199 protein-coding genes, 2 tRNA genes, 5 pseudogenes and 2 riboswitches (2 of these 208 only partly in view) are annotated in these 227,743 nt (G+C 71.0%); of the genes and pseudogenes, 89 read left to right on the forward strand and 117 right to left on the reverse strand.

The features are described 5' to 3' along the window. From OG867_RS00550 to OG867_RS00565, 4 genes are all read right to left on the reverse strand, one after another. On the reverse strand, positions 1-163 hold the 5' portion of the coding sequence (locus OG867_RS00550) for a WhiB family transcriptional regulator (RefSeq protein ID WP_406281410.1). It extends 392 nt beyond the left edge of the window; only the first 163 of its 555 coding nucleotides appear in the window; it begins with the start codon at positions 161-163; its stop codon lies off the left edge, out of view. Positions 164-280: 117 nt separating this feature from the next. Further along, positions 281-988, reverse strand: coding sequence for an ATP-binding protein (locus tag OG867_RS00555; protein ID WP_406281412.1), 708 nt, complete (start codon positions 986-988; stop codon positions 281-283). After that, complete coding sequence (locus tag OG867_RS00560; RefSeq protein WP_406281415.1) at positions 988-2,007, reverse strand: hypothetical protein; 1,020 nt, start codon at positions 2,005-2,007, stop codon at positions 988-990. The genes OG867_RS00555 and OG867_RS00560 overlap by 1 nt, the downstream gene beginning before the upstream one ends. A 1-nt stretch (position 2,008) precedes the next feature. Continuing rightward, entirely contained in the window at positions 2,009-2,335 is a 327-nt protein-coding gene (locus OG867_RS00565) for a transcriptional regulator (RefSeq protein WP_406281418.1), read from the reverse strand. A gap of 540 nt (positions 2,336-2,875) precedes the next feature. On the opposite strand from OG867_RS00565, the gene OG867_RS00570 reads away from it, so the two are divergent. Further along, positions 2,876-3,748 (forward strand): helix-turn-helix domain-containing protein, encoded by an 873-nt coding sequence (locus OG867_RS00570; RefSeq protein WP_406281421.1) that lies wholly within the window; start codon positions 2,876-2,878, stop codon positions 3,746-3,748. Positions 3,749-3,859: 111 nt separating this feature from the next. Here OG867_RS00570 and OG867_RS00575 read toward each other — a convergent pair whose 3' ends face one another. Next, positions 3,860-4,489 carry an HAD-IA family hydrolase gene (locus OG867_RS00575; protein ID WP_406281424.1) on the reverse strand — a complete coding sequence of 210 codons (630 nt, stop codon included), beginning with the start codon at positions 4,487-4,489 and terminating at the stop codon, positions 3,860-3,862. 269 nt (positions 4,490-4,758) lie between these two features. Beyond that, positions 4,759-5,994 (reverse strand): MAB_1171c family putative transporter, encoded by a 1,236-nt coding sequence (locus OG867_RS00580; RefSeq protein ID WP_406281426.1) that lies wholly within the window; start codon positions 5,992-5,994, stop codon positions 4,759-4,761. 1,620 nt (positions 5,995-7,614) lie between these two features. Here OG867_RS00580 and OG867_RS00585 point away from each other — a divergent pair. Next, on the forward strand, positions 7,615-8,661 hold the full coding sequence (locus OG867_RS00585) for an ISAs1 family transposase (protein ID WP_406281429.1): 1,047 nt from the start codon (positions 7,615-7,617) through the stop codon (positions 8,659-8,661). A 329-nt stretch (positions 8,662-8,990) separates the two neighbouring features. On the opposite strand, the gene OG867_RS00590 is transcribed toward OG867_RS00585, so the two are convergent. The 8 genes from OG867_RS00590 to OG867_RS00625 form a co-directional block, all read right to left on the reverse strand. After that, positions 8,991-10,274 carry an MFS transporter gene (locus OG867_RS00590; protein WP_406281432.1) on the reverse strand — a complete coding sequence of 428 codons (1,284 nt, stop codon included), beginning with the start codon at positions 10,272-10,274 and terminating at the stop codon, positions 8,991-8,993. A 196-nt stretch (positions 10,275-10,470) separates the two neighbouring features. Continuing rightward, on the reverse strand, positions 10,471-11,628 hold the full coding sequence (locus OG867_RS00595) for a hypothetical protein (protein ID WP_406281435.1): 1,158 nt from the start codon (positions 11,626-11,628) through the stop codon (positions 10,471-10,473). Between the two features lie 69 nt (positions 11,629-11,697). Then, complete coding sequence (fxlM, locus tag OG867_RS00600) at positions 11,698-13,779, reverse strand: methyltransferase, FxLD system (RefSeq protein WP_406281438.1); 2,082 nt, start codon at positions 13,777-13,779, stop codon at positions 11,698-11,700. A 16-nt stretch (positions 13,780-13,795) separates the two neighbouring features. Then, positions 13,796-15,064: a lanthionine synthetase C family protein gene (locus OG867_RS00605; protein WP_406281441.1), complete on the reverse strand. Its 1,269-nt coding sequence runs from the start codon at positions 15,062-15,064 to the stop codon at positions 13,796-13,798. After that, positions 15,061-18,156, reverse strand: a complete 3,096-nt coding sequence (locus OG867_RS00610) for a lantibiotic dehydratase (protein WP_406281444.1) — start codon at positions 18,154-18,156, stop codon at positions 15,061-15,063. The genes OG867_RS00605 and OG867_RS00610 overlap by 4 nt, the downstream gene beginning before the upstream one ends. A gap of 91 nt (positions 18,157-18,247) precedes the next feature. Beyond that, a complete protein-coding gene (locus OG867_RS00615) occupies positions 18,248-18,424 on the reverse strand; it encodes an FxLD family lanthipeptide (protein WP_406281447.1) in 177 nt (58 codons plus the stop codon). Positions 18,425-18,655: 231 nt separating this feature from the next. Continuing rightward, the gene (locus tag OG867_RS00620; RefSeq protein WP_406281450.1) at positions 18,656-19,435 is read right to left on the reverse strand and encodes a hypothetical protein; all 780 of its coding nucleotides are present in this window, start codon (positions 19,433-19,435) and stop codon (positions 18,656-18,658) included. Positions 19,436-19,606: 171 nt separating this feature from the next. Beyond that, complete coding sequence (locus OG867_RS00625) at positions 19,607-20,107, reverse strand: ATP-binding protein (protein ID WP_406281453.1); 501 nt, start codon at positions 20,105-20,107, stop codon at positions 19,607-19,609. 533 nt (positions 20,108-20,640) lie between these two features. Between OG867_RS00625 and OG867_RS00630 the strand changes: the two genes are divergently transcribed. Then, positions 20,641-21,471: a helix-turn-helix domain-containing protein gene (locus tag OG867_RS00630; protein WP_406281456.1), complete on the forward strand. Its 831-nt coding sequence runs from the start codon at positions 20,641-20,643 to the stop codon at positions 21,469-21,471. A 5-nt stretch (positions 21,472-21,476) separates the two neighbouring features. Beyond that, positions 21,477-21,695 carry a DUF397 domain-containing protein gene (locus tag OG867_RS00635; protein ID WP_406281459.1) on the forward strand — a complete coding sequence of 73 codons (219 nt, stop codon included), beginning with the start codon at positions 21,477-21,479 and terminating at the stop codon, positions 21,693-21,695. Between the two features lie 274 nt (positions 21,696-21,969). Here OG867_RS00635 and OG867_RS00640 read toward each other — a convergent pair. The 5 genes from OG867_RS00640 to OG867_RS00660 all read right to left on the reverse strand — a co-directional run bounded on the left by OG867_RS00640 (position 21,970) and on the right by OG867_RS00660 (position 26,958). Continuing rightward, positions 21,970-23,132 (reverse strand): IS3 family transposase gene (locus OG867_RS00640; protein WP_328903012.1). Its coding sequence is split into 2 segments (ribosomal slippage): positions 21,970-22,845 and positions 22,848-23,132, totalling 1,161 coding nucleotides; the frame shifts between segments, so codons are not numbered across the junction. 855 nt (positions 23,133-23,987) lie between these two features. Further along, entirely contained in the window at positions 23,988-24,947 is a 960-nt protein-coding gene (locus tag OG867_RS00645) for a C45 family autoproteolytic acyltransferase/hydolase (RefSeq protein ID WP_406281463.1), read from the reverse strand. Between the two features lie 14 nt (positions 24,948-24,961). After that, positions 24,962-25,791 (reverse strand): IS5 family transposase gene (locus OG867_RS00650; RefSeq protein ID WP_406281466.1). Its coding sequence is split into 2 segments (ribosomal slippage): positions 24,962-25,462 and positions 25,465-25,791, totalling 828 coding nucleotides; the frame shifts between segments, so codons are not numbered across the junction. A gap of 235 nt (positions 25,792-26,026) precedes the next feature. Then, complete coding sequence (locus OG867_RS00655) at positions 26,027-26,227, reverse strand: pirin-like C-terminal cupin domain-containing protein (RefSeq protein WP_406281468.1); 201 nt, start codon at positions 26,225-26,227, stop codon at positions 26,027-26,029. 410 nt (positions 26,228-26,637) lie between these two features. Beyond that, entirely contained in the window at positions 26,638-26,958 is a 321-nt protein-coding gene (locus tag OG867_RS00660) for a fibronectin type III-like domain-contianing protein (protein WP_406281471.1), read from the reverse strand. Here OG867_RS00660 and OG867_RS00665 point away from each other — a divergent pair. Then, positions 26,897-27,579 (forward strand): annotated as a pseudogene (locus OG867_RS00665) (IS701 family transposase); the annotation flags it as partial. The gene OG867_RS00660 and the pseudogene OG867_RS00665 sit on opposite strands and share 62 nt — an antisense overlap. 582 nt (positions 27,580-28,161) lie before the next feature. Continuing rightward, positions 28,162-31,110 carry a DUF4365 domain-containing protein gene (locus OG867_RS00670; RefSeq protein ID WP_406281474.1) on the forward strand — a complete coding sequence of 983 codons (2,949 nt, stop codon included), beginning with the start codon at positions 28,162-28,164 and terminating at the stop codon, positions 31,108-31,110. A gap of 322 nt (positions 31,111-31,432) precedes the next feature. Here the strand turns inward: OG867_RS00670 and OG867_RS00675 are convergent, their stop codons facing one another. The 5 genes from OG867_RS00675 to OG867_RS00695 form a co-directional block, all read right to left on the reverse strand. After that, the gene (locus OG867_RS00675; RefSeq protein ID WP_406281477.1) at positions 31,433-32,173 is read right to left on the reverse strand and encodes a hypothetical protein; all 741 of its coding nucleotides are present in this window, start codon (positions 32,171-32,173) and stop codon (positions 31,433-31,435) included. Continuing rightward, positions 32,154-34,139 (reverse strand): hypothetical protein, encoded by a 1,986-nt coding sequence (locus tag OG867_RS00680; protein ID WP_406281480.1) that lies wholly within the window; start codon positions 34,137-34,139, stop codon positions 32,154-32,156. Before OG867_RS00680 ends, OG867_RS00675 begins: the two co-directional genes overlap by 20 nt. Before the next feature lie 425 nt (positions 34,140-34,564). Further along, positions 34,565-35,083, reverse strand: a complete 519-nt coding sequence (locus OG867_RS00685; protein ID WP_406281483.1) for a hypothetical protein — start codon at positions 35,081-35,083, stop codon at positions 34,565-34,567. A gap of 137 nt (positions 35,084-35,220) precedes the next feature. Next, a complete protein-coding gene (locus OG867_RS00690) occupies positions 35,221-35,448 on the reverse strand; it encodes a hypothetical protein (protein ID WP_406281486.1) in 228 nt (75 codons plus the stop codon). Positions 35,449-36,547: 1,099 nt separating this feature from the next. Next, positions 36,548-37,513, reverse strand: coding sequence for a pirin family protein (locus OG867_RS00695; RefSeq protein WP_406281489.1), 966 nt, complete (start codon positions 37,511-37,513; stop codon positions 36,548-36,550). Positions 37,514-37,634: 121 nt separating this feature from the next. Between OG867_RS00695 and OG867_RS00700 the strand changes: the two genes are divergently transcribed. Together OG867_RS00700 and OG867_RS00705 are read left to right on the forward strand one after the other, a co-directional pair. Continuing rightward, positions 37,635-37,982, forward strand: coding sequence for a tetratricopeptide repeat protein (locus OG867_RS00700; RefSeq protein WP_406281492.1), 348 nt, complete (start codon positions 37,635-37,637; stop codon positions 37,980-37,982). 63 nt (positions 37,983-38,045) lie between these two features. Continuing rightward, entirely contained in the window at positions 38,046-38,540 is a 495-nt protein-coding gene (locus OG867_RS00705; RefSeq protein WP_406281495.1) for a GNAT family N-acetyltransferase, read from the forward strand. A 55-nt stretch (positions 38,541-38,595) separates the two neighbouring features. Here the strand turns inward: OG867_RS00705 and OG867_RS00710 are convergent, their stop codons facing one another. Further along, positions 38,596-39,366 carry a CbtA family protein gene (locus OG867_RS00710; RefSeq protein WP_406281497.1) on the reverse strand — a complete coding sequence of 257 codons (771 nt, stop codon included), beginning with the start codon at positions 39,364-39,366 and terminating at the stop codon, positions 38,596-38,598. A 30-nt stretch (positions 39,367-39,396) separates the two neighbouring features. Next, positions 39,397-39,612: a CbtB-domain containing protein gene (locus tag OG867_RS00715; protein WP_018099889.1), complete on the reverse strand. Its 216-nt coding sequence runs from the start codon at positions 39,610-39,612 to the stop codon at positions 39,397-39,399. Between the two features lie 276 nt (positions 39,613-39,888). On the opposite strand from OG867_RS00715, the gene OG867_RS00720 reads away from it, so the two are divergent. Together OG867_RS00720 and OG867_RS00725 are read left to right on the forward strand one after the other, a co-directional pair. Continuing rightward, positions 39,889-40,476 carry a histidine phosphatase family protein gene (locus OG867_RS00720; protein ID WP_406281501.1) on the forward strand — a complete coding sequence of 196 codons (588 nt, stop codon included), beginning with the start codon at positions 39,889-39,891 and terminating at the stop codon, positions 40,474-40,476. 172 nt (positions 40,477-40,648) lie between these two features. Continuing rightward, entirely contained in the window at positions 40,649-41,527 is an 879-nt protein-coding gene (locus OG867_RS00725; protein ID WP_406281504.1) for a family 16 glycosylhydrolase, read from the forward strand. Between the two features lie 68 nt (positions 41,528-41,595). On the opposite strand, the gene OG867_RS00730 is transcribed toward OG867_RS00725, so the two are convergent. Beyond that, the gene (locus tag OG867_RS00730) at positions 41,596-43,032 is read right to left on the reverse strand and encodes a dihydrolipoyl dehydrogenase family protein (protein ID WP_406281507.1); all 1,437 of its coding nucleotides are present in this window, start codon (positions 43,030-43,032) and stop codon (positions 41,596-41,598) included. 119 nt (positions 43,033-43,151) lie between these two features. Between OG867_RS00730 and trxA the strand changes: the two genes are divergently transcribed. Next, complete coding sequence (gene trxA / locus OG867_RS00735; RefSeq protein ID WP_328903852.1) at positions 43,152-43,535, forward strand: thioredoxin; 384 nt, start codon at positions 43,152-43,154, stop codon at positions 43,533-43,535. 30 nt (positions 43,536-43,565) lie between these two features. Here trxA and OG867_RS00740 read toward each other — a convergent pair whose 3' ends face one another. Both OG867_RS00740 and OG867_RS00745 read right to left on the reverse strand, forming a co-directional pair. Then, positions 43,566-43,901 carry a hypothetical protein gene (locus OG867_RS00740; RefSeq protein WP_328903851.1) on the reverse strand — a complete coding sequence of 112 codons (336 nt, stop codon included), beginning with the start codon at positions 43,899-43,901 and terminating at the stop codon, positions 43,566-43,568. 209 nt (positions 43,902-44,110) lie between these two features. Beyond that, entirely contained in the window at positions 44,111-45,133 is a 1,023-nt protein-coding gene (locus OG867_RS00745) for a LacI family DNA-binding transcriptional regulator (RefSeq protein ID WP_406281512.1), read from the reverse strand. Positions 45,134-45,209: 76 nt separating this feature from the next. Here OG867_RS00745 and OG867_RS00750 point away from each other — a divergent pair, with 76 nt between their 5' ends. Continuing rightward, positions 45,210-45,677 (forward strand): type II toxin-antitoxin system PemK/MazF family toxin, encoded by a 468-nt coding sequence (locus tag OG867_RS00750; protein WP_406281515.1) that lies wholly within the window; start codon positions 45,210-45,212, stop codon positions 45,675-45,677. Positions 45,678-45,844: 167 nt separating this feature from the next. Here the strand turns inward: OG867_RS00750 and OG867_RS00755 are convergent. Further along, positions 45,845-45,973: pseudogene (locus OG867_RS00755) on the reverse strand (TIGR02452 family protein); the annotation flags it as partial. 147 nt (positions 45,974-46,120) lie between these two features. Here OG867_RS00755 and egtA point away from each other — a divergent pair. The 4 genes from egtA to egtD are packed head-to-tail and all read left to right on the forward strand — an operon-like array spanning position 46,121 to position 50,482. Continuing rightward, a complete protein-coding gene (gene egtA / locus OG867_RS00760; protein WP_406281519.1) occupies positions 46,121-47,437 on the forward strand; it encodes an ergothioneine biosynthesis glutamate--cysteine ligase EgtA in 1,317 nt (438 codons plus the stop codon). Next, positions 47,434-48,768, forward strand: a complete 1,335-nt coding sequence (gene egtB, locus OG867_RS00765) for an ergothioneine biosynthesis protein EgtB (RefSeq protein WP_406281522.1) — start codon at positions 47,434-47,436, stop codon at positions 48,766-48,768. Before egtA ends, egtB begins: the two co-directional genes overlap by 4 nt. Beyond that, entirely contained in the window at positions 48,768-49,523 is a 756-nt protein-coding gene (gene egtC, locus OG867_RS00770) for an ergothioneine biosynthesis protein EgtC (protein ID WP_328903846.1), read from the forward strand. The genes egtB and egtC overlap by 1 nt, the downstream gene beginning before the upstream one ends. Beyond that, positions 49,520-50,482 carry an L-histidine N(alpha)-methyltransferase gene (egtD, locus tag OG867_RS00775; RefSeq protein ID WP_406281525.1) on the forward strand — a complete coding sequence of 321 codons (963 nt, stop codon included), beginning with the start codon at positions 49,520-49,522 and terminating at the stop codon, positions 50,480-50,482. Before egtC ends, egtD begins: the two co-directional genes overlap by 4 nt. A gap of 53 nt (positions 50,483-50,535) precedes the next feature. Here egtD and OG867_RS00780 read toward each other — a convergent pair whose 3' ends face one another. Beyond that, positions 50,536-51,792, reverse strand: coding sequence for an extracellular solute-binding protein (locus tag OG867_RS00780; RefSeq protein WP_406281528.1), 1,257 nt, complete (start codon positions 51,790-51,792; stop codon positions 50,536-50,538). Positions 51,793-51,993: 201 nt separating this feature from the next. On the opposite strand from OG867_RS00780, the gene OG867_RS00785 reads away from it, so the two are divergent. After that, a complete protein-coding gene (locus OG867_RS00785; RefSeq protein ID WP_018554210.1) occupies positions 51,994-52,209 on the forward strand; it encodes a dodecin in 216 nt (71 codons plus the stop codon). Positions 52,210-52,236: 27 nt separating this feature from the next. On the opposite strand, the gene OG867_RS00790 is transcribed toward OG867_RS00785, so the two are convergent. Continuing rightward, the gene (locus OG867_RS00790; protein ID WP_406281531.1) at positions 52,237-52,722 is read right to left on the reverse strand and encodes a hypothetical protein; all 486 of its coding nucleotides are present in this window, start codon (positions 52,720-52,722) and stop codon (positions 52,237-52,239) included. A gap of 96 nt (positions 52,723-52,818) precedes the next feature. On the opposite strand from OG867_RS00790, the gene OG867_RS00795 reads away from it, so the two are divergent. Both OG867_RS00795 and OG867_RS00800 read left to right on the forward strand, forming a co-directional pair. Then, on the forward strand, positions 52,819-55,233 hold the full coding sequence (locus tag OG867_RS00795) for an ABC transporter (protein WP_406281534.1): 2,415 nt from the start codon (positions 52,819-52,821) through the stop codon (positions 55,231-55,233). 247 nt (positions 55,234-55,480) lie between these two features. Continuing rightward, on the forward strand, positions 55,481-57,250 hold the full coding sequence (locus tag OG867_RS00800) for a glycosyl hydrolase family 18 protein (protein WP_406281537.1): 1,770 nt from the start codon (positions 55,481-55,483) through the stop codon (positions 57,248-57,250). A gap of 50 nt (positions 57,251-57,300) precedes the next feature. On the opposite strand, the gene OG867_RS00805 is transcribed toward OG867_RS00800, so the two are convergent. Genes OG867_RS00805 through OG867_RS00815 form a run of 3 tightly spaced genes read right to left on the reverse strand, consistent with a single transcriptional unit; the run spans position 57,301 to position 60,702 of the window. Further along, positions 57,301-58,047 carry a succinate dehydrogenase/fumarate reductase iron-sulfur subunit gene (locus tag OG867_RS00805; protein WP_328903840.1) on the reverse strand — a complete coding sequence of 249 codons (747 nt, stop codon included), beginning with the start codon at positions 58,045-58,047 and terminating at the stop codon, positions 57,301-57,303. Next, the gene (locus OG867_RS00810; RefSeq protein ID WP_406281540.1) at positions 58,044-59,993 is read right to left on the reverse strand and encodes a fumarate reductase/succinate dehydrogenase flavoprotein subunit; all 1,950 of its coding nucleotides are present in this window, start codon (positions 59,991-59,993) and stop codon (positions 58,044-58,046) included. Before OG867_RS00810 ends, OG867_RS00805 begins: the two co-directional genes overlap by 4 nt. A 1-nt stretch (position 59,994) precedes the next feature. Further along, positions 59,995-60,702, reverse strand: a complete 708-nt coding sequence (locus OG867_RS00815; protein WP_406281543.1) for a succinate dehydrogenase — start codon at positions 60,700-60,702, stop codon at positions 59,995-59,997. Between the two features lie 94 nt (positions 60,703-60,796). Between OG867_RS00815 and OG867_RS00820 the strand changes: the two genes are divergently transcribed. Continuing rightward, positions 60,797-61,699, forward strand: coding sequence for a LysR substrate-binding domain-containing protein (locus OG867_RS00820; protein ID WP_328903837.1), 903 nt, complete (start codon positions 60,797-60,799; stop codon positions 61,697-61,699). A 266-nt stretch (positions 61,700-61,965) separates the two neighbouring features. Next, positions 61,966-62,757 carry an IS5 family transposase gene (locus OG867_RS00825; RefSeq protein WP_406281546.1) on the forward strand — a complete coding sequence of 264 codons (792 nt, stop codon included), beginning with the start codon at positions 61,966-61,968 and terminating at the stop codon, positions 62,755-62,757. Here the strand turns inward: OG867_RS00825 and OG867_RS00830 are convergent. The 3 genes from OG867_RS00830 to OG867_RS00840 all read right to left on the reverse strand — a co-directional run bounded on the left by OG867_RS00830 (position 62,714) and on the right by OG867_RS00840 (position 66,388). Then, positions 62,714-63,262, reverse strand: coding sequence for a hypothetical protein (locus tag OG867_RS00830; RefSeq protein WP_406281549.1), 549 nt, complete (start codon positions 63,260-63,262; stop codon positions 62,714-62,716). The two genes, OG867_RS00825 and OG867_RS00830, sit on opposite strands and share 44 nt — an antisense overlap. A gap of 136 nt (positions 63,263-63,398) precedes the next feature. After that, positions 63,399-65,573, reverse strand: coding sequence for a putative bifunctional diguanylate cyclase/phosphodiesterase (locus tag OG867_RS00835; RefSeq protein WP_406281551.1), 2,175 nt, complete (start codon positions 65,571-65,573; stop codon positions 63,399-63,401). Continuing rightward, the gene (locus OG867_RS00840) at positions 65,570-66,388 is read right to left on the reverse strand and encodes an SAM-dependent methyltransferase (protein ID WP_406281554.1); all 819 of its coding nucleotides are present in this window, start codon (positions 66,386-66,388) and stop codon (positions 65,570-65,572) included. Before OG867_RS00840 ends, OG867_RS00835 begins: the two co-directional genes overlap by 4 nt. A 569-nt stretch (positions 66,389-66,957) precedes the next feature. Here OG867_RS00840 and OG867_RS00845 point away from each other — a divergent pair. From OG867_RS00845 to OG867_RS00855, 3 genes are all read left to right on the forward strand, one after another. Further along, positions 66,958-67,494, forward strand: a complete 537-nt coding sequence (locus OG867_RS00845; protein ID WP_406281556.1) for a hypothetical protein — start codon at positions 66,958-66,960, stop codon at positions 67,492-67,494. Positions 67,495-67,509: 15 nt separating this feature from the next. Continuing rightward, positions 67,510-68,277 (forward strand): hypothetical protein, encoded by a 768-nt coding sequence (locus tag OG867_RS00850; protein WP_406281559.1) that lies wholly within the window; start codon positions 67,510-67,512, stop codon positions 68,275-68,277. Between the two features lie 163 nt (positions 68,278-68,440). After that, the gene (locus OG867_RS00855; protein WP_406281562.1) at positions 68,441-68,995 is read left to right on the forward strand and encodes a hypothetical protein; all 555 of its coding nucleotides are present in this window, start codon (positions 68,441-68,443) and stop codon (positions 68,993-68,995) included. A 94-nt stretch (positions 68,996-69,089) separates the two neighbouring features. Here OG867_RS00855 and OG867_RS00860 read toward each other — a convergent pair whose 3' ends face one another. Beyond that, positions 69,090-69,746 (reverse strand): hypothetical protein, encoded by a 657-nt coding sequence (locus tag OG867_RS00860; protein WP_406281565.1) that lies wholly within the window; start codon positions 69,744-69,746, stop codon positions 69,090-69,092. A 313-nt stretch (positions 69,747-70,059) separates the two neighbouring features. Here OG867_RS00860 and OG867_RS00865 point away from each other — a divergent pair, with 313 nt between their 5' ends. Then, the gene (locus tag OG867_RS00865) at positions 70,060-70,719 is read left to right on the forward strand and encodes a class F sortase (RefSeq protein ID WP_406281568.1); all 660 of its coding nucleotides are present in this window, start codon (positions 70,060-70,062) and stop codon (positions 70,717-70,719) included. Positions 70,720-70,728: 9 nt separating this feature from the next. Here OG867_RS00865 and OG867_RS00870 read toward each other — a convergent pair whose 3' ends face one another. Further along, on the reverse strand, positions 70,729-71,571 hold the full coding sequence (locus OG867_RS00870; RefSeq protein WP_406281571.1) for a polysaccharide deacetylase family protein: 843 nt from the start codon (positions 71,569-71,571) through the stop codon (positions 70,729-70,731). A gap of 162 nt (positions 71,572-71,733) precedes the next feature. Here OG867_RS00870 and OG867_RS00875 point away from each other — a divergent pair, with 162 nt between their 5' ends. The 3 genes from OG867_RS00875 to OG867_RS00885 all read left to right on the forward strand — a co-directional run bounded on the left by OG867_RS00875 (position 71,734) and on the right by OG867_RS00885 (position 73,570). Beyond that, positions 71,734-72,195, forward strand: a complete 462-nt coding sequence (locus tag OG867_RS00875) for a universal stress protein (RefSeq protein WP_164401422.1) — start codon at positions 71,734-71,736, stop codon at positions 72,193-72,195. Positions 72,196-72,380: 185 nt separating this feature from the next. Then, entirely contained in the window at positions 72,381-72,938 is a 558-nt protein-coding gene (locus tag OG867_RS00880) for a sigma-70 family RNA polymerase sigma factor (protein ID WP_406281575.1), read from the forward strand. Between the two features lie 125 nt (positions 72,939-73,063). Further along, the gene (locus tag OG867_RS00885; RefSeq protein ID WP_406281578.1) at positions 73,064-73,570 is read left to right on the forward strand and encodes a hypothetical protein; all 507 of its coding nucleotides are present in this window, start codon (positions 73,064-73,066) and stop codon (positions 73,568-73,570) included. Between the two features lie 11 nt (positions 73,571-73,581). Here the strand turns inward: OG867_RS00885 and OG867_RS00890 are convergent, their stop codons facing one another. The 10 genes from OG867_RS00890 to OG867_RS00935 all read right to left on the reverse strand — a co-directional run bounded on the left by OG867_RS00890 (position 73,582) and on the right by OG867_RS00935 (position 84,246). After that, positions 73,582-74,772, reverse strand: a complete 1,191-nt coding sequence (locus OG867_RS00890; RefSeq protein ID WP_328903826.1) for a histidine kinase — start codon at positions 74,770-74,772, stop codon at positions 73,582-73,584. Then, a complete protein-coding gene (locus tag OG867_RS00895) occupies positions 74,769-76,250 on the reverse strand; it encodes a cation acetate symporter (RefSeq protein WP_328903825.1) in 1,482 nt (493 codons plus the stop codon). Before OG867_RS00895 ends, OG867_RS00890 begins: the two co-directional genes overlap by 4 nt. Continuing rightward, the gene (locus OG867_RS00900) at positions 76,247-76,609 is read right to left on the reverse strand and encodes a hypothetical protein (RefSeq protein WP_406281582.1); all 363 of its coding nucleotides are present in this window, start codon (positions 76,607-76,609) and stop codon (positions 76,247-76,249) included. Before OG867_RS00900 ends, OG867_RS00895 begins: the two co-directional genes overlap by 4 nt. 64 nt (positions 76,610-76,673) lie before the next feature. Next, complete coding sequence (locus OG867_RS00905) at positions 76,674-77,429, reverse strand: LytTR family DNA-binding domain-containing protein (protein WP_328903823.1); 756 nt, start codon at positions 77,427-77,429, stop codon at positions 76,674-76,676. A 38-nt stretch (positions 77,430-77,467) separates the two neighbouring features. Then, on the reverse strand, positions 77,468-78,328 hold the full coding sequence (locus OG867_RS00910; protein ID WP_393773045.1) for an Fpg/Nei family DNA glycosylase: 861 nt from the start codon (positions 78,326-78,328) through the stop codon (positions 77,468-77,470). Positions 78,329-78,361: 33 nt separating this feature from the next. After that, on the reverse strand, positions 78,362-79,219 hold the full coding sequence (locus OG867_RS00915; RefSeq protein ID WP_406281587.1) for an amidohydrolase family protein: 858 nt from the start codon (positions 79,217-79,219) through the stop codon (positions 78,362-78,364). 18 nt (positions 79,220-79,237) lie between these two features. After that, a complete protein-coding gene (locus OG867_RS00920) occupies positions 79,238-79,549 on the reverse strand; it encodes an L-rhamnose mutarotase (RefSeq protein ID WP_406281590.1) in 312 nt (103 codons plus the stop codon). Between the two features lies 1 nt (position 79,550). Beyond that, positions 79,551-80,534, reverse strand: coding sequence for an aldo/keto reductase (locus OG867_RS00925; RefSeq protein WP_406290690.1), 984 nt, complete (start codon positions 80,532-80,534; stop codon positions 79,551-79,553). Positions 80,535-80,651: 117 nt separating this feature from the next. Beyond that, positions 80,652-82,031 (reverse strand): wax ester/triacylglycerol synthase family O-acyltransferase, encoded by a 1,380-nt coding sequence (locus tag OG867_RS00930; protein WP_406281593.1) that lies wholly within the window; start codon positions 82,029-82,031, stop codon positions 80,652-80,654. A 148-nt stretch (positions 82,032-82,179) separates the two neighbouring features. Next, positions 82,180-84,246: a SpoIIE family protein phosphatase gene (locus OG867_RS00935; RefSeq protein WP_406281596.1), complete on the reverse strand. Its 2,067-nt coding sequence runs from the start codon at positions 84,244-84,246 to the stop codon at positions 82,180-82,182. A gap of 273 nt (positions 84,247-84,519) precedes the next feature. Between OG867_RS00935 and OG867_RS00940 the strand changes: the two genes are divergently transcribed. Further along, complete coding sequence (locus tag OG867_RS00940) at positions 84,520-85,887, forward strand: FAD-dependent oxidoreductase (RefSeq protein ID WP_328903817.1); 1,368 nt, start codon at positions 84,520-84,522, stop codon at positions 85,885-85,887. 71 nt (positions 85,888-85,958) lie between these two features. Here the strand turns inward: OG867_RS00940 and OG867_RS00945 are convergent, their stop codons facing one another. Beyond that, complete coding sequence (locus tag OG867_RS00945) at positions 85,959-87,011, reverse strand: chitinase (RefSeq protein ID WP_406281599.1); 1,053 nt, start codon at positions 87,009-87,011, stop codon at positions 85,959-85,961. A gap of 125 nt (positions 87,012-87,136) precedes the next feature. Then, complete coding sequence (locus OG867_RS00950) at positions 87,137-87,739, reverse strand: hypothetical protein (RefSeq protein WP_406281602.1); 603 nt, start codon at positions 87,737-87,739, stop codon at positions 87,137-87,139. A gap of 179 nt (positions 87,740-87,918) precedes the next feature. On the opposite strand from OG867_RS00950, the gene OG867_RS00955 reads away from it, so the two are divergent. Next, positions 87,919-89,352, forward strand: a complete 1,434-nt coding sequence (locus OG867_RS00955) for a carotenoid oxygenase family protein (RefSeq protein WP_406281605.1) — start codon at positions 87,919-87,921, stop codon at positions 89,350-89,352. Between the two features lie 30 nt (positions 89,353-89,382). Here the strand turns inward: OG867_RS00955 and OG867_RS00960 are convergent, their stop codons facing one another. Then, positions 89,383-90,537 (reverse strand): DUF6777 domain-containing protein, encoded by a 1,155-nt coding sequence (locus OG867_RS00960; protein WP_328903813.1) that lies wholly within the window; start codon positions 90,535-90,537, stop codon positions 89,383-89,385. Between the two features lie 186 nt (positions 90,538-90,723). Between OG867_RS00960 and OG867_RS00965 the strand changes: the two genes are divergently transcribed. Genes OG867_RS00965 through OG867_RS00975 form a run of 3 tightly spaced genes read left to right on the forward strand, consistent with a single transcriptional unit; the run spans position 90,724 to position 93,548 of the window. After that, positions 90,724-91,578 carry a YndJ family protein gene (locus OG867_RS00965; protein WP_328903812.1) on the forward strand — a complete coding sequence of 285 codons (855 nt, stop codon included), beginning with the start codon at positions 90,724-90,726 and terminating at the stop codon, positions 91,576-91,578. After that, positions 91,575-92,111: a DUF1990 domain-containing protein gene (locus OG867_RS00970; protein ID WP_328903811.1), complete on the forward strand. Its 537-nt coding sequence runs from the start codon at positions 91,575-91,577 to the stop codon at positions 92,109-92,111. The genes OG867_RS00965 and OG867_RS00970 overlap by 4 nt, the downstream gene beginning before the upstream one ends. A 33-nt stretch (positions 92,112-92,144) precedes the next feature. After that, the gene (locus OG867_RS00975; protein ID WP_328903810.1) at positions 92,145-93,548 is read left to right on the forward strand and encodes a lipase maturation factor family protein; all 1,404 of its coding nucleotides are present in this window, start codon (positions 92,145-92,147) and stop codon (positions 93,546-93,548) included. A gap of 4 nt (positions 93,549-93,552) precedes the next feature. Here the strand turns inward: OG867_RS00975 and OG867_RS00980 are convergent, their stop codons facing one another. The 9 genes from OG867_RS00980 to OG867_RS01020 are packed head-to-tail and all read right to left on the reverse strand — an operon-like array spanning position 93,553 to position 101,681. Then, the gene (locus tag OG867_RS00980) at positions 93,553-94,902 is read right to left on the reverse strand and encodes an ammonium transporter (protein WP_406281610.1); all 1,350 of its coding nucleotides are present in this window, start codon (positions 94,900-94,902) and stop codon (positions 93,553-93,555) included. A 41-nt stretch (positions 94,903-94,943) separates the two neighbouring features. After that, positions 94,944-95,915 carry an urease accessory protein UreD gene (locus OG867_RS00985; protein WP_328903808.1) on the reverse strand — a complete coding sequence of 324 codons (972 nt, stop codon included), beginning with the start codon at positions 95,913-95,915 and terminating at the stop codon, positions 94,944-94,946. 1 nt (position 95,916) lies between these two features. Beyond that, complete coding sequence (gene ureG / locus OG867_RS00990; protein WP_328903807.1) at positions 95,917-96,537, reverse strand: urease accessory protein UreG; 621 nt, start codon at positions 96,535-96,537, stop codon at positions 95,917-95,919. Between the two features lie 29 nt (positions 96,538-96,566). Further along, on the reverse strand, positions 96,567-97,313 hold the full coding sequence (locus OG867_RS00995) for an urease accessory UreF family protein (protein ID WP_328903806.1): 747 nt from the start codon (positions 97,311-97,313) through the stop codon (positions 96,567-96,569). 5 nt (positions 97,314-97,318) lie between these two features. Next, complete coding sequence (ureC, locus tag OG867_RS01000) at positions 97,319-99,043, reverse strand: urease subunit alpha (RefSeq protein WP_406281615.1); 1,725 nt, start codon at positions 99,041-99,043, stop codon at positions 97,319-97,321. Then, positions 99,043-99,519: an urease subunit beta gene (locus OG867_RS01005; RefSeq protein WP_406281618.1), complete on the reverse strand. Its 477-nt coding sequence runs from the start codon at positions 99,517-99,519 to the stop codon at positions 99,043-99,045. Before OG867_RS01005 ends, ureC begins: the two co-directional genes overlap by 1 nt. Continuing rightward, a complete protein-coding gene (locus OG867_RS01010) occupies positions 99,516-100,382 on the reverse strand; it encodes a cobalamin biosynthesis protein CbiX (RefSeq protein ID WP_406281621.1) in 867 nt (288 codons plus the stop codon). The genes OG867_RS01005 and OG867_RS01010 overlap by 4 nt, the downstream gene beginning before the upstream one ends. A gap of 2 nt (positions 100,383-100,384) precedes the next feature. Beyond that, positions 100,385-100,690: an urease subunit gamma gene (locus tag OG867_RS01015; RefSeq protein ID WP_406281624.1), complete on the reverse strand. Its 306-nt coding sequence runs from the start codon at positions 100,688-100,690 to the stop codon at positions 100,385-100,387. A 31-nt stretch (positions 100,691-100,721) separates the two neighbouring features. Beyond that, positions 100,722-101,681 (reverse strand): urea transporter, encoded by a 960-nt coding sequence (locus OG867_RS01020; protein ID WP_406290692.1) that lies wholly within the window; start codon positions 101,679-101,681, stop codon positions 100,722-100,724. 197 nt (positions 101,682-101,878) lie between these two features. Here OG867_RS01020 and OG867_RS01025 point away from each other — a divergent pair. Next, positions 101,879-102,025: pseudogene (locus OG867_RS01025) on the forward strand (CrcB family protein); the annotation flags it as partial. 10 nt (positions 102,026-102,035) lie between these two features. Continuing rightward, positions 102,036-102,122, forward strand: a pseudogene (locus OG867_RS01030) (fluoride efflux transporter CrcB); the annotation flags it as partial. Between the two features lie 143 nt (positions 102,123-102,265). Here OG867_RS01030 and OG867_RS01035 read toward each other — a convergent pair. Next, complete coding sequence (locus tag OG867_RS01035) at positions 102,266-102,442, reverse strand: hypothetical protein (RefSeq protein ID WP_406281627.1); 177 nt, start codon at positions 102,440-102,442, stop codon at positions 102,266-102,268. A gap of 345 nt (positions 102,443-102,787) precedes the next feature. Continuing rightward, positions 102,788-104,272 (reverse strand): SDR family NAD(P)-dependent oxidoreductase, encoded by a 1,485-nt coding sequence (locus OG867_RS01040; RefSeq protein WP_406281630.1) that lies wholly within the window; start codon positions 104,270-104,272, stop codon positions 102,788-102,790. A 203-nt stretch (positions 104,273-104,475) separates the two neighbouring features. On the opposite strand from OG867_RS01040, the gene OG867_RS01045 reads away from it, so the two are divergent. The 5 genes from OG867_RS01045 to OG867_RS01065 all read left to right on the forward strand — a co-directional run bounded on the left by OG867_RS01045 (position 104,476) and on the right by OG867_RS01065 (position 109,396). Next, positions 104,476-105,378 carry an RNA polymerase sigma factor SigF gene (locus tag OG867_RS01045; RefSeq protein WP_328903798.1) on the forward strand — a complete coding sequence of 301 codons (903 nt, stop codon included), beginning with the start codon at positions 104,476-104,478 and terminating at the stop codon, positions 105,376-105,378. Between the two features lie 149 nt (positions 105,379-105,527). Beyond that, the gene (locus OG867_RS01050; protein ID WP_406290694.1) at positions 105,528-106,784 is read left to right on the forward strand and encodes a PP2C family protein-serine/threonine phosphatase; all 1,257 of its coding nucleotides are present in this window, start codon (positions 105,528-105,530) and stop codon (positions 106,782-106,784) included. Continuing rightward, positions 106,777-108,402: a CHASE3 domain-containing protein gene (locus OG867_RS01055; protein ID WP_406281634.1), complete on the forward strand. Its 1,626-nt coding sequence runs from the start codon at positions 106,777-106,779 to the stop codon at positions 108,400-108,402. Before OG867_RS01050 ends, OG867_RS01055 begins: the two co-directional genes overlap by 8 nt. Continuing rightward, positions 108,399-108,842, forward strand: coding sequence for a response regulator (locus OG867_RS01060; protein WP_328903796.1), 444 nt, complete (start codon positions 108,399-108,401; stop codon positions 108,840-108,842). Before OG867_RS01055 ends, OG867_RS01060 begins: the two co-directional genes overlap by 4 nt. A gap of 98 nt (positions 108,843-108,940) precedes the next feature. Then, the gene (locus OG867_RS01065; protein WP_328903795.1) at positions 108,941-109,396 is read left to right on the forward strand and encodes an ATP-binding protein; all 456 of its coding nucleotides are present in this window, start codon (positions 108,941-108,943) and stop codon (positions 109,394-109,396) included. A gap of 58 nt (positions 109,397-109,454) precedes the next feature. On the opposite strand, the gene OG867_RS01070 is transcribed toward OG867_RS01065, so the two are convergent. After that, positions 109,455-110,630 (reverse strand): PP2C family protein-serine/threonine phosphatase, encoded by a 1,176-nt coding sequence (locus OG867_RS01070; RefSeq protein WP_406281639.1) that lies wholly within the window; start codon positions 110,628-110,630, stop codon positions 109,455-109,457. 80 nt (positions 110,631-110,710) lie between these two features. On the opposite strand from OG867_RS01070, the gene OG867_RS01075 reads away from it, so the two are divergent. Further along, positions 110,711-111,223 (forward strand): MarR family winged helix-turn-helix transcriptional regulator, encoded by a 513-nt coding sequence (locus OG867_RS01075; RefSeq protein ID WP_406281642.1) that lies wholly within the window; start codon positions 110,711-110,713, stop codon positions 111,221-111,223. A 249-nt stretch (positions 111,224-111,472) separates the two neighbouring features. Then, positions 111,473-111,805 (forward strand): STAS domain-containing protein, encoded by a 333-nt coding sequence (locus tag OG867_RS01080; RefSeq protein ID WP_328903792.1) that lies wholly within the window; start codon positions 111,473-111,475, stop codon positions 111,803-111,805. A 72-nt stretch (positions 111,806-111,877) separates the two neighbouring features. Here OG867_RS01080 and OG867_RS01085 read toward each other — a convergent pair whose 3' ends face one another. Then, on the reverse strand, positions 111,878-114,226 hold the full coding sequence (locus OG867_RS01085) for a GH92 family glycosyl hydrolase (RefSeq protein ID WP_406281645.1): 2,349 nt from the start codon (positions 114,224-114,226) through the stop codon (positions 111,878-111,880). A 250-nt stretch (positions 114,227-114,476) separates the two neighbouring features. Between OG867_RS01085 and OG867_RS01090 the strand changes: the two genes are divergently transcribed. Further along, positions 114,477-115,643 (forward strand): DMT family transporter, encoded by a 1,167-nt coding sequence (locus OG867_RS01090; RefSeq protein ID WP_406281648.1) that lies wholly within the window; start codon positions 114,477-114,479, stop codon positions 115,641-115,643. Here the strand turns inward: OG867_RS01090 and OG867_RS01095 are convergent. After that, positions 115,613-116,938: a transglycosylase family protein gene (locus OG867_RS01095; RefSeq protein ID WP_406281651.1), complete on the reverse strand. Its 1,326-nt coding sequence runs from the start codon at positions 116,936-116,938 to the stop codon at positions 115,613-115,615. The two genes, OG867_RS01090 and OG867_RS01095, sit on opposite strands and share 31 nt — an antisense overlap. 423 nt (positions 116,939-117,361) lie before the next feature. On the opposite strand from OG867_RS01095, the gene OG867_RS01100 reads away from it, so the two are divergent. Beyond that, the gene (locus OG867_RS01100) at positions 117,362-119,872 is read left to right on the forward strand and encodes a glycoside hydrolase family 3 C-terminal domain-containing protein (RefSeq protein ID WP_406281654.1); all 2,511 of its coding nucleotides are present in this window, start codon (positions 117,362-117,364) and stop codon (positions 119,870-119,872) included. 8 nt (positions 119,873-119,880) lie between these two features. Further along, positions 119,881-120,978: a LacI family DNA-binding transcriptional regulator gene (locus tag OG867_RS01105; RefSeq protein WP_406281657.1), complete on the forward strand. Its 1,098-nt coding sequence runs from the start codon at positions 119,881-119,883 to the stop codon at positions 120,976-120,978. A 27-nt stretch (positions 120,979-121,005) separates the two neighbouring features. Here the strand turns inward: OG867_RS01105 and OG867_RS01110 are convergent, their stop codons facing one another. Then, entirely contained in the window at positions 121,006-122,352 is a 1,347-nt protein-coding gene (locus OG867_RS01110) for an ROK family protein (protein WP_406281660.1), read from the reverse strand. A 145-nt stretch (positions 122,353-122,497) separates the two neighbouring features. On the opposite strand from OG867_RS01110, the gene OG867_RS01115 reads away from it, so the two are divergent. The 4 genes from OG867_RS01115 to OG867_RS01130 are packed head-to-tail and all read left to right on the forward strand — an operon-like array spanning position 122,498 to position 127,112. After that, positions 122,498-123,811, forward strand: coding sequence for an ABC transporter substrate-binding protein (locus OG867_RS01115; RefSeq protein WP_406281663.1), 1,314 nt, complete (start codon positions 122,498-122,500; stop codon positions 123,809-123,811). A gap of 10 nt (positions 123,812-123,821) precedes the next feature. Beyond that, entirely contained in the window at positions 123,822-124,832 is a 1,011-nt protein-coding gene (locus OG867_RS01120; protein WP_018099970.1) for a carbohydrate ABC transporter permease, read from the forward strand. Then, complete coding sequence (locus tag OG867_RS01125; RefSeq protein ID WP_406281668.1) at positions 124,825-125,733, forward strand: carbohydrate ABC transporter permease; 909 nt, start codon at positions 124,825-124,827, stop codon at positions 125,731-125,733. Before OG867_RS01120 ends, OG867_RS01125 begins: the two co-directional genes overlap by 8 nt. Positions 125,734-125,753: 20 nt before the next feature. Continuing rightward, positions 125,754-127,112 (forward strand): GH1 family beta-glucosidase, encoded by a 1,359-nt coding sequence (locus OG867_RS01130; RefSeq protein WP_406281671.1) that lies wholly within the window; start codon positions 125,754-125,756, stop codon positions 127,110-127,112. 168 nt (positions 127,113-127,280) lie between these two features. Here the strand turns inward: OG867_RS01130 and OG867_RS01135 are convergent, their stop codons facing one another. Both OG867_RS01135 and OG867_RS01140 read right to left on the reverse strand, forming a co-directional pair. Further along, complete coding sequence (locus tag OG867_RS01135) at positions 127,281-127,862, reverse strand: TetR-like C-terminal domain-containing protein (protein WP_328903782.1); 582 nt, start codon at positions 127,860-127,862, stop codon at positions 127,281-127,283. 277 nt (positions 127,863-128,139) lie between these two features. Then, positions 128,140-129,528 (reverse strand): cellulase family glycosylhydrolase, encoded by a 1,389-nt coding sequence (locus OG867_RS01140; protein ID WP_406281675.1) that lies wholly within the window; start codon positions 129,526-129,528, stop codon positions 128,140-128,142. A 241-nt stretch (positions 129,529-129,769) separates the two neighbouring features. Between OG867_RS01140 and OG867_RS01145 the strand changes: the two genes are divergently transcribed. From OG867_RS01145 to OG867_RS01175, 7 genes are all read left to right on the forward strand, one after another. Continuing rightward, positions 129,770-130,792: a LacI family DNA-binding transcriptional regulator gene (locus OG867_RS01145; protein WP_328903780.1), complete on the forward strand. Its 1,023-nt coding sequence runs from the start codon at positions 129,770-129,772 to the stop codon at positions 130,790-130,792. Between the two features lie 215 nt (positions 130,793-131,007). Beyond that, a complete protein-coding gene (locus tag OG867_RS01150; RefSeq protein ID WP_328903779.1) occupies positions 131,008-132,111 on the forward strand; it encodes a lytic polysaccharide monooxygenase in 1,104 nt (367 codons plus the stop codon). A gap of 160 nt (positions 132,112-132,271) precedes the next feature. Beyond that, positions 132,272-133,012 (forward strand): MgtC/SapB family protein, encoded by a 741-nt coding sequence (locus tag OG867_RS01155; RefSeq protein ID WP_406281679.1) that lies wholly within the window; start codon positions 132,272-132,274, stop codon positions 133,010-133,012. A 42-nt stretch (positions 133,013-133,054) separates the two neighbouring features. Next, positions 133,055-134,671 carry a helix-turn-helix domain-containing protein gene (locus OG867_RS01160; protein WP_328903777.1) on the forward strand — a complete coding sequence of 539 codons (1,617 nt, stop codon included), beginning with the start codon at positions 133,055-133,057 and terminating at the stop codon, positions 134,669-134,671. Between the two features lie 126 nt (positions 134,672-134,797). Further along, positions 134,798-136,174, forward strand: coding sequence for a diaminopimelate decarboxylase (locus OG867_RS01165; RefSeq protein ID WP_406281682.1), 1,377 nt, complete (start codon positions 134,798-134,800; stop codon positions 136,172-136,174). A gap of 87 nt (positions 136,175-136,261) precedes the next feature. Next, positions 136,262-136,744 carry a MarR family winged helix-turn-helix transcriptional regulator gene (locus OG867_RS01170; RefSeq protein WP_406281685.1) on the forward strand — a complete coding sequence of 161 codons (483 nt, stop codon included), beginning with the start codon at positions 136,262-136,264 and terminating at the stop codon, positions 136,742-136,744. Beyond that, on the forward strand, positions 136,741-137,184 hold the full coding sequence (locus OG867_RS01175; protein WP_406281688.1) for a hypothetical protein: 444 nt from the start codon (positions 136,741-136,743) through the stop codon (positions 137,182-137,184). Before OG867_RS01170 ends, OG867_RS01175 begins: the two co-directional genes overlap by 4 nt. A gap of 400 nt (positions 137,185-137,584) precedes the next feature. Here OG867_RS01175 and OG867_RS01180 read toward each other — a convergent pair whose 3' ends face one another. From OG867_RS01180 to panD, 3 genes are read right to left on the reverse strand one after another with little or no spacing between them, the layout of a single operon-like run. Then, positions 137,585-138,223 (reverse strand): aspartate/glutamate racemase family protein, encoded by a 639-nt coding sequence (locus OG867_RS01180; RefSeq protein ID WP_406281691.1) that lies wholly within the window; start codon positions 138,221-138,223, stop codon positions 137,585-137,587. Positions 138,224-138,244: 21 nt separating this feature from the next. Beyond that, positions 138,245-138,598 (reverse strand): GNAT family N-acetyltransferase, encoded by a 354-nt coding sequence (locus OG867_RS01185; RefSeq protein WP_406281694.1) that lies wholly within the window; start codon positions 138,596-138,598, stop codon positions 138,245-138,247. A gap of 30 nt (positions 138,599-138,628) precedes the next feature. Then, positions 138,629-139,054 carry an aspartate 1-decarboxylase gene (panD, locus tag OG867_RS01190; protein WP_164398211.1) on the reverse strand — a complete coding sequence of 142 codons (426 nt, stop codon included), beginning with the start codon at positions 139,052-139,054 and terminating at the stop codon, positions 138,629-138,631. Between the two features lie 704 nt (positions 139,055-139,758). Here panD and OG867_RS01195 point away from each other — a divergent pair. Beyond that, positions 139,759-140,076: a putative quinol monooxygenase gene (locus OG867_RS01195; RefSeq protein WP_406281698.1), complete on the forward strand. Its 318-nt coding sequence runs from the start codon at positions 139,759-139,761 to the stop codon at positions 140,074-140,076. A gap of 78 nt (positions 140,077-140,154) precedes the next feature. Here OG867_RS01195 and OG867_RS01200 read toward each other — a convergent pair whose 3' ends face one another. Together OG867_RS01200 and OG867_RS01205 are read right to left on the reverse strand one after the other, a co-directional pair. Next, positions 140,155-140,460 carry a hypothetical protein gene (locus tag OG867_RS01200; RefSeq protein ID WP_406281701.1) on the reverse strand — a complete coding sequence of 102 codons (306 nt, stop codon included), beginning with the start codon at positions 140,458-140,460 and terminating at the stop codon, positions 140,155-140,157. Between the two features lie 67 nt (positions 140,461-140,527). After that, a riboswitch (cobalamin riboswitch) is annotated at positions 140,528-140,596 on the reverse strand. Positions 140,597-140,628: 32 nt separating this feature from the next. Continuing rightward, positions 140,629-141,252 carry a hypothetical protein gene (locus OG867_RS01205; RefSeq protein ID WP_406281704.1) on the reverse strand — a complete coding sequence of 208 codons (624 nt, stop codon included), beginning with the start codon at positions 141,250-141,252 and terminating at the stop codon, positions 140,629-140,631. Positions 141,253-141,478: 226 nt separating this feature from the next. On the opposite strand from OG867_RS01205, the gene OG867_RS01210 reads away from it, so the two are divergent. Next, positions 141,479-142,453: an alpha/beta hydrolase gene (locus OG867_RS01210; RefSeq protein ID WP_406281707.1), complete on the forward strand. Its 975-nt coding sequence runs from the start codon at positions 141,479-141,481 to the stop codon at positions 142,451-142,453. Positions 142,454-142,513: 60 nt separating this feature from the next. Here the strand turns inward: OG867_RS01210 and OG867_RS01215 are convergent, their stop codons facing one another. Beyond that, positions 142,514-143,974, reverse strand: a complete 1,461-nt coding sequence (locus OG867_RS01215) for an endo-1,4-beta-xylanase (protein ID WP_406281710.1) — start codon at positions 143,972-143,974, stop codon at positions 142,514-142,516. A gap of 259 nt (positions 143,975-144,233) precedes the next feature. On the opposite strand from OG867_RS01215, the gene OG867_RS01220 reads away from it, so the two are divergent. From OG867_RS01220 to OG867_RS01230, 3 genes are all read left to right on the forward strand, one after another. Further along, the gene (locus OG867_RS01220; RefSeq protein ID WP_406281713.1) at positions 144,234-144,398 is read left to right on the forward strand and encodes a hypothetical protein; all 165 of its coding nucleotides are present in this window, start codon (positions 144,234-144,236) and stop codon (positions 144,396-144,398) included. Positions 144,399-144,831: 433 nt separating this feature from the next. After that, positions 144,832-146,211, forward strand: a complete 1,380-nt coding sequence (locus OG867_RS01225) for an AprD4 family radical SAM diol-dehydratase (RefSeq protein WP_328903767.1) — start codon at positions 144,832-144,834, stop codon at positions 146,209-146,211. Between the two features lie 53 nt (positions 146,212-146,264). Continuing rightward, a complete protein-coding gene (locus tag OG867_RS01230) occupies positions 146,265-147,002 on the forward strand; it encodes an SDR family NAD(P)-dependent oxidoreductase (protein ID WP_406281717.1) in 738 nt (245 codons plus the stop codon). An 85-nt stretch (positions 147,003-147,087) separates the two neighbouring features. On the opposite strand, the pseudogene OG867_RS01235 reads toward OG867_RS01230, so the two are convergent. The 5 genes and pseudogenes from OG867_RS01235 to OG867_RS01255 all read right to left on the reverse strand — a co-directional run. Then, a pseudogene (locus tag OG867_RS01235) lies at positions 147,088-147,231 on the reverse strand (catalase); the annotation flags it as partial. After that, positions 147,228-147,473 (reverse strand): DUF6480 family protein, encoded by a 246-nt coding sequence (locus tag OG867_RS01240; protein ID WP_328903765.1) that lies wholly within the window; start codon positions 147,471-147,473, stop codon positions 147,228-147,230. The pseudogene OG867_RS01235 and the gene OG867_RS01240, both read right to left, overlap by 4 nt. 120 nt (positions 147,474-147,593) lie before the next feature. Continuing rightward, a complete protein-coding gene (locus OG867_RS01245; protein ID WP_328903764.1) occupies positions 147,594-147,860 on the reverse strand; it encodes a DUF4235 domain-containing protein in 267 nt (88 codons plus the stop codon). After that, positions 147,857-148,171: a hypothetical protein gene (locus OG867_RS01250; protein WP_406281722.1), complete on the reverse strand. Its 315-nt coding sequence runs from the start codon at positions 148,169-148,171 to the stop codon at positions 147,857-147,859. The genes OG867_RS01245 and OG867_RS01250 overlap by 4 nt, the downstream gene beginning before the upstream one ends. 276 nt (positions 148,172-148,447) lie before the next feature. Further along, positions 148,448-149,998 carry a polysaccharide lyase family 1 protein gene (locus tag OG867_RS01255; protein WP_406281725.1) on the reverse strand — a complete coding sequence of 517 codons (1,551 nt, stop codon included), beginning with the start codon at positions 149,996-149,998 and terminating at the stop codon, positions 148,448-148,450. A 624-nt stretch (positions 149,999-150,622) separates the two neighbouring features. On the opposite strand from OG867_RS01255, the gene OG867_RS01260 reads away from it, so the two are divergent. Both OG867_RS01260 and OG867_RS01265 read left to right on the forward strand, forming a co-directional pair. Continuing rightward, entirely contained in the window at positions 150,623-151,537 is a 915-nt protein-coding gene (locus OG867_RS01260) for a diiron oxygenase (protein WP_328903760.1), read from the forward strand. A 21-nt stretch (positions 151,538-151,558) separates the two neighbouring features. After that, positions 151,559-153,208, forward strand: a complete 1,650-nt coding sequence (locus OG867_RS01265; protein WP_406281728.1) for an FAD-dependent oxidoreductase — start codon at positions 151,559-151,561, stop codon at positions 153,206-153,208. A gap of 23 nt (positions 153,209-153,231) precedes the next feature. Here the strand turns inward: OG867_RS01265 and OG867_RS01270 are convergent, their stop codons facing one another. Next, complete coding sequence (locus tag OG867_RS01270; protein WP_328903758.1) at positions 153,232-153,756, reverse strand: DoxX family membrane protein; 525 nt, start codon at positions 153,754-153,756, stop codon at positions 153,232-153,234. A gap of 234 nt (positions 153,757-153,990) precedes the next feature. On the opposite strand from OG867_RS01270, the gene OG867_RS01275 reads away from it, so the two are divergent. Then, positions 153,991-156,006, forward strand: a complete 2,016-nt coding sequence (locus tag OG867_RS01275) for an FAD-dependent oxidoreductase (protein WP_406281731.1) — start codon at positions 153,991-153,993, stop codon at positions 156,004-156,006. Positions 156,007-156,049: 43 nt separating this feature from the next. After that, on the forward strand, positions 156,050-156,586 hold the full coding sequence (locus OG867_RS01280) for a PadR family transcriptional regulator (RefSeq protein WP_406281734.1): 537 nt from the start codon (positions 156,050-156,052) through the stop codon (positions 156,584-156,586). A 33-nt stretch (positions 156,587-156,619) separates the two neighbouring features. Here OG867_RS01280 and OG867_RS01285 read toward each other — a convergent pair whose 3' ends face one another. Both OG867_RS01285 and OG867_RS01290 read right to left on the reverse strand, forming a co-directional pair. Beyond that, positions 156,620-157,555: a hypothetical protein gene (locus OG867_RS01285; protein WP_406281737.1), complete on the reverse strand. Its 936-nt coding sequence runs from the start codon at positions 157,553-157,555 to the stop codon at positions 156,620-156,622. Beyond that, complete coding sequence (locus OG867_RS01290; protein ID WP_406281740.1) at positions 157,552-158,367, reverse strand: phosphatase PAP2 family protein; 816 nt, start codon at positions 158,365-158,367, stop codon at positions 157,552-157,554. The genes OG867_RS01285 and OG867_RS01290 overlap by 4 nt, the downstream gene beginning before the upstream one ends. Positions 158,368-158,515: 148 nt before the next feature. On the opposite strand from OG867_RS01290, the gene OG867_RS01295 reads away from it, so the two are divergent. The 6 genes from OG867_RS01295 to OG867_RS01320 all read left to right on the forward strand — a co-directional run bounded on the left by OG867_RS01295 (position 158,516) and on the right by OG867_RS01320 (position 163,899). After that, complete coding sequence (locus tag OG867_RS01295) at positions 158,516-159,145, forward strand: TetR/AcrR family transcriptional regulator (protein WP_328903753.1); 630 nt, start codon at positions 158,516-158,518, stop codon at positions 159,143-159,145. A 206-nt stretch (positions 159,146-159,351) separates the two neighbouring features. Then, positions 159,352-160,359, forward strand: coding sequence for an SPFH domain-containing protein (locus tag OG867_RS01300; RefSeq protein WP_406281743.1), 1,008 nt, complete (start codon positions 159,352-159,354; stop codon positions 160,357-160,359). Next, on the forward strand, positions 160,356-161,255 hold the full coding sequence (locus OG867_RS01305) for a hypothetical protein (RefSeq protein ID WP_406281746.1): 900 nt from the start codon (positions 160,356-160,358) through the stop codon (positions 161,253-161,255). Before OG867_RS01300 ends, OG867_RS01305 begins: the two co-directional genes overlap by 4 nt. 70 nt (positions 161,256-161,325) lie before the next feature. Further along, positions 161,326-161,832, forward strand: coding sequence for an NUDIX hydrolase (locus tag OG867_RS01310; RefSeq protein ID WP_406281749.1), 507 nt, complete (start codon positions 161,326-161,328; stop codon positions 161,830-161,832). Positions 161,833-161,882: 50 nt separating this feature from the next. Beyond that, the gene (locus OG867_RS01315; RefSeq protein WP_406281752.1) at positions 161,883-162,377 is read left to right on the forward strand and encodes an FBP domain-containing protein; all 495 of its coding nucleotides are present in this window, start codon (positions 161,883-161,885) and stop codon (positions 162,375-162,377) included. A 43-nt stretch (positions 162,378-162,420) separates the two neighbouring features. Next, positions 162,421-162,514, forward strand: a riboswitch (TPP riboswitch). Beyond that, positions 162,505-163,899: a purine-cytosine permease family protein gene (locus tag OG867_RS01320; protein ID WP_406281755.1), complete on the forward strand. Its 1,395-nt coding sequence runs from the start codon at positions 162,505-162,507 to the stop codon at positions 163,897-163,899. It overlaps the preceding riboswitch by 10 nt. Before the next feature lie 237 nt (positions 163,900-164,136). On the opposite strand, the gene OG867_RS01325 is transcribed toward OG867_RS01320, so the two are convergent. Further along, positions 164,137-165,393 (reverse strand): alpha/beta hydrolase family protein, encoded by a 1,257-nt coding sequence (locus OG867_RS01325; protein ID WP_406281758.1) that lies wholly within the window; start codon positions 165,391-165,393, stop codon positions 164,137-164,139. A gap of 1,016 nt (positions 165,394-166,409) precedes the next feature. Between OG867_RS01325 and OG867_RS01330 the strand changes: the two genes are divergently transcribed. The 4 genes from OG867_RS01330 to OG867_RS01345 are packed head-to-tail and all read left to right on the forward strand — an operon-like array spanning position 166,410 to position 171,963. Then, the gene (locus tag OG867_RS01330) at positions 166,410-167,168 is read left to right on the forward strand and encodes an ABC transporter permease (protein WP_328903747.1); all 759 of its coding nucleotides are present in this window, start codon (positions 166,410-166,412) and stop codon (positions 167,166-167,168) included. Between the two features lies 1 nt (position 167,169). After that, complete coding sequence (locus OG867_RS01335; RefSeq protein WP_406281761.1) at positions 167,170-168,117, forward strand: ABC transporter permease; 948 nt, start codon at positions 167,170-167,172, stop codon at positions 168,115-168,117. Further along, positions 168,114-170,240, forward strand: a complete 2,127-nt coding sequence (locus OG867_RS01340; RefSeq protein WP_406281764.1) for a dipeptide ABC transporter ATP-binding protein — start codon at positions 168,114-168,116, stop codon at positions 170,238-170,240. Before OG867_RS01335 ends, OG867_RS01340 begins: the two co-directional genes overlap by 4 nt. Before the next feature lie 25 nt (positions 170,241-170,265). Next, positions 170,266-171,963 (forward strand): ABC transporter substrate-binding protein, encoded by a 1,698-nt coding sequence (locus OG867_RS01345; protein ID WP_406281767.1) that lies wholly within the window; start codon positions 170,266-170,268, stop codon positions 171,961-171,963. A 115-nt stretch (positions 171,964-172,078) separates the two neighbouring features. On the opposite strand, the gene OG867_RS01350 is transcribed toward OG867_RS01345, so the two are convergent. The 3 genes from OG867_RS01350 to OG867_RS01360 all read right to left on the reverse strand — a co-directional run bounded on the left by OG867_RS01350 (position 172,079) and on the right by OG867_RS01360 (position 178,986). Further along, positions 172,079-175,975, reverse strand: a complete 3,897-nt coding sequence (locus OG867_RS01350; RefSeq protein WP_406281770.1) for a glycoside hydrolase family 2 TIM barrel-domain containing protein — start codon at positions 175,973-175,975, stop codon at positions 172,079-172,081. 253 nt (positions 175,976-176,228) lie between these two features. Then, positions 176,229-176,302 (reverse strand) — tRNA-Pro (locus OG867_RS01355). Between the two features lie 50 nt (positions 176,303-176,352). After that, complete coding sequence (locus OG867_RS01360) at positions 176,353-178,986, reverse strand: ATP-binding protein (protein WP_406281773.1); 2,634 nt, start codon at positions 178,984-178,986, stop codon at positions 176,353-176,355. Between the two features lie 110 nt (positions 178,987-179,096). Here OG867_RS01360 and OG867_RS01365 point away from each other — a divergent pair, with 110 nt between their 5' ends. Together OG867_RS01365 and OG867_RS01370 are read left to right on the forward strand one after the other, a co-directional pair. Then, the gene (locus OG867_RS01365) at positions 179,097-179,591 is read left to right on the forward strand and encodes a DUF309 domain-containing protein (RefSeq protein WP_328903737.1); all 495 of its coding nucleotides are present in this window, start codon (positions 179,097-179,099) and stop codon (positions 179,589-179,591) included. Positions 179,592-179,670: 79 nt separating this feature from the next. Further along, positions 179,671-180,066 carry a hypothetical protein gene (locus OG867_RS01370; protein ID WP_406281776.1) on the forward strand — a complete coding sequence of 132 codons (396 nt, stop codon included), beginning with the start codon at positions 179,671-179,673 and terminating at the stop codon, positions 180,064-180,066. A gap of 255 nt (positions 180,067-180,321) precedes the next feature. Here OG867_RS01370 and OG867_RS01375 read toward each other — a convergent pair whose 3' ends face one another. The 7 genes from OG867_RS01375 to OG867_RS01405 form a co-directional block, all read right to left on the reverse strand. Continuing rightward, a complete protein-coding gene (locus OG867_RS01375) occupies positions 180,322-180,954 on the reverse strand; it encodes a lactate utilization protein C (protein WP_406281779.1) in 633 nt (210 codons plus the stop codon). Continuing rightward, positions 180,951-182,489 carry a LutB/LldF family L-lactate oxidation iron-sulfur protein gene (locus OG867_RS01380; RefSeq protein WP_328903735.1) on the reverse strand — a complete coding sequence of 513 codons (1,539 nt, stop codon included), beginning with the start codon at positions 182,487-182,489 and terminating at the stop codon, positions 180,951-180,953. Before OG867_RS01380 ends, OG867_RS01375 begins: the two co-directional genes overlap by 4 nt. After that, positions 182,486-183,253: a (Fe-S)-binding protein gene (locus OG867_RS01385; RefSeq protein ID WP_328903734.1), complete on the reverse strand. Its 768-nt coding sequence runs from the start codon at positions 183,251-183,253 to the stop codon at positions 182,486-182,488. Before OG867_RS01385 ends, OG867_RS01380 begins: the two co-directional genes overlap by 4 nt. Before the next feature lie 147 nt (positions 183,254-183,400). After that, positions 183,401-184,135, reverse strand: a complete 735-nt coding sequence (locus OG867_RS01390) for an FCD domain-containing protein (RefSeq protein WP_328903733.1) — start codon at positions 184,133-184,135, stop codon at positions 183,401-183,403. A 79-nt stretch (positions 184,136-184,214) separates the two neighbouring features. After that, the gene (locus OG867_RS01395) at positions 184,215-185,258 is read right to left on the reverse strand and encodes a S66 peptidase family protein (protein WP_406281784.1); all 1,044 of its coding nucleotides are present in this window, start codon (positions 185,256-185,258) and stop codon (positions 184,215-184,217) included. Positions 185,259-185,267: 9 nt separating this feature from the next. Beyond that, positions 185,268-185,687, reverse strand: a complete 420-nt coding sequence (locus OG867_RS01400) for a DUF4440 domain-containing protein (protein ID WP_406281787.1) — start codon at positions 185,685-185,687, stop codon at positions 185,268-185,270. A gap of 32 nt (positions 185,688-185,719) precedes the next feature. Further along, positions 185,720-186,460, reverse strand: coding sequence for a class I SAM-dependent methyltransferase (locus OG867_RS01405; protein ID WP_406281790.1), 741 nt, complete (start codon positions 186,458-186,460; stop codon positions 185,720-185,722). Positions 186,461-186,636: 176 nt separating this feature from the next. Between OG867_RS01405 and OG867_RS01410 the strand changes: the two genes are divergently transcribed. From OG867_RS01410 to fusA, 3 genes are all read left to right on the forward strand, one after another. Continuing rightward, positions 186,637-187,554, forward strand: coding sequence for a DUF2510 domain-containing protein (locus OG867_RS01410; protein ID WP_328903729.1), 918 nt, complete (start codon positions 186,637-186,639; stop codon positions 187,552-187,554). A gap of 103 nt (positions 187,555-187,657) precedes the next feature. After that, complete coding sequence (locus OG867_RS01415; RefSeq protein ID WP_328903728.1) at positions 187,658-187,957, forward strand: hypothetical protein; 300 nt, start codon at positions 187,658-187,660, stop codon at positions 187,955-187,957. A gap of 303 nt (positions 187,958-188,260) precedes the next feature. Next, positions 188,261-190,345: an elongation factor G gene (gene fusA, locus OG867_RS01420; protein WP_328903727.1), complete on the forward strand. Its 2,085-nt coding sequence runs from the start codon at positions 188,261-188,263 to the stop codon at positions 190,343-190,345. A gap of 57 nt (positions 190,346-190,402) precedes the next feature. Here fusA and OG867_RS01425 read toward each other — a convergent pair whose 3' ends face one another. Then, a complete protein-coding gene (locus OG867_RS01425) occupies positions 190,403-191,848 on the reverse strand; it encodes a glyceraldehyde-3-phosphate dehydrogenase (protein WP_328903726.1) in 1,446 nt (481 codons plus the stop codon). Positions 191,849-191,930: 82 nt separating this feature from the next. Next, complete coding sequence (locus tag OG867_RS01430; protein ID WP_328903725.1) at positions 191,931-192,920, reverse strand: Gfo/Idh/MocA family oxidoreductase; 990 nt, start codon at positions 192,918-192,920, stop codon at positions 191,931-191,933. A gap of 173 nt (positions 192,921-193,093) precedes the next feature. Between OG867_RS01430 and OG867_RS01435 the strand changes: the two genes are divergently transcribed. Further along, the gene (locus OG867_RS01435; RefSeq protein WP_328904535.1) at positions 193,094-193,837 is read left to right on the forward strand and encodes a GntR family transcriptional regulator; all 744 of its coding nucleotides are present in this window, start codon (positions 193,094-193,096) and stop codon (positions 193,835-193,837) included. Positions 193,838-193,977: 140 nt separating this feature from the next. Next, positions 193,978-195,690, forward strand: a complete 1,713-nt coding sequence (locus tag OG867_RS01440) for an RICIN domain-containing protein (protein ID WP_406281796.1) — start codon at positions 193,978-193,980, stop codon at positions 195,688-195,690. Positions 195,691-195,742: 52 nt separating this feature from the next. On the opposite strand, the gene OG867_RS01445 is transcribed toward OG867_RS01440, so the two are convergent. The 4 genes from OG867_RS01445 to OG867_RS01460 form a co-directional block, all read right to left on the reverse strand. Continuing rightward, a complete protein-coding gene (locus OG867_RS01445) occupies positions 195,743-197,566 on the reverse strand; it encodes a glycoside hydrolase family 2 protein (protein ID WP_406281799.1) in 1,824 nt (607 codons plus the stop codon). 71 nt (positions 197,567-197,637) lie between these two features. Then, complete coding sequence (locus tag OG867_RS01450; protein ID WP_406281802.1) at positions 197,638-198,534, reverse strand: carbohydrate ABC transporter permease; 897 nt, start codon at positions 198,532-198,534, stop codon at positions 197,638-197,640. Positions 198,535-198,536: 2 nt separating this feature from the next. Further along, positions 198,537-199,472 (reverse strand): carbohydrate ABC transporter permease, encoded by a 936-nt coding sequence (locus OG867_RS01455; RefSeq protein WP_406281806.1) that lies wholly within the window; start codon positions 199,470-199,472, stop codon positions 198,537-198,539. 22 nt (positions 199,473-199,494) lie between these two features. After that, entirely contained in the window at positions 199,495-200,868 is a 1,374-nt protein-coding gene (locus OG867_RS01460; RefSeq protein WP_406281809.1) for an extracellular solute-binding protein, read from the reverse strand. Positions 200,869-201,118: 250 nt separating this feature from the next. Here OG867_RS01460 and OG867_RS01465 point away from each other — a divergent pair, with 250 nt between their 5' ends. After that, on the forward strand, positions 201,119-202,177 hold the full coding sequence (locus OG867_RS01465; RefSeq protein ID WP_328903720.1) for a LacI family DNA-binding transcriptional regulator: 1,059 nt from the start codon (positions 201,119-201,121) through the stop codon (positions 202,175-202,177). Positions 202,178-202,187: 10 nt separating this feature from the next. Here the strand turns inward: OG867_RS01465 and OG867_RS01470 are convergent, their stop codons facing one another. From OG867_RS01470 to OG867_RS01485, 4 genes are all read right to left on the reverse strand, one after another. Further along, complete coding sequence (locus OG867_RS01470; protein ID WP_406281813.1) at positions 202,188-202,790, reverse strand: HAD family hydrolase; 603 nt, start codon at positions 202,788-202,790, stop codon at positions 202,188-202,190. A gap of 251 nt (positions 202,791-203,041) precedes the next feature. Beyond that, positions 203,042-203,115 (reverse strand) — tRNA-Pro (locus tag OG867_RS01475). 119 nt (positions 203,116-203,234) lie between these two features. Then, on the reverse strand, positions 203,235-205,427 hold the full coding sequence (locus OG867_RS01480; RefSeq protein WP_328903716.1) for a right-handed parallel beta-helix repeat-containing protein: 2,193 nt from the start codon (positions 205,425-205,427) through the stop codon (positions 203,235-203,237). Further along, positions 205,424-206,890, reverse strand: coding sequence for a M1 family metallopeptidase (locus tag OG867_RS01485; protein ID WP_328903715.1), 1,467 nt, complete (start codon positions 206,888-206,890; stop codon positions 205,424-205,426). The genes OG867_RS01480 and OG867_RS01485 overlap by 4 nt, the downstream gene beginning before the upstream one ends. Before the next feature lie 144 nt (positions 206,891-207,034). Between OG867_RS01485 and OG867_RS01490 the strand changes: the two genes are divergently transcribed. Beyond that, positions 207,035-208,369 carry an RNA-guided endonuclease InsQ/TnpB family protein gene (locus OG867_RS01490; protein ID WP_406281817.1) on the forward strand — a complete coding sequence of 445 codons (1,335 nt, stop codon included), beginning with the start codon at positions 207,035-207,037 and terminating at the stop codon, positions 208,367-208,369. Here OG867_RS01490 and OG867_RS01495 read toward each other — a convergent pair. The 3 genes from OG867_RS01495 to OG867_RS01505 all read right to left on the reverse strand — a co-directional run bounded on the left by OG867_RS01495 (position 208,293) and on the right by OG867_RS01505 (position 211,983). Beyond that, entirely contained in the window at positions 208,293-209,966 is a 1,674-nt protein-coding gene (locus OG867_RS01495) for an extracellular solute-binding protein (RefSeq protein ID WP_406281820.1), read from the reverse strand. The genes OG867_RS01490 and OG867_RS01495 overlap by 77 nt on opposite strands. 51 nt (positions 209,967-210,017) lie before the next feature. After that, positions 210,018-210,878: a carbohydrate ABC transporter permease gene (locus tag OG867_RS01500; RefSeq protein ID WP_328904534.1), complete on the reverse strand. Its 861-nt coding sequence runs from the start codon at positions 210,876-210,878 to the stop codon at positions 210,018-210,020. A gap of 82 nt (positions 210,879-210,960) precedes the next feature. Further along, the gene (locus OG867_RS01505) at positions 210,961-211,983 is read right to left on the reverse strand and encodes an ABC transporter permease subunit (protein WP_328903712.1); all 1,023 of its coding nucleotides are present in this window, start codon (positions 211,981-211,983) and stop codon (positions 210,961-210,963) included. A gap of 341 nt (positions 211,984-212,324) precedes the next feature. Between OG867_RS01505 and OG867_RS01510 the strand changes: the two genes are divergently transcribed. The 5 genes from OG867_RS01510 to OG867_RS01530 all read left to right on the forward strand — a co-directional run bounded on the left by OG867_RS01510 (position 212,325) and on the right by OG867_RS01530 (position 220,423). Further along, positions 212,325-213,314 (forward strand): hydroxyacid dehydrogenase, encoded by a 990-nt coding sequence (locus tag OG867_RS01510; protein WP_328903711.1) that lies wholly within the window; start codon positions 212,325-212,327, stop codon positions 213,312-213,314. Positions 213,315-213,409: 95 nt separating this feature from the next. Further along, complete coding sequence (locus tag OG867_RS01515; protein WP_328903710.1) at positions 213,410-214,504, forward strand: LacI family DNA-binding transcriptional regulator; 1,095 nt, start codon at positions 213,410-213,412, stop codon at positions 214,502-214,504. Positions 214,505-214,663: 159 nt separating this feature from the next. Further along, the gene (locus OG867_RS01520; protein WP_406281825.1) at positions 214,664-216,046 is read left to right on the forward strand and encodes a M60 family metallopeptidase; all 1,383 of its coding nucleotides are present in this window, start codon (positions 214,664-214,666) and stop codon (positions 216,044-216,046) included. 28 nt (positions 216,047-216,074) lie between these two features. Beyond that, complete coding sequence (locus OG867_RS01525; RefSeq protein WP_406281829.1) at positions 216,075-218,471, forward strand: polysaccharide lyase 8 family protein; 2,397 nt, start codon at positions 216,075-216,077, stop codon at positions 218,469-218,471. A 29-nt stretch (positions 218,472-218,500) separates the two neighbouring features. Beyond that, positions 218,501-220,423 (forward strand): DUF2264 domain-containing protein, encoded by a 1,923-nt coding sequence (locus OG867_RS01530; protein ID WP_406281832.1) that lies wholly within the window; start codon positions 218,501-218,503, stop codon positions 220,421-220,423. On the opposite strand, the gene OG867_RS01535 is transcribed toward OG867_RS01530, so the two are convergent. The 9 genes from OG867_RS01535 to OG867_RS01575 form a co-directional block, all read right to left on the reverse strand. Continuing rightward, the gene (locus OG867_RS01535; RefSeq protein WP_328903706.1) at positions 220,424-221,011 is read right to left on the reverse strand and encodes a GAF domain-containing protein; all 588 of its coding nucleotides are present in this window, start codon (positions 221,009-221,011) and stop codon (positions 220,424-220,426) included. Continuing rightward, the gene (locus tag OG867_RS01540; RefSeq protein ID WP_328903705.1) at positions 221,008-221,742 is read right to left on the reverse strand and encodes an ATP/GTP-binding protein; all 735 of its coding nucleotides are present in this window, start codon (positions 221,740-221,742) and stop codon (positions 221,008-221,010) included. The genes OG867_RS01535 and OG867_RS01540 overlap by 4 nt, the downstream gene beginning before the upstream one ends. Beyond that, on the reverse strand, positions 221,720-222,091 hold the full coding sequence (locus tag OG867_RS01545) for a DUF742 domain-containing protein (RefSeq protein ID WP_026171133.1): 372 nt from the start codon (positions 222,089-222,091) through the stop codon (positions 221,720-221,722). The genes OG867_RS01540 and OG867_RS01545 overlap by 23 nt, the downstream gene beginning before the upstream one ends. A gap of 2 nt (positions 222,092-222,093) precedes the next feature. Next, positions 222,094-222,528, reverse strand: coding sequence for a roadblock/LC7 domain-containing protein (locus tag OG867_RS01550; protein WP_328903704.1), 435 nt, complete (start codon positions 222,526-222,528; stop codon positions 222,094-222,096). 7 nt (positions 222,529-222,535) lie between these two features. Further along, positions 222,536-224,416, reverse strand: a complete 1,881-nt coding sequence (locus OG867_RS01555; protein WP_406281837.1) for an ATP-binding protein — start codon at positions 224,414-224,416, stop codon at positions 222,536-222,538. 322 nt (positions 224,417-224,738) lie between these two features. Beyond that, a complete protein-coding gene (locus OG867_RS01560) occupies positions 224,739-225,740 on the reverse strand; it encodes an alpha/beta hydrolase (RefSeq protein WP_406281840.1) in 1,002 nt (333 codons plus the stop codon). Continuing rightward, positions 225,737-226,450, reverse strand: coding sequence for a C39 family peptidase (locus OG867_RS01565; RefSeq protein ID WP_328903702.1), 714 nt, complete (start codon positions 226,448-226,450; stop codon positions 225,737-225,739). Before OG867_RS01565 ends, OG867_RS01560 begins: the two co-directional genes overlap by 4 nt. Positions 226,451-226,603: 153 nt before the next feature. Beyond that, entirely contained in the window at positions 226,604-227,599 is a 996-nt protein-coding gene (locus tag OG867_RS01570) for an ArsR/SmtB family transcription factor (protein WP_406281843.1), read from the reverse strand. Between the two features lie 106 nt (positions 227,600-227,705). Continuing rightward, positions 227,706-227,743 carry the final stretch of an MBL fold metallo-hydrolase gene (locus OG867_RS01575; RefSeq protein ID WP_406281846.1) on the reverse strand. The gene runs 1,231 nt beyond the window's last position, so only the last 38 of its 1,269 coding nucleotides appear in the window; its start codon lies beyond the right edge, outside the window; its stop codon occupies positions 227,706-227,708.

Consider the following 227,743-nt stretch of genomic DNA (forward strand, 5'->3'; position numbering starts at 1 on the left):
ACAGTGCCTTCGCGGCGGCGATCTTGTGGGTCTCGTCGGGTTCCGGGAAGAAGAGGTCGGGGTCGACCGGGTTGTACGTGGTGCTCTGGCAGACGGCGTCGTCCTGCCAGGAGTGGTCGCCGAGCGACCGGTGGCGGGCAGGGCGGTTCGTCGTGGTGGTCACGGTGGTGGCTCCGATCGCTCTCCGCGCGCAGGGGCGTCGGCGGAGAGGTGCGCTGAGTCGGGAAGGTGTTGGGGCGGCGCGTGGGGCGCTCTGCCCGGCGTGGCTGCCTGCGGTGGGTCAGGCGGCGGCGCGGTGCCGTCTGCGGTCGACGGGCTCGAACTCCACCCGGGTGGTCATCTGCGCGAGGCGCGAGGCGACGCGGTCCCCGAGGTAGCTCCGGAGGTCCCTGATCGCCAGGTTGGTGGTGATCAGCGTCGGGAGCATCAAGTTGTAGCGGCGATTGATCAGCCGGTACGTGACTTCCTCGACCCACTCCGTCACCCGGGCGGCGCCGAGATCGTCGAGGATCAGCAGCGGGCACCGGCTGACGATCGCCAGCTCCCGCTCGCTGTCGACGCCCTGCCGTGGGCGCAGCTCGGCGTAGAGGTCGGCCGCCGTGGTTGCGCGCCAGCGCACGCCGACCCCGTTCCTGACCAGTTCCCGGACCGCGCCGTACGCCTGGTGGGTCTTGCCCGCCCCGACGACCCCGGCCATCAGGAGGCTGGGCCCGGTGGTGACCTGTCGCCGGGCTCCCGGGCTGGGGGCGATGGCCGCGTCGGCGACCTGCCGGGTCCAGTCCAGGACCTGGGGGTGGTCGGCGACGGCGGTCCGGTAGCGCGGGGGCATGCCGGCCGACAGGGCGTCGAGCGGGTGGAGCTGCTCGGGTTCGTCGGACCGCTCTCCGGCGAGGGCGGAGGGGTCGATGTTCCGGGCGGCGAGGATCCTGGCCATCCGGTCCAGGGTGCCCGCGCCGAGGAGCTGCGGTTCGCGGCTGTTGGTGCCCATCACAGCTCCTCGGCGTAGGCGGCGGCAGCGTCGGACGGGTTGGTCCACGCCTGGTGAGCGGGCACGTTAGGCCGGATCCCCGGCCGTCCCAAACCGGCTGCGGGGGCGTTCATGGCCTCGTTGACCATGCTGGTCAGCACGCTCGGGTGCTTCGGGTTGGCCGCGAACTTCGCCAGCCCGGCCCGGACGTGCTCCTGGCTGATGCCCTCGTCGAGCAGCTTCTTGGTGATCCGCCCGAGGTGGCCGATCACGTCGCGGGGCGGACGCTCACCGCACGCCGCGACGTATTCGCCGACGAGCTGGTTCGCCGAGAAGCCGGCTGCGGGCGCGGTGCGCCCCGTAGGGACAAGAGATCCAGGATCCAAGATCCTAGATCCAGGCGCCGAGCCCTCCCCGACGCTTCGGGGAAGGTTCGGCGAGGACTCGGCGAACGTGCCCTGACCTGGCATTTCCGTCTGCCCTCGGCCGTCCGTGCCGTCCGGGCCTGCGAGGGCGCCCTGTGGGGCGGCAGGGGCCTTGTATGCGTTGTCGCGAGGCGTCGCGGCGTGCTGCCCGGCCGTGTCGACGGTGCGGGGAGGGTTCGGGGAAGCCTCGTCGAGCCCTCGCGGAGTCGTCGGCGACTTCTCGGATTCCTTGGTGCAGGTGCCCTTGCAGGGTGCGCACCGGTCGGCGGCCTGGTGCTGTGGGCAGGAGGGGAGGCGCGACTGGCTGGGCTTGTCGATCTTCTGGTGCTCGGACCAGGTCACGATGTGCAGGTAGCGGCGACCGTCGCAGCCGGTGTACCGGCAGATCAGTCCGGCGTTCGCGAGCTGGTGGAGGTCGTCCTCGACGTGCACCGAGGTGTGCTCGGCCCGCAGAGGCCAGAGCAGTCCGGCGATGATGGCGGCGTTGTCGCGGTGTCGGCCGTGGTCGTCGGCCTGGGTGAGGAGGCCGAAGAAAGTGCGCTCGGCCTCGACGCTCACCTCGGCGAGCGACTCGGAGATGAAGCTCTCCGGCTTGATGGTGCGTATCCGTGCCATGTCAGCGGCTCCGGCCGGCGTCGACCAGGTCGCTGCGCGTGAGAGTGGCGTCGGCCAGGCGCAGCGTATGCGGTCGCGTCCAGTCCGCCTCCGGCCAGACCCGCAGAATCCAGCGAGCCGCGACCCGGGCGGTCGTCCGGTTCAGTTCCATGGTCTTTCCGGCCTCGTCGTGGACGACGGCGTGCAGGTGGGGCCACCGCCCTTGCGGGTTGGTGAGGCTGACCCTGATCGTGGCTGCACCGGGGATCATGTCGGCGAGCTGGATGGCCAGGCGGCGCTGGCGGTCGGTGTGCGGGCATGCGGGGATACCGCTCGGCGTGGCGAGCATGCGATACTCCGGTGTTTGTAGGAGCGCGGTGCGGCGGTCTCGTGCAAGAAGCCCTGCCGCCCGCGTGATGTGAATGGCCCCCTCGGGGTGCCGATCCGGCGCTTGGGAGTTGGTACCTCCCGGGCGCCGGACTCATTTGTCGGGCCGTCTCACGGACCGCGTGGCGGCATCTCGATCTCCCTTCCCTGGCGCTCGTCGCCCCCTATTTCCGGACCTCGCCCGGCGGGGGACGACGAACATACGTAGACACCTGCGGCAAGTCCATCCCGCCCTGGACCGCCTACAGGCCCACAGAACGCCCGATGACCGGTCCTAGGTCTGTGCTCGCCAGGTCGGCCACGGCTAGACACCGAATCCCACGGCACGCAGCCCGAACGGCAGCGCAACAGGCACGGGAACCCCAAAAGATGGGACCATGGAGCCCGGAAACTGACCGCTCGGCGCGATACAGAAACGTACGTCAGTTTCACAGATGCATCAAGCCTGGATACAGTGGGACCAGCCGCCGGCCCGGTCCGATCGTCACCCGCAGGAGTTCATGTGCCCCCACGTCAGTTCGACGGCAGCCGCGTACGCGCTGTCCGCCGGGGCAAGGACCTCCACCAACGGCAGCTGGCCGCAATGGTGCAAGTGAGCGCGCCCACGGTCGCCCGATGGGAGGCCGGCCAGGACTTCCCCAAGGGTGAGAAATTGCCATCGATCGCGTCGGCACTCGGCCAGCCGATCGATGATCTCTTCCCGACCGACGGCCCGCCGGACCTCCAACTGCTGCGCTGCGATGCCGGCCTCAGCGTGGCGGATGCCGCCAGGATCCTCGGTACCAGCCGTGCACCGGTGAGCAACGCCGAATCCGGGCGGCGGAGACTCGCCGCTACCTACGTTCACCCGCTCGCCCAGGCGTACGGGGTGACTGAGGACGAGTTGCTGGCCGCCCAGGACTACTCATTTGGGCTTCGGCCCGCGACCGGCCTCGACAGTCAGTCAGCGCCCCGCGCCCTCGGCGAGAAGGTCAGCTTTCTCCTGCGATACGGATACGGTGCCCAGGCCGCGCCGTCCGACGGTGAGATCGCGACGCTCGTCAATGAGCATGCCCACGAAGCGGCCGTCACCGCAGACGACATCGCCTCCCTCCGGGCGGGCAAGACGATCGAAGTGTCCGACGCAGTCCGTGCCGGCCTGGCGGAGGCGCTTAAGGTCGACGTTGCCATCCTCGGGGACGATGCCACGCTCAACCCTGCGGCCCGCCAGCTTCTGGAGGCGATCCGTTTCATCGGCTCGATCGACCGAGGACAGATCCTTGGTCTTGCGGCCCGCGGCAACGACGAGGGCCTATCCGTCGAGATGATGGCCAGGATGAACAAGATCGTCGGCGAACTGAAGCACAAGCTGCCGGAGGCGCAGGACGAGCAGTGACACCGCCGATGCAACCTGCAACGGTACGGAGCGGTTGTCCCGCGCGTACGGGGTTGAACGCAAAAGCCCCCCGACTCAATTGGTCGGGGGGCTTGGGGTCTCTGCGCGGGGTTAGAACGCGGTGAGGTCCACGCCGAGCAGTTCGGAGAGGGTTGCCACCGTCTGTTTCGGGTCCACGTTGTGCACGCCCGCGATGCCAAGCTCTGCTGCCGCCTGAACGTAAGCCTCGGTGTCGTCGACGAAGACCGTCTCCTCCGCCGGCAGCTCCATGCGCTTGAGCGTGAGCTCGAAGAGTTCACGCTGCGGCTTGCGCATCAGGTGCTGCTCGGAAATCACTACGACGTCGTAGCGCCGCTCCAGCTCGTAGCCGTCGTAGAGGTTCCACGGAGACAAGCCCACCGAGTTGGACAAGATCGCCACCTTGATGCCAGCCTCACGCGCTGCAGCAGCTGCGTCGATCAGCAGCGGCTCAGGCCGGAGATCACCGAAGATTCGCCCCATCAAGTTGTCGGCCGAAACGTTCAGCATCCGCCCGGCGAACTCATTCCACTCCGTTTGGGAAACTGCACCCCGCTCTAGATCGCTAGTGATCCGCACGCCCTCGTCGTCCGCATACAAAGCCTTGAGACAGGCGCCCTTCGGGAGCCCCTCGCGCTGCTCGAACGCCAATACCGCCGGAAGCAGAGGGGTGGTGAGGACGCCACCGAAATCGAGGATGAGGCCGGTTCGGTGGAGGGACATGCGGGAAACTCCGTTTACTGAGATTTCGGGTCGCATACTAGGGACCCATCTGTTTAGGGCGATACAGCTATGTGCACCATGCCGAGGTGGACTTGCGGGGCGGGGCAAGAGTTGCCGCTCGCCAATCCACGGTACCAGCCAGCTCCTACAGCAAAGTGGTGCTGAATCTCACGCCACGCTCGCCATCCAAGATCTTCCGCATGCTCGCTCACCGACCGGCGAGCAGCACCAAGGGGCTACAGCTGGTCTGCTGAACGCATACCGCGTGGCTACGAATCCACTTCCGACTCCAGTTTTGCCGAATGCCGCAAGATAATCCTTGCTTCCTTTACGGTGACGCCGGAGTAAATCGTGCTGACCCGCGCTTGCCAAGCGGCTTCGCTATCGGTGTCTACGAACGGCTTTTCCCGGAGAATGGCCACTGCCTGCGAATTGGCGGCTTCGACACCAACTGCCTGTAGTCCGGCCTTGATCCAGTACGCTTCTGCGGCCGGCTCGGGGTCTGCATGCGAGCCGGCAAAATCTTCTGCGGCGAACATTAGATCGCGCGGAGCGTAGTAACGCAGCTTCTCGCACGCATCAGCCATGTCCTGAACCCATCGGTCCAAGCGAACATCGACTGGCACCCGCAACTGAAGAAGCTCCACGAAAAGCCGCTCAGGTGGATACAAGCTCGTCCCGGGGAAGGTATTCACCAGGTCAAACCAGAGCGGATAGATCTTGCACAGTGTGCGCCACGTTTTCCAACGGGCCGCAGCAGCCCGAGTGGTTGGAATGCTTGCGCCGACAGCCACGATTAGGAAAAGGAGATCCATCCACATTGAGGTAGCGTCCACGAGGACCTGCGTCGTGGAGGGACTCACAGGGAAGATCACTCCCACCCACACGATCGCTATGCGAGCGGCCGTATGAATCAAGCCCATCCACATCGCCGTACCCATTAGGCCCAGCCCAATGCGCATGCTAGTATTTTCGGCCTGTCGCGCGGCCCTGGTCCACTGATATCCGCAGACTGCTGTCGTGACCAGCGGAAAGAAATAGAAGGTAGTCATGTAGACTGCAACCCCCCATTGCCCCGCATGGTCGATGAGGAAATTCTGACTAGGTCTGCCCCGATGCACCACGGTAAAGAACAGAACCGTAAGCAGCACGACACCGATCGCCCCCGCTTTATATGACGCGCTGGCGATCCACCGGGAGACCGCTACATGTCGTGGTACAACGGTCTCCGTACTCCTGCCGTAGCTGGTAGAAACGTACGTCAAGGCGGCCATGATGGCCGCAGTGCTGGCAAAATGTCTCAGCAAGGCGCTTAGATCGACGACGGGAATTCGATCGACCGCATCCATGGCGACTGGCGTGTAAAGGCAGAGAGCAATAGCAAACCCTGCATATCCGCCCCAAAGGGCCCTACGATGAGAGTCGCCGTAGCGAACCGCAGGAAGTCGCCAGACAGATATTGCGGTCATCACTGCCGCAGTCAGATACGTGATGTAGTCGAACACGAGATCAGCGAATGTCCATGTCGGCTGCACGCCATTAAGATCGCGAGGATCGATTGACTGCAGACTCGTTTTTCGCGAAGAGCTTACTTCTACGGCTTACGCCGAGGCGCGGCAACTGGATGCGCAAGGGAATACTCCAGGAGGCTGATTACATCATCCCCCGCGACCACTTGACGACGCGCCTTCCGCTTAATCAGAGAAGCCGACAGTTCGGCTTCCTTCTCCTCTAGGGTGTAAAAATCCACGCGGGCCTGAACCAGCGCTGACGGGAAACGGCGGAGCACATCTTGGCGAATGCGACTGGGCACCAATCTTTCGATCTGGGAAACTGTCAAGGTGGTCCCGTGGTCCAACCACTCGTGTGCCAATTCGTGGAGGATGGTGTGCTCAGTTTGATTTCTACTTGATCGGCGACGATAGAGAATAATCGTCACCTCAGGCGCTCTAACCCGCAGGCCGCATGCCGTTCCCAGACCTCCATCGGGATCCTCCAGTGGCAGCAGTCGAATCTGTCGGCCCAAAGCGCACTCCATATTGCGCACCAGCGCTTCGACGCTGAACGGCGCAGGTATGGGCAGACCGACGAGCTTCCTCTCACACTGCTTAACGAGAGCGCGCCGCGAGGGGTCGCTGCGCCAACGCATAGTCGCTCCATCAATATCCGCTGCCAGCCCCCATCCCGACTCACGCATGCAAGGCGCCAACAGCTCGCATCCACGAGCACGGTGACAGGGCGTTCCTGACTAATCCTACAAGGGAACGACCGAGATCAAATACCGGAGCGCCTGTTGCGAAGGTCACCCCGGCGGCGTTGCTTACAATGCTGCCCAAGATCAATCGCATGGCCAGCTGAATGCACGGGCTCCGTCGTCGTCAACAACTAGGTCAAAGGGAAAGCACACCACGGGGCACTGCAGAGCGCATAGTTCCCTTGGTCGGATAGAGACGAGGGGGCATCCACGAGTTGCGATCCGGCCAGATCTCGGCACCTCCTCATCATTTCCCAACCACGCGACCACGAGCACCGGCAGCAGGGGGGCGGTCGAAGTTTCCAGTAGACGCGGACATAGCAGGAATGGACGGACACACTCGGCAGTCGGATAGCCATGCTGGTGGAGGCCGAGAAGACCGAGCCGCAACGGGTCGTCACTACGGTTCGATGGGCCGGCGAACGATCTTTATTGAAGAGGGCGTTCGGATGGACGTACGGCGCGGTGTCCGGGGCGTTGGCGGAGGCTGGACACACGCCGCGTGGACTTCACCATGCCCGGTGAGCTGGACCCCGCCGCCGAAGCCCAGTTGGACAGACAACCAGGGTCATTGCACGAAGAGGATCAGTCCGGTTCGCCGGTCTCGGGTGTGACGTGACGTCATGGACCGTTGTGGGGCGGGATGTCCCCGGAAAGCAGTGCAGGCACGGTGGTCGGTGATCATGTGGTTGTCGAAGACCCATGAGAACCGAGCGAGACCGTGCCTGCCCGAACATCATCGCCCATGCCCGCCGGGCTGGGTAATCTGGCCCTACCGAACCCTCACGTCACCCTGCAGGATGCCGCTGACCTGCGGCGCTTCCTGATATGGATACCGGATCCGCGCGGCCTGCGAGGACGGAGGTATCCGATGCTCCCGCTGCTGTGCGCGGCGGCCGGCGCGGTTCTGGCCGGCGCGCGTTCCCTGATCGCGATCGGCGAGTGGATCGATGACGCCCCGCAGTCCGTCCTGGGCCTGCTCGGCTTTCCGGCGGATCCGCTCACCGGGGTGCGGCCCACGCCGCATGCGGCCACCGTCCGGCGTCTGCTCCAGCGCCTCGACGGTGACGCGCTGGACGCCGCGATCGGCGCATTCCTCCAGGCCCGAGGGCAAGCATCGCCACCGGACGAGCCGCCGAAACTGCGGGCGGTCGCGGTCGACGGCAAGACCGTCCGCGGATCCCGCACCGCCACAGCCACGGCGATCCAGTTGCTGGCCGCGATGGACCACCACGGCGTGGTCCTGGCCCAGCGGCAGATCGCTTCCAAGAGCAACGAGATACCGGCCTTCGCTCCGCTGTTGGACTCCATCGAGCTGATCGGCACCGTGATCACCGGCGACGCGCTGCACACGCAGCATGCCCACGGCCGCTACCTCCGGACACGCGGCGCCCACTACCTGGCCATCGTGAAGAAGAACCACCCCGGCCTGTATGCGCAGGTCAGGAAGCTTCCCTGGGCGGATATCCCGCTGGACCACCGCACCCGCGACCGTGCCCACCACCGTGACGAGATCCGTCGCCTCAAGGTCGCCGCCTTCCGGCATCTCGACTATCCCGGCGCCTGCCAGGCCGTCCAGATCGTCCGGTGGCGACGGGAGTTGAGCACGGGGAAGCTGACGATCGAGCGGGTCTACGTGATCACGAGTCTGGACGTCTTCGACGCCACCCCGGCCGAACTCGCCTCCTGGATCAGAGGTCACTGGGGCATCGAGAACCTCCTGCACCACGTCCGTGACCGGACCTTCCGCGAGGACGACTCCAAGGTCCGCACCGGACACCTGCCCCGCACCATGGCCGGCCTACGCAACCTCGCCATCAGCATCTTCCGGCAGAACGGCGATACCAACATCGCCGCCGCCCTCCGTCACACCGGCCGCGACTACCGGCGGCCCCTGGCAGCTCTCGGCCTTACGTGATCAACCCGGACAGATCGCGATCACGCAATGGCCTTGGACAGACAACCGCCCTTGACCCCGGCGGGAGAACAAGTGCACCCCAGTAGTAGCGCAATGGGACAGGTCCCGGCGAGGAAGGTTCTCACCGGGGGTGGTCGACGGGTCGGAGCCAACTACACCACCACGGCCATCCGCAGGACTGGACTTGTGTCCGCCACATGGCCGTGCACTCCCCGCCCAGGTCGAGCAGGGGTTCTTGGGTGCGCCTTCCTCGAGTCGGTCGTGGACGGGGCGAAGGCACGGGGAGTCGGGTCGTTCTGCTGATGTGAGGGCTGATGCGGGCCCGGTGGTCATGAAGGAGCTCCTCGGGGGGCGGGCGGCATGGCCCCGTGGGCAGGAATGGTCTGCAGCGTGCGGATCGGGGAGGCCAGCAGCAGGATTGCGGCGCCAGCTTGGAGGAGCGCGCCGGCAGCGAAGGTGGCTCGGACGTCGAGGAGGAGGACTAGGCCACCGGCGGTGGCGGCTGCGAGCGGGCGCGCTCCGGCGGTGAGCGTGGTGCTGGCGGACTGCGCCCGGGCCTGGAAGGCCGGTTCGCACACAGCCTGACGCAGGGACCGTTGGCTGGTCCCCGACGCCGTCGCCCCAAACAGCTGCCCTGCCAGCGTGCCGGCCAACACGATCTGCCACCCCAGTCCGGGCTCGGCGCACAGCAGCGGCACCTGCATGAGGGGGCAGACCGCGAACCCGCCGATGATCGTGGGACCGATCCCGATCCTGCCGGCGATCCTCGGCGCGAACAGCGCACCGACCAAGCCTCCGACACCGCCGACGCCCATGATCACACCGAACGCGGACGGGGACGCTCCAAGCCGCTCCAGCAGGTAGTACGCCCAGTATGTGTTCATGACTGCCAAGCCGAAGGAAAGGATCGACAGGGCGGCGATCAGCGTGCGGATCGTAGGCTGGCGGGCCACGTAACGTACGCCGTCTGCGATATCCCGCGCCAGACTCATACGCGTGCGTGGCACAGTGGCGGCTTCGGGGACGCGCATCCGCCAGACGAGTACGGCGGAGGCGAGGAAGGACAGGGCGTCGGCAAGGACAGAGCAGGCGGGACCGACGGCACCCACTAGGGCGGCGCCGGCGTTGGTGCCGGTGCTGTCGGCCGCCGAGGACGCCGCTCCGAGCCGTGAGTTCGCGTCGTGGAGCTGATCCGGATCGACTAGAGCCGGTAGGAGGCTGACGGCCGCTGCGTCGTGCACCACCTTGGCCGCCCCGAGAACGACCGCGACTCCGCACAGTTGCCCGACAGCGAGCAGCCCGGCGAGGGCCGCGGCCGGGATAGTCACCAGTGCGACCGCCGCCGCCAGATCCGAAGCAATGAGCTGAGGACGCTTGGGGTGGCGGTCGGACAGAGCCCCGGCCCACAGCGCGACCGCGTTCGGGAGCTGTCCGAGGAACGCGAGCACGGCAATATCGGTGGTGGACGCGTGCAACTCCAGCACAGCCAGCGCTGGCAGAGCAACGCTGCTCACCGCCGACCCGGACAGGGTCACGGCCTCGGCCCCGAGTAGGAGCCGGAAGGCCGGCTGCGACCACACGGTGCTCCTCTTGGTGCCGGCGGCGACTGTCATGACACCCCACCCTCAGCCGCCAGCGCGGGGGCCACAGTAGTCGTGGGGATGCGGCGGGCCATGTGCGCGTGATCCGTCATCTGCCTGCGTTTGTGTCCGTTGTAGTCGAGCTCTGGGGAGCAGCCGTACGGTGTCGTCGGCCTGAGGGCGCGAGGGTTTTCCGGGGTGATCAGGCAGAGCCGCCCAGCCCGGCTGCTCATGGGGCGGCGCTCTTTCTGTCAAGGAACGCCTCGCTTTGGGGCGCCCGCTGGGCCGGCCGTAAGGAGATCACGCTTTGACGGATTACTGTGCTGCTGATCCGAAGCGCATGGACTAACCCGGCAGCCAGGTGGAGAGGTAGCCGCCCGTCATCCAGCCCGCAGGCGTGGATGAGGTCGTGGGTGGCGTTCGCCTTTTTTATGGAGAGGAGGTTGGTGAACCGGGGGCTGGCCAAGCACTCGCGGGCCGTGTAACCGTCGGTCGCGGCCATGGACCGGCGGTGTAGTTCCTCGGCAACTAAGCGTGCCGCAGGACCGTCCGGCTGGTTGAGGAGATCCAGGATGGTCAGCCCGAGGCGCGTATCGAAGACGGTCGTACCGGTCTGGGGCTCGTGTTGTATGTAGCTGTTTACCAACGCGGGGAGCAGGTCGTCGACGGGCCGGTGGGAGGCTCGGTGGGCCATTACGGTCAGGCATGACGTGACGGCATTCTCCCAGGGTTCGCCAGGTGTCGTCTGAGTGACGAGGCTGACGGCTTGGTCGGGGTCGTCGTGGAGGGCGGCGAGTACGGCAACTTGTCGGCCGTCCAGCATCCGCAATCCGAGGCCGTGATGCTGCTCGATGTGGGCCAATGCCTCAGTCCAGCGTCCGGCGGTAGTCAGTGTGCGGGTGCCGTCGGCGAGAATCACCCGCCACAGCCAGGCGCGTACTTCGTTGCGGTCGGTGTCGCTCGTGGTCAGCATTGCAGGGATGCGGACACCCTCGAACTCGGCGGGGGTGGCGTTGCTGACGGCGTCGAAGAGGTTGTGGAGACGGTGGCGGCCGGCGTCGGTGTTGCCGGCGCGGATCTGGAGGCGGGCAAGGTTAACGACCGGTTCAAGGGCTCGAATCGCCGTCGTGCCGGGGAGAGGAGCGGCATGGAGGTACGCGGCGGCGTGCTGATGACACCACTGGCGGGCGAGGTTGGGCAGACCGAGGTCGGAGGCGAGGAGCGCGGCCTGGTTGGAGACCGCGGATGCCAGGATCTGGTCCGCCTTGGTCTGGGCCGTGGCGGAGAGCTCGATCAGGGCGCGGACGCGTTGCGGGAGCGGCAGGCAGGCGGGTCGGAAGCGGGAGATGAGAGGGAAGCGCTGGGATATGCGATCGTTTGGGTCCATGGGGACTCCCAGGGAGGGATCGGCGAGGGCATGCGGGGCCCGCCGTGGCAGCGGGCCTCGCACCGGGGGCTACTGCCAGTTGACGAGGACGCGATTGAGCGGGGTGTCGAGGATGAACCTGCCGGGTTGCTGCTCGGTGGGAGGCCCGTCGAGCGGCAGGAGCTCGAAGGTGGCTTCCCGGCCGCGGTACTCGCGGTCCCAAATGCGGATGGCGTTGGCGACCTGGGATGCGAGTTCCTCGCTGCCGGGGCCATGGCCGACGACGCCGAACTCCCAGAGCTTGCCGCCCTCGAGGGTCTTTTCAGCCAGCAGACGCCGGGTGAGGTAGGTGAGTGCGCCCTTGTCCACGGCGGCCGAGGAGGAGGGGTAAGGATCGTCGGTGAGCACGGTGCCCTTGGCGTCCTGCGGGAACAGCATCCGGATCAGGCCGGAGGGCAGGGAGCAGGAGACGAACAGCTCCATCCACTCGGGGCTCTCCATGGCGCGAACCTTCATTCCGGTCCATTCCTCGATCCGGGGCTGTTCAAGGACGCCAGCGAGGGCGTGGGCGTCGAATCCCTGCCCGGAGGGGGCCTGGAGGCGCACGGTGCTCGTGGTTGAGAGCGGGACGACGCGGCGGTCGTCATCAGCGATGCCGCGTCGCAGCGGCATGAAGGTGTTCATCTGCGAGCCGGACGATACCCAGCGCCCGTCGCGCTCCTCGTAGATGATGGAGCGCGAGACGCTGCCCGTGAGCCGTTGCGGGGTAACGAGCCGGCCGCCGGGGGCGATCTGTTCGAGCCAGGCGTGCGGGATGCCGTGCGCGCCGACGGTGGCGATGATCCGGTCGTATGGAGCACCCTCGGCGTGGCCGAGGGCACCGTCGCGAGTCAGCGCCTCGACGTTCGTGAAGCCGGTGTCGGCGAGGTGCGCGCGGGCGCCGTCGACCAGGTCCTCGTCGACGTCGATGGTCGTGACATGTCCGTCGGGGCCGACGAGGTGGCCGATCAGGGCGGCGTTGTAGCCGGTGCCGGCGCCGAGTTCGAGAATCCGCTCACCGGGCCGGGCGTGGAGCTGGTCGAGCATGAGGGCGACGACGGCGGGCTGGGAGGCGCAGGAGATTGACGTGCCGTCGGTGTCGTACTTGACGTTGACCGGCGCGTTGGCGTAGGCGTCGGTGAGCGGCGCGTCGGGGACGAACCGGTGCCTGGGGACGGTGCGCAGGGCGTCCTCGACGGCGGGGGTGCGGGCGTGGCCCTCGGCCTGGATCTGGTCGACCAGGGCGTTGCGCAGGCGTTCGGCGTCGGCTTCGGGCGTGGTGAGCGTGTGGGTGTTCACCACGCTGACGCTATCGGCGGCGGAGTCGTTTGCCGCTGCGGACGCGGTGTTGTCACTCGATCCCATGACTACCTCTCGTGCGATGTGGGACAGGGCGTGCTGATCTGCGGAGGGCAGGCCGGCACGGTTGGCGTGAAAGATCATGTGATGGGCGACGACGGCGCGCAGGCCACGGGTCAACTCGCCCTGCGCGGCGAGGTAGGCCAGGGTGGTGCCCGCGCGTTCGAACGCGGCGACCCACTCCGCGTGGCCGTCCAGCGGACCGCCTGCACGGCACAGGCTGCGCGCCTCGGTGGACATCAGCTTCCGCATCGCCGGCAGCAGGGCGGCGTACCGTTCAGGGGCGGGGCGGCTGATGGCGGGGCGTAGTTCGGTGACTTTGCTCCACACGTCGCCCTGTTCGAACCAGTCGAGGTTCGCGGCGCGCATCATGCTGCTCATCAGCAGGACGGCCGTCTCCGGCCTACCCAATCGGCCGGGGCCGGACGCGTAGGTGAGGAGGTGTCGGCTGTCCTCGTGGAAGAGGTCGTGCGCGGCCGCCATGCCGGACCGGCCGCCGAAGGTGTCGGTCTCCGGCTCGTAGATACCGGCCGTCCAGGAAGATGCGATGCCGTCCGCGACCAGAGCGTCCAGCACCGCCTCGACAGCGGGAGCGGGGTGTCCGGCCAGGTACCGCAGTGGCCAGGGCTGCTTGTTCATGAACCACCAGCTGCTGAGCTGCCGGTGGGCTTCCGCTTCGCGCAGCGCGGGTGCGAGGCGCTCGGTGATGGCGGCGCGCGCGGTCTCCCGGTCAGGGAAGGTGATCTGGTGCTGCTGCCAGTGATCGGTGGGCATCGGGGTCCTCTCGGGGTCAGGCGATGAGCAGGCAGGCGTCCCAGGCGGTGCGGGGCGCCTCGTCGCTGAAGGCGGCGAGGACTCCCAGCGCGATGCCGGCCGCGCCGTCCAGAAGGCCGGGGCCCGCCGGGCCTTCCACGAGTGCGGTGCTCGCCTCTTCGGGGGCCATGCCCTGGGGCAGCAGGTCGGACAGGAGGGCAGGTAGGAGGGCTCGGAGCCGTTGTGCGTTCTCGGGGGAAGCGTCGGCGGCAGTGCGGCCGACGAGGTGGGCGAGCCCGGCGAAGCCGTGGCAGATGCCTGTGTCCGCGGTGGCGCGCAGCTGGACCGGATCGGTAAGGGCGCCCAGGAGGTCAATCTCGACGGCTGCTTGATGGGCGGGCTCGTCGAGTGCGAGCGCGGCGAGCTGCTGGGCACGCGCCAGACCTGCGGTGCCGTAGCACCAAGAGGGGCGCCGGGGCGGGGCGGGCGCGAGCTGACCGGTGCGCAGTTCGTCGCGGGTGACCCAGTACGGCCACGTCCGGCCCTGCGGGGTGGCCGTCTCCCAGTGGTCGTACCAGGTCAGGACGGTACGCATGGCTGCGTGGTGGCCGTCCGTGGTGGTGCCGCGTCGGGCGGCGAGGGCGAGCAGGGCCAGAACGGCGCCGATGCCGTGGGCCATGCCGCTGTTGCCGTGTCCGCCGGGGAAGCGGTCGTCGGGCCGTCCGGAAGGTCCGGTGAGTGTCCACCATCCCGGGAGGGTGTCCCCGTCGTGGGTGATCGGCTCGGTCAGGCGTACGCAGTAGTCGAGGACCGACCGCAGCGCCGGGCTCGTGGGGTCGTGGTGCAGGAGGTAGCTGCCGAAGCCGGTCAGCCCGCGGATCGCGTCGAACTCGGCGAGCGCCGGAAGCTGTCGGGCGTCGACCCTGCGGTGCGCGGTGTCCAGGCGGTGGCGTACGTCGTCGAGTACCTGACGGTGCAAGCGGTTGAGGTCGTGCTCGTAGGCGCCGGGCATGCCTTCGGCGGCACAGGCCAGGACGCGTGCGAGTGCGGGGGCGCCGTAGAAGGGGTGGCTGTCTGCGCCGCTGGTGAGCGGCCGACGGGCTGCGGCCGTGAGCCAGTCGTGGGCACGCTGCCAGGGGCCGAGTCCGGCGGCGGCTCGCTCGATGTGCAGCAGGGCGATGCCCATGGGGCCGAGAGCCAGATGCTGCCTGGTGCCGTCGGCGGTCGCCGTGACGGCGGTGGTGCCGGGGTGGGCGAGCCGGTCCGCGATGCCGGCGGACACGGCGAGGGCGGATTGGTCGTTCACTGTGGCCTCCTGGAGCGGGCGGTGAAGGCCAGGGCGGCAGCACGAGCAAGATGCAGGCAGATCTCCTCCTCGGGGAAGTTCACCGCGACGTGCCGCACGAAGTGCGTGTGGAGCAGGGAGGTCAGGACGTCGTCCTCGGCGACGCCCTCGGTGTGCGCGCTCGGAAGATGGGTCCGGTAGGCGGTGAGGGCGGATGCGCGGTCGGCCCATGCGGTCACAATCGCTTCACCTCCGGGGGCCGCGCGAAGCGCTGCCCAGTTGTCGCGCGGGTCGGCGAGATGGACGGCTTCGGTGAACTGCGGCCGAGGGACCGGCTCCGGCGACCGGTGCGAGATGTGGCCGATCAGCCAGCGCGCGCCGGCCTGCGGGCTACCGAGGAACGCGGAGGCGATCGCTAACGTGTGCGCGGCCACCAGCGCGCGCTGCTGCGGCCGCCGTGGCTGGGAGAGCTGGGCGAGAACGGCCCGCGAGTCTGCCCGGAACACTTCCTCGGCGGCATCCCACGCGGGGCCGTCGCCCCAGCGGCCCATCTCCCGATACGAGGTGGGATACCGCACGTCCGCCAGCAGCCCGGCAACGCGCAGTTCGTCGGCCCAAGCGCTCACCACGCGGGCAGTGGCGGCGAAGTCCTCCGGGTCCTTCAACGCGATGCGCAGGCGGAGGTGCTGGTCGGGGTCCCGGAATCGGACGAACCACCACGGCGGGCAGCCGAGTCGGCGGAGGAGGTCGGGGACGTGGCGGGCGAGCACGGCGTCCTGGCGGCGAAGGTCCCCGTACAGGGCGGCCAGCAGTACCGAGGACGTGCCCGGCGTCTGCGTCTGGGCCTGCGAGAGCGTACGGGCCCGGGTCGGTCGCGGTAGCGGCGGCCACGCAGGGGGTCGTGCCGCCTTGAGCGGGACGATGATGTCGTGGGCCCGCCCCCGGCTCCAGCCGTACGCCTCCGGGCGGGGCGCCTCGGTGAGCACTGCGGAAGTGGCACGGTCCAGATGGTGGCGCAGCAGGCTCCGGTGAGCAGCCTGATCGAGGTCGAGGGGGAGCAGCCGGTCGTCCTGGACGAGCTTTACCTGCCGGGGCAGACGCCGGCGCTCTCGCCACTCGGAAAGGGCGAGGCGCCACTCCGCGCCGGGGCGGTCAGGGCCGGGCAGGTCGGCCGGCTCCAGCCGCCACCGGGCTGGGGCGAGCACGGTGCGGCCGTAGCGCAGGCGCGGGAGGAACGGCATCGTAGCTGCGACGCCCCAGTCGAAGACCGTCACTTGTGCGCACTGGGCTCGGGAGAGTTCCGTCAGTAGCCTGGCCAGCGGTGGGGTGTGCTCGGTGAGGTTCAGCGCGTGCATCCCCACCGCCTCGATGCGGTGGCCGAGGCCCGGGGCGGCCAAGTACATCCGGCGGCCGTCGCAGGCAACTGCGAGATCGGCCGGGGTTAGCACGGCATCGGACGCCGGACGGTGCTCTTGCAAGCTGATCAGGAGCGGCAGAAGGCGAGGTGTTCGGGTGACGTGCGCGGAGTCGGGGAGCAGTGGTGGGAAGCAAAGCTGGGCGGGGGTGGTACCTGGGTCGGCGGTGGGCAGGTCAACCAGTTCCGCGCACAGTGACTCTCGCGCGGTGAGTTCGAGGACACTGACGAAGCGGCCGGTGCTCACCCCCACGCCCCGGGACACGCTCGCCACCTCCACGGTGAACCGGCCGCGCCGCGTCTCCTCGGTGCTCGCCGCGTGCAGCCGCACACCGACCTCCAGGTGCGGCGGCGTTCTGGGTTCCTCGGGGCCCACGTCCAGGGCGGCCACCATCTCGTCGGTGAGGACGATCTCGTCGTGCCCGTCGAGTGCGGCGGCCTGGGCGAGCCGCACCAGGACGTCGTCGCGGGGAGAGATCCGCCGGCGGCGGGCGCCCGCCGGTTCGCCCGGGTAGCCGTCGGGGTAGCCAATCCCGCTGTCGGCGACGACGTCGAGCAGGGGCACCATCGTGCCGATGCCGTACCGCTCGTAGAACCGCTGCTGGTACTCCCCCCACGCCCGAGTCCCGTACGGGCGGGCGCTGAGCCGTGTGAGGAGGGCCCCAGCCCGCTCGACCTCGCGCGCTACCTCGCCCGGAAGCCGGAGGTGCGCATCGAGGCGGAGGTCAAGCGCCAAGGGGTGACGGCGCAGGCCCGGCACCAGCCGCCGCATCCGGGCGGCCACCGCTCCCCGGACATCCGCGGAGCCGCACTGCGGCAGTGCCGCGTGGATAGCGCGCATCTCCCGGACCGTCCGGGCGAGCGGTACGAGGGCTTCCGCATGGACCGCGTCGAGCTGCTCTAGTACGTAACCGAGCGCATCGGTCTCGGTGGCCGGCGCCTGAAGACTGGTGACGAGTACGCCCCGCCGGATTAGCCCCGCCAGTAGCCCCTGCACCCGCTCGGAACGTACGGCCGGGAACTCCGCCGCAAGCTTCGCGGCGAGGTCCTCGAACAGGATCGGCGTCCGCGCCGCATTGAGGACGTTGTGCACCGGGGCCGACAGCTCGACCGAAGCCTCCACGGCCCTGTGCCGGCTGGGCAGCCGGTCCTCCTGGTAGGGGACGATCAGGTAGCCGTCGCGCACGAAGGCCATGCTGTTGGCGACGACGGACAGGAACGGCAGCAACTCCCCACTCTTCTCCAACAGCTCGACCAGCCGGGACATCCACTCGGCGCCGGCCCGCGCGACAACCTTGTGATCGACGCCCCAGGAACTGTCCGTTCGGTCACCGAAAGTCGCGGTGGTAACACCTGCGAACAGCCCGAATGGCATGGCCCGGTGACCGGCCCGAAGGAGATAGCGGGCCAGAGACAGCCCGATCCGCCGTACGTCACGAGCTGAAGGAGACCCGGCCGCGCACAGCGCGTCCACCCGGGACCCCAGATCCGGGCTGGCGTGCCGTACAGCCTCAGCCACAGCGGGGGTGCTCCAGGTCGTACGTACCCAGGTGAGGCGGTCAGCGGTGACCGCTTCTCGCGCCGCGACGGAGAAGGAGCGGTCGTCGAAGTCGGGGAAGGGACACCCGGCCATGGCCGGCTGTGCGACGGCGCGCACGAGGGCAGTAGTGCCAGCCCGGTACGCCGGTGATGCGGTCACGGTTGCCTCCTTGAGTCGGGCGTGACGAGGGCGGCTGGTGCCGCCACACCATCGGCGTGGCGGCACCAGCGCGGTTTGGCCGGGGCCTGGATCAGGCGACGTTGGTGGTGCAGGCGCCACAGGTGGTGCCGCAGTTGTCGTCGGTCAGGTTGGTCAGCCCGGCGGCGTCGGAGACCTCCAGGAGAACGACGTTCAGGTCGAACCCGTCCGTCTGGGACGCGGTCGAGTCCTGGATCTGGGTGGTGCTCTGGGCGACGTTACGAGTCATGAAAATTCCCCTTGAAGTGCTTGGTGTTGCGGACTGGGTGACGCTGCCAGAGGACTATTCGACGCAGAGCAGCCGGAGGTTACCCACGTCAGAACAGGTTCTGGCCGACCCGCGCGAAGCCGCGACGGGAAGCTTTGTCGGCATCAATGGGCGATGTCCGGTATGCATGAAGCGGCACCTGTTGGAAGGTGCACGACTGGGCGCGAGCTGGAAACCGCGGCCTCATCGGGTCTATTGGAGAGGACCGGCAAGCTCCGGCAGGGTGGTCTCGTCGGTCGTGTACGCCGAGAGTCGGCGCAAAAGCTGATTTGCGACCACGCGTGTGATCGTGGGCTCGTCGAACAAGACGACCTGATCGCGGAGGGGGGTCTCGCCGTTCGGTGAGTACACGGTGCCGCGGATGCCCACGATATCCGCCTCGGTCACGCGTAGGGCGATGATTCCTTCGCGCAGGAGGTCACACCCCTGGATCGCCCTGCGCGCGTCTCTGCGGCAAAACGGTGGGGTCGCGGTGAGGATGCTTCCCGCAAGCCGTCCATCGTGCAGGCCGGGTTCGACGTTCAGCATCCACAGGATTCCGCGCTCGTCCACGTCGGGCTGGCCACCACAGCCGCCACACTTCACCGGGTTGTCCATGGCCATGAACTGCCGTGCGGGAACGTGATGTCCCCAGCGAACCGAGCCGGTGAGCTCGCCTTCCCACCGCTCGATCAGGATGCCGTCGACGTCCCTGTCGGTGGGCCGTTCATCGGCATAGCAGATCCGACCGGACGAGTCGATGAGGACCTCGACCGCGCTCCGCCCTTCCCCGTTGAACGGGGCCACGAAGTGCGGCCTGGCCGCTGCTGAAGGGAGATCCGTGCGCACGGTGGGGCTCGCGGCCGGCCTGCGCATCTGGCTCGCCAGAGTAGGGATCGGGGGCGGGACTTCGGCTGTCCAATTCAGCCATGCGGTCGCAGGCGGCAGAGGAGGCGTGGCATCCGTGTGGATCACTCCGTCGAGGTCATTCAAGACCGGTGGCTCCTTCCGTGAGGGGAGACGACAAGGGCAGAGCAGGCTCAGCCGGGAGCGCTAACACGTGGTAGCCCGGACCGGCGAGGCGGTCGCGGTAGACCATGAGGTGCTCGGCGATCAGGGGACGACAAGGTGCGGGCCGCCGGGCTTCGGAAACGAGGTTTCCGGTCAACGACGAACGGCTCTGGGGCGCTCCGAATCCTCGTTCCCGTCGACGTGACTCGGAGGGGCGAGGTCGATCTCGGCCCACACGACCTTGCCGGGTAGACCCCCGCGGGCCGGGTAGCAGCCCCAGTCCCTGCTCAACGACTCGATGATGAGGATCCCTCGTCCGCTCGTCGCCTCGGACTCGGGCGCTTTCAGAACGGGCGGCGTCGCGTCGCGGTCCCACACCGCCACCCGGACAGCGCCCCGGGCAACCTCCAGCGACAGCTCGAGGGTCTGCACCGTGCGCTCCGCGGAGAACAGCGAGACCGGCGGCAGACCCTCCTTGGGATGCTGCACCGCGTTGGTGGTCAGCTCCGAAACGAGGAGCCGCGCCGTCTCCACGACTCCGGCCGGCACCCCCCAGGAGGAGAGAAGCCTGGTCGTGTGCAGTCGCGCCAGACCCACAGCGTTGGGTGTATCGGCGAGCGTGATCCTGTCGCGCAGGGGCAGTACCTCGGACACGGAAGACCTCCCGAGCTGGGGCAGGGGCGAAATCTGCTGTGCGGTGCTAACGGTGCTCTGGCTCGTCATGACGGTCGGCCTTGGCTCGGCGGCAGGGGACAGGGGCCGCCACTAAGGCGGGGCTGTTCAGCAGAGTTGCGCGAAGGGCAGGAGATGCCCTCCGACTCGGTCACAACCCGTGTGCTGACTGGGTCGTTTCCGTCGCGGAATCACCGTCCTCCATGCGACATCGCGGAAGCAAGTCCATCTGAAACTTTCAGATGGACTGGCATATGCATTGCCGTGAACTCCTTTCTTTCCAACCCGAACTTGAAGTGTCAGACTCAGGACTCACTTCCTCGACCACCGGACCTTCGCTCCAACCCGGTTGTCGCTCGTCGCAGTTCGGTGGACTCTCGGCGAAGTCCGGTGGACTCTCGGCGAAGTCCGGTGGACTCTCGCCTGAGTCCGCCGGCACGGGGAAGCTCCTACTGGATCGGATGACGCAGGAGGCAGGAACGGTGGCGGCCCCAATTGGACCCACGGTCCGACGCATGCAGCTCGGCATGGAGCTGGAGCGCCTACGCAAGCAGCGTGGCTTGACGATCGAGCAGGTCGCTGACGGCCTGCCCGTCTCAGATTCGCAGTACTACAAGGTGTCGAAGGGGACCTCGGCGTTCCGGAAACAGGAGCACCTGGTACTCGTCCTCGAACGCCTCGGCGTCACCGACGAGGACGACGTAGGGTTCCTCGTCGACATCCATCGTGATGGCTTGAGCAGAGGTTGGTGGTCGACGTACTCACGCACCATGCCCAGCGGCATGGCCGTCTACGTAGGGCTCGAAGACGGCGCCAAGGCAATGAGGTGCTGGACTCCCACGTACGTCCTCGGCCTGCTCCAGACCGAGGCGTACATGCGAGCACAGTTTGCGGCGGCCAAGCTTGTCGAGGAGACCACTACTGAAAGCCTCGAGCGCGGCGTCGAGGTGCGCCTGCAGCGCCAGGAGATCCTGACCCGAGAGAACCCCTTGGAGCTACGCGTCATCCTCTCGGAGGCGAGCCTGCGCAATGTCGTGGGGAGTCCTGCAGTGATGCGCAAACAGTACGAGAAGATCATTCGTCTCGCCGAACTCGACAACATCACGATCCAGATACTGCCTGCGAAGCACGAGACCTACAGGTGCGCCTACGACTTCAACCTCATGGAGTTCGGGGAGTCGCTTCCGACAGTAGTGCAGATGGACACGATCGACGGTGGCTCCAACGTCACGGACAAGGACACCGAGATCTGGCGGTTTTCCCGCAGGTACGACGCCTTGCGGGATGGTGCACTTCCTGTGGGAAGGACACCGAAGTTCCTGAACGACCTAGCCCGAGAGATCTGAGAGACATGGCCGACAACAATTCCCTGAGCCTTGCGCCCCGAGCGGCATGGTTCAAGTCGTCGTACAGCGGCGACAGCGGCAACGCATGCGTGGAGGTCGCTGACCTCGGTAAAGTCATCGGCGTCCGCGACTCGAAGGAGGAGAACGGCCCGGCTCTGACCGTGTCCCGGGCGGCCTTCTACGGGTTCGTGGATCACTTCGGCATGAGCAGGCTCGACGCCTAGCCCTCAGCCCAATGCGGCCCGGCTTCCCCCACACCGTATGCGGGGGAAGCCGGGCCTTCTGCGTCTGGCGCCATTCGAGCCGTGCGAGCCTACCTGTGTCGCACCCGATAAAACGAACGAATGCGTCAGGCCCTCGCGTCACGCCTCTCCGCTGAGCACTGCAGCTTCTCGGGATGCAGGCAGGTCACCCCCAAAGCTTGGCGCCTATCCAGTCGTGCGGATAAGGCGGTACGCCCTATCCGGGGTCTGCTGCACCTTCAGGTGACAGGTTCAGTCACGCGGCCTGAAGGGCCGGTGTGGTCATGACGGTCTCGTATTCGACGGGTGTGAGCCGGCCGAGGGCGGCTTGTCTGCGGCGTCGGTGGTAGGTCCGCTCGATCCAGGTCACGATGGCGATGCGGAGTTCTTCGCGGGTGGTCCAGGTGCGGCGGTCGAGGACGTTCTTTTGCAGCAGGCTGAAGAAGGACTCCATGGCCGCGTTGTCGCCTGCCGCTCCGACTCTTCCTATCGAGCCGGCCATCTGGTGGCGGCTGAGCGCTTGTACGAGTTTCCTTGATCGAAATTGCGATCCTCTGTCGCTGTGCAGGATGCATCCGGCGACGTCCTGGCGCCGGGCGACTGCGTTGTCCAGGGCGGTCACGGCCAGCCGGGACTTCATCCGTGCGTCGATGGAGTAGCCCACGATCCGGTTGCTGAAGACGTCCTTGACCGCGCAGAGATACAGCTTGCCCTCGCCGGTGGGGTGTTCGGTGATGTCGGTGAGCCACAGGCGGTTCGGGCCGGTCGCGGTGAAGGCCCGGTTGACCAGGTCGTCGTGGACGGGCGGGCCCGCCTTCTTTGTCCGGCCGCGTTTCTTGCCGAACACGCTCCACCATTGGTTGTCCCTGCAGATCCGCCACGCGGTCCGGTCGGCCATGTCGGTGCCGGCGTCGCGGGCCTCGTCGGCCAGGAAGCGGTAGCCGAACTCCGGGTCGTCGCGGTGGGCGGAGAACAGCGCGTGTGCGCGATGCGCCTCGGCGAGCTCGGCTGGGGTCACCGGGTCGTCGAGCCAGCGATAGTAGGGCTGTCTGGCGAGCTTCAGCACCCGGCACGCGACCGTGACGGGCACTCCGCCTGCGGCCAGCTCTTTCACGAGCGGGTAGATCCTTTTCCCGGCAGGTTCGCCTGCGACAGATAGGCCGCCGCCCGCCGCAGAACCTCGTTCTCCTGCTCCAGCAGCTTGATCCGCCGACGGGCTTCCCGCAGTTCCACGCTCTCCTGACTGGTCGCCCCGGGCTTCGTGCCGTCGTCGATGTCGGCGCGGCGCATCCACTTCCACAACGTCATCGCGTGGACGCCAAAGTCGGCGGCCACCTGCTCGACAGTGACGCCCGGGCCGCGGTTCCTCGCGACCCGCACGACGTCCTCGCGGAACTCCTGGGGATAAGGCTTGGGCACAGCAACATCCTTCCCACCTGCCCTACACGGCAAGCCAGTTCAGATGTCACCCGTTCGTGCGGCAGACCCCCGCGACAAGATCAAGAGCCTGATTGAGAGCCCACACAGAATTGCTTGCGAGCGGCGAACAGCGATTACGTCAAAATCTCGTCGAAGACTTCCCGGTCCAGCCGTGATCGGCCAACGCCAGGTAGCCACGGCGGGCGCGTGCCCTTCATGCAAGGGTAGCCCCTCGCCAGCAGGGGCACGGGAGGTCGAACTTCTGCGGGAGGTGCGCGGAGGCGCCGATCAGCTTCCCGTCGACCGCGACCCCGCACGCGATGAGCGGGCTGCCGGGCCTGATCGTTTTAGTCATGAACCGGGAGCGGGTCACGGCCTGAACGACGCCGGCGCGCCGGTTGCGGAGCTTGGGGCGCTCGATGCGCCGGCCGATGACGCAGTTGGGCCGGCCCTGGGATCTGCTCGGTGATCCGTTCCGTGCCCGCCTCGTCAAGCTCGCCGAACGTCGGCTCTGGCAAGTCGAAGGCCGCAACGAGCGGCGCGAACCGACCTGCGTGGTCACCGGAGCAGAACGAGCCGATCGGCCTCTCCATACACAACCACGTCTGGCATTCGGTGGGCTTTCCCCGCGCAGACAAACTGGGCCCCTCACGCCGCCTCCCTGGCGCACCCCGTGGCAACGATGACAGTCCTAGCCGAGGGCCAAGCGCTTGGCTTTGCTGGGCTACGCCATCTCACCGGGGGGGCGCCCGGCGCAAGTGCCCCGATCGAGAATTGACCGCTCTGACGCCCCGTCAGGAAAGTCAGCATTAAGAACTCCTAACGAAATGAGTGCGAGCGAGGGTCGGTTGTGCGTCAGTAATCGTTGCTGTCGCCGGACAGCCCCAGGGCAACGGTGCGTGATCCCGGTGTGAAGCCGACGATGGTGTGTTCCCAGTGCTCACCGGGCCAGTGGTACGTCACGCGCCCCTCGGCGGGGCGGTAGTGGGCGGTATACACGGTGCCCAGCCATTGGTCGTAGCTGCACTGGTACAGCGGTTGTCGCAGCATCGACGGAACATCAACTCCCGCTGTCTGAAGAGCGGCCAGTCGTGCTTGCGTCCGAGTGGTTCGTTCCTGCTCGTCAGGCACTGGTAGGTGCTGGTGATTGGCGGCGCAGACGTCGTGGGCCTCGGTCATCGGGATGTCGGGGCCCACATAGACCGTCCGGCTTTGGTGCGAGTCAACGAGGGTGACGTTTTGCGGAATCGCGATGGGTATCGTGCGCAGTCTGTCGATGGCCTCATCAACGGTCCGGCAGGTTTCCAGGAGGTAACGCAGCACGAGGGGAATGGCGAATCCGGGCCCATGGACGAAGCGCCCGCCGAAGGTGAGAGACACTGCGAGTCCGGCGTCGTTCATGCCGTCCAGCAGGCCCCATCCTGCTTCCTGCGTGCCGAGCACTGGGCGGAGGAACCGGGAGGACACGATGGTGCCTTCGCAGCGGTCCGGTGCGAAGTCGTAGTTTCTGAGCAGCGTGCCCTCGTCGCCGATCTGGGTACAGCCAGAGAAGAACGGACGCACAGCCGCCATGGTGAGAAGCGTCCTAGCCTCAGGCGATTCCAGTTGATCCGCGAGCCGGTCGAGCACGGGGACCAGTTCGGGCATGTGCGTGCAGAAGAGTCGTCGGGCCTGCGCTGCGCCTTCGGGAGTCCGGCCCTCTTCGGTCAGCCAGTCCTCCGGCTTCGCCATGGCTGAACAGACATGCGCAGCCCACCGACCGTCTGCGCCGTCACCGACCTCAATGGCATGGAACGTCTTGACGTAGTGGCTCATGACGTAGGACCCAACTAAATCTCCTGCCCACATTTCAAGGCATGCAGGCGTCGCCAGCAGATCAGAGAACAGCCCAAGCTGAGCAAGGCTTCATGGATGTCATCGCGGATCTCCCAGCGGATCCGCAGGCGGCGAAACCAGTGCAGATGGGCAAAGGCTCGCTCGACAACCCAACGTTGAGTGCCAAGTCCAGAGCCGTGCTCGGTGCCGCGTCGGGCGATCACCGGCTTCACGCCGAGGGCACGGACGAGGCGTCGGTACTTGTCGTGATCGTAGCCACGGTCACCGAGCACCACGTCGGGCCGACGCCGGGGCCGGCCTCGCTTGCCCCGCACTGGCGGCACCGCTTCAAGCAGCGGGATGAGCTGGGTGACATCGTTGCGGTTGCCACCGGTCAGCGTGACCGCGAGCGGGATACCGGTGGCATCGGTGATCAGATGATGCTTGCTGCCTGCCCTGCCCCGATCTGCAGGGCTTCGTCCCGTCTTGGCGCCCCCTTTAACGCCCGGATGTGGGACCCGTCGACCGCCGCCCGGGAGAAGTTCAGCGCACCCGCACTGCGGAGCCTGGCCAGCAGGACCGCGTGGAGCCGGCGCCACACACCGGCCTCGCTCCATTCGGCCAGGCGGCGCCAGCACGTCATCCCGGAGCCGAAGCCGAGCTCCTGCGGAAGGTGTTCCCAGGCGATCCCGGTATGCAGCACGAACAGGATGCCCTGGAACACCAGCCGGTCCGGGTGCCGCTTGCGTCCCGGATGCCGAGTCCGGCGCTCCACTTTCGGCAGCAGCGGCTCGACCACCGCCCACAACTCGTCATCGACATGCCACGGCTTCGACCGAGCCACCCCACACCCCCGGATTGTCAGTTCCGGGCTGATCCAACCACCTCGAAGATCATTCTGTTAGGAGTTCTAAGTCAGCATCCGTCCTGGCGCACACGGAAACACGCTGGCACAGATGAGATAGCCCTGCCGGACAGGGAGCGCCCTCCAGGGCGCTCCCGAACGGCTTGCACGCCTGACCCCACAGGGCCCACCTCCGAGCAGGAAGCCGCAGCCCCTGTAAGCAAAGAACCCCAGATCAGCCCACACGTCCGCGGGGTTTCAGCGCGACGTCCGGCAACCCCGGAGCCGGAATCGGCGGCCCGCCATAGCCGTGTACGGTGCCGAACCGGTCACCGTTCATCCAGTCCTCGCGGGCCCGCGTGATATCGTCCTGGGTCCTGCCCACGAAGTTCCACCACCACTTGATCGGTCGGCGTTTGCGCAGGTCAGATGCCATAGTGTCCGTCGAGGTCAGCAAAAGTCAGCATGCGCGTGCCGTTTTAGGGCGATTCAACCCTGTAGTACAGCCGCTGCATGCGGGGGCGGACAGCAAGGACGATTGCCTTCGCATCGGCCTTGCCGCCGACCGAAGCCAATCGCTCTCCTGCGAGGAGAGGCACCCACGCCGCCAGTGCGGCGGCGCAAATCCTGGATCCGAACCCCGGGCGACGTTCTTGATCCGGAGTTTGTGAGCTGCCGCGCTTCGAGCCGACCGACCCGGCATGGGCAACGGGTTCGCGTCCGCTACTCGGAAGCAAGAACCCGTGGCGAACGCTGAGCAGCCGTCAGCGACGGATCGACGGCGCTTGGGCTGCGTCGACCGCCGTCCTCAGGCAGCCTGTCCGCCGCGATACTCGCGCGCGGCTGTCAGTTGATGGCGACCGTCCTTTGCGCCGTCACGGTGCGGGAATCGCGTGCGGTGGCGAGGGTATAGAGGCCGGGTACGAACTTCCAGGCTCCGGCACTCCAAATGGTCAGGTCATCGGCCGGGATGGAGAAGGTGATGCGCTGGCTGGCAGCGGGGGCGAGGGTGAGCTTGCGGAAGGCGACGAGCCTGCGCCGCTCGGCGGCCGCTGCGGCAGGCAGTGTGGCGTAGACCTGCACGGCCTCAGTTCCCTCACGCTTCCAGGAACGGTGCTGGCGGGCCGGTATCGGCGACGAAGTCGTCTTCGAGACGAAGGTCGCCATGGCCCGGGCTATGGTCCGCCGGGCGATCGAGGAAAAGGTCCCGTTCGGGTGGGTGACCGCGGACGCCGGCTACGGCTACTCCAAGAGCTGCGGGACCGAGCTGGAAAGGGGTGACGTATTCCACGTCATGGCCACCACCCGGCACGACACCGTCGTCACCCGCTGAGCCATGGACCATCCCGTCCACGACCTGTTTTCCATGATCTGCCCCGGCAGAAGTGGAAACGCCGGTCCTGCGGAAACGGCTCGCACGGGCCCCGGATCTTCGACTGGGCGAGAGTGGAGGTCAGGCCCTGGCACCGGGACGACCGGCGGCACTGGGTGATCGTCCGCCGCAGCGTCCGCCGGCCCGAGGAGATCTGCTACTACATCGCCTACTGCCCCGCCGGCACCACACTCGCCCAGCTGATCGACATCGCCGGCAGCCGCTGGGCGGTCGAAGAATGCTTCCAGACCGCCAAGCAGGAACGCGGCCTGGACGACTACCAGGTCCGCCTCTACCCAGGCTGGCACCGCCACATCACCTTGGCCATGGCCGCCCACGCCTGCCTGACCGTCCTGCGGGCCCGCGAACTCGGCACCGGAAAAGCAGAAACGGATCCTCCGGCCTCATCCCGCTGAGCCTTCCCGAACTCAGACGCCTGATCCGCCGGCTCACCCACCGCCGGCCGACCTCGATCGACCACGTCCTGCACTGATCGACCTGGCGACGCCGACGACAGCGCCAAGCCCGGATCTGCCACTACCAACGACGCGGCCACACACCACCCCAACCATCAGGAAATAGACCGTTGCAGTACTGGACCGAGTTCGGACGAGGCGGCCCAGACCGAGGCTCCTGGTGAGAACCGCGGAGAGCAGATCACCTTCGTACATGTCCCCCGGCCGCGTCGCGGCCGATGGTGGCATCAGGTCCGGCGGCCTTCGTACCTGGCTCGCCGGTCAGAGCTTGAACACTCAGCCGCACAACTCCGTCCTGCCCATCAGACAGAGCAGCCACCACCGAGGGCTGGCGTCCGTCCAAGACAAGTCTGGGAAGCACACCGAATACTCCCCGCATGGCCGTGCGCCTATGGATAATCACCGGTCTGAGGCCGCGAGCGTCCAGGTGGCCTGCACTTCCCTCTTCGCGCGGGTGTGCATCGCAGCGGGGGTCGTTGCCGATGCGCCAGAGGACTCTTGGAAGGGGGCCACGGAATGGGTATGCGTGGTAGTGAGCAGGAACAGACCGGCGGTGGCGGAGTCTCCCGGGTAGTAGCAGACTTCACAGACCTAGGCTGGGGTCCTGTGGAAAACAGCCGTCATGACCTTGGCATCGATCTGTTCCTGCAGGTGCGCGATGCAAGGCGTTTTGACCGCATCATCCTGATGGCAGCGCAGGTCAAGTCGGGACCTTCGTACTTCAACGCACCGACCAGTGACGAGCGGGGCAACTGCACCGGATGGTGGTACGCGGAAGGCCACGCCAGGCACTTCGAGGATTGGGTCCAGCACGCTCTGCCTCATGTGCTCGTCATGCATGACGCCGCCACGCGTATCTCGTACTGGGTGCATGTGACGAACGAAGCGGTTCAGCGCACGGGGAATGGTTTCAAGATCCATGTCCCGATCCACCAGACGGTAGAGTTGAGCAATCGGGAGGCGCTGGAAGAGGTTGCCGCCTCAGCGAAGCAGCAGCCCGTGTTGCAGGGCACCTCGTTCGCTGCGGGAGCCAAGGCAGTCGCTCCCGGCCGCGCTCTGCGCCACGCCTTGCTCACCCCCCGGCTCATTGCTCCACACCGCAATACCGGCTTTGAGCGCACCCTCGCTTCCGAGGAAGCAATCGCCTTGATCACCCAAGGGCGCATCCAGGACTTGCAGTGGTACGTCGAGGAGGGCTCCAATCCTCGTCTTGCTGGAGCCGACAGTGGGTCCAAGCTCTGGGAATGGCGCTTTTACTCCGCCTACCACGACGCAGTAGTTGATTCGAGGATCCAGCCGCTCCTCGACCTCGCAAGAACCACCTGCCCCACGCCTCCAACTCCTGGCGAGAGGAAACCCAAACAAGAACAGGCTCACAGAATCGCAGCTGTCGTCGTGGCCAGTGCTGCCCTTCTCACCGCAGCCGAACGGCTTGCGGAAGCAGAAGCCCTCCTGAAGGCAGCGGGAGAGGATCTCCTCCCCATCGACCAGGCCTGGGTTCTCATGCACCGAGCCATCGTGCTGAGCGAGCAAGGAGACCTCGGCGCCTCACGTCGCCTGGCCGCAGAAGCGCAGCGTACTGTCGCACTTGATCTTGATGATGTCACCGCAGCCGCCATCGGTGCAGCGGCTGCCGACTTCCTCTTCCGTACCTCGGGGGTGGAGGCCAGAGACCTGGGTGCCACCATGGCGGCCATCGACACCGCCGCCTCCTGGTGGCGCTCTCAAACCGTTGCCTGGGCTCTCGAAGACCATGAGGAAAAGGCATTCCGGGCTTGGGGAGAGTGCGAAGACTCCGGCACCTGGCCCTCAAAGGAAGCGCAGAACCGTCTGCTCAGCGCATCGCTGAGCGCCTCTCTCACGGGAGCACGGGGCCCCGCCGCGGCCGCCCTCGCCCAGCATGCCCGGCATGAAGTGATCCAGCACGAAGCGTCATGGCGCAGCGGTGCAGCGGCAGAACTCAGTCGACAGGGCCGCCAACCCGGCGAGATTCCAGCCGGCCCTCACGGCCGCGGCCTGGAGGAAGCCCTCGACGAATTGAGACGTCACGGATGCAGCAAGACGCTGCAGACAGCCGTACAACGCCTATGGGCGGCAGGGCCCGCCAGCCCCGTACAAGCCGCAGTTCGGCGGTCGGTGACAGCACCTTGGACCCACACCAACGCGCCCACCAAAATGGTCCTTCTCCGGTACGCAGGAGACCTCCTTCCAGCCGAACTGGCTGATCAGGCGGGACACCACTGTCTTAACTTGCTTGAAGACCCCGAACCCTTCGCCCAACGCGTATGGCCAACGTTTTCCGTCGATCGTGAAGCTCACAGGGCTCTTCGGCGGGTGCTGCCCGCAGCCACCGACGCCATCCACGTGGAAACAGCAGACACGCTCCTGCGAGTCCTGCCTGACCGGCCGGGTAATCCAGCGGAAGCTGACCTGATCAAACTCGCTGCGTGCCTGAGGCCTTCTGCTGTCTCAGCCTTCTCCGACCGGCTCCGCGCAGCCGCAATAGTCCATTCCAACGCACGCATGTCCGCCGCGCTTCTGGGCGTGCTGATCGCCGGTGGCGACTCCACGGCCGAAGCCGAACTGCTGCGCCGCACCGAAGCCGGAGACATCGAAGCCATCGGCGAGGTACGTTCACCGGCGGATCTCTCCCCCAGCGCCGGCCAGCGTGTGATCGACCTGGCCGCGACACACTGCGGGCAACAACTCGACGACGCTCGCCGAAACCGCTGGGGACTCGGCGGCTGGGACTGGGCGCGCCTCCTGACCCTGTGCAACTTCTTCTTCCCCCAGTACGCCCGCTGGGACTCCGTCATCGACATCGTGCTCGACCCGCAAGTCGCTCAAGAGCACAAAGCAGGAGCCGTTCGCGCCCTCACCACACGCGCAGACCAGCTCCCTGCCACGGCCGCCGCCCGCCTGCAGGCTGCCTTCGAGACAGGGCTGCCCAGCATCAAGGGCGTCCCGGTCTTGACCGACCAAACCGCCGCCCTCACCCAAGCCTCCTTCGCTCTCGGCCTCGCCCTCAAAACGGTCGACAGCACCACTGCCATCCACCGCATCCTCACCTGGCTGCGGGGCTCCGCCTCACAGCGCCGATCCGCCGCCCACCTCGTGACAGCCCTCAGCCAGCACACGAACGACCCACTAATCCAGGGAACGCTGATCGCTCTCACCAGCGATCCCCAATACCAAGTCAGGGCCGCAGCAGTGTCTTCCCTCGCCCGCGGGCTCCCCCGAAACCCCACGCCAGCGGTCAAAGCAGCCCTCGACGCAGCAGCAAACGAACCCGGCTGCCGCGTCCCACTCGCCGTCGCCCACGCTCTCCGCCAGACCCCAGACGCCCAGGAGAACCTCCGGGTCCTGGCCGGCCGACTTCAACAGCACATGTCCGCCCTGGTACGCGCAGCAGCCACCCCCACCACCAGCCCGCCAGCAACTGACACACCACACCCCGCGCACACCCCGTGATAGTTCTCGACGGGGCCAGAAGGGGCTCAGTGAGGTCAGCGCTCGCTTTCCAAAACAGCAGTCAACCCGTACCCACCTGCCTGCGAGAGCCTGTCCATGAAATCCAGCCCAGGCAAGGCCTCAGACACCCCCCGAATCCGCAGGCCCCCACCTTTCTCGGGGTGCGTCACAGCTGGGTCAGCCCGTCACGTCGGACCGGCCCCCGCCCCACAGCGGTTGGAACGAGCCGCCACGGTCCGTCCGCCGGAACGTGCGGGCAATAATGAAGTCAGGCTGCCCCTGAGTGGGCGTGATCATGCCAGCAGCTACCGGGGTCGCGGCATCAGGTCCGTTCCGGACCCGGGGCGTGTAGTGCTCTGATGGCAACGGTGATGTCCGGGCGTCCGTATCGGTCTGTGAGGGTGGCCAGGGTGTCAATCAGGTGAGCCTTGGCGTCGTCAGCCAGGTTATCGGCGAACGTGTACAGCAGTCGCGCCAACGGTGCCCACTGGCCGTGGGGGGCGTAGGCGGCGGCCGTGCTGAACAGGTCCTCTAGGCGGGCGAGGGTGTCAGTGTCGATGGTGTGAGGGGCTGCGGCAAACCAGTAGGACAGGGCGAGGGACGGGTCGCTCATCAGGGTGTCACGCAGAGCCCGGGCCTCGGACAGGCGGCGTTGTTCTTCTGTACGGCGCTGTTCTTGTTCGTGCGCGAGGCGCTGCTGAGTGAGGGCGGCTTGTCGGGCGTCGGGCTGGGCGATGAGGTGGGCCGTGGCCCAGCAGAGCCGTACGGGCAGGCCGGGGACGTCACTGGGGCGGCCGAGGACGGTGTTGATGCGGGCGGTGGGTGCGGCGGTGTCGGTGGCCAGGTAGTTAGCGGTGATGTTGCGGACGACGGTGAGAGCGTGGTCGGTGGCTGCAGCTGCCGGAGTGCGGTGCGGAGTGGGGGCAGGCAGTTCTTCCCACGCGCCGTCGAGGGTGAGCTCGAAGTAGTAGCCCGGTGTGATGGTGGGAGCCGGGCAGGTGAGTTTGAGCGTGCCTGCCCGGGGTGTGGGCCATCTACTACCGCTACTGCGCGAGCGGGGCATGGTGCGCAATTACAGGTGCGGCGGGGTCTGCTTGGGTCAGGGCCCATACGAGGGCGTCGCGCAGGAGTGAGCGTTCGCCTGGGAGTGATTCTGCGCATGTGGGTTGCCAGCCGAAGGCTGCTTGGTTGAGGCGCAGGTAGCGCTCTGCGAGGTAGGTGCGGTCGGCGTCAGATCGGAAGACAGCTTCGGTGAAGGTGCCCAGGACGGTGGTCCGCAGCGTCGGGTGGTTCAGCGCGGCGTCGAGCCATGCATTGACGGCTCGCTGTACCGGCACGGTGGCGGGGCCGTCCAGGGCGCAGCGCCACCCGGCGAGTGTCCAGGGGTCGAGGGTGTGGTTGGTGTGGTTCAGCAGCAGGGGCAGGCTCTCGGCGGTGGTCCGGTCGGCCAGGTGGAGGAAGGCTCGGCGTGCGGCTGCGACGTAGTGGGTCTGGGGGGAGGTGAACCAGGAGGAGAGGATCGTGCGGACGGTGGTTTGGAGGGTCTTTTGGTCCCACAACTGGGTCAGGGCGTCTCCGACGGCGTCGGCGACTGTTTCGTCGGAGCTGTGGACTGCGAGTTCGGACAGCCGTTTGAGGGCGATCTGAGGGTAGGCGGGGGCGAGTTGAGCCAAAGCCCCGGCAAGAGCTCGTTTGAGGGCGACGGGGGTGTGCTTGCGGTTGCTGAGGTCGTCGGTGTCGGGGGCTTTGGCCCAGGTGAGGTACTGATCGCGTGCGCGTTTGCCGTCGGTGGGGTCGACTGCAGCGGCCACAAGGAGGTCCTGGGCTCGGTCGTGAAGGCGGGGGATTTTTGCCCAGTCGGTGGCGACAGCCCTCAGCACGGTGAAGCTCTGCTTAGCGATGGTGTAGTGGGTGGCCCACTGGGTGACGCGTTCGGCCAGCGGGTCACCAAGCTCAGAGGACAGTGTGGCGGCTTGTTCGGCGGTCCAGCGGGTGAAGGCTGCGACGTGGTGGGGCCGGTCGACCCAGAAGTAGTCGACGACGGCTTCGGCGTATCCGGGGTTGAGGAAGCGGATGCGATCGTCGCTTCCGAGTTCGGCACCGATGGTGTGGGTGAGTTCGATGATGCCGGGGCCTTGTTGTCCCCGGGTGGGCTGGGGCGTGTCACCGAGGATCTTGCCCAGTGTGGTGTGGGCTTCGTAGATGTCCTCGGCGGGTGCGCCGTCGAGGGTAGCGGCGGCAAGCAGGTAGTTTCGGTGGGCGCTGTCGGTGTTGCAGGTGTGCCATATGCGCAGAGTGTGGCGCCAGTTGCGGGCAGCCTGAACGACAGCGTCGACCAGTTCCGGAACGGTCTTGGGGTCGGTGCTGGAGCTGTTGAAGGCGGCGGTGGTGCGGATGATGCGGGCCCAGTGTGCTGCGGTGGCCGGGCTGGCGCCTTCCATTCCGGTGACGATGGCGTCCTGGACGAGCCATTGTTCGAGCTCGGCGATGCCTGGCTGGGGGCAGTTCAGGTGCGCGCGCAGCGCACTGAGGGCCACGGGCGGGGCGACGGGGCGGGCGAGTTCGGTGGCTTCACTGGCCACATGAGCCCAGGTGTCGGTATGGGTGACCACGATGACCAGGGAGCGGGTTGCGCTCAGGTGCCCTTCGGCCTCTCTCAGGTGCAGTCCGAATCCGGTATGCAGGGTCTCTTCTTCGTCTCGGAGGTCCAGGATCCAGCCGGTGTCCTCATCAACAAGTCCCTCGAGGTCCACTGCGTCGTTGGGTTCTCGGCGGACTTGCCGGATGGCCGTCACGGCGGACTGGCGGGTGAGGGTGTGCAGTGCGGTGGAGTAGCGGCCGGTGCCGGGCAGGCCGTGGAGCACCGCGACGCGATTGTTCTTGAGAATCTCGCTGGTGACGTCGGTCAGTTGGCTGTCTGGGAGGTAGGAGGCGAGACGGTCCTCGATCCAGTCTTTGGGCAGCGGAGTGCCTCGCAGGCGGCGGATCTCACTGATGTTCTGTGTCCCGATGACCGTGCCGAGGTTCACGGGGACGTTCTGCTGGACGCCTGTTGCGGAGGTGTGCCTGCCGTCGTCATCGCGGGCGCCGATTCCGGGGTCACGGTTTAGTACAGAGGGCTGGGCATCAGCGCGGCACGCCTGGTGACCGGTGCTGCCGTGTACGGGTTCGCCTCCGCGCTCTGCGGCCGCGGGCGCGCTGGCTGCTGTGAGAGCAGCGCCGTCTTCGGGATCCGTTTCTCCAGCGCCCGCGCGCGTCCCTTCGGTCTGCGCTGTGTCCTCGCTGACAGGCGGAAACCCGCCGGGTGCCGGGGATTGCGGCCAGCTGAGTGGAGCTGAGGGCGGTCTAGCGGTGTTGTCGGGGTCGGCCGGCGGAAGCGTGGTCAAGGCTCATCCCTTCAGGATCGGAGTACGGCAGTGCCGCATACGCAGGCGTGGTCGATGGCTGGTTCTGCTTACGAGCCAATCCGCCGGGCTCTCATTCCGATCATCTTGGCGTCCCGCTCCACCCGGCCGACGTCCTGAACGACCCGGGCGTTGCCGGTGATGTCGTCGGCGTCCATGCCCGTGGCCTCGCCGGTGAGGACGTCGGCCTTCTGGTGCACAAACGGTCCGGAGGCTGGCCGATCTTCTCCGTCAAAGGTCAGACGCTGGCTGTAAATGTCTTCCAGTGCGTCGCGGAGCCTCAGCCAGTTGCGCAACAGGGCCGGCGAAGCGGGGACGGGGACATCGCCGTTGGAGTAGTCAGCGAGGGCGTCCCGCAGCATCTCAAGTTCGCGCCGGCGCTGGTCTAGGAGGGCGTGGTCGGGTTGCAGCGGCAACTGCAACGTTCCGGTCAGGGCGTCGGGTACGACGATGTCGGCCTCGGGTACGGCACCACGGGAGCTGAGGAGACGTTCCACGCGCTGAAAGACGAAAGTCAGCGCAGCTGGAAGCGAAGCGGTGATCAAAGCTAGCTCAGTGGCATCGGGCATGATTCGCTCTCCCAGTTGTCGAGGGAATGACCGCCTGATTCTTTCCGACCCAGCCTGTCGACTCGGGTCTTTTTCAGAGGATGGCAGGTTTCCCCCCTCTCCCCGGCCAGAATGAATCGACCAGAATGCAGCGCATGTCAATTCGGCCACTTGTCCGATCGACGTATGGTGCCGTCTCGCTCTGCCGGGCGGGATTCGGGCGCGTGGCCGTGTTGCCGATAGAGGGCCTCGTCGGGAAAACGCTCCACCCGCGCACGGCGCCAGGCCACGTCGAACGATGTCTTTCCGTGACTTTCGATGCTCTGCCGGAAGGCAGCGAGGCTGGTGACAGGGTCAAGGAACCATCGCAGCAGATGAAGTCGCATGCCCACAGAATCCCTGCGGCGGGCACGGCAGGTGGATCCTTTTGGACAGTGACGAGAAAAGCCTTCCGCGCTCCGTACGGTTTTAGCCAGTTGATCTTTTTGACTCGCGGCACGGGAGTGACTGCCGTGTCCTCTGTTGTTCGTGAGAATTCGACAGGACGGCATTTTTCGGCCACGGCCACGCGGTACGGATGTTTCTGGGCCAGGCCCGGGCACACCGCGAGTGGGGCAATGAGCGCGCCCTCGCCGGGGCGGGGACGCCCTATCACCATCGCCCAGCAGTGACAGGCGCACCGGACTTGCTCGCTGACCGGAATTGGGACTGCGGCCGCAACCTCACAAAGCTCCAACGCGGCAGCCGGCCACCGCAGCACCTGATTACGCATAAGCGGTAGGGCACGCATACGACATGCGCAGAGGCCATGCCTGCCACCACACCCGCCCAACGTCCACTAGCTGAACTGCCGAGGGCTCAGCCCGGCGAACGGGCCTATCTACGAGGGCTCCGACGCTGTGATCACACCGGCCGGGACAAGATCATCTCACGCCCGACCAGCAGTTACGGGACAACCTCTAGAACCCTCTCTACTCGCGGAATCGCTGGAAGGAATCGACACGGCGCCTGCGGGACGGCCCTCGAGGTGACTCGGCATGCTCTCTACTGCCCCAGGTCCCGGCCGACCTTCGCCGCCGACGACGCCGTACTCGACTTCTCCATGCACAACCGCGTCAGGCGTTCGGTGGGGTTTCCCCGCCCACCCGAACCGGGTTCCTCACGCCGCCTCCCGGACGCGCCCCGTGGCAACGATGACAGCCCGAGGAGCAAGCGCCTGACGTTGCTGGGCCGCAGCCACGCTCACCGGGGAGCGCCCGGGGCTAACACCCGGCCGGCGATCGAACTCAACTGACGCCCCATCAGGAAAGTCAGCATTAAGTCAGCATCCGTCCTGGCACACGCGGAAACACGCTGGCACAGATGAGATAACCCCGCCCAGCAGCAGGCGCACTCCAGAGCGGCCACGGCCCGCTTGCACGCCTGCCCCCACAGGGCCCACCTCCGAAAAGCAGGCCGCACTCCGCGCAAGCGAAGATCCGCAGATCAGCGCACGCGTCCACGAGGTTTCAGCGCCACGTCCGGCAGCACCGGAGCCGGAATCGGGGGGCCGTCATAGCCATGTACGGTGCCGAACCGATCACCGTTCATCCAGTCCTGGCGAGCCTGCGTGATATCGTCCTGGGTCCTGCCCACGAAGTTCCACCACATGATCAGCTCCTCCTCGAACGGCTCGCCGCCCAGGAGCATCAGGCCCGCGTCGGACTCCGCGCGGAGCGGGAGTTCCGTGCGGCCGCAGCCGAGGTAGAGCATGGAGCCGGGGAGGACCGGGACGCCGTCGACCTCGGCCTCGCCGGACATCGAGAGAACGGCGTACTCGAAGTCGGGGTCCAGGGGGAGCCGGGCCCGCGCGCCTCGGGTCAGGGAGAGGTCGGCGCCCACGATCGGGGTGTACGCGGTGCCGGGCGAGGTGGCGCCGTCGAGGTCGCCCAGGATCACCGTGGCCGTGAGGCCGGGGGCGGTGACCGTGGGCAGGTCGCTGTGGTGCTGGAAGTGGGGTTCGGTGAAGCGGTGCGCGTCCGGGAGCGCCACCCAGAGCTGGGCGCCGTGGAGCAGGGCGGCGTGCCGCTCGGGGCTCTCCTCGGAGTGGCTGATCGCGCGGCCGGAGGTCATCAGGCCCAGTTCGCGCGGGCGGACCGTCCGGAGGCTGCCGAGGCTGTCGCGGTGCAGGACCTCGCCCTCGTGCAGCCAGCTGACGGTCTGGAGGCCCATGTGCGGGTGCGGCGGCACCTGCATCCCGGGTTCGTCGGCGATGTCGTCGGGACCGTAGTGGTCCACGAAGGCCCACGCGCCGACCATCCGGCGGCCCAGGTTGGGCAGCAGCCTGCGGACCTCGGTGGACTCGCCGAGCCGCACCTTGCGCGGGGCCAGCAGTTCACGTACGGGCTCCGCGACGACGAAACCGCGGCCCCCGCAGACGGTGGGGACGGCCTGGCGATCGAGATTGCTCATGGCGCTCAACCTATTCCGCCGCGGGTGAGGGCGGGTGTCGCCCACGCCGAACAATTAGTGGAATGTTAAACCACCTGTCGGTGTTGTGCGGACCGGACGCCCGACCGACCGAGGAGACGACATGAGCGACAGCTACTACGAGTTCGGCACCGCCGCCGAGCGCTGGGAGCGCGCGGGGTTCTTCTTCGACGCGAAGGAGTACACGACCGCGGCCCGCATCCTGGACGGACTCGTCGCGGAGGTCCCGGAGCAGGTCGCGCCCCGGCTGCTACTGGCCCGTGCCTACTACCACTCGGCGAGCCTCGGGCGGGCCGAGACGGAGCTTCGCGCGGTTCTGGAGCGCGACCCGGTGGAGCACTACGCCCGCCTGATGCTCGGCCGGACCCTGGAGCGCCAGGGGCGGCAGGCCGAGGCGGACGCGCAGTTGCGGCTGGCCGCCGCGCTGTCCGGTGACCCCGGGTCCGCGTGACGGCGTACGGGCACCCGTATTTCGGGTGCCGGAAGTGGCGACCGCGTGATACTTCACAGGACCATGACCGCCCTTGAAGCCCCGCGCCTGATCCTGCATCCGATGACCCCCGCCAACGCCGAGTACGTCGCCGCCGGTTCGCCGCCGACCGGCGCGCGCTGGGCCCCCGGCTACCCCTCCCCCGGCGAGCGGGGCGCCGCCGCGCGCTTCCTCACCACCTGCGCGGAGAGCGGCGATCCGAGCCCTTTCGGTCCGTACGAGATACGGCTCCGCGCCGACGGTGTGGTCATCGGCGGCATCGGCTTCCACGCCGCGCCGGACGAGCGGCGCAGTGTCACGATCGGCTACGGGCTGGTGGAGTCGGCGCGCGGACAGGGTTACGCCTCCGAGGCGCTTCGAGCGCTGCTGCGGTTCGCCCGGGAACAGGGCGTGGCCCGGGTGCGCGGGGACGCCGACACCGGCAACATCGCCTCGCAGCACGTCATGACGGCGGCCGGAATGCGCCTCGTGGACGAGGACGCGTCGCTGAAGTACTACCTGGCCGAGTGGACGGCGTAGAACGGGTGGAGCCCGCCGGTGATCACCCGGCGGGCTCCACCCGTTGCGGCGGGCGTCAGCCCAAGGCGGCAGCCGCCCGGCCGTCCGCGAGCGCGTCGGCCCTCGGCACCAGCAGGCGTTCGGTGAGGTGGCCGAAGAGCAGGCCGAAGGTGGTCCAGAGCGTGGCCTGCACCGCGAGCGTGGCCAGCCGGAACTGCCACAGCAGCGTGGCCGGGAAGTCCTTGCCGACCTCGTTGAACGAGGGCAGGAACACATAGGCGAGGGCGATCAGCAGTACGTAGCCGGCCGCCGCGGCGACCGTCGCGTTCCAGTTGCCCAGGCGGGGCACCAGCCGCTTGCCGACGATGACGGCGGCGACCGCGAGCAGCACGCTGAGGGCGACCATCAGGAAGAACAGCGTGGTGCGTTTGCCGATGGTGTCGGGGTTGCCGACGGCCGGCGGGTTGGCGGGGTACTTCAGGAACGGCACGATGTACACGCTCACCAGCGCGGCGCCCGCGATCAGCGCGGCCGTGGCGCGCGGGCCGAACCGGCCCATCCGCCCCAGGGCGTAACAGAAGACGAGCGCGGCGATTCCGCCGACCGCGACGCCGAAGACGAGCACACCGGTGGCCAGGCCGGCGGTGGACTGCACGCCGCGGCTGACGAGTTCCTCGGCGGCGCCGTGGTCGTGGCCGTGGGCGCTGTGCGCGGCCTCTTCGAGCGCGATGGCCGCGTCGACCCGGGACTCCCCGAGGAAGTAGGCGACGAGCAGCGCGAGCGCGCCCGCTACCAGTCCGGCCAGCATGCCGCGGACCAGCAGGGCTCTGACAGATATGGAGTTCATGAGGGATTCCCCTGGATCAGCCGGTGGCGGTCAGTGGCAGGGGAAGCCGAGGAGGTGGCGGCCGTCGTGGACCCACTCGTGGACGCCTTCGCCCGAGATGACGGCCGTGGCGCCCTGCTCGGCGCCGACGAAGTAGAGCAGGACCAGCATGAGGATGCCGAAGAAGACCGCCCAAGGGGCAATGGCCTTCAGGGAGATGGGGGTGATGGCGGATGCGCCGGTGGCGGGGGCAGCAGTCTGCGCCATGGCAGAACCTCCTGTGGGAACACGCGTCCCGATCGTGGTGCCTGAGACGAAGGTGCTGGGTCTGACTTCCCGCGTGCGCGGGTACACAGTGGCGCGACCGTGCCGGATTCTCACCGGACTTCCGTCACACCCTCGTCATGTCGCCGCGACCATACCCCCTGGACACCGGGCACCGCCATGCCCCTTACAAGCCGTCCGCGGGGCCCGGATGCCATGGTGTGCTGGGCCGTGGGGCCGATGTTCGGGGAGTTGAGGGTGGCAGTGACGGTACGGGTGATGTTGATCTCACCGGCGATGAACGCGGCGCTGCGCGAGGCCCGGTTCGCCGGTGACGCCGCGCTCGACGCGTCGGGGGTGCGGGCGGCCCGGCTGGCCGCGCCACACGTCCCGGACGCGGACCGGCGGGTGCATGGGCCGTCCGTGCGGTGCGCCGGGACGGCGGAGGCTCTGGGGCTGCGCTCGTCCGGTGAACCCGCCTTGCGGGAATGGGAGTTGGGGCGCTGGTCGGGTGCGCGGCTGGACGAGGTGGGTGCGCGGGAGCCGGAGGGGGTCGCGGCCTGGCTGGGCGACCCCTCGGCCGCCCCGCACGGCGGCGAGTCGCTGCTCGGCCTGTGCGCCAGGGCGGGGGCCTGGCTCGACTCGCTGACCGGTGACAGCCGGGTGCTGGCCGTCACCGAACCGTCCCTGGTACGGGCGGCCGTGGTCCACGCTCTGGCGCTGCCGCCGCAGGCGTTCTGGCGCCTCGACGTCGCCCCGCTCGCGCTGACGGAGCTGACCGGTCGCACGGGGCGCTGGAACCTCCGCGTCGGGCGCCCGCTCGGCGACCGACAGGGCGGCGGGGAGGCGGATCGGGGTACGTCCTGAGCCGGATGTGCAAGAACTGTTGTTTGTGCAGGAGCCTTGACACCCCGATGGTTCACTTCTTAAATCACGTAGTGAACTAAAGCACCATCATCCCCCCACGTGATGGCCATGCCCCCACTTGTCATATGCATGACACATCACATGTCCCCGTCCCGCACGGGAAGGAACGTTCATGAACTCCCCCCACCGGGCCAGGCGCCTCCTGGTCCCCGCGCTCTCCGTACTCGCCCTGGTCGCCACCACGTCCGGCCTGGCGTCGGGCGCCCCCAGGCAGCCGGACACGGTCTCCGCCGCCGCGACGTCGTTCTCCGACGAGTTCGACGGCCCGGCCGGCTCGGCCGTGGACGGCGGCAAGTGGCAGATCGAGACCGGCGACAACGTCGACAACCACGAGCGGCAGTACTACACCTCCGGCAACAACAACGCCGCGCTGGACGGCCAGGGCCATCTGGTCATCACCGCCCGCAAGGAGAACCCCTCCAACTACCAGTGCTGGTACGGCACCTGCGAGTACACCTCCGCGAGACTGAACACCTCCGGCAAGTTCACGCAGACCTATGGGCACGTCGAGGCGCGCATGAAGATCCCGCGCGGCCAGGGCATGTGGCCCGCGTTCTGGATGCTCGGTGACGACATCGGGCAGGTGGGCTGGCCCAACTCCGGTGAGATCGACATCATGGAGAACGTCGGCTTCGAGCCCTCCACCGTGCACGGCACCCTGCACGGCCCCGGCTACTCCGGCTCCGGCGGCATCGGGGCGGGCTACACCCTGCCCGACGGACAGGCATTCGCCGACGACTTCCACACCTTCGCCATCGACTGGGCCCCCGACTCCATCACCTGGTCGGTCGACGGAAACGTCTACCAGCACCGCACCCCGGCCGACACCAACGGCAACGCCTGGGCCTTCAACAAGCCCTTCTTCCTCATCCTCAACCTCGCGGTCGGCGGCTACTGGCCCGGGGACCCCGACGGCAACACCGCCTTCCCCGGCGAACTCGTGGTCGACCACGTCCGCGTCACCACGAGCGACAGCGCACCCCCGGCCTGATCACCGGCCTGATCACGGAGGTCCCGCCGGGCGCATGCCCGGCGGGACCTCCGCCGCTCTCAGCGCGCCTACCCCCGGTACGTCTCCAGCAGCCTCAGCCACACCTCGCTGATCGTCGGGTACGACGGAACCACGTGCCACAGCCGGTCGACGGGGATCTCACCGGCGACCGCCATCGTCGCCGAATGGAGCAGTTCGCCGATGCCGGGTCCGACGAAGGTGACGCCCAGCAGGACTTCGCGGTCGAGGTCCACGACCATGCGGGCGCGGCCCCGGTAGCCGTCCGCGTAGAGACCGGACCCGGCCACGGAGGCGAGGTCGTGGTCGACGGCCCGGACGCGGTGGCCGGCCTGTTCCGCCTCGGCCAGGGAGAGGCCCACCGACGCGGCCTCCGGATCGGTGAAGACGACCTGCGGGACGGCCGCGTGGTCGGCGGTCGCCGCGTGGGCGCCCCAGCGGGCGGTGTCCAGCGGCTTGCCCTGCGCGCGGGCGCCGATCGCGTCGCCCGTGATGCGTGCCTGGTACTTGCCCTGGTGGGTCAGGAGCGCGCGGTGGTTGACGTCGCCGGCCGCGTAGAGCCAGTCCGTGCCCTCGACCCGGCAGGTGTCGTCCACGGTGAGCCAGGTGCCGGGTTCCAGGCCGACCGTCTCCAAACCCAGGTCGCCGGTGCGCGGGGCGCGGCCGGTGGCGAACAGGACCTCGTCGGCCTCCACGCTCTCGCCGTTGTCGAGTTCCACGGTGACCGGGCCGTCGCCACCCGGGCGGCGTACGGCGGTGGCCGAGACGCCCGTACGGATCTCCGCTCCGGCCTCGGTCAGCGCCTCGGCGACCAGCTCGCCGGCGAACGGCTCCATCCGGGGCAGCAGCCCCTTGCCGCGTACGAGCATGGTGACTTTCGCGCCGAGCGCGTTCCACACGGTGGCCATCTCCACACCGACGACTCCCCCGCCGACCACGACGAGCCGGCCGGGGACCTTCTTGGCGCTCGTCGCCTCGCGACTCGTCCAGGGGCGGGCGTCCTCGATGCCGGGGAGGCCGGGCACCACGGCCCGGCTGCCCGTGCAGACGGCGACGGCGTGCCGGGCGGTGAGCCGGTGTTCCGTGCCGTCCGGCGCGGTGACGGTGACCTGCTTGGGTCCGGTCAGCCGGCCGCGGCCGCGGAAGATGTCGGCCCCGATCCCGTCGAGCCAGGCGGCCTGGCCGTCGTCCTTCCAGTGCGAGGCGTACTCGTCGCGGTGGGCGAGGACGGCGGCGGCGTCCAGCGGTCCCTGGACGGCGCCGCTCAGGCCGGGGACACGGCGGGCGTCGGCGCGGGCGACGACGGGGCGCAGGAGCGCCTTGCTCGGCATGCAGGCCCAGTAGGAACACTCGCCGCCGATCAGTTCCGACTCGACCACGGCGGTGGTCAGCCCGGCGGCCCGGGCCCGGTCCGCCACGTTCTCACCCACCGGCCCCGCTCCGATGACCACGACGTCGTACGCGACAGGCTCCGCTCCATGTGTCATGCGGCCCATTCTGGCGGGGGGTGTGGGCGTCGGCCACATGGGCAGGCACGGAATAGCACGAGATCGGGCACCGTTGACCCGGACACGTCTCATACGGGCACAGGAAGAGGTAGCAGCGCATGAGCACCGTAGAGCTCACCAAGGAAAACTTCGACCAGGTCGTCAGCGACAACGAGTTCGTCCTGATCGACTTCTGGGCTTCCTGGTGCGGCCCGTGCCGGCAGTTCGCCCCGGTGTACGACGCGGCGTCCGAGCGTCACGCGGACCTGGTCTTCGCCAAGGTCGACACGGAGGCGCAGCAGGAGCTGGCGGCGGCCTTCGACATCCGGTCGATCCCCACGCTGATGATCGTCCGGGACAACGTGGCGGTCTTCGCGCAGCCCGGCGCGCTGCCGGAGGCGGCCCTGGAGGACGTCATCGGCCAGGCCAGGAAGCTGGACATGGACGAGGTCCGCAAGGCCGTCGAGGCCGAGCAGAAGGGCAAGGCGGAGGGGCAGCAGTAGAGCCGCCGCCCCTCCCCCGGCAGGGCTGCCTCAGGTGCCGGTGCCGCGCTCCGCGACACGGGCCGAGAGCCCGTACGGGAGTTCCGAGCCGTCCACGAGCAGTCCCTCGACGGCCTGGGTCCTGGGGTCGATGTCGGCCACCATGCCGTCGCCCGCGTACCGGGGGTAGCCGGTCTCGCCCGTCTCCCCCGTGGCGGTGACCACGGCCGACCGGATGGCGGTGCCCGGTCCCCCGCCGTCGGAGCCCTTGGCCGCCGCGCCCCTGACGCTGGCCCCTGTCGCGCCTTCTCCGGCCGCGGGGGCCTTGTCGTCGGTGAACTCGGGGACGATGAGGATTTCGTAGCTCTGCGGATCGCTCATGGTCATGACGCTAGGGCCTGTCCGGCGGATCTTCGTGGATCAGCACGCGGCGTCTGGTGCGTGCTCTCGGCGTGCGCCCGGATCGCCCTCGTACTGGACGTACTGGGGTGATGCGGGCGTGCGGCGAGAGTGCCTGCCAGGCGTCGTGGGCCCACGAAGATCCGCCGGACAGGCTCTGGGCACGGGCGGTGCGCCACGCACGTCGCCGGGCCGGTTCAGCTGGATTCCCGTCGTACGGCGCGGGCGCGCAGCAGGTCGTGCCGCTCGGGCGGGGTCCTCGGGTGCCGGACGAGCCGGTCCACCAGGTCGGCCAGCGGCTGGGCGGTCGCCAGCTCCATCCGTACGCTGCTGAGCCTCGGCCGCAGCAGCCGCCCGAGCATCGAGTCGTCGGCGCCGACCACGGCGGCATCGGCGGGTATCCCGATCCCGGCGTCCTGGAGGGCCCGCATCAGGAGCATCGCGTAGGTGTCGTCGTACGCGAAGACGGCGTCCAGGCCGAGCGCGGGCCAGCGGGCGGCCAGGGAGGCGGCCGACTCCTCCTCGTAGCGCAGCGGCAGCACCTCGATATGGGCGCCGCCGTTCAGCGCGGCCTCCCGGGCGCCGGCCAGGCGTGGGGCGGCGAAGAGCGCGGTGGCGGGGTCCTCGGGCATCACGACGCCGATGCGGCGCCGGCCGCGTTCCAGCAGATGGCGCACCGCGCAGCCGCCGACCTCCCGCTGATCCATGATCAGGGCGTGGGCGCCCTCCACCGGATCGGGGCCCAGCGTGATGACGGCCTTGGCTCCGGAGCGCCGGAGCACGGCCGTGCCGCGCGGGGCGAGGGGGACGGAGCCGGGCACGATGACGGCGGCGGGGCGCAGTTCCGCCCAGGCGCGGGCGGCGTCGTCGGCGCCGAGGCCGAGCGAGCCGTACTGGACGACCGTGTAGTCGAGGCGCCGCAGCCCTGCCTCCAGGTCGCGCAGGAAGCGCAGGTGCAGAGGGCCGGTCGGCAGGTTTCCGGTGGGCAGCAGCACCATGCGCGAGTGGCCGGCGCGCAGGGTGCGGGCGGCGGCGTGGGGTACGTAGCCGAGTTCGTCGGCGGCCTCCCGTACCCGGCGGCGGGTCTGATCGCTGATCCGCACCTGCGCGTTGTTGTTGAGGACGTAGGACACGGTGGCCCGGGAGACGCCGGCGAGCCGCGCCACATCGGCGCTGGTCGGGACGGGGCCTTCGGCGGGCTGATCAGGTAACTGGCTCATGGCTCCGGGCAGTCTTCCAGACCGCCGCGACACACCGGCGCGCAGGCTGCACACGCGGACCGCCTAGGGTGTTCCGATGACGATCCAGCACCGCAGTGACAGGTACGACGAGCCGGCCACCTTCCCGGGCCGGGCCGGTTCCACGGCCACCGCCCAGACCGATCCGCGTGAGGTGGGCCCGGTCCGTACCTCGTACGCGCCCGACCGGGACGGCGCGCCCGACCCCGGGGAGATCGTCTGGACGTGGGTGCCGTTCGAGGAGAACGACGGGCGCGGCAAGGACCGGCCGGTCCTGGTCGTGGCCCGGGAGTCGAAGGGCACGCTGCTGGCCGTGCAGTTGTCCAGCAAGCAGCACGACGTGGACCGGGAGTGGGTGTCGCTGGGCGCGGGCCCCTGGGACAGCTCGGGGCGTCCGTCCTGGGTGGACCTGGACCGGGTCCTGCGGGTCCACGAGGACGGGATGCGGCGCGAGGCGTGCGCCCTGGACCGGGCCAGGTTCGACCTGGTCGTCGGGCGGCTGAGGGAGCGTTACGGCTGGGCGTGAGGGCGCCCGGCGGGCCCGGCCCTCACCCTCGACTTCAGGGTGAGGGTCACCCCCGGTCGGCGCCCACCCGGTCGGACGCCACCCGGGTGGGCGCATCGTCGTCGCGGCCGGGGACGCCGAAGACGACCTCCTCGAAGTGGCCCGCGAACCGCGGCCCTCGCGGCCGGCCGCGTACCCGCGAGGGCGGCCGCCACACCCTTCTGGATGCCGATGTCGCGGCCGTTTCCGGCGCGGTAGTGACCCGCCCGGACGACGGCCTCCGTCTCGCGCGCGATTCCGCGCAGCCGGGCGCTCACGGACCCTCCCCCTTATGGTGCATACGGGGCATGATCGGCGTTCTTCTCCCGGCCACGTAATCGAACTTCCGGCGAAGAAGGCACTCTTGTGCGATGCCTCAGCAGCGGTTTGGGTAGGACGGACGCACCGGAACAAGGAGGCCCGGAATGTCATCCGAGACACCCGGCGGCCATGGTCCGCCACCCGGTCAGACCTCGCTCCTCGGTGAGGGCGAGGCGGAGGATCTACTGCGCGGCATCTGCTTCAAGACGGGGCCGCCGCGCACGGTGGGCGTCGAGCTGGAATGGCTCCTGCACGACCGTGACCAACCGCATCGCACCGTCCCGCCCCACCTGCTGGAGGCGGCCGCAACGGCCGTCCGGGCGCTGCCCCTGAGCGCGGCGCTCACCTTCGAACCCGGCGGCCAGCTGGAACTCAGCTCGCGCCCCGCCGCTTCCCTGATGGCGTGTGTCGAGGACACCGCCGCCGATCTCATCGCCGTACGCGCCGCCCTCGGCGGGCTGGGCCTCGCCCCGGCCGGCCTGGGCGTCGATCCCTGGCAGACACCGCGCCGGCTCCTGCGCGAGCCCCGGTACGAGGCCATGGAGAGGGCCCTCGACCGGTGGGGCCCGTCCGGCCGCGCCATGATGTGCACCACCGCCTCCGTCCAGGTCTGCCTGGACGCCGGGGAGGAGGAGCCGGGCCCGCTCGGCTACGCGCGACGCTGGCAGCTCGCCCATCTGCTGGGCGCCGTCCTGGTGGCGGCCTTCGCCAACTCGCCGTTCCGGACGGGCGCGCCGACGCCCTGGCGGTCCACCCGCCAGGCGCTGTGGGCCGACCTGGACCCGAAGCGGACGCTGGCCCCCGACGGGCTGCTGCCGCCCCGGGACGCCTGGGCCGCGCACGTCCTGGACACGCCCGTGCTGTGCGTACGGGGCGAGGGGCCGTGGCATGTGCCGGACGGACTCACGTTCCGCGACTGGATCCGGTCCGGGGTGCCCCGCCGCCCGGACCGGAGCGACCTCGATTTCCACGTCACCACGCTGTTCCCGCCGGCCCGGCCGCGCGGGCACCTGGAGCTGCGCATGATCGACGCGCAGCCCGGTGACGACGGCTGGATCGTGCCCCTCGCCGTCACGACCGCCCTGTTCGACGACCCGGAGGCCGCGGAGACGGTGTACCGGACCGTGAAGCCGCTCGCCGAGACGGCCGGTGCGGGCTCGGCACCGCGCAATCCGCTGTGGACCGCGGCCGCCCGCGACGGCCTGGCCGATCCGGAGCTGCGCCAGGCGGCGGACCTCTGCTTCCGGCTCGCCGTGGAGGCGCTGTCACGGCTGGGCGCGAGCGTCGCGGTCCGGGACGCGGTCGCCGGCTTCCACGACCGCTATGTCGCCCGGGGCAGATGCCCGGCCGACGACCTGCGGGACCTGCTCACCGCGGGCGGGGCGCGCCGCCCGGCCCATCCGAAGGGGACCCTGTCATGACCGAATCCCCCGCGCCCCCGCACGCCGGGGACGCCGAGGCGCTGCGCGAGCACGCGCTCGCCGCGCTGCTCACCGCCCGCAGGCGCACCGCGCTCCTCACCGACAGCGTGGACGACCGCGAGCTGACCGCCCAGCACTCGCCGCTGATGTCGCCACTGGTCTGGGACCTGGCGCACATCGGCAACCAGGAGGAGCTGTGGCTGCTGCGCGGTGTGGCGGGACGGGAGGCGATGCGCCCGGAGATCGACGGGCTGTACGACGCCTTCGAGCATCCGCGCGCCACCCGGCCCTCGTTGCCGCTGCTGGCGCCCGAGGAGGCCCGTTCGTACGCCTCCGAGGTACGCGGCAGGGCCCTGGACGTGCTGGAGTCCGCTCCGCTCGGTGACGGGCCCGCGCTGGTCAGGTCCGGCTTCGCCTTCGGGATGATCGCGCAGCACGAGCAGCAGCACGACGAGACGATGCTGATCACGCATCAGCTGCGTTCGGGCCCGGTCGCGCTGACGGCCCCGGAGCCGCCGCGCGCGGCGGCCGGCACCCCGGCGCTGCCCGCCGAGGTCCTGGTGCCCGGCGGCCCGTTCACCATGGGCACGTCGGCCGAACCGTGGTCCCTGGACAACGAACGCCCCGCGCACCGGCGGGACGTTCCCGGGTTCGTCATCGACACGGCTCCGGTGACGTGCGGCGCGTACCGGGCGTTCATCGAGGACGGCGGTTACGGTGACCGGCGCTGGTGGGCGCCCGAGGGCTGGGCGATGGTCCGGGAGCACGAGCTGCGCGCCCCGCTGTTCTGGCACCGGGACGCCGGGCAGTGGCTGCGGCGGCGGTTCGGGGTGATCGAGCCGGTGCCGGACGACGAGCCGGTGCTGCACGTCAGCTGGTACGAGGCCGACGCGTACGCGCGCTGGGCGGGCCGCAGGCTGCCGACCGAGGCGGAGTGGGAGAAGGCGGCCCGCCACGATCCCGTCTCCGGGCGGTCGCGCCGCTATCCGTGGGGCGACGAGGACCCGACGCCGGAGCGGGCCAATCTGGGGCAGCGCCATCTGCGGCCCGCGCCCGCCGGGGCGTACCCGGCCGGACGGGCGCCGTGCGGGGCGGGTCAGCTGATCGGTGACGTGTGGGAGTGGACGGCGAGCGACTTCCTGCCGTACCCGGGGTTCGCGCCGTTTCCGTACCGCGCGTACTCGGAGGTGTTCTTCGGCCCGGAGCACAAGGTGCTGAGGGGCGGCTCGTTCGCGGTGGACGCGGTGGCCTGCCGGGGTACGTTCCGCAACTGGGACCTGCCGGTCCGGCGGCAGATCTTCGCGGGGTTCCGCACCGCGAGGGACCTCTGATGTGCCGGCACCTCGCCTACCTGGGGCCGCCGGTCGCCCTGGGCGAGCTGCTGTCGCGCCCGGCGCACTCCCTGGTGCGGCAGTCCTGGGAGCCCCGCCGCCAGCGCCACGGCACGGTCAACGCCGACGGTTTCGGGGTCGGCTGGTACGCGGAGGGCGACCCGGTCCCGGGGCGTTACCGCCGCCAGGGCCCCGTCTGGGGCGACCAGACCTTCGCCGACCTGGTCCGGGTGGTCCGCAGCCATGCCCTGCTCGCCGCGGTCCGGGACGCGACCGGCGCCGATCCGGACGGCGAGGCGGCCGCGGCGCCGTTCGCCGCGGACCGGGTGCTGTTCAGCCACAACGGGGCGGTGAAGGGCTGGCCCGGTTCGATGGCCTCCCTCGCGGCCACCCTGCCGCCGGCGGACCTGCTGCGGCTCGCCGCGCGCAGTGACTCCGCCCTGGTGTGGGCGCTGGTGCGGCACCGGCTCGCGACGGGCGACGCGCTCGCGCAGGCCGTGGCGGACACCGTGCCCGAGGTGGCGGAGGCGGCGCCGGGCTCCCGGCTCAACCTGCTGCTCACCGACGGCCGCACCGTCGTGGCCACCGCCTGGGGCGACACCCTGTGGCATCTCACCGAGCCCGGCCGGCACACGGTCGTCGCCTCGGAGCCGTACGACAACGATCCCCGCTGGTCCGAGGTGCCCGACCGCACCCTGCTGACCGCGACCGCCGGCGACGTCCTGCTGACCCCGCTGAAGGAGCCCCGCACGTGAGTCCCTTCCTGCTGACCCGCACTCTGCCCGAGGACGCGACGGACGCGGCGCTGCGCGCCGATGTGCTGCACGGCCTGTCCCGGCGCCCGAAGACCCTGCCGCCCAAGTGGTTCTACGACGCCCGGGGCAGCGAACTGTTCGAGGAGATCACCCGGCTCCCCGAGTACTACCCGACGCGCGCCGAGCGGGAGATCCTGATCGACCGGGCGGGCGAGATCGCCGCCGCGTCCGGCGCCCGCACGCTGGTGGAGCTGGGTTCCGGCTCCTCGGAGAAGACCCGCCATCTGCTGGACGCGCTGACGGACCTGCACAGTTACGTGCCGGTCGACGTCAGCGAGAGCGCGCTGCGCGGGGCGGCGGAGGCGCTGCTGACGGAGCGGCCGGGGCTGTCCGTGCACGCGCTGATCGCCGACTTCACGGCCGGGCTCTCGTTGCCGGAGACGCCCGGGCCCCGGCTGGTGGCGTTCCTCGGCGGTACCCTCGGCAATCTTCTGCCGAGTGAGCGGTCGGTGTTCCTGAAGTCGGTACGCGAGCTGCTGGCACCCGGCGACACGCTGCTGCTCGGCACGGATCTCGTGAAGGACGAGGGGGTGCTGGTCGCGGCGTACGACGACGCGGCGGGGGTGACGGCGGCGTTCAACCGTAACGTGCTGTCGGTCGTGGACCGGGAGCTGGGCGCGGACTTCGTACCGGAGGACTTCGCGCACGTGGCGCGGTGGAATCCGCGCGAGGAGTGGATCGAGATGCGCCTGCGGGCCCGCCGGTCGCTGACGGTGAAGATTCCGGAGCTGGATCTGGTGGTGCCGTTCGAGGCGGGTGAGGAACTGCGCACCGAGGTGTCCGCGAAATTCCGCGAGGACGGGGTGCGCGGCGAACTGGCCGGGGCGGGACTCCGCCTGGCCCACTGGTGGACGGACGCCGAGGACAGGTTCGCGCTGTCCCTGTCCACGGTGGACTGACCGGGTGCGGTACGGGTACGGGGCCGGTGTCCGGTCCCGTACCCGCGCCGGGGTCAGCTGCCGGCGAGCACCGCGGTGATCTTCTCGGATGCGGTCTTCGCCTCGGTCGCCGGGTCACCGCCCTGGAGGACCGCCGTCATGTAGGTCTTGATCGGGTTGTCGGCCTCGACCGCGGCCCACTGCGGGGAGGTGGGCGTCGCGTGGCCCTGCGCCGCGCCCTCGGCCATCGCGGCGGTGCTCTCCTCGCCCTCGATCACATGGGCCAGGGCGGGCTTGTTGGGCACGTAGCTCATCGTCTTGGCCAGGTCCTCCTGCCACTTGGCCCCGGCCAGCGCCTTGATGACCTCGTAGGCGGCGGCGCGCTGGTCGGACTTCTGCGGCACGATCAGGTCGGAGCCGCCGGTGAACACCGAGCCGGGGGCCTTGGCGGTCTTGCCGGGAATCGGGAAGTAGCCGAGCTTGCCCTTGAGTTCGGGGTTCTTCTTCTCGATCAGGGTGGCCGTGCTGGGGGTGGAGATGATCTGGGCGACATTCCCCTCGGCGAACACGTTGGCCTGCGGGGGCTTTTCCTCGTCGGCGTCCTTGGGCCCGTCGCCCAGTGCCTGGAGCTCGGAATAGAAGTCCATGCCCTTGAGCGCTGCGGGCGAGTCGAGAGTGCCCTCCCAGTCGCCTTCGCCGTCGCTGGCGAGTTGCCCGCCCTCGTCCCAGATGAACCCGGCGAGGACGTACCAGTTCTGCCCCGGCAGATACATGCCCTGGATTCCGTCGTGGTTCAGTTTCTCGGTGTCGGCGATCCACTGCGCGCGTGTCTTCGGCGGGTTCTTGATGCCCGCGTTCTCGAAGATGTCCTTGTTGTAGATCACCACGCGGTTGGCCGCGTACCACGGGATGCCGTACTGGACACCGCCGATGCTCCCCGGCTCGGCGAGACCGGGCAGCCAGTCCTCTCTGCCCAGGTCACGCATGGATTCGAGGGTGAGGTCGCGCAGGTTGCCGCTCTCGGCGTACTGGGCGACCTGGGTGTTGCCGACCTCGATGACGTCGGGGGTGTCCTTGCCGGCGAGCGCATCCAGGACCTTGGGGCCGATGCCGCCCCATTCCTGGATCTTGAACTCCAGTTCGACCGAGGAGTGCTCGTCCTCGTACGACTTCTTGAAACGGTCCAGGAAGTCGGCGGTAACGCCGTCCTTCATCAGCCAGATCGTCACCTTCTTGCCGCCGGAGCCGCCGGTTCCGGGGATCACGCCGCAGCCACCCAGCGCAACAGCGGAAATAAGGGCGACAGCTCCGACGAGCATGCGGTTTTTCACGATTCACCTTCTGCGGAACGGCAGGACGAAATTTGCGGACCCGGTGTGGGGGACTGCGGGCTGCGCTCGCACGGGCGTGGCTGGATTTTGGTATGGACCAATACTTTGGTCAAGCTCCGTCACGGACATGCGCGATGTCCGCGATCCCTCGCGAACCGGGCCGAGGTAGGGCACCTTGGTAAGAACGAGAGGAGACAAATCGTGTCAAATCACACGTATCGCGTCACTGAAATCGTAGGAACCTCCCAGGAGGGCGTGGACGAGGCAATCCGCAACGGTGTCGCCAGAGCCTCGGAAACGTTGCACAATCTCGACTGGTTCGAGATCACACAGGTGCGCGGGCAGATCGAGGATGGCCGAATCGCGCACTACCAGGTCGGCCTGAAAGTGGGCTTCCGGCTCGACGACCCGCAGTGACGCGACCGCTCGTGCGGCACGGGCGGCTCAGGTGCGCCCCTCGCGCTCCTGCGCGTCCTTCAGCGCGGGCGACGCCGGGGTCCAGCCGGCCCGCACCACGGTGAATCCGGCCAGCTCGGCCGCGTCGCAGACCAGCTCGTCGTCGTCCACGAGCATGCGCACCGCACGGTCGCGGCCGAGCCGCTCCAGGATCTCCAGCTTGGTCCGGCGCGCCGGCCGGCGGTCGTCGTTGCGCCGCATGTGCAGCCGCCCCTCGGGCAGCCCCTGCCGGTCCAGCCAGGCCAGGGTGTCCTTGCGGCACCGCTCCGGCCGCCCGGTGAGGTAGACGATCTCGCACTCCTCGGCACTGCTCAGCGCCAGCCGTACGCCCTCGTCCAGTGGCGGGTCGTCCACGGCGGCGGCGAAGAAGGCGGCCCAGTTCCGGCGGCCATCCAGGAAGTGCTGGCGGTGCGTGGTGTCGGCGAGCGTACCGTCAAGATCGAACACGGCCACTGGCCGGACGTCGTTTCCCATGCGGCCAGCAAACCAGGCGGCCGCCCCGTCCGGCCGGCCGGCACGACCACCGGCCGGGCCCCGGCACACCGCACCGAGCACGGAGACCTCTCCCCCATGACCTCGCCCCACGATCCGTACGTCCGGGTCCGCGGCGCCCGCGAGCACAATCTGCGGAACGCCGACGTCGACATCCCCCGCGACACCCTCACCGTCTTCACCGGCGTCTCCGGGTCGGGCAAGTCCTCGCTGGCCTTCGGCACCATCTACGCGGAGGCGCAGCGCCGCTACTTCGAGTCCGTCGCCCCGTACGCACGGCGGCTCATCCACCAGGTCGGCGCGCCCGCCGTCGGCGAGGTCACCGGGCTGCCGCCGGCCGTCTCGCTGGAGCAGCGCAGATCGGCGCCGGGCGCCCGGTCGTCCGTGGGCACGGTGACGACGCTGTCCAACTCGCTGCGGATGCTGTTCTCGCGGGCCGGGGACTACCCGGAGGGGGCCGGGCGGCTGGACTCGGACGCCTTCTCGCCGAACACCGCGGTCGGGGCGTGCCCGCGTTGCCACGGCCTCGGCCGGGTCCACCGCACCAGCGAGGAACTGCTGGTCCCGGACCCGGAGCTGTCGGTCCGGGAGGGCGCGATCGCCGCCTGGCCCGGGGCCTGGCAGGGCAAGAACCTGCGCGATGTGCTGGACGCCCTCGGCCACGACGTGGACCGGCCGTGGCGGGACCTCGACCCGGCCGACCGGGAGTGGATCCTGTTCACCGACGAGCAGCCGGTGGTGACGGTCCATCCGGTGCGCGAGGCGGGGCGCATCCAACGGCCCTACCAGGGAACGTACATGAGCGCGCGGCGCTATGTGATGCACACCTTCGCCGACTCGAAGAGCGCCACCCTTCGGGCGAAGGCCGAGCGTTTCCTGAGCAGCGAGCCCTGCCCGGTGTGCGACGGCAGCAGGCTGCGGCCGGAGGCCATGGCCGTCACGTTCGCGGGGCGCACCATCGCGGAGCTCGCGGGCCTGGCGCTCACCGAGCTCGCCGGCGTGCTCGCGGCGGCGGGCGGCGACGGGACCGCCCGGGTGCTGACGGCGGACCTCCTCGCCCGTATCGGGACCGTCACCGAACTGGGCCTCGGCTACCTGAGCCTGGACCGCACGGCGCCCACGCTCTCCTCCGGCGAGCTCCAGCGGCTGCGGCTGGCGACCCAGCTGCGGGCGGGGCTCTTCGGGGTGGTGTACGTCCTGGACGAGCCGTCCGCCGGTCTGCATCCGGCGGACACCGAGGCGCTGCTCGCGGTGCTGGGGCGGCTGAAGGAGGCCGGGAACACGGTCTTCGTGGTGGAGCACCAGATGGACGTGGTGCGGCGGGCGGACTGGCTGGTGGACGTGGGGCCGCTGGCCGGTGAGCACGGTGGCCGGGTGCTGCACAGCGGGCCGCCCGCCGGGCTCGCCGGGGTCGCGGAGTCGGCCACCCGGCGCTTCCTGTTCCCGGACGCGCCGCTCCCGTCGCGCGAGGTCCGCGCGCCCTCAGGGTGGCTGCGGCTGTTCGGGGTGGAGCGGCACAACGTGCGCGGGGTGGACGCGGCGTTCCCGCTGGGCGTGTTCACGGCGGTGACCGGGGTCTCCGGTTCCGGCAAGTCGACGCTGGTGGGGCAGGTGCTGGCGGGGGCGCCGGCGGACCGGCGCGGGGCCGCGGAGGACCAGGAACGGCCCGTGACCGGATACGCCCGCGCCGAGGGGCTGGACGCGGTGGACCGGCTGGTGCAGGTGGACCAGCGGCCCATCGGGCGTACACCGCGCTCCAACCTGGCCACGTACACCGGGCTGTTCGACGTGGTGCGCAAGCTCTTCACTGCCACGCCCCTGGCCCGGGAGCGGGGGTACCGGGCGGGCCGGTTCTCGTTCAACGTGACCGGTGGGCGGTGCGAGACGTGCCAGGGCGAGGGGTTCGTCTCGGTGGAGCTGCTGTTCCTGCCGAGCACCTACGCGCCCTGCCCGGACTGTCATGGGGCGCGGTACAACCCGGAGACGCTGGAGGTGACGCTGCGCGGGCTGAACATCGCCCAGGTGCTGGACCTGACGGTGGAGGCGGCGGCCGGGTTCTTCGCGGAGACTCCGGCCGCCGCGCGCAGCCTGGGGACGCTGCTGGACGTGGGGCTCGGCTATCTGCGGCTCGGGCAGCCCGCGACGGAGCTGTCCGGTGGTGAGGCGCAGCGGATCAAGCTGGCGGCGGAGCTCCAGCGGACGCGCCGGGGCCACACGCTGTACCTCCTGGACGAGCCGACGACGGGGCTGCATCCGGCCGATGTGGAGGTGCTGATGCGGCAGTTGAACGGGCTGGTGGAGGCCGGGTCCACGGTGGTGGTCGTGGAACACGACATGGCCGTGGTCGCGGGTGCGGACTGGGTGATCGATCTCGGCCCTGACGGCGGTGACCGGGGTGGCCGGATCGTGGCCGAGGGGCCTCCGATGGAGGTGGCGGGGGCTGCCGAGAGCCGCACGGCGGGTTATCTGCGGGCGGCTCTGGGGCTTGCCTGAGCGGCCGGCCCACCTCAACTCCGGCAGGCTTCATGCGGGTTGGCAGCCGGTGCGGGGAAGAGAAATGAAACAGTAAAGAATGTTGACAGTTATCTGGTCCATACCAATCATGGGCATGCCACGCGGTCGTACGTCGCCGTGCGGCATGTGACCCCCGGCCGGGAATCACAGGAACGGGCCGCGCCCCTCCCCGGGCGCGGCCGAGCCGTGCATCCGCCCGTTGTCCCACCCCGCTGGGAGCTGCCCCATGAGACGTCCAAGAACAGTCGGCGCCGTCCTGAGCGCCTTGGCCACCGTCGTCGCGTCCGCAGGTCTGGTCCTCGGATCAGGCGCCGTCGCACAGGCCGCCACCACCGCCGCCACCCCCATGCCCGCGCACGTCTTCGCCCCGTACTTCGAGGCGTGGAACGGCGACAGCCCGGCCGCGCTCGCCCAGGCGTCCGGTGCCAAGTACCTGACGATGGCCTTCATCCAGGCCGCGACCAAGGGTTCCTGCACCCCGTACTGGAACGGCGATTCGGGCATGCCGATCGCCCAGTCCGAGTTCGGCGCCGACTTCACCACGATGCGGTCGCGCGGCGGTGACGTCATCCCGTCGTTCGGCGGCTTCACCGCGGACAACACCGGCACCGAGATCGCCGACAGCTGCACCGACGTGGACTCGATCGCCGCCGCGTACGAGAAGGTCATCACGACCTACGACGTGTCCCGCCTCGACATGGACATCGAGGACAACTCGCTGACGAACAGCGCCGGCATCGACCGCCGGAACAAGGCGCTCAAGAAGGTCCAGGACTGGGCCGCCGCCAGTGGGCGCCCGCTCCAGATCTCGTACACCCTGCCCACCACGACCAGCGGTCTGGCGAGTAGCGGTCTCGCGGTGCTCAAGAACGCGGTGTCCAACGGCACGCGGGTCGACGTCGTCAACCTCATGACGTTCGACTACTACGACGGCGCCGCGCACGACATGGCCAAGGACACCCAGACCGCGATCACCGGTCTGAAGGGCCAGCTGGCGAAGCTCTACCCGTCGAAGACCGACGCCCAGCTGTGGGGCATGACCGGCATCATCGAGATGCCCGGCATCGACGACTACGGACCGGCCGAGACCTTCACCACGGCCAACGCGCCCGTGGTGTACGACTGGGCCGTCTCCAAGGGTGTCGGAACCCTGTCGTTCTGGGCGCTCCAGCGCGACAACGGCGGCTGCCCCGGCACCGGCGGCAGCGACACCTGCTCCGGCATCGCGCAGGACACCTGGTACTTCACGCACACCTTCGCCCCGTTCACGGGCGGCGGCAGCGGCCCGGTGACCGACGACTACTCGGTGGCGGTGACCCCCTCGTCGGCCACCGTCGAGCCGGGCAAGTCGGCGACCGCCACCGTGAAGACCGCGGTGACCTCGGGCACCGCCAAGACCGTCGCGCTGACCGCCGGCGGCGCCCCGGCCGGGGTGACCGCCGCGCTCAGCCCGACCTCGGTGACGGCGGGCGGCTCCGCCACGCTGACGCTCAACGCCTCGGCGTCGGCGGCCCCCGGCACGTACACCATCACGGTGACCGGCACCTCCGGCACCCTCAGCCACTCGGCCTCGTTCACCCTGACGGTGCCCGGTGCCGGCGGCGGGACGGGGTCCCTGGTGAACGGTGACTTCGAGACCGGCGCGCTGGGTCCGTGGACCTGCGAGTCGGGTGGCGCGGTCGTCTCCTCACCGGTGCACGGCGGCACGCACGCGCTGTCCGTCGCGGCCACTTCTTCGCAGACCGGCGAGTGCGCGCAGACCCTGGCCCTCTCCCCCAACACCAAGTACACGTTGCAGGGTTACGTCCAGGGGAACTACGCCTACCTCGGAGTCCGGGGCGGCGCGACCGCGAGCACCTGGGGTCTCTTCAACGGCTACACCAAGCAGTCGGTGACCTTCACCACCGGTTCCAGCGGCTCGGTCACGGTCTACCTGCACGGCTGGTACGGCCAGGGCACGGTGTACGGCGACGACCTCTCCGTAGCCAAGTCCTGACCGTTGAGGGCCCCGGAGGCGGGCGGCCTCCGGGGCCCTCATGCGGCGGTTCAGCGGCGGGCCTTGCGGGTCGCCCGCAGCCACTCCTTGTTCATGGCCGAGATCGACGGCAGCGGGATCCCCTTGGGGCAGGCGGTGGCGCACTCGCCGGTGAGCGTGCAGCCGCCGAAGCCCTCGCTGTCCATCTGCTCCACCATGTCGAGCACCCGGGTCTCCCGCTCGGGGGCGCCCTGCGGGAGCACGTTGAGGTGGTTGACCTTCGCCGAGGTGAAGAGCATCGCCGAACCGTTGGGGCAGGCCGCGACACAGGCGCCGCAGCCGATGCACTCGGCGTGCTCGAAGGCGAAGTCGGCGTCCGGCTTCGGCACCGGCGTGGCATGCGCGTCGGGGGCCGTACCGGTGGGGGCGGAGATGTAGCCGCCGGCCTGGATGATCCGGTCGAAGGCCGAGCGGTCCACGACCAGGTCCTTGACGACCGGGAAGGCCGAGGCCCGCCAGGGCTCGATGTCGATGGTGTCGCCGTCGTGGAAGGCGCGCATGTGGAGCTGACAGGTCGTAGTCCGCTCCGGACCGTGCGCGTCGCCGTTGATGACGAGGCTGCACGCGCCGCAGATGCCCTCGCGGCAGTCGTGGTCGAAGGCGACGGGGTCGTCACCGGCGAGGATCAGCTCCTCGTTGAGGGTGTCGAGCATTTCCAGGAACGACATGTCCTGCGAGATGCCGTCCACCTCGTACGTGGACATGGCGCCGGGGGCGTCGGCGTTCTTCTGGCGCCAGACGCGCAGGGTGAGCTTCATGCGTAGCTCCGCTGAGTGGGGTGGACGTACTCGAAGACGAGGTCTTCCTTGTGCAGGACCGGGGCCTCGCCGGTGTCGGTGAACTCCCAGGCGGCGGCGTAGGAGAACTCCTCGTCGCGCCGGGCGGCCTCGCCGTCCGGGGTCTGGGACTCCTCGCGGAAGTGGCCGCCGCAGGACTCCGCGCGGTGCAGGGCGTCGAGGCACATGAGCTCGGCGAGCTCCAGGTAGTCCACGATGCGATTGGCCTTCTCCAGCGACTGGTTGAACTCCTCTCCGGTGCCGGGGACCTTGATGCGGCGCCAGAACTCCTCGCGGATCAAGGGGATTCGGGCGAGCGCCGTGCGCAGCCCCTCCTCGTTGCGGGCCATCCCGCAGTACTCCCACATGAGTGCGCCGATCTCGCGGTGGAAGGAGTCGGGGGTGCGGTCGCCGTCGACGGCCAGCAGCAGATGGAGCCGGTCCTCGGTCTCGGCGACGGCCTCCGCGACCTCGGGGTGCGAGGCGTCGACCTCGTCGTGGTGCGGGTTGCGGGCGAGGTAGTCGTTGATGGTGGAGGGCAGGACGAAGTAGCCGTCGGCGAGGCCCTGCATCAGCGCGGAGGCGCCGAGCCGGTTGGCGCCGTGGTCGGAGAAGTTGGCCTCACCGATCGCGAAGAGGCCCGGGATCGTGGTCTGGAGGTCGTAGTCGACCCAGAGCCCGCCCATCGTGTAGTGCACGGCCGGGTAGATCCGCATCGGGGTCGCGTACGGGTCCTCGGCGGTGATCCGGGCGTACATGTCGAAGAGGTTGCCGTACTTCTCCTCGACCTTGGCGCGGCCCATCCGCCCGATGGCCTCGGCGAAGTCCAGGTAGACGCCCTGGCCGCCGGGTCCGACGCCGCGCCCCTCGTCGCAGACGTTCTTCGCGGCGCGCGAGGCGATGTCACGGGGCACCAGGTTCCCGAAGGAGGGGTACTGGCGCTCCAGGTAGTAGTCGCGCTCGTCCTCGGGGATCTCGTTGGCCGGGCGGGTGTCGCCCTTGGCCTTCGGGACCCAGATGCGGCCGTCGTTGCGCAGCGACTCGCTCATCAGCGTCAGCTTGGCCTGGTGGTCGCCTGTGCGCGGGATGCAGGTGGGGTGGATCTGGGTGAAGCAGGGGTTCGCGAAGTGGGCGCCGCGCCGGTGGGCCCGCCAGATGGCGGTGGCGTTGGAGTTCATCGCGTTGGTCGACAGGTAGAAGACGTTCCCGTAGCCGCCGCTGGCGAGGACCACGGCGTCGGCGAAGTAGGTGTCGGTCCTCCCGGTGACGAGGTCGCGGGCGACGATGCCACGCGCCCGTCCGTCCACGACGATCAGGTCGAGCATCTCGGTACGGGGGTGCAGCTCGACGTTGCCCGCGGCGATCTGCCGGGACAGCGCCTGGTAGGCGCCGAGGAGCAGCTGCTGTCCGGTCTGGCCGCGGGCGTAGAAGGTGCGGGAGACCTGGACACCGCCGAAGGAGCGGTTGTCGAGGAGTCCGCCGTACTCGCGGGCGAAGGGGACGCCCTGCGCCACGCACTGGTCGATGATCTCGACGGAGATCTGGGCCAGGCGGTGCACGTTGGACTCGCGGGCGCGGAAGTCGCCGCCCTTGACGGTGTCGTAGAAGAGGCGGTGCACCGAGTCGCCGTCGTTGCGGTAGTTCTTCGCGGCGTTGATGCCGCCCTGCGCGGCGACCGAGTGGGCCCGGCGGGGCGAGTCCTGGAAGCAGAACTGGACGACGTGGTAGCCCTGTTCGGCCAGCGTCGCACCGGCCGAACCGCCGGCCAGGCCGGTGCCGACGACGATGACGGTGTGCTTGCGCCGGTTGGCGGGGTTGACCAGCTTGGCCTCGAAGCGGCGCGTGTCCCAGCGCTCCGCGACGGGCCCGGTGGGGGCCTTGGTGTCGGCGACGGGTTCGCCGGTCGTGTAGTGCGTGTAGTCGTTCATGTCAGCTCACGACTCCGGTCATGACGGCGACGGGTACGGAGATGAAGCCCACCGTCAGCACCAGCGCGAGGACGTTGGCGAGGGTCTTCAGGACGCGGTCGCGGCTCGCGCGGCCGGCGCCGAGGGTCTGCGCGGCGCTCCAGAACCCGTGCTGGACGTGGAGCCCCAGGGCGAGCATCGCGACGATGTAGATGACGTTGCCGTACCAGGTGGAGAAGGTGTCGACGACGTTCTGGTACGGGTGGCCGGACTGGAATCCGCCGGAGTGCACGGTGCCGGTCGTCAGGTCCAGGATGTGCCAGACGATGAACAGCCCGAGGATGACCCCGCCGTAGCGCATGGTGCGGGTGGCATAGCTCGCGCGCGGGCGCTTGTGCACGTACGTGCTGGGCCTCGCCCGCAGGTCGCGGCGGCTGAGCTGGTACGCGGAGACCGCGTGCAGCGCCACGGCGGCGACGAGCACCACGCGCACGATCCACAGCGCCCACTCGTGGTGCAGGAACGGCTCGCCCATCACACGCAGCCAGTGCGCGTAGCCGTTGAACTCGCCGGACCCGAAGAAGATCTTCAGGTTTCCGATCATGTGGACGATCAAGTAGAGGAGCATGACCAGTCCGCTGACGGCCATGATCGCCTTCTTGCCGACGGTCGAGCCCCAGAGCGTGCGCGTCATGGACGACCGTCGGTCCGTCCGGGTTGCCAATGCCATGGACACGACGCTAGGGCCGGATCCCCGATCAGTCCAAGTCATCGAGCAGCTGATCTCCATAGCCCCTGCCTATGAAGCGGGGTAGCGTGGGGTGATGCAGTTCCAGCAGCTCACCTATTTCGTGGCCGTCGCCGAGGCCCGGCACTTCACCCGCGCCGCCGAGGAGGTGCATGTCTCGCAGCCCTCGCTCTCCCAGCAGATCCGGGCCCTGGAGAACGAGCTGGGCGCCGAGCTGTTCAGCCGGGCGCGCGGCAACATCACGCTGACGGACGCGGGCGAGGCGCTGCTCCCGCTGGCCCGGCGCATCCTGGCCGACGCCGATACGGCGCGCCACGAGGTGCAGGAGCTGGCGCAGCTGCGCCGGGGCCGGGTGAGGCTGGGGGCGACGCCCAGCGTGTGCACGGGCCTGCTGCCGGAGGTGCTGCGCGCCTTCCACGACCTGCACCCGGGCATCCAGCTGCTGCTGGAGGAGGGCGGTTCGCACGATCTCGTACGGGAGCTGGCGCGCGGGGCGCTCGATCTGGCCCTGGTGGTGCTGCCGCTGCCGGCCGCCTCACCGGTGCTGACCACGGTCGAGCTGCTTCAGGAGGACCTGGTGGTCGTCTCGTCGGCGCAGCGTCCCCGGCCGGGCCGGGGCGGGCGGGTCCGGATCGCGGATCTGGAGGGCGAGCCGCTGGTGATGTTCCGGCACGGCTACGACCTGCGGGAGCTGACGGTGGCCGCCTGCCGGGCGGAGGGCTTCGAGCCGTCGTTCACGGTGGAGGGCGGCGAGATGGACGCGGTGCTCGGCTTCGTCCGGGCGGGCCTGGGCATCGCGGTCGTCCCGAACATGGTCGCCGCCCGCTCCGGGGCCGACCTGCGGGCGACCCCGCTGGCCCGGCCCGCGCTGCGCCGCACCATCGCGCTGGCGCACCGCAGCGACGTGGCCCCGCCGCGGGCCGCACGTGAGCTCCAGCGGGTCCTGCTGGCGGGGCGGGCGGGCGCGGCGAACCCCTGAGTAGCTGTTGTCGTTCCGATCGTGCGGGGTGGGCGTCGAACGGGAGTCTCGATCGGGTGACCGTGGCTGGCTGCGGGCATGAAGGCAGGGCCTCTTGGTAGCTCGGGGTTGCGAAGCCAACCGAGATCCAGGAGACCCTGTTGCCGCAGTTGTACGTGCTCGCGCCGGTGGAGTTCAACTCGGCTGCCCTGTCGTGTGATTGTGTCGCTCACCGGTTCGGGAATGCGGCCGACCATACAGAGCGTGTTCGGCGGTATCCCTCGGACATGACGGACGCGGAGTGGTCTGTGGTCCGGCCGCTGCTCCCGGTGCCAGGCTGGATGCGAGGTCGGGGCGGGCAGCCGGAGGCATACTGCCACCGGGCGATACTGGATGCGATCCGCTATCTCGTGGACAACGGGATCAAGTGGCGGGCCATGCCGTCCGACTTCCCGCCGTGGGACCGGGTCTATGCGTTCTTCCGCCGTTGGCGAGACCACGTGCTGGTCAGGGAGTTCCACGACCGGCTGCGCGGCCGGGTCCGCGAGAAGGCGGGGCGGGATGCGGAGCCGACGGCCGGCGTGATCGACTCGCAGTCCGTCAAGGCGGACGCCGTCGTCGGCGCAGACAGCCGCGGCTTCGACGGCGGCAAGCTGGTCAACGGCCGCAAGCGGCACGTGGTGGTCGACACCCTCGGCCTGCTGCTGGGCGTGATGGTCACTGCGGCGGACATCGGCGACCGCGCTGCCGCGAAGGTGCTGCTTGAGCGGGTGATCGACGCTCACCACCGGCTGGAACTCGTCTGGGCCGACGGCGGCTATACCGGCAGCCTCGTCGAGCACTGCCTGGCCGCCCTCGCGCTGGTGCTGGCGATCGTCAAGCGGAGCGACGACATGCGCGGCTTCGTGGTGCTGCCCAAGCGGTGGATCGTCGAGCGTCTCTTCGCCCACCTGATGCGAAGCCGCCGCCTGGTCCGGGACTTCGAACGATCCACCAGCAGCGCCGAGGCGATGATCTACTGGTCGATGACCATGATCATGACCCGCCGCCTGGCCCGCTCACGCTCCGCGCGAGGGTGAACCGGCCCGGTGCCGGCTCGGCCAGCCAGCCCCGCGCGACCAGGCGTTTCGCCTTCGACCGCAGCCCCTCCACCTTGGCAGGCACCACGTCCAGGCCGAACGCGGTGGCCATCTCCTGACAGGTCAGCGGCCCTTGACCCAGACGGACCCGATCCTCGAGCGCGGCCAGGATGCGCTGGTAGTCCATCGACAGTGCGGTCCCGGCCAGCCCCTCGCGCCACATCGGAACCTGTGACCTCGCCTTGACCACCAGAGGCGCAGACGCCTCCACCTCGGCTCCCGTCCCAACACCCTCTGGCACGTCGGTGGCGACCACGCCGGCTGAGTCACCGCCCGGCGCGGACAGCACCACACCGACACGCTCGCGGGCGATCGTCCACTCCGACCACTCCTGCTCGGCCACCGCGAGCTCGGCCTGGATGCGGTCCGCTTCCTCACGCAGCCCGTCCACACGACGACGAGCGGCAAGCTCGTGCTGTTCCAGCAGTCCGACAACCGACGGCATCCACGGCCTCCACGAGAGCGACGAAACGACACCCCATCACTCCCACACCAACGCCGCCCCTACCCCTGACCAGCGAAAACACAGTCGTCAGACTCGGAAAGACAACAGCGTCTGAGGGCCGCCGCGCCCGCCCGGCTCACACCGCGTCGGCCAGCAGCAGCGAGTGGATGCGGTCCGGGGCGCCGGGGCGGGCGTAGTACCAGCCCTGGGCCGTGTCGCAGCCCAGCTGCCGCAGCTGCTCGGCCTGGGCGCCCGTCTCCACGCCCTCCACGGTGACCGCCAGGTCGAGGCTGTGCGCGAGCGACACGATCCCCTCCACGATCTTCAGGTCGACCGGGTCCGCCGGATGGTGCTGCATCCCCTGGGTGAAGGACCGGTCCAGCTTCAGCACGCTCACCGGAAGCCTGCGCAGGTTCGCGAGGTTGGAGTAGCCGGTGCCGAAGTCGTCCAAGGCGATGTCGACGCCCATCTCGGCGAGCTGCCGCAGCGGCTTCAGCACGTCCTCGTCGGCCCCGATGAGCGCCGATTCGGTGACCTCCAGGCAGAGCGCGCCCGCTTCGAGCCCGGAGCGCTCCAAGACCTCGACGGTCTCCGCGACCAACTGCGGGTGGTGCAGCTGGGCCGGTGAGAGGTTGACGTTGATCCGCAGCGGACCGCCGTCGGTGTGCCGCTCCTGCCAGAAGTTGGCCTGCCGGACCGATTCCTCCAGGACCCAGCGGCCGAGCGGCACGATGAGCCCGGTGTGCTCGGCCAGCGCGATGAACCGGTCGGGCCCCAGCACCCCGTGCTGCGGATGGCACCAGCGCACCAGGGCCTCGGCACCGTGCACCGTACCGTCGCCGAGGTGCACCAGCGGCTGGTACTCGATGAAGAACTCACCGCGTTCCAGGGCGGCCGGCAGGGCCGTGGTCAGACCGTGCCGGGTGATGGCCCGGGCGTCCGCCTCCGCGTCGGCCAGCTCGAAGCGGTTGCCGCCCGCGGACTTGGCCCGGTACATGGTGATGTCGGCGCTGCGCAGCACCTCGGCGGCGCTGCGTTCCCCGGCGGGGCCCTCCACCACCCCGATCGAGCCGCGCACCGTCAGCTCGCGCCCGTCCAGCCGGATGGGCGTGCCGAGGACGCCGAGGATGCGGCAGGCGAGTTCGTCCACCTCGGCGGCGCTGTCGAAGCTCGTGGTGAGCGCCACGAACTCGTCGCCGCCGAGCCGGGCGACCATCTCGCCGGAGGCGGTCGCGCAGCTCTGGAGGCGGTCCGCGACCTCCACCAGCAGCCGGTCGCCCGCGGCGTGGCCGAGGCTGTCGTTGATCGCCTTGAAGCCGTCGAGGTCCAGGTAGCAGAGGCCGAAGCGGCTGCCGTCGCCCGCTGAGAGCGCTTTCTCCAAGCGCTCGAAGAAGAGCGTGCGGTTGGGCAGGCCGGTGAGCGCGTCGTGGGTCGCCTCGTAGCGGAGGCGGAGGTTGAGCAGGCGGCGCTCGGTGGTGTCCTCCAGCAGCGCCAGCTGGTATTCGGGCCGGCCCTCGGAGTCGCGGAGCAGCGACACCGTCAGGTTGGTCCACAGGACGGTGCCGTCGTTGCGGTAGTACGGCTTCTCGACCCGGTAGTGCTCGCGTTCGCCGCGTACCAGCTCGTTGTAGTACTTCCAGACCTGCGGGGAGTCCTCGGGGTGGACCCACTCGTTGACGCGGTGGCTCAGGACGTGGTTCTCCAGGCCGCCGAACATCCGGGTGAGGGTGTCGTTGACCTCCAGGACATTGCCGTCCAGGTCGGCGATCCCGATGCCGATGGCCGCGTCCTTGAAGACGGCGCGGAAGCGTGCCTCGGTGGCGTGCAGGGCCTGTTCGGCGTGGGAGCGGGCGGCGAGCGCGGAGCGGGCGATGGCCTCCTGCTCGGCCAGTGTCCGTTCGCGCAGGGCCTGGGTGAAGCCGGCGGCCACCGCGTGCTGGATGCGGGCGCAGCGGGACCGGCTGTCCTCGGTGGTGAGGTCCACCGGTCCGTTGCTGCCGCAGTAGAGCACCAGGTACGAGTCGACGACGCCGAGCGTGGAGCTGAGCGCGTCGGGGTCGGTGCAGTGGGCGGCGACGAGTGCGCCGCCCACCCCGGTCGCCGCGGCCGGGTCGAACGGGCGGGCGTGCAGGGTCTCGCTGAGCGTACGGGCCAGCGGCAGCAGGTGCTGCTCGAACTCGGGCCGGGTCAGGGAGGTGGCCGTCGACGGGAAGATGGCCCGGCTCCAGATGGTGGCGAATCTCCGGAGCCGGTCCTCGGGGCCGTCGGGCGCCGCCTCCGGGGATCCGGACGGCTGGGCGGGAATGCTCACGCCTTGCGTCCCACTCCCGCGATGCCCGAGAAGGCGTATGGGTCCTCGTTCTCGGGGGCCGCGGCGCTCTCGGGGCGCCATTCCGGCAGCGCGACGAGGCCGGGCTCGACCAGCTCGAAGCCGTCGAAGAAGTGGGCGACCTCCTCGCGGGTGCGCATGACCAGCGGGTTGCGGATGTTCCGGTACACGCCGACCGTGCCGCCCGCCTCCTCGCGGGGCAGCGGAATTCCCTCGTACGCGGCGTGGGTGACGACCAGGAGGCTGCCGGGGGCCAGCATGTCGCGGAGTGCGGCGACGGCGGCCCGCGGGTCGTCGGCGTCCTCGATGAAGTGGAGGACGGCCACGAGCAGCAGCGCCACGGGGCGGTCGAAGTCCAGGAGCTTGGCGACCTCGGGGCTGTCCCGGACCTCCTGGGGGCGTCGCAGGTCGGCCGAGGAGATCGTGGCGCCCGCGTTGCCTTCGAGGACGGCCTGGCTGTGCGCGACGGCGACCGGGTCGTGGTCGACGTAGGCGACCTTGGCGGCCGGATCGATCGCCTGGGCGACCTCGTGGACATTGCCGAAGGTGGGGATCCCGGAACCGATGTCGAGGAACTGGGTGACGCCCTCGCCCAGCGCGTAGCGCACCGCCCGCCGCATAAACGCCCGGTTCGCCTGCATCGCCTTGGGAAGTCCCGGCATGAACTCCATGGCCTTCCGGGCCGCATCCCGGTCCACCTCGAAATTGTGCGAGCCGCCCAGATAGAAGTCATACATTCGGGACACGCTCGGCACCGAAATGTCTATGCCTTGCGGTGCCCAGGCGGGACGCTCCATCGATGTCTCCAACAAGTCGCCACGTGATCCGGCCATGTCCATGGTCAGTGTGGACCAGAGGCTACTGATCGACCGCCAAGAGAGCGAGCGGAAACGGAAATTAGCCGTCCGTTATTGGTCACACTCTCATGGCATGTGCAACCGCCTCGTCGCTGCCCGTCACATTCGCCGAACGAGAGGCATCAAATAGTTCACTCCCGGACTACTTTGGCACGTCAGCGAAGCCGGAGTCGGCGAGGGCCGGGCACCATGTCCCGCGAGGGCCTTGGACGTTGGCGTTCCCGGGCCGGGAGCGCTCGGGGCGGGGCGAGGGCGTCCGGGGACCGGCAGACCGGCGCGCGCCTCCCTGTTGCGGTCCCAAGCCCGGGAATGCGCCGGGCCGGTGACACCACCTTTGGCGCCATTCCCGCGGAGAGGGTCGACAATCGGCCATTTCCGGAGACCGGGGTCCGGCACGCCCCTGTTCCATTTCGCCGGCGCCAAACCCCGCGCGCCCCAGGTCCCCTCCATCAGGCGAATCCGCAGGGGGTCCGGCGTGCCGCCGCTCGGCCCGGAACATGCTCCCGGTCGTGTACGGATCACTCTTCTGGCGGCTGGCCGCGGCGCTCGCGCTCACCTGGCTGCTGACCGCCCCCACTCCCGCGGCCGCCGACAGCTGCGCGTACGCGTCCATCGGGGAGGACGACGGCGGCACGGCCGTGGCCGTCAGCGGCGACGGCAGCTGTTTCGCCGGCCCGGTGCCGGAGCCCACACCGACGCCCCCGCCGAAACCGAAGCCGCCCCCGCCTCCACCACCACCGCCGCCGAAACCGGTCCCACCACCGCCGCCGCCTCCTCCGCCGCCCCCGGCGCCCGAGCCCGTACCGGCACCACCGCCACCGCCACCGCCCCCTCCCCCGCCGCCGGCCCCGAAGCCCGAACCGAGGCCGAAGCCGAGCCCTTCGCCGTCCGTACGGCCCTCACCTTCCGTCCACGTCGCCCTCCCCACCTACCGCAAACCGGTGCGGAAGCCTCCGCAGCGTCACACCTCCCTGGTCACGCTCAGCTTGATGATCACGGCCCCCGCGGTCTTCGCCGTCGCCGTGCTGCGCCCCCGTTCCCGATGAATCCCGGAGACGCCCATGTCGGAATGGCTCGTCCTCACGCTCGCCATGGTCGCGGCCACCGCCGTCGTCCTGACCATCGCCGTCCTCAGCAACCGCAGAATCCCGGAGGACGACGACCCGTCCGAAACCCCTGACGTCATCGAGTACATGACGATGATGATCGGAGTGATCTACGCGATCGTGCTGGGCCTCGCCATCGCCGGCGTCTGGGAGGGCCGGGGCGCCGCGCAGGAGTACGTACGCCAGGAGGCCCAGGCCCTGCACGAGGTGAGCGAACGCTCCGCCGTCTATCCGCAGGAGGTGCGCGCCCGTATCCGGGCCGACGTGGACACGTACGTGAGCTACGTGGTGCACGACGAGTGGCGGACCATGACCGAGCACGGGACGCTCAGCGACCGCGGGGCCGAGCTGCTGGACCGGGTCCGCGACGACGTCACGGACTACCGACCGAGGACGGACCACGAGGGGCAGGCGTATCAGCCGCTGGTCGATCAAGTGGCCGCTGCCGACGACGCCCGGAGCGCACGGGGGCAGAGCGCCGGCGCGACCATGCCGGGGGTGGTGTGGTTCGGGCTGGTCATCGGTGCCCTGGTGACCGTGGGTCTGATCTTCACGCTGCAGATCCGCCGCACCTTCCGGGAGCTCCTGCTCGCGGGGCTCTTCAGTGTGCTGATCGCCTTCCTCCTCTTCCTGATCTGGGACTTCGACTCACCGTTCGGACGGGGCTTCTCGGCCACCGCCGCCCCCTTCCTCGACCTCTTCCCGGGGGCGGCGGACGGGTAGCCGGGGCCGGTGCGCCGCCCGGGGGACAGCGGTGCCCCATTCGCCGGACCCCGATCGCGGGCGAATTGCACCACTTCTAGCGTGGGCGGCATTCGAGGTGCATTTCTGACGCTTTGTGGAAATCCGTTCCGCAGCTGCTCCTCGGGGACCCGGAGGATTCACCATGCGCGCAATACGTGTCGCCCCCGTCGCTCTGCTCGGCGCCGCCGCACTCGCCCTGACCGGCCCGGCCGTGACCGCGTACGCGGCGACCGCGGGCGGTCCGTCGGGCGGCGGGAACGGGTACACCGTGACGCCGTCGGTGGTCGCGCCCGGGGGCAAGGTCACCCTGGCGGCCCGGGGTTGCTCCACGACGGCCACGGCGTCCTCGGGGGTGTTCGACACCGTCACCATCCCGGTGAACGGCAGCGCCCAGGCCACCGTGGACTGGGACGCCAAGCCGGGCGCCGCCTACGAGGTGACGTTCATCTGCAACACCTCGCCCAGCTCCACGGCCAAGGTGAATCTCACCGTCAGCGCGGCCACGGGCACGCCCACCACGAGCTCGACCAGCACGGCGGCCGCCACGGCCTCACCGGCCGGCGTGCAGGGCGGTCTGGGCGGCAGCATCGACAGCGCGAACTCCGGTGAGATCGTGGCGGGCACCGCGCTCGCGGTGGCCGCCGGGGCCGGTGTCGTGTTCTTCGTACGCCGCCGCAGGGAGAGCCGCTCGCACTGACCGGTACGAGCGGATGAGCAACGAGAGTCGCCCCGGGTCCTGACCCAGGACTCGGGGCGACTTCGTTATCGGTCCGGCGGGGGCGTCCTGACGGTCAGGCCGTCCCATGGCCCGTCCTCCGGCGGCGCATGATGTACACGCCTCCGCCGAGGGCCGCCGAGGCGACGAGACCGGCGCCGACACCCATCTCCGCCGGGGTCGCCGCCATCGAGCCGCCGAGCCCGCCCTGGGCGCCCCGGCTGTCGAGCACGGTGAAGCGGTGACCCGCCGTCCGGTCGGTGCCGTCGCACCGGACCGTCAGGTTGTACGTGCCGGGCGTCGCGTCGTTGAAGATGCGGACCCGGGCGTGGCCGACCCGGCCGGCCGAGAGCCGGGTGGTGCGGAAGGCGTTGGACGAGACGCTGCCGCCCCGGCCGCAGCCCTCGGCGCTGACCTGCATGGCAGCGCCCTGGTGCACGCGCTCGGGATCGACGGTCACGTTGTTCGGGCCGTTGTTGCGCCCGTTGCCGTTTCCGTTGCCGTTTCCGTTGTTGTTCCCGTTGCCGTTGTTGTTGCCGTTCCCGTTGTTGTTGCCGTTGTTCCAGCCGCCCGGGTCGTTCCAGTCGTTCTGGTTGTTGCCGTTGTTCTGGTTGTTGTTCTGATTGTTGTTCTGGTTGTTCCCGACGTCTCCGCCGGCGGTCGCCATCGGGGCGCCGGCCCCGAGGGCGGCGACGGCGGCTGCCGCGACCACCAGAGCGCGTGTAGCACGCATCGTTCCAACCTCCACCGGGAAGCGCCCCGGGGCTCTGTGCACCGGGATGGATCGACGAGAACGCCTCCCATGACGAACCCTCACCAGAACCTTGATCGGCCGCATTTCGGCGCTGCTCCGGACCGGTGATCCGACACGCCGTGCGGGCACCCCGGAAGCTGACGGATGCCCAGGTCACGGGCCGTCAGAAGTTTTATCCGCGCGCTACTCCGATAAGCATCCGAGTGGCAGGCCACCACCCGTTCGCCCTTCTCTGATCGCCGCCCGGTGGCACCGCGCCTAGCGTTCTGCTCGTCGCGACGAAGGGAGAACCATGGGCCGGGACAACTGGCGACCGGAACGGATCCGACACTCGCCGTGGGGCGCGCTCGCCCTGGCGATGCTCTCCGGTCTGGCACTCATGCGCAACGGGGCCGACCTCTCCCCCGGCCCCCCGCAGCCGGTCGCGGCCGCCTCCGTGGGCCAGCAGAACAGCGCCCCCGCCGCCCCGGCCGCGGGTCCGGTCGTCAAGCCGCTCCCGTACGCCCCCGTCGCCCGGGTGACGATCCCCGACATCCAGGTCGACGCACCCGTCGTCGACGTGAATCTCGACCCGGACGGCTGGATCGAGACCCCGCCGCCGGAGGACCCCAACCTGGCCGGCTGGTACCAGAACGGCGTCGCCCCCGGTCAGGCCGGCACCTCCGTCATCGTCGGTCACGTCGACAACAAGGCGGGGCCCGCCGTCTTCTACGGGCTCGGCTCGCTGAAGAAGGGGGACCACATCGAGATCGACCGCAGCGACGACCGGGTGGCGGTCTTCGAGGTGTACGGCGTCGAGGTCTTCGCCAAGAACGACTTCCCCGGCGCCCGGGTGTACGGCGACACCGGTCGGCCGGAGCTGCGGGTCATCACCTGCGGCGGCGGCTACACCAAGGCCAACGGCTACGACGGCAACGTGGTGGTCTTCGCCCGCCTGGTGGACACCCGCTGACCCTCCCCGTCAGAGGCGTTGCGGCACCGTGAGCCGGTATCCGTCGTCCAGCAGCTCCGGGAGATACCGGCGCAGCGCCGCCACGCTCTGCGAGCGGTTGCCGCCCGCGTCGTGCGAGAGCACCACGACCCCGGAACCCGCGCCCTGCCTGACCCGGCGGACGATGGTGTCGGTGCCGGGCACGGTCCAGTCGAGCGTGTCCACGGTCCAGGCCATCGGTTCCATGCCCAGGGCGGCGCCGATCTCGAAGGAGTTGCGGTTCCAGGCACCGTAGGGTGCCCGGTACCAGAGCGGTGCCTCGCCGGTGATCTTCTCGATGACCTCGCTGGTACGGCCCAGCTCGTCGGTGACCCCGGCCCGGGAGAGCTTGGTGACCAGGGGGTGCGTCCACGAGTGGTTGCCCACGGTGTGCCCCTCGTCGGAGATCCGGCGGACGAGGTCGCGGTTGTCGTTCGCCATCTCCCCGCACAGGAAGAACATCGCCCGTACGTCGTGCGCGCGCAGCGTGTCCAGGATGTGCGGGGTGTAGAGCGGGTCGGGGCCGTCGTCGAAGGACAGCACCATGGCGCGCCCGATGCCGGGCAGCTGCTCGAACGGCCGGGTGCGGACCGGCGGGGCGGCGGGGCGGTAGCGGGGCGGCGTCTGTCCCGTCATGGGCCGCAGCCGGTAGGCGAGCGGCCGGCTGCGGAAGGCGGCGGCCGGGGCTCCCGCCGCCCCCGCGACGGGGGCCGCCGACCGGGGCGGGGAGGTGACGGGGTCCACGGCGACGAGCCCCACGGCGGTGGCGGTTCCCAGGCCGGCGGCCAGCCGCAGCCCCGTTCGCCGCGGGGGCAGCCTGTGCTCACTCTTCATCCCCCACTGCTCGCACGCCGGTCCCGCCGCCCGCCTCAGCGACACCGGCCGCCGGGGTTTTTGCACCCGGATGGCGGGAAAGCCCCGGCGCCGAGGTGAGCGGGGCGCGGCCGCCGGGAGGCCGGGCAGGAAGCCCCGGGGCGAGCAGATAGCCTCACTGCCGTGACAGATCAGCACTCCCACCAGTTCGAACGTGGCACAGACGGACCGAAAGTGATCGTCGCGGGCCTCGACGGTTCCGAGTCGTCCATGCGCGCGGCCGCCTACGCGGCCGGGCTCGCGCGCCGGCAGCGGGCCATGCTGGCGCTGGTGTACGTCCAGCCGGTGCTGGCGGCGGGGGCGGCGCTCGGGGCTCCGGTCAGCGACGCGACCGCCGAGGTGGCCGAAGGGCTGGTGGAGGAGATCCGGCAGTCGACGGCCCGGATGAAGGACATATGGGATGTCCGCTGGGAGTTCCATACCTTCCGGGGTGACCCGTACAACGGTCTGGTGACCGCCGCCGACGAACTCAAGGCGGACGCCGTGGTGGTGGGCGCGTCGGAGTCGGCGGGGCACCGCTTCATCGGTTCGGTGGCCGTCCGCCTGGTCAAGGCTGGCCGCTGGCCCGTGACCGTGGTGCCGTAACGCCCCCGCCCGTGGTGCCGTAGAGCCCTCGCCCGGGGTGCCTCCGGACCGTTCACCGCACCATTCGCCGCTCTGAGCGACCGCTCGTCGCACGGGGCGGCGTTTGTCCTGTTCCTCGTGACCTGAATGCGCTCGTATACGCCAGGTCGGCAGCGAGGCGGACCTTGGCGGGAAGGGCGTTCACCATGACCACGACGAAGACCGAAGAGCGAGCGCTCGCGGAGCTCCAGCGTGAACACGGCCCCGCCCTGTTCCACTTCCTGCTCGGTCTGACCTTCGGCGACCGGCAGCGTGCCGAGGACCTGCTCCAGGAGACGCTGGTAAGGGCCTGGCAGCACCCGGAGGCGTTCGACGGCCCGTACGAGTCGATGCGGCCCTGGCTGTTCACGGTGGCGCGCCGGCTGGCGATCGACGCACGGCGCTCCCGGCTGGCCCGGCCGGCCGAGGTCGGCGACGCCGGCCTGGAGTGCGCACCGGCGGGGGCCGACACGGCGGAGTCCGCGGTCGCCGCGCTCGATGTGCGCGAGGCGGTTCGCGCCCTGAGCCCGGAGCACCGGTCGGTGCTGGTGCAGATCTACTTCCGCGGGCTGAGCGTGGGCGAGACGGCCGAGGTCCTGGGGATACCGGCGGGCACGGTCAAGTCGCGTTCGCATTACGCGCTGCGGCTGCTTTCCCGTAATCTCCCCGGCTACACGCGCCGCCCCTCGCAGGGACGGACGGTCGTCGGCACCTCGTGCCTGTGACGGATCCGGTGCGGCGGATCCTGCATTTCCGGCCACGCGGGGCCCGCTCCCCCGGTTCAATGCTGCGTGGGCGATCGGCCGGGCGGCCGTACGGCCCCGAGACCGAGGGAATGGGGCGATACGGGATGCCTCCGGAACGTCATGAGGGGTCCGGCGCGGGCGAGCTGCCGGTCCCGATGGCCTGGATGTACGCGGAGTACCTGGCGGATGAACTGCTGCGCACCGGCGACCTGATGGAGCCGGCGACGCTGGAGTTCCGGGCGGGGCGGGACGCGCTGGCGCTGACCATCTTCCTGCTGGACGGTGCGGTGGCCGGGGCGTTGCCGGCCGGGCGGGTGGACGAGCTGCGGCTGCTCACCGCGTCCGGGACTCCGTGGCGCCACTGGGTGCGCACCCGGCTGGCCGTCCCGGTGGCGGGTGGCACCGGGGCGGATCTGGTGCTGGCCCGGTCGGCCTGGCGGTGGCTGGAGGAGACCGAGCTGCTGGCCGCCGATCTGGAGGCCATCGGCCCGCTGCCGCCCCGGGAGCCGGCGGAGGGTGCGGCGGCGGGCCCGGAGGAGGAGGCGCAGGTGTGGACCCCGGCCTGGCAGCTGGGCCTGCCGCTGGGGCATCTCGCGGTGCACCTGTATTAGCGGGGCGCCGCTCAGGACCCGTGCACCCCGGCGCGGTACTTCGGCAGCCGTACGGTGATCCGCATCCCGGCCCCGATGCCCGTCTCGATGACGAGCCCGTACTCGTCCCCGTACACCTGGCGGAGCCGTTCGTCCACGTTGAGCAGGCCGATGCCGGTCGACCGGCCGCCCTCGCCGCGCAGGATGTGGCGCAGCCGCTGGGGGTCCATGCCGGTGCCGTCGTCCTCGATGACGACCTCGGCCTCGGAGCCGGCGTCCAGGGCGCTGATGGTGATGCGGCTGGAGGTGACGGCGCCTTCGAGGCCGTGTTTGACGGCGTTCTCCACGAGCGGCTGGAGGCAGAGGAAGGGCAGGGCGACGGGCAGGACCTCGGGGGCGACCTGGAGGGTGACGGAGAGCCGTTCGCCGAAGCGGGCGCGGACCAGGGCGAGGTACTGGTCGATGGAGTGCAGCTCGTCCGCGAGGGTCGTGAAGTCGCCGTGGCTGCGAAACGAGTAGCGGGTGAAGTCCGCGAACTCCAGAAGCAGTTCGCGGGCCTGCTCCGGGTCGGTGCGGACGAAGGACGCGATGGCGGCCAGTGAGTTGAAGATGAAGTGCGGGGAGATCTGGGCGCGCAGGGCCCTGATCTCGGCCTCGATGAGCTGGGTGCGGGAGCGGTCGAGCTCGGCCAGTTCGAGCTGGACGCAGACCCAGCGGGCGACCTCGCCCGCCGCCCGGGCCAGGACGGCCGATTCGCGCGGGGCGTAGGCGACGAGGGTGCCGAGGACACGGTGGTCGACGGTCAGCGGCACGGCGACGGCCCACTTCAGCGGGCAGTCCAGGTCGTCGCAGTCGCTGCGGAAGGCGGTGTCGCGGCCGGTCTCCAGGACGCCCGCGACCTGCTCCATGACGTCCCGGCCGTGGTGGTCGCCCTCGCCGTCCCAGACGAGGACCCCGTCGCGGTCGGTGAGGCAGAGCGCGTCGGTGCCCAGCAGCGAGCGCAGCCGGCGCGCCGACCGGCGGGCGCTGTCCTCGGTGAGCCCGGCGCGGAGCGGGGGCGCGGCCAGGGACGCGGTGTGCAGGGTCTCGAAGGTGGCGTGCTCGACGGGCGTGCCGACGTCGCTGGTGCGCAGGGGCCTGGCGGTGCGGCGGCCGAGCAGGAGGCCCCCGCCGAACAGCAGGAGGGCGAGCACGACGATGACGGCGTAGCCGGCCCCGGTCACCGGTGTCTCCCGGTGGTGAGCGCTTCGGGCAGGTGGAAGCGGGTCATGGCGGCGTTGGTGCCGGGGGGTATCCGGCTCGGCGTGGCGAGCGAGACCAGGATCATGGCGAGGAAGCCGACGGGCACGGACCAGACGGCGGGCCAGGCGAGCAGGGCGTGCGGCCAGCCGGGCGGGCGCACCGCGCCGCTGACCGTGATGGCGACGGAGAGCAGTGCGGAGCCGCCGCCGAGCAGGAGACCGGCCACCGCCCCGGGCGGGGTGAGCCGGCGCCACCAGATGCCGAGGACGAGCAGCGGGCAGAAGGAGGACGCGGAGACGGCGAAGGCCATGCCCACGGAGTCGGCGACGGGGACCCGGCTGACCATCAGCGATCCGGCCAGGGGCACGGAGATGGCGAGGACGGTGGCCAGCCGGAAGTGCCGCACCCCGCGCGAGGGCAGCACGTCCTGGGTGATGACCCCGGCGACGGCCATGGTGAGCCCGGACGCGGTGGAGAGGAACGCGGCGAACGCGCCGCCCGCGACGAGCGCCCCGAGCAGATCGCCGCCGAGTCCGCCGATGACCCGGCCGGGCAGCAGGAGCACGGCGGCGTCCGCGTCTCCGCCGTGGATCAGCTCGGGGGCGTACAGCCGGCCCAGCGCACCGTAGACGGGCGGCAGGAGGTAGAAGACGCCGATGAGGGCGAGGACGGCGACGGTGGTGCGGCGGGCGTCGCGGCCGTTGGGGCTGGTGTAGAAGCGGACGACGACGTGCGGCAGGCCCATGGTGCCGAGGAAGGTGGCGACGATGAGGCCGTAGGTCGCGTAGAGCGGGTGGTCGGCGCGGAACGCGGAGAGGTGTTCGTCGAAGGTGATGCGGGGCTGTCCGTCGCCCTGCCAGGCCAGTACCAGGAAGATCGCGGGGACGAGGAGCGCGGTCAGCTTCAGCCAGTACTGGAAGACCTGGACGAAGGTGATCGAGCGCATCCCGCCGGCCGCGACGGCGAGCACGACGACGGAGGCGACGAGCACGTCGCCGAGCCAGCCGGGCGCCCCGGTGAGGATCTTGAGGGTGAGTCCGGCGCCCTGGAGCTGGGGCACGAGGTAGAGCCAGCCGGCGCCGACGACGAGGACGCTGACGAGTCTGCGTACCTGCCGGGATTCCAGGCGCCCTTCGGCGAAGTCGGGCAGGGTGTACGCCCCCGAGCGGCGCAGCGGAGCGGCGACGAAGACCAGCAGGACGAGATAGCCGGCGGTGTAGCCGACCGGGTACCAGAGCATGTCGGGTCCGTGGACGAGGACCAGGCCCGCGATGCCGAGGAAGGAGGCGGCGGAAAGGTATTCGCCGCTGATGGCGGCGGCGTTGAGCCGGGGGCGCACGGTGCGCGAGGCCACGTAGAAGTCGGAGGTGGTGCGGGAGATCCGCAGCCCGAAGCCGCCGACGAGGACGGTGGCCAGGACGACGACGGCGACGGCCGCCACCGCGTACGCGCGGCTCACGGGGCGGAGCGGCCTTCCACGAGCCGGGCGAAGTCGCTCTCGTTGCGCTCGGCGCGGCGCACGTACCACCAGGCGAGCAGGGTGAGCGGCGGGTAGGCGGCGAAGCCGAGGACCGCCCAGACGACGGCGGAGCTGTGCAGGGCCTCGAAGACGAGGGGCAGGGTACCCACGACGGCGGCGAGGACGGCGAAGGCGGTGAGTCCGGCCCGCAGCTGTCCCCGCATCAGCGACCGGACATAGGCGCCGCCGAGCGCGGTCTGCTCTTCGATCTCCGACTGGGTGCGGTAGCGGGGCAGCGGGCGCACCCGCCGGGGCACTCCCGTCACCACTTCGCGCCGGGGTGTGGGCTCTGCGGACATGGGGCCGGAGTGTAGGCGGCACCCGGCCCCGCTGGGAAGGGGTTCGGAGGCCGGTAGCCGCTGGTCAGCGGCCGGTCCGCCGCATCAGCAGATCGCGTAGCGCGCGGGTGTGGCGGCGGCTGACGGCGAGTTCCGCGGTGCCGATGCGGACACTCATGCTGCCGGCGTCCAGGCGCAGTTCATCGATCCGGCCGAGGGCCACGAGGTGGCGGCGGTGGATGCGGACGAAGCCGCGGGTGCGCCAGCGCTCCTCCAGGGTGGTGAGGGGGACGCGGACCAGGTGGCTGCCGTTCGCGGTGTGCAGCCGGGCGTAGTCGCCCTGGGCCTCGGCGTAGGTGATGTCATCGATGGAGACGAACCGGATGACGCCGCCGAGTTCGACGGGTATCTGGTCCTGCGCGGTGTCGTGGACGACGGGGGCCGAACGGTCCTGGACCTGCTCGGCGACGCGTCGTACGGCCTCGGCGAGGCGCTCGCGGCGGACCGGTTTGAGGACGTAGTCGACGGCCTTGAGGTCGAAGGCGTGTACGGCGAAGCCCTCGTGGGCGGTGACGAAGACGATGAGCGGCGGCGCGGCGAACCCCGCGAGGAGCTGGGCGACGTCGAGACCGGTGAGACCGGCCATGTGGATGTCGAGGAAGACCACGTCGATGGCGGACGGGTCGTCGGGCCCCGCGTCGACGGCGCTCCCGATGCGGCGCAACGCCTCGGTGGCCCCGGTGGCCCCCTCCGCGCTGCGGATGCGGGGGTCGGCGCGCAGGAGGTAGAGCAGTTCCTCCAGGGCGGGTTCTTCGTCGTCGACGGCGAGTACGCGGAGCATGAGGCCGGAGTGTAGGGCGTGCCCCTCGCATCGCGCCCCTACTTGAGCAGCCGGGACAGGCGGCGGTCCGCGAGCGGTTTGCCGCCCGTCTGGCAGGTCGGGCAGTACTGGAGCGAGGAGTCGCTGAAGGAGACCTCGCGGATGGTGTCCCCGCAGACCGGGCACGCCTGGCCGGTGCGTCCGTGGACGCGCATCGCGCTCTTCTTCTCGGCCTTGAGACGTCCCGCCTCGACGCCGCCGGACCGGGCGACGGCGTCCTCCAGAGTGGTGCGCATGGCCTCGTGGAGCCGGGTGATCTCGTCGTCGGTGAGGTGCGCGGTGAGCTTGAACGGCGACATCTTCGCGACGTGCAGGATCTCGTCGCTGTACGCGTTGCCGATGCCGGCGATGAGCGACTGGTCGCGCAGGGCGCCCTTGATCTGGCGGCGTTCCCCGTCGAGCAGTGCGGCGAACGCGTCCCGGTCGAATTCCGGGCCGAGCGGATCGGGTCCGAGGCGGGCGATCCCGGGGACCTCGGCCGGGTCGTGCACGAGGTGGACGGCGAGGCGTTTGGTGGTGCCGGCCTCGGTGAGGTCGAAGCCGTCGCCGCCGGTGAGGACGGTACGCAGCGCCAGCGGGCCCTTGCCGGGGCGCGGCGGGGCCGCCGGGAAGGCGTCGTTCCAGCGGAGCCAGCCGGCCCGGGCGAGGTGGGTGACGAGGTGGAGCGGGCCGACGCCGATGTCGAGGAACTTGCCGTGCCGTCGCACGTCGGTGACCGTGCCGCCGTGCAGGGCGGTGAGCGGCGGGTCGTACGTCTTGAGGACGCTGATCGCGAGCGGCAGGACGCGGTCGATCTCCTTGCCGACGAGATGGTCGTCCAGGAAGAGCCGCAGGGCTTCGACTTCCGGCAGTTCGGGCATGTTTCCAGCCTGCCGCAGCGGCGCGGGGGACGCCTACCGTAGGCCGTACACGCGTTCGGCGGTAGTGGCGAGCACGGCGGCCCGCTCGTCCTCGCTCAGGTCCTGGATCAGGGCGCGGGTGGTGTCCAGGACCTCGGTGTACGTGGCGGCGAGGCGGCACACCGGCCAGTCGGAGCCGAACATGAGCCGCCCGGGCCCGAAGGCGTCGATGACGGTGTCCGCGTACGGGCGCAGGCCGTCCGGGGTCCAGGCGCGCCGGTCCGCTTCGGTGACGAGTCCGGAGAGCTTGCAGACGGTGTTGGGGAGGGCGGCGAGGGCCCGCAGGTCGTCGGCCCACGGCTGGGTGCGCCCGGTGGCGATCGGCGGCTTCCCCGCGTGGTCGAGTACGAGGACGAGATCCGGGAGCGCGGCGGCGGCCCGGGTCGCGGCGGGCAGCTGGTGCGGGAGGATCACCAGGTCGTAGACGAGCCCGGCGTCGGCCACGGCGGCCAGACCGCGCAGCACGTCGGGCCGGAGCAGCCACTCGGGGTCCGGTTCGCCCTGGACCTGGTGGCGCAGTCCGACGAGCCGGTCGCCCCCGGGGAGTTCGCGCAGGGCGGCCAGGGTGTCGGCGATGTCCGGTGCGGTGAGGTCGGTCCAGCCGACGACCCCGGCGACCAACTCGCTGCGGTCGGCGAGTGCCAGGAACTCGGGCGTCTCCCCGGCCGCGGTGACGGTCTGGACGAGGACGGTGGCGCTCACCCCGGCCGCGCGGGCCTCGGGCTCCAGATCGGCCAGGGTGAAGTCGCGGCGGAGGGGGGCCAGCGCCTCGCCGGTGATCCAGTCCTGGTCGCGGACCGCGAGGTCCCAGACATGGTGGTGGGCGTCCACGATGCGGGGCCCGGCCGTCATCTCACCGCTCCCGTCATCTCACAGCTCCCAGACGACGGGGAGCCCGGCTTCGGCGCCCTCGGCGGAGTAGTCGTGCGCGATGTCCAGGAGGCCGTCCATCCGGGCCTGCCAGGCGACGTTGACGGGCAGCCGCTCCAGCTCGGCGAGGAGGCGCGCGTAGTCGTCGCACTCGATGAGGTGGAAGAGGTCGGTGCCGCTGCGCCAGATCGTCCAGGAGCCGGCGCCGGCCGCCCGGATCGCCCGGGTCAGCTCCGGCGGGACCTCGCGGTGCGCGGCCTCGTACTCCGCGACGCGGTCGGCGCGGACCTTGGTGTGCAGGGCAATGCGCATGTCAGTGTCCGTTCCCGGGCAGCAGGCCCTGGTCGCGCAGGTCGTCCCAGAGGGCGCCGGGGATCTCCCGGCCGAGCTGTACGGCGGCGTCGCGCACCTCGTCCGGGGAGCGGGTGCCGACGAGCACCCCGGCGACGGCGGGGTGGGTGAGCGGGTAGTGCAGGGCGGCGGCGCGCAGCGGCACGCCGTGGGCCTCGGTGACGCCCTTCAGCCGGAGGGCGCGGTCCAGCAGGCCGGGCGGGGCGGCGGCGTAGTCGTAGGTGGCGCCGGGGCGCGGGTCGGCGAGGAGGCCGGAGTTGAAGACCCCGCCGACGACGACGCTCCGGCCGCGCGCGGCGGCGGCCGGCAGCAGGTCGGTGAGGGCCGACTGGTCGAGGAGGGTGAACCGGCCGGCGCACAGGACGACGTCCACGTCGGTGTCGCGGACGAAGCGGGTGAGCATGGCGGTCTGGTTCATGCCGGCGCCGATCGTCCCGACGACGCCTTCGGCGCGCAGCTTCTCCAGTTCCGGATACGCCTCACGGAAGGCGGGCTCGGCGTGGTCGTCGGGGTCGTGGAGGTAGGCGATGTCGATGCGGTCGAGGCCCAGGCGGTCGAGGCTGTCCTCGATGCTGCGGCGGACCCCGGCCGCGCTGAAGTCCCAGCGGCGGCGGTGTGTGGCGCGTACGGCGAAGCCCTCGGAGAGCCCTTCGGACGCGGCGGTCTCCTCGGGGGGCAGCGGATCGAGGACGCGGCCGACCTTGGTGGAGAGCGTGTACGCGTCGCGGGGGCGGTGGCGCAGGCCCTCCCCGAGGCGGCGTTCGGAGAGCCCGAGTCCGTAGTGCGGCGCGGTGTCGAAGTAGCGGATGCCCGCGTCCCAGGCGGCGTCGACGGTGGCCGCCGCCCGTTCCGGCTCCACTTCGCTGAAGAGGTTGCCGATGGCGGCCGCGCCGAAGGAGAGTTCGGTGATCTCGACCGCGCTGCCACCCAGCCTGCCGCGCCGCATAGTGTCGTCGCCCTCCTCGATGATCGCTGTCACACAGCGAATATTCATCGGATCACTTGGGCGCGTCAACACTCCTGCGACCGCCAATTACGGCGATTCGACAGTGATCTGTCCGATCTATGCCTTGATCACCTCTGCGAGGAGCGCCTCCAGCTCCTCGTCGGCGCACCGCGCGAGACCGTCCAGGCCGGGCAGCGCCTTGCCGTCGCCCACGATCCCGATGTGCACCCGCGAGCCGTACGTCGTCAGCGCGACGGCCATGGACTGCCCCCGGGCCAGCGGCGCCATCGGGTACAGGGCGCTCAGCGGGCAGCCGGCCAGCGAGAGGCGCGAGCGCGGCAGCGGCACGCTGGTGACCAGGACGTCGAAGAGCATCCGGGCCGCGTTCCCGGCGAGCGGGGCGCCGAAACGGTGGGCCAGCGACGGCAGCTGATCGGCCAGCACGGCGACGGCCCCTGCGCCCCGCAGCGGGCCCGCCGACTTGTTCCGGTCCATCGCCTCGCGTACCGCGCGCAGCCGCTCCCGGGGGTCCGGCTCCGAGACGGGGAGGTCCAGGAGGTAGGCGGAGAGCCGGTTGCCGGTGGCCACGGCCGCGTCGCCCGGCCGGCGGCGGGAGACCGGGACCAGGGCGCGCGGGTCGTCGCGCGGCGGGGTCTCGCCGCGCTCCAGCATCCAGCGCCGCAGCGCACCCGCCACGACGGCGAGCAGCACATCGTTGCCGGTGCCCCCGGTCACGCGGCGGACGCGCCGCACGGCGTCGAGGTCGAGGTCGGCCGTGGCGAGCCGCCGGGTCCCGCTGGAACCGGCCCGGAGCACCGGTGCGCCGCGCGGGTCGAGGCGGCCGGCCCGGACCAGCGAGGCACCGACCCCGAAGGCGCGGCCCAGGTCCTCGATCCGGCCGAGGGCGAGCCCGGCGACCTGGCGCGGGCCCGGCATCCAGGACCGGGGCGGAACCGGACGCGGCCGAGCGGACGGGCGGGGGCGGGCGGTCGCGGAGGCGATCTGGTCGAAGATCCCGGCCCCGATGGTGACCGCGCGCATCCCATCGGCGAGCGCGTGATGGAGCTTGACGAGCACGGCGAACGGGCCGCCGTCCGGGCCGTCGATGAGGTACATCTCCCAGGGCGGCAGGCCCCGGCGGAGGGGCCGCTCCATCAGCTCTCCGGCGAGCCGGGTCGCGGCCGGCATGAAGCCCGCGCCACCGGGCGCCGTCTCCTCGGCGGGCAGCCGTACGCGCCGGACATGGCGGTACACGTCGAAGTCCGGGTCGGTGGACCAGGCGGCGCCGCCGACGGGCAGCAGCACGTCGCGTACCCGCATGCGCAGCCGGGGAATCGCGGCGGCGCGGGCGCCGAGGAGGCCGAGCAGCGCGTCCGGGCCGGGGGCGGCGCCGGGGGGCGGTGCGAAGACGGCGAGCGCGCCGAGGTGCATGGGGTGGGCAGCGGACTCTAGGTGCCAGAAGGCGAGATCGAGGGGTGCCAGTAGCTCAGTGCCCAACGGGTCCTCATGTCGTAGAAGACGGGAGACCGACCAGATCGCAGTCAATCTCCGGTGGTCCATCACGGTCAAGTACAGACACGTTACGTTCAGTTACATTCTCATTGCGCGCAACTTATCGGCCGGACAGGCGAGAACCGGTCGGCGGTCATTCGCGTGGCGGAACGACGAATTCGCTCCAGACGCACTTGCCGGTGCCCCGGGACTCGACACCCCAGGCGTCCGCGAGCTGGTCGACCAGCAGCAGGCCGCGCCCGGAGACCCCGGCCTCGCCGGCTTCCCGGCGGCGCGGGAGAGCGCTCGACCGGTCCTCGACGTCGACCCGGAGCCGGCGCTCGGGACCGGTGAGGACCCGGATCGTGACGATGGCGCCGCCATCGGTGTGCATCAAAGCGTTGGTGACCAGCTCGTCGGCGGCCAGCTCGACCTCGTCGGCCCGGTCCTTGGCGCCCCAGGCCCGGACCGCCGCGCGGATCATGTGGCGGGCCGAGCTGAGCGCCTCGGGGTCGTTCTGGGCGACGTGCTGCTGGAGCCGGCCGCCCGGCTGCGGGGCCTGGGCGGCCTTGCGGCGCAGGAGCAGCAGGGCCACGTCGTCCTCGCCGCCGCGCTCGTCCACGGACGCGCAGAGGCGGTCGGCGAGCTGGTCGAGGTCCTGCGGGCCGTTGGTGACGAGGGCGGTGAGCCGCTGGGTGCCCTCGTCCAGATCGGCGCCCGGGAGTTCCACCAGCCCGTCGGTGAACAGCACCATGGTCTGGCCGGGGTCGAGCTCGACCGTGCTGACCGGATATTCGAGCCGGCCGAACTCGGCGGAGAGCCCGAGCGGCAGCCCGCCCTCGGACGGCACCCTGCGGCAGCCGCCGTCGGCGTCGCGGACGAGCGGGTCGACGTGCCCGGCCCGGACCAGCTGGACCACGCCGGTGGTCAGGTCGGCCTCGGCGTAGGTGCAGGTCGCGAAGCGGTCGGTGTCCAGTTCGTGCAGGAAGACGGAGGCCCGTGCCATGACCGTGGCGGGGCTGTGCCCCTCTGCGGCGTACGCGCGCAGCACGATGCGGAGCTGGCCCATCACGGCGGCCGCGTGGGTGTCGTGGCCCTGGACGTCACCGATGACGGCGCCGACCCGGCCGCCGGGCAGCGGGATGACGTCGTACCAGTCGCCGCCGATGTCCCGGCCGAGCCGGGCCGAGCGGTAGCGCACGGCGATCTGGGCGCCGGGCACATCGGGGATCCGGCGCGGCAGCATGGCCTGCTGGAGCCCTTCGGCGAGGTCGTGCTCCTGCTCGTAGAGCATGGCGCGCTGGAGGCTCTGGGCGATGGAGCTGCCGAGGGCGAGCAGCAGGTTCCGCTCGTCGGCGGTGAAGCCGTCCTTGCCGCTGTAGAGGAGGCCGAGCGCGCCGATGGGGCGGGCCTGGGCGATCAGCGGGAGGTAGGCGGCGGAGGTGATGCCGAGGTGGCTGATGTGCGGCCACAGGACGGGGTAGGAGGCGGCGAAGTCCTCGGCCGACTCGATGAAGCGGGGGCCGAGCGTGCGGACGACCTCGCTCATCGGGTACTGGTCGTCCGTCCGGGTGTACCGGGTGCCGGGCACGAACGACCCCTCGGGCCCGTCGGCCACCAGGTGGATGCGCCCCGCCTCGATGAGCCCCATGACCAGGCTGGTCGCGCCGAGCAGGGCCAGGCCCTCGGAGTTCTTCAGGACCTCGATGACGTCCTTGACCGTACGGGCGTGGGCCAGGGCCGCCGTGGTGGAGTCGACCAGGCTGGTGCGGCGGCGCAGCTCCTCGTCCAGCTCCCGACGGGCGGCGGACTCGGCGAGCTCCGGGCCGGCCTCCCTGACGATGCCGATGATCCGGCGGGGGCGGCCGCCGTCGTCGCGGCGTACGAAGCCCTGGGTGTGCGCCCAGCGCAGGGTGCCGTCGCGCGACTGGAGGCGGAAGTACGCCCCGTAGTTGCTGCGGCCGCTCTTCAGCGTCTCCGAGACCATGGCGTCCAGCCGGACACCCTCGTCGGGCGGCACGCGCAGCCCGAGCGTCTCGGGCCGGTTGTCGTATTCGTCGGCCCTCAGATCGAACACGTCGAGGGCGGGCCGGTCCAAGTGCATGAGGCCGCTGTCGAGATCCCAGTCGAAGCTGCCCATTCGGTTCAGGGCGAGACTGAGATCCGGGTGGGCGGGCCAGTCGTCCGGGAGTGACAGGGCACCCGCTACCCGATCATCCATGTGCGTCACTCTGCCACTATTTGTCCGATTCTTCGACTGAACCGTCCATTTGATGAACGTGCGATAGGACACATTCACGGAGCGTGTCGGAGGCCCACATCACAAGGATTCCCGGCCTACCCGTGCGGGGGAAAGGCCCGAATACCGTCCAGTAACGCCGCCCCGCCCCGAAAGCGGGTCCGAGCAGCGGCTAACGTGTGCGACGGGGTCGACTAAGCCTTGCCTTACCAACCGGCCCCGCTTCTGCTCGCCCGTTCGAAGGAACAGCTCGCCATGACACGCCCCGTCCGCGTCGCCATCGTCGGAGCCGGTCCCGCCGGCATTTACGCGGCGGACGCGCTGCTCAAATCCGACACGGCCGCCGATCCGGGCGTCTCCATCGACCTCTTCGAGCGGATGCCCGCCCCCTTCGGCCTGATCCGCTACGGCGTGGCGCCCGACCACCCGCGCATCAAGGGCATCGTGCAGGCGCTGCACCAGGTGCTGGACAAGCCTCAGCTGCGCCTGTTCGGCAATGTCGACTACCCGAACGACCTGGACCTCGACGAGCTGCGCACGTTCTACGACGCGGTGATCTTCTCGACCGGCGCCGACGCGGACCGCGCGCTCGACATCCCCGGCCACGACCTGGACGGCTCCTACGGGGCCGCCGACTTCGTCTCCTGGTACGACGGCCACCCGGACGTCCCGCGCACCTGGCCGCTGGAGGCCGAGAAGGTCGCCGTGCTGGGCGTCGGGAACGTGGCCCTGGACGTGGCCCGCATCCTCGCGAAGACCGCCGACGAGCTGCTGCCGACGGAGATCCCCGCGAACGTCCACGAGGGCCTGAAGGCGAACAAGGCGCTGGAGGTGCACGTCTTCGGGCGGCGCGGCCCGGCCCAGGCGAAGTTCAGCCCGATGGAGCTGCGCGAGCTGGACCACTCGCCCAACATCGAGGTCATCGTCAACCCCGAGGACATCGACTACGACGCGGGATCGATCGAGACCCGGCGCGGGAACAAGCAGGCCAACATGGTCGCCTCCACGCTGGAGAACTGGGCGATCCGCGACATCGGCGACCGGCCGCACAAGCTCTTCCTGCACTTCTTCGAGTCCCCCGTCGAGATCACCGGCGAGGACGGCCGGGTCACCGGTCTGCGCACCGAGCGCACGGAGCTGGACGGCACCGGCAACGTGCGCGGCACCGGCACCTTCCACGACTGGGACGTCCAGAGCGTCTACCGGGCGGTGGGCTACTACTCGCGCGAGCTGCCGAAGCTGCCGTTCGACGTCGCGTCCGGCACGGTCCCGCACGCCGCGGGCCGGGTCCTCGAAGGCGACGAGCCGATGGAGTCGGTGTACGTCACCGGTTGGATCAAGCGGGGCCCGGTCGGCCTGATCGGCCACACCAAGGGCGACGCCAACGAGACGGTCGCCTGCCTGCTGGATGACCACGCCGCCGGGCGGCTGCCCGCCCCGGCACGGCCCGAGCCCGAGGCCGTCACCGCCTTCCTGGAGGAGCGCGGCATCCGCTACACCACCCGTGAGGGCTGGTACCGCCTCGACGCGCACGAGCGCGCCCTCGGGGCCGAGCAGGACCGCGAGCGCGTCAAGGTCGTGGAGCGAGAGGCGATGCTGGACGCCTCCGAGGCCGGCCACTGACACCACGGCGACGGCCCCGCACATCCCGGAAGGGGTGTGCGGGGCCGTCGCCCTGAGGGGGGTCTGCGGGGTCAGCGCCCCTGGAGCGCCTTCACGTTGTCGCCGAAGGTCCAGTTCTTCGAACCGTCCCAGTTCAGCGACCAGGTCATGAGGCCCTTGAGGCTGTTGCCGTAGTGGTTCCACGCCTGGGAGACGAGGCCGGTCGACATGTAGCCGCCGCCCGCGCCGGGCTGGGCGGGCAGACCGGGGACCTGCTTGTCGTAGGGCACCCGGATCGTGGTGCCCTGGATGGTGAGCCCCTTGTCGAGGCAGTCGGTCTGGGCGGTGAAGCCCTCCACGGTGCCGGCGGAGTAGGAGTCGCCGGAGCAGCCGTACATGCTGCCGTTGTAGTACTGCATGTTCAGCCACCAGAGCCGGCCGTTGTCCGCGTACTTCTTGATGACCGGGAGGTACGCGCCCCAGATCGAGCCGTACACGACGCTGCCGCCGGTGACGTAGGCCGTCTCGGGGGCCATCGTCAGGCCGAAGTTCGACGGCATCTTCGCGAGGACGCCGTCGATGATGCGGATCAGGTTGGCCTGCGAGGCGGACAGCCGGCTGATGTCGCCGGTGCCGGTCAGACCGGTCTCGATGTCGATGTCGATGCCGTCGAAGTTGTACTTCTTCAGGATCGGCACGACCGTGTCCACGAAACGGTCGGCGACGGCGGTGGAGCTGAGGTCGATGCCGGCGGTGGCGCCGCCGATCGACATCAGGGTGGTGAGCCCGGACGCCTTCGCCTGGCACATCTCGGCGGGGGTCGGCACCTTGACGGTCGAGTCCATCCCGTCCTCCCACAGGACGGTGCCGTCCGAGAGGATGACCGGGAAGGCCGCGTTGATCACGTTGTAGCCGTGCTGCGGAATGCGGCTGTCGGTGACGGGGATCCAGCCCAGCGGCGGGTGCACCCCGTTGGACGCGCCGTCCCAGTTCTCCCAGTAGCCCTGGAGCACCTTGCCCGCGGGCTTCGACTTGACCGCACAGGTGTCCTCCTGCGCGGAGCTCGGCGTCGCGCCGACGAGCATCTGCACGATGCACGCCGCCGCCAGGCCGACCCCCAGCAGACGTGATGTGCGACCGAACATGGCGGGACCTCTTCCTGAAATGGCATGCCCCTGACAACACGCAAGCGGAATCGCGAACGCCGCCCAACGTAAAGTGGTCCAGACCTCCCGTCAATAGGTCTGGACCAAAGTGGGGTCGGTGTGCTTCATGGGGAGGCGTGCGCGTGGCGCGACCGCTCGCGCACCCGGTCCGGGTACTTCTCGGTGAACCGGACGGCCAGCACCAGCAGCACGACCGGGATGATCCAGTTGAACCAGTCGCGCCCGGACGAGGTGTGCAGCGCGAGCAGGCCCAGCAGGGCGGTGGCCGCGAAGACCGCGCCCCACAGCAGCGTCAGCACCCGGTTGACGTGGCGGAACACCGGTGTGCCCCACACCTCCCGGGGCGTCGACTCACGTGCGTACTGCTCGGTGAACGGCACGAACGCCAGCGAACCGAGCGCCACCACCGCGATCACGGCGCTGGACAGCACCTGGGCGTACCTCTCGACCCAGTCCAGGTCCTGACGGTCCAGGAACAGCGCCAGGACACTCAGCAACGCGAAGAAGACGATGCCGGTGACCTCCAGGATCTTGAAGGAACCCCGGCGCATGTCAGGCAGGTTGAGCACCACGGCGGCCACCAGGCCGGCCAGTGCGGCGTACTCCCAGGTACTGGGAGAGGCGACGACGATGAAGATGATCCAGGGCGCGAACGCGAAGAACAGGTTCCCCGTCCGCCGCCCGGAGCGGGTTTCGGTTTCGGACACCGGACACCTCCGAAGGTGTGGCCCGGCGCGGCGATCTGCCGCGTCTTCCATGGTGGGCCCGGGGACGGCCCTTCGCACGCCGCGACCCACGTTGCGGCGGTCCTGGGCCGGGGATTCAATGAGGAGTCAGCCCGGCCCGCATCCGGGCGCGCCCCCACGTCCCGGCAAGGGAGGCCGCCATGGCCGCACATGCCGCACACGCCTTCGACCCGAGCCGGGTCGTCCATCTCTCGGGGCGCTTCGCCCCCGTGACCGAAGAGGTCGACGAGGCAAACCTTGAGGTGACGGGGGCACTGCCCGGCGAGCTGGACGGGGTGTTCCTGCGCAACGGCCCCAACCCCCGCTTCACGCCGATCGGTTCGTACCTCTACCCGATCGACGGCGACGGCATGCTGCACGGCGTGTGGATCTCCGACGGCCGGGCCCGCTACCGCAACCGGTTCGTCCGGACACCCGCCGTGGTCGCCGAGGAGCGGGCCGGGCGGGCGCTGTGGGGCGGCATCGAGTCGATGATCCTGCCGCAGGAGCCGGACGTCGGACCGGAGCTGGCCGGCACCTTCCGCGACATGCCCGACATCAACGTGGTGCGCCACGCGGGACGGCTGCTGGCGCTCGCGGAGTCCGACTGCCCGTTCCTCATGACGCCCGAGCTGGCGACCGTCGGCAAGGAGACATTCGGCGGGGCGCTGCCGGCGGGCATCACCGCGCATCCGAAGACCGACCCGGTCACGGGCGAGATGCTGGTGTTCTGCTACGGGCTTGAGCCGCCCTACCTCACCTGGTCCGCGATCGGCCCGCAGGGCGACGTGCTCCGGGGCCCCACCCCCGTGGACGGGGCCGACGAGCCGATGATGATCCACGACATGGCGATCACCCCGCGCTTCCTGGTGGTCGTGCTGGCACCGGTGTTCTTCGACATCGCGGCGGCCATGAACGGCGGCTCCATGCTCGACTGGCGCCCCGAACGCGGCACCCGCCTCGCCCTGATCCCGCGCGACGGCGGCCCGGTGCGCTGGGCGTCGGACGACGCCTTCTGGCTGTGGCACACGGTGAACGCGTTCGACACCGAGCCCGGCGGCGGCGATGTGGTGCTGGACTACGTGCAGTGGACCCGCCTGTCGCTCGGCGCGCCCGCCGAGGGGGCGGGGCCCAACCACGCGGGCCTGGTGCGCGCGGTCATCGATCCCGTCGCGGGCACGATGCGCCGGACCGTGCTGGACGACGTCCGGATGGAGCTCCCCCGCACCGACGACCGGCTGATCGGCAGGCGCCACCACCAGCTGGCCGTGGCCTCGGACTCCGGCAGCCTGGATCTGCTGCCGGGCGAGTACGACACCCTGCGCTGGTACGACGGCAACGACCCCTCCGGCCCGCATGTGGCGTGGCGGGCCGGGGACCTGTCGGTGGGCGAGCCGGTCTTCGCTCCTGTCCCCGGCACCGGGCCGGGCGAGAGCGGCTACTGGATGACGTACGCCACCGACCGTACCGACGGGACCAGCTGGCTGCTCGTCATCCCGTCCGAGGACCCGGCGTCCGGCCCGGTCGCCCGGGTCCGCATCCCGGTCCGCGTCCCCCTGGGCCTCCACGGCAACTGGCTGCCCACCGAGGAGTGAGGCCCGCCGAGGCTTGAAGCCCGCCGCCCCTCACCACCGCACGGCCGGACCGTCGTCGGCGCCCCGGGGCAGCCGGATCGACGTCGGCGGCTCGTCGGACGCGGGCGTCCGGTCCGGCATCGACGGCTCCCCGGAGGGCTCGTCCGTCGGCTCACCGGTCGGCGTCGGGCAGCGCGTTTCCCCCGGCGCCCGGGCGGGTACGTCGCGGGCCGCCGCAGGCTCACCCGGCGGTGTGGGCGTCTCCGGCGCGGGTACGTCGGGCGTCGGGCAGTCCTCCGGAGACCTGGACGGCGTGGGCTCCTCCGGTCGCGCGGACCGCGTCGGGGACTCCGGCCGCTTCGTACCGGGCGGCGTGACGTCGGGGAGCGGGCCGGTGATGTCGGTGTCGGGCGTGTAGGGCGGCGGCTCCTCGGGAACGCGGTCGCCGGTGCCCTCGTCGCCGGCCGGCCGGGCGATCCAGCTGTGGTGCGCCAGGTCCGCGATCACCAGCTCCGCCACGGGCCGCGCGGCGGGCTCGACCACGACGGTCCGCGCCGGGTCGAACCCTTCCCACCGCTTCCCCGTCGCGGCCGCCGCGTCACCCCGGCCGGTGGGCGGGTCCAGCGGGTTCCCGCAGACGCAGCGGACCCGGGGCAGCCCCTGTGCGTCGACCATGACCGCGGTGCCCGCCTGCAACACGGACTGGTAAGTGGTGCCGGAGCCGTCCCGGAAGCCGTGCCCGGTGACCAGGGTGTCGGCGCGCAGCAGCACGGGCGTCAGGCCGCGCAGAAACCCGGCGACCTTGGCGCGTGCGACGGACACGGTGTGCGCGAACGCCTCTTCCCGCGCCGGGTCCACGGCAAGCATCCGGATCTGCGCCTCGACGTCGCAGGAGGGGACGGCACGTGTCCCGGCGTACAGGCCGGGCGTCGATCCGGTGCGCTTGAGCGCCTGCCCGGGCGCCGACGGGGAGCGGGGCGCCCCGGTCCGTGCGGCGTGAGGGGGCAGTGCCGGACCGCCCGCGGTGGAGGCGGTGAAGGGGGCGGTCCCGGGGTCGGACGCGGGCTGGAGGACGGGGCCGGTGGCGTCGCCCGTTCGCGTGGCCGGGGCGCCGCCGGAGATGTCCCGGGCGCAGCCCGCGGTGAGGAGGAGGCCGGCGCAGAGCAGGGCGGGGGCGGTGCGGCGCATGCGTATGCGTGAGGGCACGGGCGGTTCTCCTGCCTGGTCACCGGTCTCCCGGTCGCTCCTCCATGTCTGCCGCACTTCCCCCGCCGCCGCAAGCCAACCGCTTCCCGGGAGGTGTATGCCCCTGCCCACTTGAACGCGTTCAAGGTGGCGTAGAGTCTGTGTCAGCAACGATTTGAACGCGTTCAACTCGGGGGTGGGTGAGCCATGTCGGTCCTTGTCGGGCTGATCGTGATGCTGGGGATGCTGGTGATCGTGCCGGCCGGGCTGCGGCTCGCCGACGCACCGGAACTGGACCGGATCAGACGGTTCTGGCCGGTCTTCGCCGCCCCCGGCGCGGTGTCGCTCTGGCTGCCGCGCGGTACGGCCGCCACGGCCCTGGCCCTCTGTTACGGAATCGGGGCCACGCTTCTCGCGCTGCACGCCGTGCCCCGCGCCGCCCGCCGTGACGGTCCCCTGTGTTCCCCGGCCACGGCGCCGGCCGAGATCGCCCTGCTCACCGCACTGGTGACACCGGCCGTCGCCGCCACCGCGCTGGTCGCCGAACGCGCCGGACACCCGCTGTTCGGCTTCGGTCTCGGCATCCTGGCGCTGACCGTGCCGCACTTCCACTTCGCCGGGTTCGCCGCCGCCCTGGTCGCGGGTCTGGTGAGCCGGGTGACCGACGGTCCTGCGGGCCGGGTCGCGGCGCTCAGCGTGCCCTTGGGCACCCTGTTCGTGCTGGCCGGCTACTTCATCGGCGACTGGGCCGAACTCGCCGGGGCAGTGGTCCTGACGGCCGGGATGTGGACCGTGGCGCTGCTGACCTGGCGCACGGTCCGGCCCGCCCAACTCGACCGCGCCACGCGGCTGCTGCTCGGCGTCTCGGCCGCCGTGCTCGCGGTGACCATGGTCCTCGCCCTGACCTGGGCGCTGGGCGAGGCGACGGGTCTGCCGCACCCCGGCCTTCTCTGGATGGCCGCCACCCACGGCGTGGGCAACGCGCTGGGGTTCGCACTCTGCTCGGTCCTCGCCTGGCAGCGCCTGCACCTCCTCCACGACGGCGAAGGCAGCATCCGATGAGCGGCCTCAACTACCCGGAGGCGGGGGCCACCCGCCTCGGTCCGCTCCCCGACGGCTACAACCACCTGCACCACCGCACCCGGGTCGGGCGCGGCCGCGCCGACTTCGAGGCGGCCGGGGCGGCGATCACCGAGTTCCGGATGCACCGCGGGTCGGGGGCGCGTGTGGAGGCGTCCACGCCACGCGCCGACGCGGGGACGGCCGTTCGGGTGGCGGTGCAGGCCGGGCCGCTGCGGCTCGCCGCCCCCTGCCGGGTGATCTGGACCGCGTACGGTCCGGAGCGGATCGGGTTCGGATACGGGACGGAGGCCGGCCACCCCGAGTGCGGCGAGGAGTGCTTCGCGGCCGAACTGGCCGAGGACGGCACGGTCTGGTTCAGTGTGATGGCGTTCAGTCGGCCCGCCCGCTGGTACTCGCGGCTCGGCGGTCCGCTGGTGCCGCCGCTCCAGCGGTGGTACGCGCGCCGGCTCGGCCGTACGCTGCGCCGGATCGTCACGGAGGAGCGCGGGCGGCGCGAGGCGCCCGGCCGATGAGCCCGGGGGCGGGGCCGGGCCATACTGGTAGCGATGGAGTGGTTCACCGCTGACGGGTACTGGCTCGGCCGGCTGGTCTTCCAGAAGGCCCTCGCCGTCGTCTACCTGACCGCCTTCCTCACCGCGGCGCTTCAGTTCCGGGCGCTGATCGGGGAGCGCGGCATGCTGCCCGCGGCCGGGGAGCTGCGGCGTACGTCCTGGCGCACCGCCCCGGGGCTCTTCCGGCTCCACTGCTCCGACCGCTTCTTCGCCGTGGTCGCCTGGACCGGGTGCGCCGTCTCCGTCGCGCTGCTCGCCGGGGCGGACAACCAGGTGCCGCTGGGCGCCGCGATGGCGCTGTGGGCGGTGCCGTGGCTGCTCTATCTGTCGATCGTGCAGGTGGGCGGTGTCTGGTACGGCTTCGGCTGGGAATCGCTGCTGCTTGAGACGGGATTCCTCGCCGTCTTCCTGGGGAACGCGGGCACGGCGCCACCGGTGCTGGTGCTCTGGCTGCTGCGGTGGCTGCTGTTCCGGGTGGAGTTCGGCGCCGGGCTCATCAAGTGGCGCGGCGACGCCTGCTGGCGGAAGCTGACGTGTCTGGACTTCCACCATGAGACGCAGCCGATGCCGGGCCCGCTGAGCTGGTTCTTCCACCGTCTCCCCCGGCCCGCGCACCGGGTCGAGGTGGCGGCCAACCATGTGACGCAGCTGCTCGTTCCGGTGCTGCTGTTCACCCCGCAGCCGGTGGCGAGCGTGGCGGCCGGGCTGATGATCGTCACGCAGTTGTGGCTGGTGCTCTCGGGGAACTTCGCCTGGCTCAACTGGCTGACCATCACGCTCGCGCTGCCTGCCGTCGACTGGTCGCCGGTGACCGAGCCGCCCGCCCAGCGGGGCGCCCCCGTCTGGTACGAGGTGGTGGTCATCGCGGTCACCGCGCTGGTCCTGGTCCTCAGCTACCGTCCGGCCCGCAATCTGGTCTCCCGCCGCCAGGTGATGAACCGGTCCTTCGACCCGCTGCGCCTGGTCAACACGTACGGCGCGTTCGGCAGCATCAGCCGGGTCCGCCTGGAGGTGGTGGTGGAGGGCACGGACGACGCGGTGGTGCATCCGGGCACGGTGTGGAAGGAGTACGGCTTCAAGGGCAAGCCGGGGGATCCGCGCCGGATGCCGCGCCAGTTCGCCCCGTACCATCTGCGGCTCGACTGGATGATGTGGTTCGCCGCGCTCTCCCCCGCGTACGCCAGATCCTGGTTCGGGCCGTTCGTGGAGCGGCTGCTGGAGAACGACCGGGACACGCTGCGGCTGCTGCGGCACAACCCGTTCCCGGACGCCCCGCCCGCCCAGGTGCGGGCCCGGGTCTTCCGCTACCGGTACACGACCTGGCACGAGCTGCGGACCACCGGCTGCTGGTGGCACCGCACCTTCGTACGCGACTTCCTCCGCCCGACCAGGGCGTGAGCGGCTACTTCTCGCTCTCGCGGGCCCGCAGCAACCGGCTGATCTGCTGGACCAGTTCGTCGTCGCTCGCCACCCGCCGCCCGGAGACCAGTGCGCCGAGCCGCTCGGCGGTCTGGAAGTCGTACGCCCGCTCCGCCTCCTCGCCGGGCACATTCGCGTACTCCTCCTCGGCCCGGAAGCCGATGGTCAGGTCGACGGCCTTGGCGATGAGCCAGGTGAGGATGAACGAGAACGCGATCACGGACACGATCGCCACCAGCTGCTTGCCGAGCAGGCCCCAGCCACCCCCGTAGAACAGCCCCTCCTTGCCGCTGATGCGGGCCGTGGCGAAGAGGCCGACCATGACCAGGCCGATGAATCCGCCGACCCCGTGCACCCCGACCACGTCGAGCGTGTCGTCCACGTTGAAGCGGAACTTGAGGGTGACCGCGTACGCGCTCACCGCCCCGACGGCCAGACCCGTGATCACCGCGCCCAGGGTGTTGATCTCACCGCACGCCGGGGTGATGGCGACCATGCCCGCGACGGCGGAGGAGACGACGCCCGTGGTGCTCACCCGGCCCGTGCGCCACTTCTCGACCAGCGGCCAGGTCACCATGGCGCCCGCCGCGCCGAGCTGCGTGTTGATGAAGGCGGCCGCGGCCGTGCCCTGGTCGGTGAGCGCGGAACCGGAGTTGAAACCGAACCAGCCGAACCACAGCAGCCCGACACCGACGACCACGAGCGGGATGTTGTTCGGGCGCTCCTCGCGGCGGGCGAAGTCGCGGGGCGCGCGCAGCACGAGCGCGACGGCGAGCCCGGTGACCCCGGAGTTGAGCTCCACCGGCAGCCCGCCCGCGAAGTCGAGGGCGCCGAGGTGCTTCACGATCCAGCCGTCCTTGTCGAACACCCAGTGCGCGATGGGGATGTAGACGATCAGCAGCCAGAGCACGACGAAGACGAGCCAGCCCCGCATCGTGGCGCGGTCGGCGATGGAGCCGCTGATCAGCGCCACGGTGATGACGGCGAAGCCCATCTGGAAGGTGCTGTAGATGTACGTGGGGATGGCCCCGGTCAGCGTGTTGAGCTCGATGCCCTTCATGAACACGTGGTCGAGGTTCCCGATGACCCCGGCGCCGCCGACGTCCGGCCCGAACGCCAGGGTGTACCCGAGGACCCACCAGACGAGGGTGCCGAAGGCCAGCGCGGCGAAGCTCATCTTGATCATCATGAGCACGTGCCGGGTGCGCACCATGCCGCCGTAGAAGAACGCGAGGCCGGGCGTCATCAGCAGGACCATGGCGGTGGCGGCGAGCAGCCAGGCGGTGTCCCCGGAGTCGTACGCCGCCGGCATGGGCGCGGGAGCGGTCATCATCGGCGGTACCTCGGTGTAGGGAGCGGGCGGGGCGGGAAGCGCTACGGCTTGCGCAGGTCGGGTGGCGGGTGGCCGGTCAGCAGCCGGCGTACGGCGTGCCAAACGGCCCGTTGCGCCTCGGCGACCCGGACCGGGCTGTCGTCCAGGAGTCGCACCCACGCCCCGCAGTCCCGGGGCAGCACGCTCACCCCGTACAGGACGCCAAGCCCGGCCAGCGCCTCGTGCAGGGTGTCGGCGAGCCCGGCGGCGGGAACACGGTCGGTCACCACGAAGAGCGAGGCGACGTGGTCGTGTCCGGCGAACACCCCGGGCCCGAGGACTCCGTTCCCCGGCCGCCCGTTCCCCGGCCGACCGGGCGCCAGGCGCAGGGTGTCGATGGCGAGGAGGGTGCCGTCGGGCCTGCTGACGCGGAGGTCGGTGGCGAGCGTCCGGTACGCGTGGCGCTCGCCCCGGGCGAGCCGGCCGGCGGTGAGGGTGTCCCCGACGAGGACGGTGGCGCCGGGCGCGACGGTGACCTCGGTGCGCTGGTAGAACCGCGCGTCCTTGAACGGGATGAGCGGGTCGGGGAGGTATTCGACGTAGCTGCCGGCCTCGGCGGTCAGGTGGACGCGCTGGCTCGCGTAGTCGTGCTCCATCCGGAAGACCTTGGTCGCGGCCTGGGTCGTCAGGTGGACCTGCGTATCGGGGCCGCAGTGGAAGTCCATCCGGTAGCGGTCGGCCTGGGCGATGCCGCCGCCGGTCGCCATCAGATACACGTAACTCATGCCGGGCTGCGCGGGGTCGATCCACAGTGGGCGCATGATCTGGAGCGGGGTCTTCTGGTAGCGCCCGACGAGTTCGGTGCGCCCGCCCCGCACGGCGAAGGCGAGGTCGAGGATGCCGACCTTGGCCGGGGAGCCGGGCGCCAGGGTGTCCGGGACGGAGGCCAGGGCCGCCACGTCCGGGGGGACGCGGACGGGCGTGTAGTACTCCTCGGTGAGCCGGTCCTTCGGCCGTTGCGGGGCGAGCGGCATGTCAGATCAGCACCTTGCGGCGCGATTCGAGGTAGCCGGCGATCTCGTCCACGCCCACCCCGGTCAGGCAGTCGGTGAGGACGACGGGGCGGTCTCCCCGCACCCGGTGGGCGTCGGACTCCATGACGTTGATGTCCGTGCGTACGTACTGAGCGATGTCGATCTTGTTGATGACCAGCAGGTCGGAGTCGGTGATGCCGGGTCCGCGCTTACGGGGCATCTTCTCGCCCTCCGCCGTGTCGAGCACGAACAGGAAGAGGTCGACCAGGGCCGGGCTGAACGTCAGGGTGAGGTTGTCGCCGCCCGACTCGTACAGGAGCGTGTCGGTGTCCGGGAAGCGCTCCAGCATCTCGGCGCCGGCCGCGAGGTTCATCGTCGGGTCGTCACGTACGGCGGTGTGCGGGCAGGCGCCCGTCTCGACGCCGACGACGCGCTCGGGTTCGAGGACGCCGGCCAGGGTGCGGCGGACGTGCTGGGCGTCCTCCTGGGTGTAGATGTCGTTGGTGATGACGGCGGGGCGGTGACCGCCTGCGATCAGGACCGGCACCAGCGCCTCGATGAGCGCGGTCTTGCCGGAACCGACGGGTCCACCGATGCCGACCCGCAGTACGTTGTCGTCCATGGTGCTCCTAGGGGTGTCGTGGTGGGTGCTCAGCTGGCGAAGAGGCGGGCCTCGGCGCGTTCATGACGGCCCGACATGACGTCGGAGGCGAAGACGGTGGCGCCGACGTCGTCCAGCTCCCTGCGCAGCGCCGCGTCGACGGCGGTCTCGATGACGGGCGCGGCGCCTCTGAGCAGGGTCTGCGCCGTACGGTGATCGGTCAGCCTCAGCCGCAGGGCGGCGCCCGCGAAGCTGACGCAGAACGCGAACAGGTCGGCGGCGACCGCCTGGCGGACCGGGACGCCGGTCGCCGCGTAGACGATCCCGGCGGCCACCGCCTGGGTGCCGGGGGCCTCGCGGCGCACGACCCGCTCGTAGTAGTCGCCGATCTCCGGGCGGCCGAAGACCTCGTGGCCCAGGTCCAGGAGCTGGCGCCCGGTCCGGGTGGCGGCCTGGCGCATCTCACGGCCCAGCTTCGTGGCGAACAGGTGCTCGTCGATCCGGACCACGGTCTCCGGGTCGCCCGCCGCGGTCGCCCGGTGGGCGAGGGCGAGCGCGGTGGCGTCGGCGGGGCCGACGCCGTGCAGCAGCAGGTCCGCCAGCAGTGCCGGCAGGCTCTCCGCGTCCACGGCGCCCGCCTGGGCGAAGCCCTCCAGGCTGTGCGAGAGGGTGTAGAAGCCGCTCGGGAACGCCGAGTCGGTCAGCTGGAGGCTGACCAGCAGCGGTCCGAGGCCGGTGGCCGCCGTGGTCCCCGCCGGGCCGGGGTCGCCCGCGATGTCGCCCTCCTTGCGGTACATCGGCCCTAGACCAGGAAGTAGAGGTGGTTCAGGGGCAGCGTCTCGGCCGGGTCGATGGTGGCGACCTTGCCGTTGAGCGTGACCTTGAACGTCTCCGGGTCGACCTGCACGTCCGGCAGGACGTCGTTGCGGACCATGTTGTGCTTGCCGATGGTGCGGGTGCGGCGCACGGGCAGGACCTTGCGGTCCAGGCCGAGCCGCTCCGGCACACCGGCGGCGATGCCCGCCTGCGACATGAACGTGGCATGCGTGGCCTGGAGCGCCTTGCCGTACTGCCCGAACATCGGCCGGTAGGTGACCGGCTGCGGGGTGGGCAGCGAGGCGTTGGGGTCGCCCATCTGCGCCCAGGAGACCAGGCCGCCCTTGATGACCATCTTCGGCTTGGCGGCGAAGGAGTGGATGGGCCAGAGCACGATGTCGGCGAGCTTGCCCTTCTCGATCGAGCCCACGTAGTCGGAGATGCCCGTGGCGATGGCCGGGTTGATGGTGATCTTCGCGAGGTAGCGCAGCACCCGCTGGTTGTCGTTGCGCTCCGAGTCGCCCTCCAGCACACCCAGCTTGTCCTTGCAGTGGTGCGCGGTCTGGAAGGCCCGGGTGACGGACTCGCCGATGCGGCCCATCGCCTGGGAGTCGGAGGAGAACATGCTGATCACACCGAGGTCGTGCAGCACCGACTCGGCGGCGATCGTCTCGGCCCGGACCCGGCTGTCCGCGAAGGAGACGTCCTCCGGGATCTCGCGGCTCAGGTGGTGGCAGACCATCACCATGTCGAGGAGTTCGTCCACGGAGTTCTTGGTGTAGGGCAGCGTCGGGTTGGTGGAGGACGGCAGGACGTTGGGCTCGCCGGTGACGCGCAGGATGTCGGGGGCGTGGCCGCCGCCCGCGCCCTCGCTGTGGAAGGTGTGGATGGCACGCCCGTCGATGGCGGAGCGGGTGTCCTCGAAGAACCCGCCCTCGTTCAGGCTGTCGGTGTGGATGGCCACCTGGACGTCGTGCTCGTCCGCGACGTTCAGCGCGTTGTCGATCACGGCCGGGGTGGCGCCCCAGTCCTCGTGCACCTTGAGCGCGCAGGCACCGGCGACGACCTGCTCCTCCAGGGCGCCCGGCAGGCTGCCGTTGCCCTTGCCCATGATGCCGAGGTTGACCGGCAGCGTCTCGGCCGCCTGGAGGAGCAGTCCGATGTTGTACGGGCCCGGGGTGCAGGTGGTGCCGTTGGAACCGTCCGTGGGTCCGGTGCCGCCGCCGATGAGGGTGGTGATGCCGTTGGTCAGCGCCTGTTCGGCCTGCTGCGGGGCGATCAGGTGGACGTGGCTGTCGATGGCGCCCGCGGTGGCGATCAGGTGCTCGCCCGCGATGGCCTCCGTGCCGGGGCCGATGACCAGGGCCGGGTCGACGTTGTTCTGGGTCTGCGGGTTGCCGGACTTGCCGATGCCGACGATGAAGCCGTCCTTGATGCCGATGTCGCACTTGACGACGCCCACCATCGGGTCGATGACGACCACGTTGGTGATCACGGTGTCGAGCGCGCCCTGGGCGGCGGTGGCCTGCGGGTCGGATGCCATGCCGTCGCGCATGGTCTTGCCGCCGCCGTAGACGACCTCGTCGCCGTACAGGCCCTCGCTGTAGTCCTTCTCGACCTCGACGACGAGGTTGGTGTCGGCGAGGTGGAAGCGGTCACCGACCGTCGGACCGAACATGTCGGTGTACTGCTTACGGGGCAGGATGGGCATCAGCGCGAACCCTTCTTCTTGTCCTTGGCGGCCTTGGAACCCTTGGACCCGTCCTTGCCGGATCCCTTGGACCCCGTCTTGGAGCCGGCCGCGGCGGGCGTGTTCCGCGCACCCTGGAAGCCGCGTTCGATGGCCTTGCGGACGGCTTCGACGCGTGCGGGGTGGGAGGCGAGGCTGCCGTTGAGCAGGCCGCTGAAGCCGGTGAGCCGGCCGGTTCCTGCGTACGCGCAGAGCTCGACCTCGCGGGTGCCGCCGGGCTCGAACCGTACGGAGGTGCCGGCCGCGATGTTGAGATGCGTGCCCAGGGTCGCCTCGCGGTCGAAGGAGAGCGCCGAGTTCACCTCGAAGAAGTGGTAGTGCGACCCGACCTGCACGGCACGGTCGCCGGTGTTGCTCACGGTGACCTTGACCGTGCGCCGGCCCGCGTTGAGTTCGATGGGGTCGTCCCCGTACAGGTACTGCTGACGGAACGTCATGCGATGCTCCTGATGCCAAGGTCCGCCCCAGCGGCGGACGGGGGGTGGTGATGCCGGTGCCCGGTCCCGGGGCCGTGCTCGTGGGGGTGGCCGTGCGCCTGGCCGTGCTCGTGGCTGTGTCCGTGGCCCTCGCCCGGCGGGTGGGTGTGCGCGTGGCCGTGGTGGTCGGCCGCCGCCAGGCCGGTCGTGATGCCGTCGTCGCCGTGCTCGTCCCAGCGCCGGTGCGCGTCGGCCACTCGCTCGTCCAGCACCCGGCGCAGCGCCGGGCCCGGCACGAGGGGGCCCGCGTCCGCCACCGGAACGGGTCCCGCGCCGCCGGGGCCCACGGCCGCGAACGAGGCGGGCAGCAGCGCCACGCGCTCCGCGCCGAGCAGCGCGCAGCGCCGGACGCCGTGGGCCGGGGCGGGGTCACCGCCGTCGAAGGCGACCTCGACCAGGTCGTGGCTCCCGTAGCGGCGTACGAGCGCGGCGACGCGGTGGAGTTCGGCGTCCTCGAAGGGGTCGCCGGAGGGGGCTGCGAGGAGGAGCGCGGAGTCCGCGGGCACCCGGCCGGCGGCGGCGCGCAGCCAGGCGACGAGGTGCTGGGCGGTGCCGAACGGCTCGGCGAGCAGCACGGCTCCCCGGCCGGCTTCGGGAACGGCGCGCAGGGTACGGGCGGCGTCCGCGACGAGCCCGGGTTCGCGGCCGAGGGTCATCGGGACGACGACGACGCGCTCGCCCCGGCGCAGACGCGCGGCGACGGCCCGGAAGAGGGCGCGCCCGTTGGGGACGATGTCCACGTCCGGGCCGGGATGTCCTTCCAGCGCCGCGCCGTACGCGGCTTCGTGGCCGCAGACGGCGATGACGGCCGCGTTCCCGGCCATGGTCAGCCGCCGATGGGGTCGTGGACGGAGACCAGCTTGGTGCCGTCCACGAAGGACGCCTCGACCTGGAGGAGGCCGAGCATCTCCCGTACGCCGGGCATGGTGGCGTCCTCGCCCACGATGTGGCGGCCCAGCTCCATGCAGTCCGCGACGCTCCTGCCGTCGCGGGCCGCTTCGAGGATCGCCTCGGTGATCAGCGCGACCGACTCGCTGTAGTTGAGTTTGAGGCCGCGGTCCTGGCGCTTGCGGGCCAGGTCGGCCACGACGTACACGAGCAGTTTGTCGATCTCGCGGGGGGCGAGGTTCATCGTGGGTGCCTTCCTCGGGATATGCGGTGGGTCAGCCGCGGCGCAGGCGCGGCAGCAGGGGGACGGCCGCCAGCAGCGTCCAGGTGGTGAGGATGAACGGCCAGGTGAAGGTGTGGCCGCCGAACGGTTTGAAGAAGGAGGTCAGAGTGGCGGTGAGGCCGGTGCTGACCATCGCGCCGAAGATCGCGTAGGCCGCGGTCCAGGTGGTGTTGGCCATGAAGACGGCCCCGAGTCCGATGGCGACGAGCACCGCGTTGTAGCCGTAGATGCCGTTGGCGATCAGGTCGGTCGGCGCGCCGAGCAGCCAGGCGGCGACGATTCCGGCGATGCTGCCGACGGCGGCGTAGAGCACGACGCGCAGGCCGGCCAGGGCGAGGCCGGCGAGCATGATCAGTCCGACGTACCAGCTCTCGACCAGGAAGATCTGCGAGACGTTGTTGAAGAAGGCGTGCCAGAGGTCGTTCCAGGTGATCCCGGTGTCGCCGCTCGTCGTGCTGGAGACGGCCGCCGGGGCGCCGTGCCAGACCCGGTCGAAGGACGGGGCGCCGACCACCATCACGCCGGAGACCAGGCAGAAGGGCGCGGTCATGGGCGTGAGGTTGTACGGCGCGAGGAACGTGGCCAGGGTCGCCATGAGGATGACGCAGAGGACGGCGCCCACGACGGTCAGCGCATAGGTGGCCGGGTGATGACCGAGCGAGGAGACGAGGGCGATGCCGGTCAGACAGCCGGCGAACCCCTGCATGCCGAGTGCGATGCTCCCCCGGTCGACGGCCAGCGCGTAGGCGGCGGCCGTGGCGACCAGCGTCCCGATCGTCGCGAACAGTCCGGTCTGCCAGCCCGCCGCCCAGAGACCGGCGAGGATCGCGGCGCCGGTGTACAGGCCGGCCTGGAAGTCGACCTGTCCGACGCCTCGCAGTGACGCCAGGAGGTACGCGGACGGCTGGCGGCTCTCCAGCCTCCGGACGAGATCCGGCTCGGCGAGGGACAAGACAGGCTCCAGCGTCGTCGTCACGTGGGGGGCGGAGTGCGACGGATGCGCGAGGGCATCCGTCATATGCCATGAAGTCATACAAAGTTGGCTTCTTCGCGCTGGGAGTGACCGGGGTAGCCCACTCGGGTAGACCCCGGGAGGCACGCCGCTGCCCCCGCCCTCGGCGCCCGGCCGTCGTCCGTAGCGTTCGTGGGATGGCCCAGAAGCTGCGCTTGCACCGGCACGGCCACCCCGATCACCAGCCGGGCGTACAGTTCCCGGTCGTGGTGGCCGTCGCGGTCGGCGGGGCCGCGGGGGCCTGCGCCCGGTACGCGGCCGAACGCCTGTGGCCGACCGGGACCTTGAGGCGTGATGACCGACTGGCTGCTCGTGCTGGCCGGCGGTCTGGTGGGGGCGCCGGTGCGCTATCCGCTCGGCGTGGACGCGAAGTTCCGCCTTGGCCTGTCTGCCGCTCACCGTCGGCGCCGGGCTGGGGCTCTCCTTCGCCGGGGCCGCCGCGGCGCGCGCGGTGTGCTGAGGGGCGGCGAAACGCGTTGTGGCCCGCCCCCGGTGGGGGCGGGCCACAACGCGTGTCCGAGGGGTCAGTCGATGCCGGGCAGGATGTGCGGCTCGGCGAGGTCCTCCTCGTAACCGGCCAGGCGGATCGGCGCGGATCTGGCCCAGACCTCGATGTTCTGGAGCTTCTCGCTGCCGCGCCCCGGCTTTGCGTGCCGTTCGGTCGGACGCTTCTCTTGCTTCGTCAATTCCGGTGTCGTCACCGCGCACTCCTTCGTGTCGCGTAGCCCCGGGCGTCGCCGACGCTCCGGTTCTCATTGCCGGGAATCAGCCGCCCATGCGGGGCAGGGGCAGGAACAGTTCGGTCGCGGTGGCGCCGGGTACGGGGCGGGACGGCGACTTGGTTGACAAGCCTGTCCCAGGACGGTCGAGGAAGGTTCGTGGACTCCTCGATGACGTCCGTTCACATCAGAGTAACCAAATGAGCGCGTCCGCGCTCGATGGAACGTGTGCCATGGGTCACTTTCAGCCACCGCGTACGGAAAAGACCCGGCCAGGAAATCATCCCCGCCGGGTCTCCGCACTCCGGGGCGACCGCCCCCGCTCCCCTACCAGTTGGCGGGGGCGTAGTCCTTCAGGAAGCAGCCGTACAGCGCCTCGCCGGCCTCGCCGCGCACGATGGGGTCGTAGACCCGGGCGGCGCCGTCGACCAGGTCGAGCGGGGCGTGGAAGCCCTCCTCCGCCAGCCGCATCTTGTCCGGGTGCGGGCGCTCGTCGGTGATCCAGCCGGTGTCGACGGCGGTCATCAGGATGCCGTCCTTCTCGAACATCTCCTGGGCGCTGGTGCGGGTCAGCATGTTCAGCGCGGCCTTGGCCATGTTGGTGTGCGGGTGTCCCGCACCCTTGTAGCCGCGCCCGAAGACGCCCTCCATCGCGGAGACGTTGACCACGTACGCGTGCTTGGCGGCGGTGGCCGCCATGGCCGGGCGGAGCCGGCTGATCAGGATGAACGGCGCCGTGGAGTTGCAGAGCTGGACTTCCAGCAGCTCGATCGGCTCGACCTCGTCGACTGTCTGGATCCAGCTGTTGGTGTCGTGCAGGTCCGGGACGAGACCGCCCGCGTCGATCGCGGTGCCTGCGGCGATCCGGGCCGGCGTCGCCGAACCGCTGACCAGGGCCAGGTCCGTGACCTCCTGGGCGCTCAGCGCCTCCTTGCGCGCGGCGGGCAGGGCGGCGACCCGGTCGACGCTGCCGCTGCCGAAGGTGCCGATGACCTCGGCGGCGGGCAGCTCACCGGTGGGCAGCGGGGCGGACTCGGCGGTGAGCAGTTCGCCGTACGCCTGCGGGGAGCGGCGGACCGTCTGCGCCGCGTTGTTGATCAGGATGTCGAGCGGGCCCTCGGCCGCCACCGAGTCGGCGAGCGCGACGACCTGGGCCGGGTCGCGCAGGTCGATGCCGACGATCTTCAGGCGGTGGATCCACTCGTCGCTGTCCTCCATCGCCTTGAAGCGGCGGATCGCGTCGTTGGGGAAGCGCGTGGTGATCGTGGTGTGCGCCCCGTCCCGGAGCAGCCGCAGCGCGATGTACATGCCGATCTTGGCGCGGCCGCCGGTGAGCAGCGCCCGGCGGCCTGTCAGGTCGGTGCGCGCGTCGCGGCGGGCGCGGTTCTCCCGGGCGCAGTCCTGGCAGAGCTGGTGGTAGAACGCGTCGACCTCGACGTACCGCGTCTTGCACACGTAGCAGGACCGGGGCCGCTGGAGGATGCCGGCGATCTCGCTCCGGGCGGACGAGGACGGCAGGACCCCCTGGGTCTCGTCGTCGATCCGCTCGGCCGAGCCGGTGGCGGTGGCCTCGGTCACCGCCTTGTCGTGCGCGGTCTTGGCGGCCCGGCGCTCCTGGCGCCGGCGCTGCTTCACGGTCCGGTAGACCCCGGCGGTGGCCCGGCGTACCGCGATGGCGTCCGGGTGGTCGACCTCGATGGTGTCGAGCTCGTCCAGCACGCTCAGGCAGACGGCCAGCCGCTCGGGGTCGACACCGGGGCCGAATGTCTCGGTCCCGGCCACGATCTCGGGGCCGTCCTCTGTCACCGTCATCGCCGTTCCTCTGTGCTCGTGCCGGCCTCACCGGGGGCGTGGGGCTCGGTCAAGTTTGCCATGGTCCGCGTGCTGCTCCGATCGGGTGAGCGCGGGGCCGGGCGGAAGGAGCGCAAAAAAGTTTCGCATCAGTTGTGCATGGCCTCGCGAATCCGGGGCAAGCGGTGTGCGAAGCACTTGGCGAGCAGGAGGGGCCACACATCATGGCGACCACGACGGAGCGGACCGACGGAGTCCTCGGCGACACGCGCACACTCCCCGTACAGGACGGCGCACCCCTCGGTGCGGGGAACGGGGAGCTGCCGTGGATCGAGGACACCGGGAAGGTCGCCCCCAAGGACGCCCGGGCCCTCTCGAAGTTGTTCCTGGACCAGCTGCAGACGCTGGAGGAGGGCACGCACGAGTACCAGTACGCGCGCAACACCCTCATCGAGATGAATCTCTCGCTGGTGCGGTACGCCGCCTCGCGGTTCCGCAACCGCGGCGGTGACGACACCGAGGACATCATCCAGGTCGGCACCATCGGCCTGATCAAGGCCATCGACCGCTTCGACCTCTCGCGCGAGGTGGAGTTCGCCACATTCGCCGTCCCCTATATCGTCGGCGAGATCAAGCGCTTCTTCCGGGACACCACCTGGGCGGTGCACGTGCCGCGCCGGCTCCAGGAGCTGCGGGTCGATCTCGCGAAGGCGAAGGAGACGCTGTCGGCGCGGCTGGACCGCGATCCGACGGTCGCCGAGCTGGCCGCCCACCTCGATCTGTCCGAGGAGGACATCATCGAGGGCCTGGTCGCGGCCAACGGGTACTCGGCGGGTTCGATCGACACCCCCACCGCCGAGACGGACGCCGGCAACGAGCAGCGGTCGCTGGCCGATGTGATCGGTGAGTCCGACCCCGGCATGGAGACCGTGGAGAACCTGCACACGCTGGCGCCCCTGCTGGAGCAGCTGGACGAGCGCGAGCGCCGGATCGTCCAGATGCGGTTCGGCGAGGAGATGACGCAGGCCCAGATCGGCGCGGAGCTCGGGGTCTCGCAGATGCACGTGTCCCGGCTGCTCGCCCGTATCGTCAAGCGGCTGCGGGCGGGGATGTCCGTGGAAGCCTGACCCTCTCGAATCGGTCACACACCGACGGAGTGTGGCCGAAGACGATGTGAACGACGCCCGGCGGCAGATCGCCGGGCGTCGTTCACATATGCTGCGCAACACCGGCGGGCGGCCCGCTCGGTACAAGGAGAGAGTGAAACGTGGCTGAGATGCGCCTGGGCGCCCCGGCCCGACCTCCCGTCCCAGGGGCCTTCCCGGTCCAGGCGGCATCCGAGGCGGACGACCGCGACTCCGTGTGGGACGTCGGCGGCACCATTCTGCTGGTCGAGGACGACGCGGGTGACGCCCTGCTCGTCGAGGAGATGCTCGCCGACGGCGAGCTGGACCCGACGCTGACCTGGTGCAAGACCCTGTCCGAGGCGCTGGCCTTCCTGCGGTCGCACCACTCTCCCGTCTGCGTACTGCTCGACCTGCATCTGCCCGACGTACACGGTCTGAGTGCCGTCACCCAGATCGTGGAGACGTCCCCCGACGCCGCGATCGTGGTGCTCACCGGCCTGGCCGAGTCCGACGCGGGGCTCGCCGCCGTGGCGACGGGCGCACAGGACTACCTGATGAAGGGGCTGCTCGATCCGCAGGCCCTCGCGCGCGCCATCCGGTACGCCCTCCAGCGCAAGCAGGTCGAGCGGGCCGCCTCCGCGCTGCGGGCCAACCAGCTGATGGCGCAGGAGAACGCCCGCCTGGAACGCGGGCTGCTGCCCGTCCCCCTGCTGAACGACGACAGCTTCCAGGCCGTCGCCCGCTACGAGCCGGGCCGGGCCCACGGGCTGCTCAGCGGTGACTTCTACGACGTGGTCCAGACGCCGGACGGCACGGTGTGGGCGGTCATCGGCGACGTGTCGGGGCACGGCGCGGCGGAGGCGGCGCTCGGGGTGTGCCTGCGGGTCGCCTGGCGCACCGCCGTCCTGTGCGGCACCGATCCGCTGGAACAGCTCGGGCTCCTGGAGTCGATCCTGGTGGCCGAGCGCTCCGACCCCCATGTCTTCGCGACCGTCACCTCGCTGGCCTTTCCGCCCGGCCGCGACCGCGTCCGCGTCATGCGGGCCGGCCACCCCGGGCTGCTGCTCCGGCACGGCGCGGGGGTCGACTGGGTGGAGCCCGAGGGCGGGATAGCACTCGGGCTGCTGCCGGGGCACGGCCAGTGGTCTGTCACCGATGTGGAACTCGCGCCCGGCGCCGCCCTCGTCCTGTTCACCGACGGCCTCTTCGAGGGGCGCACCGGACCGCACAGCCGCCTGGGCGAGGACGGGCTGCTCGACATGGCCCGGGACCGGGCGTCACTCGGCGCCCGTCCGTTCATCGACGCACTGGTCGCCGGCGCCACGGAGGCCGCGGCCCCCCACGGGGGTCTCGCCGACGACGTCGCCGTCCTGCACCTCGGCTGGAGAAGCACCTCGCATGAGTAATGAGATACCGGACCCCGTCGTACAGCCGGCCGGCAGGTGGGCGCGGCTGTCCGTACAGAACTGGGTCCATCTGATCCTGGGCGCCTTCGTCCTCGTCGTCTGCGGCTGCGTGGTCGCGGGCGGCCTGGTGCTGGCCGGGATCTCGGACCGGACCACCGAGCTGGTGGACAGCATCCAGCCCGCCCGCTCGGCCTCCTTCCAGCTCCAGAACGCCCTGCTGAACCAGGAGACGGGGGTACGGGGCTACGCGCTGACCGGTGACGACTCGTTCCTGGAGCCGTTCGCCGCCGGCAAGAAGGAGGAGACGGACCGGCTGGCCCGGGTGCGCTCCGCGATGGACGACGAGCAGCCGTACAGCCGCGACCTCGACCGGATCGCGGCCGCCGTCGCGGAGTGGCGCCGGGTGCACGCCGACCCGCTGATCGCCGATGTCCGGCGCGACGGCCCCGGGACGCGCTCGTCCGCCAGGACGGCCGAGAGCAAGGCCGCGTTCGACAAGCTGCGGCAGTTGTACGGCACCCAGCAGGCGCGTCTCGACGCCGCCCGGGACCGGGTGCGCGGCGAGCTGGACGATGCCCGCCGCACCCGCGACCGGGTCCTCACCACCCTGCTGATCGTGTTCGCGCTCTGCGTGATCGCCCTCAGCATGCTGCTCCAGCGCACCGTGGGGCGGCCGCTGAACGCGCTCGCCGAGGCGTCCCGGCGGGTCCGCTCCAGCAGCTTCCGCCGGCAGCGGATCGAGGTGCGCGGGCCCGCCGACGTACGGGCGGTGGCCGCCGCGGTCGAGGACATGCGGGGCAGGCTGGTGGCCGAGCTCGACGCCGTACAGGAGCGGGAGGACGTGCTGGCGCAGCAGGCCGTGGAGCTGCGCAGGTCCAACTCGGAGCTGGAGCAGTTCGCGTACGTCGCCTCGCACGACCTCCAGGAGCCGCTGCGGAAGGTGGCCTCGTTCTGCCAGCTGCTGGACAAGCGGTACGGGAACGAGCTCGACGGCCGCGGCAAGCAGTACATCGACTTCGCGGTCGACGGCGCCAAGCGCATGCAGGTGCTCATCAACGACCTGCTGACGTTCTCCCGGGTCGGCCGGGTCCACGACAGCTGGACGCCCGTGGAGCTCGACCGGTCCCTGGACCGCGCGCTGGCCAACCTGGCGATGGTGATCGAGGAGTCGGGGACCACGGTCGTCCGGGAGGACCCGCTCCCAGCGGTCACCGGTGACTCCACGACGCTCGCGATGATCTGGCAGAACCTGATCGGGAACGCCGTGAAGTTCCGCCGCGCCGACGAGCCGTGCGTGATCACGGTCGGCTGCGAGCGGGAGGGCGGCGACTGGCACTTCACGGTGGCCGACAACGGGATCGGCATCGCGCCGGAGTTCGCGGAGAAGGTCTTCGTCATCTTCCAGCGCCTGCACGCCCGTGACGAGTACGACGGGACGGGCATCGGCCTCGCCCTGTGCCGCAAGATCATCGAGTTCCACGGGGGCAGGATCTGGCTCGATCCCGATTCCCGTCACGGGGCGCGGGTCCACTTCTCGCTGCCCGCCGACCCCGAGCCCGAACCCGCGGAAACCCACGACGCCGCAGCCCCTGCGGAGATCTCCGGAGCGACCACGTGAACACCCCTGTAGAGCCCATCGAGGTCCTGCTGGTCGAGGACGACCCGGGCGACGAGCTGATGACCCGTGAGGCGTTCGAGGACAACAAGATCCGCAACACGCTCCATGTGGTCCGTGACGGCGAGGAGGCGCTCGACTTCCTGTACCGCCGGGGTGCCCACGCGGACGCGCCCCGGCCCGATCTGATCCTGCTCGACCTGAACCTGCCGAAGTACGACGGCCGCCAGGTGCTGGAGCAGATCAAGCAGGACCCGGAGCTCGCGCTGATCCCCGTCGTCGTGCTCACGACGTCCTCCGCCGAGGAGGACATCCTGCGCAGCTACAAGCTGCACGCCAACGCCTACGTCACCAAGCCGGTCGACCTGGACCAGTTCATCGCGGCCGTCCGGCAGATCGATGACTTCTTCGTCACCGTGGTGCGGCTTCCCGGCCGCGCGTAATATTCGCTGACGACGCAGGGGAGTGGGATCTCCCGACGTGGGTACACGATCACAAGAAAGAGGTCCGCGACCTCCCCGCTGCGCCCTGGCTGGAGCACATGAACGAACAGGCGATCTCCCCGCCGGACGACTCCCCCCGGAGCTGTCCGCCCACGGAGGCTCTGCACAGCGCCGAGGTGTTCGACGGAGAGCCGGGGTGCATTTCCCAGGCGCGGGCACTTGCGGACCGCTTTCTCGGCCGACTGGTGTCCGAGTGGATGGCCGTGCTGGGCACTCACACCCGTAACGACCTGATGCTGGCCGTGAGCGAGCTGGTCACCAACGCGGAGCGCTACAGCCACGGCCCGTATCTGCTGGAGCTGGAGGGCACGGCGCAGCGGATCAGCATCACGGTGTACGACAGCAGCAGCGCGCTGCCCGTTTTCTACGCCCCCGACCCGAGCCGCCTGGGCGGCCACGGCATGGAGATCGTGGTGGCCCTCTGCGACCGCGTCACGGCCGAGCGGGTGCCGGTCGGCAAGCGCATCCGGGCCGAGTTCACGCTGAGCAGCTGAGCCGGCCGGGGAGCACCGGGCGGGCGGCGTCCCGGACCGGGCTCAGGCGGCGTCGGGCTCAGCCCTTGGCCTCGGGCCGGCCGAACCAGTCGATGCACATGACCATGGCGTCGTCCAACGTGTCCGACGCCCGGTGTTCCGCCAGTTCACGCAGGACCGCGCCGGGCACGGCGGCCGCCGGCAGCAGCCGGGTGGCGAGGACGGCCCTGGGCAGGCCGCGTTCCGCGAATGCCTCTCCGAGCGGTGAGACCGCGTCATAGACCCCGTCGCTGACGAGCAGCAGCCGGTCGCCGGGGCGGGCCTGGAGGTGCTGAACGGCGTACTGCGACTCCTCGAACATCCCCAGCGGGAGCTGGGCGTCGAGCGCGACCCGGGTGACCGTGCGACCGCGCAGCCGCCACAACTGCGGGGAACCCGCGTCCACCGCTTCGACCGATCCCGTGGGCAGGTCGAAGCGGAGGAGCAGGGTCGAGACGTGGGCGGCGCCGCGGTGCTGCTCGTAGATGGCCTGGTCGGCCAGGGCCGCCTGGTCCGCGATGCCGATCCCGGCCCTTCTGGCGTTGCGCAGCGCGTTGACGGCGAGGTTGGTGAGGAGGGAGGCGCGGATGCCCTCCCCCAGGCCGTTGGTCACGGCGACGCTCAGCTGGTCGCCCTCGGCCGCCCAGTCGAAGTTGTCGCCGTGGATGGCGTAGGCGGGTTCGAGCTGGGCTCCTATGGCGTACTCGGCGGCGACGAACGACCTGGCCGGGAGCAGCTGCCACTGCATCTCGGCGGCGAGGGTGAGGCGCGTGGTGCGCCGGGCCCGCTGGTAGTGGTCGGTGTCCCGTTCGGCGACGACGATCTCGTGGCCGAGGAGGTCCGCGACATGGGTGAGGTCGTCCGTGATCTGCGGGGTGGCGCGCGCGGAGGGCAGCCGGACGGTGAGGATGCCGAGGCGTTCGCCCCGGACGGTGACCGGGAAGTGGTGGTCCGCCGCGTCGTCGGAGCCGGTGCGGCCCTGGTGCGGGCGCTGGCTGCCGAAGGCGCGGCCCTGCGGGCTGTTGTTCAGGGAGAGCGGCTGGCCGGGGCCGTCGCCGGCGTCGACCGGGTTGAGCACGGTCATTCCGTAATCCGCCAGGAGAAGCTGCACGGAGAGGGCCCCGTACGATGTCGCGAGGATCTCGCGCACCGTCTTCACCAGGGCATACGGCGGCGCCGCGCGGAGCGCTCGTTCGATATCCGTGGGGGCATTCACTCTGTTTCGCCCATTCTTCGGTGGCCGGCGGGAGCGGAGCCAGGCTGACAGGAGCACGCTACGGGTGACAGAGTGGAAGAATGCCCCACCGCACCGGACTCCCTCACCGCCCTGCACAGGTGTCCGAGGACGTCTGTGCCGCGTCCGAGCTTCTGGAGGTGTTGTGGGGACGGGGCCAGGAGGCCGCCGCCCGGGGAGTTGTCTCCCCCTCCCAGCTTCGCGCGCTCCTCGTCGTCGAGCAGCAGGAGGGGAGCAATCTGCGCTCGCTCGGGGAGGCACTCGGCTCGCGGGCCCCGTCGGTGAGCCGGCTGTGCGACCGCATGGAGGCCATGGGACTGGTCCAGCGGGACCCCAGCCCGACGAGCCGCCGGGAGGTCGAACTCCGGCTGACCCTTCAGGGCCGGGAGCTGCTGGAGGAGTACCGGGCGATCCGCACGCGGGAGCTGACCGCCGTGCTGGAGCGGATGCAGCCCTCCGAGGTGGCCGCTCTCGCCGTGGGACTGACCGCCTTCCGCTCGGCGGCATCGCAGCGGCTCACCGGTGAGCGGAGGACCGCCGCCCGGCTTCGCGACGATGTCGCGGACAGCGCCTAGCTTCATGCACGCCCCTGCTTCCGCGTTCCGAAGGCGCCGCTCGGACGGGCGCTCACGTTGATCGTTCGGTACAGATTGTTGCCCCACGAAGAATGTTGTCAAATGGCAACTGTTACTTTTATCGTTGAGCATTCCCGCCGCGAGCAGGGACGGAGCAGAATCGGACTGCCCGTCCGATCGCGGCGTTACCCCCGCCGCCCAGTGCAACACGAGGTGAACGTGCTTCCACCGCCCAGCGCCGGCAGAGCCATGCAGATCGTCCCACGTCATGAACGTGGGGCGTTGGTGCTCGCTGTAACCGGTGACCTCGACATCGACAACGTGGCGGCCCTCGGCACCGCGCTGGAGAACGCGTCGCGTGAGGGTGCCGGGCCGGTCGTCGTGGACCTGTCGGACGTGAGTTTCGCCGACTCCACGACGGTGAACGTGCTGCTGCAGGGACAGGCGGCTCTCGGGCCGCGGCTGCGGCTCGCCGCACCGTCGGTCTTCATGGAACGGCTGATCTCCGTTCTGGGCCTGGACAGCGCCGTCCCGGTCTTTCCGAGCGTCGCCGAGGCGATCGACCCGCCGATTCCCGCGTAGCGAAGAGGCAAACACCGAGCGCCCTTCTCCCCGCCGACGGGGAGAAGGGCGCTCGGCCGTGTGGCCGCCCGGTCAGTCGAGGGCGGGCGGGGCGTCCTCGGGCGAGGTGCCCCACGCCGACGGCTCGTCGCCCACCGTGAAGGAGAGCGAGCGGGCCGAGCGGATGTCGTCCGTGGTCAGGTACGTACGCGACTGCGTCGCGCCGTCGATCCGGGCGGACTGGATGTAGCGGTCGGCGTCCGAGGCGCCGGGGGCGCTCACGGTCAGCGCACCGCGCGGGTAATAGCGCCGGTCGAGCTTGATGTCGACGCGTTCGAACGCGGGCGTGGACAGGCCCCAGGTGTCGGTGCCCGGCTGAACCGGGAAGACGCCGATGGACGAGAGCACCATCCAGGCGGACATCGTGCCGAGGTCGTCGTTGCCGGTCATGCCGGTCGGGCCGTTGGTGAAGAGCGTCAGGGCCGCGTGGACCACGTCGGTCGTCTTCCACGGCTGGCCGGTGGAGAGGTAGGTGTACGGGGCGATGAGGTCGGGCTCGTTCTGCGGGTTGTACTTGTCGGCGTTGTAGTACGCGTACGGTCCGTTCACCCACACCTCGCGGGCGGTCTTCGCCGGGTCGGCGAGGAGCTCGTCGTACGCGAAGAACGAGTCGAGCCGCTCGTTGGCGGCGTCCTTCCCGCCGATCAGGTCGACCATGCCGGGGATGTCCTGCGGGACCATCCACTGGTACTGCCAGGACGTGCCCTCGTGGAAGCCCTCGCTCTCCGCCGGGTCGGCGGGACCGGTGAACGCGCCGGCGGCGTCGCGGGCGCGGAAGAAGCCGGTCGAGGGGTCGAAGATCTTCCGGTAGTTCTGGGCGCGGGCCTCGTAGCGTGCCGCGTCGGCCTTGTGGCCGAGGTCGCGGGCCATCTCGGCGAGCATGCCGTCGGCGAGGGCGTACTCCAGGGTCGCGGAGGCGCCGTGGTCGAAGTCGGAGTCACCGGGCTTCGCGTGCGGCCGGTCCTTGATGTACGGGGCGAAGCCGTCCTTCAGGTACTGGACGTTGGCCTCGCGGCCCACGGGCGCGGAGTCGGTGGGCGGCACCCCGTCCGCGTTCTTCTTGAGGGCGCGGTACGCCTCCTCCTCGTACCCCTTCAGCAGGCCCTGCTGGTAGGCGTTGGTGAGGAAGGGGGTGACCGGGTCGCCGGTCATGATGTTGGTCTCGACCGTGCCGTAGCCCCACTTGGGCAGCCAGCCGCTCTCCGCGTCGATGCGCAGGACGGATATCGCCATGTCGCGGGATTCACGCGGGGCGAGCAGGGAAAGCAGCTGGGCCTGGGTGCGATAGGTGTCCCAGAGCGACCAGTTCTGGTAGTACGTGAAGCCTTTCGCCCTGTGCTTCTTCTGGTCCCAACCGGTGTAGCGGCCGTCCACGTCGCTGCCCACGTTGGGCGCGAGGAAGGACCGGTAGAGGGAGGAGTAGAAGGTCCGGCGCAGCTCGTCGCCGCCGCCCTGGGCCTTCACGCCTTCGAGGCGGTCCTCCCAGGTGCGTTCGGCGGAGCGCAGGACGTGGTCGAAGCCGTGGCCGCCCTCGGCGCGGAGGTTGAGCGCGGCACCCTTGGCGTCGACGTAGCTGAGGGCCGTGGTGGCCTCGACGGTGCGGTCCTTGGTGGTGTCGAACCGCAGCCAGGCGCCGTTGCGGGCGTCGGTGGCCTTCGACTTCTTCGCGCCGGTGACGGTGTCGCCGTTCCAGGTGCCCGAGGTGGTGAAGGGGCGGTCGAACCGGGTGATCGTGTAGACCGTGTACGCCTTGGTGTCCTGGCAGAAGCCGCTGCCGGTGATGGCGGTCCGCACGGTGCGGTTGTCCAGGATCTCCACGTCGGACGAGAGCGTCCGGTGCAGCGACTGGCCCGCGTTGAGCAGGACGTTGGCCTTGTCGGTGGCCGGGAAGGTGTAGCGCTGGACGCCGGTGCGCTGCGTGGCGGTCAGCTCGGCCTCGATGCCCGTCTTGAGCCCGACCTTGTAGTAGCCGGGGCTCGCCTTCTCGTCGTCGTGGCTGAACTCCGCCGCGTACTTGGCGTAGTCGGTCTCCGTGACGTCGCCGGTGGTGGGCAGCGTCGGCAGGTCGCCGCCGAGCCCGCAGCCGACTCCGGAGAGGTGGACGGACGAGAAGCCGCGGATGTGGTTCTCGCCGTAGTCGTAACCGGTGTTGTGGCCGGTGTCCGGCGAGAGCTGCACCATGCCGAAGGGCACGGAGGCGCCGGGATAGGTGTTGCCCTCGTTCTGGGTGCCGATGAACGGGTTGACCAGATCGGTCAGCCGGCCGTCGCTCCGGGGGGCGGCCTCGGCCGTGGCCCCCGGGAGGAGGACACCGCCCAGGAGCGCGGCGGCGGCGAGTACGGCCGCCGGGCCGCGCAGTCCCGGCCGTGGGGTCCGATGCATGGTGAGACTCCTTAGGACAACGTTGTCAGAGCGCGATCATTCTTGGATTCCGCTGTGACCACGTCAAGGGGTCGGACGGACACCTCGCGTGTCGGTCCCGTGAAGGCCGCCCCCGTCAAGATCCTTCTGACGTCCGCCGCGCGGAGGACTACCGTCAAGAGGAGGACACCCGGACCACTGCCGTACTACCAAAGCAGTACGCCGGATCGCCGCCTCAGGGACGACGACGCGGCGGCTGGAAAAGGGGATCGTGGTGTACATGAGTTCCCTTGCGCTGTCCGTGCTCCTGTCACTGGTCTCCGCGGTCGCCTACGCGGCCGGGGCGATCGTCCAGGAGCGCGTGGCCACGGCCACCGACGGCCGCTCTCTCGCACCGCTGCGCAACCGGGTCTGGTGGGCGGCCGTCACGCTCAACGGGCTGGGCGCCGTCCTGCACGTGGTGGCGCTGGCGTACGGCCCGCTGAGCCTCGTACAGCCGCTGGGGGCGCTCACGATCGTCTTCGCGCTGCCGATGGCCGCGTTGTTCGTACGTCGCAGGGCCGGGGCCACGGCGTGGCGCGGCGCGGTCATGGCGACGGCGGGTCTGGCCGGGCTGCTCGCGCTCACCGGCAGCTCCGACGCGCACAGCCTGGGGGCGCCGCAGCAGCTGATGCTGGCCGTGGTGACGTTCGGTGCGGTGGCCGTGCTGGTGCTGGTCTCGCGGGCGATGCGCCGGCCGGTGATGCGGAGTGTGGTGCTGGCCGGGGCGGCGGGCGTCGCGTTCGGCATCGCGTCGGTGTACACGAAGACCGTGGCCATGGAGTGGACGGCGGGCGCCGTGAAGTCCGGTCTCATGCCCCTGCTGGTGATCGCGGCGCTGGCGGGCTCCGGTCTGCTGCTGTCCCAGGCGGCCTACCGGGGCGCGGGTCTGACGGCCCCGCTGGCCACGGTGACCGTGGTGAATCCGGTGGTGGCCGCGGCGGTGGGGATCACGCTGTTCGGCGAGCAGTTCCGGCACGGGGTCACGGGCACGGTGCTGGCCCTGGTGTGCGGGGCGGTCGCGGCCGGCGGGCTGATCATGCTGACCACGGAACGGATGACCACGGAACGGATGACCGCCGAGCGGCCGGCGCCGGTGGAGCCGGAGACCTCGGATGCGGAAGACGCGGCGGAGCCGGCGGATTTCGCCGTGCCCGCCGGGCCGCCGGCCTCGACGGGCACCCTGTCTCGCACGGTGGAGCCGGTTCCGGCCACCGCGGCCGGCCCCGAGCCGGCGGGTCCTCGGACACCCCGCCCGGCGCTTCCCGTGCGGATGCCGCTGGAGGGCCTGGCCGGCCGGGTGGAGTTCGGCCCTCCCCCGGGCGCCGCACGCAGGGCCGCCGCCGAGGAGGCCGGTGACCGGGGCCTTCAGACCTTGACGCCGCCCGCCCGGAGGTAGGCCAGGGGGTCGATGTCGGAGCCGTACTCGGGGCCGGTACGGACCTCGAAGTGCAGGTGCGGGCCCGTGACGTTGCCGGTGGCGCCGGAGCGGGCGATCCGCTGGCCGCCGCCGACGTGCTGCCCGCCGCGCACGAGCAGCGACGACAGATGCGCGTACTGGCTGTACTTGCCGTCACCGTGCCGGATGACGACCTGGTAGCCGTACGGCCCCGCCCAGCCCGCCGATACGACGGTGCCGGCCGCCATCGCCTTGACGGAGGTGCCGGTGGGGACGGGGAAGTCGACGCCCGTGTGGAAGCCGCTGGACCAGGAACCCGCCTGGTGGTACGGGGTACCGGTGCGGGCCACGACCGGGGCGGTGAGCCCGCTGTGCTTCTGCGCGTGCTCGGTCTTGTGCGTCTGGGTCTTGTGGGTCTCGGTCTTGTGCGTCTGGGTCTTCTTCGGCTGCGGCCTCGTCTGCTCCTTCTGCTGCGGCTTGGCCTTCTGGACGGGTTTCGGCGTCGCCTTGGGCGTTGCCCTGGGCGTCGCCTTCGGGGCCGTCTTGGCTGCCGTCCTCGGTTCGGCCTTGGCCGCCGTCCTCGGTGTGGCCTTCGTGGCCGTCCTGGGCGTGCCGGTCAGGGTCAGGCGCTGGCCGGGGAAGATGAGGTCCGGGTCGTCGCCGACGACCGCGCGGTTCGCCGCGTAGAGCCGCTGCCAGCCGCCCTGGAGGTGCCGGCCGTCCGCGATCCCGGAGAGCGAGTCGCCGGGCGTCACGGTGTACGACTCGCGCTTGCCCGGGACCGTGGTCGGCGTGGCCGGGGGTGTGGACTGCTTGGTCTGCGTGGGGCGGGACGACAACGACGCGTTGTCCTGCTTCTTCGGCGTCGAAACGCTGGCCCTGCGCTCGCTCTGCGGGCTGACGTCGGGCGTGGCACCGCCCCGGGTCAGGCCCGCCTTTCCGGAGCAGACCGGCCAGGCGCCGGGGCCCTGGCCCTCCAGGACCTTCTCCGCGATGGCGATCTGCTGGTCCCTGGTGGCGAGGTCGGCGCGCGCCGCGTAGACCGTGCCGCCGTACGCCGCCCAGGTCGAGCGGGTGAACTGGAGGCCGCCGAAGTAGCCGTTGCCGCTGTTGATGTGCCAGTTGCCGGTGGACTCGCAAGCGGCGACCTTCTCCCAGACGTCCGTCGAGGCGGCGCCCGCCGAAGCGGCGGTGAGGAGCGGGAGGGCGAGGCCGGCGCCTCCTGCCGTGACGGTGAGCGAAGCCCGGTTGATGCGGCTCGGCTGGTATCTGCGGTGCCGTCCGTTCGCGGCCATGATGTGGCTCCCCCACTGGCTGTTGGACATGTCGCAAGCGGTCAACTTATGTGCAAACAGCGGGTGATGACAAGACCACGGTACGTTCCGGCCATCGCCGCGCGGCGCGGGTGCGGGGCAGTCGGCGGAGGGCGAAGGCCGGCGGCCACCCGGCACCCAGGGAGCGTTCCGACGCGCCGACCGCCTTGCCGTTGGCGCGCGACGTGATCGTGAGCAGACGGTCCTTGCCGTCGAGGTCCCCGGTTTCCCCCAGAACGAGGGCCGGGGGCATCGCAGGGCCCCACCCCTGGACCGGGGCCCGAACAGGCCCGCCCCGGGCCCCCATTGACACGGTTGGCGGCGAGCGGGGACGCTGGGCGCGACAGCCGGGAGAGCGCTCTCCGATTTCCGTGGGAGCGCGGTGCACGAAGGAGCATGGCCGCCATGACGGACGAAGAGACCGAACCGCTGCTCGACAAGCTGGACGCGGCACAGAAGGTCCGTCTGCTCACCGGGGCCAGCACCTGGCGCACGTATGCCGAACCGGCCGCCGGGCTGCGCGCGCTCACCCTCTCCGACGGCCCGGCCGGCGTCCGGGGCGAGACCTGGGACGAACGCGAGACCTCGCTCGTCCTCCCCTCCCCCTCCGCGCTCGCCGCCTCCTGGGACGAACGGCTGCTGACGGACCTCGGCGCGCTGCTCGCCTCCGAGGCGAGACGCAAGGGCGTCGACGTGCTCCTGGCCCCCACCCTCAACCTGCACCGTTCCCCGCTGGGCGGCCGGCACTTCGAGTGCTTCTCCGAGGACCCGCTGCTCACCGGCCGCACCGGCACGGCGCTGATCCGGGGCATCCAGTCGGGCGGAGTGGCCGCCACCGCGAAGCACTTGGTCGGCAACGACGCCGAGACGGACCGGCTGACCATCGACGTCCGGATGGATGAACGCACCCTGCACGAGGTGTATCTCGCCCCGTTCGAGGAGGCCGTCGCGGCCGGGGTCTGGGCCGTCATGTCCGCGTACAACAAGGTCGACGGCGTCACCATGTCCGCGTCACCGCTCCTGGAGCACCCGCTCAAGGACGAGTGGGGCTTCGACGGCCTCGTGGTCTCCGACTGGGGCGGTGTGCGGACCCTCCTCGACGCCGCGCGCTCCGGCCAGGACCTGGCGATGCCGGGCCCGGACGGCCCCTGGGCGGCCGGGCTGCTCGCGGCGCTCGAAGCGGGCCTGGTCCCCGCCGAAGCCGTGGACGACAAGGTACGCAGGCTGCTGCGGCTGGCCCGCCGGGTGGGCGCGCTCGGCCCGGACCGCCCGGCGCGCGGGACCGCGACGGCTCCGGAGGCCGGGCGTGCCCTGCTGCGCCGTGCCGTGTCCGCCGGCGCGGTGCTGCTGCGCAACGAGGGCGGGCTGCTGCCGCTCGACGCGTCGGCGCTGACGTCCGTGGCCGTGATCGGGCCGCACGCCACCGCCGTACGCATCCAGGGCGGCGGCAGCGCGGAGGTGTTCCCCGAACACGTGGTGACCCCGCTGGCCGGGCTCGAGCGGGAGCTCGACGGGGTGGCGTCGGTGACGTACCGGCGGGGTCTTCCCCCGTCCGGCCGGCCCGAACCGCTCGGCCGCGACCGGGCCCGCGATCCGCGCGACGGCGAACCCGGGGTGCTGGTGCGGCTGCTCGACGCGGACGGGGCCGAACTCCACGCGGAGCACCGGCTGTCCGGGCGGATCGTGGAACCGTCGGTGCCCGCGGGGGACGCGGCGTTCGTCGAGATCCGGACGCTCTACCGGCCCGCCGAGAGCGGCACATGGACCTGGGCGGTGGGCGGCTGGGGCGACATCTCGCTCTCCGTCGACGGGCGCGAGGTGCTGTCCGGCACCTTCCCGCTGGACAGCGACGACCCGACCCGGGTGCACGTCGCCCCGCCCCTGCACACCGCCCGCGTGGACCTGACGGCGGGCCGCGAGGTGGAGGTCGTCGCGCTCCGCTCGCTCGCCCCGGGATCGGGGGTCGCGACGATCCTCGCCGCCGCCCCGCCTGCAGGCGCCACGGAGGCCGCGCTCGCCGAAGCGGTCGCTGCCGCACGCGCGGCCGACGTGGCGGTGGTGGTCGTGGGCACGACGGAGCAGAGCGAGTCCGAGGGGCACGACCGGGAGAGCCTGGACCTGCCGGAGGGCCAGGACGCGCTGGTGCGGGCGGTGGTGCGGGCCAACCCGCGCACCGTCGTCGTGGTCAACGCGGGCGGCCCGGTCGCCCTGCCCTGGCACACCCGGGTGCCCGCGCTGCTGCTCGCCTGGTTCCCGGGCCAGGAGGCCGGGGACGGTCTTGCCGACGTGCTGTTCGGACGCGCCGAGCCCGGCGGCCGGCTGCCGACCACCTGGGCAGCCACCCAGGACGACGTACCGGTGCTCGGGACCGCGCCCGACGCCGACGGGCGGCTGCACTACGCCGAGGGCCCGCACATCGGTTACCGGGCCTGGCTGCGGTCGGGGGCCGCTCCGGCGTACTGGTTCGGCCACGGGCTCGGGTACACCGACTGGGCGTACGAGGAACTGACGGCCCCGGCGGCGGTGCGGGCCGGGGAGCCCTTCGACGTACGGGTGCGGGTGCGGAACACCGGACGGCGGCGCGGGCGGGAGGTGGTGCAGGTGTACGTGGCGCGGAGCGGGTCCGCCGTGGAGCGGCCGGTGCGCAAGCTCATCGGTTACGCGGCGGTCGGGGCGGAGCCCGGGGAGAGCGCGGTCGCGGTGGTCCGCGTGGACGGGCGGGCGCTGGCCCACTGGTCGCCCGGGGGGCTCGGCTGGGAGACGGAGGCGGGTGCGTTCACGCTGCTCGGGGGCCGTTCGGCGGGCGATCTGCCGCTCACCGCGCGGATCGTGGCGCGGGTGGGTGCGGACTCGGCCGGGAAAGGATCCGGTAACGGTTCGGAGCACGATGGAGAGCGCTCTCCGCTGATGCTATAAATGCGCTCATGACGGATGATCTGCGACCGGCCGGAACACCCACCCTTGAGGACGTGGCGAGGGCGGCCGGTGTCTCCCGCGCCACCGTCTCCCGGGTGATCAACGGCGTACGGAATGTCGACCCGGTGATCCAGGAGGCGGTGCGCCGCGCGGTCGCCTCCACCGGCTACGCGCCCAACCGCGCGGCGCGCTCGCTGGTGACCCGGCGCACCGACGCCATCGCGCTGGTGGTGTCCGGCGCGGGCGTCGAGCCGGAGACGGAGACGGAGGAGGACGCGCCGGCGGACGAGGCGGAGGGGGGCGAGGGGGCGTCGTTCACCGGGCAGGTCTTCGCCGACCCGTTCTTCGGGCGGGTGGTGACCGGAGTCGTCAACTATCTGCGGCCGCGCGGGATGCACCCGGTGCTGATGTTCGCCGAGACGTCACGGGCGCGGGAGGACGTGGTGGCGTTCCTGCGCCAGGGCAGCGCGGACGGTGCGCTGGTCGTCTCGACGCACGCGGAGGACCCGCTGCCGGGCATGCTGACGGACGCGGGGCTGCCCGCCGTGCTGTACGCGCGCCCGGCGCGGGCGGCCCGGATCAGCTATGTCGACGTCGCCCATCAGGACGGCGCGCGGCTGGCCGCCGAGCACCTGCTGGCCCGGGGCTGCCGCCGGATCGCGACCATCACCGGACCGCTCGACGTGCCCGCGGTGCAGGAGCGGCTGGCCGGCTTCCGGGACGCGATGACGCAGAACGGGCACCCCTACATCGCGATCGCCGAGGGGCGGTTCACCCAGGAGAGCGGCGAGACCGCGATGGAGCGGCTGCTCGCCGAGCATCCGGACCTGGACGGGGTGTTCGCGGCCAACGACCTGATGGCCACGGGCGCCTGCCACGTCCTGCGGGAGCGCGGCAAGCGGGTCCCGGAGGACGTCGCGGTGATCGGCTTCGACGACAGCAGCGCGGCCCTGGCCTGCCGCCCGCCGCTGACCACGATCCGCCAGCCGGTGGAGGCGATGGCCGCCGAGATGGCCCGGCTGCTGATCGAGCGGCTGGGCAAGCCGGAGGGCGCCGCGACGTCCGTGATCTTCGAACCGTCGCTGGTGGTGCGGGACTCGGCGTAGGGCCCGCGGTCCGCCGGAGAGCCCCGCTCACCCCGTCCTGGGCCGCTCCCTGCTGCGGACGGCGTCCGCCGGGGTCCGGAGCGCCGCCGGTGCCGTGGGGCCCGGTCGGGTCGCCGGTGCGGGGCGGCTGCCGCCGCGCGCCAGGAAGTCGGCCAGGGGCAGGGTCGCCGCGCCGACCGTGACCGCGTCCGGGCCGAGGCGGCCCATCTCGATGGTGGTCCGGGCCGCGGCGTGCTTCAGCGCGTACTCCTGGGCGTACCGCCGGATGTCGGGCAGCAGACGCGGGCCGATGAGGAGGCCCGCCCAGCCGCCGAGCAGGATGCGCTCGGGCAGGAAGAGGTTGATCAGGTCCCCCAGCGCGGCGCCCAGGCACTCGGCGGTCTCGTCGAGGAGCGCGACCGCGACCGGGTCGGGCTCGACCCCGGGGGGCGGGTAGGCGGCGCCGAGGAGCGCGGCGAGCGCGGTCTCGTCGTCGGCGTCGGCGGGCAGCGGGCCGCCCGCCTCGTGCCAGCGCTCACGCATCGCCTCGGCACCCGCGTACGCCTCCAGGCAGCCGATCGAGCCGCAGCGGCACCGCCGGCCGCGCAGTTGCACGGTGCTGTGGCCCCATTCCAGGGCCTGGCTGCTGCGGTCCTCGTCCAGGAGTCCGCCGTGGTTGACGCAGGCGCCGACGCCGGAACCGATGAGGGCTATCGCGGAGGCTCCCGCGCCCCGCCCGCCGCCGAACCACATCTCGGCCTGGCCGAGTGTCTTGGCGCCGTTGTCGATGAAGAACGGGACCTCGGGCGGCACCCGCACGGCGTTCCGGAGCAGCCGCTCGAAGGGGACGGCGCTCCAGTCGATGGTCTGGCCGTGGACGACGGAGCCCACGTCGCCGACGGCGCCGTCCGGCGCGTGGCGCTCGATGATGCCGGGGACGCCGATCCCGATGCCGAGCAGCCGGTGCGGGTCGGCACCGGCGTCCCGCAGCACGTCGGCGACGCCGCTGCGGACATGGCCGACGATGCGGTCCACGTCGTAGCCGTGCTGGGCGAGCAACCGCTCGGTGCGGGCGAGTTCGGTCAGGGAGAGGTCGAAGAGCTCCACCCTGATCCGGGTCTCACCGATGTCGATACCGATGAGGAGACCGCCGCCGGGGGCGACGCGCAGCAGGGTCCGGGGGCGGCCGCCGTCGGAGTCCACGACCCCGGCCTCCTCCAGGAGGTTCTCCGCGGAGAGCTCAGCGACGACGTTGCTGATGGAACCCGAACTCAGCCCGGTCGCCGGACCGAGCTCCTGGCGGCTCAGCGGGCCGTCGAAATACAACCGTTGCAATACCCGCGACCGGTTGCCCCGTCGCAGGTCACGCACGGTCCGTCTGTTGCGCTCAGCCATGTGGCTCCTTCCCTGGCGGAAACATACCGCGACCCCGGGACTTGACGCGACCTTCTCTCACCTCTTAAATCACGTCATAAATTAAGTCCTGAAGGTCGTTCGGTTCTCGAACACGACCTTCCTCCCCGGAAAGGGGCCATCCCGTATGCGCACCATCAGAGCCGCGGCAGCCGTCACCCTCGCGATCTCCATAGCCGCCGGTGTCACCGGCTGCGGAGGCGGTACGTCCTCGGGCGGCGGCAGCAACGATTCGCCGAAGACCCTCACGTACTGGGCCTCCAACCAGGGACCCAGCATCGAGGCCGACAAGAAGATCCTGACTCCCGAGCTGAAGAAGTTCGAGAAGCAGACCGGCATCAAGGTCAAGCTGGAGGTCGTGCCGTGGGCCGACCTGCTCAACCGGATCCTCGCCGCCACCACGTCCGGTCAGGGCCCGGACGTCCTGAACATCGGCAACACCTGGACGGCCTCGCTCCAGGCGACCGGCGCGCTGCTCCCCTGGAGCAAGGAGAACTTCGACGCGATCGGCGGCCGTGACCGGTTCGTCGACTCGGCGGTCGCCTCGGCCGGTGCGGAGGGCCAGGACCCCGCCGCGGTCCCGCTGTACTCACTCGCGTACGCCCTCTACTACAACAAGAAGAGCTTCGCCGACGCCGGCATCGAGAAGCCCCCGGCCACCTGGGACGAGCTGGTCGCGGACGGCAAGAAGCTCTCCAAGAACGGCAAGTGGGGGCTGGGCGCCGAGGGCTCGAACCTCTCCAACAACATCCACCAGACGTTCGTCCTGGGCCAGCAGCACGGCGCCGACTTCTTCGACGCCGACGGCAAGCCGACCTTCACCTCGGACGGCGCGGTCGCGGCCGTGAAGCAGTACATCGACTTCATGGCCAAGGACAAGATCATCGCCCCGGGCAACGCGGAGTACGCCCAGAACCAGTCCCTGACGGACTTCGCCAAGGGCAAGACAGCGATGGTGCTGTGGCAGGCCGCCGCCTCCACGTTCGCCTCGCAGGGCATGAAGCCCGAGGACTGGGGTGCCGCCCCCGTCCCGGTCCCCTCCGGCACCCCCGGGCAGGGCAAGAACACCAACTCCATGGTCGCCGGCATCAACATGGCGGTGTTCAAGAACACCAAGAACATCGACGGTGCCAAGAAGTTCGTGAAGTTCATGACGAGCGACGCCGAGCAGAAGCTGCTCAACAAGACCTACGGGTCGATCCCGCCGGTCAAGGCCGCCCAGGCGGACGAGGCGTTCTCGGCGCCCGACCTCGCGGTCCTGCGCGACACGCTGGCCAAGAGCGCGGCCCCGCTGCCGCAGGTCCCCAACGAGTCGCAGTTCGAGACCGCCGTCGGCACCGCGGTCAAGGAGCTGTGGGCCGACGCGGCCGCCGGACGCCCCGTGACCACCGAATCCGTCAAGGCGCGCCTGGAAAAGGCCCAGCAGACGATGCAGCAGTAAGGCTCCCTTCATGACCGCCACCGTGACCACCGACAGCCTGACGGAAAAGTCGGACAGGGTGACGAGCCGGGGCAGCGGGGGTGCGCGCAGGAGACTGCCGCGCATCCCCGACCGGATCCGCCAGGGCGGACTGCCCTATCTCCTGCTCCTGCCGGCCGTCCTGCTCGAACTCCTCGTCCATGTGATTCCGATGATCATCGGAATCGTGATGAGCTTCCGCCAGTTCACGCAGTTCTACATCAACAACTGGGGCGGGGCGCCCTGGAGTGGCTTCGACAACTACAAGATCGCCGTCGACGTCAACGCCCCGATCGGCGAGGCACTGCTCCACTCGTTCTTCGTCACCTGCGTCTTCACGTTCTTCGCCGTCGGCCTGGCGTGGCTGTTCGGGGTCGCGGCGGCGATCATGCTGCAGGAGAACTTCCGCGGCAGGGGCTTCCTGCGGGCGATCTTCCTCGTCCCGTACGCCCTGCCGGTCTACGCGGCCGTGATCACTTGGGCCTTCATGTTCCAGCGCGACAACGGCCTGGTCAATCACGTGCTCCACGACCAGCTCGGGATCACCGACCAGCCGTCGTTCTGGCTGATCGGCGACAACAGCATCTACGCCCTGATCATCGTCTCGGTCTGGAAGGGCTGGCCCTTCGCCTTCCTGATCGTGATGGCCGGGCTCCAGAACATCCCGCGCGAGCTGTACGAGGCCGCCTCGATCGACGGCGCCGGCATCTGGCAGCAGATCCGCAAGATCACGCTGCCCTCGCTGCGCCCGGTCAACCAGGTCCTGGTGCTCGTCCTCTTCCTGTGGACGTTCAACGACTTCAACACCCCGTACGTGCTGTTCGGGAAGGCCGCCCCGGAGAACGCGGACCTGATCTCGATCCACATCTACCAGTCCTCGTTCGTCACCTGGAACTTCGGCACCGGCTCCGCGATGTCCGTGCTGCTGCTGCTGTTCCTGCTGGTCGTGACGGCCGTCTACCTGTTCATCACCTCACGCGGAAGGAAGGGCGCCGATGCCTAGCCCTGCCCAGCCGTCCGTGCTGCCGGCGAAGACGACGGGGCGCTCGCGCCCCCGTTCCCCGATGGCCGCGCCGCAGTCCTTCCTCTGGACCCGCCGGATCATCCTGACCTTCCTGACCGGCTTCGTCCTGCTGCCCGTCTACGTGATGATCAGCAGCTCGCTGAAGCCGCTCCAGGACGTGTCGGGGAAGTTCCACTGGATACCGTCGGGGCTGACGGTCAAGCCGTACGTCGACATCTGGGACACCGTCCCGCTGGCCCGGTACTTCGTCAACTCGCTGATCGTGGCGGGCGCGGCGACGGTCCTCTCGGTGATCATCGCGATCTTCTCCGCGTACGCGGTGAGCCGCTACAAGTTCCGCGGCAAGCGCGTGTTCACCGTGACGGTGCTCTCCACCCAGATGTTCCCGGGGATCCTCTTCCTGCTGCCGCTGTTCCTGATCTTCGTGAACATCGGCAACAGCACGGGCGTCGCCCTGTACGGCTCGCGCGGCGGTCTGATCCTCACGTATCTGACCTTCTCGCTGCCGTTCTCCATCTGGATGCTCATCGGCTACTTCGACTCGATCCCCCGGGATCTGGACGAGGCCGCGCTGGTCGACGGCTGCGGCCCGATCCGTGCCCTGTTCCAGGTCGTGGTGCCGGCCGCCGTGCCGGGCATCGTGGCCGTCGCGGTGTACGCGTTCATGACGGCCTGGGGCGAGGTCCTCTTCGCCTCCGTCATGACCAACGACGCCACCCGCACCCTGGCCGTCGGCCTCCAGGGCTACGCCACCCAGAACGACGTGTACTGGAACCAGGTCATGGCCGCCTCGCTCGTCGTCAGCGTGCCGATCGTCGCCGGCTTCCTGCTCCTCCAGCGCTACCTGGTGGCCGGCCTGACCGCGGGAGCCGTCAAGTGACCGCCCCGGTAAGGAAGTCCGTGAACGACCTCAGCGCCCTGCCGGCCAGCTTCACCTGGGGCGTCGCCACCGCCGCGTACCAGATCGAGGGAGCCGTGGCCGAGGACGGCCGCGCCCCCTCCATCTGGGACACCTTCTCGCACACCCCGGGCAAGGTGGCCGGCGGCGACACCGGCGACGTGGCCTGCGACCACTACCACCGGGTCCCGGAGGACATCGGCCTGATCAAGGAGGTGGGGGCGAGCGCTTACCGCTTCTCGCTCGCCTGGCCGCGCATCGTGCCCGGCGGCGACGGACCGGTCAACGCGGCCGGCCTCGACTTCTACGACCGGCTGGTGGACGGGCTCCTGGAGGCCGGGATCACCCCGTTCGCCACGCTCTACCACTGGGACCTGCCGCAGGCGCTCCAGGACCGGGGCGGCTGGACCGTACGGGAGACCGCGGAGCACTTCGCCGCGTACACCTCGGTCGTCGTGGAACGCCTCGGGGACCGGGTCAAGGACTGGGCGACCCTCAACGAGCCGCTGTGCTCGGCGTGGATCGGCCACCTGGAGGGCACGATGGCACCGGGTCTCACCGACCTGACCGCCGCCGTCCGGGCCTCGTACCACCTGCACCTGGGCCACGGCCTCGCGGTCCGGGCGATCCGGGGCATCTCCCCCGACGCCCGGGTCGGCATCGTCAACAACCTCAGCCCCGTCGAGGCGGCCACCGACCGCGAGGCGGACCGGGCGGCGGCGGTGCGCGGTGACGGCCACGTCAACCGCTGGTGGCTCGACCCGATCCTCGGGCGCGGCTACCCGCAGGACATGGTGGACCTGTACGGAGTCGAACTCCCCGTCCAGGAAGGCGACATGGAGCTCATCTCCGCGCCGCTGGACTGGCTGGGCGTCAACTACTACTTCCGCCAGGTCGTCACCGCCGACCCGTCCGGTCCGGTCCCGCACGCCAAGCAGGTGTACCTGCCCGGCTCGCGCCACACCCACATGGACTGGGAGGTGCACGCCCAGGGCCTGGAGCAGCTGCTCCTGCGCCTGACCGAGGAGTACGGCGTCGAGCGCCTCTACGTCACCGAGAACGGCTCGGCCTACCAGGACGTCGTACTCCCCGACGGGTCCGTGCACGACCCCGAGCGCACGCGGTACCTGGAGGAACACCTCGCGGCCTGCGCCCGCGCCGTCCGCAAGGGCGCCCCGCTGGCCGGCTACTTCGCCTGGTCGCTCCTCGACAACTTCGAGTGGGCGTACGGCTACGACAAGCGGTTCGGCCTGGTCCACGTCGACTACGCGACCCAGCGCCGCACGGTCAAAACCAGCGGCCGCCGCTACGCCGAACTGATCCGCGAAGCGGCAACACCCCGCTCCCGCAAGGCCGCCTGACGTCTCATCAGGCACACCGGCAGCCCCCGGCCGCGACGGATCACCGCCGCCGCCGGGGGTTTCGGGGTGCGCGACGGAGCCACCGGGGCGGCAGCCGACCGCTACGCGTACACCGCGCACCGGCCGACGAGCCGCCGGATGCCCCATGCGCTTCGGCCTCGGCGAGGGCTACGCCCCCTCGGTCGCCCGCGCCCAGTTCGACAGCAGGAAGTGCAGCCCCTCCACCGCGCACTCCCATGACTTCTGCACGGGCCGCGGCGCCTCGAAGCCGCCGTCGCCCTCCAGGGCGGTGAAGCCGTGGAAGGTGCTGCGCAGCAGGCGTACCGCGTCCGTGAGGTCGGGTTCGGTCAGGCCGTACGCGCGGAGCATCGCGGAGGTGGTGCGGAGGGTGCGGTGGTACGCGGGTGCCTCGGCGACGATCGCGGGGTCGACGCGGTACTGCGTGGCCGCGTACCGGCCGGGGTGCTCCAGCGCGAAGGTGCGGTAGGCGTCGGCGAAGGCGACCAGCGCGTCCTTCCCGGCCCGGCCGGCCACCGCCGCCTCGATGCGGTCGATGAACTCCTCGGCGGCCAGCAGTGCGACGCGGGTGCGCAGGTCGCCCAGGTTCCTGACGTGGGAGTAGAGGCTCGCGTCCTTGACGCCGAAGCCCCGGGCCAGCGCGGAGATGGTGACCTTGTCAAAGCCGGCCGTGTCCGCCAGATCGGCCGCAGCCGCCACGACCCGTTCGGTCGTGAGCCCCGCGCGCACCATGTCCACCCCTGCCGACGTGTTTCCTAGACCCCTTAGCTTTACGCTCCGCCGAATATACACAGAAGCCCGCGGTGGTCACGGATGTCCGTGACCACCGCGGGCTTCCGTACCGCGCCGACAGCGGGGAGTGGGTCGACACGGTGGCCGGGATCGCCCGGGAGAGCGCTCTCCCAGGGCGTTCCCAGTGTCTCGCCGCTATCGACGGAGTGTCAAGGTTCGGCCCGTGGACACACGGATGCGGGGGCCCGGCCGCGCCGGAGCCCCCGCATCTCACGGATCAGCTGGTGGGGAAGTTGTCCGGGGTGCTGATCCGGGACTTGAGCAGCGCGCCCGACTCGGTGAGGACACCGCTGCTGCTGTAGTCGCCGCCGTCGCAGGTGCCGGGCTTGAAGGCGGCACTGCTCTCATTGGCGTCCGAGTAGGTCCAGTTCGCGTAGCTGATCTTCAGCTGGTCGAGCAGATCCAGCCAGGCGGTCGTGCTCGCCTGGTCCAGCGCGCCGCCGCCGGTGGCGCTCACCGTGCCGAACTCCGTCACGAAGAGCGGGAGTTGCGAAGCGGCCCGGCTCACCGTCGCGCGGTAGTTGTCCTTGTGGCTGGCGGCGTAGAAGTGGAACGCGTACATGATGTTGGTGGCGTTGACGGGGCTGTTGACGACCTCGCTCTCGTTGGAGCCGTCCGAGACACCGAGCGACGACCAGCCGCGCGTGCCGACGATGACGACCGCGTCCGGGTCGGCGGCCCGGATGACCGGGATGACCTGCTCGGCGTAGTTCTTGATGCCCGCCCAGCTCACGCCGTTGGGCTCGTTGGCGATCTCGTAGATGACGTTCTTCTTCGAGGCGTTACGGGCGGCGACGGACGCGAAGAAGGTCTTGGCGCGCTCCAGGTTGTAGTTCGGGTCGCCCGGCGTGAGGGTGTGGAAGTCGATCAGGGCGTACATGCCACGGGCCTCGGCCATGTCGACCAGGCTGTTGACCTTGCTGGTGAAGCCCGCCGGGTCGGTCTCGTAGCCGTCTTCCTGCACATACATGGCGGTGCGCAGCAGGTCCGCCTTCCAGTCGTTCGCCAGCGCGTCCAGCGACGCGTTGTTGTAGCACTGGCTGAACCACTGGAGGCCGTGCGTGCTCATGCCGCGCAGCTGGATCGGACGGTTGTACTGGTTGCACAGGCTCGTGCCGCACACGTGGAGCTGACCGTTGGTCTCCACCGGGGTGCCGCCCCCCGTGGCCGGCGGCGGATCGTCGTCGTCGCCCCCGCCCCCGACGGTTCCCGTGCAGGCGACGCCGTTGAGCGTGAAGCCGGTGGGCGCCGGGTTGGCGCCCGAGAAGGAGCCGACGAAGCCCAGGTCCGCCGTGCCGCCGCTGGCCAGGGAGCCGTTCCAGTCGACGCCGGCCGCGGTGACCGCGGAGCCGGACTGCGACCAGGTGGCGTTCCAGCCCTGGACCACCTTCTGACCCGAGCCCGGCAGGGTGAACTTGAGCTGCCATCCGCTGACGGCGTCGCCGAGGTTGGTGACCTTCACCCCGCCCTGGAAGCCGCCCTCCCACTGGCTGGTGACCGTGTACTCCACCTTGCATCCGGTGGCGGCCGCCGCGGGAGGACCGGCCAGGACCGTCAGACCCGTGGCCGTGGCACCGGCCGCCAGTAGAGCCAAGAAGCGTTTCACAGCATTTCTCCTCGTTCGAAGGGGACCAACTGAGGAACAACTGGATGGGAGCGCTCCCAGAACCCATCGGCCCGAGACCGTACACGCCGAGGTGGCCCGCGCATAGCCATTCGACGCTGTCATGCACAAATAAACTTGGGAGCGCTCCCAAAGCGGCGGCCCGATCGCGCCGTCAATTGATCCGACTCCACCGGCCGCCCACCCTCCTGGCCGTAGGATCGGTGCCTCTTGGGGGTGGTCCATGTTGAACAGGGGTTCCGGCACGCCGACGCTGGAAGAGGTGGCGGCGCTCGCCGGGGTGGGCCGGGGCACGGTCTCCCGAGTGATCAACAACGCCGCGGGCGTCCGGGAGTCCACCCGCCGCGCCGTGCAGCGCGCCATTGACGAACTGGGTTACGTACCCAACCTGGCCGCCCGCTCCCTGGCCGGACAGCGCGCGGGCGCCGTCGCCCTGGTGATGACCAAGACGGACTGGCGGCTGTTCGGGGAGCCGTTCTTCTCGGAGATCGTGCGCGCGGTCGGGGACGCCCTGGACGAGCAGGGCGTGCAGCTGCTGCTCACCCTCGTCCGGACGGACAGCGAACGGCAGCGGCTCCTGGAGTACGTGCGCGGCGGCCGGGTCGACGGGGTGCTGCTCATGTCGGTGAGCGCCGAGGACCGGCTGCCGGACATGCTCGCGGACGCCGGGGTGCCCACGGTGCTGCTCGGCCGGCGCTCGGGCGACGAGCGGGTCACCTATGTGGACGCCGACAACGTTGGCGGCGCGCGGGACGCGGTCGGCCATCTGGTGCGCGGCGGGCGCAGGACCATCGCCGCGATCGCCGGTCCGCCCGAGATGTACGTCGCCCAGTGCCGGCTGCGCGGCTACCGGGAGGCCCTGCGCGAGGCGGGCTGCGCCGAGCCGCCGTCCCTGGTGGCCCAGGGCGACTTCACCGAGGCGAGCGGGCGGCGCGCGATGGCCCGCCTGATCGAGCGGCATCCGGAGGTCGACGCGGTGTTCGCCGCGTCGGACAGCATGGCGGCCGGGGCGCTGGCCGCGCTGCACGCGGCGGGGCGGCGGGTGCCCGAGGACGTGGCGGTGGTCGGCTTCGACGACTTCGAGCTCGCCGAGCAGACCGACCCGCCGCTCACGACGGTCCAGCAGCCGATGGAGGAGATCGGCAGGGCGATGGTGCGGCTGCTGCTGGAGGAGATGAGCCGGCCGAAGGTCGCGTGGCACCACGTGATCCTGCGTACGCGGCTGATGGTGCGTCAATCCGGTTGATCTACACGGTTGTTGGCGGCCGGGGGCGGGATCTCGCGCCGACTGCGACCCGTTTCGGCCGATGCCGTCCGGAGGGTTGTCAGGGACACGACCACTGCCCTAAAGTCCCCTACCAACGAAAGCATGGGAGCGCTCCCACATCTACGCACCCTCCCATTCCCTTCGCACCCGCACCCGCACCCGCACCCGCACCCGCACCCGCAGAAGGAGACACCATGGCACGACGCAGAACACAACTCGCCTCCCTGGCGGCGGTGCTGGCGACACTGCTCGGCGGTATCGCCTTCACCCTGCTGGGCCAGGGCAGCGCGCAGGCCCACGGTGTCACCATGTCACCGGGCTCGCGCACCTACCTCTGCTGGCTGGACGCCAAGACGAGCACCGGTTCGCTGGACCCGACCAACCCCGCGTGCAAGGCCGCGCTCGCGGAGAGCGGCGCGAGCTCCCTGTACAACTGGTTCGCCGTGCTGGACTCCAACGCGGGTGGCCGGGGCGCGGGTTACGTCCCGGACGGCACGCTGTGCAGCGCCGGTGACCGCTCCCCGTACAACTTCACCGGCTACAACGCGGCGCGCGGCGACTGGCCCCGTACGCACCTCACCTCGGGCGCCAAGATCGAGGTGGACCACAGCAACTGGGCCGCGCACCCGGGCGAGTTCAGGGTGTACATGTCCAAGCCCGGGTACTCCCCCACGACCGAACTGGGTTGGGACGACCTCGATCTGATCCAGACCGTGGCCAACCCGCCCCAGGTGGGTTCGCCGGGCACCGACGGCGGTCACTACTACTGGGACCTGACCCTGCCCTCGGGCCGCTCGGGTGACGCGGTCATGTTCATCCAGTGGGTGCGCTCGGACAGCCAGGAGAACTTCTTCTCCTGCTCCGACATCGTCTTCGACGGCGGAAACGGCGAGGTCACCGGCATCCGCGGCTCGGGCAGCACCCCCGACCCGGACCCCACCGACCCGACCCCGGACCCGACCGACCCCACGGACCCGACCGACCCGCACACCGGGTGCATGGCGGTCTACAACGTGACCAACTCCTGGAGCGGCGGCTTCCAGGGCTCCGTCGAGGTCATGAACCACAACACGACGGCGCTCGACGGCTGGGCCGTGCAGTGGAAGCCCGGCACCGGCACCACGGTCAGCAGCGTGTGGAGCGGGGTGCTGAGCACCGGGTCCGACGGCACGCTGACGGTGAAGAACGCCGACTACAACCGGTCGATCCCGCCGGACGGCAGCGTCACATTCGGCTTCACGGCCACCTCGACGGGCAATGACTTCCCCGTCGGCTCGATCGGCTGCGTCAGCCCGTAACCCCTGACGCGGACGGCGGCGGTTCCCGGCGACTCGGGAGCCGCCGCCTTCTTGTGGCGGCCTTGACCCGCGACCGCCCACCGCTTGCCTCCGGGCCCCGATTGGACGGGTACGGTGGACTCTGTCCGATCATGTTCCGCCGGACGGGTACGGAGGCTGCGTGGCACTCGACATCAACGAACCGTTCGGTCAGAACTGGACGCACGCGGCGCAGTTCGGCATCGCGTTCGTCCTGTCGTGCGCGATCGGGATCGAGCGTGAGATCCGCCAGAAGGCGACCGGGCTGCGCACGTACACGATCGTCGGGCTCGGGGCCGCGCTCTTCACGCTGGTCAGCAAGTTCGGCTTCTCCGACGTCGTGGTGACCGGCCAGGTGGAGCTGGACCCCTCGCGGGTCGCGGCCCAGATCGTGTCCGGGCTCGGCTTCATCGGCGGCGGCGTCATCTTCGTCCACCGGGGCTCGGTGCGGGGCCTCACCACGGCGGCCTCCATCTGGCTCACCGCCGCCGTGGGCTGCGCGGCCGGCGCCGGGCTGCCCGTGCTCGCGACGCTGGCCACGCTCGCGTACTTCCTGGTGTCGTACGGGGTACGCCCCCTCGCCCACCGGCTCCCCACCCTGCGCAACGCGTCGATCGGCTATCGCATCACGTACACCGAGGGCGTCGGGGCGCTGCGGGAGCTGGTCAACCACTGTACGGAGACCGGGTTCGCCGTGTCCGAGCTGACCACGCTCTCCGGCGCGGGCCGCTTCCGGCGGCGGCGCGCGCAACCGGACGCCGAGGGGACCGTGGAGATCGCGCTGAGCGTGCAGGGGCGGGGCGACCCCGATGCGCTGACGGCACGGCTGGCGGGCACGGCCGGGGTCCTGGCGTGCAGCCGGAGCGACCTCAACGACGAGTGAGCCCCCGTCCCGCGCACCGGGGTGCTCGTATGCTCGGCTGCCATGACGAGCCGTGCCGCCCTCCCGCCGGAGCCCTCCGTCGCGCTGCGCGAGGTCCTCGCCTTCGATGACGGGGGAAGCCTACGCCTGCTGCTCGCCCCGTCCGGCCATGACGTCGGGGTGCGCGGGGTGGCCGTGGGCGACGAGGGCCCGGCCCGGTCGCTGGACGGCTGCCTGGTCCTGGTCACCGGGGCGCCCGCCTCGTCCCCCGAAGCCGCCGCCCCGGTCCGCGAGGCCGCGCGCCGGGGCGCGTCCGGCGTCGTGCTGCGCGCCGTGGAGGGGGTGGCCGCCGCGCCGCAGGTGCTCGCCGCTGCCGAGGAGACGGGCGTGGCCCTGCTCACCCGCGCGGAGTGGGCCGACTGGACGGACGCCGCCGCGCTGCTGCGTTCCGCGCTGGCCTGCGCCCGGACGGGCGCGGACGACAGGGCCGCCGGCCGGCCGGCGCCCGGGGGCCCGGAGAGCCTGAGCGCACTCGCGGCGGCCGTCGCCGAGTACACCGGCGGGTCGATCACCATCGAGGACACGCGCCTGCGGGTCCTGGCCCACTCCGCCACCGGTCCCGAGGCCGATGTGCTGCGCCGCTCCACCATCCTGGGCGGCCGTGTCCCCGAGTGGCGGGTCGCGGAGCTGCGGCGCAGCGGGCTGCTGCGGACGCTGTGGACGTCCCGGGACGTGATCCATCGCGCGGCCGACGCCGAGGGACCGGAGCGCCTGATCATCGCGGTCCGCAGCGGCCCGGAGGTGCTCGGCTCGATCTGGGTGGCCGGCGACGGGCGGCCGCTGCGCCCTGACGCGCCGGACGCGCTGCGCCGGGCCGCCGAGGTCGCCGCTCCCCTGCTGGTGCGGCACCGGCTACGCGAGAGCGGCGCCGCCCGCCGCAGCGAACTCGCGCTGCGCGGACTGCTGTACGGGGACGGGGACGCCCGTACGCACGCCTGGTCGCTCGGTCTCTCCCCCGACGCCGCCTGCGCGGTCGTGGTCGCCGAACCCCTGGCCGCCGCGCCCGCCCCGGGCGACCGCACGCTCGACGTGGCCGCGCTCCAGGCGGCGACGTACCGCCCGTCCGTGCGCGTGCTGCGCGACGGCGACCGGCTGCTGGTGCTGCTGCCCGTGGACGCCGGGCCGGACCGGGGCGCGGCGGCGCTGGCCCGGGAGCTGGCGGGCCAGGCGCAGGACGCCGGGGTGCTGGCAGGGGCCGGGCCGGTGGCGGCCGGGGCGGCCGGGGTGCGGGAGTCGTGCGAGGAGGCCCTGCTCGTCGTAAGGGTGCTGCACGAGCGGGCGGCGGCGGGGGGCGGCCGACGGTCGGCGGACGCGGCGGGCTTGGGCCCCTCGCTGGACATCGCCCGCGTTCTGGACGCCGCCCGGCCGGTCTGGGAGGCGGGGCGGGGGCCGGTGCACGACCTGGTCCGGACGGATCTGGCGGCGGGCGGTGAGCTGGTCCGCTCGCTGGCCGCCTATCTCGACGCCTCGGGCGACGTGGCGCGGGCCGCGGAGCGCCTGATCGTCCACCCGAACACGCTGCGCTACCGGCTGCGGCGCGCCCGGGAGCGGTTCGGGGTGGACCTGGAGGACCCCGACACCCGGCTGCTGGTCACGCTCGCCGTCCGGCTCAGCGGGTAGGTTGCGGTCTGTTCGTACGGCTGTGGCTCCTCACGAGGCTCACCATTGGCCGACCGGACAAGGAACCGCACCGTTCTTGGCCGCCCGGACAGAGACCTGGGGGCACTCATCGCCGACTCTGGCTCCATGAGCCTTTCTTCGCCCTCCTCCGCCCTCTCCCCCTCGGCCCCGGCGGGCTCCGCGCGTGTCGCGGCGGTCGTCCGCCACGCCGTGGCCGCCGGTCTGCTCGGCGAGGCGAGCCCGGTCGCCGGTTTCATCGACACGGACGGCGTGCGCGCGTCGGTCGCCGCCCTGCACGAGGCGTTCCCCGGGGTGCCCGCCGTGCTGCACACCTTCGCCGCGAAGGCGTCCTCGCTGGTCCCCGTGCTGCGGCTGCTCGCCCGGTGCGGGATGGGCTGCGAGGTCGCGAGCCCGGGTGAGCTGCGGCTCGCGCTGGACGCCGGGTTCGCGCCGTCCAGGATCGTGCTGGACTCCCCCGCCAAGACCCGGGACGAGATCCGCCGCGCCCTGGCCGTGGGCGTGGCGATCAACGCGGACAACCTGGACGAGGTGGACCGGATCGCCTCGCTGCGCCCGGCGGACGCGGTGTCCGCCATCGGCCTCCGGGTCAACCCGCAGGTCGGCGGTGGCTCGATCGGCGCGATGAGCACGGCCACGGCGACCTCGAAGTTCGGCGTGGCGCTGCGCGACCCCGGCGCGCGCGAGCGGGTCGTGAAGGCGTTCGCCGCGCACCCGTGGCTGACCCGGCTGCACGCCCATGTCGGCTCGCAGGGCTGCCCCCTTGAGCTGATCGCGGCCGGGATCGCCGAGACGTACCGGCTGGCCGAGGAGATCAACGAGACGCTGGGCCGCCGGCAGGTCACCGGGCTCGACATCGGCGGCGGCCTCCCGGTCAACTTCTCCGACGACGAGGTGCGCCCCACCTTCGCGGAGTACGCGGCGGCGCTGCGGGCGGCCGTCCCGGGGCTCTTCGACGGGCGGTACGAGCTGGTCACCGAGTTCGGGCGGTCCCTGCTCGCGAAGAACGGCTTCATCGGCGCGCTGGTCGAGTACACGAAGGACGCGGGCGGCCGCCGTATCGCACTGACCCACGCGGGGGCGCAGACCGCCACCCGTACCGTCTTCATGCCGGACGCCTGGCCGCTGCGGGTCGGCGCCTTCGACGCCGAAGGGCGGCCCAAGGACGGGCCCATGGTGGTCCAGGACATCGCGGGGCCGTGCTGCTTCGCCGGGGACGTCGTCGCGCACGCCCGGGAACTGCCCGAACTGCGGGCGGGTGACTTCGTGGTGCTGTACGACACGGGGGCCTACTACTTCTCCACCCCGTGGTCGTACAACAGCCTGCCGCGCCCGGCGGTGTACGGATTCGACCTCGCCGGTACGAACGGCCGCGAGGACCCCGTGGTCCGGTTCGCGCCGGTACGCGACGCGCAGTCGCTGGACTCGGTGTCCGCCGAGAGCGGCCTGGCGCACGCCGACGCGTTGCTCGACCTGGGGAACTGAGCGGCAGGTGCGCGCGCTGCCACGGCCTCGCGCATGGCCCGCCCAATTTAGTAGCCATGGACATAGTAGCCATGTACGGTATTCGTCATGAGCAACGCGATCGAGGGTGCGACCCCGGGTTTCCTGGTCTGGCGCCTGTCCATGAAGTGGCGGGTGGCCATCGACCGGTCACTGACACCGCTCGGCCTGACACACGCGCAGTATTCGCTGGTCGCCTCCCTGCAGGGCATGGAGCATGCGGGGCTGCGGCCGAGTCAGCGCGCACTGGCGGACCACACCGGACTCGAAGCGCTCTACGTCTCGAAGCTGGCCCGCGCCCTGGAGACGGCGGGCCTGGTCGAACGGACCACCGACCCCGCGGACAGCAGAGCCGTCCGGCTCTCGCTGACCGAGGAGGGCCGCGCGACGACGGCGCGCGCGGTCGCGGTGGTGCGGGAGCTCGTCAACGGGCTGCTCGCACCCCTCGGCGGTCTCGACGGCCAGGACACCGAGGCGTTCACCGAGGCACTGACGGCCCTGCTCGACGTGCCGGTCCCCCCAGTCACCGCTTTCCGCGAGGAGTCATCATGACCGCCGCACCTACCGCGCGCCCCGTGGACGGCCAGGTCATCGGCATGGCCCACTACGCCGCCCGCGCGCTCGCCGAACGGCTCCTGCCCCAGGGCGCCACCTTCCACCAGGCCCTGGCGCTCAACGCCGCCGAGGCCGCGGGCGGCACCGTCGAGCGCCGCGCCCTGATCGAGCGCCTGACCGGCGCCGTGAAGCTCGGCGTACCGGCGGCGGAGGCCACCGTCGCCGAGCTGACGTCCGCCGGTCTGGTGGAGGAGCGGCCCGGTGACCTGCTCGCGCTCACCCCGGCGGGCGACGCGCTGGTCCAGTCGTACAAGGCGGGTGTCGCCGACATCGCGGCCAGGCTCTACGGGGACCTTCCGGCCGAGGACCTGGCCGCGGCGGGCCGGGTGCTGACCGAGGTCACCGCCCGGGCCGACGCGATGCTGGCCGCGGGCTGAGGGCGTGCCGCGTTCCGGGCCGCCGGCCCCGGGAGCCGGTCCGTCCGGTCAGACCGGTGACGGCTCGGGCTCGGGCGGCGGCACCGGGTCGGGGTCCGGCGACGGCGGCTGCGGGATCGGGTCGGGCGCGGGCCCCGGCGGAGTGGGCGTCGGGCCCGGGGGTGTGGGCACGGGCGGGGTCGGCGCGGGCGGCGTCGGCTCCGGCAGCGGACCCGGGGTCGGCGCCGGAGGGACGGGGTCGGGGAACGGATGAGTCATCTCGGGCCTCCGAACGATCGGGGGTGGACCTCTTCCACCGTCTCCCGGAGCGGCTGCCCGCGCCCGGCGAGCCCATACATACGGATGCGGAACACTGCCGCGTACGGACGACGCAAGGGACGACCCGCGCGACCCCGCCGGGTCACCGCCCAGCGGCCTCCACGGCGGCGGCCAGGCCGGGGCGCGGGCTGGACAGGACCGGGATCCCGGTGGTCGTACGCTCGGCCGCGCCGGCCATGGAGCCCTGGGCGAGCACGATGACATCCGCGTCGCGCACCGCGTCGGCCGAGGCCGCCACCAGGTCGAGGAAGCCGTCGTTGTCCCCCGCCGTGAAGCGGTCCCAGGCACCGTCCACCAGCACGGTGCGCATGTCCGCCCCCGGCAGCCCGGCGCCGGCCGCCTCCTCGGTGAGCAGCGCGCGGGTCGGCTCCAGGGTGGAGGCGAGGGCGGCGAGGACGGTGACCCGGCCCACGCGGACGGCCGCCGCCGCCATGGGCCGGTCGACGCGCAGGACCGGGACGCCGACCGCGACCCCCGCGGCCTCCGCCACGGCCCCGATGGTGGAGCAGGTGCAGAGCACGGCGTCCGCGCCTTCGGCCACCAGGTCCGCGACGACCGCCTCCACCTCGTCGGCCACCGCTTCGGGCCCCAGCGCCGCCGCCGTGGTCAGCAGCTCCTCCCGTACGACGTGGCGCAGGGCGGTTCCCGGGTGGTCGGCATCGCGCAGGGCGTCGAAGACCGGGACGTGGACGGGTGAGGTGTGCAGCAGCGCGAGCGTCATGGCCGGGCCGCTCCTTCCGGCTCAGTACAGCTCGGGGTGCGAGGCGAGCTGCGTCTTCGCGCGCTCCACCAGCCCTTCGGGCGCCTCGGGGGCCTCGTCGGGATGGCGCGAGGCCCACTTGGCGGCGTACGGGCACAGCGGCACGACCGGGACGCCCTCGCGGCCCGCCATGGCGTAGAACTCCCTGACCAGGGCGCCGCCGATGCCCTTGCCCTCGTGTCCGGAACCGACGACCGTGTGGACGGCGACGAGCCCGGCGGGCTCGCCGTCCATCACGAAGTACGCGATGACGCCGACGGCCTCGCCGCCCTCGTACGCGGACAGCTTGCCGGCCGCCCGATCGTCACGGATCTCGGGCCCGGTCTGCTCTGCCATGGCGCTGTGCCCCTCGTTCGGAGAGCCGCCTCAGCGCGCCGCGGGCACCGCGTGCGGGCTGCGCTCGGTGTCACTGCCCGGCACGGGCGCGGAGGCGTCGGCACCGAGTGCGACGATGCGGTTGTCCGCGTCGACGTGCACGATACGCGGCACGAGGGCACGCGCCTCGGCATCCTCGACCTGGGCGTAGCTGATGAGGATGACCAGATCACCCGGGTGCACCAGATGGGCGGCGGCCCCGTTGATCCCGATCACCCCGGAACCGCGCTCGCCCTCGATGACGTACGTCTCCAGCCGCGCGCCGTTGTCGATGTCCACGATGTGCACCAGCTCACCGGGCAGCAGATCCGCAGCCTCCATGAGCTCGGCATCGACCGTGACGGAACCCACGTAGTGCAGGTCGGCCTGGGTCACGGTGGCACGGTGAATCTTGGACTTGAACATCGTTCGCATCATCGAGGTACTCCTGGGCTTAGGCTCCCTGCCTGCGTTTTTGCAGGTCAAGGGCTGGTTGGCCACTCTACAACGAGTCGCATGTCCGGGCAGCATTCCTCAGGTTTTCCAGGACTCATGCTGACCACTTGCTGACTTTCCTGACGCCTCACCAGGCGACGTCCGGGGTGCCTCGCACGCTCCCCCGCCCCCATCTCGACGCCCACGCAATCTTACGTAGCACCCGGCCGGGATCCCTCGTGATCGCCGTCACACCACGAGCACCCAAGCGCCTGATGCCCACGACCCCATCTCCTGAGGAGACCATCGCGGTCGCGCGGTTCCGTCAGCAGCGAATTCCGGTGCCGCAAAGTCGACTGCTCTCGCGATCATCACCTGTGGCTCGCCCAGTGCGCCTCCGCAACAGAGCACATCTCCAAGCCAGAAGGAGCCTTCTCCCCCATGAATCCGCAGCCACACGCATCCGAAAAGGGTCGGGCCGGATGCTCGCGTTGGCGGCCGGCACCATCGCCTCGATGGCCATCATGCTCGTCCGACCCTGTGGCGGAGCCTGAGTGGGCGGTTCGCGGGTTCATGTCCGTTTCGGGTTACGGCTTGCATGAAACGTGACGGTCGCGAGGCTACCGGCCGGTGGAGGGCTCGTTCTTGGTGCGAACGGACCTCTGCCGCCTTCCGGACGCGTAGTCATTGGACGTAGGGTGCACGTTATGGAATCGAACGTACTTGTCGTTGCCGATGTGACATGCAATCCCGAGGACGTTGTTGAGTTCAGCCAGGTCCTACACGAATTCGCTGCCGCGTGTCGCGAGGAGCCGGGTTGCCTCTCTTATGACGTGTTCCGTTCTGAGGACACGCCCGAGCGGTACGTGAGCATCGAGAAGTACGTCGACCCCGCCGCATTCGCGGCTCACCGCGACTCCGACCACTTCCGCGAGATCGGCCTTACTCGTCTGATGCCCCTGGCGACTGCGCGCGACGTGCGGATGTACGACCAGCCTCGCGAGGTCTCGCCTGCGGGACGTTAATGGGCGGTGGGTGAGTTGACGTCCGTTTCGTGCCTTCGGTAGGGGTGATCCTGCAGGTTGAGGACGCGTTGGGCCGGCTCAGGGTCGTGGCTGGGTGAACAGTCCTTGCTCGGGCTCGCTCAAGATTCCTCGTCCGGCCAGTCGTTTGAGCTTGAGACGGGCCCCGGCGCGACGGCCCTCGGCCGACGGCTGTACGACGATGGCATCGGCCTGTTCGCACACGTCCAGGCACGCGGAGACGCGCACCGGGACGGCCGAGCGCAGGCGCGCGGTCTGGGCCGCATGGTCGCCGGGCACCTTGACCGTGCCGCAGCAGCAGTCCCGGCACACCGTCACCCTGCTGGGCGCGGAAGCCGTTGCGGTAAGGCCAGTTGTTTCCGGCATGGCGCCGTCCGCCTCCGCCTCCCACCGGGGAGGTCCGCCCCGGACATCGTGGAGGTGGCGACGGTGTGAGTGTCTGGCTCCCGGGTCGTGCCCGGTCACAGTGGCGGGACCGCGCCGGATTCACACCGGCTTCCTCAGCTCCCGTCGCCCGATTCGGCGGTCATCGTCTCATGGGGCCGGACGGCGGCCGGGTTCGGGGAGCAGCTGCCCGAGATCGGGCCCCCGATCCGGGACTGGCGCCCGCAGAGCGTCTGGCGGGCCGGCGTCAGCGAACCCGTCGTCGCCGGGCTGCACACGGCGCTGACGCAGGCCCGTTACGCCCTGGCTGCCGCCCGTTCCCCGGCGCCGGACAGTCCGCCGGTCGTCGTGCGGGGCGAACACAGCCGCTATCGGCAGCACCGGTGTCGGCTCGTCCACCTGGTACGCGTCGGTGCCGGTGTTACGCAGCCCGTGCCGCAGCCGCAGCAGCCCGGAAGGCGTCAGTTCCAGCTCCGCCCGCCACGCCGGCCGGCTGTGCGGGTCCTCGGCGTGAACGGTGAACCGGGCACCGTCGGCGTGAACGGTGCGGGCGTGGGTGAACGACGGCGACCAGGCCGTGCCCGCCCGGTGGCCGATGAGGCCCGGCCGGCCCTGGTGGACCTGGGCGTTCAACGGCAGGAGCGAAGTCCCGGCCACCGCGTCGCCCAGGCTCCGGGCGGTGGCCTCGGAGAGCCCTCTCCCCCAGTGCAGGACGCGCCCGTCCGTCTCGTCGAGCACCGGGCTGACCCCAGCAGCGGTCAGGTGAACGGGCATGTGCGATCCCTTCCGGCGCTGACTATATGTCCGGCCTGTGCGCGCCCACCCCGACTGCCGGCGGGCATCGCGGCCGACGTGGGCAGTCCGCCGGCCGGGGGCGGTGCGATGTCCTTCTCCCCACGTTGCGGAGGGCGGAACCAGCGCGAACGATGGAGTCGGGCCCGATTCCCGGGACGCGAAGCCACGTGGACAGGGCGCTCGTGCGTCATGACATGGAGCGGACATGACTGATCTTCCTCCTCCGATCACCCCCTGCCTGGAACCTGCCGCCAAGGAGTTGTGCGAGGCGACGGATCCGCATCCGCGGATCTACGAGGTCCCTCCGGAGAAGGGCCGGGACATCCTGCTCGGCCTGCAGAGCGACGCGTCCGTTGCCCGTCCCGATGTGGACGAGGAATGGGTCGACGTGGACGCCGGCGAGTGGGGCACGGTACGTACCCGCGTCATCCGGCCCGCCGGGTCCACCGGGCCGCTGCCGGTGGTGTTCTTCATTCACGGCGCCGGGTGGGTCTTCGGGGACGAGAAGACCCACGACCGCCTCTTCCGCGAGCTCACGGTCGGCGCCGGGGCGGCCGGCGTCTTCCCGGTCTACGACCGCGCGCCCGAGGCGCAGTACCCGACCCAGGTCGAGCAGAACTACGCCGTGGGGCGGTGGGTCCTGGAGCACGGCGCGGACCACGGCCTGGACACCTCGCGGATCGCCGTCACCGGCGAGTCGGTCGGCGGCTGCATGTCCACGGTGTTCGCGCTGATGAACAAGGAGCGCGGCGGGATCGACCTCAAGGCCCAGGCGCTGCTCTACCCGGTGACCGACGCGGGCTTCGACACCCCCTCGTACCACCAGTTCGCCGAGGGCCACTACCTCACCCTCGACGGCATGAAGTGGTTCTGGGACGCCTACACCACCGACGCCGCCCAGCGCGCCGAGCACCACGCCTCGCCGCTCCGGGCCTCCCTGGACCAGCTCAAGGGCCTGCCCAGGACTCTGGTCATCACCGATGAGGCGGACGTCCTGCGCGACGAGGGCGAGCAGTACGCCAACAGGCTGCGCGAGGCCGGGGTGGACGTGACCTCCGTCCGGGTGGCGGGCATGGTCCACGACTTCCTGCTCCTGGACAGCCTGCGCGACACCCGCGCCGCCCATGTCGCCCGCCAGCTCGCCGTGGACTTCCTCCACGGGGCGCTCCACGGCGACTGATCCGAGCGACGGACCGGCCTCCTCCCCGGGCAGGGAGGAGGCCGGCAGTGTCGGGCCGGGTCAGGAGGTCAGGGTCCAGCGCTGGTTACTGCCGTTCCCGCAGGAGTAGAGCTGGATCCTGGTGCCGTTGGCCGTACCGGTTCCCACGGCGTCGAGGCACAGCCCGGACTGGACGCCGACGATGGTCCCGTCCGAGTTGAGGCGCCACTTCTGGTTGTCGCCGCCCCAGCAGCTGTAGATCTGGATCCCGGCGCCGTTGCCGCTGCCCCCGGCGTCCAGGCACTTGTTGCCGTAGACCCGCAGCTCACCGGCGGCGGTGTGCTCCCACTTCTGGTTGGCCGCGCCGCCGCAGTCGTACAGCTGGACGGCGGTGCCGTCCGCCGTGGCGGAGTTGGGCACCTCCACGCAGCGGCCGGAGCCGACGCCCTTGAGCTGTCCGCTCTGCCCGCCGTCGCCGTCACCGTCACCGTCACCGGGATCGGTGGATGAGCCACTGTTGAGCGCGTTCAGGACGGAGGTGTACGCCGCCTTCTTGCTGCCGTCGTTGTTGAACAGCAGCGGGGTGTCCCCGGAACGCCAGGAGTCGCTGTCGCGTACGCCCCATACGGTGATGCCGAGGCAGCGCGAGACGGCCAGGCAGTCGTTGGTGACACTCGCGTACGTCGAGGCCGAGGCGCCCTGGATGTCGAGCTCGGTGATGGCCACGTCCACGCCGAGGGCGGCGAAGTTCTGCAGGGTGGTGCGGAAGTTGCTGTTGTACGGGCTGCCGCTGTTGAAGTGCGACTGGAAGCCGACGCAGTCGATCGGTACGCCGCGCTGCTTGAAGTCCTTGACCATGTTGTACATCGCCTGGGTCTTTGCCCAGGTCCAGTTCTCGACGTTGTAGTCGTTGTAGCAGAGCTTCGCGGCCGGGTCGGCGGCGCGCGCCGCGCGGAAGGCGGCCTCGATCCAGTCGTTGCCGGTGCGCTGCAGGTTGGAGTCGCGACGGGCGCCCGAACTCCCGTCGGCGAAAGCCTCGTTCACGACGTCCCACTGGGCGATCTTGCCCTTGTAGTGGCCCATCACGCCGTTGATGTGGTCGATCATCGCCTGGCGCAGCGTGCTGCCGCTGAGGCTCTGCATCCATCCGGGCTGCTGGGAGTACCAGGCCAGGGTGTGGCCGCGCACCTTCTTGCCGTTCTGTACTGCCCAGTTGTACACGCGGTCGGCATTGGTGAAGTTGAACTGCCCCCGCTGCGGCTCGGTCGCGTCGATCTTCATCTCGTTCTCGGCGGTCACCATGTTGAACTCGCGCGAGGCGATGGAGGTGTACGCCGAGTCGCCGAGCTTGCCCGAGGCGATGGCGGTGCCGAAGTACCGCCCGCTCTGCGCCGCGGCGGCGCCGAGGGTCGTCTCGGCGGCGTGCGCGTTCGAAGGTGCGACCAGTGCGGCGGACGCGCCCAGGACGCCGACGAGCAGCGCCGGCAACAGTGCGCGGAACGGCCGGCTGAGAGCGGATCTCGGAAGGGCGTAGGAGCCCATGGCTGTGCCTCCTCGGTAGGGGAATCGCGGAAGAGCCGAAGCGCGGCGGGCCGCGTGGCCCGCTCAGGAACGGATGATTGAGGTTTTGACTGTGGATCGTCAATACCTCTCACCTAGAATGTTTCCGAATGAGGATCGAAACATTTCGATCTCGTAGATGTTCAGTTCTTGCGCAGGCATTCACCGGAGGGCCTTGCCTGTGAGCGTTAACACTTCCATCTCATGACACTGCCCAACGGACCTTGCTCGAAATATTTCGGTGCTGTTCCGTGCACGCGCACCCCTGCCCCAGGAGGTGGCCCAGGGCGGCACCAACCAGCAGGGGAAGCTGGTGAAGGCTGTCACCGTGAACCCGGGAGCCGGTACGCGCGAGCTCCCGCCCACGTACCGGTGGAGGCCCACGGGCGCGCCGGCGCAGCGCTGACGGGTCCGGTGGACCGACCCGTCGCCCGGAACGCCGAAGTCCCCGAAGCACGGAAGGCGCCGTCGCTGCGCACTACTCGTACGGCCCTCAGCGACGGCGGGTTTGGAACCGCCCACGGCGTGCACAGCCGCGCCTTTCCGTTTCCGCCGAATTCGCGGAAGCGGTGCGCAAATCGGTCTCACATCCGCCCGGTCACGACTGGCGGACACGAGTCGCACCGCATAGTGCATCGACCATCACAAGGAGGTTCCCCTGCAGGTCAGTTACTGTTGCCGGACCAGCAACGCCCGCTTATTCGCCCTACCTTGGCAGGCTCGCGACGGGTAGTGTTGGCGAGAAGCGCGCCCCCCGATGGGCGCGTTATCCGCACGGGTGCAACGTGCGCAAAGCCGTGCGGGCATCTCCTGCCGGCAGAATAAGAGGGGGACGGTATATGCGATCGCAGCGCGTGATACTCATCAGCCCGAAGACGTCGTTCGGGCGCAATTTGCAGCGTACGTACGCAGGCGGGTTGGGCACGGTCAATGCGGACGAGCACTCCCTTCTCCCGCCCCTGGACCTTTTGCGTCTTGCCGGTGTGCTGCGGGAGGACGGATTCGACGTCGTAGTCGTTGACGAGGAGGTGGCCAGTCCCACCGAGCCCGGCTCCGGTGACCTTGTGATCTGCCATGTGTCGCTCGCCAGCATGCGTGAAGACGCGAGGCGCATGGGGCAGTTCGCCGAGGCGGGGGCCCGGTGCTTCGCGTACACCAGCATCCGCCGCTTGGACCACTGGCAAGAGATACTCGACCTGGGCCAGTGCGTCGGACTGCTGCTCCCTGAGGCCGTGCCCGTCGTCGGGCGGCTCCTGAGAGGTGACGCGCAAGGACCTGGCCTGGTGACCTCCGAGAACGCCGGCAAGGAGATGCTGCTGGCTCATGACTTCGGCGAGCCGGCCGACGAGCCTCTTCCCGCGCGCGACCTCGTGGATCACGCGAAGTACGGCTTCCCCGCACTGTCCGGCCACCGGATCACCACCATGAACGCCAGCTTCGGCTGCCCCTACCCCTGCGCCTTCTACTGCCCCTACCCCCTCGGCGAGGGGAAAAAGGTCCGGACGTATCCGGTGGCGAGGGTCGCCGCCGAGTTCGAGCAGTGCGCCGCACTCGGGATAACCGGCGTGATCTTCCGGGACCCCATCTTCACCTTCCACCGGCAGCGCACCCTGGATCTGTGCGAGGCCATCAAGCGCACCGGCACCGGCATCAAGTGGTGGTGCGAGACGCGTATCGACCGGCTGGACGAAGAACTGATCCAAGCCATGGTGGCAGCCGGCTGTGTCGGCGTGGAAGTAGGCGTCGAGAGCGGCGACACCCGTATGCAGACGGAGGCTGTGCGCAAGCGTCTGCGGCTCGATACGGTGCGCTCCTTCGTCGACACAGCCCGTCGGCATGACATGAACATCTTCTTCCTGCTGATGCTCGGCCTCCCGGGCGAGGACAGGCTCTCGATCACCAACACGCTGCGCTTCGTGATGTCGTTGGGTCTGCGGTCGGCCGAGTTCGATGTCAGCGTCATCACCCCGTACCCGGGGACGGCACTGCATGACCTGGCTCTGCGCAACAACTGGATCTCCGAGGAGGAGACCAGCTTCACCAACTACGACGCGGTGATGCGGAACGAGAATCTGAGCGAGCAAGACCTGACGGAAGCCCAGCAGTTGGTGGCGGAGCTGCACCGCATCGATGGCGGGCAGGCGCCGGAGGCGCTCCGGACCGAGTTCGAGGCGCAGCTCACCCGCTGGGCCGATGCGGCGGGCGGTGTACGCGCATGACCGGCTCGACTGCCGCCGCAAGCGCTGAGACGAGGGGCCCCGGCCGGAATGTTGTGATCACCGGCGCCAATCGCGGGCTGGGCCGGCGCACCGCGGAGGTGATGGCCGACCAGGGATGGCGGGTGTTCGTCGGGTCCAGGCACCGGGAGGCCGGAGAGCAGGTCGCCGCGGCATTGCGTGCTCGGGGCGGTGACGCGGTATGCGTCACCCTCGACGTGACGGATCCGGACAGCGTCAAGGCCGCGGTCGACACCATCGGGGAGACCGCGGACAGAATCGATGCCTTGGTCAACAATGCCGGGGTCTACACCCACAACGACCAGCACATTCCGGGTTTCGACGTGGAGGTCTGCGTTCAGCTGCTGCGGGTCAACTCCGTGGGACCACTGTTGATGATCCAGGCTCTCCAGCCTCTCCTGCGCATGGCGGAGGCGAGTTCGGTCGTCAACCTCACCAGCGATGACGCCCGGCCGGACCGGGCCGGCGGAGAGTACATCAGCTACTGCATGTCCAAGGCAGCGGTGAACAATCTCACCGTCAACGCGGCCGTGGCCCTGAGGCAGGACAACATCCTCGTCAACGCGGTGGAGCCGGGCTGGATCCCCACCGACATGGGCGGGGCTGATGCGCCGGACGACATCGATGCCGCCGCCCGGCTGGTCGCCTGGGCCGCGGCTCTGCCCGGATCGGCGCCCGACGCCCCGACCGGGCAGGTGTTCTCCATGGAGGAGCCCCCGGAAGGCGCGACCTTGCTCCCCTTCGGCGGCGAGACCCCGGGGACGCGGCCCTGACTCGCTCCGACGAGTGAGACCGGTGCTCTGGAGGAGCGACACGGTTCGCGTCCTCCTCCAGGGCCCGGCCCTCCGGAGAAGTCGGGAAGTAGCCGTACGCGGTCACGCCCCGGGCGTGCCCGACCCCCTCGGGGACCCGCTCGCGGTCGAAGTGGCTGATCTTTCCCAGGAACTGGTAGTCCCGCTCCGGGCAGGCTCGGCCGTTCGGGTCGCCCCTCCCCCGCGTCACAGCAGCAGGATGATCGCGTACACGAGGAAGAACGCCGCGATGAGCAGCGTCACGCCGATGATCAGCGCCATCGGGGCCTTCGCCCAGCCCTTCGGCGGGTTGTACGTGGTGTCCTGGGGCCCCGCCCCCGACATGCCGCTCTCGGGGGGCGGCGTCTCCCCGGGCGGCACTCCGCCGGCCGGTTCCGGTCCTGTGGTCTCGCGGGGTTCCCGATCCGGGTCCGGGGTCTGCGAAGGAGTCATGTGATCCACGTTCCCCGAAGACCGCTGGGTTCGCCCGCGCACGCCGGCAGGTCCGTGGTACGCGGAGGGGGCCGGCGCCCGTGATCCGGCGCCGGCCCCCTCCGTCTCCGCCGCGCCGCTTCAGCCCGGCCAGCTGCCCGTGAGGCGGCGGGCGGTCACCGCGCCGGAACGCTCTATCGCCGCCTTGACCACGGCGAAGATCGCGCCCTGGACGGCCGCGGCGAGCAGGATCTCCCTCCACCGGCGGTCCTCGTCCATGGCGTCGGGGGCGTCCCCCTCACCCTCGATGGCCTTCCACACCTGCTTGAACGCCATGCCCGCGAGCATGCCGCCCGCGGCGCCCAGGATCAGCCCGACCGGCTTGTAGGCGATCTTGGCCGCGTTCACCGGCGGTGGCCCCGGCTGCGGCGGACCAGGAGAACGGCGGCGATCAGGGCACCGGCCGCGAGCAGCGGAGTGCGGTGGGTGCGGGCCGCGGTGGCGGCCTGGCCCGCGGTCTCCCGCAGGGGCTCCGGCGCCTTGTCCGCCGCGTACTGTCCGGCCTTGGCCGCGCTCTCGCGCACCTGGGCGGCGGCCTGTGCCGTCTTCTCCAGGACGGGGTCGGGCGTGTGTTCCCTCAGCTTCTGGGCGACCAGTGCCGCCTTGTCGCGCACCTGGCCGGTGGCCTGGGCTGCCTTCTCCGCGGTCTGCTGCCTCACAGCGGTGGTCCTCTCCTGCGTCTGCGCCTTGTTGCCGGCCTCGACGCTGTCGATGGTCTGCCCGGGTGCCGGTCTCGGTGATCTGCCGGCCGCCCGCCAGGGCGGTGCCCTTGCGTACCGCCTGCCCGGCTCCATGGTGCTCATACGGGGTCGGCCGGCCTTCCTTGATCGCCCGATTCGCGGGCCGCGCCCATCCGTCCGGCGCAGCGGTGCGCGAAGGGCCGGCCCGGGGAGGGTGGAGCTCCCCGGGCCGGCCCGGCTGTGCGGGCGGGGGCGCTATCCCGCGTACGTCTCGAACTCGGCGATCCTCGGTGTGCCACCGGCCGAGGTGATCTCGAAGGTGATCTTGCGCAGGGAGGTGGCCGGGATGGTGATCGTGCCCGCGCCGCTGCCGGTCTTGAGGACCGCGCCGGTGTCCGCGTTCAGCAGTCGCCAGGAGCCGGACACGCCCTGGGCTCCCGCGGCCTCGCGGATGGTGACGGCGGAGACGGTGGTGGCGGAGGGCCACTTGACGGAGACGGAGCCGGTCGAGCCGGCCGGGGACCAGTAGGTGTTCAGGTCACCGTCGCGCACGTTGCCGTAGCTGGTTCCGCTCGCCTTGCTGGAGCCGTCGGCACCGGCGCCGAGGCTGAGGTTGGTGCCGGCGGGTGTGGTCGGGTCGGTCGGGTCCGTGGGATCGGTCGGGTCCGTGGGGTCCGTCGGGTCGGTCGGGTTCGTCGTGGAGCAGTTGCCGTCCGAGACCTTGAGTCCCTTGTTGGCGCCCGCCGTGCCGGTCACGATCGCGGGCACGCAGGAGGAGGCGTCGAGCGTGTACGCGTAGGGGATGCTGACCGTGGTGTTGGACTGCGGGTCCGGGCCGGCCGGGTGGTTCTCGGTGCCGGGCGAGGACCAGGTGACGTTGTCGAAGGTGTTGCCGCTGACCTGCCAGTACCCGGTGGTGTCGGTGTAGAAGGTGCCCAGGACGTCCTTGGAGTCCTTGAAGTAGTTGTTGTCCACCTTGGCGTGGGCGCCGGCCCGGGAGTTGATCCCGGACTTGTTCAGCTTCACGTAGTAGTTGTTGTAGATGTGGGCGATGCCGCCGCGCAGCAGCGGTGTGCGGGAGTCGACGTTCTCGTACAGATTGTGGTGGAACGTGATGTAGCCGTTGTCGAGCTGCGTCTCGCTGGAGCCGATGAGGCCGCCCCGGCCGGAGTTGCGCAGGGTGCTGTACGACAGCGTCACGTACTGGGTGTTGTCCTTCATGTCGAAGAGGCCGTCGAAGCCGTCGTCCTCGCCGCCGGACGCCTCCAGCGTCGCGTGGTCGACCCAGACGTTGCGGACGTCGCTCTCCATACCGATGGCGTCGCCGCCGTTGGAGGTGGGCGAGCCGGACTTCTTGACGTTCTTGACGGTCACGTTCTGGATGATGATGTTGCTGGACTGGCGTATATGGATGCCCAGTTGATCGAAGACGGCCCCGCCGCCGACGCCGACGATGGTGACGTTGCTGATCTGCTTGAGCTCGATGACACCAGCCGCCGTGTTGCAGCTGTCGCCGGACACCTTGGCGGTGTTGCCGTGGTTGATGGTGCCCTCGACCTCGATGGTGATCGGGGTGCTGCTGCTGGCCCGGCCGCACAGGGCCTGGTGGATCTGGGTCCCGGTGGTGGCCCGTACGGTCTGCCCGCCCGCGCCGCCCGTGGTGCCGCCGTTCTGGCTCGCGAAGCCGGTGGCGCCGCCCGCGACGGCGGCGGATGCCTCGGGCATCGTCAGGACCGCTCCGGCCGCGGCCGCCAGGGCCATCGTGGACAGCGCCGCGGAAAGTCTCAGTGCGACTGGTCGCCTCATGTTCGTTCCCATTCGTCGAAGAGAGATGGAAAGCGCTTTCTGGTTGGCGAGGATAGGGGCGGCACGATGTGCCGTACAAGGATGTGAACGCGAAAAGATGGCGCTTTCTTGATTTGGGCACGTCAACGACGGGACGTTACGGGCCGAACCGGGCTGTAACGTCGCCGAGGCTCCGCGCCGACGGACGACCGTACGAGGACGCCTCCGGGGGTCCGCTCAGAGCACCCCGGCGAGGATCGCGGCCGTCACCAGCGCGAAGGCGCACCCCAGCCCGGCTACCACCTCCCGGGCATGCCGCGTCCCGAAAGACGGGGCCCTCCATCTGCCGCGCGAGGCTGACGGCCGCGGCAGACCGCCCTGGCCCCCCGACTCCGATGCACCGACAAGGGCTCCCGCGTTCCCGCGTCAACCCCACGCGCACCGGCCCACCGTGGAGAGAACGTACGAAATTCCTACGCGGGGGTAGTGAGCGCACGCCTCTTGCTATACCTTCCGTCTAACAGCTTGCTAGACGTCGCGTCTAACAAGCGAGGGCGGCGTCCGACGGCCGGCGATCTCATCGGGCCGTACAGGATGAGGGCCGGACGGCGCCGGGGTCGATCTCTCGAGTCAAGGAGCCCCAGCATGGCAAGCAGCACCGTTCGGCCGGAGGACCAGGACCGGGCCGCCGAGCAGGACGTCGCCCGGCGCCTGCTCGATTCGTCCGCGAAGCTCTCGTACGACCCGGCCACCGAAGTGGACTGGGACACCCCGCTCGACACGGACCACCACGGGGCGAGCCCCGAGTGGAGCACCCTCTACGCCACCGCGTACTGGAGCGAACTGACGGATGCTCAGCGCAAGGCGCTGACCCGCCAGGAGGCCGCTTCCGTCGCCAGCACCGGCATCTGGTTCGAGATGATCCTCCAGCAGATGGTGCTGCGGGACATGTACGCCAAGGACCCGACCGACCCCCGCTTCCAGTGGGCCCTGACCGAGGTCGCCGACGAGTGCAGGCACTCGATCATGTTCGCCCGGGGCGCGGCGAAGCTGGGGGCGCCGGCGTACCGACCGCGCCGCCCGGTGCTCGAACTGGGCCGCGCCTTCAAGACCCTTGCCTTCGGCGAGGCGGCGTACGCGGCGATCCTCGTGGCCGAGGAGGTGCTCGACGTGATGCAGCGCGACTGGATGCGCGACGAGCGTGTCGCGCCGTTCGTCCGCACGATCAACAACATCCATGTGGTGGAGGAGTCCCGCCACATGAAGTTCGCCCGCGACGAGACCCGCAAGCGTCTGCGTGACGCGGGCCCGGTGCGCCGCCACCTCAACGCGTTCGTCGTCGCCATCGCCTCGTACTACATCGTCACCAGCATGGTGAACAGGGACGTCTACGCGAACGCCGGCCTGGACGTCGCGCGGGCACGGGCCGAGGCGAAGACCAACGAGCACCACAAGTCCCTGATGCGGTCGAGCTGTTCGGGGCTGATGGAGTTCCTGGCCTCGGCCCGTCTGCTGACGAAGCCGGCCCTGTTCTTCTACAAGCGCGCCCACCTGATCTGACCCGAGCCGAGAGCCCGAGCCATGACCTACGCCATCACCCAGACCTGCTGCAACGACGCCACCTGTGTCGCCGTGTGCCCCGTCAACTGCATCCACCCGACGCCGGAGGAGCGGGATTTCGGCCGTACGGAGATGTTGTACGTCGATCCGGAGACCTGCATCGACTGCGGGGCGTGCGCCGACGCCTGTCCGGTGGACGCGATCTTCCCGGTGGACAGCCTCTTCGGGGCGCGCAAGGAGTACGCCGCCATCAACGCGGCCTACTACGCGGACCGGGAGCCGGAGCCCGCCGCCGGGCCCAACTTCCATGCCTGGGGCGCGCCTTCCTTCGAGCGGAGCCTGCCGTCGGACTTCGCGCCGATCCGGGTCGCGGTCGTCGGCACCGGGCCCGCCGGGATGTACGCGGCCGAGGATCTGCTGCTGCACACCAACGCCGAGGTGTCCCTGATCGACCGGCTTCCGGTGGCCGGCGGGCTCGTCCGGTACGGCGTCGCGCCGGACCACCCGGGGACGAAGGGGGTCGGCGAGACCTTCGCACGGTTCCACGCCCATCCCAGGGTGCGGATGCACCTCGGGGTCGAGGTCGGCACGCACATCTCCGCCGAGGAGCTGTCCGCGCACCACGACGCGGTGATCTACGCGGTCGGGGCGGGCGCCGACCGCCGGCTCTCGATCCCGGGCGAGGACCTGCCGTCGAGCATCGCGGCGACCTCGTTCGTCTCCTGGTACAACGCGCACCCGGAGGTGGCGCCGGACACGGTGGACCTGTCGCGGGCCGAGCGGGTGGTCGTCGCCGGGAACGGCAACGTGGCGCTCGACGTGGCGCGCATCCTCGTCGCGGACCCGGCGGGGCTCGCGGGCACCGACATCGCCGACCACGCGCTGGCCGCCCTGCGGGGCTCCGGGGTGCGCGAGGTCGTGCTGCTCGGGAGGCGCGGACCGGAGGACGCCGCCTGCACGTCGTCCGAGCTGCTCGCGCTCAAGCATCTTCCGGGTGTGGAGCTGGTGGTGGACGACCACGATCCGCGTATCGGCCCCGCGATCGAGGACGCGGCCCCCGGCAGCGCGGCCCCCGGCAGCGCGGCCGCCGTGCTGCGGGGCGTTCGCCGGGAGTCCGTGGACTGGGCGCGGCCCCCGGCGGAGGGGCGGCGCATCGTGCTCCGCTTCCACTCGGCGCCCGTGGAGATCACCGGCCGGGACGACGTGGAGGGCGTCCGGGTCACGGCGGACGGGGGCCAGTCCGGGATACCGGCGCAGCTGTTCCTGCGGGCCATCGGCTACCGGGGCCTCGCGGTGCCCGGGCTGCCCTTCGACGAGGCGAGCGGCACCGTGCCGCACGAGGGCGGCCGGGTGGCGGGCCGGCCCGGCACGTATGTCGTCGGCTGGATCAAGCGGGGGCCCTCCGGGGGCATCGGGGCCAACCGCACCTGCGCCGCCGAGACGGTCGGCACCCTGCTCGCGGACGCGGTCGCCGGTGCGCTCCCCTCCCCCGCCCACCCCGCCAAGGCGTTCGGCCGCCTGGTCCGGGGCCGCAGCCGCCAGGTGGTCGACGCGCGCGGCCTGGCCGCGATCGACCGGGCCGAGCGTGCCCGGGGCCGGGACGGGGGCCGCCCCAGGGTGAAGTTCGGCACGGTCCCGGAGCTGGTCGCGGCGTCGAAGGGGCGCCGCTGAGGGCACCCCCTCAGCGGCGCCCCTCAGAACTCCTCCGGCTCCGGCATCCGCGCCCGGGCGCGCCTGCCGACCACCGCCGCGGCCGCGGCCGCGCTGCCGGCGAAGGCCAGGGCGACCATCCACGGCTGGTTGAACGTGTGGCCCGTCGCGTGGTCGACGGAGTAGCGGCCGGGGCCGGTCAGGCCGATCGCGGCGGCGGTGAAGCCGAGGAACGCCGGGTACTCGTAGCCGCCGCCCTGCGCGAAGAAGCCCGCGGGGGCGTGGACGGCCACCGCGCCCGCCATCGCCCCGGCCGCCGCCGCACCGGCGGCGGGCGTGGCCAGGCCCAGGGCGAGCAGCACGCCGCCGCCCGCCTCGCCCAGCCCGGCGGCGAGCGCGCTGTGCTTCGGCGGATGGAAGCCCATCGCCTCCATCGCGGCGGTGGTCCCCTCGATGCCCCCGCCGCCGAACCAGCCGAAGAGCTTCTGCGCTCCGTGCGCGGCGAGCACCGCGCCGGTGCCGGCGCGCAGGACGAGCAGACCGAGGTCGTGACGGTTGACGCAGCCCATGGGGGTCTCCGGTGGGTTCCGGGGCCCCGCCCGGACGGCACGGGCCCCTCGTTTCCGTACGTCACCACTCTCCGCGCCCCACGGAGCACGGGGACCGCGGTGTTACTCCATCCGGGCGAGTCACGCCGGGCCGTGAGCCGTGACACAGTGCGACGAACGCCATTGTGCAACTTGTTGCACAATGGCGCGGCGGTGGATTAGAACTGGGGCGACGCCACAGCGAGGAGCCGCCGTATGAGCCCGTATCCGCACCTTCTGAGCCCGCTCGACCTCGGGTTCACCACCCTGCCGAACAGGGTCCTGATGGGGTCGATGCACGTCGGCCTGGAAGAGGTCGAGAACGGCTTCGAGCGCATGGCGGCCTTCTACGCCGAGCGTGCCCGGGGCGGCGTCGGCCTCATGGTCACCGGCGGCATCGCGCCCAACGAGCGGGGCTGCACCTTCCCCGGCGGGGCGAAGATGACCACCGAGGCGGAGGCGGCCGAGCACGCCCGGGTGACTTCGGCGGTGCACGACGCGGGCGGCCGGATCGCTATGCAGATCCTGCATTTCGGCCGGTACGCGCACCACCCTGACCTGGTGGCGCCGAGCGCGCTCCAGGCGCCGATCAGCGCGTTCACCCCGCACGCCCTGACCGACGACGAGGTCGAGGCGACGATCGAGGACTTCGCGACGGCGGCGGCGCTCGCCCGGAGCGCGGGCTACGACGGCGTCGAGATCATGGGCTCCGAGGGCTATCTGATCAACGAGTTCATCGCCGCGGCGACCAATCACCGCGAGGACCGCTGGGGCGGCTCGTACGAGAACCGCATCCGCTTCCCCGTCGAGATCGTGCGCCGGGTCCGTGAGCGGGTGGGCGACGACTTCATCATCATCTACCGGCTGTCGATGCTGGACCTGGTGCCCGGCGGATCGTCCCTGGACGAGGTCGTGCGGCTGGCCCGGGAGATCGAGGCGGCCGGCGCGACGATCATCAACACGGGCATCGGCTGGCACGAGGCCCGTATCCCCACCATCGCGACCTCGGTCCCCCGGGCCGCGTTCACCTGGGTCACCGAGAAGGTGCGCGGGGCGGTCTCCGTACCGCTGGTGACGAGCAACCGCATCAACACCCCCGAGGTGGCCGAGCAGGTCCTCGCCTCGGGCCGTGCGGACATGGTGTCGATGGCCCGGCCGTTCCTCGCCGACCCGGACTTCGTCGCGAAGGCGGCGGCGGGGCGCGCGGACGCGATCAACACCTGCATCGGCTGCAACCAGGCGTGCCTGGACCACATCTTCAGCGGCAAGGTCACCTCCTGCCTGGTCAATCCGCGCGCCTGCCACGAGACGGAACTCGTCCTGTCACCGACCCGGACCCGCAAGCGCGTCGCCGTCGTCGGCGCCGGTCCCGCCGGTCTCGCCTGCGCGGTCACGGCCGCCGAGCGCGGCCACGAGGTGACGCTCTTCGACGCGGCCGAGGAGATCGGCGGGCAGCTGAACGTGGCCCGCCGGGTGCCCGGCAAGGAGGAGTTCAACGAGACACTGCGCTACTTCCGCACCCGGCTCGCGGAGGAGAAGGTCGCCCTGCGGCTCGGCGCTCCGGTCGGCGCCGGGGACCTCGGCGGCTACGACGAGGTCGTGCTGGCCACCGGGGTCACGCCCCGCACGCCCGAGATCCCCGGCGCCGACCACCCCAGCGTCGTCAGCTACCTGGACGTGCTGCGCCACGGCGCGCCGGTCGGCGACCGGGTCGCGCTCGTCGGGGCCGGCGGGATCGGCTTCGACGTGGCGGAGTTCCTGACGGACGGCGGCGAGGAGGCGAGCCTCGACCCGGAGGTGTTCTTCCGGCAGTGGGGCGTCGACACCGCCTACCGCGAGCGCGGCGGCCTCGCGGCCCCGGTGCGCCCGAAGACCGCGCGCACCGTCCATCTGCTCCAGCGCAAGGCGAGCAAGGTCGGCGCGGGCCTCGGCAAGACGACCGGCTGGATCCACCGCACCGAGCTCCGTCACCGCGGGGTCTCGATGACGTCGGGCGTCACGTACGACCGGATCGACGACGAGGGCCTGCACATCACGGTGGGCGAGGAGCGGCACGTCCTGCCGGTCGACACGATCGTGCTGTGCGCCGGGCAGGACCCGCGCCGGGACCTGTACGAGGAACTGCTCGCCGCGGGCCGCGAGGCGCACCTGATCGGGGGCGCCGACGTCGCGGCCGAGCTGGACGCCAAGCGCGCGATCCGCCAGGGCACGGAGCTCGCCGCCGCCCTCTGAACCGGACGGCCGGGCCCGCCCGGCCGTCCCTAGGATGCACCCCATGTCACTGCCGCACGCGATCCTCACCGCCCTGCTGGAGAAGCCCTCGTCGGGGCTTGAGCTGACCCGCAGGTTCGACCGGTCGATCGGTTACTTCTGGTCGGCGACGCACCAGCAGATCTACCGCGAGCTGGGCAAGCTGGAGCAGGCCGGGCAGATCAGGGCGCTGGAACCCGCGCAGCCGGCCCGGGGGCAGAAGAAGGAGTACGAGGTGCTGCCGGCGGGCCGCGAGGCGCTGTCCGTCTGGGTGGCCCGGCAGGAGGACCCCAAGCAGGTGCGCGATCCGCTGCTGCTGCGGATGCGGGCGGCGGCGGTCGTCGGGGCACCCGGCCTCGACGCGGAGCTGCGCCGGCATCTGGAGCTGCACCGGCGGCAGCTGGCGGAGTACCGGGAGATCGAGGTCCGGGACTTCCCGCCGGAGCGCGACACCCCCGGGGACCGGCTGCGGCACCTGGTGCTGCGGGGCGGCATCGACCTGGAGAACTTCTGGATCGGGTGGATCACGCGGGCGCTGGAGGACTACCCGGAGCCGATGTGAGCGTGCGCCCCGCAACTCGTACGGCGTACGGATTCAGTGGCGTCCCGCGCCGACCCGGCGGCGCTGCTCGCGGCGGGCGACCCGGGGGCTGCTGATGACCACCCGCGACGGGGTGGCCGGCGCGGCACCGGCCACCGCGGGCTCCGTCCGCGCCTGGGCTCGGGTCAGCAGGATCACGCCCCGGACCGCCGCCACCGTGCCGAGCAGCGCCGGGACCAGACCGATCGGTCCGCCCTGGAACCGCTCCCCCAGCAGCGCCAGGCCGATCGCCGCGGCGGCGACCGGGTTGGCGAGGGTGACGACGGCGAGCGGGGCTCCGAGACCACCCCGGTAAGCGGTCTGGGAGAGCAGCAGCCCGCCCATCGCGAACGCGGAGACCAGCACGGCGACGACCACCAGCCGCGCGCTGAGCAGCGGTCCGGTGTGGTCGGTGGCCGCGACGGTCAGGGTCTGGGTGAGCGCGGAGGCGACGCCGGACGTGATACCGGAGGCCGCCGCGTGCCGCAGCCCGGGGCGGGCGCCGGGGCGGCTGAGCCCGGCGACCAGCGCCATGGTCCCGGCGCCCACGGCCAGCGCCTCGGCCATGGTCAGGGTCTCGTGCGGAGCGGCGCCGCCCGCCGTAAGGAGCAGGGCGCCGAGGCCGAGCAGGGTGAGCAGCGTGCCGCGCCACTCGGTGACGGTGACCCGGCGGCCCGCCGCCCGGGCGCCGAGCGGGACGGCCGCGACCAGGGTCAGCGCGCCGAGCGGCTGGACCAGGGTGAGCGGGCCGTACTTCAGGGCGGCCACGTGCAGCAGGGCGCCGCCCGCGTTCAGGCCGACCGCGCACCACCAGGCGCCGCGCCCGAGGAGCCGGAGCGTGCCGGTGCCGGGCGCGGTGCGGCCGGCCAGCCGGGCCTGGGCGACCGCCGCGGCGGCGTAGGCGGCGGCGGAGACGAGGGAGAGGGCGACGGCGGCCAGGGTGGCGTTCACCGGTGCGCCCCGGAGGCGGCGTACACGGCGGCGTGCTCCCGCTGCCGTACGACGGACGGCCACGGCTGCGGCGGGCGGACCGGCTCGGCGCGCGGGAGGCGGAGCGCGGCGAGCGAGACGGCGAGCAGCGCGGCCACCACGATCGAGTCGAGCCAGTAGTGATTGGCGGTTCCGACGATGACGAACAGGGTGATCGCCGGATGCAGCAGCCACAGCCCGCGCCACCGGGAACGAGTGGCGACGACCAGGCCGACGCCGACCATGACGGCCCAGCCGAAGTGCAGCGAGGGCATCGCGGCGAACTGGTTGGCCATGGAGTCCGTGGCCGGCTGGGCCCCGTACACCGAAGGCCCGTACACCTGGCCGGTGTCCACGAGGTGGGTGGCGGCGAGCAGGCGCGGCGGGGCGAGCGGGAAGAGCAGGTGCAGGGCGAGCGCGGCGCCGGTGAGCGCGGCGAGGACGCGGCGCGCCCAGACGTAGTGGCGGGGGCTGCGCCAGTAGAGCCAGACCAGGAAGAGCAGCGTGGCCGGGAAGTGCACGGTCGCGTAGTAGGTGTTCGCCAGATGGATCAGCGTCTCGTTGTGCAGCAGCAGGCCCTGGACCGCGCCCTCGCCGGGCAGGTGCACGGCGCGCTCGACGTCCCAGACGTGGCCCGCGTTGCGGAACGCCTCGTCCACATGGCCGTTCGCGGCCCGGCGGCCGAGCTTGTAGATCAGGAAGAGCCCGACGACGAGAAGAAGCTCGCGGACCAGGGGCGGGCGGGCGAACGTGTCCGGCTTCCGATCGGCGGGCGTGGTGCCGGTGTACTTCACCCGGTGCCCCTCTGCTGATGCGCTTCGGCGGACGTCCGCCCGTATCGATACGCCAGTGTACCGATACGGCGGCGTATCGGTACACACGCGTATCGGTACACTGGCGTATCGATGGACCTCGTCGCAGAGTCGCAGAGAGGGAAGACACATGTCGCCGCAGCGGACCGAGCAGGAGCAGACCCCCGCGCAGCGCCGCTCGAAGATCACGCCGGAGCGGGCGCAGGAGCTCTACACCGCCGTGCTCGACATGCTGAGGGAGAACGGCTACGAGTCGCTGACGATGGAGGGGGTCGCCGCCCGGTCCCGTTGCGGCAAGTCCACGCTCTACCGCCAGTGGGGCTCGAAGCCCGAGCTGGTGGTGGCCGCCCTGCACGGCACCCGGCGCGGCGCCCTGCGGAAGATCGACACCGGTTCGCTGGCGGGTGACCTGCTGGAGGCGGCGCGGGCGATCGGCGAGGGCGCGGGCCGCGACACGCCTCTGATGCTGGCGCTGAGCCATGCGGCGCTGCAGAGCCCGGAGCTGCTGTGCGCGCTGCGCGAGTCGCTGATCCTGCCGGAGATGGCCGCGGTCGACGCGCTCGTACGACGCGGAGTGGAGCGCGGCGAGGTGGCGCCGGACAACCGGGCGGCGGAGTTCGTCTCCGCGCAGCTGCTCGGCGTGATGCGGGCCCGCCCGATGCTGGCAGGCACCCACGCGGACGAGACCTACCTCGTCCGCTTCGTGGAGGCCGCGGTCCTTCCCGCACTCGGCCTGGACGCCCCGGCGTCCGGGTCCTGACAGACGTGGGCCGTCGTCCGAGCGGATGACGGCGGCCCGCTCGCGCCGCACCGTGGGGACGGGGGCGGCGCGCACCCGGCCGGCCGGTGACTTCCCTGAAGTCACCGGCCGTTCGCGTACTCGGAACCTCCCTTATTCGTCCTCTTGACGATAAGGCGGGATTCCGCTTATCGTCGTCATGACGAAAACGACTTCAGGGGGTCCCCATGGCCGACATCACCCGCCGCTTCGGCCGGCGCCATCTCCGCTCGGCGCCCACCGCGCACATCCGCCACCACAAGCGCGGCAAGCTGACCCACGACGGGGCCGGACTGAGCTTCTGGTACCGGTCGCTGAGCGCCGCGCTCTCCGAGGTGCCGGTCAACGACCGCGAGCTGGCCATGGCGTTCCACGCGCGCACCGCCGACTTCCAGGACGTCACGGTCCAGGCCACCGTCACCTACCGGATCAGCGACCCCGCCGAGGCGGCCGCCCGCCTCGACTTCTCCATCGACCCGGACACCGGCGCCTGGCGCGGCGCCCCCCTCGAACAGATCGCCACCCTGCTCACCGAGACCGCCCAGCAGCACACCCTCGACGTGCTGGCCCGCACCCCGCTGGCCGGTGCCCTGGTCGACGGGGTCGCCGCCGTCCGCGAGCGGGTGGCGGCCGGTCTCGCCGCCGAGCCGAGGCTCCCCGCCACCGGCATCGACGTGGTCGCCGTCCGCGTCGTCGCCATCCGCCCCGAGGCCGAGGTGGAGCGCGCCCTGCGCACCCCCGCCCGCGAGCAGATCCAGCAGGAGGCCGACCGGGCCACGTACGAGCGGCGCGCCGTGGCCGTCGAGCGCGAGCGGACCATCGCCGAGAACGAGCTCGCCAGCCAGATCGAGCTGGCCCGGCGCGAGGAGCAGCTGGTCGAGCAGCGCGGCACCAACGCCCGCCGGGAGGCCGAGGAGAGCGCCGCCGCCGACGGGGTGCGCGCCGAGGCGGAGGCCGCCCGCACGGTGCGGCTCGCGGGGGCCGAGGCGGAGGCGGCCCGGCAGGTGGGCGCGGCGCGCGCCGAGGCGCAGGCGGCCTGGCTGCGGGCGCACGGCGAGGTGGAGGCCGCGACGCTGCACGCGCTGGCGGCCACCCGGCTCGCCGAGAACCTGCCGCACATCGACAGCCTCACCCTGTCGCCGGACGTGCTCACGGGCCTGCTCAGCAAGCTGGGCCGGCCGGAGGCCGGGGCGTGAGCCTGGCCCCGCGGGCGGTCCTCGTCCACCGCACCACGGAGTACGAGGAGCTTCTCGCCCGCCACGGCACGCACGGCCAGGCCGCGTTCCTCCTGGCCGCGCGGGGCCGGTCCATCGAGGAGGTGGCCCGGTGGCACGAGCGGACCCGGCAGGCCCTGGCGGATGTGGCAGCGGCCGTTCCGCTCACCTGGCGGCACTGCCGGGTGGAGCGGGCCGACCTGGACCGGTTCCTGTTCGCGCCGGAGGACGTGGTGGTGGTCGTCGGGCAGGACGGCCTGGTCGCCAACGCCGCGAAGTACCTCGCCGGCCAGCCGGTCATCGGCATCGACACCGATCCGGGCCGCAACCCCGGCGTCCTGGTGCGCCACCGGCCGGCCGACGCGGCGGCGCTGATGCGGGCGTCCGTGGTGCCGGCCGGGCGGGCCGACGCGCTGACGATGGTGGAGGCGGTGGCCGACGACACGCAGCGGCTGCTCGCCCTGAACGAGGTCTACCTGGGCCCGCCCGGCCACCAGACGGCCCGTTACCGGCTCGGGCCCGACACCGCGGACTCCCCCGCCGAGCCGCAGGCGTCCTCCGGCGTCCTGGTCGGCACCGGCACCGGGGCGACCGGCTGGCTGCGCTCGCTCTGGCAGGAGCGTCGCAGCCCCCTCCCGCTGCCCGGACCCGCCGATCCCCGGCTGCTCTGGTTCGTCCGGGAGGCGTGGCCCTCGCCGTCGACCGGCACCTCGTTCGTCGCGGGCGAGCTGGGGCCCGGGCAGGGGCTGCGGCTGACCGTGGAGTCGGACCGGGTGGTGGTGTTCGGCGACGGGATGGAGGCGGACGCGCTGGAGCTGACGTGGGGGCAGAGCGTACGGCTCGGCGTCTCCGAGACCTCGCTGCGGCTGGCGGTGTGAGCGCGGCGGCGGACACGGCATCCCCGTAAGCTCCTCAACGCCCACCGCCCCGCCCCTTCAGAGGAGCAGCATGGCCACCGAGGACCCCCTCGCCCCTTCCCGTAACACCCGGCCGCCCAAGGCCCAGGCGGCGCTGGGGGTCGGGGTGATCGTGCAGGACGCGCAGGGCCGGATCCTGCTCGGCCGGCACCACAGCGGCACCTGGGAGCTGCCCGGCGGCAAGGTCGACCCGGTACCGGAGTCCGTCGCGGCGGCCGCCGTGCGGGAGCTGCGCGAGGAGACCGGGCTGACGGTCCCCGAGGACCGGGTCACCGTCTTCGCGATGCTGCACGACGCCCTCGGCGGCATCAACCGCGTGACGATGGCCGCCCTGGTGCGCGTGGACACCGGCGCGGCGCGGGTGACCGAGCCGCATCTGATCAGCACCTGGGAGTGGACGCCGCTCGACGCGCTCCCGTCGCCGCTCTTCGACCCGTCGGCGCAGATCCTCGCGACCTGGCGCCCGGACCTCGGCATCCCGCATCAGCCCGTTCACCGGCTCCCCCTCGCGACCGAGAAGCCCCAGGTGAGCCCCTAAGCAAATTAATCGTTTGCCTAGGGGCCATAGGCAGAGTTAGCTTCGTGGGTATGAAGGCCCTGACCGAGCAGGACATCCGCTCATCGTTCGTGAATTGCTCCAAGGGGGAAGCCAAGCGCCTGCCGCTCCCCCGCGATTTCGAGGAACTGCCGTGGGACGACCTCGACTTCCTCGGCTGGCGCAACCTGTCCGCGCCGGGACGCAGCTACATCGTCACCGAACACGAGGGCAGGCCCGCCGGGATCTCGTTGCGCTTCCCGTCGCAGCAGCGCGGCTTCCTGCACCGGAGCATGTGCTCGCTCTGCCTGACCACGCACCCGGGCAGCGGGGTCTCCCTGATGACCGCCCGCAAGACCGGTCCCGCCGGGCGTGACGGCAATTCCGTCGGCCTGTACATGTGCACCGACCTGGCCTGCTCGCTGTATGTGCGCGGGAAGAAGACGGTGGACTCCGGGGCCCGCTTCAAGGAGAGCCTGACCACGGAGGAGCAGATCGCGCGCACGGTCGGCAATCTCCACGCGTTCGTGAAGAAGCTCTTCAGCTGACCCTCGCGACGACATCGGGCGGGCCGGCGCTATTCTGGCCGCCACACCGGACACGGGGTGCCCCGCACGGGGCTGAGATCACACCCGTCGAACCTGAACCAGTTAGCACTGGCGGAGGGATGTCTTCATGTCGTTGCCGTATGCCCAGGACGAGCGCGCCGCTTTCGGCGGGCGGATGCCCACCGCCCCCGGCGATCTGCGCATCGAGGCGAACGGGATAGCCCCGGTCCCCGAGGACCGCCGCTACGGCCGGGCGGGCCGGCTGTTCACCGTCTGGTTCGCGCCCAACCTGACCATGACCGGCGTCTTCACCGGCACCGTCGGCATCGCGCTCGGCCTGGACTTCGCGACCGCGCTCACCGCCGTCGTGCTCGGCACCCTCGTCGGCGCCGCGCCGACCGCGTATCTGGGCACCTGGGGCAGCCGCACCGGGTCCGGGCAACTGCCGCTCGCCCGGCTGGCGTTCGGACCGGGCGTCGTGCTGCCGGGCGCCCTGCAATGGCTGTCGTCCATCGCCTGGGACGCCCTGATCGGTCTGTTCGGCGGGGACGCGCTGGCACAGCTGTGCGGCTGGCCGTTCTGGCTGGGGGTGCTGGTCATGATGGCCGCGCAGGGTGCGCTCGGGGTGCTGGGTTACGAGGTGATCCACCGGCTCCAGACCGTGATGACGTTCGCCCTGGCCGCCGCCTTCGCCGTGCTCGCCGCGAAGCTCCTGAACGGGGTGGACCCGGTGACCGCTCCGGCCGTGCACGGCGCGGACCGGGCCGGGGCGTTCGTCCTGACCTGCACCATCGCCCTGAGCCTGGCGCTGTCCTGGGCGCCGTACGCGAGCGACTTCAGCCGCTACCTGCCGCGCGAGACGTCCCGGCCGCGCATGTTCTGGTGCACGCTGGGCGGGATCAGCGCCTCCTTCGTGGCGGTCCAGACGATCGGGCTGTGGGGTGCGTCGGTCTTCACGGACCAGACCGCGCGCGGCATCGACTCGCTGCTCGGCGGGGGCGCGCTCGGGGCGTTCGGGCTGCTCGCGGTGGCGCTGGCCGCACTGTGCAGCAACGCGATGAACGACTACAGCGGTTCGCTCGCGTTGCAGACCATGGGGGTACGGCTGCCGCGTCCGGTGGCCGCGGCGCTCGCCGCCGCCCTGGGGTTCCCGCTGGTGCTGTGGATGCACGCGGCGGACACGACCGCCCGCTTCCAGAACGTGCTGCTGCTCGTCGGCTACTGGATCCCCGGCTTCGTGGCGATCGTGTCCGTGGACTGGCTGGTCCGCGCCCGGGCCCGGCGGGGCGCCCCCGTCGACCTCGCGGCCGAGCACGCCCGGCCGCGCCCGTGGTGGCCGGCGCTCGCCGCGTTCGCCGTGGCCTTCGCGGCGGCGGTGCCGTTCATGAGCACCGGGCTGTACGTGGGGCCGGTGGCCGAGGCGTTGCACGGGGCGGACCTGGCGTACGGGGTGGCGTTCCTCGTGGCGCTCGCGGTGTACGCCCCGCTGCGGATGCGCCGGCCACGGCCGCCAACTGCTTGACCGCCACGCGTCGTCTCCTCCCCCGGACCGACGCGGCGCGAGGGACACCATCGACCGGGTAGGTGACAGCTCCGCGGCCTCTGAACCGCGTGGCGCGGCGCGGAATCGGGCCTGCCTGTCACACCGGCCGGCGAGCCGTTCCGGCCCCCCGCGAAGTTCTGCGCGGGGGGCCAGGAATCTGTGCACGCGATGCCACGTTTCCGCCGCTCCAGGGGTTGTTGGGGTCGGTGCGGGGGGTTACGGCCGCGTGCGCGGGTGGCCCTTCCCCGGCCGTCCGAAGAGGTGGTCGATCCAGCGGGTGACGTCGGGCAGGGACGCCGACAGGACGCCGCGGTGGTCGGCTTCGGGGTAGGTGTACGAGGTGACGTGGACGCCGTTCGCCCGCAGCTGCTTGTCCAGGGCGGCGGTCCAGGCGGGCTGGATGACCGCGTCCTTGCCGCCCTGGGCGAGCAGCACGGGGACGCGCGGGGACAGCAGACCCGGCTCGTTGTCGGCGAGCACCTGGTCGAGGGCGGTGAGATCGGCGCCCTTGCGGAAGATCTCGTCGCTCTTCAACGAGCCCCAGGAGTCCGGAGCGCGGAGCTGGGCGCTGCACCTACGGTCCGCGTCACCGGCCACCGCCAGGGCCTTCGGCGTGAAGATGTCCTGGTCGGGCATGGAGCGTACGGTCTGCGCGCCACGGACGATCAGCGGGAAGAAGTCGCTCACCCCGGCGAGCGGCTGCTCGCGCAGCGCCGGCACGGCCGCGCTGAGCTGCGAACCCGGCGCCAGTGCGGCCGCCCCGAGCAGCCGCAGTTCCGGCGTCCAGCGGTTGGCGAGGTCGGCGGCGAAGACGGCCGCGTGCCCGCCCTCCGAGTGGCCGTACGCCACCCACTCGTCGCTGAGGTGCCCGGAGAGCTGGTGCGCGGCACGGGTCAGGTCAGCGGCCGCCCGCGCCTCCGCCTCGCCCACGAGGTAGCTGTGCGTGCCGTCCGTCCCCAGGCCCTGGTAATCGGTCCGGGTCACCGCGTACCCCCGCGCCACCCAGGGGGCCACGGTGTCCTGCATCGCCTGGAGGTAGTCGTGCGCCGGGCCGTTCGCGGTGTCCCGCGACGGAGCGCAGGCGTCCGCCACCCCCGTCGTACCGTGCAGCCAGGAAAGCACCGGCCGGCCACCGGCCGGGGGCCGCCCGTGCGGGATCGCGACCGTGCCCGAGACGGCCACCGCCTTGCCCTGCGGGGTCACCGAGCGGTACAGCACCCGCCAGTTGTCGGCCCCCGCGAAGGCCGCGACCCCGGTCAGCCGCTGCGCCCGGATCAGCGTGCCGTGCCGCCCGTGCTCCACCAGGGCACGGGACGCATGGGAGAAGCCCTCACCGCGCGGCCCCTCGGGAACCCCGCCCCCGTGGCCCGCCGCCGCGGACGGTGTCGCGGCAAGCAACGCCGCGAGGACGCCGGACGCGCAGCCGGCCGCGATCGACCTGGCGGTCCCTGAGTACATGCGTCGCTCAGCCATGTGGTTTTCCGGCCTCTCTCCTGGGAAACGCTGTCGCCGGTCCCGCACAGCACGCCTGCTCGACGCACCGGCCCGGGGCGAAGCTCTGAATGATGATTCATTACTTCCTCCGCGCTCCGCAAGACCCTGACGCGGGCCGACGCGGCGCGTGGAGAAACGGGCCCGCGGCCACGGGCTTCCAGGAAGGACGAAGGGTGGTAACGGTGGGTCAGCGCACAGTCGGCGGCGACCGCGGGCGGCGCGCCGCAGCCCGGAGGGGAAGCTTGGCCCGCGGACCCCAACTCTCGGCAAAGAAACCTGGTTCGACACCCACCGACAGGTCCCGAAGAGCCCACTTGGTCAGGTGAGTGGCCTTTACACCGTTTGATGGCATGCAGAGTTGCCGGTCTCCTCGCGTCCACCACGACGTTGAAAATTTTCGCGACAAATGACCGATATGCGCTTTCGGCTTAACCGGATCGCGACCTGACCCGCCTTGACGCACCCACAGACAGTTGGAATCGTCTGCACAGGCGCTGTCGAATCGGGCAGCCGCCACGATTCGTCTCATTCCGACGCAAGGTTGTCGCTCCATGCCCGGCGCACCGCTCGCTGCCACTCCACGTACCCGTGCGGCACCGTCAGCACACAGCAGACTCCCTCATCGGAACGTCTTCGCACCAATCATTTTTTGACCACGAGAGTCCGCACGTCCTGTCCGAGCGCTCGCAACCCGGTGCCCGGTCAACGCGGCCAAGCGTCCAGTCACTCACCGGATCTGCGGGCCCATTTTCAAGAAAGGCCGGCTCACCGTGCTGCGTTATGTCGCCCGTAAAGCAGTCGGCTGGTTTTTGATGATCGCAGTCGCAACCAACCTGACGTATTTCCTCGCTAATGCATTCCTTAAGCCTGCGTCGAACTACACCGCGTTGCGACCGCCTCGAACTCCAGCCCAGATCAACCGATCACTGGCGCAATTCAATCTCAATCCAGACAAACCGATCCTGGATCGGTGGTGGGACTGGATTTCCGGGATCGTGACCCATTTCGACTGGGGTCAGTCGCCGACCGGGGGCAGTGTCAACGACCAGGTCGCCTACCGGATCTTCGTCAGCGGCCAGCTGGTCATCGCCTCGACGATCCTGTCCATCGTCATCGGCGTCGGACTCGGCGTCTACACCGCCTCGCGCCAGTACAAGGCCGGCGACCGGGTGTGGCAGGGCATCTCCGTGATCTCCTTCAACACCCCCTCCGCCGTGGCCTCGCTCGGCGTGGTGCTCGCGGCCATCTGGCTCAACCAGTCCCTCGGTCACACGCTGCTGCCCGTCGCCGGAGCGCAGAGCCCCGAAGTCGCCGGGTTCTGGCCGGTCCTGGGATCAAGAGTGGTGCACGCGATCCTTCCCACGATTTCACTGACGTTCATCTCGTACGCCGGATACCACCTGTTGCAGCGCTCACTCCTGCTGGACAACATCAACTCCGACTATGTGCGCACCGCACGGTCCAAGGGGTTGACCCGGAAACAGGCCATCTACCGGCACGGGCTGCGGACTTCGATCATTCCCGTCGCCACCCAGGTCGCCTTCGCGATGCCCGCCCTTTTCACCGGCGCGGTGATCACGGAAACGGTCTTCGCATGGCACGGCATGGGTGAGTACTTCGCCAAGACCATCAGCACGAACGATGTACACGGCGCCGTCGCCGTCGCGGCCTTCGGCGCCCTCATGACGGCCATCGGCGCGATCCTGGCCGACCTCGTCGTCGTGGCCCTCGACCCCAGGATCAGGGTGAGCTGACGTGGCCATCAACATGCCCGGCGCCGGAACCGCCCCCGAAGAGGCCCCGGAGATCGCCGAAGTGCTGGAGCCCGGGGCGACCGGCGGCAAGCGCCTCTCCCCGACCAGGCTCTACGTGCGCCGCTTCGCGCGCAACAAGCCCGCGCTCGGCGGACTCATCCTGTTCGTCCTGCTGGTGCTCTTCTCCGTGTTCGGCCGGTATCTGACCCACTGGAACTACGAGGAGGCGGACTTCGCCGCTCTCTCCGTGGCCCCCGGCGTCGACGGCCACCTTCTGGGCACCAACAGCGCGGGCAACGACGTCTACGCCCAGCTCGTGCACGGCCTCGGCAGGTCGCTGATCATCGCCGTGGCGGTGTCGCTCATGACGACCGTCATCGCCGGTCTGTTCGGCACCACCGCCGCCTACTTCGGCGGCAAGGTCGAGCGGGCGATGCTCGGCTTCGTGCACTTCCTGCTCGTCCTGCCCTCCTTCCTCATCATCGCGCTGGTCGGTACGCACTACCGCGGTGAGTGGAAGATCCTGGTCGTGGTCCTCACGCTCTTCGGCTGGATGCTGACCGCCCGGGTGATCTGGTCCCTGGCCACGTCCCTGCGGGAGCGCGAGTATGTGATGGCGGCCCGTTTCATGGGCGTCAGCGCCTTCCGGACCATCGTCCGCCACCTGGTGCCCAACATCGGGTCCCTGCTGATCGTGACGTTCACCCTCGGTGTCGCCTCGACCGTGCAGTCCGAGACGGCACTCTCCTTCATCGGGTTCGGCGTCAAGCAGCCCGACGTGTCCCTCGGTTCCATGCTGGCCGACGGGCAGAACACCCTGTCCACCGCCCCTTGGCTGTTCTACCTTCCTGCGGCCCTGGTGGTCCTGCTCACCGTGGCCATGGCCCTCATCGGTGACGGTCTGCGCGACGCCCTGGACCCCACATCGCAGTCTGGAGGCCGCGCATGATCGAGCAGCGCGCAGTCAAGAACGAGCCCGGAACGCAGCAGGCGCTGCTGTCCGTGCGTGACCTGAAGGTGGCCTTCCCCTCGGAGTCCGGCCGGGTGGACGCCGTACGCGGTGTCTCCTTCGACCTGCACCGCGGCAAGACCCTCGGCATCGTGGGCGAGTCGGGTTCCGGCAAGTCCGTCACGTCGATGGCCGTCATGGGACTGCTTCCCGAGTACGCGTCGATCACCGGCGAGATCATGCTCGACGGGAAGAACCTCCTCGACCTGGACGACCGCCGGATGTCCAAGGTCCGCGGGCAGCAGATCGGCATGATCTTCCAGGACCCGCTCTCGTCGCTCACCCCGATCTTCAGCATCGGTGCCCAGATCGTCGAGTCCCTCCAGATCCACCAGGACATCTCGTCCGCGGCCGCCTGGAAGCGGGCCGTCGAGCTCCTGGACCTGGTCGGCATCCCCAACCCGGACCGCCGGGCCAAGGGCTTCCCGCACGAGTTCTCGGGCGGTATGCGGCAGCGGGCCGTGATCGCCATGGCCATCGCGAACGACCCCGACCTGATCATCGCCGACGAGCCGACGACCGCCCTGGACGTCACCGTGCAGGCGCAGATCCTGGACGTCCTCAAGACGGCCCAGCGGGAGACCGGCGCCGCGGTCATCATGATCACCCACGACCTCGGGGTGGTGGCCGGCTCCGCCGACGACGTCATGGTGATGTACGCCGGACGCCCGGTCGAGCACGCCGGGGTGGACGAGCTGTTCGCGCAGCCCCGGATGCCGTACACCATCGGTCTGATGGGCGCGATCCCCCGCCTGGACGACCGCGACCGGGAGGCCCTGACCCCGGTTCCGGGCACTCCCCCGCTGCTGGTGGACCTGCCCGACGCCTGTCCCTTCGCGGCGCGCTGCCCCGCGGTCGAGGACGCCTGCCGGGAGGCCGAGCCGCCGCTGCTGACCATCGGCGGGGCCGGCACCGGTGCCGCGCACTCCGCCGCCTGCCGGCGGGCCCAGGAGATCGAGGACGGCGCCATCGGCGGCGAGCCGATCTTCCCCGTCCCGGCCGTGCGGGAGGACCGCGCCGCGGACGTCCCCCGTGAGGACCGGCCGAAGGTCCTGGAGCTCTCCGGGGTCACCAAGACCTTCCCGCTGACCAAGGGCGGCCTGCTCAAGCGCCAGGTGGGCACGGTCTTCGCCGTCAACGGCATCGACCTGGACATCCGCGAGGGCGAGACGCTCGGGCTCGTCGGTGAGTCGGGGTGCGGGAAAACCACCACCCTGCTGGAGATCATGGGGCTGAAGCCGCCGGAGCAGGGCAGCATCTCGGTGGGCGGCCAGGACACGGCCGGCCTGAAGCGGAGGCAGGACATCAACGCCGTCCGCCGCGACATGCAGATGGTGTTCCAGGACCCCATGGGCGCGCTGGACCCCCGCATGACGGTCTTCGACATCCTCGCGGAACCGCTCCGCGCGAGCGGCGAACGCGACAAGAAGGTGCTCACCACCAAGGTCGCGGACCTCATGGAGCTGGTGGGGCTCGACCCCGAGCACCGCGACCGCTTCCCCTCGGCCTTCTCCGGCGGGCAGCGGCAGCGCATCGGCATCGCGCGGGCGCTCTCCACGAAACCCCGGCTGCTGGTGCTGGACGAGCCGGTCTCGGCGCTCGATGTGTCGGTGCAGGCCGGTGTCATCAACCTGCTCAACGACCTCAAGGCCGAGCTGGGTCTGTCCTACCTCTTCGTCGCCCACGACCTGTCGGTGGTGTGCCACATCTCCGACCGGGTGGCGGTGATGTACCTGGGCCGGATCGTCGAGATCGGCGACACCGACGCCGTCTTCGACAACCCCAGGCACCCGTACACCAAGGCGCTCCTCTCCGCGATCCCGCTGCCCGACCCGGTGGCGGAGCGCACGCGGGAACGCGTCCTCCTGGAGGGTGACCTGCCCAGCCCCACCGACGAGACGCCGGGCTGCCGGTTCGTCTCCAGGTGCCCCCTCCACACCACGCTGTCGGAGCCCCAGAAGGAGCGGTGTCGCGGGGTCACCCCCCTGCTCACCGACAGGGGCGACCCGGACCACCGCGACGCATGCCATTTCGCGGACACGACCACGTCTGTCGACAACTAACCCAGCCAGAAAGGCCAAGGCCGTCATGAGAAAGATCTCTGTGAGCCTGGTGGCGCTCGCCGCCGCCTCGTCTCTCGTCCTCACCGGGTGCAGCAGCGACTCCAACGACTCCAAGGAGCCGAAGTCGAAGGGCGCCACCGCCGAGAAGGACGTCCTGACCTCGTACAACCCCCAGCCTGCGAGCAACCTGAAGCAGGGCGGCAAACTGACGCTCCCCATCGTGGAGATCTCCGACCAGCTCAACGCGCTGAACGGTGACGGGTCGCTCTACACGTCGAAGCTCGCCTGGTTCTACATGCCGCAGCTGTCCTTCAACGACCCGAAGGGCAACATCACCTTCAACAAGGACTACCTGACCGACGTCAAGCAGGAGACGGTGGGTGGCAACACCCAGGTCACGTACACCATCAACCCGAAGGCCAAGTGGAACGACGGCAAGGACATCGACTGGACGTCCTTCCGTGACACCTGGACCGCGCAGAACGGGAAGAACAAGGAGTACAACGTCGGCTCGACCGACGGTTACTCCAGCATCACCGGCGTGAAGCAGGGCAAGGACGCCAAGGAGGCGATCGTCACCTACAAGGGCACGTTCGTCTACTGGAAGTCCCTCTTCTACGCCCTCGTCAACCCGCACATCGCCAAGCCCTCGGACTTCAACAAGGCGTACGTGGGCAAGCCGCACCCGGAGTGGGGCGCCGGCCCTTACACCATCTCCAAGTTCGACGCCAAGGGCGGCACCGTCACCTACAAGCCCAACCCCAAGTGGTGGGGCGAGAAGGCGCATCTGGACGAGCTCACCTTCGTCCAGATGGAGGCGAGCGCCAGCATCAACGCGTTCAAGAACGGCCAGATCGACGGCGTCTCGGCGGCCAACGCCGAGGAGCTCAACCAGGTGAAGGGCGTGAAGGGCACCGAGCTGCGCCGCGGCACGACCACCGCGAACAACCTCCTGGTCTTCAACAGCACTTCGCCGCAGCTGAAGGACCTCGCCGTCCGCAAGGCCGTGATGGAGGGCATCGACCGCGCCCAGCTCGCGAAGATCACCTTCCAGGGGATGGGCTACACCGAGCCCCTGCCCGGCTCCTTCAACCTCTACCCCTTCCAGAAGGGCTACCAGGACAACTTCGGCAGCCTGGTGAAGTTCGACGCCGAGACGGCGAAGAAGGAACTGGACGCCGCCGGCTGGAAGGCCGGCTCGGACGGTGTCCGCGCCAAGGACGGCAAGAAGCTGGAGCTGAGCTTCCCGACCATCGGTGACAGCTCCACCGTCAAGGCCCGTGCCACCGCCATCGCCCAGATGATGAAGAACATCGGCGTCAAGGTGAACATCGAGGCGCACCCGTCCGCCGACTTCAACAAGGTGTTCACCAAGCGCGCCTTCGACATCTTCGGCATGGGCTTCATCTCCAGCGACCCGAACGGCCTGCTCTACATCTGCCAGATGTACTGCTCCGACTCGACGCTGAACGTCTCGCGCTCGGTCCCGAAGAGCATGGACGAGGAGACCAAGGCCGTTACCAACCTGCCGACCCTGGACGAGCAGGTCAAGGCCGGTAACGAGGTCGAGAAGAAGGCCATGGAGACCTATGGCATCATGCCGATCCACAACGGCCCCACCATCTGGGCCGTCAAGAAGGGCCTCGCCAACTTCGGCGCCGCCCAGTTCTACGGCAGCTACGGCAACATGGGCGCCCCCGAGCTCATCGGCTGGCAGAAGTAAACCCACCCGGGGTTCCGCGGCAGCGACGCGGAACCCCGGACCATGACACCGCCCGGCAGGCCAGTGGCCTGCCGGGCGGTGTCATGCCGTGTCCGCACGGACGCTCCCGTCGGTGCTACCGGCCCGGCTCCGTGCGCCGGCGCGACAGGCTCGTGGCCTGCCGTACGTCGGTGAGGGGGCGCAGCCGGTAGGTGTACGTGTACTCCCGGTCGGCGGGCAGCTTGTACGCGTCGTGCGTCTGCGCACCCCAGCTGTTGTCGCCGCCGACGCCCATCTGCCGGTGATTGACCCGCAGGACGACCTCGTCACGGGGTGTGAGCTGGTAGTCGTGGCGGGCGCCCACGGACAGGTCCTCCGGTGTGAAGTGCGATGCGTTGATCTCCAGGAGGCCGTCGCCGCTGATGAGCAAGCCGCGGCCGTGCCGGTCGGTGAGCGCCGCCCAGCGCACGTCGGTCTTGTTGCCGTTCTCCTGCGGGCGCAGGTACGGCGTCCACTGCTCCGTGACGGTTCCCGACCAACGTCCTACATCCGTACCGTCCTTGCGGTCCCAGTGGTTCTCCTCCGGGCCGCGCCCGTAGTAGTGGAGGTGTTCCAGGGCTGCGGGCAGGTGCAGGATCGTGCCGATCTCGGGGATGTACGGGAGGCTCGTCGCACCGGGAGCCAGGGTGTTCCCGACCTTGATCTCACCGTTTCCGAAGACCGTGAGGGTCGTGGTGTACGCCGACGGTGTGCTCGTCGGCAGCGTCCCCTCCACCGTGATCTCGACCGCGCTCCCGCCGTGCCCGCGCACCGTCACCCCGGTCACCTCGCGCCGGGCGCCCGCGTCCCGCCAGGTCCGGTTGTGGACGTGCTGCCCGTTGCCCTGGTCGTTGTCCGTCGGGGCGCGCCAGAAGTTGGGGACCGGTCCGGAGGTGAGGAGCCGGGTGCCGGCCGCCTCGTACGAGGTGATGAGTCCGGTCGACCGGTCGATGACGACCTCGAAGCCGCGGCCCGTGACGGTGACGTCCTCAGCACCCTCGCGGAACGACAGCTCGGGGGTCCCGGCCGAGGAGACCGGCGCGGGTTCCGGGCCGGAGGCTTCCAGCGGCAGTTGCATGCGCGCCACCTCGAACCCGGCGTCGGCCCAGGGGCTGCGTTCCCGCGTCGTGAAGGACAGGTGGAGGAAGTACTCGGTTCCGGCGGCCGGGTCGTCGGGCAGTCGCACGGGCAGCGTGAGGGCCTTCTCGGACCTCGGGGGTACGTCGAGCTGGTCGCGGCCGATGCGGCCGCGCCGCACCGTCTCGCCGTCGGCCGAGAGTTCCCAACTGGCGTTGTAGGTACGGAGGCCGGTGAAGAGGTGGTCGTTCACGAGGGTGACCTCGCCGGGCGCGGCGCCGGGCGCGCGCCTCGCGCGAATCGGCTGGTAGAGCCGTTTGACCTCGGCCGCCTTGCCGGTGTGACGGCGGTCGGGCAGGACGATGCCGTCCCCGGAGAACGCCCCGTCGTTGGGGTTGTCGCCCCAGTCGCCGCCGTAGGCGTAGAACGTCCTGGCCCCCGCCTTCTTCTGCTGGTAGCGGGTCGTCCGGGCATCGAACCAGAAGCGCACGCCGTCGTCCCCCGGGCCGCGCCCCTCGTCGGCGAGCTCGGCGGACGTGAGGGCGCGTGCGTACACCCGGGCCCGGCGGACCGTGCCGCTGAACTCGCGTGTCGGGTTCTCGACCTCACCGGCGAGCGAGAGCGGCGCCGTGCTGCCGTCGGGCCGGTGGGCCGCACTCTTCGTGGCCCGGGCGACACCGTCCACGTACAGGGTCAGCGTTCCCGCGTCCGCGTCGTAGACGCCCGCGACATGGTGTTCCTTGCCGGTCCAGCCGTCGTCCGGTGTGGTCCAGGAGGCCGCGACCCACTGCCCGTTGGCGTAGATGTAGAATTCCAGGCCCTTGTCGGCCTGTTTCAGGGCGTAGTGGGTGTCGCCCTTGGCCAGGATCGGCTGGTGGAAGCCGCGGACGTGCGGGGTCATCCAGGCTTCGAGGGTGAGTGAGCCGGTGAGGTCGAGCCGGTCGTCGCGCGGGAAGACGGTCGCGCCGCTCACTCCGTGCTCGCGGCTGAAGGAGCCCGACGGGTTGATGATCTCGCCGGTCAGCCCGGCGGGCCCGGTGTCGCCGAGTAGCTTGCGCGTGGGGGCCGGCCAGGCGAGTGCCTGGTCGACGAAGTCCCAGATCCAGCCGCCCTGCAGGACGTCGTAGCGGTGGATGACGTCCCAGTACTCCGCGAAGTTGCCGGTCGAGTTGCCCATCGAGTGGGCGTACTCGATCATCACGTAGGGCCGGGAGTCGGAGGTGTCCTTCGCCCGCTCCTCCACCCGGCTCGGCGATTCGTACATCCGGGAGCGGATGTCGCTGGTGCCGGGGCTGTCGTCGCCCTCGTACTGGATGACGCGTGTCGGGTCGTAGGAGCGGATCCACTCGTGCATGGCGCGGAAGGCGGAACCCGAGCCGGCCTCGTTGCCCAGCGACCAGATGACGACGCAGGCGTGGTTCTTGTCGCGGTGGACCATGTTCCGCGCACGGTCCAGGCACGCCTCGGTCCAGTCGGGCCGGTCCTTCGGGTACGCGTTGTTGATGCCGTGGGTCTCCAGGTTGGTCTCATCGACCAGGTAGAGACCGTACTGGTCGGCGAGTTCGAGCCAGAGCGGGTTGTTGGGGTAGTGCGAGGTACGTACGGAGTTGATGTTCAGCCGTTTGATGAGCTTGATGTCGTCGACCATGTCGGCGCGGCTGAGAGCCGAGCCCCGCACCGGGTGCATCTCGTGGCGGTTGGTCCCGCGGAAGGTGACCGGCTGTCCGTTGATGCGCATCAGACCGTCGGTCAGCGCGAACTCGCGCAGCCCGACCCGGTGCGAAAGGACCTCCACGACCTTGCCGGAACCGTCCCTGAGCTGCAGGACCGCCGTGTACAGGTAGGGGTCCTCGGCGGACCACAGGCGGGGCGAGGGTACGGACCTCTCGGCCGTCACGGTCACCTCGCCGCCGGCCGGTTTCGCGCCCGTGGTCAGCGGCCGTGTCCACGCGGGGTGTCCGTCGGCGTCGTACAGCTGTGTCTCGACCGTGTAGGCCGTGGTGTCACCCGCGTCGCCCGTGCGGTCCCGCACGTGCGCGGTGACGGACAGCCGGGCGGTGGTGTGGTCGTCGCCGAGCGGAGTGTCGAGCTTGAAGTCCCTGATGTGCACGCCGGGCGTCGAGTACAGGTACACCGACCGGAAGATGCCGCTCAGCCGGATCATGTCCTGGTCCTGGAGCCAGTCGCCGTCGGAGTAGCGGTACACCTCGACGGCGACCTGGTTCGTCCCGTCCTCCAGGTACGGGGTGATGTCGTACTCGGCCGGGGTGTACGAGTCCTCGTGGTAACCGGCCAAGTGGCCGTTGACCCATACGTAGTGGGCGGCCTTGACCCCCTCGAAGTGCAGGAAGGTCCGCCGGTCCGCCCAGCCCTTCGGCACGGTGAAGGTGCGCCGGTACTGGCCGACGGGGTTGTACAGGGTCGGGGCGGCGGGCGGCTGAGCGTCCTCGCCGAGACCGTTGGCGCCCCACCACGGGTAGGTGATGTTGACGTAGATCGGGCGGTCGTGGCCATGCAGCTGCCAGACCGAGGGGACCGGGGTGGTCTCCCAGCCGGAGTCGTCGAGGTCCGTGCGGTAGAAGTCCGCCTGCTTGTCGGCGGGCCGGTCCACGTAGGCGAACTTCCAGGTGCCGTCGAGGCTCTGACGCCACGGGGACGTGCCGCGGTCGGCGTCCAGCGCCTGCCTGAGGTTCCCGTAAGGCATGAGAGTGGTGTGCGGCGGCTCGGTGCCGACACGGAAGACGTCGATGTGCCCGTTCCACTCCTCACCGGCCGGGGCGTCGGCGGCGAAGGCGGAGGGAAGCCGTGGGACACCGGACAGAGCGAGGCCGCCGAGCACGGCGGCGCCTGCCTCCAGCAGACGGCGACGGCTGACGGAAACGCGGTGCGGGTGGGGGGACGGGGTCGGACGGGCCATGGCAGGACCTTCCTCGTACGCCGAAATGTGCAACCGGGTGGGGCGGGTGCTTCTGGTACGAGCGCCCACCCTAGAAAGGAAACACAACCGACACAATAATGACGTCAGGTTCTGTTGGTTTCTGGCGAGGGATTGGGCCGTCACGGACAGGTGCCCGGCGGGGAGGGTGGCCCCCTGGGTCCTGGGGCCCAGGAACGATCAAGGGCCGGTTTCGGATGATTCCGAAACCGGCCCTGAATCGCGACTTCACAAGTCGGGACGACAGGATTTGAACCTGCGACCCCTTGACCCCCAGTCAAGTGCGCTACCAAGCTGCGCCACGTCCCGCTGCCGCTTACCCGGTCCGGCCGGGTGGTGGCTGCAGGGAAAACATTACCTCACTCCGTGGACCGGATCGACGCGCGTGCCTGCTGGGCGCGGGCGGCCAGTCCTTCCGCGCCGCAGGCGGTGGCCAGTTTGTGGGCGCGGGCCAGTTCGCGGGGCGAGCGGGTGGCGATGCCGTAGTCGACCAGTGCCTGGGCGAACTCGTAACCGGAGGGTGACGCCTCCAGATGGCGGACCGCCTCGCCGAGGAGGTGGACGGACTCCTCCGGGCGCGCGAACAGGGCCACGCAGCGCAGGGCCTCGCCGATGGCGCTCTCCGTGCCGAACCGCTCCGCGTGGACCCGGGCCGTGTTGGCGAGCTGGGCGGCGCGGCCGGGGTCCTCGTCGGCAAGGGCGCGGGCCAGGTCGCCGGCCCAGGGGCCCCAGATGCCGTTGAACCTGCCGCGCGGTTCCAGTGCGCGCCCGGCCGCCTCCAGCTCGGTCACCGCTTCCTTCGTACGGCCTTCGGCCAGCAGCAGGCGGCCCCGGACGCACGGCGCGTCCGGCAGCACCATGGCGCTCGGGTACGGCAGACCGAAGTCGTACTGGTCGGCGACCTTGCGGGCCTCGGGGACCCGGCCGCGGGCGAGCAGGGTGTCGATGAGCAGGCAGGCCGCGTCCCAGTGGACGGGGAGCCCGCTGCCGACGCGGTCCGCGAGGCGCAGTCCCTCGCGCAGGAAGCCCTCCGCCTCGGCGAGGCGGCCCCGGCGGCGGTGGACCAGGCCGAGCAGGGTGTGCGCGAACGCCAGGTGGGCGCCACTCCAGCCGGAGATCTCGAAGGCCCGGACCGCCTCGCCGAACAGCTCCTCGGCGCGGTCGAGCCGGTCCGTGAAGGCGTAGGTGATCCCGACCATGGCGGGGAGCTCGAAGCCCCACTCGGAATCGGTCCAGCCGAGTCCGCGTGCGGGGTGGCCGTTCACGAGGGCACGCTCGCAGAAGTCGACGATGACCTCGGCGTTCTCGCCGCGCAGCATGGCGTCGAAGGCACGGAGCGTGAGCAGGGCGCGTTCGGCGTTGTCCCGGCCCTTGAGGTGGTCGGCGTTGGCGGCGAGCCGGCGCGAGCGGCCGGGGCCGTCCTCCTCGGTGGCCTGCATGCCCTCCCAGAGGAAGTGGGCGGCCTGGAGCCGCATCAGGCCGGGTCCGGGCGCCGTGCGTTCGGCCTCGGCCGCGAGGGCCAGGGCCGCCTCCTTGAGCTGGTTGTTGTGGGACAGCGCGGCGGCGAGCCGGAACGTGGCGTCCACCCGCAGCTCGTCCACGAGGCCCGGCATGTCCAGGGCGGCGCGCAGGTGCTGCACGGTGGTGGCCGGGGAGCTGAGCAGCGTCGCGCAGCCCAGCTCGTACAGCAGGGTGGCGCGTACGTCGTGGCGCGGCGGCTCTTCGAGTGCGCGTTCCAGGCAGCGCCGGGCGGCCTCGGGGGCGCCGACGGCGAGGTGCTGATTCGCGGCGGCCCGCAGCTGTGCGACGAGTTCCTGGTCGTCGTCCGGGTGGACTTCGAGCAGGTGGCGGGAGGCCGCGGCGGGGCCGAGCCCGGCGTTGGTGATGGCCCAGGCGGCCCTGCCGTGCATCGCGGTGCGGGTGGCGGGCGGGATGGAGCGGTAGACGGCCGAGGCGATCAGCGGGTGCACGAACTCCAGCGGGTCGAAGCCGGTGACGATACGGGCCTCGCGCAGCCGGGCCGTGCAGTCCGCGGCCTCGGCGGAGCTCATCCCGGCCAGGGACGCGGCGACATCCTGGGAGATGTCGGTGCCGAGGACGGCGGCCGCCCAGGCGAACCGGTTGGCGTTGGTGCCGAGCCGTTCGAGGCGGGCGACGAGGCCGCTGCCCCGGGCGGAGGCGCCGAGTTCGCGCAGGAGCCCGGCGGACTCCTCCAGCGGGGCCAGCTCCTTGTCCTGGACCTTGGCGACGAGCTCGACCGCCTCGTACGGATTGCCGCCGGTGACGGCCCAGACCTCGCGGCAGAACGGGTCGTCGGCGTGCTCGCCGAGGGTGGCGCGGACCAGTTCGGCGGTGGCGTCCGGGGTGAGGGCGCGCAGGGCGACGCGGATCTGCGCGGGGTGGCCGTCGGCCGCGTTGCGCGCGGCCTCGCGGGCGGCCAGCTCCTCGGGGCGGTGGGCCTGGACGACGAGCACGCGCAGGTCGCCGAGGCGGGCGGTGAACGAGGAGAGCCAGGCCAGCGATTCGCCGTCCGCCCAGTGGGCGTCGTCGATGATGAGGAGCAGCGGGCGGTGACTGAGCCGGGAGGCGAGCCGCTTCACGACGTAGTCGAGGCCGTCGCGCACACCCTGCGGATCGGGCTGCGGGCCGGAGGGCTCGGCGAGCCCCAGGGCCGGAGCGGCGCTGTCGAACCAGGGACCGAACAGGGCCCGTACGTCGTCGGGCGGGAACTGGCCCAGGGCCGGCTGGAGCAGCTGCCGTACGACGTGGAACGGCACCGAGGTGACCGTCTCACCGCCGCGTGCCGACCAGATGGTGCACCGGTCCGCCGCCATGGCCCGGATCTCGTCCAGGAGTGCGGTCTTGCCGATGCCTGCCTCGCCGCTGTAGATCAGCAGCCCGCCGGTGGCCTGTGCCCCGCAGAGCGAGTCGATGGCTTGTGCGGCAGTGGCGAGTTCCGGTTCGCGCTCATAAAGCGGCCGGGACGGCTTCATGCCTACCCTCCCCCAAAGTGGTGACCATGGTGGTCGAGCCTAGTCGCGCGCGGGGTCCCACGGACAGTGGTTCGGACAGTTCGCCGCAGGTGCGGGGCACAATCGGGGGCGTGAACGAGACACGCAGGGACCGGGATTCCGAGGGACGGGCGCATAACGCGCGCCCCCGTGACGGGCTGGGACGCCCGCTGCCGTACGGGACGCCGGGGGTGGAACGCCAGCCGGAGGGTGTCGAACGCACCGCCGGTGAGACCGTCCGGGAGGCGCAGCGGCTGCTGGACGCGGGCATGCCGTTCCACGCGCACGAGGTCTTCGAGGACGCGTGGAAGTCGGGCCCGGAGACGGAGCGGGAGTTGTGGCGCGGGCTCGCCCAGCTGGCCGTGGGCCTGACCCATACCGCCCGGGGCAACGCGACCGGCGGGGCACGGCTGCTGCGGCGCGGCGCCGCGGCGCTGGAGGCGTACGGGAGGGGTGAGGCGCACGGGATGGGGCTCGGGGAGCTCGGCGGCTGGGCGCGGGAGCTGGCGGCGCGGGTGGAGCGTACGGGCGCGGGGCCGGTGGATGCGGCGGAGGAGGCACCGAGGCTGCGGGCGGGCCAACCGTGAAGCACAACTCGGCCTGGTTTCGACGGTGTTGCTTGACAACGGCGAACAGGCCGGGGTGGAACCATTACGATCCCGCGTCATGAGCACTTCTGACCAGGACCGAGCCGTGGACGCCCCGATAGGCGAGGACACCCCCGAAACCACCTCCGAGGACCCGGCCGAGGACGTCACGGACGACCTCGCGGACGGCCTCGCGGAGGGTGAGGACACCGGCGAGCGCCGGCTGACCCCGCGCCAGGCGAGACGGCTGCGCATCGTGCTCTCCTCGGTCGGGATGGCGGCGATGGCGGTGGTGCTCGGGCTGCGGCTCGCGAGCCGCGCCTCCGTGCTGGTGGTCGGGGTGTACGGGCTGGCGCTGATCCTCTGCGGGATCGTGATCGAGCTGAGCCGGAACGGGCGTACCCGGCTCGGAAGTTGGCTGCTGGCCGTCGGGCTGGTCGCCGCGATCGGCGCGGACTGGCTGCTGATTCCCTGAGCGGCCGCCGCCCGCTCAGCCGATCCGGAGGTGCACCGTGCCGCCCTGCGGGTCGACGCGCCGGGCTCACCTTCGCCATCCAGGACTACGTGGGTACGCAGAACAACGCGCTGCGTCGAAGCCGGTCGGCTGGATCGCGGTGGTGTGGGTGGCGATCGTGACGGTGCTGCTCCTGGCCACGGTGTGGTGGTTCGTCGCGCGGCGCTCGTACGGCACGCCGTCGGCGTACGGGAACGCGCGCGAACAGGCGCGTTCCTACGCGTCCGTGCGGATGACGACCGCGAGGGTGCGCGGGCCGTGGACGCCCTCGACCCGCTCCAGTTCGATGTCGGAGGTGGCCGAGGGCCCGCTGATCAGTGTGGTGGGACGCTCCGGCACCAGCCGGGCCACCGCCTCCGGCACACCCACCTCCACGGTCGACAGGTCGACCACGCACACATGGAGGTCGGGCACGAGGGACAGCGCCCGTCGCCCCTGGTCGGGCGAGCCGTCCAGGAAGATGGTGCCGGTCTCTGCGCAGCTGACGGCGGACCCGGTGACGACACCGTCGAGGGCGTCCAGGCGCGGTGCCGGGATGTCGGCGGAGTCCTGCTGGACCTCGCCGTCGTACGCGGCCAGCCACCCGGTGTCGAGCCCCGGGGGCACACCGATGCGCGCGGCTCCCCGCTCCCGCAGCACTTCGGCGATCACCTCTGCGGTCCGGTCGGCGGTGCACGCGTATACCCGCGCCTTGTAGTCGGCCAGCCGGTCGGTGAAGAGGGCGAGGCGTTCCCCGTCGGGAAGGGTGCGTCCGGTGCGGTAGCCGCGCGGGACGGGGGTCTCCCCGGCGGGCGCGAGGGCGAGCGCGTCCCGGACGCGGCCGAGCACGGTGTCACGGGCGGTCGTCATGCGCCGTCCTCCTGCTGCTGGTTGCGGGTGTGTTCGGCAGCCGCCTCGCGCAGGGCGGCCGTGCCCTCGGCCGAGGCCAGCCAGGCGCGGAAGGTCTGCTTCGGCGGGGCGGGGGTGTCGCGGCTGTCGCTCCAGCCGTTGAGCGGGGGCGGCAGCGCCGGGAGCTTCCCGTCCCGGGCCAGGACCCGGCCGAGCCGCGCCGCCTTCTGCGCGGCGGTGTACACCTTGGGCCGGCCCATCACCGCGCCCGCCGCCTTCATGGCGAGCTTCTCGGCCGTGGTGCCGGACTGCTCGGTGTGCTGGTGGCGGAGTTCGACCAGCAGCGAGGGGATGTCGATCTTGACGGGGCAGGCGTCGAAGCAGGCTCCGCAGAGGCTGGAGGCGTACGGCAGCGAGCTGTTGGGGTCGTCCTTGGCGGCGTGCATCCCGGCGAGCTGCGGAGTGAGGACGGCCCCGATCGGCCCGGGGTAGGTCGAGCCGTAGGCGTGCCCGCCGGCCCGTTCGTACACCGGGCAGACGTTGAGGCAGGCCGAGCAGCGGATGCAGTTCAGCGCCTCGCGGCCGATACGGTCCGCGAGGGCGGCGGTCCGACCGTTGTCGAGGAGGACCAGGTGGAAGGTCTGCGGTCCGTCGCCGGGGGTGACGCCGGTCCACATCGAGGTGTACGGGTTCATCCGCTCCCCCGTGGAGGAGCGCGGCAGGAGCTGGAGGAAGACCTCCAGGTCCTGGTAGCGCGGGAGGACCTTCTCGATGCCCATGACGGTGATCAGCGTGTCGGGGAGGGTCAGGCACATGCGGCCGTTGCCCTCGGACTCCACGACGGAGAGGGTGCCGGTCTCGGCGATCCCGAAGTTGGCCCCGGAGACGGCCACCCTGGTGGTCATGAACTTCTCGCGCAGATGGGCGCGGGCGGCGGCGGCCAGATGGGCGGGGACGTTGTCCAGGGCCGGGTCGACGCCGGGGATCTCCTTGAGGAAGATCTGCCGGATCTCGTCCCGGTTGCGGTGGATGGCGGGGACGAGGATGTGGGAGGGCTTGTCGTGGGCGAGCTGGACGATGAGTTCGGCGAGGTCGGTCTCGTGCGCGGTGATGCCGAGGGATGCGAGGTGTTCGTTGAGGCCGATCTCCTGGGTGGCCATCGACTTGACCTTGATGACCTCGTCGCTGCCCGTCTCCTGGACCAGCCGGGCGACGATCTCGTTGGCCTCGACGCCGTCGCGCGCCCAGTGGACGGTGCCGCCGCGTGCGGTGACGTTGCGTTCCAGCTCCTCCAGCAGTTCGGGGAGCCGGTTCATGGTGTCGGTCTTGATGGCCGCCCCGGCGTCGCGCAGCTCCTCCCAGTCGGGCAGTTCGCCGGTGACGTGGAGGCGTTTGGCGCGGATGGTGTGGGTGGCGCGGCCGAGGTTGCGGCGCAGCTGTTCGTTGCCCAGCTCGTCGTGGGCGGCGGCGGGGAACGTGCGGTCGCCGCGCAGGTTACCCGTGCCGTAAGGGGAACGGGGCGGGGTCGCGGGCATGCCGAGAAACGTCGCGCTCATCGGGCGGCCTCCGTCAGGACGTGCGGCGAGGTGCGGGTGGAGGACAGGATCTGGGCGAGGTGCAGGGTCTTCGTTCCGGCCTTGATACGGGAGAGCCCGCCGCCGATGTGCATCAGGCAGGAGGAGTCACCGGCGGTGCACACGTCGGCTCCGGTGGCGGTGACGTTGCGCATCTTGTCCTGGAGCATCGCGGTCGAGGTGTCGGCGTTCTTCACGGCGAAGGTGCCGCCGAACCCGCAGCAGGAGTCGGCCTCGCCCAGCTCGACCAGGTCGATCGCGTCGACGGCGCGCAGCAGCCGCAGTGGCTTGTCGCCGACCCTGAGCATGCGCAGCGAGTGGCAGGTGGGGTGGTACGTGACCCGGTGCGGGAAGTACGCGCCGACATCGGTCACACCCAGCACGTCCACCAGGAGTTCTGACAGCTCGTACGTCTTCGCCTTGACGGTGGCGACACCCGCGCGCAGCGCCGCGTCCCCGTACCGCTCGGCGACGATCTCGTGCTGGTGGCGGACCGATCCGGCGCAGGAGCCCGACGGCATGACGACGGCGTCGATGGAGGCGTCGCCGAACTGGGCGGCGAAGTTGCGGACCAGCGGGACGGGCTCGCGCTGGTAGCCCGTGTTGACGTGCATCTGGCCGCAGCAGGTCTGGCCCGGCGGGAACACCACCTCGTGGCCCAGGCGGGCCAGCAGCACCGCGGTGGATTTCACCGCCTCGGGAAAGAGGGTGTCTCCCAGACAGGTGGCGAAGAGTCCGATACGCATGGGTCTCCCGATCAAGGCTCTGGGGGGCGGGCGCCGCTTATGGTCCGACCATACTACGCTCAAGCCTGAAAGCCTCCGTGCGCACGCGAAAGAGCCGCCGCGCGGACCCCTGAGAGGTGTCGGCGCGGCGGCTCGTCGGCGTACGGGTCAGGCGTCGGTGACCGGGTCGTCCACGAGGGTCCCGTGCAGCCCCCTGATGTGGGTCTCGACCAGGTCCGCGGCCCGCGCGCCGTCGCCCGCGCGGACCAGTCGCAGCAGCTCGATGTGGTCCGCGTTGAGCGCGGCGGCGGTGGCCGGCCAGTCGGGCTCCGCCTCCAGCGCACGCAGGATGAGCGGCCGGACGGACTCGCGGACGGCGGAGGTGAGCGTCGAGGTCAGCGCGTTGCCGGAGCTCCGGGCGATCCGCACGTGGAACCGGGTGTCCAGGTCGTTGAACTCGGGCACCCCGACATCCGGCGCCCCCATGCGTACGACCAGTTCCCCGGCCTCGTCCAGATCGGCCGGAACGGCATGGCGGGCGGCTGCCTCGAAGCTCGACCGCTCCAGCACGACACGGGCCTCCAGCATGTCCCCCAGGCTGTAGCTGCCGAGGGCGAAGTGCAGCCGGAGCAGCCGCCCGAGCGCGTCGTCGGGATTGCGGACGATGCGGGCGCCCGCATCCGGCCCCCGGCCCGGCTGGGCGACCAGCACACCGATGGTCTCCAGCACCCGCAGCGCCTCGCGGAGCGCCGACCGGCTCACGCCGAGGACGGGGGCGAGTTCCCGTTCCGGCGGCAGGCGGTCACCGGCCTTGAGATCGCCGGCGAACACCCGCTGCTCGATGCTCTGGAGCACCAGCTCGTGTGTGCGCGACTGCCGTACGGGCTCCCAGTCGACGGGCATGGACCATCCTCTGTTCCGGTCGGAACATCGAACTATGTCACACATGGTGTGTGGTCGGACCACAGGCCGGAGGTCGCCCTCAGTACGTCACGACGATGCGCCGGGCCACGCCGTCCACCCGGATCCTGCCGCCGAACGGGATGATCACCTGCGGGTCCGTGTGACCGCAGTCGACGTCGAAGACGGCCAGGGTGTCGGGGGCGTACTCCGCGAGGGCGCGCAGCACCGCCTCCCGCTGCTCCCGGCGGTACACCGCACCGGCGTCCGCGTCGAGCGGCCGGTCGAAGGACCAGTTCTTGGCGCGCGCCATCAGCAGGGCGGGGAAGCGCCGCAGCAGGCCCCGCTCCCCCATGTTGCGCAGGATGCGGTACACCTCGTCGGCGCTCGGCAGTTCCTCGGAGGTTTCGAGGAACAGCACCCGGCCCTCGTAAGCCTCCGGGGGCAGGATCTCCCGGTCGGCCATCAGCATCCAGGCCAGGATCTCCACATTGCCGCCCCAGCTCCTCCCCTCGACCACCCGGCCCGGGTTGTGCCAGATCCAGCCGTCGGCGGGGAGCAGGTCGGGCTCCCGCTCGAAGGTGTGCGGGTCCTTCCAGTCCCGGTTGGTACTGCCGCTCTCCTTCGCCGGCGTCAGTTCGTACGCGCCGTGGGTGAAGAGCGCGGCCCGGAGGGACTCGGCCGTCTGCGGGTGCAGCGCGCCGGGCCGCCCGAACTCGACCATGACCGAGCCGCCGTGATAGCCGACGATGCCGAGGTTGTCGAGGAAGACCAGGAGATTGGTGTTGTCGCTGTAGCCGAAGAACGGCTTGGGGTTGGCGCGCAGCAGTGCGCGGTCCAGGTGGGGCAGCACGGTGATCTGGTCGTCGCCGCCGATGCAGGCGATGACGGCCTTGATCTCCGGGTCGGCGAACGCCGCGTGGAGGTCGGCGGCGCGCTCCCGCGGGGTGGAGCCCATCTTCCGGGTGCAGGAATACTCCACCGGCTCCAGGCCGAAGTCCTCGCGGAGCCTGCGCAGGCCCAACTCGTAGGGAAGCGGCAGGATTCCGGGCAGGCCGGAGGACGGTGAGAGCACGGCGACGCGGTCGCCGGGCCCCGGCTTGGACGGGTAGCGGGAAGGTGTCATCGGGGGAGCCTACGCAGTGCCACCGGGGGGGTCCGCCGGATTTGCGCCCGTGGCCCGCGCGGGACCGGCCGGGGTGCCCTGGTGGAAGTACAGCCGCCACCGCTCACCGGTCCTGCGCCACAGCGAACTACGCCTGAACAACAGGCCGTTGCGCTCGGTGACGTACGTCAGATGGACCAGGTCCGGGGCGAGCAGGGTGCCGCGCAGCTCGGAGACGTCCGGGCCGGGATCGTCGTCCTCGACGGCGGAGGTGACGACGAGGACGGAGGCGCGGTCGTAGCGTCGTCCGGAGGCGCCGAATTCGGCGAAGTCCGGGTCGAGCAGTTCCGTCACCGCCTCGGGCGACGCCCGTACCGCCGGATCGAGCAGCCGCAGTTCGCCCGCCATGGCGGCCCGTACGGCCCGCCCTTCCTCGTCGCTGAGCTTCATACGGACCGACCTTACGTCGGCGGGGCGCGCGGTCAGGCCAGGACCAGCAGGTCCATCCAGCTCACGGCGGGCCGGTCGGGCTCCTGCTCCGCCGCCGTACGCAGCCGGTGCATCCCGCGCTCGAACTCGTCGTCGCCGAGGCCGCGCAGCTTCGCGTCGGTGTCCCGCCTGATCCGGTCGGCGAACACGGCGAGGCTCGGCGCGCTCTCCTGCGGCACCGCGTGCAGGGCGACGCGGGTGAAGCCGGCCCCGGCGAACGCGGCGCACGTCTGCTCCACCGTGGGGTAGCCGTCCACGATGCGTTCGGCGCCGGGGAAGAAGCGGACCCGCAGGTCCCGTGCGCACCGGCCCGGGAACGAGTTGCGGATGAGCACGGGGGCGCCGGGCTTCAGCGCCCTGCGCAACTCCCGGGCGGCGGCGGGCAGATCGCCGACGTGGTGGACGACCGAGCCCAGCCAGGCCGCGTCCGCGCAGCCGTCCGGCACCGGCAGCGCCTCGGCCCGCCCGTCCAGCGCCTCGACCAGCTCGTTCCGGGGGATCAGCGCCCGCATGGCGGCGGCCGGTTCCACGGCCAGGACCCGGGCGCCGAACCAGTCGGCGAAAGCGGAGGCGAAGGAGCCGGTGCCCGCGCCCACGTCCAGGACGGTGGCGCCCGGCGCGAGCTCCACCTCGGCGGCGACTGCCGCGCGCCAAGCGGTCAGCCCGTCGCGCGGTATCTCCCGGGCGAGGCGGTAGTCCTCGGCGAAACGACGGTCGGGGGCGGTCGCTTCCATGGTGCCCTCACTTCCGGGCGCGGTCGGGCGGGTCCACCGCGCCTCGTCGGCGGATGTTAGCGACACCCCCTCCACATGTCTAGACCAAGGAAGCCGGCAGCTGCGGACGGTGGGCCGGCCGGGTTCACCCCACCCGGTTCATAGGATTCTCAGGCAGTCCGGTTACCGTGTCGGGCGTGACCCAGACGAGCCCTCCCGGCTGGCATCCAGACCCCGGGTATTCAGGATTTGGCCCCCGCCACGAGCGCTGGTGGGACGGCACCCAGTGGACCGACCATCTGCGCGTACCGCCGGCGGCCGTCCGCAGCAGGCGCATACGCATCGGGGCCGGCATCACCGCCGCTGTGGTGGTGCTGGCCGCCATCGGGGGCGGTGTCTATCTGCTGACGGACGACTCGGACGGCAAGAGCGACACCGCCGCCACCGCCCCGTCCGACTCCCCCTCCCCCGGACCCGACCGGCAGCGCGGCGGCGGTCCGGGCGGTAGCGGTGGTGACGAGCGCGGCGACGGTGGCACCGGTGGCGGCGACAACCAGTCGCCGGAGCAGGGTCAGCCGCCGATCGAGGACGGTTACGCGACGGACCTGGCCAGCGGCATCAGCATTCCGGTCCCCGACGGCTGGAAGGGCCAGTCGGGCATGGGCGCCGGGGTGACCACCGGGACCTACGCCTGCCCCGGTGACACCGCCGAGAAGTGCGTGCGCGGCGGGGTGTTCTCCGCCCCCGCCGAGGCGCTGAAGCTGACCACCAAGACGGCGAAGGCCACCGCCGAGAAGGACATCGAGACCAACGCCAACGAGTCCTACGGCGAGAAGATCTACGGCGGCATCACCTCGCACGAGGAGCTGAAGTCCGAGGCGGTCACGGTGGCCGGGCAGCACGGCTACCGGGTGCGCTGGAAGGTGGTGACGAAGAACGGCGACGACGGCTACGTCGAGTCGCTGGCCTTCCCGTCCCCGCTGGCCAAGGACATGCTGGTGGTGATCCGCTCCGGCTTCGACATCAACAGCAAGGCGCCTTCGCTGTCCGTCCTGGACACGATGACGAAGGGCATCAAGGCGGCGTCGGGCGGGGGCTCCGGCACCACCGCCTGAAAGTCCGGCGGGGCGCGCCGCACGGTCCGGTTGAGTATCCGGGCCGTGCGGTCTGAGTACGTTCCCCGATCCCGGGCCGGGACGCCGCCGCTGAAATGGGGTCATGGCTCACGACCCGAAGCGCCTCCGCGTGCGGCACGTCACCAGCGCCGGCACCTCCCTGGCCCTCTCGCTCGCCCCGCTCGTGATCGGTGTGCTGCTCGCGCGCACGATGGCCCTGGACCCGCACACACCGGTGAACGCCCTGATCACCCGGGGTGGCCGGGGCGTGGGCCCGTCGCCCGCCGAGTGGCGCGGCTGCGGCCGGAGCGCGCTGCGCCGGTGCCGGAGCGCCTGCCGGCCCCCAGGTCCGGGAGGCACCCGGCCGAAAAACCGGTTCCCCCGCGCGCCCCGCCTTCCCTAGACTCGCTCCACACCGCGCGCCGGCCGTCCGCCGGCGCGTCCGCCGTGACCGTTGAGGGGAGACCGCCGTGCGTTACCGCACCGCCGCCGTCGTCCCCCCGTCGCGGTTCGAGGTGATCCTGGTGTCTCGCGCCGCCCGGAGCCGGCTGCGCGGCCGGCCCCGGACCCCGTGACGAACACCCGGACCCCGCACCTTTTCTGACATGTAGTCATGTCGAGTGGGGCCCGCAGTCCCGCATCCGGGCCGTTTTGTCCGGGGGTATCGCGCCGTCTTCTTCCGGATCATCCCGAAAGGCCACCGGCCGTGCGTACCCACCAGCACCGTTCTCCCGTCACCGCTCTCACCACCGTCCGCAACCTGGGCATCCTCGCCCATGTCGACGCCGGCAAGACCACCGTGACCGAACGGATCCTCTACACCACCGGCACCACCCACAAGCGCGGTGAGGTCCATGACGGTACGACCATCACGGACTTCGACTCCCAGGAGCGCGACCGGGGGATCACCATCTTCGCCGCGGCCGTCAGCTGCACCTGGGACGGTCACCGGATCAACCTCATCGACACCCCGGGGCACGTCGACTTCGCCGACGAGGTCGAGCGTGCGCTGCGGGTGCTCGACGGCGCGATCGCGGTGTTCGACGCGGTGGCCGGGGTGGAGCCGCAGAGCGAGTCGGTGTGGCACCAGGCGGACCGGCACTCCGTCCCGCGCATCGCCTTCGTCAACAAGCTGGACCGGGCGGGCGCGGACCTGGACACGGCGGTCGGCTCGATCCGGGACCGGCTGCACACCGTCCCGCTCGTGGTGCAGCTGCCCATCGGGGCGGAGGACGCCTTCCGCGGGGTGGTCGACCTGGTGCGCATGCGCGCCCTGGTGTGGGCCGACGGCGCCGAGGCGTACGAGGAGGGCGCGGTGCCCGACGGGCTGCGCGAGGAGGCGGCCCGGCGCCGGCGGCTCCTGGAGGAGGCGGTGGCGGAGCTGCATCCGGCGGCCCTGGAGGAGTTCTGCGTACGCTCCGAGCTGTCGGCGCGGACGCTGACCGGGGCGCTGCGGGACCTGACGCGGACCGGTGAGGGGGTCGTGGTGCTGTGCGGTTCGGCGTACCGGAACCGGGGTGTCGAACCGTTGCTGGAGGCGGTCGTCGCGTATCTGCCCTCCCCTCTTGATGTGCCGCCGGTACGGGGCATGCTCGACGGGGCGGTGCAGGAGCGGTCCGCCGATCCTCAAGGGCCTTTCGCCGGGCTGGCGTTCAAGGTGAACGCGACCGCGACGGGTCGGCTGACGTATCTGCGCGTGTACTCGGGAACGATCCGGAAGGGGGAGACGGTGCTGGACGCGACCACCCGGCGCGGTGAGCGCGTCGGGCGCATCCTGCGGGTCCAGGCGGACCGGCATGTGGACGTGGACGCGGCGGTCGCCGGGGACATCGTCGCGGTCATCGGACCGAAGGCCGTCCGCCCCGGTGCCACGCTGTGCGCGCCGGGCGCCCCGCTGGTCCTGGAACCGCCGACGGTTGCCGACCCGGTCGTGTCCGTGGCGGTGGAGGCGCGGCGGAGCACGGACACGGAGCGGCTGATGGCCGCGCTGGTCCGGCTGGCCGAGGAGGACCCGTCCCTCGTGGTGCGGACGGACCCCGAGACCGGTCAGACCGTTCTCTCGGGTATGGGCGAACTGCATCTGGAGGTGGCCGCGGAGAAGGTCCGCCGCGACCACGGTCTGGACGTCCGGGTCGGCCGGCCGCAGGTCGCGCACCGGGAGACGCTGGTGCGCGGGGTGTCCGGGCTGGTCTACCGGCACGTCAAACAGGACGGCGGGGCCGGGCAGTTCGCGCACGTCGTCATCGACGTCGAACCGCTGGAAGCCACCGGCGGCGAGGAGGCGGCGGAGTTCGCGTTCGGTTCGGCCGTCGTCGGTGGCCGGGTGCCGCAGGAGTATGTGCGGGCGGTCGAGGCGGGCTGCCGGGACGCGCTGGCCGAGGGGCCGCTCGGCGGGCACCCGGTGACCGGGGTGCGGGTGACGCTGACCGATGGCGCGACGCATCCCAAGGACTCCTCGGAGATGGCGTTCCGCACGGCGGGGCGGTTCGCGCTGCGGGAGGCCCTGCGGGCGAGCGCGATGGTGCTGCTGGAACCGGTGGTCGAGGTGACGGTCACCGTGCCCGGTGACGCGGTCGGCGGGGTGCTCGGCGACCTGGCCGCCCGGCGCGGCCGGGTCTCCGGCTCCACCACGCGGGGCGGGGCGGCGGTGGTCACGGCGACCGTGCCGCTGGCCGAGCTGTTCGGATACGCGACGCGGCTGCGCAGCCGTACGCAGGGCCGGGGCACGTTCACCACCCGGGCGACGGGGTACGCGCCCGCGCCCGCCGTCACGGCCTCCGGGACCGGCTGACGGAAAGGTCCCGCCCGCCGTCGTGGCGGGCGGGACCTGTCGTCGTACGGGCCGGGGTCAGGCGACCGGGACCGGGAAGGTCGGGTACTCGACGCCGGAGACGTACTGCACGACCCGGATGACCTGGCACGAGTAGCCGAACTCGTTGTCGTACCAGAGGTAGAGGATCGCGTTGTCGCCGTCGACCTGGGTGGGGCCGGCGTCCACGATGGAGGCGTGGCGCGAGCCGATGAAGTCGCTCGACACCGCGTCGGGGGCGGTCGTGAAGTCGATCTGCCGCTTGAGCGGGGAGGTCAGCGACACCTCACGGAGGTGGTCGAGGACCTCGGCGCGGGTGGTCTCGCGGCCCAGCTTCAGGCTGAGGATGGCGATCGACACGTCCGGGACCGGGACGCGGATCGAGCTGCCCGTGATCGTCGCCTCCAGATCGGGCAGCGCCTTCGCGACGGCGGAGGCGGCGCCCGTCTCGGTGATGACCATGTTGAGCGGCGCGGAGCGGCCGCGGCGGTCGGAACCGTGGTAGTTGTCCAGCAGGTTCTGGTCGTTGGTGAACGAGTGGATGGTCTCCACGTGTCCGCGCAGCACGCCGTACTCGTCGGCCATCGCCTTCAGCGGCGGCACGATCGCGTTGGTGGTGCAGGAGGCGCAGGAGATGATCTGCTCGTCGGGCTTGATCATGTCGTGGTTGACGCCGTGCACGACGTTGAGGACGTCGCCCTTGCCGGGGGCGGTCAGCACGACCTTGGCGATGCCCGGGCGCAGGTGCTTGGAGAGGCCCTCACGGTCGCGCCACTTGCCGGTGTTGTCGATGAGGATGGCGTCATCGATGCCGTAGGCGGTGTAGTCGACGGTGGTCGGGTCGTCCGAGTAGATGACCTGGATCTCGTTGCCGTTGGCGACGATCCGGTTGTTGGCCTCGTCCACGGTGATCGTGCCCTGGAACTGGCCGTGGATGGAGTCGCGGCGCAGCAGCGAGGCGCGCTTGACGATGTCCTGGCCCGCTCCCTTGCGGACCACGATGGCGCGCAGTCGCAGGCCGTTGCCCGAGCCCGCCTTCTCGATGAGGAGCCGGGCGAGCAGGCGGCCGATGCGGCCGAAGCCGTAGAGGACGACGTCGCGCGCCTCGCGGCGCTCGATCTTGTTGTCCCCGGTGGCGCCGGCGACGGCCTCCGCGGTGAACTCCGCCGCGCTGAGGCCGCGGTCGTCGGCCTTGTGGGTGGCGGCGAGCATGCCGATGTCGATCTGGGAAGGGCCCAGGTCGAGGGTGGTGAGGGCCTGGAGAAAGGGCAGGGTCTCGGTGACCGAGAGCTCCGCGCCGTCGATCTGCCGGGCGAATCGGTGGGTCTTGAGGATGCTCACCACCGATTTGTTCACCAGCGAGCGGCTGTGCAGGAGGACGGTGACGTCCCGCTCGCGGTGCAGCTTCCCGATGATCGGAATCATCGATTCCGCGATTTCCTCGCGGTTCTTCCAGTTGGTGAACGCGTCGTCATTGACAGTCACAGGTTTATCTTTCGAGCTAGGCGGCGCTCATATGGTAACCAGACGATCATTCGACGCCTCACCCCGGCCCGGCGCCCCGCCCTCACTCCCCCACGCGCACCGGCCGCCCCGTGCGCCGCGAGCGGTCGGCGGCCTCCGCGATCAGCAGCGCCGCCAGGGCGTCGGCCCCGGTGCAGGGGCTGGGCCGCAGCCCCGCCGCGACCTCGGTGAAGGCCGCCATCTCGGCGACGTACGCGTCGTGGAAGCGGCTGAGGAAACCGTCGTACGGGGCCGTGCCGGACGGCGTCCCGTCGGTGGTGGTCCGCAGGGGCACGCGGTCGCCGTACCCGGTGGCCAGCGTGGCCCGCGAACCGGCGAGCTCCATGCGCGCGTCGTATCCGGCGCCGTTGTAGCGGGTGGCGGTGCAGCTGACGAGGGTGCCGTCGTCCAGCGTGAGGACGGTGACGGCGGTGTCGACGTCACCGGCCGCCGCGAAGGAGCCGTCGCCCCGGTTGGCCCCGATGGCGCTGACCTCCACGACCTCGCGCCCGGTGACCCAGCGCACGCTGTCGAAGTCGTGCACGGCGCAGTCCCGGAAGATGCCGCCGGACAGCGGCAGGTATCCGGCCGGCGGGGGCGCCGGATCGGCGGTGCACGCCCGTACGGTGTGCAGCCAGCCCAGCTCCCCGGCGGCGGCCGCGTCGCGCAGGGCGGTGTAACCGGCGTCGAAGCGGCGCTGGAAGCCGACCTGGAGCGGCACGCCGGAACCGGCGGTGCCGGCCAACAGGGCGCGGGTGGCTTCGAGGCCGGCGGCGACCGGCTTCTCGCAGAAGACGGGCACCCCGGCGGCGACGGCCGCGCGGATCAGCGTGTCGTGCACGGCGGTGGGAGCGGCGATCACGACACCGTCCAGGCCGGAGCCGAGCAGCCCGTCCAGGTCGCCCGCCCAGTCGGCGCCGAGCTTCCCGGCCAGCTCGCGGGCCTGCTGCTCGACGGCGTCGTGCAGGACGAGACGGTCGACGGCGGGCAGGGCGGCGAGGGTGGCGGCGTGGAACGCGCCGATGCGGCCCGTTCCGATGAGTCCGATGCGCATGCGCGGGTGCCTCCGGGGCGGATGGGGGCCGGCTGGCCGACGCTCCTGATCTTCGTCTTTGTATCGTCGCCGATCGCATCGGGTCAAGCATTTGTACTGACATATATACGTACTGAGCTGGCGCGGGCTTACGGCATACTGAGTACGTGGCACGACGTTCCGAGGAGCCCGGCATGGAACCGCTCACCAGGCTGATCACCATCGACCGGTCCAGCCCGGTGCCGCTGTACTTCCAGTTCGCGCAGCAGCTCCAACACCTCATCGAATCGGGCACGTTGGCGCCCGGCGCCCGGCTGGAGAACGAGATCGCACTGGCGGACCGGTTCGGACTCTCGCGCCCGACGATGCGTCAGGCCATGCAGCACCTGGTGAACAAGGGGCTGCTGTCCCGCAAGCGCGGGGTGGGCACCCAGGTCGTCAACAGCCGGGTCCGCCGACAGGTGGAACTGACCAGCCTGTACGAGGACCTGCAGCGCGAGGACCGCCGCCCGCGCACCGAGGTCCTGTCGTTGCGCGTCCGCCCCGCCGAGGGCCGGATCGCCGCCGCCCTCCAGCTCGAACCGGGCATGAAAACGGTCGAGTTGCGCCGCCTCCGGTACGCGGACGACGAGCCGATGGCCCTCCTGGAGAACCACCTGCCGATGGGAATGGCGGACCTCACCGAGGACGACCTGGCCGCGCACGGACTCTACGCGCTGCTCCGGCGCTCCGGCATCACCCTGCGCTCCGCCGAGCAGACCATCGGCGCCCGCCGGGCCACGGCGGCCGAGGCCCGGCTGCTGGCGGAGGGCCGCGGCGGCACCCTGCTCACCGTGGAACGCACGGTGCTCGGCGACGGGGGCCGTCCGGTGGAGTACGGCCGCCATCTGTACCGGGCGTCCCGGTACTCCTTCGAGATGACACTGACGGCGCCCTGACGCGCTCGGGCAGCCGTTGAAGCGGAAGCCGTCCGCGCTGTTTACATCGATGTACATCCGGCCCTACTGTTTCGCCGTCAGCAGCCCCACTCGGCCACCCCCCGTGCCCCCGTGCCCCCGTGCCCCGAGGAAGGAAGCCTGTGCTCTCCTTGCGCCGACCCCCCAGACCCGCATCCCGCCCCTCCCCCACGACGGCCGGTCGCCTCGCCCGCTGGGCGGCCCGTGCCGTCGCCCCGGTCCTGGCCGCCGCCATCGGCCTGTCCTTCGCCCCGGCCTCGGCCGCCCCCGCCGCCGCCTCCTCCGCCACGCCCGCCGTCGCCGCCGCCGCCAACGGCACCCCGCTGGGCAGCGGGACCGGTCTCTACCCCAGGGCGATCCGGCTGGAGCACAACGGCTCCGCCAACGGCCGGGTGCTCGCGAGCGTCGTCACCTTCAACGGCAACAACGGCATCGGTGCCATCCACGAGAGCACCGACGGCGGGGCCACCTTCCGGCAGGTGGGCGGCGTGGCCGATCCGGAGTCGTCGGGCGGGCAGGGCCTGTGCTGCTCCACCCTGTTCGAACTTCCGCGCCAGGTGGGCTCGTTGGCGCCCGGCACCCTGTTGTGGTCCGCCTCGTCCGGTGCGGACGAGCAGAACCGGCGCATGGCGCTGCGCGTCTGGCGGAGCAACGACGTGGGCCGCACCTGGTCATACCTCTCCACCTGCGCCACGGCGAACGGCACGGGCGGACTGTGGGAGCCGGAGTTCTCCGTCGCCGCCGACGGAGCGCTGGTCTGCCACTACGCCGACGAGACGGACCCCGCGCACAACCAGAAGCTCGCCGCCGCCCGCAGCTACGACGGGGTCACCTGGCAGGACCGGCGCAACACGGTCGCCAGCTCCTGGGAGCCGGACCGGCCGGGGATGCCCATGGTGCGCCGGCTGCCGAACGGCACGTACTTCATGAGCTACGAGATCTGCAATCCGGGCGGGCAGTACCAGTGCGTCGTGCACTACCGGACCTCGGCGGACGGCTGGAACTGGGGCGACCCCGCCTCGCTCGGCTACCGCCCGGAGACCGTGGACGGCAAGTACTTCCGCGCCGCGCCCACCATCGCCTGGGCGCCCGCGCCGGGCGGCGGGGCCAACGGCCGGCTCCTCCTGATCGGCCAGCAGCTCCTGAACCGCGACGGCACGCCCGCCGCCGACAGCGGCCGCACGATCCTCGCCAACACGGAGAACGGCACCGGCCCGTGGTACGAGATCGAGGCACCCGTGAAGGTCGCGGCACCGACCGCCACCTACTGCCCGAACTACAGCTCACCGCTGCTGCCCTCGGCCGACGGGCGCACCGTGCTGGAGATCGCGACGGACTGGGACGGCGACGTCTGCCGCCCGTACGTCGCCACCGGCCCGCTCACCGGCAGCGGTGACGCGGCCGGGGTGGCGGACGGTGCGCGCTACCGGCTGGTCAACGCCAACAGCGGCCAGTGCCTGGACGTCGCCGCCGACTCACGGGACGCGGGCGGCAACGTACAGCAGTGGACGTGCAACGGCCTCGGCCCGCAGGCGTGGACACTGCGGGCGCACGGCGACGCGTTCACGCTCGCCGGTGTCAACAGCGGGTACTGCCTGGACGTGGAGAACGGCTCCGCCACGCCCGGCGCCAACGTACGGCAGTGGTTCTGCAACGCGGCGACGGCCCAGGACTGGCGGCTGCAAAACGCCGGGCGGGGCTACTACCGCCTGGTCGTGAAGTCCTCCGGGCAGTGCCTGGACGTCTCGCAGGGTTCCCGTACGGCGGGGGCCAACGTCCAGCAGTGGACGTGCAACGGACAGCAGCCGCAGCTCTGGCGGCTCGAACGGGTCTGAGACCGCGGATGCCCGCCCCGATGAGGGCGGGCATCCGCGGGTCCGCCTCCGCTCAGCCGGCGTCCGTCTCCTCGATCGCGGCGGGCCGCAGCTGGGCCTCCCGGATGCGGGCGATGTCCAGCTTGGTGCCCCGGTCGAAGCGGTAGACGCCGTTCTGCTCCTGGAAGACGTCGGTCAGCTGGGTGTAGCAGTAGCCGAACATGTCCGGGTCCGCCAGCAGCGCACCGGTCAGACCGGCGAACCGCTCGTGGAACTCGTCCTCGGTGCGCACCCGGTCGCCGTAGCCCCAGGAGACCGTACGGTCCCTGCCCGACTGCTCCGCGGCGGCCTCCGGGTCCCACCAGATCCCACCGAACTCGCTGACGAAGTACGGCTGGCCCCGGTACGGCTGCGAGTACGCGGCGCCGTTCTCGTACGTGTTGACGAACGGCTCCCCCTTGGCGAGCCCGGAGACCAACTGCCGGAAGGCGGCCGGGTCCTGCTCGTAGGTGTGGGAGTCGTAGATGTCGGTCTCCAGGACCCGGTGGGAGTAGCCGGAGGCGTCGATGACCGGGCGGGAGGTGTCCATCGCCTTGGTGGCGAGGAACATCGCGCGGGTCACGTCGTCCAGCTGGGTGATCCGGTCGTGGAGCTTCTGGTACGTCTCGTTGAGCGGGCACCAGCCGACGATCGAGGGGTGGGAGTAGTCGCGTTCGACGGCTTCCAGCCACTGGGCGACGAAGGAGGCGTCGGGCCGCTGGTTGTCGCCGGAGGAGCCGCCGACCTCGCAGCCCCAGTCGCCGAACTCGCCCCAGACCAGGTAGCCCAGGCGGTCGGCGTGGTGGAGGAAGCGCTCCTCGAAGACCTTCTGGTGCAGCCGGGCACCGTTGAAGCCGGCCTCCATGGCGAGTTCGATGTCCCGGACCAGGGCCTCGTCGGTGGGAGCGGTCATCAGCCCGTCCGCGTACCAGCCCTGGTCGAGCACGAGGCGCTGGAAGCGGGGGCGGCCGTTGAGGAGGACGGCCTTGCCCCGGATGGAGACGGAGCGCAGGCCCGCGTAGCTCTCGACGGTGTCGGTGGACTCGCCGTCGGGGCCGATGAGTTCGAGGCGCAGCCCGTACAGGTGGGGGTCCTCGGGGCTCCACTCGCGGCGCCGGTCCTCCGGGAGGGCCAGGTACAGGCGGGGGGCCAGGTCGAGGTCGGCGCGGCCCTCGGCGCGGCAGACCTCGCCGGTGCCGTCGCTGAGGACGGCGCGCACGCGGTGGCCCGGAAGGGCGGCGGACAGGGGCAGTTCGAGGTGGAAGGCGCCGGCGGCCAGGTCCGGGGTGATGCGGGGGCGGCGCAGATGCGCGTCGGGGACCGGTTCGGCCCAGACGGTCTGCCAGATGCCGGTCGTGCGGGTGTAGTTGCAGTCGTGGTTGGCGTACTGGATCGCCTGCTTGCCGCGGGCCTGCGGTCCGGACTTCGGGTCGCGGGCGCGGACGGTGATCTCCACCTCGCGGCCGGCCGTGGCCAGGTCGCCGAGGTCGGCGGTGAAGGGGGTGAACCCACCCCGGTGGCGTACGACTTCGGCGCCGTCCACCCAGACGGTGGTGTCGTGGTCGACGGCGCCGAAGTGCAGCAGCACCCGGCGGCCGGCCCACTCGGCGGGCGGGGTGAAGCGGCGCCGGTACCAGACGGCTTCCAGGAAGTCGGTGTCGCCGACGCCGGAGAGCTCGGACTCGGGGGCGAAGGGTACGAGGATCTCACCGGTCAAGTCGCGTTGCAGGAGCCCGCGTTCGAGACCGCTGTCCCCCTGGTCGGTCTCGAACTGCCAGGTCCCGTTGAGGTTGAGCCAGTCGCGCCGTACGAACTGCGGGCGCGGGTACTCCGGACGGGGGACGGAGGGGGTGTGCACAGGTACTCCAGGTGGATCGTGGTGGCGGCCGGCCGGGAGACCGGCGCCGGGGCAGGGACGGTCGGCGGGGGTCAGCCGCCGCCGAGGCCGGTGGTGGCGACCGAGTTGACGATGCGCCGCTGGAAGAGCAGGAACATCACGATCAGCGGCAGTGCGGCCAGCAGGGCCGACGCCATGGACTGGGCGTACTGGATGCCGTACGCGTCCTTGACGGTGGCGAGGCCGACCGGGAGCGTCATGAGGTCCGGGTCGTTGGTGACGACGAAGGGCCACATGAAGTTGTTCCACGCGCCGATGAACACGAAGATCGCGACGGCGGCGACGATCGGCCGGGACAGCGGAAGCACGATGGAGGTGAAGACCCGCAGTTCGGAGGCGCCGTCGATGCGGGCGGCGTCCTCCAGTTCGCGGGGTATCGCGTCGAAGAAGCGCTTCAGGATGAAGACCATCATGGGCGCCACCACCTGCGGCAGGATGACGGCCGCGTAGGTGTCGACCAGGTGGAACATCGTCATCTGCTGGAAGAGCGGGACGATCAGCAGCTGCGGCGGGACCATGATCGCGCCGACGGTGACCGCGAGCAGCGTGCGGCGGCCGCGGAAGGTGCCGCGTGAGAAGCCGTACGCGGCGAGCGTGGAGACGGCCGTGGTGAGCAGGGTGACCAGGACGGAGATCAGCAGGCTGTTGAAGGCCCAGGTCGGTACGTTGCCGCGGTCCAGGATCTGCCGGTAGGCGGAGAGGGTGAAGGCTCCCTTGAACGGCGAGAGGCCCGACTTCACCACGTCCTGCTCGCTCTGCAGCGAGGTGGCGACCGCCCAGACGAAGGGCAGCAGCCAGGCGACGGCGAGCACGGTCAGCGCGGTCCCGGCGAGCGCCCGGGGCAGCCGTCCGTGACCGAGCAGCAAGGGCGAGCCGGACTCCTCGCGCGGCCGGCGCGGGCGGCGCACGGGGGTGGAGATGGCGGACACGGTCAGCCCTCCTGACGGAAGAAGCGGAGTTGCAGGACGGAGACGACGATGACGATCGCGAAGAAGATGTAGCTGACCGCCGAGGCGTAGCCCAGCCGGTATCCGGTGAACCCGACGTCGTAGACGTACTCCAGGATCGGGCGGGTGGAGCCGTTGGGGCCGCCCTTGGTGAGGATGTAGATCTGGTCGAACACCTTGAGGGACGCGAGGACTTGGAGCATCGCGACCAGCACCGTGGTGTGGCGCAGCTGCGGCAGGGTGACCGACCACAGCCGCCGCCAGGCGCCCGCGCCGTCGAGCGCGGCGGCCTCGTCGTACGTGGTGGGCAGCGACTGCAGGGCGGCCAGGTAGAGCAGGAAGTTGAAGCCGGCGGTCCACCAGACGGTGAGGGCGGCGACCGACCACATCGCCACCGACTCGTCGGAGAGCCAGCCGACGGGCTCCATGCCCAGCGAGGTCAGCAGCTGGTTGCCGAGGCCGATGTCGGGCTGGTAGAGCCACGTCCAGATGAGCGTGACCACGGTGACCGGCAGCAGGTACGGGGCGAAGTAGGCCAGCCGCCAGACCCATTGGCCGGCCAGCCCGCTGTGCACGAGGAGTGCCATGCCGAGCGCGACCAGGACGAGCGGTACGCACGAGATGACGGTGAAGAGGACGGTGTTGCCGAGGCTGCTCCAGACGTCCGGGTCCCCGAACGCCTCGGTGTAGTTGGCGAATCCGACGAACTCGGTGCCGCGGAGGCTGAGCGAGGCGTCGGTGAGGCTCATCCAGAGGCCCTGGACGACGGGCCAGACCAGGAAGAGCGCGAACACGACCAGGAACGGCAGGACGAACAGCCCGCCGCCCCGGGTCAGCGAGCGGCGGCGCCGGGGCGCGGCCGTCGTCGCGGAGGGTGGCTGCGGGGGCGCCGCGGCTCCGGCGGGCGCGGTGGTGGTCACGATGCGGCTCCTTCGGCTGTCGTCAGGCGACCGGGTTGGGCCGGCGCAGCAGCGTGTCCGCCTCACGGACCATCTGCCGTACCGCGCTCTCGGCGGAGGTGTTGCCCAGCAGCGCCGACTGGAGCGGCTGGCACATACGGTTCTGGAAGTTGCCGCCCGCTCCGGCGAACCAGTTCGGCGGGTCGAGTACGGCGATCTCGCCGGCGGCCGCGTAGGACGACTGGGGGTCGAGCTTCGCGTACTCGGGGCGGGCCTGCACCGGCAGATAGGCGGGGATGTGGCCGGCGCTCGCCCAGGTCAGGCTCTGTTTGACGATCTCGGCGATGTACCGGTGGGCCTGGCGGCGGCGGGCCGGGTCGGGGTCGTCCTGGTGCGGCAGGACGAAGCTGTGCGAGTCGGCGTAGACGGCCGGGCGGGCGAAGACCTGGGGGAAGGGAGCCGCGCCCAGGTGCTTGATGCCGGACTTCCGGAACGTGGGCAGCTCCCACTCCCCCGCCATGATCATGCCGCCGCGGTCGTCCATGAACGCGGCCATCGCGCCGTTGTAGTCGAGGTTGTTGGGGTTGGTGCGCCCGTCGAAGAGCTGCTTCATGAAGGTGACGACCTTCACCGCGGCATCGATGTCGATCTTCGGCGGTCCGCCGTCGGGCAGCGTGAAGGAGGCCCCGGTCTGGGCGTACAGCGCGGCGAACTGGCGCCAGCTCTGGGCGGTGTCGGTGACGTGCCCGAAGAGCACGCCGGACTTGCCGGTGATCTCGGCGAGCTTCTTGCCGGCGTCCAGGAAGGCTTCGGGCGAGCCCATCGGCGCCAGGTGGCCGGAGGAGTCGAGCAGTCCGGCCTTGTCGGCCACGTCCTTGTCGTAGAAGACGATGAAGGGGTGGACGTCCAACGGGACCGCGTAGACCGTGCCCTGGTGCTGGGCGCGCTTCCAGACGGCGGGCGCGAAGTCCTTCTCGCTCACGCCGAATTCGGCGAGGACGTCCAGGTCGAGCGGGTCGAGCAGACCGCCCGGGGCGTATCCGGCCAGCCGTGACAGGTGGAGCACGGCGACGTCGGAGGCCCGGCCGCCCGCCGCCGACATGGCGAGTTTCGTGTAGTACGAGGGGCCCCAGTCCAGGATCGTGCGATCCACGTCGAAACCGTCGGGGCCCTTCGAGACGGCGGCGATCATCTCGTCCATGAGCATGCCGTCGCCGCCCTGGAAGAGGTCCCAGACCTTCAGCGCGGACGCCCCGCCCGCGCTGGCCGGCGAGGCGCAGCCGGTGAGCGGGCCCGCCGCCAGCAGCGCGGCCGCCCCAGCCGTCCCGTAACGCAGCAGTCCGCGGCGCCCGATGGCGGGCGGGCGGCCGGGGTCCCGGGGTCCGGGCAGTCCTCGTGCGGGAGGTGCAGAGTTCATCACTGACCTTTCGACGCCGGACGACGTGCCCGGCCGACGGCAGGCGCCATCGGCACGGCAGCCATCGGCCGCCCGTGCACATCGGGGGTGAGCCGCGCCGGTCTCCCGGTGCGGTGACCTGTTTTTACATCGATGTACATTGGCTGTAAAGAGCTGGGTCATCACCTGTGCCGGATGCACCGCCCATCGGTCCGGGGCCGTCGGGGGGTACGGCATAGACTCGGTGCGTACCGAGGGTGGGGAGTTGCGGGTGGCACGACCGAGGATCAAGGACGTCGCACGGCACGCGGGGGTGTCGGAGAAGACGGTGTCCAACGTGCTCAACGACTATGTGCACGTGTCCGACCGCACCCGGCGCGTGGTGCAGGAGGCCATCGACCACCTCGGCTACCGCATCAACCTCGCCGGCCGCCATCTGCGCAGCGGACGCACCGGCATCATCGCCCTGGTGGTGCCCGAACTCGACGTCCCGTACTTCGCGGAGCTCGCCCGGCATGTCGTCCGGGAGGCCGAAAAGCGCTCCCTGACCGTGCTGATCCACCAGTCGGGCGGCGACCGGGAGCGGGAGAAGGCGGCCCTGGCCGGTTTCGGCTCGGACTTCGTGGACGGCGTCATCCTCAGCCCGCTCGCCCTCGCGCCGGACGACCTGCGCGCCCATACCGGGCCGCCGCCGACCGTCCTGCTCGGCGAGCTGCTCAACGAGGGCGCGGACCATGTGGCGATCGACAACGAACGCGCGGCCCGCGAGGCCACCGAGCATCTGCTCGCGCTGGGCCGGCGCCGCATTCTCACGGTCGGCGGCCGGGACGACGGCTGCGTCGGTACGGCCCAGGCCCGCACCCGCGGCTTCCGCCTCGCGCTGTCCGGGGCGGGCCTGCCGTACGACCCGGCGTCGCTGCTGCCGGTGGAGGCGTTCCACATGAGCGACGGTGCCGACGCGGTCCGCCGCGTGCTGGCCGCCGGCGCCCGGCCGGACGCCCTGCTCTGCCTGAACGACCAGCTGGCGCTGGGTGCGCTGCGCGCGCTGCACGGTTACGGGGCGCGGGTGCCCGAGGACGTGGCGGTGATCGGCTTCGACCATGTGGAGGGCGGCCGCTTCAGCGTGCCGTCCCTGAGCACGATCGCCCCGGACAAGGAGGCGGTGGCCCGGGTCGCGGTGGACCTGCTGGTGCGCCGCGTCGAGGAGGCCACGCGCCCGGACGCCACCGGCAGCCCGGCCGCGGAGTGCCCGCAGGACCGGGTGGTGGAGCACCGTCTGGTCCTGCGCGAGTCCACGGAGGGGGTGGCCGGGCGCGACGGGGTGTGGTGAACGCCGTGGTTCAGTCCGTGAGCAGCCGCTCCAGGGTCCGCCGGAGTGCGGCGCCGCCCTCGAAGAGCTCGGCGGTGAGCCCGAGTTCGCGGGCGGCCCGGACGTTGGCTTCCCGGTCGTCCACGAAGAACGCCTCGCCGGGGACGGCCCCGAGCAGCCCGAGCGCCCCCGCGAAGGCTTCCTCGGCGGGCTTGGTCGCCCCGAGCCCGCACGAGAACGCGAGCACGTCGAAGCGGTCGTCTACCTGGGGCAGCCGCTCGGGCAGCCCGGCGCGCAGCAACGCGTCGTTGTCCGTGAACAGGGCCGTCGGCCGGTCCCGTACGAGGTCGGCCGCGGCAAGGACCTCGGGGTCGGGCTCGAACGCCCCGCACCAGATGCGGCGCAGCTCCCCGGCCGTACCCGCGAACCCCAGCCGCCGCCTGATCTCCCCCTCCACGTCATCGGCGCTGCCCTGCCCCCGGTCCCAGGCCGCGATCAGCCCGGAATCGTAAAGCTCCGACTCGACGCGCCGCGCGGAAAGCCCACACGCGATCCCGAGGAGTTCCAGCCGCCGCTCACGGTGAAAGCGGCAGACGACGCCACCAAGATCGAAGAGAAATACCCGAGGCTTCATGCGCGGCAATCTAGCCCTGTCCGGCGGACCACGGGAAGTCCGCTCCTGGTCCATGTCGCGGTCGCCGCGTGGGGCCTCGCATTCGGCGGCCCTCCGAGCCAGGGAGCCGTCGCTCAGGTCCGCGTCGACCCTGGAAGTGCCCAGCGAAGGTGCGCGGGCCGGTGCGACGGTCACGGAACGACGGCGCCCGAATGACCGAGGGCCGGTTCTGGATTTCTCCAGAACCGGCCCTGATCCACGACTGTCACCAGTCGGGACGACAGGATTTGAACCTGCGACCCCTTGACCCCCAGTCAAGTGCGCTACCAAGCTGCGCCACGTCCCGATGCCCGCCTGACCTGGGGTTTCCCCCTGGCTGAACGCGCATGAGAACAATACCGCACTTCATCGGGTGGTCACGAACCGCTTTCGCGGTGCTTGCGGAAAGTGTCCGCACGGGCACCCTCAGTGGATCAGCACCTGGGAGAGGGCGACCCGGCCCGTGCCGGTCTTCACGATCCGGACCGTACGGGTGCGGCTGTCCAGGTCCACGACGGTGGGACGCAGGGCCTTGCCGCTGACGTGGACGGTGCCGTCGTCGGTGACGATGTCGAAGTCGGCCGTCGTGGTGGAGGCGTCGTTCCAGACCTCGACCTGGCGGATGTGCCGGGTGGCTCCGAGGTCCGTCTGCCACCAGGCGCCGTCCTCGGCGAGGGTGCGGGTGTCGGTGCTGGTGTCGGCGTCCAGGGCGAGCGCGGCGGTGGCGGTGCCGTCCGTCGAGGACTGGGTGGCCGTGCCGGTGCGGGCCAGGTCGGTGCGCAGCTGCTCGACCGGGCCGCCGTGGGCACCGGCGCGGGCGGCGACGGCCAGGGCGGCGGCCGGGAGGCGGTCGAGGCCGGTGTGGTTGCCGGCCATGACGGAGCCGGTGCCGCCGAGGGCGGGGGCGGCGGTGTCGGTCCAGTTGCCGCGCGCGGTGTTCTGGATGCCGTAGTCCGCCCAGTTGGAGACCCACTTGTAGCCGATGCGGGTGATGACGTTGTTCTCGACCGTGATGTACGAGGACTGCTCGTCCAGGTAGATGCCGTTGCCGTCGCGCTCGGTGTTGCCGTACGCGGAACGGTTGATGTAGTTGCCGCCGACGACCGTGCCGGGCTGGGCGCCCTGGGTGTAGATGGCGCCGCCGTCGTGCTGCTGCTGGGCGACCTCCATGACGTCGGTGATGCGGTTGTTGGTCACCTTGTTGTCACGGAGGACGGACTTCTGCGCCTCGGGCTGGTTCCAGCCCCAGCCGACGGAGATCGCCGAGTACGGGAGGTGGTCCAGGCTGTTGTGGTCGACGGTGAGATCCGCCTCGTAACCGGCCCAGATGCCGACCGCGTCGGTGTACTCGACGCCGGTGCGGCCAATGGTGTTGTACGCGACGGTGTTGCGCTCCCCGGCGAGTGCGGGTTCCGGCAGGGGCTCGGTGTCGCCGACGTAGACCGCGCCCGAGGAGAGGTCGGTGAAGGTGGAGCGGGTGAGTGCGCTGTCCTTGGTACCGGCCTCCAGGATCGCTCCGGCGCCGCCGAGGTGGGTGAAGCTCGCGGTGTCGACGGTGACCCGTCGGCCGCCGCGCACGGTGAGCGCGGCGGCCGGTTTGGTGTAGTAGCGGCCCGCGTGGTCGACGGGGCCGGTGGCTCCGGTCAGGGTGAGACCGGCCTGCATCCCCGCGTAGCCCTCGTCGGTGTCGGGCTGCCGGTAGGCCGCGTACGCGAAGCCGATGCCGCTGACCGTGAGGTCGTGGGCGCCGTCCACGGTGAGCAGCTGTTCGGTGTGCGGGGTGACGGCCCGCGCGTGGCGCATGTTCTCGCCCTCGCGCGGGAGGTAGGTGACGGTACGGTCGGCGGAGTTCCACACGAACTCGCCCGGCTTGTCGAGGAGTTCGGCGGCATTCTCGAAGAACGCGACACCGCTGTAGCGGGTGGAGTCGACGGCGGTGGTGTCCCAGGCGGGGCCGGTGCGGTCGGTGCCGCTCGCGGAGTTGGTCCAGCAGGGCCGGGCGAAGGTGAGGGTGTCACCGCTGACGCCCGCGATCCGGCAGTGGTAGTTGCGCCAGCGGACACGGATGACGGCCTCGGCGTCCGTGGGGCGGGCCCAGTGGTCGATGCCGGTCGCGGTGGCGCCGGTCATGCCGTCGGCCGTGGCGTCGCAGGTGGCGGCGGAGCATGCCTCGCCGCGGGCGCGGGTGGCGCGGTGGCCGTCCACGAAGAGCTGGCGCGGGGTGACACCGGCGGGGACGGAGGCGGTCCAGGTGCCGTCGGCGTTCTCGCGCCAGCCGGTGAGGTCCCGGCCGCCGGAGAGGACGGGGTGGGCGCCGGGAGCGGCGGCCCAGGTCGTGCCGGAGTCGGCGGCGCCGAGCCTCAGGGGCGCGTCGAGCCGGTATGTGCCGTCCTTCAGGAGTACGCGGACGGCGCGGCGGTGTTCGGTGCGGGCCAGGTCGCGGGCGCCGTCCAGGGTGCAGGGGCGGGCGTCGGTGCAGGCGGAGCCGTGGCCGTCCGGAGCGGCGTACAGGGTGCGGGGCGCGGGCGCGGCTCCGGCCGGGGCGGCGAGCAGGGCGGTCAGCAGGGCGGCGGTGGCGGATGCGGCGGTGGCTCGTACGACGTTCAGGGGGCGGTTCACGCGGTGGCCTTCCAGTCGGGGTGGCCGGGCATGGGCGGGTTGACGGCCCCGAAGAGCCAGTCGCACAGGAACGGGTCGAGCGAGCGGTCGTGGGTGATGTCGACGGTGTGCCGGATGAACTCCTGGGAGGTGTACGTGGAGTCCTTGAAGCGCTTCACCCACTCACGCATCACGGTGTCGAAGGAGCGCCGGCCGATGCGCTGGTTCAGGGCGTAGAGGACGAGGGCGCCGCCGTCGTAGATATTGGTGCCGCCGAGCCCCTTGGGCAGTCCGGGCGGGCCGTCGGCGGCACGGACGGCGTCGAGCGTCTCGTACACGGTCTTCATCTTGTCGGCGAGGACGGACCAGCCGCGCTCCTCGCTGTACAGGCCGGCGTAGTAGACGGCGGGGCCCTCGTTGAGCCATGCCTGCTGCCAGTCGTCGGGGGTGACGGAGTCGCCGAACCACTGGTGGACGAGCTCGTGGACCATGGTGGTCTCGTAGCCGGGCTGCCCCTGGGCGTTGAGCTTGAACCAGTTGGTGCCGAAGAGGGACAGCGTCTGGTTCTCCAGCGCGTCGGTGTAGCCGTCGTAGATGTGCACCCCGTAGACGGAGAACGGGTAGCGGCCGAACTTCGCCTCCAGCCACGCCAGATGGTCGGCGGTACGGGCGACGATCGGGGCGTACGTGTCCTCTTGGCCCCGGGGCACGATGTGGCGCAGGGGCAGGCCGCGGTGGCTGCTGCCGTAGAGGTAGGTGCCCTTGACCACGGCGATGCCGATGAGCTCGGTGGCCATGCGCTCGCGGAGCGCGAAGTGCCAGACGGTGGAGCCGTCCGCACGCGGTGTACGGTGCGTCAACTCGCCGTTCGCGGTGGCGACGTAGCCCTCGGGGGCGCTGATGTGGAAGGTCCACGTCGCCTTGTCGGAGGGGGTGTCGTTGCAGGGCAGGAAGGTGTCGGCGCGGGAGGACTGGGCGGCCGAGGCGAAGCCGCCGTCGCTGCCGAACCGCCAGCCGGTGAGGCTGGTCCGGGGCGCCTGGCCGTTGCCCCGGTAGCGGATCTCGGTGCTGAACGCCTGGTGGTCGCGGATCGGGCGGGCCGGGGTGACGGTCAGCTCCTGGCCGCTCTGGCCGGCGGTGAGCTCCCAGGTGGCGGGGCGGCCGGCGACGGTGACGGCGTCGATGGTGTGGCCGTCGGTGTCCAGGTTGAAGGCGGACAGGTCCTGGGTGGCCCGGGCGTCGATCCTCACCGTCGCGGTGAAGTCGTACGTCACCGGCGTGAAGTCGAAGGTCAGGTCGTAGTGGCTGACCTCATAGCCGCCGTTGCCGAGCGTGGGGTAGAGCGGGTCGCCGACACCGGCGGCGCCGGGTTCCGGGTGGAAGCCGTGCGACCGGGCGGCGGCGGGCGTGCCGAGAGCGGGGACGATGACGGCTGCCGCCGCCGCGGCGCCGCCGAGTGCGAGGACCGAGCGTCGGGTGGTCACCTAGATCCTCCCAGGATGCCCCGTCCTTCAGGGCGGGGAGGAATGGGTCCTCGGGGCGGAGCCGCGAAGCGGCGGAGTTCGCTGCACATTGGTTCTGACCTGCACTCTCTTTCGTTGTCAGTGGGGGCTGTTAGGTTGCGGATCATGGCGACGACAGCAGCGGCTGGGCGGGGTTCCGGGCTTGCCCGGTACACCTTCCGGCTGCGTGTGTCGTCGACCGCGCTCGCCCGGCTGGAGGCGGAGTGGGCGCGGTGTCGGTGGGTGTGGAACGAGTGCGTGGCGATGTCCCGCAAGGTCCACGCCGCAAACCGCGACGCCGCCGAGAAGACGACGTGCGGTCCGGCGCAGCTGGACAGGTTGCTGACCGAGGCGCGGCAGGCGATGTCCTGGTTGCGTGAGGGTGCGTCGGTGCCGCAGCAGCAGACCATCCGTGACTTCGCGAAGTCCCGGGCCAAGGCGGTCAAGGACGTCAAGGCGAAGGTGCCAGTGCGGCGGCGGGCCGGGACGCCCCGGATCAAACGCAAGCGGGACGCACTCCCCACGTTGAACTACACGCAGCGCGGGTTCCGTCTCAAGGACGGCCGCCTGCACGTGGCGGGCGGCATCGTCCTGACGGTCGTCTGGTCCCGCGAGCTGCCGTCCGAACCTTCCTCCGTGCGGGTGTACCGGGACAGCCTCGGACACTGGTACTGCTCGTTCGTCGTCGCTGCCGAACCCCAGCCGCTCCCCACCACAGGACGTGTCCTCGGCGTGGACTGGGGCGTGAAGGAGACCGCCACTACCACATCCGACGCCCACGACCTGCCCCACCCCGAACACGGCAAGAACGCGGCGCGGAAGCTGGGCCGCTATCAGCGGCTGATGGCCCGCCGCCGCCCCGCGCGCGGACGGGCAGCATCCAAGGGCTACCGCAAAGCCCAGCGGCAGGCCGCGAAGCTGCACAAGAAGGTCGCCCGGCAGCGACAGGACACCGCCCGCAAGTGGGCCAAGGCGGTGGTCCGCGACCACGACGCCATCGCCGTCGAGGACTTCCGCCCGAAGTTCCTGGCGAAGACCACCATGGCCCGCAAGGCCGCCGACGCCGCTATCGGCGCCACCAAAGCCGCCCTCATCGAGATGGGCCGCAAGCACGCACGGGACATCCGTCTCGTGCACCCCGCGCACACCACCATGGACTGCGCACAGTGCGGAGCGAGAACCAAGCACGCACTACCTCTTTCGGAACGTACCTACACCTGCACCGCGTGCGGAGCCGTGTCCCCCAGGGACAAGAACTCCGCGCGCGTGATGCTCGTCCGGGCTGGTCTCAACCCGGCTGGTGCCGATCGTGTAAGAGCCGGTAGACCGCAGGTCCCCAGCCAACGTGAGCCAGAAATCCCCGTCCTTCAGGGCGGGGAGGATGTCAATTCTTCCCCTTCTGGAAGGCTTCCTCGAACTCGCCGCGGGCCTGCTCGCCGCCCTTGGCCAGGTAGTCCTTGACCAGCTGGTCGTAGGCGGACATGGGCTTGCGGCCGGAGATGATGTCCTTGATGACGTCGCCCTTGAGCGTGCCGAGGCTGCCGGCGCTCTTGGAGTCCCAGGTGGGCGAGGAGTACCGGAGCGTCGGGTCCGGCAGCATCATCGGGATCATCTTGGTGAAGGCGTCGTGGACGTAGCGCACGCCGTCCTCCGAGTCCGCGCTGAAGACGGCGGGAACGGCGGACGCCGTCATCCTCCAGGGCACGGTGACGTCCTGGGTGCCCCGCTTGGTGAGCGCCGGGTTGCCCTTGGCGTCGCGGGTGAAGTCCTTGCCCTCGACACCGAAGTTGATGAGGGTGTACTCCAGGCTGCCGAACGGAGAAGCCGCGAAGTCGGCGAACTTCAGAATCTCCTTGACGCGGTCCCCGGACGCCTTGGTGATGTGCGTGTTCTGCAGCGCGACGTTGTCCATCCAGGTCACGGCGTCCTTGCCGACGGGCACGAACGGGCGCGGGTCGAACTTCTTGTTGATCGCCTTCATCGTGGCGACGTAGCCGACACCGGGCGCCAGGTAGCTGGGCATGCCGTCATAGACGTAGGCGCCCTTGCCGTTCTTGAACATGTCCGTGTACTGGGCCTTCTGCGCCCCGGACATCTGGAGGGTGCCCGGGTAGAAGCAGCCGGCCTTGTACAGCGCACGGGCCGTCTCGACAGCCTTGCGGTGCTCCGGGGTCTCCAGGTCGGAGGTGAACTTGCCGGTCTTCTCGTCCAGCCGCCACGAGGCGGGGGCGCCCGCCGACATGGCGAGTACCGTGGTGACCCCGGCAATGATCGCGTACCGGTCCTCCTTGGGCCGGGTCAGCTCCTTGCAGACCTCGACGAAGCGGTCCAGGTCGGTGATCTGGTCGAGGCTCGTGACGCCGACCTCCGCGAACAGGTCGTGCCGGTAGAAGCCCGCGCCGCCGGTTCCGGAACGGGCGATCGGGATGCCGTAGAGCTTGCCGCCGAAGATCCCGCCCTGCCAGGCGGCCTCCGGGATGGCGGCGAGGTTGGGGTAGTCCTTGACCGCGTCCCCGGCGAGGTGCGGGGTGAGGTCGGCGCACTTGGCCTGGAGGAAGGCCGCCTTGTTGTCGACGCCGCCGCTCTCCGGGTACATGAAGAGGTCCGGCAGGCTGTCGCTCGCGACCATGGTGGAGAACTTGGTGCTGTAGTCGTCGGAGGGTACGCCGGTGATGTCCACCCGGGCGCCGAGCAGCTTCTCGATCTCCTGCCAGGCGACGTTCTTGCCGCGCGAGGGCGGCGGCGGGGAGAACGTCTCCATCGTGGCGCTGATCGTCTTCGCGCCCTTGAGCGGTGTGCCCTTCGTGGCCCGCAGCGGCTTGGCCGGGTAGTTGAAGAAGCCCTGCGGGACGCCGGCCGCGGTGCCTTCCAGGTCGGGCTTGAGGCCGATGTTGCGGACGGCGCTGTGCGGGAGCAGGGACGCGCTCTTGGCCTCGGCCTTCGCGGTCGTGCCGCCGTCACCGCACGCGGCGAGCAGGGGGGCGGCGGCCAGTCCGAGACCGACGCCGGCACCCAGGCGGAAGAGCGCTCTGCGGTTGATGGGAGTGGAGCTCGACACCTGAATCTCCTTGTGAGAGGGAAGGGAAGGAGTGGGGGGCGGCGGCTGCGCTCAGCCCTTGACGGCTCCGGTGAGCACGCCCTTGGTGAAGTAGCGCTGGAGGAACGGGTAGACGCAGAGGATCGGCACGACGGCGATCACCAGGACCGCCATCTGCACCGCCTGCTGCGGGGCGAGCGCCTCGCCGGACGCGGCCGAGTCGAGGCTCTGCCCCTGGAGGACGTAGGTCCGCAGCACCATGGGCAGCGGCCACTTGTCGGAGTCGTTGAGGTACAGGAGCGAGTTGAAGAAGGCGTTCCAGTACGTCACCGCGTAGAAGAGGCTGATCACGGCGAGGACGGCCTTGGACAGCGGCAGGACGATGCGGACCAGGATGCGGAAGTCGCCGGCGCCGTCCACCTTCGCCGCGTCGTACAGCTCCTCCGGCAGGTTCATGAAGAAGGACCGCAGGACGACCAGGTTGAAGGCGCTGACCAGGGTGGGCATGACGAGCGCCGCGTAGGTGTCGTACAGGCCGAGTCCCTTGACCAGCAGGAAGTTCGGGATGATGCCGGCGTTGAACAGCATGGTGAACAGGGCCGTCATCAGGATGAAGCGGGAGCCGGTGACCTCGCGGCGGGAGAGCCCGTACGCCATGCCGACGGTGACGAGCAGACTGGCGAGGGTGCCGAACACGGTGATGCCCACGGAGACGATCAGGGCCCGGCTGACGACACCGCCGGTGAAGATCGTGCGGTAGGCGTCGAGGGTGGGGTGGTCCGGCCACAGGACGAGGCCGGAGCTCTTGATGATGTCGGTCTGCGAGGCGAAGCTCGTCCCGATGACGCCGACGAGCGGATACGCGACGGCGAGGACGACCACGACGACGGCGACGGCCTTCGCGGTCTGACCGAGGCGGGTCGGGCGCTCCATCCACGGCGGACGGCCGTCGGACTTGCGCATGGGGGCGGGCGGGGACTTGGGCGCGGCGGTCCGGGCCGTGGCGCGCGTCTTCTCAGCGGTCAGCACCGCGGTACACCCCTTCGTGGCCGAGTCGGTGGGCGAACTTGTTGGCGCCCAGCACGAGTGCGGTGCCGATGACCGCCTTGACGAGTCCGACGGCGGCTGCGACGCCCCAGTCGTTGTCCTTGATGCCGTGGTAGTAGACGTAGGTGTCGAGCACCTCGCCGGCGTCCGGTCCGACCGCGTCGCGCTGGAGCAGGATCTGCTCGAAGCCGACGGAGAGGATCTGCCCGAGGTTGAGGATGAGCAGCAGGATGAGCACGGGGGCGATGCCCGGCAGCGTCACGTGCCACAGCCGGCGCCGGGGCCCGGCTCCGTCGATCGCGGCTGCCTCGTACTGCTGCCGGTCGATGTTGAGGAGGGCGGCGAGGATGATGATCGTGCCCCAGCCGGCGTCCTTCCAGGCCACCTGCAGGGTGAGCAGCCACGGGAAGGCGTCCGGGTCGCTCATCATGTCGTAGCGGGGCAGGCCCATGCTGCCGAGGAAGTCGGGCAGGACGCCTGCGCCGCCCAGGATCTGCTGGAAGATCGAGACGATGATGACCCAGCCGATGAAGTGCGGCAGATAGACGACGCTCTGCACGAAGCGCCGGATGCGGTCGCTGGCGATGCTGTTGAGCAGCAGGGCCAGGGCGATGGGCACCGGGAAGAAGAACACCAGCTGGACGAGGGCGATCTCCAGCGTGTTGAACGTCGCGCTCCAGAAAGCCGGTTCGCTGAACGCGGTGGTGAAGTTGGCGAAGCCCACCCAGACGCTGTGCATGTAGCCGAGGTACGGCTGGTAGTCCTGGAACGCCACCACGTAGCCGAGCAACGGCACGTAGTGGAAGACGATGAAGTAGAGCAGGCCGGGCAGGGTGAGCAGCAGCATCACCCGGTCGCGTTTGAGCCGCTGCCCGAGCGTGAGCCGGTGCGGGGCGGCGAGGGCCGGGCCGGGCGGCGAGGCGGGATCTTCGCCCCGCTTTCGCCGCGTTCGCCGCTTTTCGCGCGGCAGCGGAGGTGCTGTGTCAGCCATGGTGGGTCCTGTTCGGCTGGGGTGGCGCGTGGTGTGCCTTCTGCGGCGGCAAGTTAGTAAGCGGTTAACCCAAGCGTCAAGGGATCCGGGTGAACGTCTTCAACAGTCGTCGACCTCAGGAGCTAATTCCGGGGCGGCAAATCCCAACAAAGCCTTCCCAGTTGCCCATTCTGGCCGGTCTTGCGCTTGACGGTCGGCCGTGGACCTCCCTAGCGTGCCGGTCATTCGATAGAACACGATTACTATCCGGAGGCAGGGTGCGAACCACCGAAGAGGCGCCGGCCCGTTCCGGCCCCGGGGCAGCGGATCCGCCCGGGAGGCGGCCGCGCACGGTTCTGGTCATGAGCACGGGGCTGCTGGACGACGTCTTCCCGCCCGCTGTCCGGTCGCGTCTCGAGGAGACCGCCGAACTGCTCGATCCGGCGGTGATCAGCGAGTTCGACTCCCCCACCGCCGCCCGGGCCCTGTCCGTCGCGGAGGTGCTGCTGACCGGCTGGGGCTGTCCGCCCGTGGACCCGGCGCTGCTGGACCGGGCGCCCGCGCTGCGGGCCGTCGTCCACGCGGCCGGCACCGTGAAGACGTTTCTGTCACCGGCCGCCTTCGACCGCGGGATCGTCGTCTCGTCGGCCGCCGCGGCCAACGCCGTACCGGTGGCCGAGTTCACCCTCGCGGCGATCATCATGGGCGCCAAGCGGGTGTTCCCGTTCGCGGGCCTCTACCGGGCCCGCCGCACCCATCGCACCGCCGCCGACCTGGACCGCCACCACTGGCTCGGCACGCATGGTCTGACCGTGGGGGTGGTCGGCGCCTCCCGCATCGGCCGCCGCGTGATCGAGCTGCTGCGGACGGCACTGGACGCGGAGATCCTGCTGCACGACCCGTACGTGAGCGCGGCCGAGGCCGCCCTCCTCGGCGTGACCCCCGTCGACCTGGACACCCTCGTGGCGACGAGCGACGTGGTGACCCTGCACGCCCCGGACACGCCCGAGACCCGGAACACGATCGACGCCCGCCGGATCGGCCTGATGCGCCCCGGGACGCTGCTCGTCAACACCGCGCGCGGCCCGCTCGTGGACACCGAGGCGCTCACCCCGCACCTGGTCAGCGGCCGGCTCGACGCGGTCCTCGACGTCACCACGCCCGAGCCACTGCCGACCGGCCACCCCCTGTGGGACCTGCCCAACGTGTTCCTGACCCCGCACCTGGCGGGCGCCCAGGGCAACGAGGTGGGGCGGCTCGGCGCGCTCGCCGTGGACGAGCTGGCCCGGTACGCGCGGGGCGAGCCGTTCGGGCACCCCGTGCACCGGGCGGACCTGGGGAGGATCGCGTGACCGCCCTTCCTCCGCGGGCTCCGGCACCGCGGCGGACCGCACCCGCCACGGCACTAGGCTCGTCGTCACACAACAGTCTTCAGGGGGTGAGCCGGATGCGCCGGCAGAGCACGGCCGGGGACGGACAGCGGCGGGCGACGGTCACCGACGTCGCCCGGCGCGCGGGCGTCTCGACGGCCACCGTCTCACGCGTCCTGAACCGCAACTACCCCGTCGCCGAAGCGACCCGGGAGCGCGTCGAGTCCGCCATGCGCGAGCTCGGCTACGTGGTCAACGCGCACGCCCGCGCCCTGGCCGGCGTCTCCAACCGCACCGTCGGCATCATCGTCAACGAGGTCATCGACCCCTTCTACGCGTACATCGCGCGCGGGGTCGAACGGGAGGCGGCGCTCGGTGGACGGCTCTGCCTGGTCTGCTGCACCCAGGGCGACCCGCAGCGCGAGCTGGCCTTCATCGACCTGATGCACGAGCGCCGGGCGGACGCGGTCGTGGTCGTCGGCGGCTCCCTCGCGGACCGGGGCTACACCTCGGAGCTGGCCCGCCGGGCGCGCGAGCTGGACGCGGGCGGCTCGAAGCTGGTCCTGTGCGGCCGGCCGCCGCTCGGCGAGTCCGCGCCGACCGCCGCCGTGGAGTACGACAACGAGGGCGGTGCCTTCGCGATCACCGACCACCTGCTGATGCAGGGTCACGAGCGCATCCTCTACCTCGGCGGTCCGCCCAAGCTCTCCACCACCCGCGACCGGCTCGCCGGACACCGCCGCGCCCTGGAGCTGCGGGGTGTGCCGGTCGATCCCGAGCTGGCCCAGCCGGGCGCCTTCAGCCGCGGCTTCGGGTACCGGAGGATGGCCGAACTACTGCGGAACGGACCGGAGTTCACCGCTGTGTTCGCGGCCAACGACATGGTGGCGGCCGGTGCGGCACAGGCCCTGGAGGAGGCGGGCCTGCGGGTGCCCAAGGACGTCTCGCTGGTGGGGTACGACGACATCCCGGTCGCCCAGGAGCTGCGTCCCCGGCTGACCACCGTCCATGTGCCGCTGGAGGAGATGGGCCGTCAGGCGGTGCGGCTCGCGGTGTCCGGCGGGGACGAGGACGACTGGCGGGAGCCGACCGCCGGGGCGCTGCGCCTCGGCACCCACATCGTGGTACGCGATTCCGTGGCGCCCCGGTCCGGCAGACGGCTCCGCAAGTGACCGGTTACTGCCCGCCTGTCCGCAGTTGGCCATAGAAAATCACAGTAACTTCCCGACTCCCCTTGCGGCTCTACAGCAACCGCTTACATGCTGACGGAGCACCCCCCCACCGTTCCGGACACCTTCGCCCCTCGTTCATGACTGCAGGGAGAGTTCCGCATGCGTAAGCACACCCCGTCTGCCTCCCCCGCCACCGAATCCGCCTCCTCCGTGGGCCGCCGCGCCGTCCTCGGCGCGGCGGCGGGCGCGGGAGCCGCGACGGTCCTCGGCCTCACCGCCACCGGCGCCCAGGCCCGGCCCTCGACCGGCCGGCCCACCGGACGCCCCGTCTCCGTGACCGTCACCGGCCGCCCCGCCGCCGAGGCCGAACGACTGCGGCTCGCCCAGGCGTTGCGCGGTTCGGAGTTCCAGCCGACCGGCCTGTACGTGCCCGCCGGCACCCCGCTCTCGCTGACCGTCCAGCCGCACGACGGCCTCGTGCCCACGCTCTGGATCGGCGCCTGGGACTACTACGGCGAGATCACCGAACCCCGCAGCTACCCGCTGACCTCCGGCGCCAACACGGTGACGGACGCGCACGGTGGCCCGGTCTACCTGACGCTCACCGGTGACGGCGAGCGGGCGGGCGTGCTGTTCCGGTCCGGTGCGGTCCGGATGCCCGTCCTCACCCTGGGCCGTACCACCGAGGCCGACTACCAGCACCAGCTGGACACGCTGACCGAATCGCCCTGGGTGGAGCTGCACGCCCCGCACACGATCATGACGCTGACCCGTGAGGGCGCCCTGCTCTACCGCGACGAGGACCACGCGGCGCTGCTCCGGCTGGTCGAGACCATCATCGACTCGCACGCCCGGATCAGCGGGCTCGACGGCTCGAAGCCGGTGCACCGGCGCAAGGCGGGGCCGTACCACTTCACCGAGGTCAGCAAGGTGCCCACCGGCGTCGGCGCCTACGCCACGCACGGCTACAACGGCTTTCCGCGCGCCTACCTGGACCGGGCCACCACCGTCGAGGGCCTGCGCACTCGGGGCTGGGGGCTGTACCACGAGCTGGGCCACCTCCATCAGCAGTACGCGTACAAGCCCGGCGGCCTCACCGAGGTCACCGTGAACATCTACTCGCTGGCCGCGCAGCGCACCCTGAAGCAGCCGTCGAACCTGCTCACGGTCGACCCGGCGACCGGTCGGACCGTGTTCCAGAGCTCGCGGGACAAGTTCGGGACGCCCGGTCTCACGTACGAGAAGTCATTCGGGGCGTACGAGAAGCTGGTGCCGCTGCGCCAGCTGGAACTGGCCTTCGGGGAGGACTTCTGGCCGCGTCTGCACCAGCTGGTGCGCGAGGAGAACCCGCAGTCCGCCTCCACCGAGGACGCCAAGCGCTACCGGGCCCTGGCCACCTGCTCCAGCCGGATCGCGGGCTACGACCTCACGGACTTCTTCGTGAACACCTGGGCGTTCCCCATCGACGCCACGGGCCGCGCCGAACTCGCCGCGCTCCGTCTCCCGCAGCCGCCCGTCGACCCGGGCACGCTCTCCGACTGAGACCACGACGACGAGGAAAGGAGTCATCATGCACCTGAGCAGAAGGACCCTACTCACCGCGAGCGGCGCCACGGCGTCGGTGGTCCTGACGACGGGTCCGGCCAAGGCGGCGCGGGCCGGAGCAGCCGAGGAGGAGCCGGTCGACGACTTCGACGTTCTCCTGGAGCGGGCCGCGACCCTGCTCACCGGCGGCGCGTTCGACGCCTCGGACCCCGACTTCGCGGCCGGAATCGCGGCCCTGGACACCACAGCGGGCGCTTTCTGGGACACCCTGGACCGGAGCGCGGGGCGGACCGCCCTGTGGTCCGATCTTTCACCGCTCACCGACCCGGGCAACTTCGGCCAGAGCTACACGCGGTTGCGCACGCTCGCCGTCGCGTGGTCCACCCCCGGCTCCGCGCTCTCCGGAAGCGCGGAGACGGCCGACGCGCTGCTCGGGGCACTGCGGTTCGCCTGCGATACGGCGTACCACCCCTCGGCGCCCGAGACCGGCAACTGGTGGTTCTGGGAGATCGGGGCGCCGCGTGCCCTGATGGACTGCTGTGTCCTGCTGCGCGAGCGGCTGCCGGCCGCCGATCTCGCCGACTATCTGGCGGTCGTAAACCGGTTCTGCCCCGACGCGGACCGCCGCACCAACTCCCCCACGTTGCCGGAGACCGGTGCCAACCGCACCGACAAGGCGGTGATCGTGGCGCTGTGCGGGCTGCTCGGCAAGGACACGGACAAGGTGGCGTCGGCCCGCGACGCGCTCTCCGACGTACGCGACTCCGGCCGCAACAGCCTTTTCCGCTATACGACTTCGGGTGACGGCTTCTACGAGGACGGCTCGTTCGTCCAGCACTCGGAGGTGGCGTACACCGGCTCCTACGGCAGCGTCCTGCTCGGCGGTGCTGCCTGGCTGCTCTCACTTCTGGCGGGCTCCGCCTGGGCGGTGGCCGATCCGAAGGTGTCGGTGATGTACGAGGCCGTGGAGCGTAGCTTCGTCCCGGTGATCTTCGACGGGCTGATGATGGACGCGGTGCGCGGCCGGGCCATCTCCCGGGAACGGGCGGGCGACCACCGGGACGGGGCAGCGGCCGTCGCCGCGATCCTGCTCCTGGCGACCGGCGCCCCCGCCGACCTGGCGGACCGCTGGCGCGCTCTGGTCAAGGGCTGGCTCACCCGCAACCGCACCACCCCGTTCACCGCCCTGGCCACGCTGCCCCAACTCGCCCTGGCCAAGTCGGTGCTGGCCGACCGCGAGATCCTGCCCGCACCCCGCACCACGGGCAGTTCCGTCTTCGCGGACATGGACCGCGTCGTCCACCGCCGCCCCGGCTGGGCCTGCACCCTGTCGCTGTCCTCGAAGCGCATTTCCGCGTACGAGGCGGGCAACGGCGAGAACCTGCACGGCTGGTACACCGGCGACGGCATGACGTACCTCTACGACGGCGACGACCTCGGGCAGTACAACGACGGCTTCTGGCCGACCGTCGATCCGTACCGCCTGCCGGGCACCACGGTGGACACCCGTCCGCGCGACGACCTCGGCACGGGCGCGGGCACCTCCACCTACCGGCCGCCGAACGCGGTGGCGGGCGGAGCCGTGCTGGATGGCCGGTACGGAGCCGCCGCGATGGAGCTCATCGGCGCCCCGGGCAGCAGCCTGCGGGCCCGGAAGGCGTGGTTCCTGCTCGACAACACGGTCGTGGCGCTCGGCGCGGGCATCACCTCGGGCGACGGGCACCCGGTCGAGACGGTGATCGAGAACCGCAACCTGGGCGCGGACGGCCGCAACCGGCTGCTGGTGGACGGGATCCCTGTCCGCAACGGCGTCTCCGGCCACGCCCGTTGGGCGCACATCGAAGGGGTCGGCGGCTATGTACTGCCCGGCGGGGCCGCCCTGCGCACCCTGCGCGAGGAGCGCACCGGCACCTGGCGGGCCATCGACACCGGCGCGGACACCGGCGGCAGCACCGATCCGGTCACCCGCCGCTACCTCACCCTCTGGCTCGACCACGGCCCCTCCCCCACGGACGCCGGGTACGCCTACGTGCTGCTGCCCGGTGCCTCGGCGGCGGCGACCGCCGTCTGGTCCGCGTCCCGGCCGGTGCGCGTCCTCGCCAACGACGCCACCGCGCAGGCGGTGGAGGACCGCAGGACCGGTCTGACCGCCGTGCACTTCTGGGCCGCCGGTACGGTCGCGGGCATCACCGCGTCCGGTCCCGCGACGGTCCTGGTGCGGCGGCGCGGCGGGCGGGTGTCCGTGGCGGTCGCCGACCCGGGCCGGACGGGGACCTCCATCACGGTCGGCCTGCCGTTCGCCGTCCGCAAGGCGGCCGCGGCCGATGACACCGTCGAGCTCACCCCGGGACGCAGGCCGTCGCTCACCGTCGCCGTCAGCGGCTCCCGGGGCCACACCCACCGCGCCGAACTCGTCCAGTAACCACCGCACACACCAGGAGCACCACCGTCATGTCCGTCGCCCCGCATCTGCACCTGCCGCCCACCGACCGGATCCTGTCCTCCCGCACGGGATGGACCCGGGCCCACTGGGAGGCGACGGCCGACCGGATGCTGGACGCGCTGACGCCGTACGCGACACCGGGCTTCGCCCAGTACCGGCTCCCCGGCCGGAACAGCTGGTCCGGTGTCGTGTCGGACGGACTGGAGGGCTTCGCCCGGTCGTTCCTGCTGGCCGCGTTCCGGATCGCGGGCGCGGGCGGGGCGGTCGACCCCGCGCTGATCGAGCGGTACGCGGCGGGGGTGGCGGCCGGAACCGACCCGGCGAGCGGTGAGGCGTGGCCGCGCCTGACGGACTGCTCGCAGCAACTGGTGGAGGCGGCGTCCGTCGCCATCGCGCTGCACGAGACCCGGCCGTGGATCTGGGACCGGCTCGACGCCCGGGTGCAGGAGCGGGTCGCCGACTGGTTCTCCGGCTTCGTCGGCGGACGCACCTGGGACAACAACTGGCGCCTGTTCCAGGTGGTTTCGGAGCAGTTCCTGGCGTCGGTCGGCGCCCCGTACAGCAAGGCCGACATCGAGGGCGGGCTCGACAGGATCGAGGACTGGTACGTCGGTGACGGCTGGTACACCGACGGCGGCGGGCGCAACTTCGACTACTACATCGGCTGGGCCATGCATCTGTACCCGCTGCTGTGGGCACGGATCGCGGGCCCGGACGGCGACGGCGGCCGGGGCGCCGTCTACCGCGAGCGCCTCGGCCGCTTCCTGGAGGACTACCCCCACTTCTTCGGGGGCGACGGCGCCCCGGTCCACCAGGGCCGCTCCCTGTGTTACCGCTTCGCGGCACTCGCCCCGGTCTGGATGGGCGCCCTCGCGGACTGCACCCCGCTCGCGCCCGGCCTCACCCGCCGCCTCGCCTCCGGAGCGCTGCGCCACTTCGCGGAGCGCGGGGTGCCCGACGAGCGGGGGCTGCTGACGCTCGGCTGGTACGACACGTTCCTGCCCACCACCCAGCCGTACTCCGGTCCGGCCTCTCCGTACTGGGCGAGCAAGGGCTTCCTCGGGCTGCTGCTCCCGGCCGACCACGAGGTGTGGACGGCGCGCGAACTGCCGCTGCCCGTCGAGGAGTCCGACACCTACACCGCGCTTCCGGCGCCCGGCTGGCTGCTGCACGGCACCCGGCACGACGGGATCGTCCGGCTGGTCAACCACGGCAGCGACCACCATCCGCTCCCGGAAGCGGGCGACACCGACCCGGACGCGGGGGCGGGCGACGACGACCCGCACTACGCGAAGCTGGCCTACTCGACGGCGACCGCCCCGGAGTCCGCGCCGCACGCCTTCGCCCGGAACATCGACAACCACCTGGCGCTGCTCGCCCCGGACGGCACCCCGTCCCGGCGCCGCCGCATCCACCCGGTGCGCTGCGAGGACCGCGTCGCCGCGTCCTGGTCGGCGGCCCGGCTGCCGGGCGACGAGCACGCGTACCGGATCGGGACGACGAGCGTGCTGCACGGGCCGTGGGAGATCCGGGTGCACCGCGTCGAGGCGCCGGAGGGCGCCGTGGTCCGGGAGGGCGGCCACGCCGTCGCGCACCGGACGAGCCCGTTCGCCACCTCGGGCCCCGGCTGGGCGCTCGCCCGGACCGCCGACGGCCTGTCCAGCGCGGTGGTCGGGCTGTACGGCTGGGACGGCGGGCCCGAGGACGCCGAGGTGGCGCGGGACGTGGAGTCCAACGCGTACGGACCGCACTCGGCGGTCCCGTATCTGCGCAGCGCCCCCCACCCGGGCGGCCAAAGCGTCCATGTCACGCTCGTGGTGCTGTCCCGGGACAGTGTCCACCCCGAGGCGCTGCGCTCGGCCGTACGCGTGCGGGTCGCCGGGGACGCCGTGACACTGGGCTTCCTGGACGGCCGCACGGTCGAGGTCTGATCAGAAGCGGGGGGCGCGGTCCTCCCTGCGGTCGAGATGGCCGACGAGCTCCTGCGCCAGGGACTTGATGGTGTCGAGCCCCGCCCTTCCCCAGGGGCGGGGCACCGTGTCCACGGCGCAGACGGCGCCCAGGGCGATCCCGGTGCGGTCGATGAGCGGTGCCCCCAGGTAGGAGCGGATGCCTATGTCGTCCACGACCGGATTGCCCGCGAAGCGCGGGTAGTCGCAGACGTCCTCCAGGACGAGCGCCTTGCGCCGGACGACCACGTGCGGGCAGTAGCCGTGGTCGAGGGCCACGTACCGGCCGTTGCTGCCGCTGCCCGCCGCGGTGGCTCCCAGGTCCGAGCCCCTGCGGGTCCCGGCGGGGGTGTGCAGTCCGGCGTAGAACTGCCGGTTCCCGTCGATGAAGTTGACCATCGAGAACGGCACGTCCGTCACTTCGGCCACCCTGTCGGCGAAGGCGTCGAAGTTGTCGAACGAGGCGTCGTCCCGCTCCCCGAGCCCCAGACTCCGCAGCCGCCGCGTACGGGCGGGCGCCTCACCGTCGACGGGAGTGAGCAGCAGCCGCCCGGCGGCGCGCGGGATCACGGCCTGGCCCCGAATCCGGCGTGCCCGGGGAACGGCACGACGTCGTCGGTGGCGTTGATGAGGTGCTGGAGCAGCGTCACCAGCGTGCCGGTGCCGGAGCTGGCCATGCGCGCGTCGCACAGCACGACCGGCACCTCCGGCGACAGGTCGAGCGCGGCGCGGACCTCCTCGGGGCCGTAGCGGTAGGCGCCGTCGAACTCGTTGACGGCGACGACGAAACCGATGCCGCGCCGCTCGAAGAAGTCGACGGCCGCGAAGCACTCCTCCAGTCTGCGGGTGTCCGCGATCACGACCGCTCCCAGCGCGCCCTGCGAGAGTTCGTCCCACATGAACCAGAAGCGTTCCTGGCCCGGTGTGCCGAACAGGTACAGCACGTGCTGGTCGTCCAGCGTGATGCGGCCGAAGTCCATCGCCACGGTGGTGGAGGTCTTCGACTCGACGCCCTCCAGGCTGTCGGTCGCCGCGCTCGCCTGGGTCAGCAGCTCTTCCGTGCTGAGCGGTGCGATCTCGCTGACGGCGCCGACGAACGTGGTCTTGCCGACGCCGAAGCCGCCGGCGACCAGCACCTTCAACGCGACGGGGAAGCCCTCGGGCGCGGCCTGCGGGGCGGCGTACTCGGCGGTGGCGGTGTCCTGCCCGTACCCGCCGCCGGAGCCGTCGTCCGCGTAGCCGTAGCCATAGCCGGTGCCGTCCGGGTAGCCGTAGCCGTCAGAGCTGTCGTCGTAAGCCATCGAGCACTGCCTCCAGCAGATGTCGGTCGGTGGGCATGTCTTGGAAGGCGGGCGCGTGGGCGGTGACGGCGCCGCAGTCGACCAGGTCGGAGAGGAGGACCTTGGTCACGACTGCGGGCAGCCTCAGATGGGCGGCGATCTCGGCCACCGAGGTGGGTCCCTCGCAGAGTCCCAGGGCCACCGAGTGCTCGGGGCCGAGGTGGGTCTGCGGGACACTTCCGGTCGCCATCACCAGGGACAGCAGGTCGAGCACGGCCGTGGGACGGGTACGGCCGTTGCTCACCGTGTAGGGGCGGATGAGGCGGCCCGCCGCGTCGTCCAGCAGCGGCCCGTCCTGGGTGACCGCCATGGTCACAGCCCCGCGATGCCCGGTGTCCCGGCCGTCTGTCTCACCGGGGTCATCAGATAGGGCCGCACGCTCTTCACCAGCATGGTCATCTCGTAGCCGAGGACGGCGGCGTCGGCGGTGCGGCCGGCGAGGACGGCCAGACAGGTGCCGGAGCCGGCGGTGGCGACGAAGAGGAGCGTGGAGTCGAGCTCCACGACCACCTGCCGGACCTCGCCGTTGTCCCCGAACCTCGCCCCGGCGCTGCGGCCGAGGGAGTAGAGGCCGGCCGCCAGCGCGGCCATGTGGTCGGCGCTGTCGGCGTCCATGCCGTGGAGGGCCTTGACCAGCCCGTCGGCGGAGAGCAGGACCGCGCTGCGGGTGTACGGCACGCGCTGGACGAGGCCGCTCAGCAGCCAGTCGAGGTCCGAGACCTGACCGGACGGCATATCGGTCGTCATGGGGCATCTACTCCTTGATGGGGTTCGCTGCGAGTGGGTCGTGGTCGCCGGGGTGGGCGCCGGCTCCGTGCAGTTGTGCGGGCCGGGCGGCGCCCCGGACGGGGAGCGGCCGGGCCGGTGCGCCCAGCTGGGCGGCCGTCGTCATGTGCGTGCCACCGGCCGGGGCCTCGGGCACGAGCTCCTCCTCGGCCTCGGCCTCGGCCCGGGCCTCGGCGAGGTCGATGCCGCGCCGGAAGGCGGCGACGAGCCCGGGATCGTGCAGGACGGGTTCGTCCCCGGACCTGGGCGCGGGGGTCTCCCTGAGCTGCGGGACCAGGTGCTCCTGGTTGGCGCGCCTGGGCAGCAGGGGCCGGTCGGCCGCGGTCTGCGCCGGGGGCCCGTCGTCGGACGGGGCCGCGAGCGGGGCGTCGTCCGTCGGCCGGTCCACGCGCTCGGCGCGCAGCGGCAGGGGTGGCGCCTCGTCCTGGCGGGCCGGGCCCGGCTGGGACGGGGTCCGGTGCGGGCTGGGCTGCTGGCTGGGGACGTAGGGCCGGCGTTCCGGCTCGGGGGCGGGCGCCGGCTCGCGTGGTGCCGGGCGCTCCTCCAGGGGCGGCGGGCGGTGCACGGGCCCGGTGGGCGGTACGGGTGCTTCTCCGGCCGCGGCGGGGACGTCCTCGTCGGCGCCGAGCAGGGTCTGCGGGAGGACCAGGACGGCCTGGGTGCCTCCGTAGATGTTGCTCTGGAGCCGTACGGCGATGCCGTGTCGCCGGGCCAGCGAGGCGACCACGAAGAGGCCGATGCGGCCGTCCTGGAGGAGACGGGCGACGTTGACCTGGTCGGGGTCGGTGAGCAGGGCGTTCATCCGCTTCTGCTCCTCGCCCGGCATGCCGAGCCCGCGGTCCTCGACCTCCAGGGCGAGCCCGGCGGTGACGCGCTGGGCCCGCAGCAGGACCTGGGTGTGCGGGGCGGAGAACACCGTGGCGTTCTCCACGAGTTCGGCGAGGAGGTGGATGACGTCGGCCACGGCGTGTCCGCGCAGGGTGCCGTCGATCGGGGGGACGAGCTTGACCCGGGGGTACTGCTCGACCTCGGCGATCGCCGAGCGCAGCACCTCGGTCATGGTGACCGGGTTGCTCCACTGGCGGCGGGAGACGGCGCCGCCGAGCACGGCGAGGTTCTCGGCGTGGCGGCGGATGCGGGTGGCGAGGTGGTCGACGTGGAAGAGGCCCTTCAGCAGGTCCGGGTCCTCGACCTCGTGCTCCAGCTCGTCCAGCAACTGGATCTCGCGGTGCACGAGCGACTGGAGGCGGCGGGCGAGGTTGACGAAGACCTCGACCTTCTGGTCCTCGCCGCTGGGCTCGGAGAGCCGGGAAGCCTGGACGACGGCGGCCACGGCGGCCTCCTGCTGGCGGCCCAGCTCCTGGGCCAGCAGCTCGAAGGGGTCGCCGCCGGGCGGCTGGTTCTGCGGGGCACGCCGGGCGGGCACGGGTTCGCCGTTGCGCAGCTGTTCCACGACGTGTTGCAGGTCGGCCTGGCTCTGGACGCTGGTCCGGCGCAGCGCGAGGCAGCGGCCGAAGACCGTGGTGGCGACCCGGTTGGCGGCCAGGAAGGCGGTGAGGATCGCGGCGAGCGCGAGGACGGTCGCCGAGCCGAGGGCGATCCAGAGCTCCGTGGACGGTCGTGCGTGGCCCGCGCGGGCGGTGAAGATGACGGCCGCGGCGCCGGCCAGGGCGACGACGAGGGCCGGCAGCACGGCGGTGCGCAGGAGTTGAGGGCGTATGCGCGCCTCGGGGGTCGGGCGGGCTGCGCGTGGTCTGGCCGCGGCCGAGTGGGAACGGGCGCCCGGTCGGCCGTGCCGCCCGCCCTCTCGTCGGTCCGGTCGCGCGTCGGGTGCGCGAAGTTGAGACATCAGCGTCCTCGGTACGTGGGGCCCCAGGCATCTGCGTTCATGTGGTGGCGCCTACGGTGGTCGGGCATTCTCGGGTCATCGGCCGGGCAGGCCCGGAGAATATGAGCCCACCGTTGATCACCGGGCACACACGGTAGTCGCCAGAAGTGCGGGCGTGATGGGCAGTTGTGGAACTTGCCCGCCATCCGTCCCGCTCTGGTATGAGCGTTCGTACGGGCGACCGATTCCTGCGGGCCGGTTTCCGGGGCGGTCGCCGTCCCCGTACGCGAGTGAGCCCCCTCGACGTGGGCCGAGGGGGCTCGTGTGCCGGTGCGCGGAGGTGCTACGCCTTGCGGAGCCGGGCGATGATTCCGTCGAGGTCGTTCCGGAAGAGGGCGGGGCGGACGAAGTGCCCGCCCGGTTCCTCGTGCCACTCGTGCGGAATCCCGGCCCGACCCAGCAGCGACCGGAACTCGCGCTGCCCGGCGAGCACTTGGTTCTCGTTGATCTGGTCGAACCAGTTGACCGGGTCGGGGCTGGTGCCGGCGACCAGGAAGACGCGCTTGTCGCGGTAGCTCTCGATGCGCTGGACGGGGTTGTCGGCGCTGACCCGGGCCTCGTCCCAGAGGGGCACCCCGTAGACCGAACCGCCCGCCAGGTCGAGCGCGGCGGAGGAGACGTTGGCCCAGTGCGTGACGAGACCGGCGTCACGGCGCAGGCTGGCCGGGCCGGAGTGCGCGCTGACGGACGCGAAGTGCCCGTAGTACTTGGCGGCGTACTTGAGCGCGCCGAACCCGCCCATGGAGAACCCGGAGACGGCCCGGCCGTTGTATTCGGCGTACGTACGGAAGTTGGCGTCGATCCACGGGAGCAGCTGGGCGATGTGGAAGGTCTCCCAGTTGCGCGGGCCGGTGTGGGAACTGACCGGGTTGGAGTACCAGCCCGCGTGTCCGCCGTCGGGCATCACGACGATGAGCGGCTTCCCGGCGGTCCAGGAGCGGATACCCATGCGGTCGAAGGTGATGAAGTCCTGGTCGGTGCCGCCGCCGTGGAACAGGTAGAGCACGGGGTAGGTCCGGCCGCTCGTGTGGTAGCCGTCGGGGAGCAGGACGTTGACGCCCGGGTTCCAGCCGATGGCGTCCGTCGCGAAGCGGTAGTACCGCATGCGCGGGTCGCTCTCGTCGCGGTCCACGATGCGCAGGCCGAATCCGTCCCCGGCCGCGGCGGCGGGTGCGGCGGAGGCCAGGAGACCGGCGGCGCCCAGAGCCGTCGCGGCGGAGAGTCCGCCGGCCGCCCTGAGCACGTTCCTGCGGCTGGGGCGCGGGGAGTTCGCGGGCGCGGTCATGCGGAGTAGCCCTTCGGCGGGATCAGCGTGGCGAGCTGGTCGAAGGAGAGCCAGTAGATCTGGTTGCCGCCGAAGGAGGCGGGGTCGGCGATGAGGACGGTGCGGTCGGCGTCGTCGTAGCCGATGACCGTGAAGTAGTGGTAGATCGTCTGGTTCGACGGGTAGCCGGGCGGCTGGTTGCCGGGCGGGGCCACGATGTTGGTGACCAGGGGGTAGTTGCGGTCGATGTCGAAGACGACGTCGTACCAGAGCAGGTCGCGCTGGGCCTGGGTGGGCGGGTCGTCGGGCATCTCCTTGGTCTCGTACCAGCCGCCGCCGAGATTGGCGTTGAGCACCCCGGTGACCTGGGATATGTGGTCGGTGCCGTTCACGGTGGTGCCGAGCTGCCAGGCCAGGTCGGACTGGCTGGGCGGGGAGACGCGGGCGGAGAGCGCGATGCGGGTGGCGGCGGGGCCGCACCAGTATCCGGTCTCCTGGACCTGGTAGTCGACGTCCAGCCAGTGCGCGGTGGCGGTGCTCCCGGCGTCCACCGTGATCCGGGTGCCGGGCTGGTTGTGCCCGCTGACGACGGCGGTTCCGGCCGACGAGCCGTGGGCGGTGACGGCGGCGGGGCCGAGGTGCGGGTCCGCCGAGGCGAAGGCGGTGCCGGGCTGGACGAGGGCTCCGAGGGCGACCGCGGCGACGGCGGCGGACACGAGTCTCCTGCGCATGAAGGCTCCTGAGGGTGGGGGGACGGGCCTTGGGTGCGAAGCGGCCGCGCGGGTGTGTGCGCGGCCGTGCGATGCAGGCCACCAGGGTGGTCCCGCCACCGTGGGGCCCGCAAGGAACGGAAGCCGGCGCTTACACGCGCAGGTGACGTGCCGTCACGCCGGGGCCGGGTCCTCGGCGGCCAGCAGGGTGCGCCCCTCGGCGGTCGCGACGTGGAAGGAGCGCCCGGCCCGGCGCACGGTGGTGACGAGCCCCGCCTCCCTCAGCACGTTCAGGTGCTGGCTGACGGCGGGATGGGTCACGCCGAGGAGCCGGGCCGCCTCCAGGGTGGAGCAGCCGGTGCGGGTGGCGCGCAGGACACCGGCCCGGGTGTGGCCGAGGAGCGGTCCGAGGGGCCCGGACCCGGGCGCGGGGCGGGTGCCCCGGGCGGGGACGCACCAGTCGGGGGTGTGGTGGATGGGGTAGACCAGCACGGGTGGCAGCTCGCCGTCCGCCAGGGTGGCGGGGGTGGGCCAGCAGAAGAACGACGGCTGGAGCACGAGGCCCCGGCCGCGCAGCCACAGGTCCTGGTCGACGGGGTAGGCCACTTCGAGGACGGGCGCCCGCCAGTGGAACTGCGGCCCGAGTCCGGCGAGCAGCCCTTCGGTGCCGCCTTCGAGGAGACTGCGCAGCCGCAGGGCGCGGTCGGCGTCGATGTCGGCGTGCACCCGGCGCCAGTGCGGTGCGAGGGCTTCCCTCTGGTACGTACGCAGGGCTCCGCCCAGCTCGCGCAGGGCTTCCGCGTCGCCGCCGGCCAGCTCCCCGAGCCAGCCCGGCAGCCGTACGGGGGTGGCGAGCCGGGCCAGTTCGGCCCGGAGCCGTGGGCGCGGGGTGCTCAGCAGGACGTCGACGGATGCCTGGAGGGAGTCCCGGTCGCCGGTCGTCGGTGTGAGGAAGTCCGGTGAGTAGCCACGCGGCGGCAGCAGGCGGGAGAGCAGGCGCGGGCTGCCGGAGAGCCGGGGCCGCACCCAGCGCCGCCAGGCGCCGAACTCCCGCTCGCCGTCGCGCCGCTGGAGGGTCTGCACACTGTTGCTGATCTCCCAGAGGAAATCGGGGCCGGGCGCCACCCGGACCCGTGCGAGGTCGTCGGAGGTGAAGTGCACCCGCAGCATCGCCGCCCCCCTGAGGACGTGACCGTCTCGTCGGCGGAAGCCGTGCTCACCTCACCGCCCGGCGTACGCCCCGCCCGCCCCGTCCGGGACGTACGCCTCGGGGACCTCAGGGCTGGGGTGCCCGGTCGCGGTCCCTGCCGGCGT

Source organism: Streptomyces sp. NBC_00209 (genome assembly GCF_045206345.1).
Lineage (GTDB): Bacteria > Actinomycetota > Actinomycetes > Streptomycetales > Streptomycetaceae > Streptomyces.

Excerpts from the sequence above, each read along its gene's own strand:
- OG867_RS00555 (WP_406281412.1), bottom strand. The coding sequence starts at position 988 with ATGGGCACCAACAGCCGCGAACCGCAGCTCCTCGGCGCGGGCACCCTG.
- OG867_RS00560 (WP_406281415.1), bottom strand. The coding sequence starts at position 2,007 with ATGGCACGGATACGCACCATCAAGCCGGAGAGCTTCATCTCCGAGTCG.
- OG867_RS00565 (WP_406281418.1), bottom strand. The coding sequence starts at position 2,335 with ATGCTCGCCACGCCGAGCGGTATCCCCGCATGCCCGCACACCGACCGC.
- OG867_RS00575 (WP_406281424.1), bottom strand. The coding sequence starts at position 4,489 with ATGTCCCTCCACCGAACCGGCCTCATCCTCGATTTCGGTGGCGTCCTC.
- OG867_RS00585 (WP_406281429.1), top strand. The coding sequence starts at position 7,615 with ATGCTCCCGCTGCTGTGCGCGGCGGCCGGCGCGGTTCTGGCCGGCGCG.
- OG867_RS00590 (WP_406281432.1), bottom strand. The coding sequence starts at position 10,274 with ATGACAGTCGCCGCCGGCACCAAGAGGAGCACCGTGTGGTCGCAGCCG.
- OG867_RS00595 (WP_406281435.1), bottom strand. The coding sequence starts at position 11,628 with ATGGACCCAAACGATCGCATATCCCAGCGCTTCCCTCTCATCTCCCGC.
- fxlM (WP_406281438.1), bottom strand. The coding sequence starts at position 13,779 with ATGCCCACCGATCACTGGCAGCAGCACCAGATCACCTTCCCTGACCGG.
- OG867_RS00615 (WP_406281447.1), bottom strand. The coding sequence starts at position 18,424 with ATGACTCGTAACGTCGCCCAGAGCACCACCCAGATCCAGGACTCGACC.
- OG867_RS00630 (WP_406281456.1), top strand. The coding sequence starts at position 20,641 with ATGCAGCTCGGCATGGAGCTGGAGCGCCTACGCAAGCAGCGTGGCTTG.
- OG867_RS00635 (WP_406281459.1), top strand. The coding sequence starts at position 21,477 with ATGGCCGACAACAATTCCCTGAGCCTTGCGCCCCGAGCGGCATGGTTC.
- OG867_RS00645 (WP_406281463.1), bottom strand. The coding sequence starts at position 24,947 with ATGAGCCACTACGTCAAGACGTTCCATGCCATTGAGGTCGGTGACGGC.
- OG867_RS00655 (WP_406281468.1), bottom strand. The coding sequence starts at position 26,227 with ATGGCATCTGACCTGCGCAAACGCCGACCGATCAAGTGGTGGTGGAAC.
- OG867_RS00660 (WP_406281471.1), bottom strand. The coding sequence starts at position 26,958 with ATGGCGACCTTCGTCTCGAAGACGACTTCGTCGCCGATACCGGCCCGC.
- OG867_RS00670 (WP_406281474.1), top strand. The coding sequence starts at position 28,162 with ATGCGTGGTAGTGAGCAGGAACAGACCGGCGGTGGCGGAGTCTCCCGG.
- OG867_RS00675 (WP_406281477.1), bottom strand. The coding sequence starts at position 32,173 with ATGCCCCGCTCGCGCAGTAGCGGTAGTAGATGGCCCACACCCCGGGCA.
- OG867_RS00685 (WP_406281483.1), bottom strand. The coding sequence starts at position 35,083 with ATGCCCGATGCCACTGAGCTAGCTTTGATCACCGCTTCGCTTCCAGCT.
- OG867_RS00690 (WP_406281486.1), bottom strand. The coding sequence starts at position 35,448 with ATGCGACTTCATCTGCTGCGATGGTTCCTTGACCCTGTCACCAGCCTC.
- OG867_RS00695 (WP_406281489.1), bottom strand. The coding sequence starts at position 37,513 with ATGAGCAATCTCGATCGCCAGGCCGTCCCCACCGTCTGCGGGGGCCGC.
- OG867_RS00700 (WP_406281492.1), top strand. The coding sequence starts at position 37,635 with ATGAGCGACAGCTACTACGAGTTCGGCACCGCCGCCGAGCGCTGGGAG.
- OG867_RS00705 (WP_406281495.1), top strand. The coding sequence starts at position 38,046 with ATGACCGCCCTTGAAGCCCCGCGCCTGATCCTGCATCCGATGACCCCC.
- OG867_RS00710 (WP_406281497.1), bottom strand. The coding sequence starts at position 39,366 with ATGAACTCCATATCTGTCAGAGCCCTGCTGGTCCGCGGCATGCTGGCC.
- OG867_RS00715 (WP_018099889.1), bottom strand. The coding sequence starts at position 39,612 with ATGGCGCAGACTGCTGCCCCCGCCACCGGCGCATCCGCCATCACCCCC.
- OG867_RS00720 (WP_406281501.1), top strand. The coding sequence starts at position 39,889 with ATGTTGATCTCACCGGCGATGAACGCGGCGCTGCGCGAGGCCCGGTTC.
- OG867_RS00725 (WP_406281504.1), top strand. The coding sequence starts at position 40,649 with ATGAACTCCCCCCACCGGGCCAGGCGCCTCCTGGTCCCCGCGCTCTCC.
- OG867_RS00730 (WP_406281507.1), bottom strand. The coding sequence starts at position 43,032 with ATGACACATGGAGCGGAGCCTGTCGCGTACGACGTCGTGGTCATCGGA.
- trxA (WP_328903852.1), top strand. The coding sequence starts at position 43,152 with ATGAGCACCGTAGAGCTCACCAAGGAAAACTTCGACCAGGTCGTCAGC.
- OG867_RS00740 (WP_328903851.1), bottom strand. The coding sequence starts at position 43,901 with ATGACCATGAGCGATCCGCAGAGCTACGAAATCCTCATCGTCCCCGAG.
- OG867_RS00745 (WP_406281512.1), bottom strand. The coding sequence starts at position 45,133 with ATGAGCCAGTTACCTGATCAGCCCGCCGAAGGCCCCGTCCCGACCAGC.
- OG867_RS00750 (WP_406281515.1), top strand. The coding sequence starts at position 45,210 with ATGACGATCCAGCACCGCAGTGACAGGTACGACGAGCCGGCCACCTTC.
- egtA (WP_406281519.1), top strand. The coding sequence starts at position 46,121 with ATGTCATCCGAGACACCCGGCGGCCATGGTCCGCCACCCGGTCAGACC.
- egtB (WP_406281522.1), top strand. The coding sequence starts at position 47,434 with ATGACCGAATCCCCCGCGCCCCCGCACGCCGGGGACGCCGAGGCGCTG.
- egtC (WP_328903846.1), top strand. The coding sequence starts at position 48,768 with ATGTGCCGGCACCTCGCCTACCTGGGGCCGCCGGTCGCCCTGGGCGAG.
- OG867_RS00790 (WP_406281531.1), bottom strand. The coding sequence starts at position 52,722 with ATGGGAAACGACGTCCGGCCAGTGGCCGTGTTCGATCTTGACGGTACG.
- OG867_RS00795 (WP_406281534.1), top strand. The coding sequence starts at position 52,819 with ATGACCTCGCCCCACGATCCGTACGTCCGGGTCCGCGGCGCCCGCGAG.
- OG867_RS00800 (WP_406281537.1), top strand. The coding sequence starts at position 55,481 with ATGAGACGTCCAAGAACAGTCGGCGCCGTCCTGAGCGCCTTGGCCACC.
- OG867_RS00805 (WP_328903840.1), bottom strand. The coding sequence starts at position 58,047 with ATGAAGCTCACCCTGCGCGTCTGGCGCCAGAAGAACGCCGACGCCCCC.
- OG867_RS00810 (WP_406281540.1), bottom strand. The coding sequence starts at position 59,993 with ATGAACGACTACACGCACTACACGACCGGCGAACCCGTCGCCGACACC.
- OG867_RS00815 (WP_406281543.1), bottom strand. The coding sequence starts at position 60,702 with ATGGCATTGGCAACCCGGACGGACCGACGGTCGTCCATGACGCGCACG.
- OG867_RS00820 (WP_328903837.1), top strand. The coding sequence starts at position 60,797 with ATGCAGTTCCAGCAGCTCACCTATTTCGTGGCCGTCGCCGAGGCCCGG.
- OG867_RS00825 (WP_406281546.1), top strand. The coding sequence starts at position 61,966 with ATGACGGACGCGGAGTGGTCTGTGGTCCGGCCGCTGCTCCCGGTGCCA.
- OG867_RS00830 (WP_406281549.1), bottom strand. The coding sequence starts at position 63,262 with ATGCCGTCGGTTGTCGGACTGCTGGAACAGCACGAGCTTGCCGCTCGT.
- OG867_RS00840 (WP_406281554.1), bottom strand. The coding sequence starts at position 66,388 with ATGGAGCGTCCCGCCTGGGCACCGCAAGGCATAGACATTTCGGTGCCG.
- OG867_RS00850 (WP_406281559.1), top strand. The coding sequence starts at position 67,510 with ATGTCGGAATGGCTCGTCCTCACGCTCGCCATGGTCGCGGCCACCGCC.
- OG867_RS00855 (WP_406281562.1), top strand. The coding sequence starts at position 68,441 with ATGCGCGCAATACGTGTCGCCCCCGTCGCTCTGCTCGGCGCCGCCGCA.
- OG867_RS00860 (WP_406281565.1), bottom strand. The coding sequence starts at position 69,746 with ATGCGTGCTACACGCGCTCTGGTGGTCGCGGCAGCCGCCGTCGCCGCC.
- OG867_RS00865 (WP_406281568.1), top strand. The coding sequence starts at position 70,060 with ATGGGCCGGGACAACTGGCGACCGGAACGGATCCGACACTCGCCGTGG.
- OG867_RS00870 (WP_406281571.1), bottom strand. The coding sequence starts at position 71,571 with ATGAAGAGTGAGCACAGGCTGCCCCCGCGGCGAACGGGGCTGCGGCTG.
- OG867_RS00880 (WP_406281575.1), top strand. The coding sequence starts at position 72,381 with ATGACCACGACGAAGACCGAAGAGCGAGCGCTCGCGGAGCTCCAGCGT.
- OG867_RS00885 (WP_406281578.1), top strand. The coding sequence starts at position 73,064 with ATGCCTCCGGAACGTCATGAGGGGTCCGGCGCGGGCGAGCTGCCGGTC.
- OG867_RS00900 (WP_406281582.1), bottom strand. The coding sequence starts at position 76,609 with ATGTCCGCAGAGCCCACACCCCGGCGCGAAGTGGTGACGGGAGTGCCC.
- OG867_RS00905 (WP_328903823.1), bottom strand. The coding sequence starts at position 77,429 with ATGCTCCGCGTACTCGCCGTCGACGACGAAGAACCCGCCCTGGAGGAA.
- OG867_RS00910 (WP_393773045.1), bottom strand. The coding sequence starts at position 78,328 with ATGCCCGAACTGCCGGAAGTCGAAGCCCTGCGGCTCTTCCTGGACGAC.
- OG867_RS00915 (WP_406281587.1), bottom strand. The coding sequence starts at position 79,219 with ATGACGGCCGGGCCCCGCATCGTGGACGCCCACCACCATGTCTGGGAC.
- OG867_RS00920 (WP_406281590.1), bottom strand. The coding sequence starts at position 79,549 with ATGCGCATTGCCCTGCACACCAAGGTCCGCGCCGACCGCGTCGCGGAG.
- OG867_RS00925 (WP_406290690.1), bottom strand. The coding sequence starts at position 80,534 with ATGCGGCGCGGCAGGCTGGGTGGCAGCGCGGTCGAGATCACCGAACTC.
- OG867_RS00935 (WP_406281596.1), bottom strand. The coding sequence starts at position 84,246 with ATGGATGATCGGGTAGCGGGTGCCCTGTCACTCCCGGACGACTGGCCC.
- OG867_RS00940 (WP_328903817.1), top strand. The coding sequence starts at position 84,520 with ATGACACGCCCCGTCCGCGTCGCCATCGTCGGAGCCGGTCCCGCCGGC.
- OG867_RS00945 (WP_406281599.1), bottom strand. The coding sequence starts at position 87,011 with ATGTTCGGTCGCACATCACGTCTGCTGGGGGTCGGCCTGGCGGCGGCG.
- OG867_RS00955 (WP_406281605.1), top strand. The coding sequence starts at position 87,919 with ATGGCCGCACATGCCGCACACGCCTTCGACCCGAGCCGGGTCGTCCAT.
- OG867_RS00965 (WP_328903812.1), top strand. The coding sequence starts at position 90,724 with ATGTCGGTCCTTGTCGGGCTGATCGTGATGCTGGGGATGCTGGTGATC.
- OG867_RS00970 (WP_328903811.1), top strand. The coding sequence starts at position 91,575 with ATGAGCGGCCTCAACTACCCGGAGGCGGGGGCCACCCGCCTCGGTCCG.
- OG867_RS00975 (WP_328903810.1), top strand. The coding sequence starts at position 92,145 with ATGGAGTGGTTCACCGCTGACGGGTACTGGCTCGGCCGGCTGGTCTTC.
- OG867_RS00980 (WP_406281610.1), bottom strand. The coding sequence starts at position 94,902 with ATGATGACCGCTCCCGCGCCCATGCCGGCGGCGTACGACTCCGGGGAC.
- OG867_RS00985 (WP_328903808.1), bottom strand. The coding sequence starts at position 95,915 with ATGCCGCTCGCCCCGCAACGGCCGAAGGACCGGCTCACCGAGGAGTAC.
- ureG (WP_328903807.1), bottom strand. The coding sequence starts at position 96,537 with ATGGACGACAACGTACTGCGGGTCGGCATCGGTGGACCCGTCGGTTCC.
- OG867_RS00995 (WP_328903806.1), bottom strand. The coding sequence starts at position 97,313 with ATGTACCGCAAGGAGGGCGACATCGCGGGCGACCCCGGCCCGGCGGGG.
- ureC (WP_406281615.1), bottom strand. The coding sequence starts at position 99,043 with ATGCCCATCCTGCCCCGTAAGCAGTACACCGACATGTTCGGTCCGACG.
- OG867_RS01005 (WP_406281618.1), bottom strand. The coding sequence starts at position 99,519 with ATGACGTTCCGTCAGCAGTACCTGTACGGGGACGACCCCATCGAACTC.
- OG867_RS01010 (WP_406281621.1), bottom strand. The coding sequence starts at position 100,382 with ATGGCCGGGAACGCGGCCGTCATCGCCGTCTGCGGCCACGAAGCCGCG.
- OG867_RS01015 (WP_406281624.1), bottom strand. The coding sequence starts at position 100,690 with ATGAACCTCGCCCCCCGCGAGATCGACAAACTGCTCGTGTACGTCGTG.
- OG867_RS01040 (WP_406281630.1), bottom strand. The coding sequence starts at position 104,272 with ATGACGGTGACAGAGGACGGCCCCGAGATCGTGGCCGGGACCGAGACA.
- OG867_RS01045 (WP_328903798.1), top strand. The coding sequence starts at position 104,476 with ATGGCGACCACGACGGAGCGGACCGACGGAGTCCTCGGCGACACGCGC.
- OG867_RS01050 (WP_406290694.1), top strand. The coding sequence starts at position 105,528 with ATGCGCCTGGGCGCCCCGGCCCGACCTCCCGTCCCAGGGGCCTTCCCG.
- OG867_RS01055 (WP_406281634.1), top strand. The coding sequence starts at position 106,777 with ATGAGTAATGAGATACCGGACCCCGTCGTACAGCCGGCCGGCAGGTGG.
- OG867_RS01065 (WP_328903795.1), top strand. The coding sequence starts at position 108,941 with ATGAACGAACAGGCGATCTCCCCGCCGGACGACTCCCCCCGGAGCTGT.
- OG867_RS01075 (WP_406281642.1), top strand. The coding sequence starts at position 110,711 with ATGCCCCACCGCACCGGACTCCCTCACCGCCCTGCACAGGTGTCCGAG.
- OG867_RS01080 (WP_328903792.1), top strand. The coding sequence starts at position 111,473 with ATGCAGATCGTCCCACGTCATGAACGTGGGGCGTTGGTGCTCGCTGTA.
- OG867_RS01085 (WP_406281645.1), bottom strand. The coding sequence starts at position 114,226 with ATGCATCGGACCCCACGGCCGGGACTGCGCGGCCCGGCGGCCGTACTC.
- OG867_RS01095 (WP_406281651.1), bottom strand. The coding sequence starts at position 116,938 with ATGGCCGCGAACGGACGGCACCGCAGATACCAGCCGAGCCGCATCAAC.
- OG867_RS01100 (WP_406281654.1), top strand. The coding sequence starts at position 117,362 with ATGACGGACGAAGAGACCGAACCGCTGCTCGACAAGCTGGACGCGGCA.
- OG867_RS01105 (WP_406281657.1), top strand. The coding sequence starts at position 119,881 with ATGACGGATGATCTGCGACCGGCCGGAACACCCACCCTTGAGGACGTG.
- OG867_RS01110 (WP_406281660.1), bottom strand. The coding sequence starts at position 122,352 with ATGGCTGAGCGCAACAGACGGACCGTGCGTGACCTGCGACGGGGCAAC.
- OG867_RS01115 (WP_406281663.1), top strand. The coding sequence starts at position 122,498 with ATGCGCACCATCAGAGCCGCGGCAGCCGTCACCCTCGCGATCTCCATA.
- OG867_RS01120 (WP_018099970.1), top strand. The coding sequence starts at position 123,822 with ATGACCGCCACCGTGACCACCGACAGCCTGACGGAAAAGTCGGACAGG.
- OG867_RS01125 (WP_406281668.1), top strand. The coding sequence starts at position 124,825 with ATGCCTAGCCCTGCCCAGCCGTCCGTGCTGCCGGCGAAGACGACGGGG.
- OG867_RS01135 (WP_328903782.1), bottom strand. The coding sequence starts at position 127,862 with ATGGTGCGCGCGGGGCTCACGACCGAACGGGTCGTGGCGGCTGCGGCC.
- OG867_RS01145 (WP_328903780.1), top strand. The coding sequence starts at position 129,770 with ATGTTGAACAGGGGTTCCGGCACGCCGACGCTGGAAGAGGTGGCGGCG.
- OG867_RS01150 (WP_328903779.1), top strand. The coding sequence starts at position 131,008 with ATGGCACGACGCAGAACACAACTCGCCTCCCTGGCGGCGGTGCTGGCG.
- OG867_RS01160 (WP_328903777.1), top strand. The coding sequence starts at position 133,055 with ATGACGAGCCGTGCCGCCCTCCCGCCGGAGCCCTCCGTCGCGCTGCGC.
- OG867_RS01165 (WP_406281682.1), top strand. The coding sequence starts at position 134,798 with ATGAGCCTTTCTTCGCCCTCCTCCGCCCTCTCCCCCTCGGCCCCGGCG.
- OG867_RS01170 (WP_406281685.1), top strand. The coding sequence starts at position 136,262 with ATGAGCAACGCGATCGAGGGTGCGACCCCGGGTTTCCTGGTCTGGCGC.
- OG867_RS01175 (WP_406281688.1), top strand. The coding sequence starts at position 136,741 with ATGACCGCCGCACCTACCGCGCGCCCCGTGGACGGCCAGGTCATCGGC.
- OG867_RS01180 (WP_406281691.1), bottom strand. The coding sequence starts at position 138,223 with ATGACGCTCGCGCTGCTGCACACCTCACCCGTCCACGTCCCGGTCTTC.
- OG867_RS01185 (WP_406281694.1), bottom strand. The coding sequence starts at position 138,598 with ATGGCAGAGCAGACCGGGCCCGAGATCCGTGACGATCGGGCGGCCGGC.
- panD (WP_164398211.1), bottom strand. The coding sequence starts at position 139,054 with ATGATGCGAACGATGTTCAAGTCCAAGATTCACCGTGCCACCGTGACC.
- OG867_RS01195 (WP_406281698.1), top strand. The coding sequence starts at position 139,759 with ATGGAATCGAACGTACTTGTCGTTGCCGATGTGACATGCAATCCCGAG.
- OG867_RS01200 (WP_406281701.1), bottom strand. The coding sequence starts at position 140,460 with ATGCCGGAAACAACTGGCCTTACCGCAACGGCTTCCGCGCCCAGCAGG.
- OG867_RS01205 (WP_406281704.1), bottom strand. The coding sequence starts at position 141,252 with ATGCCCGTTCACCTGACCGCTGCTGGGGTCAGCCCGGTGCTCGACGAG.
- OG867_RS01210 (WP_406281707.1), top strand. The coding sequence starts at position 141,479 with ATGACTGATCTTCCTCCTCCGATCACCCCCTGCCTGGAACCTGCCGCC.
- OG867_RS01215 (WP_406281710.1), bottom strand. The coding sequence starts at position 143,974 with ATGGGCTCCTACGCCCTTCCGAGATCCGCTCTCAGCCGGCCGTTCCGC.
- OG867_RS01225 (WP_328903767.1), top strand. The coding sequence starts at position 144,832 with ATGCGATCGCAGCGCGTGATACTCATCAGCCCGAAGACGTCGTTCGGG.
- OG867_RS01240 (WP_328903765.1), bottom strand. The coding sequence starts at position 147,473 with ATGACTCCTTCGCAGACCCCGGACCCGGATCGGGAACCCCGCGAGACC.
- OG867_RS01255 (WP_406281725.1), bottom strand. The coding sequence starts at position 149,998 with ATGAGGCGACCAGTCGCACTGAGACTTTCCGCGGCGCTGTCCACGATG.
- OG867_RS01260 (WP_328903760.1), top strand. The coding sequence starts at position 150,623 with ATGGCAAGCAGCACCGTTCGGCCGGAGGACCAGGACCGGGCCGCCGAG.
- OG867_RS01265 (WP_406281728.1), top strand. The coding sequence starts at position 151,559 with ATGACCTACGCCATCACCCAGACCTGCTGCAACGACGCCACCTGTGTC.
- OG867_RS01270 (WP_328903758.1), bottom strand. The coding sequence starts at position 153,756 with ATGGGCTGCGTCAACCGTCACGACCTCGGTCTGCTCGTCCTGCGCGCC.
- OG867_RS01275 (WP_406281731.1), top strand. The coding sequence starts at position 153,991 with ATGAGCCCGTATCCGCACCTTCTGAGCCCGCTCGACCTCGGGTTCACC.
- OG867_RS01280 (WP_406281734.1), top strand. The coding sequence starts at position 156,050 with ATGTCACTGCCGCACGCGATCCTCACCGCCCTGCTGGAGAAGCCCTCG.
- OG867_RS01295 (WP_328903753.1), top strand. The coding sequence starts at position 158,516 with ATGTCGCCGCAGCGGACCGAGCAGGAGCAGACCCCCGCGCAGCGCCGC.
- OG867_RS01300 (WP_406281743.1), top strand. The coding sequence starts at position 159,352 with ATGGCCGACATCACCCGCCGCTTCGGCCGGCGCCATCTCCGCTCGGCG.
- OG867_RS01310 (WP_406281749.1), top strand. The coding sequence starts at position 161,326 with ATGGCCACCGAGGACCCCCTCGCCCCTTCCCGTAACACCCGGCCGCCC.
- OG867_RS01315 (WP_406281752.1), top strand. The coding sequence starts at position 161,883 with ATGAAGGCCCTGACCGAGCAGGACATCCGCTCATCGTTCGTGAATTGC.
- OG867_RS01320 (WP_406281755.1), top strand. The coding sequence starts at position 162,505 with ATGTCGTTGCCGTATGCCCAGGACGAGCGCGCCGCTTTCGGCGGGCGG.
- OG867_RS01325 (WP_406281758.1), bottom strand. The coding sequence starts at position 165,393 with ATGGCTGAGCGACGCATGTACTCAGGGACCGCCAGGTCGATCGCGGCC.
- OG867_RS01340 (WP_406281764.1), top strand. The coding sequence starts at position 168,114 with ATGATCGAGCAGCGCGCAGTCAAGAACGAGCCCGGAACGCAGCAGGCG.
- OG867_RS01345 (WP_406281767.1), top strand. The coding sequence starts at position 170,266 with ATGAGAAAGATCTCTGTGAGCCTGGTGGCGCTCGCCGCCGCCTCGTCT.
- OG867_RS01350 (WP_406281770.1), bottom strand. The coding sequence starts at position 175,975 with ATGGCCCGTCCGACCCCGTCCCCCCACCCGCACCGCGTTTCCGTCAGC.
- OG867_RS01360 (WP_406281773.1), bottom strand. The coding sequence starts at position 178,986 with ATGAAGCCGTCCCGGCCGCTTTATGAGCGCGAACCGGAACTCGCCACT.
- OG867_RS01370 (WP_406281776.1), top strand. The coding sequence starts at position 179,671 with ATGAGCACTTCTGACCAGGACCGAGCCGTGGACGCCCCGATAGGCGAG.
- OG867_RS01375 (WP_406281779.1), bottom strand. The coding sequence starts at position 180,954 with ATGACGACCGCCCGTGACACCGTGCTCGGCCGCGTCCGGGACGCGCTC.
- OG867_RS01380 (WP_328903735.1), bottom strand. The coding sequence starts at position 182,489 with ATGAGCGCGACGTTTCTCGGCATGCCCGCGACCCCGCCCCGTTCCCCT.
- OG867_RS01385 (WP_328903734.1), bottom strand. The coding sequence starts at position 183,253 with ATGCGTATCGGACTCTTCGCCACCTGTCTGGGAGACACCCTCTTTCCC.
- OG867_RS01390 (WP_328903733.1), bottom strand. The coding sequence starts at position 184,135 with ATGCCCGTCGACTGGGAGCCCGTACGGCAGTCGCGCACACACGAGCTG.
- OG867_RS01395 (WP_406281784.1), bottom strand. The coding sequence starts at position 185,258 with ATGACACCTTCCCGCTACCCGTCCAAGCCGGGGCCCGGCGACCGCGTC.
- OG867_RS01400 (WP_406281787.1), bottom strand. The coding sequence starts at position 185,687 with ATGAAGCTCAGCGACGAGGAAGGGCGGGCCGTACGGGCCGCCATGGCG.
- OG867_RS01405 (WP_406281790.1), bottom strand. The coding sequence starts at position 186,460 with ATGGAAGCGACCGCCCCCGACCGTCGTTTCGCCGAGGACTACCGCCTC.
- OG867_RS01415 (WP_328903728.1), top strand. The coding sequence starts at position 187,658 with ATGGCTCACGACCCGAAGCGCCTCCGCGTGCGGCACGTCACCAGCGCC.
- OG867_RS01430 (WP_328903725.1), bottom strand. The coding sequence starts at position 192,920 with ATGCGCATCGGACTCATCGGAACGGGCCGCATCGGCGCGTTCCACGCC.
- OG867_RS01435 (WP_328904535.1), top strand. The coding sequence starts at position 193,094 with ATGGAACCGCTCACCAGGCTGATCACCATCGACCGGTCCAGCCCGGTG.
- OG867_RS01460 (WP_406281809.1), bottom strand. The coding sequence starts at position 200,868 with ATGAACTCTGCACCTCCCGCACGAGGACTGCCCGGACCCCGGGACCCC.
- OG867_RS01470 (WP_406281813.1), bottom strand. The coding sequence starts at position 202,790 with ATGAAGCCTCGGGTATTTCTCTTCGATCTTGGTGGCGTCGTCTGCCGC.
- OG867_RS01490 (WP_406281817.1), top strand. The coding sequence starts at position 207,035 with ATGGCGACGACAGCAGCGGCTGGGCGGGGTTCCGGGCTTGCCCGGTAC.
- OG867_RS01500 (WP_328904534.1), bottom strand. The coding sequence starts at position 210,878 with ATGGAGCGCCCGACCCGCCTCGGTCAGACCGCGAAGGCCGTCGCCGTC.
- OG867_RS01505 (WP_328903712.1), bottom strand. The coding sequence starts at position 211,983 with ATGGCTGACACAGCACCTCCGCTGCCGCGCGAAAAGCGGCGAACGCGG.
- OG867_RS01510 (WP_328903711.1), top strand. The coding sequence starts at position 212,325 with ATGAGCACGGGGCTGCTGGACGACGTCTTCCCGCCCGCTGTCCGGTCG.
- OG867_RS01515 (WP_328903710.1), top strand. The coding sequence starts at position 213,410 with ATGCGCCGGCAGAGCACGGCCGGGGACGGACAGCGGCGGGCGACGGTC.
- OG867_RS01520 (WP_406281825.1), top strand. The coding sequence starts at position 214,664 with ATGCGTAAGCACACCCCGTCTGCCTCCCCCGCCACCGAATCCGCCTCC.
- OG867_RS01525 (WP_406281829.1), top strand. The coding sequence starts at position 216,075 with ATGCACCTGAGCAGAAGGACCCTACTCACCGCGAGCGGCGCCACGGCG.
- OG867_RS01530 (WP_406281832.1), top strand. The coding sequence starts at position 218,501 with ATGTCCGTCGCCCCGCATCTGCACCTGCCGCCCACCGACCGGATCCTG.
- OG867_RS01540 (WP_328903705.1), bottom strand. The coding sequence starts at position 221,742 with ATGGCTTACGACGACAGCTCTGACGGCTACGGCTACCCGGACGGCACC.
- OG867_RS01545 (WP_026171133.1), bottom strand. The coding sequence starts at position 222,091 with ATGGCGGTCACCCAGGACGGGCCGCTGCTGGACGACGCGGCGGGCCGC.
- OG867_RS01550 (WP_328903704.1), bottom strand. The coding sequence starts at position 222,528 with ATGACGACCGATATGCCGTCCGGTCAGGTCTCGGACCTCGACTGGCTG.
- OG867_RS01555 (WP_406281837.1), bottom strand. The coding sequence starts at position 224,416 with ATGTCTCAACTTCGCGCACCCGACGCGCGACCGGACCGACGAGAGGGC.
- OG867_RS01560 (WP_406281840.1), bottom strand. The coding sequence starts at position 225,740 with ATGACCGCGCCCGCGAACTCCCCGCGCCCCAGCCGCAGGAACGTGCTC.
- OG867_RS01565 (WP_328903702.1), bottom strand. The coding sequence starts at position 226,450 with ATGCGCAGGAGACTCGTGTCCGCCGCCGTCGCCGCGGTCGCCCTCGGA.
- OG867_RS01570 (WP_406281843.1), bottom strand. The coding sequence starts at position 227,599 with ATGCTGCGGGTGCACTTCACCTCCGACGACCTCGCACGGGTCCGGGTG.